The organism is Nocardioides sp. (genome assembly GCF_041393715.1).
GTDB lineage: Bacteria > Actinomycetota > Actinomycetes > Propionibacteriales > Nocardioidaceae > Nocardioides.
The window spans coordinates 166,756-390,917 of sequence record NZ_JAWKJQ010000001.1; the positions used below are offsets into that span (position 1 = coordinate 166,756).

Genomic DNA, 224,162 nt, shown 5'->3' on the forward strand with positions numbered 1-224,162 from the left:
CCGGCGTCCGCCGGCCCGGACGGGTCGCCAGCACGAACACCAGCCACGCGGCGAGTGCGATCGCGGCGACCCCGAGCCCGAGCTGGGGGATCAGGGGCATGCCGATGCCGATGAAGCCGCCGATCACCCACGCGAGCTGCAACGTGGTGTCGGACCGGGCGAACGCGCTGGTGCGCACCCGCTCGGGCACGTCCTGCTGGATCAGCGAGTCCAGCGACAGCTTGGCCAGCGACTGGGCCAGTCCCGCGGTCAGGCCGAGCAGGGTGGCGGTCACGACGCCGTAGAACAACGCCGCCAGCGCCGACATCACGGCGCCGGCCAGCACCGCCAGCAGCACCGTGAGCCGCGGGTTGACCCGTCTGAGCAGTGACGCCGTGGCGATCCCGAGCGTGTTGCCGAGCCCGGCGGCGCCGATCACGAGAGCCAGCAGCACCTCGGGCCGCCAGTCGCCGATCGGCACCTCACGCAGCAGGAACGCCATGAACATGGTGAGGAACCCCGAGAGGAACCGGGGCCCGAGGTTGGCCCGCAGCGCGAACGCCACCGAACCGGGGATGCGGATCCGCAGCCGGCCGCTGCGGGTCGCGCCGTCGTCGCCGGTGAGGGTCATCATGCCCTCGCCGACACTGGAGTCGACCTGGGCCGGCAGCAGGATCGCGAGGACGGTCGCGATCACGAAGAGCACGAAGGCATAGCGCAGCGACCACTCCGCCCCGGCCAGGCTCGCCAGCGCGGCGATCGGCGCGGAGATGGCCGCCCCCACGACGCCGGCCAACAGCACCCGGGCGTTGGCCTTGACCAGGGTGAGCGAGTCGGGCAGCAGCCGGGGTACGGCGGCCGCCCGGGTCACGGTGTAGGCCTTGGAGGCGACCAGCGTCCCCAGGGCCGCTGGGAACATCCACGCGGACTCCGAGGCGACCGAGCTGGCCAGGCTCCAGGCCAGGAAGGCGCGCAGCGCCAGCGTCGCCCCGATCGCCCATCGGCGGCCATGGCTGAACCGGTCGAGGAACGGACCGATCAGCGGCGCGACGATCGCGAAGGGCAGCATGGTCAGCCCGAGGAACAGCGCGACCTGGGTGCGCGCCTCCCCCGTGGGCACCTGGAAGAACAGGGTGCCGGCCAGCGACACGGCCACCGCCGCGTCACCCGCGGTGTTGAAGGCGTGCAGCTCGATCAGGCGCGACAACCCGGAGTCGCCGGCTCCCTCGGCGTGGGCGGCGCGGCGCGCCTGCCGGAACGTGTAGGTCGAGAAGCGCGACGTGGCTCGGGCCATGCCGCGGGCGCCGCGGGCGGTGGCTCGCGCACCGGCGCCCAGCGCCTGGGAGGTCTGGCTGCGCCCCGAGGAGGTGCGGCCCAGGCCGACGTGGACATCGTCGCCCCCGGGGTCCGGTGCGCCCGCGGAGGGATCTCCGGGGCCGGTCGACGTCATGAGCTCCATCCTGCCTGGTGGGCCCCTCGGTCTGACACAACCCGGGCCGATGCGTCATCATGACCTGCGTGCCCCCGACTCTGACCGCCAAGCTCGACGCCGTCGCGGCCGGCGCCGTCGACGACGCCCGTGCCGCGCTGGCCGCCGAGGTCCCCGCGGCCGATGTGGGCGAGCACCTCGTGGCGCAGTCCGAGGGCGACCGGGTGGTGACCCATCTGTTCGCCTGCGAGCGACCGGGCTACCACGGCTGGCGCTGGTCGGTGACCGTCGTGCGGGCCGCCCGGGCCAAGCACGTGACCGTCGACGAGGTCGTGCTCATTCCCGGTGAGGCAGCGATCGTCGCCCCGGCCTGGGTTCCCTACAAGGAGCGGGTCCAGCCCGGCGACCTGTCGCCCGGCGACCTGCTGCCCGTCGAGGAGGACGACCCGCGGCTGGTGCCGACGTACTCCTTCGGTGACGACCCGCTCAGCGCCGACGACAAGGCGCAGATCCGGTCGGTGGCTGCGGAGCTGGGCCTGGGCCGGGTCCGGACGCTGTCGCTCGAGGGGCGCGACCAGGCCGCCGAGCGGTGGTACGACGGCGACGCCGGCCCCGGGTCGGCGCTGGCGCAGGCCGCCCCCAGCGGTGCACCGGCTGCGGCTTCCTGATGAGGCTGGCCGGACCGCTCTCGGAGATGTTCGGCGTCTGTGCCAACGGCAACGCCAACGACGACGGCAGGGTCGTCTCGCTGGACCACGGGTGCGGCGCCCACTCCGAGGTGACGCTGACCCGGCGGCAGCGGCCGCGGGCGCTGCCCGACCACGTGCTCGACACGGTCGACGACCTCGAGCAGTTCTGAGGCTCAGGCGCGGCGGCGGCCGCCGGCCGACTGCCGCGGTCCGCGAGCGCGCTGCTGACGCCGGCGCCGGGTGTACTCCCAGCCGAGCAGGCCCAGCCCGAGCCCGGCCAGACACGTCCACACCCACCAGCCGCGGCCGGAGTCCTGGAGCTGGCCGTAGAACGGCAGCAGCCCGAGGAAACCGACCACCCACAGCGCGCACCCGACGGCGACCGTCCGGACGCCGTCGACGTCGAGCGGCTCGACATCCGCGACGAGGTAGGTGCGTTTGCCGATCTCGTGCCGGGTCGGCTGCTCGTCGTGGCGGTCCACGCGCTCACCGTACGACACCGGTGTCCACTGCGAGAACCCGTGCTGTCACCCGCTCCCCGGCTCTGCCAGACTGCCGGCCGTGAGCAACCAGAAGCGCCCCTCGAAGAACCGCCCCGTCCAAGGCGTCAGCGGCAGTCCGACCGGCAGGCCCAAGGCCACCGGCCCCGGTGGGCTCGACGGGTTCTTCAAGATCAGCGAGCGCGGCTCGACGTTCGAGCGCGAGATCCGCGGCGGCGTCGTCACGTTCTTCACGATGGCCTACATCGTGGCGCTCAACCCCGTCATCCTCGGCTACGTCCAGGACGCCGACGGCAAGTTCCTCGGCGGCGGCGACGCGCCCAACATCGCCGCCATCGCCGCCGGCACGGCGCTGGTGGCCGGCGTGATGACGATCCTGATGGGAGTCGTCGCCAACTTCCCGCTCGCGCTCGCCACCGGGCTCGGCCTCAACGCCTTCGTGGCCTTCGGGATCGCCTCCCAGATGACCTGGGCCGACGCGATGGGTCTGGTGGTCCTGGAAGGCGTGATCATCCTGGTGCTGGTGCTGACCGGCTTCCGGAAGGCCGTCTTCCAGGCGGTTCCCTCGCAGCTCAAGGTCGCCATCTCGGTGGGCATCGGCCTGTTCATCGCCCTGATCGGCTTCGTCGACGCCGGCTTCGTGCGGCGCACCGGCGCCCCGCCGGTGCCGGTGCAGCTGGGCGTCGGGACCGGCGAGCTGGCCGGGTGGCCCGTGCTGGTGTTCGCCGTCGGGCTGATGCTGGTGATCGCGCTCTGGGTACGCCGGGTGCGCGGCGCGATCCTGATCTCGATCGTGCTCACCACGATCCTCGCGATCATCGTCGAGGCGATCGTCTCGGCCGGCCCGATGGTCGACGGCGACAGCTCAACCCCGTCGGCTGGAACCTCAACGTGCCGAAGTGGCCGGACAAGCTGGCGGGCATGCCCGACTTCGGCACCCTGGGCGAGTTCAGCCTCTTCGGGTCCTTCTCCAGCGTCGGTGTGGTCGCGGCCCTGCTCTGGTCTTCACGCTGATGCTGGCCGACTTCTTCGACACGATGGGCACGATGACCGCCATCGGCGCCGAGGCGGGTCTGCTCGACCGGACGGCATGCCGCCCAACACCCAGCGGCATCCTGGTCGTCGACTCGATCGCGGCGCGGCCGGCGGCGCCGCGGGCGTGTCCTCCAACACGTCGTACATCGAGTCGGCCTCGGGGTCGGCGAGGGCGCTCGCACCGGGACTCGCCTCGGTCGTGACGGGCGTGCTCTTCCTGCTGACGATGTTCCTCGCGCCGCTGGTGGAGATCATCCCGAGCGAGGCCGCGGTGCCGGCCCTGGTGCTGGTCGGGTTCCTGATGATGCAGCAGGTCAAGGGGATCGACTGGGACGACGTCGAGATCGCGATCCCGGCCTTCCTGACCATCGTGCTGATGCCGTTCACCTACTCCATCACCGTCGGCATCGGCGCCGGCTTCCTGGCCTACGTGCTGATCAAGCTCGTGCGCGGCAAGTCCGCGCAGATCCACGGCCTGATGTGGCTGGTCGCGGCGCTCTTCCTCGTCTACTTCGCGATCCACCCGATCACCGCCTGGATCACCTGATCCGTCGAGGTCGCGGGCGGGAAGGAGTTCCCTGAGGGCCGGACAAGGAGCGCGGCGCGGGCTACCATGGACCCTTGGTCGCGAGCGATCCGGGCGCAGCCGGCGACGGGTTGTCGGGATCGGGAATACTTAGGCTAAGTAATCAGTTAGGATTACGTCATGCCCACCACCGAGAGCGCCTCCCGCACCGTCGCGGGCCTTGCCTCGGAGCTCGGCCTGTCCGTGCTGCGCCTGCGCCGCCGGCTGTCGTTGGAGCAGCACCCCGGCAACCCGCTCAGCCTCAGCCAGATGACCGTGCTCGGCACGCTCTACCGTCACGGTGAGATGACCCTCGGCGACCTGGCCGCTCACGAGCGGGTGCAGCCGCCGTCGATGACCCGGACGGTCGGCGTGCTCGGGGCGGGCGGCTACGTCCGTCGCCACCAGAGCAGCACCGACGGCCGGGTCCAGCTGATCACGATCACCGAGCGCGGCATCTCGACCCTGCTGGCCGACCGCAAACGTCGGGACGCCTGGCTCACCCAGGCGTTGATCCACCTGACCGCGGACGAACGATCCATCCTCCGGGCCGCGGCGCCGATCCTCGACCGGCTGGCCAACGACGACTGACCCGGCCGCCCGGCCAACCCCGCGACGCACCACCATCCACCCGGCGCCAGGCGCCGGCAGTTCCATCGAGCCCAGGACCACGTGAGCCCCACCTTCCGTTCTCTCGCCAACGCCAACTACCGCCGCTACGCCGTCGGCGGCGTCGTCTCCAACACCGGCACCTGGATGCAGCGGGTCGCGCAGGACTGGCTGGTCCTGCAGCTGACCGGCAACTCGGGTACCGCCATCGGCATCACCACCGGCCTGCAGTTCCTGCCGTTCCTGCTGCTCGCCCCCGTGGCGGGGCTGGTCGCCGACCGGATGCCCAAGCGTCGGCTGCTGCAGCTGACCAACGTCGGGATGGCGGTCCCGGCGGCGCTGCTCGGGCTGCTGACCGTGACCGGGCTGGTGGAGATCTGGCATGTCTACGTGCTGGCCTTCGTGCTGGGCACGGCCGCGGCGTTCGACGCGCCGGCGCGCCAGTCGTTCGTCTCCGAGATCGTCGGCCCCGACGACGTGTCCAACGCGGTCGGGCTCAACTCCGCCTCGTTCAACGCGGCGCGGATCGTCGGCCCCGCCCTGGCCGGCCTGTTGATCGCGGCCTTCGGCGGCGGGGCGGTCGGCACCGGCTGGGTGATCCTGCTCAACGCCGTGTCCTACGCCGGCCCGATCGCCGCGCTGCGCCGGATGGACCCGGCCCTCCTGGACAGTCCGGAGCCCTCGCCGCGCATGCCGGGGGCGATCCGGGAGGGCTTCGCCTACGTCCGGGGCCGGCCCGACCTGCTGCTGATCCTCGGCATCGTCGGCTTCACCGGCACCTTCGGCCTCAACTTCCAGATGACCTCGGCCCTGATGGCCACCGAGGTCTTCGACCGCGGCCCGACCGCCTACGGCCTGCTCGGCACGTTCATGGCAGTCGGCTCGCTGGCCGGCGCCCTGGTCGCCGCCCGTCGCGAGCGGGTGCGGCACCGGCTGGTGGTCGGGGCCGCGCTGGTCTTCGGGGCGATCGAGATCGGCGCCGGCCTCGCCCCGTCGTACGCCGTCTACGGGGCGGTGGTCCCGCTGCTCGGGCTGACGGCGCTCACCATGATCACCAGCGCCAACGCCTTCATGCAGCTGCACACGGCGCCGGGGATGCGGGGCCGGGTGATGGCGCTCTACATGATGATCTTCATGGGCGGCACGCCGCTCGGGTCGCCCCTGATCGGCTGGGTGGGGGAGACCTTCGGTGCTCGCTGGACGCTGATCGGGGGCGGGGCCCTGACGATGGCCGGCGTGGCCGCCTCGGCCGCCGTGTTCCTGGCCCACCAGCGGACCCCCCGCCGCGTTTTGACCCCCGCCTTGGCCGAGGAGTAATCTCGACCCTTGTGTCTGGCACGTCCAGGCCGTTGCGCGCGCCCGCGTGTGGGACCTCTGGGCCCTCGGCCCACCCGACGCAGGTTTCGCATGGTCAAGGCACAGCACCACCGATCCACCACCCGAGTCCGGCACCGCGCCGGGCCGTGAGAGCCGACAGAGAGGGAACCACCCGGTGCCCACCATCCAGCAGCTGGTCCGCAAGGGCCGCCAGGACAAGGTGTCGAAGAACAAGACGCCTGCCCTGAAGGGTTCGCCCCAGCGACGCGGCGTCTGCACGCGCGTCTACACCACGACTCCCAAGAAGCCGAACTCCGCCCTGCGCAAGGTCGCCCGCGTGCGTCTCTCCAGCGGCGTCGAGGTCACGGCGTACATCCCCGGCGTCGGCCACAACCTGCAGGAGCACTCGATCGTGCTCGTGCGTGGCGGTCGGGTCAAGGACCTCCCCGGGGTCCGCTACAAGATCATCCGCGGCAGCCTGGACACCCAGGGTGTGAAGGGTCGCAAGCAGGCCCGCAGCCGCTACGGCGCGAAGAAGGAGAAGGGCTGATGCCGCGCAAGGGTCCCGCCCCCAAGCGTCCGCTCGACGTCGACCCGGTCTACGGCTCGCAGGTCGTCACCCAGCTGGTGAGCAAGGTGCTCCGCGACGGCAAGAAGCAGGTCGCCCAGCGCATCGTCTACACCGCGCTGGAGGGCTGCCGCGAGAAGACCGGCACCGACCCGGTCGTCACGCTCAAGCGTGCGCTCGACAACGTCAAGCCGGCCATCGAGGTCAAGTCCCGCCGCGTCGGCGGTGCGACCTACCAGGTGCCGATCGAGGTGAAGCCCAACCGGAGCACGACCCTCGCTCTGCGCTGGCTGGTCGGCTACGCCCGTGACCGTCGCGAGAAGACCATGTCCGAGCGTCTGATGAACGAGATCCTCGACGCCTCCAACGGCCTCGGTGCCGCGGTGAAGAAGCGCGAGGACACCCACAAGATGGCCGAGTCCAACAAGGCCTTCGCCCACTACCGCTGGTGAGCGCCCGCGTCGCGGGGGCCCACCGGCCCCCCGGCGCGAGCCCGCAGCCAGGGGCTGACTCTCGACCTAAGGAACTGACTTTCAGTGGCCGTTGACATCACCACGGACCTCACCAAGGTCCGCAACATCGGCATCATGGCGCACATCGACGCCGGCAAGACCACCACCACCGAGCGCATCCTCTTCTACACCGGCATCACCTACAAGATCGGTGAGGTCCACGAGGGCGCGGCCACGATGGACTGGATGGAGCAGGAGCAGGAGCGCGGCATCACCATCACGTCCGCCGCGACGACCTGCTGGTGGAAGAGCCACCAGATCAACATCATCGACACCCCGGGTCACGTCGACTTCACCGCCGAGGTGGAGCGCTCGCTGCGCGTCCTCGACGGCGCGGTCGCCGTCTTCGACGGCGTGGCCGGCGTCGAGCCGCAGACGATGACCGTGTGGCGGCAGGCCAACAAGTACTCCGTCCCGCGGATGTGCTTCGTCAACAAGCTCGACCGCACCGGTGCCGACTTCTTCCGCTGCGTCGACATGATGGTCGAGCGGCTCAACTCCACGCCGCTGGTGCTCCAGCTGCCGATCGGCGCGGAGGCCGACTTCCTCGGTGTCGTCGACCTGGTCGGGATGCGCGCGCTCACCTGGCGCGGCGAGACCAAGATGGGCGAGGACTACGAGGTCGAGGAGATCCCGGAGTCGATGCAGGCCCAGGCGGCCGACTACCGCGAGAAGCTGCTCGAGACGCTCGCCGAGGCCGACGACACCATCATGGAGAAGTACCTCGAGGGCGAGGACATCAGCGTCGAGGAGCTGGAGGCCGGCATCCGCCGCGCCACCCTCGCCGACCTGGTCAACCCGGTGCTCTGCGGCACGGCGTTCAAGAACAAGGGCGTGCAGCCCCTGCTCGACGCGGTCGTGAAGTTCCTGCCCAGCCCGCTCGACATCGACGCCATCGTCGGCCACAAGGTCAACGACGAGGAGGAGAAGATCGAGCGGATGCCGTCCGACGAGCAGCCGTTCTCCGGCCTGGCCTACAAGATCGCCTCGGACCCGCACCTCGGCAAGCTGATCTACGTGCGCGTCTACTCCGGCAAGCTCGAGGCGGGCTCGACGGTGCTCAACTCGGTCACCGGCCGCAAGGAGCGGATCGGCAAGGTCTACCAGATGCACGCCAACAAGCGTGAGGAGATCGCGTCGGTGGGCGCCGGCCAGATCGTGGCCGTGATGGGTCTGAAGGACACCAAGACCGGCCACACGCTCAGCGACATCCAGAACCCCGTGGTGCTGGAGTCGATGAGCTTCCCGGCCCCGGTGATCGAGGTGGCCATCGAGCCCAAGACCAAGGGCGACCAGGAGAAGCTCAGCACCGCGATCCAGCGGCTCTCCGACGAGGACCCGACCTTCACGGTCAAGTCCGACGAGGAGACCGGCCAGACCATCATCGCCGGCATGGGCGAGCTCCACCTGGAGATCCTCGTCGACCGGATGAAGCGCGAGTTCCGCGTGGAGGCGACGGTCGGCAAGCCGCAGGTGGCCTACCGGGAGACCCTCCGCAAGGAGGTGCTCAACCACAGCTACACCCACAAGAAGCAGACGGGTGGCTCGGGCCAGTTCGCGAAGGTCATCATCACGATCGGCCCCAACCTCGACCCGGAGACCGGCTCCGGTGCCGGCTACGAGTTCGTCAACAACGTGACCGGTGGCCGGGTGCCGCGGGAGTACATCCCGTCGGTCGACCAGGGCGCCCAGGAGGCCATGGAGTTCGGCGTGCTCGCCGGCTACCCGATGGTCGATGTGAAGGTCACCCTCGAGGACGGCGCCTACCACGACGTCGACTCCTCCGAGCTGGCCTTCAAGATCGCGGGATCGGCCGCGTTCAAGGAGGCGGCCCGGATGGCCAAGCCGGTGCTGCTGGAGCCGATGTTCGCGGTCGAGGTGACCACGCCGGAGCCGTTCCTCGGCACCGTGATCGGCGACATCAACAGCCGGCGCGGCCAGATCCAGGCACAGGAGGAGCGTCACGGTGACATGGTCATCAACGCGCTGGTGCCGCTGTCAGAGATGTTCGGGTACGTTGGCGACCTGAGGTCCAAGACCTCCGGTCAGGCGTCGTACTCGATGGAGTTCGACTCGTACGCCGAGGTTCCGCAGAGCATCGCCGACGAGATCATCAAGAAGGTCCGCGGCGAGTAGTCGCCACGGGCCCTCGGCCCAGCAACACCATCCACACGAGTCAGTCAGAAAACAACCAGGAGGAGCCCCCAGTGGCTAAGGCGAAGTTCGAGCGGACCAAGCCGCACGTCAACATCGGCACCATCGGTCACATCGACCACGGCAAGACGACGCTGACCGCAGCGATCACCAAGGTGCTGCACGACAAGTACCCGGACCTGAACCCGTTCACGCCGTTCGACGAGATCGACAAGGCTCCCGAGGAGCGGCAGCGCGGTATCACCATCTCCATCGCGCACGTCGAGTACCAGACCGAGGCGCGCCACTACGCGCACGTCGACTGCCCCGGGCACGCCGACTACATCAAGAACATGATCACCGGCGCGGCCCAGATGGACGGCGCGATCCTCGTGGTCGCCGCCACCGACGGCCCGATGCCGCAGACCAAGGAGCACGTGCTCCTGGCTCGCCAGGTCGGCGTGCCCTCGATCGTGGTCGCGCTCAACAAGTGCGACATGGTCGACGACGAGGAGCTCATCGAGCTCGTCGAGATGGAGGTGCGTGAGCTCCTCTCCGAGTACGAGTTCCCCGGCGACGACATCCCCGTGGTTCGCGTGGCGGCCTTCCCGGCCCTCAACGGCGACGCCAAGTGGGGCGAGTCGGTGCTCGAGCTCATGCAGGCCGTCGACGACTACATCCCGACCCCCGAGCGCGAGATCGACAAGCCGTTCCTGATGCCGGTCGAGGACGTCTTCACCATCACCGGGCGCGGCACGGTCATCACCGGCCGCATCGAGCGCGGCATCGTGAAGGTCGGCGAGGAGGTCGAGATCGTCGGCATCCGCGAGACCTCGCAGAAGACCACCGTCACCGGTGTCGAGATGTTCCGCAAGCTGCTCGACGAGGGCCAGGCCGGTGAGAACGTCGGTCTGCTGCTCCGTGGCACCAAGCGCGAGGACGTCGAGCGCGGCATGGTCGTCATCAAGCCGGGCACCACGACCCCGCACACCAACTTCGAGGCGTCGGTCTACGTCCTCTCGAAGGACGAGGGTGGCCGGCACACGCCGTTCTTCAACAACTACCGTCCGCAGTTCTACTTCCGGACCACGGACGTGACCGGTGTGGTGACGCTGCCCGAGGGCACCGAGATGGTGATGCCCGGTGACAACACCGAGATGGCCGTCGAGCTGATCCAGCCCATCGCGATGGACGAGGGTCTGCGCTTCGCGATCCGCGAGGGTGGCCGCACCGTCGGCGCCGGCCGGGTCACCAAGATCACGAAGTGATCCACCACCCCACGGGTCTGCCCGCGGGGTGAGCACGCTCAGCCACGACGGCCCCGGACCTCTGGTCCGGGGCCGTCGTGCTGTCTGGTTTACTCTCGGCCCATGAGCTACAGCGCGCCTCCGCCGCCGTCGTACCAGCCCGTGCCCAACCACCCCCAGGCCACGACGGTGCTCGTGCTCGGGATCGTCGGTCTGGTGGTCTGCGGTGTCGCGGCACCCTTCGCCTGGGTCATGGGCAACCGGGTGGTCGCCGAGATCGACGCCTCGCCGGGCGCCTACGGCGGCCGCGACCAGGCCAACATCGGCCGGATCCTCGGCATCGTGGGCTCGGTGCTGATCATCCTCGGCATCCTCGCCCTGATCCTCTTCGTCGTGCTGGTCGCCGTTGCCGGGACCACCACGTCGACCGGCTGAGCCGGGTCGCTCTGCCGTCCCGTCCGGCTCGCCCGCACCACCGGCTCACCGAGGACGGTCGCCCGGTCCGCGAGGTGCTGTCCTACTCGCGACGGGGGAGCCGGCTGACCCCCGCCCAGGCCGCCGCCTGGGCGGAGCACCACGACGCGTGGGTGATCCCCGACGAGGCGGTCGAGGAGCCCGGGTTCTCCTGGGCCGAGCGCTTCGGCCGGACCGCTCCGCTGGTGGTCGAGATCGGCTCGGGCGTCGGGGAGGCCACCGTCGCGCTGGCCGCCCGCCACCCTGATGTCGACGTGGTCGCCTTCGAGGTCTGGCGGCCGGGCGTCGCCGCCACCCTGCAGCGACTCGCGGAGGCGGATGTCGGCAACGTGCGGCTGTGCTCGGTCGACGCGGTCTGGTCGCTCGAGCACCTGGTCGGCGAGGGCATGCTGCACGAGCTGTGGACGTTCTTCCCCGACCCCTGGCGCAAGTCGCGGCATCACAAGCGGCGCCTGGTCTCGCCCCGGTTCGCCGCGCTGGCCGCGGACCGGCTGACGCCGGGCGCATGGTGGCGGCTGGCCACCGACTGGGGGGACTACGCCACCCAGATGCAGGACGTGCTGGGCGCCGAGCCGCGGCTGGCCGGCGGCGTCGTGCCGCGCTGGGACGAGCGGCCGGTCACCAGGTTCGAGCGGAAGGGGCTCGCGGCCGGCCGGGAGATCGTCGACCTGGCGTACCAGCGCGTGGAGCCCTAGAGGGGCAGTCCCAGCGGCAGCCCCGACTGCTCCAGGCGGGCCTCGACCCGCGCCCGCTCCAGGTCGAGCTCCGGACCGGGCTCCAGGACGCCCAGCAGGTGGTCGATCCCGAGGGCGGTGCAGGCCTCGGCCAGCACGTCGTCGTAGGCCCGACGATGGGCTTCGTACTTCGCGAACGACTGGCCCCGCGGGCAGGTGCGGTACCACACCGAGAGCCGGCGAGCGTCGGCGGCGATCCGCTCGACGGGCCGTCCGTGGGCCGGCCGGCGCCGCTCGGCGAGCCGGGCCCGGACGCGAGCGACCAACCTGGCTGACCGCCGCCACGGCAGGAACGGCGCGAGGAGCCAGGCACCCGCGAGGAGCAGCCCGCTCATCCTCCGACGGTAGCCCCGGCCTCCGGGTCGATCAAGGGTCAGTCGCCGAGCAGCGCCTGCACGGCGTCGCCGAACACCTGGGTGTGCAGGTCGACGTCGGCCTCGGTGTGGTGGGGGGAGAAGAGAGCCATGTTGTGGAACGGCGTCAGCAGGATGCCCCGGTTGAGGGCCCACAGGTGCATGAAGGCGTCGAGATCCTCGTCGACCGCGGCCGCGGCGTCCGCGCCGTTGCGCGGTGGCGGGCAGAACCAGTACTCCGCCCGGCAGCCGAGCCGCTGGACGTGCCAGGGCAGGTCGTGCCGTGCGATGACGTCGGCCACGCCGGCGGTGAACCGCTCGGCCAGCGGGATCGCGACGGCGTAGTCCTCCTCGCGCAGCGTCGTGGACAGCGTGGCGCGCACCGCCGCCAGCGCGAGCGCGTTGCCGGTGAGGGTCCCGCCGACGCCGGCCACGTCGATCTCGGTGCCGAGCATGTGCACGTTGAGTCTCTCGGCGACCTCGGCACTGGCGCCGTACGCCGCGGCCGGCACCCCGCCGCCGATCGGCTTGCCCATCACCACGAAGTCGGGCTCCAGCGCCCAGGCCGCGGTGCAGCCTCCCGGACCCGCGCACAGGGTGTGGGTCTCGTCGATCACCCAGAGCACCCCGTGTCGTCGGGTGATCTCACGGACCTGGGCGAGGTAGCCCTCATCGGGCAGCACGATGCCGATGTTGGTCAGCGCCGGCTCCATCAGCAGGGCCGCCACGTCGCCCTGGGCGAGGCGGCGGTCCAGGGCGTCCGGGTCGTTGAACGGCACCACCGCGGTCGTCACCGCGACATCGACCGGCGGGCCCATCGCGCCAGGGCGCGAGACCACGGTGCCGTCGTCGCCGAGGATCGCCAGGGTCTCGTCGACGGTGCCGTGGTAGCACCAGTCCATCACGGCGATCCGTGGACGGCCGGTGAGCTTCCGGGCGAACCGGAGCACGAACCGGTTGGCGTCGGTGGCCGTCATCGCCATCTGCCACTGCGGCAGGCCGAAGCGGCGGGCCAGCTCGGTGCCGACCCACGCGGCGTCGGTCGACGGCAGCATGGTGGTGATCCCGGTGCTCGCTCGGGCGGTCACCGCCTCGGTCACCGCGGGCAGCGCGTGGCCGGTCATCGCTCCGGTGTCGCCCAGGCACAGGTCGACGTACTCCCGGCCTTCGACATCGGTGAACCTGGCACCCGCGGCGGTCTCGAAGAAGAGCGGGAAGGAGCCCGGCCAGCGGGTCATCCACGGCATCGGGACGCCGCCCAGCAGCGACCTGCTCGCCTCCGCGGACAGCTCGGCGGAGCGTGGATGGGTGTCGGCGAAGCGGCGCTCCTCGCCGGCGAGGAGGTCGGCGAGCCGGGAACGATCGATCATGGCGGCAATGTAGTGGCTGCGCGACGGTATCGACAGGGATGGTCGCCAGCGGCAACCGGATCGGTGGTCGGACGTCTCAGCGGCGGGTCGCGAGTCGGTGCCGCAGCACGGCCTCGCGCTGGAGCCGGCGGGCATCCCGGTCCCGGCGGGTGCCCACCACGGCGGCGAGGAACGCGTCCGGTGGCGTCCCCGCCGGCGGAGGGGGCGCGACGTAGCCCTGCACCTGGGCCGCGAGGGCACTCGCCTGCCGCCAGCGCGCCTCCGGGTCCACGGCGTGGGCGCGGGCCAGGAACTGGCGCACCGCCAGGGCCAGCCCCGTCGGCAGCGCCGCCACGTCGGCGGTCTGCGCCCAGCCCCGCAGCGGGAACGGGACGTCGACGGGTCGGGTCAGCTGGAGCGAGACCCGGTCGCGGACGACGTAGGTGCCGGCGACGAAGTCGCCCAGCCGCTTGCCGCGGGTGTTGAGCATCGACGACAGCACCGCGATCGAGCCGCTCAGACCGTAGATCTCGACCACGCCCAGCAGCGCCCGGACGAAGGCGTGCTGGAAGGAGATCGGTCCACCGTCGTCGCGCACCACGCGCAGCCCCATCGCCAGCTTGCCGAGCGAGCGGCCGCGGGTCAGCGTCTCGAGGGTGGTCGGGAAGCCGACCAGGGCGGCGACCAGGCCGCCGATCAGCCCGATCCGGAGCACCGCCTCGTCGACCGGCAGGGTGATGGTCAGTGCCACCCACAGGACCACGATCAGCAGCACCATGGTGACCACGACGTCGATCACGCCGGACACCACCCGGTGCCCGAAGTTGGCCGCGGGCAGGTCGAGGGCGACGGCCTCGCCGGTCACGAGGTCGTCGTCGGTGAGCGAGGCATAGCCGGACAGTCCCGGGGGACCGCCCGAAGGCCCCGAAACGCTGGCAGCCATCGCCGGCCAGCATAGGCTTCTCGGCGTGGATCTGGACGCGTATGTGCAGGCGCACCACCCCGAGTGGCGGCGCCTCGAGGAGCTGACGCGCCGCCGCTCCCTGACGGGCGCGGAGGCCGACGAGCTCGTCGACCGCTACCAGACCGTCGCCACCCAGCTCTCGGTCGTGCGCACCCAGGCGCCCGACGGCCAGGTCATCGCCTATCTGTCGGCGCTGCTCGCCCGCGCCCGCAACCGCGCCGTGGGCACCCGGACGACGGCCTGGGCCGGGGTGCGGCACTTCCTGCTCGCCCGATTCCCGGCCGCGCTCTACCGGCTGCGGTGGTGGTGGCTCGGCACGATGGCGGCCAACGTGGTCGTCGCCGGCGCGCTCATCGTCTGGCTGCTCCAGCATCCGGCCGTCGAGCAGTCGCTGCTGACGCCCGAGCAGGTCGACCAGCTCGTCAACCACGACATCGAGGGCTACTACAGCGAGTTCGCCGCCTCGCACTTCGCGCTGTCGGTGTGGGTCAACAACGCGTGGGTCTCCGCGCTCTGCCTGGCCTTCGGGATCTTCGGGCTGCCCGTGGTCTACCTGCTGTGGAACAACATCCTCAACCTGGCCATCCTCGGCTCGATCATGACCCGGCACGGGCACGGCGGGCACTTCTGGGGGCTGATCCTGCCCCATGGGCTGCTGGAGCTCACGGCGGTCTTCGTGGCCGCCGGCGTCGGGCTGCGGCTGTTCTGGTCCTGGGTCGCCCCGGGCGACCAGACCCGGGTCCGGTCGGTGGCGCAGGAGGGCCGGACCGCGGGCACCGTGGCCCTGGGGCTGGTGCTCGTGCTCTTCGTCAGCGGCATGATCGAGGGCTTCGTGACGCCCTCGCCGTTGCCCACCTGGGCGCGGGTCGGCATCGGCATCCTGGCCGAGGCGACGTTCCTCGCCTACGTGTTCGTCCTCGGGCGGTCGGCGTACCTCCGGGGGGAGACCGGCGACCTGGACGCCTCCCTGCTGGAGGACCGGGTGGCCACCGCCGCCTGAGCCGGGGTCGGGCCGCGAGGCCGCGGCTCAGAGTCGCCCGGCGGCCTTGAGCGCGAGGTAGTGGTCGGCGAGGGCCGGCGGCAGCCGTTCGGCGTCGGCGTCGACGACCGACACCCCGAGCGCGGCCAGCAGCTCGGTGGTGTGCCGGCGCCGGGCCAGCGCCCGCTCCGCGGCCGCGGCGGCATAGGCGTCGGCCACGCTGCCCCGCTCGGCCGCGATCTCCTCCAGGGCGGGGTCGCGGACCGAGGCCAGCACCACCTGGTGGTGGCGGGTCAGCGACGGCAGCACCGGCAGCAGGCTCTCCTCGACGGCCGCGGGCTCCAGGGGAGTGAGCAGCACCAGCAGCGCCCGCTGCCGCCCGAGCCCGGCGATGGCACTGCCGAGCGCGCTCCAGTCGGCCTCGGCGATGACCGGCTCCAGGTCGGCCATCTGGTCCTGCAGGCGGGCCGCGATGTCGCGGCCGCCCGCCGAGCGCAGCCGCGACCGCACGGTCCGGTCGCCCGCGAGGAAGTCGACCCGGTCGCCGGCACGCGCCGCCAGCGCGGCGAGCAGCAGGGCCGCGTCCATCGCCGAGTCGAGCCGAGGTACGTCGGCCACCCGGCCGGCCGACACGCGAGAGGTGTCGAGCACGATGACCACCCGGCGGTCGCGTTCGGGCTGCCAGGTGCGGACCACCACCGAGCGGCTGCGCGCCGACGCCCGCCAGTCGATCGACCGGACATCGTCGCCGCGGACGTACTCGCGCAGCGAGTCGAACTCCGTGCCCTGGCCGCGCACCCGGACCGCGGCCCGGCCGTCGAGCTCGCGGAGTCGCGCCAGCCGGGAGGGCAGATGCTTGCGCGACTCGAACGCCGGCAGCGCGCGCACCCGTCCCGGCACCTCGCGGGTCGTCTGCCTCGCGGCCAGGCCGAGGGGGCCGCGGCTGCGCAGCGTCACGCCGGCCGCTCGCAGGTCACCGCGCCGCCGGGGGACGAGCGAGGTGGAGAGCAGCGTGCGGTCGCCCGCACTGAGCCGCAGCCGGTGCCGGTTGCCGGTCGCCCCGGCCGTGGGCTGCCAGGCATCGCGCAGCACGCCGGTCACCGTGCGGCGGCCGGTGTTCTCGACCAGGAGGTCGGAGTGAGTCGGCTCGCCGAGCCGGACCGGGGCCGTCGACCGACGGGTGACCGAGAGCGCCGCCGGCCGTGGCGCCAGCGCCCAGTCGGCCACCACCAGCGTCACCACCACCGCCACCCACATCCACACCGTGCCCAGGCTCGGCCGGAGCACCAGCGGCACCATGCCGAGCAGCAGGAGCAGCGGCACCCGACCGCTGACCGCCATCACCCGCCTCCCGTCACCGGGGGACCGGCACGGCGGCCAGCGCCGACTGCAGCACCTGGCCGACCTCGACGCCCTCGAGCTCGGCCTCCGGCCGCAGCCCGAGCCGGTGCGCCAGGGTGGCCTGGGCCAGCGCCTTCACGTCGTCGGGCGTCACGAAGTCGCGGCCCACCAACCAGGCCCAGGCCTGGCTGGCGCGCAGCAGCGCGGTGGCGCCGCGGGGGCTGACGCCCAGGCTGAGCGACGGCGACTCCCGGGTCGCGCGCGCCAGGTCGACGACGTACGCCGTCACCTCGGGCGACACCTGCACCTGCCGCGCCCCGTGCTGTCCGGCGGCGATGTCGGCCGGCCCGGCGACCGCGGTGACGCCGGCGGCCGCCAGGTCACGCGGGTCGAACCCGGCGGCGTGCCGACGCAGGATCTCCAGCTCCTGGTCGCGCGGCGGCACCGGCAGCGTGAGCTTGAGCAGGAACCGGTCGAGCTGCGCCTCGGGGAGCGGATAGGTGCCTTCGTACTCGACGGGGTTCTGGGTGGCCGCCACCAGGAACGGTCGCGGCAGGTCACGGGTCACCCCGTCGACCGACACCCGCCCCTCCTCCATCGCCTCCAGCAGCGCCGACTGCGTCTTGGGTGGGGTCCGGTTGACCTCGTCGGCGAGGAGCAGGTTGGTGAACAGGGGGCCCTCGCGGAAGGACAGCTCCCCGCGGTGGGAGTCGATCACCATCGAGCCGGTGATGTCTCCCGGCATCAGGTCGGGCGTGAACTGCACCCGGGTGGACTCCACCGACAGGGAGGCGGCGAGGGTGCGCACCAGCAGCGTCTTGGCCACCCCGGGCACGCCCTCGAGCAGCACGTGGCCGCCGCACAGCAGCGCCACCAGCAGCCCCGACACGGCCGCGTCCTGGCCGACCACCACCTTGGCCACCTCGGCGCGCACGGCCCCGAGGCGCTCGCGGGCCGGGTCGGGCGGCGCCGCGGCCGGCTGAGGTGTGGGCGCGGGCGACGGAGGGGCCGTCGGCTGGGCTGTTGGCTGGGCTGGCGTCGGGGCTGGCGTCGGGGGCGCGGCGGCAGCGGTGCCGTCGGCAGGTCCGGGGGTGGGGTCGCTCATGGGCGGCGTACCTCTCTCTCGAGCTCGGCGAGCCGGGTGGCCAGCTCGACCAGGTCGCGGTCGGTCGGTGGGGGAGGGGAGCTGGGGTCGAGCAGCGCCTGCAGCTCGGCCGTGGGCCGGCCGGTCCGCGAGCTCAGGACCTGCGCGAGGGTGGTGGGCTCGAGGCGGCCGGGAAGCGCCAGCTGCTCGGTCAGCCGGACCCGGCTGGCCTCGCGCAGCACCCCGGCGGCGTGGGCCCGGTCGCGGGCCCGCCGATAGAGGCGGCCGTGGCTCAGCGTCGACTCGATGGCCGTGACGGTGACCGGCAGCGGCTCGCTGGCCAACGGTCCGAGCCGGCGGCCGCGCCACAGCATCAGGCCGACGACGGTCACCCCGAGCAGCCACAGCCCGGGGCTCACCCAGTCGGGGATCAGCTCGCCGACCCCGACGCCCTCGCCCGCCGGGACGTCGGCGGCGTCGGGGACGTACCACACGAGCTCGCGGTGGCCGCCGAGCAGGCGCAACGCGAGGGCGGCGTTGTCGGCGTCGGTGATGGTGCCGTTGGCCAGCACCCAGGGGGCGCCGAGAACGGTCACCCGTCGAGGCGCCTTGGCGAGCAGGTAGCCGCCCTGGGTGGGGAAGCACCCCAAGGTGGTCGGGTACGACGTGCCCTGCAGGCCGCTGATGGTCAGGTCGGTGACGTCGGGGTCGGCGCAGTCGGCCGCGACCGCACCTCCCACGAAGTCCGGCGCCCCCTCGGGTACGCCGGCCACCTCGGCGACCGCCCGCGGCGGGTCGACGAGCACGAGGTAGCCGGTGGCGCTGTGCCTCCACAGCCGCTCGGTGGTGTCGCCGCCCAGGTTGCCGGCCGAGGTGACCAGCACCGTGGTGCCGGCGCCGATCTCCGTCTCGTCGAAGGCCGCCGCCGAGCGGACCACGGTGACGTCGACGCCCTGCTGCTCGAGCACCCTGCGCACCGCCTGGGCGCCGGTGCGGGCGGGGTTGTCGGGGTCCAGAGGCGTGGAGGTGGCCACCCGCCCGCCGAGCAGGGCCACCGCGGCGGCAGCGAGCAGCAGCACGACGCCGATCAGGATCGGGGTGCGCAGCCGGCGGGCGGCCGGCGTGGACACGACGGCGCTCATCGGCCCGCCACCAGCTCGTCGTCGAGCGCGAGGACCGCGGCCGCCTGTTCCTGCGTCGCGCGCCGGTCGCCGTACAGGACGAGGTCGAAGAGGTACGCCGCCCGGGCGACCTCGTCGTGGCGCCGGGGGAACTGCTGCTCCAGCACGGCGGCCACCTCGTGGGCGGTGGCGGCCGGCAGGTCATCGAGCCGGCCGCGCTCCACCTGACCGGCGGCGACCGCGCGGAAGCCGTCGACCACGGCGTCGTCCCACCGCTGGTCGGCGAAGGCCGCCCGCGCCCGCCGGCGCAGCTCGGCGGCGGTGACGGCCGGGTCGTCGAGCACCGGGCGCTCGGCGCGCGCCGCACGGCGGTTGGTACGGGCGCGAGCGACCAGCAGCCCGAGCGCCACCGCGAGCAGCGCGAAGACGAGCAGCGACAGCAAGGTGACCAGAGGCCCGACCGAGGCGGCCCCCTCGGCGGCACGCGCGAGGGCGTCCTGGATCCATGCCCAGGCACGCGCGAGCGGGCTCTCGCGCTGGTACTCCGGGTTGACCAGCTCACGACGCAGCCACAGCCGTGCCTGGTCCGGCGACGGCGTCAGGGGTGGTTCCGAGAGCGGCAGGATCACCGAGCGAGGACTCCGGCCTGGGCGAGCAGCTCCATGTCGTAGGCCTCCTTGCGGATCCGCTGGTCGACGTACTGCAGGCAGGTGACGGCCGAGGTGAACGGGGCCGTGAACGCGGAGGACAGCACCGAGGCGAGCGCCTGCACGGCCACCGACACCAGCACCGCGGTCTGCGGGTCGGGGACGGCCGCCGAGATGGCCCCACCGATCAGCCCCAGGGGGAACCCCAGCACGTTGCTGGCGATGCCCGTGACCAGGACGGTGAGCAGGGCGATGCCGAAGGTGCGCCAGAACTGCCGGCGGGTCAGCTGCCACCCGCGCCCGATCGCGCCGAACACGCCGACCCTCTCCAGCATCAGCGGCGGGACGGCGAGGTAGGAGACCCGGATCCACAGGAAGAACCAGACCGGCACGGACACCAGCAGACCGATCAGGACGACGGCCACGACGGTGCCGACGTCGCCGCCACCGAGGAGCGCGGCGGTCACCATCAGCAGATAGATCCCGATCACCAACGACCACATCAGGGCGAGAGTCAGCGACAGTCCGACCAGCCGCCACCGGCGGCCGTGCGTCGCGGCCCAGGCCTCGCCGAGGCCGACCCGCCGACCCACCGCGGCCGCGGCGGTGACGTGGGTGACCATGCCGGTGACGAAGATCAGCCCGAACGCCGAGAGCAGACTGCCCACGCTCAGCAGCATCAGCGGCGTGAGCGCCGCGAAGATCTCGGCGTTCGTGGTCACGTTGTCGGGGTTCGCCGTGTCGATCGTGGCCGGGTCCAGGAGTGTGAAGTCGGTGAACAGCGCCAGCGCGGCGGTGGCGAGCACCGGGAGCAGCATGCTCACCGCGGCCACCAGCACCGCGGAGCCCACGGTGGCGGAGGGGTTGACCCGGATGATCTTGAACGCCGCGCCGTAGATGTCGCCGAGGCCGAGCGGGCGCAGCGGCACCGCGCCCGGCTTGTGCGCGGCCCCCCAGCCGGGGGCCGGCGGCATCGGTCCCGCCGGGCCCGGTGCCTGTCCCCAGCCCGGTGGTGGCGGGCCGACCGGCGGACCGACCGGCGGTTGGCCCCAGCCGGGCGCCGTGGGCGCGGCGCCCCACCCCGGTGGCGGGGGAGCGGCCGACCCGGGCGGCGGTGACCCGGGGGGCGGTGAGCCGGGGGGTGGCGGGGCCCAGCCCGGCGGTGGGTACGCCGGCGGCGCGGGGGGCCCGGCGTACGGGTCCTCGGTCCCCGACATACGCCCCCCTGTCGCCCGGTCGGCTCCGGCTGCCGCGCGGGCAGCGGGTGGCCCCCTCGGGGCGCACCCGCCCATCCTGTCAGGTAGCCGCACCGGATTTTGCGCAACTGCGGTTCTCTGCCAAGATAGTCAGGTTGCTCCGGCGGGTTGCCGGGGTGCGACCCACCTTGACTACTGAATCGTGTCTCCCTCCGGGCCTGCCCGGCTGAGTGGATTCGGTGGTGGCGTGTGGCCGCACCGCACCTGGAGACCCGATCACCCCGACAGCCCCGTCGGGTGCCACCCACAGCGACATGCGATTCCCCGCGCTGGTTCGTGGTGCGTCGAAATGACGCGACACGCCCGACCGCGGGGGTCGGCGAGGAGCGGGTGGTGGAGCGGGGCGGGAGATCCTCACCCGGGGATCCCTCGAGACAGCAGCGCACGCGGTACCCACCCCGGGTACGACCCGAACGGACGAGAGAGACAGATGGCGGGACAGAAGATCCGCATCAGGCTCAAGGCCTATGACCACGAGGTGATCGACACCTCGGCGCGCAAGATCGTGGACACCGTCACCCGCACGGGTGCCAAGGTCGCCGGCCCGGTGCCGCTGCCGACCGAGAAGAACGTCTACTGCGTCATCCGCTCGCCGCACAAGTACAAGGACTCCCGCGAGCACTTCGAGATGCGCACGCACAAGCGTCTCATCGACATCATCGACCCCACGCCGAAGACCGTCGACTCGCTGATGCGCCTCGACCTGCCTGCCGGCGTCGACATCGAGATCAAGCTCTGAGGCAGACATGACCAGGGAACGCAACGTGAAGGGGCTGCTGGGCACCAAGCTCGGCATGACCCAGCTCTGGGACGACAACAACCGCGTCGTCCCCGTGACCGTGATCGCGGCCGGCACCAACGTGGTGACCCAGGTCCGCCACCCCGAGACCGACGGCTACGACGCCATCCAGGTCGGGTACGGCGAGATCGAGGCCCGCAAGGTCAACAAGCCGACCACCGGCCACTACGCCAAGGCGGGCGTGACGCCGCGCCGCCACCTCGTCGAGATCCGCACCGCCGACGCGGCGACCTACACCGTCGGCCAGGAGCTCTCCCCGGAGATGTTCGCCGCGGGTGAGCAGATCGACGTCACCGGCACCAGCAAGGGCAAGGGCTTCGCCGGCACCATGAAGCGTCACGGCTTCTCCGGCGTCGGCGCCTCCCACGGTGCCCACCGCAACCACCGCAAGCCGGGCTCCATCGGCGCCTGCGCCACGCCGGGTCGTGTCTTCAAGGGCACCCGGATGGCCGGCCGGATGGGCAACGACACGGTCACCGTGCAGAACCTCGTCGTCCACGCCGTGGACGCCGACAAGGGCCTGATCCTGGTCAAGGGCGCCATCCCCGGCCCCCAGGGCGGACTCGTGGTGCTGCGCTCGGCCGCCAAGAAGTCTGGGGAGGACCAGTGAGCACCAAGACCCTCAAGGTCGACCTGCCCGCCGACATCTTCGACGTCGCGGTCAACGTCCCCCTGATCCACCAGGTGGTCGTGGCCCAGCAGGCCGCCGCCCGCCAGGGCTCCCACGCCACCAAGACCCGCGGCATGGTCCGCGGCGGTGGCCGCAAGCCCTACAAGCAGAAGGGCACCGGACGGGCCCGCCAGGGCTCGACCCGGGCGCCGCAGTTCGCCGGCGGTGGCACCGTTCACGGTCCGCAGCCGCGCAGCTACGACCAGCGCACCCCCAAGAAGATGAAGGCCGCCGCCCTGCGTGGCGCCCTCTCCGACCGGGCCCGGAACGGCCGGGTCCACGTGGTGGAGTCCCTGGTCGCCGGTGACAAGCCCTCGACCAAGGCCGCCCTCGCCGCCCTGTCCGGCGTCGCCGACCGGGCCCGCTTCCTCGTGGTGCTCGAGCGCACCGACGCGCTGACCTGGCTCTCGCTGCGCAACGCGGCCGAGGTGCACATCGTCGCCGTCGACCAGCTCAACACCTACGACGTGCTGGCCAGCGACGACGTGGTCTTCACCAAGGGCGCCTACGACGCCTTCGTGGGCTCCGTCGCCCGCGGCAAGGCGGCCCCGGCCGCCGAGAAGCCCGCCGAGGCGAAGGCCGAGAAGCCCGCCAAGGCGGACAAGCCGGCCAAGGCCGAGAAGGCCGCCAAGGCCGAGGAGCCCGAGGCGACCGCCCCCGCGGCGTTCGCCGACGTCGCCCCCGAGGCCGACGCTGCCGACGAGGCCCCGGCGCTCCCGAAGGGCGCCAAGGCCCCGCTCAAGAGCGGCAAGGCGCCCAAGGGCTACGACGTCAAGGGCAACGCCGACTCCGGCCTCTACCACGAGCCCGACGGCCAGTGGTACGACGCCACCGAGGCGGAGTTCTACTTCAAGTCCGCCGAGGACGCCGAGGCGGCGGGCTTCAAGCGCGCCGGTGGCGGCTCTGCCGCCGCGAAGGACGAGGAGGCTGACAAGTGAGCACCCTGCACAAGGACCCGCGCGACATCCTGATCGCGCCGGTGGTCTCCGAGAAGAGCTACGGCCTCCTCGACGCCAACAAGTACACCTTCCTGGTGCGTCCCGACGCCAACAAGACCGAGATCAAGATCGCGGTCGAGAGCGTGTTCAACGTCAAGGTGACCTCGGTCAACACGCTCAACCGCCCGGGCAAGACCCGCCGCACCCGCAACGGCGTGGGCAAGCGCAAGGACACCAAGCGCGCCATCGTCAGCCTCGCCGAGGGCCACCGCATCGACATCTTCGGAGGCCCGGTCTCCTGACCGGATCCGGAGAGAGGACGAGAGAACCATGGCAATCCGCAAGTACAAGCCGACCACCCCGGGCCGTCGCGGCTCGTCGGTCGCCGACTTCGTCGAGGTCACCCGGACCACGCCGGAGAAGTCGCTGACGCGTCCGCTGCCCAAGAAGGGCGGTCGCAACAACCAGGGCCGGATCACCACCCGGCACCAGGGCGGCGGCCACAAGCGCGCCTACCGCATCATCGACTTCCGTCGCTACGACAAGGACGGCGTCCCGGCCAAGGTCGCGCACATCGAGTACGACCCCAACCGCACCGCCCGGATCGCGCTGCTGCACTACGCCGACGGCGAGAAGCGCTACATCATCGCGCCCAAGGACCTGTCCCAGGGCACCGCGGTGGAGTCCGGCCCGAACGCCGACATCAAGCCCGGCAACAACCTGCCGCTGCGCAACATCCCCGTCGGCACCACGGTGCACTGCGTGGAGCTGCGGCCCGGTGGTGGCGCCAAGATCGCCCGCTCCGCCGGCAACAGCGCGCAGCTGGTCGCCAAGGAGGGCTCCCGCGCCACGCTGCGGATGCCGTCGGGCGAGATGCGCTTCGTCGACGTCCGCTGCCGTGCGTCGGTGGGCGAGGTCGGCAACGCCGAGCAGTCCAACATCAACTGGGGCAAGGCCGGCCGGATGCGCTGGAAGGGCAAGCGCCCGACCGTCCGCGGTGTCGTCATGAACCCGGTCGACCACCCGCACGGCGGTGGTGAGGGCAAGACCTCGGGTGGTCGCCACCCGGTGTCCCCGTGGGGCAAGCCGGAGGGTCGCACGCGCAAGCGCAAGGCCTCCGACGCCCAGATCATCCGCCGCCGCAAGACCGGCAAGAAGCGCTGAGGACAGAGGAAAGAGCTGACATGCCTCGCAGCCTGAAGAAGGGCCCGTTCGTCGACGACCACCTGATGAAGAAGGTGGACGCCGAGAACGACAAGGGCTCGCACAACGTCATCAAGACCTGGTCGCGGCGCTCGATGATCGTGCCGGCCATGATCGGCCACACGATCGCCGTGCACGACGGCCGCAAGCACGTCCCGGTGTTCGTGACCGACTCGATGGTCGGCCACAAGCTCGGGGAGTTCGCGCCGACCCGCACCTACCGCGGGCACGTGAAGGAAGACCGGAAGGGCCGCCGCCGCTGACGCGGGGCGCCTGAGTCACAGGAACTGGAGAGAACGAGCAATGAGCGTTACCGAGCGCCGGCGCGTCAGCGCCCGCCGCGAGTCGCTGCTCGGCGACCAGCCGGGAGCCTTCGCGAGCGCACGCTTCGTGCGGATCACGCCGATGAAGGCGCGCCGGGTCGTCGACCTGGTCCGCGGCCTTCCGGTCGACGAGGCCCTGTCGCTGCTGGCGTTCGCGCCGCAGGCGGCCGCCGAGACCGTCTACAAGGTGCTGGAGAGCGCCATCGCCAACGCCGAGGGCACCGAGGACCTCGACCGCAAGGACCTGGTGGTCTCGGTCGCGATGGTCGACGAGGGCCCGACGATGAAGCGGTGGCGGCCGCGTGCCCAGGGCCGCGCGACCCGCATCAACAAGCGCACCAGCCACATCACGCTGGCCGTCCAGCCGGCCGACGTCGTGACTGCGAGCAAGAACCAGAAGAAGGGACGGGACGCCTGATGGGCCAGAAGATCAACCCGAACGGCTTCCGCCTCGGCATCTCCACCGACCACAAGAGCCGCTGGTACGCCGACAAGCTCTACAAGAGCTACGTCGGTGAGGACGTCGCCATCCGCAAGCTCCTCAGCAAGGGGATGGAGCGGGCCGGCATCGCCAAGGTCGAGATCGAGCGGACCCGGGACCGGGTGCGGGTGGACATCCACACCGCTCGGCCGGGCATCGTCATCGGCCGTCGCGGCGCCGAGGCCGACCGGCTGCGGGGCGAGCTCGAGAAGCTCACCGGCAAGCAGGTCCAGCTCAACATCCTCGAGGTGAAGAACCCCGAGATCGACGCCCAGCTGGTCGCCCAGGGTGTGGCCGAGCAGCTGTCCGGTCGTGTCCAGTTCCGGCGCGCGATGCGCAAGGCGATGCAGTCGTCGATGCGCTCGGGCGCCAAGGGCATCCGGATCCAGTGCTCGGGCCGCCTCAACGGCGCCGAGATGTCGCGCACGGAGTTCTACCGCGAGGGCCGGGTGCCCCTGCACACGCTGCGCGCCGACATCGACTACGGCTTCTACGAGGCCCGCACGACCTTCGGCCGCATCGGCGTGAAGGTCTGGATCTACAAGGGCGAGGTCGCGGGCACCCGCGCCGAGCGTCAGGCGCAGGCCGCGGCCCGCGCCGGGGCTCCCGGTCGCGGCGGCCGTTCCGGCCGTGGCGGCGACCGCCCCAGCCGCGGCTCGCGCGGTCCCCGCCAGGAGACCACCGAGGCCCCGGCCGAGGCTCCCGCCACCGACGCTGCGGCCGCGGCTCCCGCCGAGGCGCCCGCCGCCACCGGACAGGAGGGCTGAGCGTCATGTTGATGCCGCGACGCATCAAGCACCGCAAGCAGCACCACCCGAAGCGCACCGGCGCCGCCAAGGGCGGCACCCGGCTCGCCTTCGGCGACTACGGCATCCAGGCCGTGGAGGGGCACTACGTCACCAACCGGCAGATCGAGTCCGCTCGTATCGCCATGACCCGGCACATCAAGCGTGGCGGCAAGGTGTGGATCAACATCTACCCCGACCGCCCGCTGACCAAGAAGCCCGCCGAGACCCGGATGGGCTCCGGCAAGGGCTCGCCCGAGTGGTGGATCGCCAACGTCAAGCCCGGTCGCGTCATGTTCGAGCTCTCCGGTGTCCCCGAGGACGTCGCCCGTGAGGCGATGCGCCGGGCGATGCACAAGCTCCCCATGAAGTGCCGGTTCGTCTCCCGCGAGGCAGGTGAGTTCTGATGGCAGGCAAGATGAGCGCGCACGAGCTCGACGAGCTCAACAGCGTCGACCTCGAGGCCCGCCTGCGCGAGGCCAAGGAGGAGCTGTTCAACCTGCGCTTCCAGGCGGCCACCGGCCAGCTGGAGAGCCACGGCCGGCTCCGCACCGTCAAGAAGGACATCGCCCGGATCTACACCGTGGTCCGCGAGCGCGAGCTCGGGATCCGCGTCGCTCCGGGCGCCAACGAGGAAGGCGCTGACGCATGAGCGAGCAGCAGGAGACCGTCGAGCGCAACGCTCGCAAGCTCCGTGAGGGTGTCGTGGTCAGCGACAAGATGGACAAGACCGTGGTCGTGTCCGTCGAGGACCGCGTCAAGCACGCCCTCTACGGCAAGGTGATGCGGCGTACCTCCCGGCTGAAGGCCCACGACGAGCAGAACGACGCCCACGTGGGCGACCGGGTGCTGGTGATGGAGACCCGGCCGCTGTCCGCCACCAAGCGGTGGCGCGTGGTCGAGATCCTCGAGCGCGCGAAGTAATCACCCGTTCGGCCAGGCTCGCCGCCCCTGAGGCGCCGAGAACCGGCACGACAACCAGGAGAAACCGATGATTCAGCAGGAGTCGCGACTCAAGGTCGCCGACAACACCGGTGCCAAGGAGATCTTGTGCATCCGTGTTCTCGGCGGTTCCGGCCGTCGCTACGCCGGGATCGGCGACACCATCGTCGCCACCGTCAAGGACGCGATCCCCGGCGGCAACGTCAAGAAGGGCGACGTCGTCAAGGCGGTCGTCGTGCGCACCGCCAAGGAGCGGCGCCGGCCCGACGGCTCGTACATCCGCTTCGACGAGAACGCCGCAGTGATCCTCAAGAGCGACGGCGAGCCGCGCGGCACGCGCATCTTCGGCCCCGTGGGCCGCGAGCTGCGCGACAAGAAGTTCATGAAGATCATCTCGCTCGCGCCGGAGGTGCTCTGAGCCATGGCCAAGGGAATGAAGATCAAGAAGGGCGACACCGTCAAGGTGATCGCCGGCAAGGACAAGGGCGCCGAGGGCAAGGTCATCCAGGTGCTCCGCGAGGAGCAGCGGGTGATCGTCGAGGGCGTCAACCGCATCAAGAAGCACACCAAGGTGGTCGACCAGGGTGGGCGCGCCGGCAACACCGGCGGCATCATCACGACCGAGGCCCCGATCCACGTGTCCAACGTGATGCTGGTCGAGGGCAAGGGCGTGACCCGGGTCGGCTTCCGTCGCGACGAGGTGCTGAAGACCCGCCCCGACGGGTCGCAGTACGCCGGGTTCCGCAGCGTGCGCGTGTCGCGGAAGACCGGGAAGGACATCTGAGATGAGCGAGACCGCCACCGAGACCCGGCCGACGCCGCGCCTCAAGACGCGCTACCGCGAGGAGATCGCGCCGGCGCTGCGCGAGGAGTTCGGCATCGGCAACGTGATGCAGACCCCCGGCCTGGTGAAGATCGTGGTCAACATGGGTGTGGGCGAGGCCGCCCGCGACTCCAAGCTGATCGAGGGCGCGATCCGCGACCTCACCGCGATCACCGGCCAGAAGCCGGCCGTCACCAAGGCCCGCAAGTCCATCGCGCAGTTCAAGCTGCGCGAGGGGATGCCGATCGGCGCGCACGTCACGCTGCGCGGTGACCGGATGTGGGAGTTCCTCGACCGGCTGCTGAGCCTGGCGCTGCCCCGCATCCGCGACTTCCGTGGCCTCTCGCCGCGGCAGTTCGACGGCAACGGCAACTACACCTTCGGGCTCACCGAGCAGGTGATGTTCCACGAGATCGACCAGGACCGGGTCGACCGCCAGCGAGGCATGGACATCACCGTCGTGACCACGGCCACCGACGACGACCAGGGCCGCGCGCTGCTCAAGCAGCTCGGCTTCCCGTTCAAGGAGAACTGACATGGCGAAGACTGCTCTGAAGGTGAAGGCCGCTCGCAAGCCGAAGTTCGCGGTGCGCGGCTACACCCGCTGCCAGCGCTGCGGCCGCCCCAAGGCCGTCTACCGCAAGTTCGGCCTGTGCCGGATCTGCCTGCGCGAGATGGCGCACCGCGGCGAGCTGCCCGGTGTCACCAAGTCCTCGTGGTGACACCCGTCACCGTGTCCTCCTGGTGAGCCGCACCCACCACACCCATCGCTGAAGGTCCGCCGGCCGGATGAGCCGCCGGAAACCGCAGCAGAAAGAGAAACACAGCAACCATGACGATGACCGACCCGATCGCGGACATGCTCACGCGTCTGCGCAACGCCAACCAGGCGTACCACGACTCGGTGTCGATGCCCTACAGCAAGCTGAAGGTGGGCGTCGCCGAGATCCTCAAGCAGGAGGGTTACATCACCTCCTTCGACGTGGCGGACAACGTGGCCGCCGACGGCTCCCCGGCCGTGGGCAAGACGCTGACCATCACCCTCAAGTACGGCCGCAACCGCGAGCGTTCGATCGCTGGCGTGCGCCGCATCAGCAAGCCGGGCCTGCGGGTCTACGCCAAGCACACGGGCCTGCCCCGGGTGCTCGGTGGACTGGGCGTCGCGATCATCTCGACGAGCCAGGGCCTGCTCACCGACCGTCAGGCGAACCAGAAGGGCGTGGGCGGAGAAGTCCTCGCCTACGTCTGGTGACCGAGAGCTGCGAAGGAGACTGAACAATGTCGCGCATTGGCAGGCTGCCCATCGCGGTCCCCTCGGGGGTGGACATCGCGATCGACGACAGCGTGGTGACGGTCAAGGGCCCCAAGGGCACGCTGACCCACGCCGTGGCCGCTCCGATCACCGTCGAGAAGGGTGACAGCGGTGCCCTGGAGGTCAAGCGGCCCGACGACGAGCGCAAGAGCCGCTCGCTGCACGGGCTGACCCGGACCCTCATCAACAACATGGTCGTCGGGGTCACCGACGGCTACGAGAAGAAGCTCGAGATCGTCGGCGTCGGCTACCGCGTGCTGTCGAAGGGCCCCACCCAGCTGGAGTTCCAGCTCGGCTACTCCCACTCGATCACCTTCGACGCGCCCGAGGGCATCACCTTCACGGTGGAGAGCCCCACCAAGCTGGGCGTGCAGGGGATCGACAAGCAGCTGGTCGGCGAGGTCGCCGCCAACATCCGCAAGCTCCGCAAGCCCGAGCCCTACAAGGGCAAGGGCGTGCGCTACGCCGGCGAGCACATCCGCCGCAAGGTCGGAAAGGCTGGTAAGTAACCCATGGCCGTGTCCCTCAAGCACCGCAAGCACACCGCGGGCCGCGTGCAGTCGCGGCTGCGCCGTCAGCTGCGCGGTCGCAAGCACATCTCCGGCACCGCCGACCGTCCGCGGCTGGTCGTCACCCGGTCCGCCAAGCACATCTCGGTGCAGGTCGTCGACGACACCGTCGGCCGGACCCTCGCCTCGGCGTCCTCGATGGAGGCCGACGTGCGCGGCGTCGCCGGTGACAAGACCGCGAAGGCCAAGAAGGTCGGCGAGCTCGTCGCCACCCGGGCCAAGGCGGCCGGCATCGACGGCGTGGTCTTCGACCGTGCCGGCAACAAGTACCACGGCCGCATCGCGGCCCTCGCCGACGCCGCCCGTGAGGGCGGACTGTCCTTCTGAGCGCGACACAGCAGAGAGAAGAGGAAGACTCATGAGCGGAGCCCAGCGCGGACAGCGCTCGGGTGGCGAGCGATCGGATCGTCGCGGCCGCGACGACCGTCGCCAGGCCGAGAAGAGCGCCTACATCGAGCGCGTCGTCGCGATCAACCGTGTCGCCAAGGTGGTCAAGGGTGGTCGGCGCTTCAGCTTCACCGCCCTGGTCGTCGTCGGTGACGGCGAGGGCATGGTCGGCGTCGGCTACGGCAAGGCCAAGGAGGTGCCGGCCGCGATCGCCAAGGGCGTCGAGGAGGCCAAGAAGCACTTCTTCCGGGTCCCCCGGATCCAGGGCACGATCCCGCACCCCGTCCAGGGTGAGAAGGCCGCCGGCGTGGTGCTGCTGCGGCCGGCCGCTCCCGGTACCGGCGTCATCGCCGGTGGCCCGGTGCGTGCGGTCCTGGAGTGCGCCGGCATCCACGACGTGCTGAGCAAGTCGCTCGGCTCGTCCAACCAGATCAACATCGTCCACGCGACCGTCGAGGCGCTGCGGATGCTGGAGGAGCCCGAGGCCGTCGCCGCTCGTCGGGGGCTGCCGGTGGAGGACGTGGCTCCGGCCGCCCTCCTGAAGGCCCAGGCCGAGGCGAAGGCGGCGGCCGTCGCCGCGGCCGCCACCGGAGGTGCGTCCTGATGACGCAGCTCAAGGTCCAGCAGAAGAAGTCCTCGATCGGCTGCAAGGCCAACCAGCGCGAGACCCTGCGCTCGCTCGGCCTGAAGCGGATCGGCGACGTGGTCGTCAAGGAGGACCGGCCCGAGATCCGGGGCATGGTCCAGACCGTCCGTCACCTCGTGACGGTCGAGGAGGTCGAGTGAGATGACGCTCAAGCTTCATCACCTGCGCCCGGCGCCCGGAGCCAAGACCGCCAAGACCCGCGTGGGTCGCGGTGAGGCCTCCAAGGGCAAGACCGCCGGCCGCGGCACCAAGGGCACCAAGGCCCGCAACCAGGTCCCTGCCGCCTTCGAGGGTGGCCAGATGCCGATCCACATGCGGCTCCCGAAGCTGAAGGGCTTCAAGAACCCCTTCAAGGTGGAGTTCCAGGTCGTCAACCTGGACCGCATCGGCGAGCTGTTCCCCGAGGGTGGCGAGGTCACCGTCGAGCAGCTCGTGGAGCGCGGCGCGGTGCGCAAGAACCAGCCGGTCAAGGTGCTCGGCCAGGGTGACCTGTCGGTCGCCGTCCAGGTCAGCGCCGACGCCTTCTCCGCGTCCGCCAAGGACAAGATCGAGGCCGCCGGCGGCACCGTCACGGTGCGCTGAGAGCGGCGGGGCGCGTGCCACCGGGAGCCATGGTTCCCGGAAGGCCCGCGCCCTTCGCCGCACCGGCGGGCGACGACGGGGTGCCTGTTAGGCTTCCCGGCGTTCCCGCCGCCGGCTCGGGACCGGCCCAGGGACGGGTCGGCACCGGTGCCGCCGTAGGCCAGAGCCGCGAGCAACAGCCAAGAAAGAGGATGTCGTGCTGAGGGCGTTCGCCAACGCGTTCCGGACACCGGACCTGCGACGCAAGCTGCTGTTCGTGCTGTTCATCATCACGATCTTCCGGCTGGGCTCGCAGATCCCCGCTCCCGGGGTCAACGTCCGCAACGTGCAGTCGTGCCTCAGCGGCGTCGGTGACAACAGCCTCTACAGCCTGATCAACCTGTTCTCCGGTGGCGCGCTGCTCCAGCTGACGATCTTCGCGCTGGGGATCATGCCCTACATCACGGCCTCGATCATCCTGCAGCTGCTGGTCGTGGTGATCCCCCGGCTGGAGGCCCTCAAGAAGGAGGGCCAGGCCGGACAGACCAAGATCACCCAGTACACCCGCTACCTCACCCTGGGTCTCGCGGTTCTGCAGGCCAGCGGCATCGTCGCGCTGGCCCGCACCCAGGGTCGGCTGATCCAGGGCTGCAACCTCGACCTGCTCTACGACCAGGGCACCGTGTCGTTCCTGGTGCTGGTCGTCACGATGACCGCCGGCACCGCCGTGATCATGTGGCTCGGCGAGCTGATCACCGAGCGCGGCGTCGGCAACGGCATGTCGCTGCTGATCTTCACCCAGGTCATCTCCGGCTTCCCGTCGTCGATGTGGGCGGTCCGGGTCAGCCGCGGCTGGTGGGTCTTCGGCGTCGTGATCGCGGTCGGCCTCGCGGTCGTGGCCGCCGTCATCTTCATGGAGCAGGGCCAGCGCCGGATCCCGGTCCAGTACGCCCGCCGGATGGTCGGTCGCAAGATGTTCGGCGGCAGCTCGACGTACATCCCGCTGAAGGTCAACCAGGCCGGTGTCATCCCGGTCATCTTCGCCTCGTCCCTGATGTACCTCCCCGCGCTGGCCGCCCAGTTCAACTCCGGCAGCGACGCGGCCTGGGTGGTCTGGGTCAACGACTATCTCGTGCGCGGCAACCACCCGCTCTACATGATCGGCTTCTTCGCGCTGATCGTGTTCTTCACCTACTTCTACGTCTCGATCACCTTCAACCCAGAGGAAGTCGCAGACAACATGAAGAAGTACGGCGGCTTCATCCCCGGGATCCGGGCGGGCAAGCCGACCGAGGACTACCTGGCCTATGTGCTGTCCCGCATCACGCTGCCCGGCTCGCTCTACCTCGGCACCATCGCCCTGATCCCGCTGATCGCGTTCGCGCTGATCAACGCCAACCAGAACTTCCCGTTTGGTGGCACCTCCATCCTGATCATGGTCGGCGTCGCGCTCGACACGGTGAAGCAGATCGAGAGCCAGCTGCAGCAGCGCAACTACGAAGGGTTCCTCCGTTAATGCGCCTCCTGATCATGGGTCCGCCCGGTGCCGGCAAGGGCACCCAGGCGAAGTTCATCGCCGACCACTTCTCGATCCCGGCCATCTCGACCGGCGACATCTTCCGCGCCAACGTCTCGCAGGGCACGCCCCTGGGCGTCGAGGCCCAGCGCTACATGGACGCGGGCGAGTACGTCCCTGACGAGGTCACCAACCGGATGGTGCGCGACCGGATCGACGAGCCCGACGCCGAGCCGGGGTTCCTGCTCGACGGCTACCCCCGCACGCTCGCCCAGGTCGAGGAGCTCGACGGCATGATCCGCTACACCGGACATCGCCTCGACGCCGTGGTCGTGCTCACCGTCGACCAGGAGGCCATCGTGCAGCGGCTGCTGCAGCGCGCGGAGACCGAGGGGCGGGCCGACGACACCGAAGACGTCATCCGGCGCCGCCAGGAGGTCTACGCCGACCAGACCGCTCCGCTGATCGACGTCTACCGCGAGCGCGGCCTGCTGATCGAGGTCGACGGGCTGGGCGAGGTCTTCGAGGTGACCCAGCGCATCTTCACCGCGCTGGACGTCGTCCCCGAGAGCTGACGCGGGCGCCGTGGGGCTGCGTGACCGCGGGGTCGAGATCAAGACCCCCGGCCAGCTGGACGCCATGCGTCGAGCCGGCCTGGTGGTCGGCCAGACCCTCGAGCGGGTCCGCGCGGCCATCGCTCCGGGCGTCTCGACCGCCGAGCTCGACGCCATCGCCGAGGACTCGATCCGGGGGGCCGGAGCGACGCCCTCCTTCCTGGGCTACCACGGCTTCCCGGCGTCGATCTGCGCGTCGGTCAACGACGAGGTCGTCCACGGCATCCCGGGCGACCGGGTGATCGGCGCGGGGGATGTGGTCTCGATCGACTGCGGCGCCATCGTCGACGGGTGGCATGGCGACGCCGCGTTCACCGTGGCCGTCGGCGAGGTGCCGGCGGAGCTGGCCCGGTTGCTCGAGGTCACCGAGGAGTCGCTGTGGCGGGGGATCGCGGCCGCGCGGCTCGGCGGCCGGGTCACCGACATCTCGCACGCCGTGGAGACCTACGTCCGCGGCCAGGGCGACTACGGCATCGTCGAGGACTACACCGGGCACGGCATCGGCACCGCCATGCACCAGCCGCCCAACGTCCCCAACTACGGCCGCCCGGGGCGCGGCCCCAAGCTGGTGACCGGGCTGGCGCTGGCGGTGGAGCCGATGGTCACCCTCGGCACCCACCTGACCAGCGTCCTCGACGACGACTGGACGGTGGTCACCGACGACGGGAGCTGGGCCGCGCACTTCGAGCACAGCTTCGCGCTGACCCCCGACGGAGCGTGGGTGCTCACCGCACTGGACGGCGGGGAGGCCCGACTCCGGGAGCTGGGCGTCCCGTTCGGCGGGCGCTGAGCGTGCACGTCACCACCACCGTCTGGGTCGTCACGATGGTCGCCACCGTGGCGGCGCTCGCCATCGACGTGCTCGTCATCGGCCGCCGACCGCACGAGCCGAGCACCGGCGAGGTGTCTCGGCACCTCGTGGGCTACCTGCTGGCCGCGGTGGCGTTCGGCGTGGGCATCTACGTCGTCAGCGGCCCGCGCTACTCCGGCGAGTTCTTCGCCGGCTGGCTGACGGAGTACTCCCTCTCCATCGACAACCTGTTCATCTTCATCATCATCATGAGCAAGTTCGCGGTGCCCCGCGAGCTGCAGCAGACCGCGCTGCTGGTCGGGATCATCCTGGCGCTGGTCTTCCGTGGTGCCTTCATCGCCGTCGGTGCGGCCGCCATCAACCAGTTCAGCTGGGTGTTCTACCTGTTCGGGCTCTTCCTGGTGTGGACCGCGGTGTCGTTGGCCCGCGAGGGCGCGGAGGAGGACCAGCAGTACGACGAGCCACGGCTGGTCGGCTACGTGCGCCGGCACTTCCCCGTGACCGAGGAGTGGCACGGCACCAAGCTCCTGCATCGGGTCGGCGGGCAGCGGATGATGACGCCGATGTTCCTGGTCATCCTGGCGCTCGGGATGACCGACCTGCTGTTCGCCCTCGACTCGATCCCCGCCATCTACGGGCTGACCCGCGAGCCCTACCTCGTCTTCACCGCCAACGTGTTCGCCCTGATGGGCCTCCGACAGCTGTACTTCCTGATCGGTGGCCTGCTGCAGCGGCTGGTCTATCTGGCCTACGGCCTGGCCTTCCTGCTCTTCTTCATCGGCGTCAAGCTGATCCTGCACGCGCTGCACCACAACGAGCTTCCGTTCGTCAACGGCGGGGAGCACGTCGAGTGGGCCCCGGAGATCCCGATCTGGGCCTCGCTGGTGACCATCGTCGGCACCCTGGCCGCGACCGCCGTCGCCAGCCTGGTCCACGAGCGACGGGTGCAGCGAGGTCAGCGCTCCGACGGCTGAGCCGGCGCGGTCAGCAGCGGGTGGCCACCCGGCGGACCACGCGAGCGTCGGCCGCGGTGATCGGGAGGTCGTAGGCGACGGCGACCCGAAGGTAGGCGCCGAGGTAGCCGCATCGGCCGCGCGGCGGCAGCCACTGGCTCGGCGTGGCCGCACCCTTGGCCTGGTTGGCGTCGGCCGAGACGGCCAGCAGCTCCCGGCGTACATCGTTGGCGAAGCGCAGCCGACGACGCTGCGGCCATGCCCAGGCACCGGCCGCCCAGGCCGCGGCCAGGGGATAGACGTGGTCGACCTGGATGGCGAAGCCGTCCTGTCGCCAGGTGAGGCGGCGCCCGGTGTAGGGGTCGCGGGAGCGTGCCGTCGAAGACCCGGCACCGAGAGCCCCACCGCATCTCGAGGTCGCTGAGCTGTCGCAGCAGCACGTCTTGTCGGGTGTCGCAGCCGTTGTGCCCGAACGGACCGGGGTGGTCGTCGGTCCACAGCGGGCCGAACACGCAGGCGTGGCCGGCCTCGCAGCTGCGGTCATACCCCGATCGGTACGTCGGCTCCGGCACCACCCGCACCCGCGCCAGCAGCCGCTCCAGCGTGGTCGACGACGGAGGGGAGCTCGCGGCGGAGGCCGGCGTCGAGGGCCGAGTCCCGGCACTGCCGGTCGGGTCGGCGGGCTCTCGCGCGGGAGCGGCGCTGCACCCGCTCAGCATCGAGCCGGCGACCAGGCCCAGCGCCATCAGGCCCAGCGGGACCCTGAGTCCGGCCGGTCGCAGCGTGCTCAGTCGGCGCACACGTCGGACCAGGGCGAGGGCGAGCCCGCGCGGATCAGTCGCGCCTGCACACACACCGGCTTGCTGGTGCGCAGGGTGACCGAGGAGTCCGCCGTGCGCTGCACCTCGCCACTGTCGGCGCGCTGCCACTGCCAGGTGTCACCCGGCTGCCCGCCGTCGCCGGCGGTCCAGGTGACCGTGACGACCTTGCCGCGTCGGGTGGCCTTCAGCACCGGCTCGGTGAGCAGGCCGGGGTCGAGGCTCGCGGGCGTGCTCGGGGGCCGGGAGGTCGGCCCGTCGTCGGGGTTGTCGCCGGCGTCGCCGCGGCCGAGGCTGAACATCAGCAGACCTCCGACGACGGCCAGGGCCACCGTGCCGAGCACCGCCCAGACCGTGCCGCTGACCCGGGGGGCGCGGTCCTCGGTGTCGGGCGCCTCCGCGACTCCGGTGGTCGACCGGGGCGCCGACCCGGAGACGAGCGTGGGCGGCTTGAGCCGGGTGGCGTCGGAGTCGGAGTCCAGGTGGAAGTCGCGAACCGGCGTGCCCGGCAGGTCGGCCTCGACCGCGATCGCCGTCCGCGCGTAGCCGGCGGTCGCCTCGATGCGCTGCAGGCTGCGCGCCAGCTCGAGAGCGGACTGCGGGCGGTGGGAGGGTTCCTTCGCCAGGCACTGCTGGAGCAGCCGGTCGAGCCCGGGCGGGGCGTCCGGCCGCCGGGTGGCCGGCGGGTCGGCGTGCAGGATCCGGGCGCTCAGCGCCCGCGTGGAGTTGTCGCCTCCGGGGATCGAGAAGGGGGAGCGTCCCACCAGCAGGTGCCAGATGGTCGCGCCGAGGGAGTAGACGTCGGAGGCGACCGAACCGTTGGATCGCCCGTCGAGCATCTCGGGTGGCGACCAGGGGTAGGAGATCCGGACGTCGGTGTCACCCTCGACCTCGTGCATGCCGCCGGCGATGCCGAAGTCGGTGAGCGCCGGCTCGGAGTAGCTGGTGACGAGCACGTTGCTGGGCTTGATGTCGCGGTGCAGGATGCCGGACCGGTGGGCGGTCTCGATCGCGCTGGCGAGCTTGATGCCGGTGGAGATCGCCTCCGCCACCGGCATCGGGTTGGCGCGCACCCGCACCCCGAGGTCCGGCGGCGGGCAGAACCTCATCACGAGGTAGGGACGGTGGTCCTCGGTCTCACCGGCGGTCATCACGGTGACGATGTAGGGATGGTCGGCCAGTCGGGCCATCGCGTTGGCCTCGCTGGTGAACAGCGACTTCTCCCGCTCGTTGAGGGGTACGTCGGGGCGCACCACCTTGATCGCGACCCGCTGGTGGGGCCACTCCTGCTCGTAGAGGAAGACGTCGGCGAAGCCGCCACTTCCCAGGTGGTCGATATAGCGGTACCCCGGGATCCGGGGAGCGCTCACGAGGAGACCTCGTAGGTGATCTCGTAGGTGTCGGCGAGGTCGAGCGCGTGGCCGGGCTCCAGCACGTAGCGCTCGTTGGCGCGGATCCGCTGCGGCAGCCGGCCCGGGATGCGCAGCGTGGTGCCGCCCCGGGAACCGAGGTCGCGGGCCAGCACCAGCCACCCGTCGAGCTCGATCTGCAGGTGCATCCGGCTGACGTAGGTGGAGTCCTGCGGCAGGTGCACCAGGTGCGGCCAGTCGCTGCTGCCCGGGACCGGCGTCGGCTTGCGGCCGAACACGACACCGCGGTCGAGCGGCACCAGCTCGCCCGACGGCAGCCGCAGACCGCCGAGGTTGGGCCGTGGGATGCTGCGCGGCTCCTGCGGCTCCACCGCGGCGTTGCAGACCCGGCAGGTCGGCGTGTAGGCGGGCGTGACGTGGCCGTGCGGGCACTGCACCGCCAGCACCGTCTCCTGGGAGGACTGCCGCAGGTGGTCGCTGAGCTCGGAGGTGGTCACCGGCTCCGCGGTGTCGGCGGCGAACGACGGGTCGCCGAGCACGTCGGAGACCCGGCGGGGCACGGTGATCTCGACCTCCTCGTCGCGGGAGGAGGCGTCGGCCGGCCGGAACATCGGCCTGGTCGGCGGCGGCGAGGAGCTGCTGCTCTCGAGGATGTCGGCGGGGATGCCGTCGATCAGCGTCCCGGCGCCCCCGAAGGAGGCGGTGCGCACCTCGACCGTCGCGGCCGGCACCACGCCGGCCAGCAGCGGGAGCGCCTTGCCCTCGCCGGCGAGCCCCACGCTCAGGCGCTGGCCGCCGGCGTCGGCGTCGACACGTCCGTTGCCCCAGGTGAGGGTGGTGGTCGCGTCGTCGAGGTCGACGAGCACCAGCGACACCTCGTGCAGGGGGTAGGCGACCTCGAGGGCCGCGACCAGCTTGTCGCGGACCGGTCCGGCGGTGCCGAGGAGGTCCCACCACTCCTCGACGCGATCTCTCGGTGGGTCGTCGTCCAGCAGCAGCCAGCGGCGGCTGCGGGTGAGTAGGAGGCCCGTCCCAGCGACGTAGCTGGTGTCCACGACCACTTCCTCTCGACTGGCGTGCGCGTCCGGCGCGGAGGTTCGCCGACCGGTCCAGACCACCGGCGACGTGGCCCATTGTTCACCGAGTCTGCGCTGTTCGTCATGATTTGCCGAACTTCTCGGCCGCCTGGTTTACCCTCGCACGGGAGATCCATGGTGCCTTCGGGGAGTAGATGAGCGGTCGCGGCAAGGCGTGGCGCCGGCGCACCGCCGGTGTGGTCGCCAACCTCACCCTGCTGGCGACGGCCAGCGGGGCGGTCGTCTATGCCGTCCAGGCGCACGGCTTCGACTCCCACGAGGCGGAGCTCAACGACGGCGGCATCTGGGTCACCAACACCCGCAGCGGCTACTACGGCAGGATCAACAAGCCGATCGGTCAGCAGGACGCCTCGACCTTCGCGGCCCTCGGTGACGAGCTGGACCTGGTCCAGGAGGACTCCGTCGTGGTCGGCGTCGAGGGCACCGGGCACCGCCTGCGGCCGCTCGACCCGGCCACCGCCACCGCCGCCGACGACGCCGCGGCGAGGCTGCCGCGCTATGCCAGCGTCCAGCTGGCCGGAGGGTCGCTGGCGGTGCTGGACACCACCACCGGCGCGGTGCGCGCCCAGCGTGTCGACCCCGACCTCAACGCCCCCCAGCTCACGGCCGTCGACACCAACGCCAGCCCCCTCGCCACGGTGAAGACGCCCGCGTCGCTGGCGGTCACCCAGTCGGGAACCGTCCTGGTGGCCTCCGCCGACGACACCGTGACCCGGCTCGCTCCCGCCGGTGGGGAGTTCGTCGACCCGACGACGACGACGCTCGACGAGCAGCTGGGGGAGGACCTCGCGCTGACCGCCGTCGGCGAGGTCCCCGTCGTGCTCGACGGGGAGTCGGGCACGCTGGTCGCCCAGGGCCAGGCGCGCGCCGTCGTCGGTGAGGACGCGGTGCTGCAGGCGCCCGGACCGGACGCCGGCGCCGTGCTGGTGGCGACGCCGACCGCGCTGCTCTCGGTGGACCTCACGACGGGCAGCCTGACGACGGTCTACGACGGCGCCAGCGGGCGGCCGACGCCCCCGGTCCGCCTCGGCGCGTGCAGCTATGCCGCCTGGTCCGGCGGTCGCGGCCTGGTGGTGACCCAGTGCGGCAGCGACCCGGCCAACGCGGCGTTCCTCCAGGGCGAGGCCAACGACCTGGTGTTCCGGGTCAACCGCGGCCAGATCGTGCTCAACGACCGCTTCTCCGGCCGGGTGTGGAACATCGACAGCGACGAGCCGCGCACCCTCGACGACTGGCCGGCGTTCAACCAGCAGGACAACAACGACAGCGACGACAAGGACACCGAGAAGAGCAACGACGGAGACCGCCGGCCTCCGAAGGCGGTGGCCGACACCTTCGGTGCACGGCCCGGCCGGACGACCACGCTCTACCCCCTCGACAACGACTCCGCTCCCGCGGGGCGGGTGCTCGCGATCCGCTCGGTGGAGCCGATCACCCGCAACGGGGCGAAGCTGTCGATCGGCCCCGACGGGCAGACCGTGCAGCTCAAGCTCCGCCCGGGGACGACCGCTCCCACGAGTTTCGAGTACTTCATCGACGACGGACGGGAGATCTCGGCGCACGCCAGGGTGACCGTCACGACGCGCCGCGACGACGCCAACCGTCAGCCGACGCTGCGCGACGGGTTCAAGCCGCGCACCTGGGCGGTGCCCGCGGGCGGCTCCCTGGAGCTGCCCGTGCTGCCCGACTGGCGCGACCGGGCCGACGGGGACGCCCTGGCCCTCGCCTCCGCGCAGGTCACCAGCAAGGCCGACGGCGCGGCGGCGCGCACCACCGCGTCCGGGCGGGTGCGGTTCATCGCTCCGCCGCAGCCGGGCAAGGTGACGGTGAAGTACGCCGTGACCGACGGCCGCTCGGAGCCGGTGCCCACCGATCTCACGTTCAACGTCCAGGACCCGGAGCGGGACCGCGCGGTCGCGGCCGACGCCGAGCCCGACATCACCTCGGTGGAGACCGGGCGCTGGGTCACGGTCCGCCCCCTGGCCAACGACCTGCCTGGGTCCGACCCGCTCGACCCGGGTGCCCAGCTGCAGCTCGCCGGCAAGGTCGGGGCGACCGGCGGTGCCCAGGTGCGCACCGACCTCAGCGACGGCACGGTCTCCTTCCGCGCCTCGGTCGCCAAGTCCTACACGCTCGACTACGACGCCGGCTTCGGCACCGCTCCGCTGGCCCACGGCAAGATCCGGATCGACGTGCGGCCGCGCGAGCGTCGGCAGCCGGTGGCCATGCCCGACTCGCTCACCCTCTATGGCACCGCGCCGGGGATCGCCGACGTGCTGGCCAACGACCACGACCCGGCCGGCGGCCTGCTGATGGTGCAGCGCGCCTGGGCGCTCGACGAGGAACAGGTCGACGTCGCGATCATCGACGGTCGGTGGGTCCGGGTGAGCGCCCGCCAGGGACAGCTGCGCGGTCCCCAGATCGTCCGCTACGCCGTCAGCAACGGCTCCGCGACCGTGGTCGGCGAGGTCACCGTCAACCAGCGACCGGCACCCGACGACGACGCCCCGGTCACCGTTGCCGACGAGGTGACCGTGCGTGCCGGCGCCAGCGTGAGCATCCCCGTCCTGGACAACGACTATGCCCCGTCCGGAGACCCGCTGAGCCTGGTCACGGACATCGTGGGCGAGAAGGCCGGCCAGCTCACGGTGGTCGGGCCCGACGGGAGCACCCGGATGACCGGCACGGCCACCGTGGCCGGGCGACTGGTCCGCTATGTCGCCCCCGAGAAGATCACCGACCCGACGGTCTTCACCCTGGACTACGTCGCGGCCAACACCGCCGGGGCCACCAGCCAGGGGCAGGTCTCGATCTCCGTGGTCCCGCTGTCCGATGACAACAGCCCACCGGAGCCGCCGGTGCTCGAGGCGCGCACCGTCGCGGGCGGCACCGTGGTGGTGAAGCTCCCGGGCGCGGGCGTCGATCCCGACGGTGACGCCGTCAGCCTCGTCGGCCTCGGTTCGGCGCCGGGCCTCGGCCGGGTCACCAAGCTGGGTGCCAACACGATCGAGTACCAAGCCTTCCCCGACAGCTCCGGCACCGACGAGTTCGAGTACACCGTCACCGACACGTTCGGTCTGCAGGCCACCGGCACCGCCCGGGTGGCGGTGGCGCCGGCCGGGCCTCCGCAGCCGCCGCTCGCGGTCCCCGACACGATCACCGTCGAGCCCGGCCGCGTCGCGACGGTGACGCCCACGGCCAACGACTTCATCGCCCCCGGTGACCGGCCCGCGATCGAGCTGGTCGACCCACCGGAAGGCGTGCACCTGGAGTCTCCCAACGGACCGGTGACCATCCAGGCGCCGGCCGAGGCCGACGGTCGCACGATCGAGGTGGTCTATCTGCTCGACAACGGCCTGACCACCAGCCAGTCGACGATCACGTTGCGCACCGCCGAGCCGTTCAACAACCCGCCGGTGGTCTTCGACGCCTACGGCGCCAGCAACGACTCGCCGGCCGTCAAGGTCGACGTGCTGCGGACGGCGTACGATCCCGACGGTCCGACCGAGGAGCTGCGGATCACCGACGTCTTCACGCCGCCGGGAGCCGTCGCGTCGGTCGACGGAGGCAAGATCACCGTGACCCGGGGCGACGTGCCGATGGTGGTGCCGTTCCGGGTCGTCGACGCCGACGGCGGTGCCGCCATCGCGCAGCTCTATGTGCCCCCACGGGCCGGCAACCTGCCCTTCGTCAAGGCCGACGCCGTGATCAGGCTGGCGCCCGGCCAATCGGGGCGGGTGCGGCTCGACGACTACATCGTCAGTCCCGGCGACCTGCCGCTGCGCCTGGTCGCCGGCACCGAGGTCGCGGGCTCGCCCAAGGCTGGCGTCAACGTGGTCCCGACCGGGGTGTCCGCGCTCAGCATCACCGCTGCCAAGACCTACCAGGGCCCGGGTGCGGTGACGCTCCAGGTGATGGCCGGCACCGACCAGAACGACCAGGACGCGCCGCGGGCCTGGGTCAGCATCCCGGTGCAGGTCGGCCAGAACAAGCCCATCCTCACCTGCCCGACCGACACCATCGAGGTGCCCCAGGGCAGCGCGGTGCAGCTCGACATCGCCGCGCTGTGCAACGTCTGGACGCCCGACCCCGACGCGCTCGCCGACCTGGCCTACACCTCGCGCTGGCGCAAGGGCGTCGATGGTCTCGAGATCGTCGACCCGACGTCGATGCCGGTCGAGCTGCGTGCGAGCGGCGACGCCAAGGCGGGGAGCGAGGCCGTTCTGCAGGTGCGTGCCGGGAAGAGCGACCCCGGCGAGCTGCGGGTCCGCGTCGTGAAGGCGACCGGTCCGGTGCTCGCGCCCATCCGGGTCACGGACCTCCGCGCCGGTGAGTCCCGCACCGTCGACCTGGCCCCCTACCTGAGCTCGAAGCTCCCCAGGCCGCAGCCCACGGTCGTGAAGGTGACCCGGCTCAACGGCACCGAGGTGCGGGTGGACCCGAGCGGTTCGTCGGTGCGGATCTCGGCGGGCGCCAAGGCTCATGGCGAGGCGCGGTTCAGGGTCGTGATGAGCGACGTCGCCGGAGGTGCCCGCGATCGGCAGGCCGCCAACATCCTCAGCCTCGAGCTGCTCGGCGTGCCCGACCGGCCGGCCGCACCGGTGCCGGGGCTGAGCCCTCAGGCCAACGCGGTGCACCTGACCTGGGCGGCGCCGGACGCCAACGGCTCGCCGATCGACCTCTACGAGCTCCGGGCCAGCAACGGCCACTCGGTCAAGTGCGCGTCGACGGGCTGCGACATCACCGGCCTGGCCAACGGCCAGAGCTACACCTTCACGGTGCGGGCGCGCAACGCGATCGGCTGGTCCGACTGGAGCCCCGCCTCCGCGCCGGCGCAGCCCGACGAGGTGCCGGGGCGGGTCAGCAACATCCACCAGGTCAAGACCGGCGACCGCGTGATCAGCATCGCATGGGACCCGCCGGCCAAGACGGCCTCCCAGGTCGACCTACGAGGTCAGACTGGCCCGGCGGCACGACGAAGACCGGCCCCAGCGCAGCGATCGTGATCACCGGGCTCTCCAACAGCAGAAGTACAAGGTCAAGATCCGAGCGCACAACGCGCAGGGCTGGGGAGATGTCGCGGTCACCGGCCCCCAGAGTCCAGGGCTCGATCGGGCGGCCCAAGAACCTCGGACATCCCGACGACCCACTGGCTCGACCACCGAGTGTCACGGTCACCTGGAAGCCGGTGGACTCCACGGCGGGCCCGCGGTCAACTACATCGTGACCTACAACGGGCCCCTATGCCCCGTGCGTCGGCATCGCGAGTCGACCACGTGCATCATCGGTGGGCTGCACTACGACGGCGTCTACCACGAATTCACGTCCAGGCGACCACCGGCGACAAGTCGGCGGGCCCGGGCAGCACCACCGCCCGCGTGGCGTGCCGTCGCAAACCCGCTGGCGTGGGGCGCTTGGTCCTGCAGGCGACCGGGGTCAGCGGCGAGGTCGAGGCCAGGTTCACGTGCCCGACGCCCGGGGCAGCGAATCCACTGTCCGCGCCCTGACCGGTGGGGGGCACCGCCCTCGACGTGGCTCGGTCACGGTCCGACCACCAGGAGAAGCTTCTCGGTCGGCGACAACGCGGGCCGCACACTGTGGAGACTGAAGGTCTGCAACGAGGAGGACCGCTGCACCTAAGCAGCCATCAGCCGGTGCAGACCTATGGTCCCGCAGAAGAGCCTTCATCGAGATCACCGCCGTCGGTGACGCCACGAGACCGGCGATGCCGAGGGCATCAACCTCGGCTGGACCGTGACGGTGGATCCCAACGGCGCCCCGGTCGACGTCGACATCACCTTCGGCGGAGCGGCGACCGTCGCAGCGTCCCGCGTGCCCGGCCCCGACTGGGGGACGATCAACATCCCCGTCGAGCCATTGGACTACGACGTGACCGAGAAGATCACGGTCGTGGTCCACGACCCCGACCAGAGCCGTGACCCGGTGAGCAACCAGGATGCAGGACGACACCTCGGCCCCATGCCCTGATCGAGGTGGACACCTATGGTCCGTGCAACGACGAGGCGGCGTCCGCCCTGCCACCCGGCGGCGACGGACAGGACGACTGCAACAACGACAGCTGTGCGGCTTTATCCAGCTCCGGGCGACGTACTTCGGCTCGCCCGTGTCGTGCACGATCAACCGCCCCGGCATGCCGCCGGTCGGGACCGACGGCCCTTCTCCCAGGGCTCGTGGGAGAAGACCGGGTACTTCTACGGCGAGTCGGGCAAGAAGGTCACCGGTCGACTGTCAGGGCACCGACTCGGGCAAGTCCGCCGGCAAGACCTTCACCTGGCCGTAGCCTGGTGCCACTCATCACGAAAGCGACCCCATGACGATCTCCCCCGAACAGGCAGCCTGGTTCCAGAAGACCTTCGACAAGCTGACCGACAACATGGAGCTGGCCGTGCTCGGCAAGCGCCACGTGGTGCGGCTGACGCTGACCTGCCTGCTGTCGGAGGGCCATGTGCTCCTCGAGGACTTCCCCGGCACCGGCAAGACGATGCTGGCCCGGTCGCTGGCCAACACCGTGCAGGGCAGCCACGCGCGCATCCAGTTCACCCCCGACCTGCTGCCCTCCGACGTCACCGGCGTCACGGTCTACGACCAGCACAAGAGTGAGTTCGAGTTCCACCCGGGCCCGATCTTCCACTCCATCGTGCTCGCCGACGAGATCAACCGGGCCTCGCCCAAGACCCAGTCGGCGCTGCTGGAGGTGATGGAGGAGGGCCGGGTCACCGTCGACGGCGAGCCGCACGCCGTCGGTCGCCCGTTCATGGTGATCGCCACCCAGAACCCCATCGAGCAGGCCGGCACCTACCGGCTGCCCGAGGCCCAGCTCGACCGCTTCCTGATGAAGACCTCGCTCGGCTACCCCGACCGGGCGGCGACCGTCGAGCTGCTGACCGAGGCCAAGGTCCGCGACCGGGCGGCCCTGGTGAAGCCGGTGATCACCGCCGAGACCATCGCCCAGATGAGCCGGCTCGCCGACGACGTCTACGTCGACCCGGCGATCGTCGCCTACGTCGCCGAGCTCGCCGAGGAGTCGCGGCGGCTGCCCCACGTCAAGCTCGGCATCTCCGCGCGCGGCTGCCTGGCCTTCATCCGGGTCGCCAAGTCGTGGGCCGCTGCCGACGGCCGTGACCACGTGGTGCCCGACGACATCAAGGACCTCGCCGAGCCGGTGCTCGCGCACCGGATCCTGCTCGACGCCGAGGCGCAGTTCACCGGCGTCTCCGTCGAGGGCATCGTGTCCCGGCTGCTCGACTCCGTCGCGCCGCCGACCGACCGGGTGGCCTGAGCCCACGATGCGCCGCAAGCTGTGGCGCCGGCTCCGCTCCGGCGTACGCATGGTCCGCCCGCTGGGCTGGACCCTGTTCGCGCTGGGTGCCGGGGGGCTGGCCGGCGCGGGTGTGGCCGGGTGGGCGGAGCTGGCCGTGCTGGCCACCGCCTGTCTGGTGCTGCTGGCGCTCACGTTCCCGTTCCTGTTCGGCCGCACCAAGGTCGAGGTCGAGCTGCGACTGGAGCCGCTGCGCGTGATCGCGGGTGACACGGTGGCCGGTGACATCCGGGTGACCAACGTCGCGACCGGCCGGCTGCTGCCCACCATCCTGCTGCTGCCGGTCGGCCAGGCCGTCCACCGCTACGGCGTCCCGCTGCTGGCGCCGGACGCCGCACACGAGGAGACGTTCACGATCCGCACCGAGCGGCGCGGCGTGATCCGGGTCGGACCGGCCAAGACGCGGCGCGGCGACCCGCTGGGCGTGTTCTCCCGTGACCTGGCCTGGACCAAGGCCCAGGAGGTGCTGGTCCGACCCCCGATGCTGCCGCTCAGCTCGCTGGGCGCCGGCCTGCTCCGTGACCTCGAGGGTGTGCCGATCGACGCGGTCTCGCAGAGCGACCTGGCCTTCCACACGCTGCGCGAGTACGTCCCCGGCGACGAGCTGCGGCACGTCCACTGGCGCTCCTCGGCCAAGGCGATGGGGGTGGCCGGGCAGACCGAGCTGCTGGTGCGTGAGTACCTCGACACCCGGCGCAGCCACGCGACCGTGGTCGTCGACGACCGCGCGGCGGCCTGGGCCGACCCCGAGGACTTCGAGACGGCGATGTCGATGGCCGCCTCGCTCGCGGTCCGGGCGATCCTCGACGACTTCGAGACGTCGTTCATGTGCGGCGACCAGGCGGCCTCCGGGATCGACGGTCACCTCGCGCTCGACGCCATCTGCCGGGCTCGGCTCGGCTCCGTCGGCCTGGTCGCCTCGGCACGCCGGGCGCAGGCGATCGCTCCGGACACCAGCCTGCTGTTCCTGGTCACGGGCGCCGAGTCGGCCTTCGAGGACGTAGCCCGCGCGGCGGCGGCGTTCGGGCCGGAGGTACGCCGGATCGCGCTGTTCGTCGACACCTCGGCGCCGAGCCGGGCCGCCGAGGTCGACGGCATGCCGGTGCTCCACATGTCGCGCAAGCCCGACCTCCCGGCCCTGCTGCGCTGGAGCGTGCGATGAGCTCCACCGCGACCCAGGCTCCCGAGTCACCGCCGGCGGAGCGGGGCCTCCGCGACCAGCATGCCTCCGTCGACACCGCGTTCGTGCTGGTGCTGGGGACGGCCGCCCTCGCGGGCCTGGCGGCGACCTTCACGGGGTGGCAGTTCCTCGTCGTCGGCGTCACGGGACTGCTGATCGGTGCCCTGCTGGGTTGGGTCGCCCGCCGGCTCGACTGGCCGATCGTCGCGCCGGTGCTGCTGGCCGCGGTGGTGTTCTACCTGCTCGGTGGGGCCCTCACCCTGCGATCGGAGGGGCTCCTCCTGCCCACGCCGGCGACCTGGTCGACGCTGACCGACCAGGCGCTGTTCGGCTGGAAGGACCTGCTGACCACGCTGCCCCCCGTCGACGGGGACGGCGTGCTGCTGGTGCTGCCCTGGCTGCTGGGCCTGCTGCTCGGCGTGCTCGGCGTGATGCTCGCCGGCGTGCGGTCCGGTCCGACCTGGCTGTGGGTCCTTCTCCCGCTGCTGCCGGCCGTCGCCACGCTCGGCCTGGTCATCCTGCTCGGCTCCCACGCCCCGCAGTCGCTGTGGGTCCAGGGCGCCCTGTTCACCGCGGCCGCCCTCGGCTGGCTCGCGGTGCGCAACGTCGCCGCTGCCGGAGCCGCCCAGGGGCACGCCGGGCGCGGGTCACGGCTGCTCGTCGGGGCGACGCTGGTCGGGCTGGCGGCGCTGCTCGCGATGCCGCTGGCCAGCGTGGCCTCGGCCGGCCGCGACGACGAGCGGGTGGTGCTCCGCGACCATGTGGTGCCGCCGTTCGACGTCGGCAAGTACCCCTCGCCGCTCGCGTCGTTCCGGCGCTACGTCGACATGATGAGTCACCCGGACCCCGAGAACCTCTACGAGCACGACCTGTTCCGGATCGAGGGCGTCCCGGCCGGGACCCGGGTCCGCTTCGCCACCCTGGACAGCTATGACGGAGTGGTGTGGGGCGCCTCCAACAACGCGATCCCCGGCGCCAACGACGACACCTACCAGCGGGTCTCCTCGACCATCGACAACCCGGTCACCGGACGCTCCGTCGAAGCGACCGTCACCGTCGCCGACGGCTACTCCGGTGTCTGGCTGCCGGTCGTCGGCGCCCTCCAGTCGCTGCACTTCGACGCGGGGGACACCCAGGCCAAGGCCGACACCTTCCGCTACAACCTGGCGACCTCGACGGCCGTGGTGCCCTCCGGGATCCGGCCGGGCGACCGCTACTCCTTCGACGCGGTGCTGCCCGACGACGCGCTCACGCCCGAGACCCTCGCCTCGAGCGCCGTGGGGCCGGCCTACGACGCGGCGGCCTTCCTCGACACCCAGGCCCGGGAGTGGACGGAGGGCGAGGCCACTCCGATGGCCTCGGTCTATGCCCTGGCCCACCACCTGCGCGACGAGGGCAAGTACACCGACGGCGTGACCCAGGCGGAGAAGGTCTACCCCGCCGGCCACTACCTCGGCCGGCTGCTCGACGGCTTCGTCAACGCCCGGATCATGGCCGGCAACGACGAGCAGTACGCCGCGACGATGGCGCTGCTCGCCAACCGGGTCGGCGTGCCGGCCCGGGTCGTGATGGGCGCCGTGGTCCCCGCCGACGGGATGGTGCGCGGCAGCGACGTCTCGGCCTGGGTCGAGGTCCGAGCCGCCGACGGGTCCTGGCGCACCCTGCCGACCGAGGAGTTCATGGGCGACGAGCACCCTGCCAAGCTGCCGCCGGAGTCCGACCGCAACCGCACGGGGGCCAACGTGCCGCCGGCGGCGCCGATCCCGCCGCCGTCGGTGATCCAGGACCAGACCGACACCCAGCTGCAGGCCCGCAAGGGGGAGGACTCCTCCGACCGCCCCGAGATGGGGTCCTTGCTCCCCGCCTGGCTCGTGACGGTGCTCGTCTACGGCGGCGTGCCGCTGCTGGTGGTGCTGTCCGTGCTCGCGGCCATCATGCTGATCAAGGGGTGGCGGCGGGCCCGCCGGCGCTCCGCGGGCGCGGCGTCGACCCGGGTGGTGGGTGCCTGGCGGGAGCTGGTCGACCATGCCCGCGACCTCGGGCAGCCGGTCCCGGTGGCCGCGGCGGTGACGCGGCGCGAGCAGGGCGCCACGGTGCTCTCCCCGGCGGCGCCGGCGCTGGCTCGCCGTGCCGACGCCCACGTCTTCGGGCCGGCCGTTCCGGAGGTCGACGAGGCGGCGGCGTACTGGGACTCGGTGACGGCGGAGCGGCGCGCCATGTCGGCCGGCGTGAGCCGGTGGCGGCGCTGGTGGGCGAGGGTGAGCCTCGCGTCGTTCCGTGGCGGCGACTCCACGATGGGCTCCGGCCGTCCCGATTAGGGAATTGTTGGGCCACCCCCCTAGACTGGCGTGTCGGCCCAACGTGGGTTGCGTGTCGCGGTTCCTCGCGGCTGCCCGGATTCACCTCGTGCCCGTCCCGTCAGGGAGGGTTCGTCGTGCGCCCGGGGATGAGGACCACGCCACCACTCGACGAGGTCCACTCTCCGGCTTGCCGGGGAGAGGTTCCCGGGCCCGACCGGTAGGCAACCAGCAACAGATTGTGGAGGACATGCCGAAGAAAGAAGGCGTGATCGAGATCGAGGGCACCGTCGTCGAGGCGCTCCCGAACGCCATGTTCCGGGTCGAGCTCAGCAACGGACACAAGGTTCTCGCCCACATCAGCGGCAAGATGCGCCAGCACTACATCCGGATCCTCCCCGAGGACCGCGTGGTGGTGGAGCTCTCGCCCTACGACCTCACCCGAGGTCGGATCGTCTACCGCTACAAGTGAGTCCGGCCGCCATCAGAAAGGGCCCTCCCCGTGAAGGTCAACCCCAGCGTCAAGCCGATCTGTGACAAGTGCAAGGTGATCCGTCGCCACGGCCGCGTCATGGTGATCTGCGAGAACCCGCGCCACAAGCAGCGGCAAGGCTGAGCCTGCCGATCGGCGCACACAACTGAACAACCCACACATCGTGGTCGCTTAGCCGGGACACCCCGGTGAACCACCTCCGGAGCGGACGGCCGGAGCCCACCCGAGGCGGGAGGGACGCGACACGACCGACACCCCCGCATCACCGCAAAGGAAACAGCCACATGGCACGCCTCGTTGGTGTGGACCTCCCGCGTGACAAGCGCATCGAGGTCGCACTCACCTACATCTACGGCATCGGCCGTACCCGCGCCCAGCAGGTTCTCGCCGCCACCGGCGTCAGCCCGGACCTCCGCGTCCACCAGCTGGGTGACGAGGAGCTGGTCAAGCTCCGTGACGAGATCGAAGCCAACTTCAAGACCGAGGGTGACCTCCGTCGCGAGGTCCAGGCCGACATCCGCCGCAAGATCGAGATCGGCAGCTACCAGGGCCGCCGGCACCGCCAGGGCCTCCCGGTCCGCGGTCAGCGCACCAAGACCAACGCCCGCACCCGCAAGGGGCCCAAGCGCACGGTCGCCGGCAAGAAGAAGGCCAAGTGACCGGTGGCGTGACGTCGCACGCGCGCGTGCCGGCCGACCGCCGCTGAGATCGATCCCGACCCCCAGCTTTCGACCAGAACCTCAGGAGAGAACACCGTATGCCTCCCAAGAGCCGTCAGGCCGCCGGCGCCAAGAAGGTGCGCCGCAAGGAGAAGAAGAACGTCGTCCAGGGCGAGGCCCACATCAAGAGCACGTTCAACAACACCATCGTCACGATCACCGACCCGACCGGTGCGGTGATCTCGTGGGCCTCGGCCGGCACCGTCGGCTTCAAGGGTTCCCGCAAGTCCACCCCGTTCGCCGCGCAGATGGCCGCCGAGGCTGCCGGCCGCCGCGCGATGGACCACGGCATGAAGAAGATCGACGTCTTCGTCAAGGGTCCGGGCTCGGGCCGCGAGACGGCGATCCGCTCCCTGGGTGCCATCGGCCTCGAGGTCGGCACCATCCAGGACGTCACGCCCACGCCCCACAACGGCTGCCGGCCCCCGAAGCGGCGCCGGGTCTGACCCGGACGCGCTTCGGACGAGGCAACGGCGACCACACCCAGGACTTGAAGGAGAACCACTGACATGGCCCGCTACACCGGCCCCATGACGAAGAAGTCGCGCCGTCTCGGCGTCGACCTGGTCGGCGGCGACGCAGCCTACGAGCGTCGTCCCTACCCGCCCGGCCAGCACGGCCGCGGCCGCATCAAGGAGAGCGAGTACCTCCTCCAGCTGCGCGAGAAGCAGAAGGCGCGGTTCACCTACGGCGTGCTCGAGAAGCAGTTCCACCGCTACTACGCCGAGGCGTCGCGCCGCCAGGGCAAGACCGGTGACAACCTGCTGCAGCTGCTCGAGTGCCGCCTCGACAACGTCGTCTACCGCGCCGGCTTCGCGCGGACCCGGCGGCACGCCCGCCAGCTGGTGACCCACGGTCACTTCCTGGTCAACGGCAAGAAGGTCGACATCCCGTCGTTCCAGGTGACGCAGTACGACATCATCGACGTCCGCGAGAAGTCGCTGGAGATGACGCCGTTCATCGTCGCCCGCGAGACCCACGGCGAGCGCATCGTGCCGGCCTGGCTCCAGGTGCTGCCCAACCGGATGCGGGTCCTGGTCCACCAGGTGCCGACCCGGGAGCAGATCGACATCCCCGTCCAGGAGCAGCTCATCGTCGAGTACTACTCGAAGAAGTGACCCCCGGGGCCGTCCGGCCCCACCCTCTTTTCCGCTCGCGTAGTTCGGGTCCGTCAAATAGTGGTCGGCCCGGAAAGGACAGAAACAGTGCTTATCGCTCAGCGTCCGACCCTGTCGGAGGAGTCCGTCGACGAGTTCCGCTCCCGGTTCGTGATCGAGCCGCTGGAGCCCGGCTTCGGCTACACGCTCGGCAACTCGCTGCGTCGTACCCTCCTCTCCTCGATCCCGGGGGCGTCGGTGACCAGCATCAAGATCGACAACGTGCTCCACGAGTTCTCGACGATCGAGGGCGTCAAGGAGGACGTCACCGAGATCATCCTCAACCTGAAGGGCCTGGTCGTCTCCTCCGAGCACGACGAGCCCGTGACCATGTACCTCCGCAAGTCGGGTGCCGGTGACGTGACCGCCGCCGACATCGCGCCCCCGGCAGGGGTCGAGGTGCACAACCCCGACCTCAAGATCGCCACGATCTCCGACAAGGGCAAGCTCGAGATGGAGCTCGTGGTCGAGCGGGGCCGCGGCTACGTCTCGGCGGCGCAGAACAAGGGCGCCGACAACGAGATCGGCCGGATGCCGGTCGACTCGATCTACAGCCCCGTGCTCAAGGTGACCTACAAGGTCGAGGCCACCCGTGTCGAGCAGCGCACCGACTTCGACAAGCTGGTCATCGACATCGAGACCAAGCCGTCGATCCGGCCGCGTGACGCGATCGCGTCGGCGGGCAAGACGCTGGTCGAGCTGTTCGGTCTGGCTCGCGAGCTCAACGTCGAGGCCGAGGGCATCGACATCGGCCCGTCGCCGGTCGACGAGCAGCTGGCCGCCGACCTGGCGCTGCCGGTCGAGGACCTGCAGCTCACCGTCCGGTCCTACAACTGCCTCAAGCGTGAGGGCATCCACACCGTGGGTGAGCTCATCTCCCGCTCGGAGCAGGACCTGCTCGACATCCGCAACTTCGGTGCCAAGTCGATCGACGAGGTCAAGGCGAAGCTCGTCGAGATGGGCCTCTCGCTCAAGGACAGCGGCCCCGGCTTCGACCCCAACGCCGTGCTCGCCGCCTACAGCGACGATGACGACGACGCCTTCGTCGAGGACGAGCAGTACTGAGCGCGGAGCTGGCACGCACCTCGCGGCGTTGTCGTCGGTCGACGGCCAGACCCGGGCCGCCTTCCCTCCTCCGCCTTGCGATGCACGCACCATCCCCACGCTCAGATCCACCGTGACCAAGCAGAACATCTACCCGGGTACCTGACACGGCCCGGGAGAAACGAGAAGAAGCGATGCCTACCCCCAAGAAGGGCCCCCGCCTCGGCGGCAGCCCGGCCCACCAGCGGCTGATCCTGCGCAACCTCGCGACGGCGCTGTTCGAGCACGGCTCGATCACCACCACCGAGACCCGCGCCCGGATGCTGCGGCCCTACGCCGAGAAGCTGATCACCAAGGCCAAGAAGGGCGGCCTGCACAACCGTCGCCAGATCGAGGCGGTGCTCTACTCCAAGGACCTCGGCGTGCCGCGCCGCGACAACACCGTCGCCCACCGGCTCTCCACCGAGATCGCGGAGATGTTCGCCGACCGTCCGGGTGGCTACACGCGGATCACCAAGATCGGGCCCCGCAAGGGCGACAACGCGCCGATGGCCGTGATCGAGCTGGTGACCGAGCCCTACGCTCCCAAGCCCGCGCGCGCCAAGACGAAGGTCGAGGCCCCGAAGGCTGCCCCCGTCGTGGAGGAGCCCGTCGTGGAGGAGCCGGCGGAGGAGGCCGTGGCGGACGCCGACGAGGCGGCCGAGGTCGAGGTGGCCCCCGAGGCCGAGGCCGTGGAGGCCGACGGTGACGAGGCCGAGCCGGTGGCCGAGGACGACGCCACGGACGCCGACGAGGACGACTCCAAGGACGCCTGAGTCACTCACGGTGACGGCCCCGCCCCGACCACGGTCGGCGCGGGGCCGTCGCGCGTGCAGCCCGGACCGCGGTCCGAGGCCCGGTCGAGGATCTCCGAGCCATGCGCCAGACTGCTCCCATGCAACCCGTGGCGCTGGTGGTGGGCGAGGCCCTGGTCGATGTCGTGCACCGAAGCGACGACAGCGTCACCGAGTTCCCCGGCGGCAGTGCCGCGAACGCGGCCGTCGCCCTCAGCCGGCTGGGCCGAGCCACCTGGTTCCACACCTGTTTCGTGGACGACCACTACGGACGGATGCTGCGCGGCCACCTCGAGTCCGCGGGCGTCGAGCTGGCCAGCGACCCGGCGGCGATCGACCATTCCTCCTCCGCGGTGGCCACCATCGGTCCGGACGGCGGGGCGTCGTACGTGTTCGACATCAGCTGGCACCTCAACCCGCTCGACCTGCCGGACGACGTCGACCCGGTGATGCTGCACACCAGCTCGCTCGCGGCGGTGCTCTCGCCCGGCGCCGAGGAGGTGCTCGGCGTGGTCACCGGGCTGCGCGACCGCGCGCTGGTCAGCTATGACGTCAACGCCCGTCCGGCGGTGACCGGCACCGGACCCGACGTGGTCACCAAGGTCGAGCGGCTCGCCGCGGTCGCCGACGTCCTCAAGGCCTCCGACGAGGACCTGGAGGCGCTCTACCCGGAGCGCTCCGTCGCCGAGTCCTCCCGCGCACTGCTGGCGCTGGGGCCGTCGGTGGTGGTGGTGACCCGGGGCGGTGACGGTGCCGACTGGTTCACCCGCGACGAGGAGGGGACGGTGGCTGCGGTCGCCGTCGCGGTGGCCGACACCATCGGCGCCGGCGACACCTTCGGTGCGGCTCTGCTCGACGCGCTGTGGGAGCGCGGGCTCGCCGGCGCCGCCCATCGCGACGAGCTGGCCGCACTGCCGGGCGACGCCTGGCGCGAGCTCATCGGGTACGCCGTCCGCGCGGCCGCCGTCACCGTGTCGCGCCCCGGCGCCGACCCGCCGCACCGACACGAGCTGGACTGACGGTGCGGGTCCGGGTCGACCTGGCCTACGACGGGGCCGGGTTCCACGGCTGGGCGCGGCAGCCCGGCCTCCGCACCGTCCAGGGCGAGCTGGAGACCGCCCTCGCCACGGTGCTGCGGGTGCCCGAGGTGTCGGTCACCTGCGCGGGTCGCACCGACACCGGCGTGCACGCCCGCGGGCAGGTCTGCCACCTCGACGTGGCCGACGACGCGCTGACGGGGGCCGCCGGCCGGTCCACCGGGGCCCCGGCGCGGGCGGTGGCCACCCGGCTCAACGGACTGCTTCCCGCCGACGTGCGCGTGCGCGCGCTGCGCGGCGTTCCCGACGACTTCGACGCGCGCGTCTCGGCGCTGTGGCGGCGCTACGCCTACCGGGTCGCCGACGACCCGGGCACCGTGGACCCCCTCACCCGGGGCCATGTGCTGAGCTGGCGACACCCCCTCGACCTGGAGGCGATGAACCTCGCGGGAGGCGCGCTGCTGGGCGAGCACGACTTCGCGGCGTTCTGCAAGCGCCGCGAGGGGGCGACGACGGTGCGGACCCTGCTCGACCTGCAGTGGGCTCGCGACGCGTCGGGCGTCGCCGTCGCCACCGTGCGCGCCGACGCCTTCTGCCACCACATGGTGCGCTCGCTGATGGGCGCGCTGCTCGCGGCGGGGGAGGGACGCCGGCCACCGGACTGGCCCGCCGGCGTGCTGCGGGCCGGGGTGCGCGACTCCGCGGTCCCGGTGCTGCCCGCACACGCGCTCACCCTCGAGGAGGTCGGCTATCCCGCCGACGACGAGCTCGGCGCTCGAGCCGAGGCGTCCCGGCGGATGCGGTCCGTGGAGGCGCCGTGAGCGACGAGCACTACTTCTCCGCCGACCCGAGCACGCCGTTCGAGCGCACCCGGGTGACCTGCACGGTCTGGGGCCACGAGCTGTCCCTCGACAGCGGCTCGGGGGTGTTCTCGCACGGGCGGCTGGACCCCGGCACGGCGGTGCTGTTCCGCGAGACCGAGCCTCCGTCGGGTGGCCGGCTGCTCGACCTGGGCTGCGGCTGGGGGGTGATCGGTCTGGCCCTGGCGGTGGCCCGGCCCTCGGCCGAGGTCACGGGTGTCGACGTCAACGAGCGGGCGCTCCGGCTGGCCCGCGAGAACGCCGACCGGCTCGGCGTGGCCGCCCGCTTCACCGCGTCGCCGCCGCAGCAGGTCGCCGCCGAGGCGGCGTTCGACGAGATCTGGTCGAACCCGCCGATCCGGATCGGCAAGCAGGCGCTCCATGCGCTGCTGCTGACCTGGCTGCCGCGGCTGGCGCCGGGTGGGCGCGCGGTGCTGGTGGTCGGCAAGAACCTCGGCGCCGACTCGCTGCAGCGCTGGCTCGGCGAGCAGGGGTGGCCGACGGTCCGGCTCGCCTCGGCCAAGGGCTTCCGGGTGCTCGAGGTCCGCCGGGCCGGCAAGGGAGGCTGAGGTCCGGCCCCGCGCTGGACGTCAGGTCTGGGTGAGCCGGAGCACCGGAATGTGGCGCCCGATCGCGTCGGTGCGAGCGCGGTAGTCGGCGTACCCGGCGTAGACACGCTCAGCCAGCCCGAACAGCCGCTCGTAGTCGTCGGGATCGGTGACCTCGGCCGCGGTGAAGGTGAGGTCGTTGAGCCGGCAGTCGGGGTGAGCCACGAGGTTGTGGTACCACGCCGGGTGGCGGTCGCGGCCGAAGCTCGACGCCACCACGATGACGTCGCTGTCGTCGTGGAAGTACACCACCGGCACCTCCCGCAGCCGCCCCGACCGAGCACCGGTCGTCGTCAGGGTGGCCGTGGGGAGCGGGCCCACCAGACGCAGCCGGCCGCCACTGGCACGCAGCAACATGGCGTCGACGGGCGAGGCCAGGTGGATGCCGTACCACCGTCCGAACGGGGTGCGGGCCAGGCGCTCCCACTGTCGTTGCAGGGTGCTCTTGCGCGCGAGCGGGTCGACATGGGTTAGCCGCATGAGTGGTCACGCTAGCGCGGGTCGGCGGGGCCCGCGAGACTCACCGGGGCCCGGTGCCTCGAGTGCCCCCACCACGGCAGGATGGCCCCATGACCTACGACGCCGCGCCGGACCGCTACGACACCATGGACTACCGCTTCACCGGGCGCAGTGGGCTGCAGCTGCCCGCGCTGTCCCTGGGACTGTGGCAGAACTTCGGCACCGACCGCCCCGAGGAGACCCAGCGCGCGATCCTCCGGCGGGCCTTCGACCGGGGGGTGACCCACATCGACCTGGCCAACAACTACGGTCCCCCCTACGGCCGGGCCGAGGAGAACTTCGGGCGCTACCTGCGTGACGACTTCGCGCCCTACCGCGACGAGCTGGTCATCTCGACCAAGGCCGGCTATGACATGTGGCCAGGGCCCTACGGGCAGGGTGGCGGCTCGCGGAAGTACGTCCTGGCCTCGCTCGACCAGTCGCTGCGCCGGATGGGGCTCGACTACGTCGACATCTTCTACAGCCACCGCTTCGACCCCGAGACGCCGCTCGAGGAGACGATGATGGCGCTCGACCAGGCGGTGCGCTCCGGTCGGGCGCTGTATGTCGGCATCTCGTCGTACTCCGCCGAACGGACCCGGGAGGCCGCCTCGATCGCCCGCGACCTGGGCACCCCGCTGCTCATCCACCAGCCGTCGTACTCCATGTTCAACCGCTGGATCGAGAACGGCCTGCTCGACGAGCTGGAGACCCAGGGCATGGGCTGCATCGTGTTCACCGCGCTCGCCCAGGGCCTGCTCACCGACCGCTACCTGAGCGGCATCCCCGCCGACTCGCGTGCGGCTCGCGAGGACTCGTCGCTGACCGGGTTGGACGACGACGTCCTGGCCCGGGTACGCCGGCTCCACGAGGTCGCGGCCGCGCGCGGGCAGAAGCTCGCCCAGCTGGCGCTGCAGTGGGCGCTGCGCGACCCGCGAGTGACCTCCGCGGTGATCGGGGCCTCGTCGGTCGAGCAGCTCGACACCAACCTGGACGCGCTGTCCTTCGCGCCGCTCACCGACGAGGAGCTGGCCCTCATCGACCGCGACGCCGTCGAGTCGGGCGTCAACCTGTGGGCCAGGTCGGCCGAGGCCTACGACGACGAGGACTGAACCAGCCGCAGGGCCATCAGCGGGCACGACCGCACCGCGTGCTCGGCGTGCTCGCCCAGCCCTCGCGGCACCACCGGGTCGCGCTCGCCGGTGCGTGACACGGGGAACCCCCAGTCGTCCACGGTGAACAGCTCGGGCAGCAGCTCGGCGCACGAGCCGTGCCCGTCGCAGCGGGTCCAGTCCACATGTAGCCGGGTCATCGCGGGCCTCCGCTGAGCTCGGTGGGGCACCAGCCGGCGAGGTGGGCCGCCACGTGGGCGTCGAACACGCGCATCGTGGAGCCGACCAGCCGGGCGGTGCCGTCGGGGTGGGCGCAGGCGCCGCGGCCGACGACCAGGCCACGCAGCCGATCGATCTCCGCGGGGAGCCGGGCGTCGCGGGCTCCGTGGGCGAGCCGTTGCAGGGAGTCGGCCATCCGCGGGAGCCCGTTGAGACAGGGACCGCACTGCGCGGCCGACTCGCCGGCGAGGTAGGACGCCATGTCGGCGGCCGCCCGCAGCGGGCAGGCGTCTCCGCTCAGGACGTGGACGATGCCCGCGCCGACGGACGCGCCGTGGGGTGCCAGGTCGGCCCTGGTCAGCCGGGTGCCGAAGTCGGAGGCGAGCACCCAGGCCCCGTGGTAGCCGCCGACCAGCACCGCCTGCACCCCCGGGTGCGGGCGGGCAGCGGCGATCAGGTCGGCGATGGTGGTGCCGCGGGCGGCCTCGACCACACCCTCGTGGTCGACGGCGCCGGTGATCGTGAACAGCGAGGTCCCCGGGTCGTCGGCCAGCCCCACCGAGCGGAACCAGCCGGCACCGAAGCGCGCGGCCAGGGCCAGGTGGGCCAGGGTCTCGACGTTGGACACGAGGGTCGGCCGCCCGTCGAGCCCGCGGGTCGTGACGCGGGTGAGGGGGTCGCGGGGGACCGGCGGCCGCCCCTCGAGCTGGTTGAGCAGGGCGGTCTCCTGCCCGGCGACGAAGCCGCCGGAGAGGTGCTGGACGTCGACGCCGCGTGAGCGGGCCGCCGCCTGTGCCGGTCGAGGGTCGATCTCGGGGCCGACCGCCAGCAGGGTGCGCTTGGCCCGCAGTGCTCGGGAGACGAGCTCGAGTCCGTCGAGGACCAGGCCCGGGGCCTGCGTCAGCAGCACGGCGTCCTTGTGGCTGAGCGGCTCCCCCTCCATGCCGTTGCCGACGACCGCGGGAGCCCTGCCGGCCTCCGCGACCGAGCGCAGCTTGATGGCCGAGGGGAAGCCGGCGCCACCGCGGCCGGTCAGGCCGGTCTCCTCGGCGAGCCGGACCAGCTGGTCCAGGGAGAGCGTGGGCAGCGGACCGAACGGGCCGGGCGAGAGCAGTCGCTGGGTGGTGACGGGCGGGTCGAGGACGGTCATCACGGCCTCCCGACCAGCGAGCGGGGGGTGCGCCGCCAGCCGCGGCCGGCGTACGACGGGGTGAGCCGCCAGATCGCGGCGGACGCGACCGCGGCCACGGAGACCGCAGCGGTGCCGATCATCCAGGGCGAGGAGGCGTCGGTGCCGTTGCCGAGGGCGTGCACCAGGGCGATCGGCCACAGCGCGTAGGTCGCCCAGTGGACCGCCTTGAAGACGCGGGGTCCGACCCGGTGGCGCAGCAGGCTGACGACGGTGATGACGCCGAGCAGGTCGAAGGCGAGCGTGCCGAGCCCGAGCCAGACCGGCTTGTAGCTGCCCAGGAACGGGATCACGGCGTCGACCACCTTGAGCTGGGCGTAGGGGTCGAAGAACAGGGTCACCACGTGGGCGACCACCAGCGCGGTGCCGGTGAGGGCCGTGGTGCGGTGGAGGTCGGCGGCACCGAAGCGGCCGAGTCCGGGCAGCGGTCGCCCCGAGCGGGTGACGATCCCGAGGACCAGGGAGATCGTGAACATCACCAGGGCGACGATGCCGGTGCCGCGGCCCAGGGCCCAGAGTGCCTCGTTCATGCCGCCACCTCGTGGGGCCAGCCGCCGAGGAGGCGGACCCGTCGGTCCTGGTCGACCAGCCGGGCCGGCAGCCCCTGGGCGGCCAGCCAGGCGGCGCCCTCGACGCCCTTGGCCAGGGTGGCGGTGGCGGCGGCGTTGGCCTCCGCGCAGGTCGCCCCCACCACGCTCACGGTGCGCCACGGCGTGCGGGCCGGCCGCGAGGTGGTGGGGTCGACCACGTGGTGCGCGGTCCGGTCGCCGCGACGCCAGGTCCGGCGCACGGCGCTGGAGGTCGCCAGCGCCGAACCTGCGTCGAGCGCCACATGGGCGGCCGGGTCGTCGTGGGTGTCCTGGACGACGATCTGCCAGAGCCCGGTGGGCGCCGGTCCCGCGGTGGCGATGTCGCCACCCAGGCTGACCAGGACACCGGTGCCGAGCCGGCTTGCCACCGCGGCGGCGCAGCGGTCGGCGGCGACGGCCTTGGCGGTGGCGCCGAGGTCGAGCTCGGCGCCCTCGGGGAGCGTGAGCGTGGCGCCGTCGAAGGCGAGGGTGCGCCAGCCAGGAGTGCGACGGACCCGCGCCACCGGCCGGTCGCCGGTGAGGTCGAGGAGCGTGATGTCGCGGTCGTAGCCCAGGTCGGCGATGGTGCCGCCCACCGTGGGGTCGACCGCGCCGCCGGTACGCCGAGCCGCGGTCAGTGCCTCGGTCAGCAGGTCGGCGAGCATGGGCGACACGGCCGTCGGGCGGCCGCCCCGGAGCCGGCGTACCTCGGAGTCGGGGCGGAACCGGCTCGCCGCCAGCTCCACCTCGTCGAGGATCTCGTCGACGATGTCCTTGGCGGCCGGGAGTGTCTCGGCGCGGGTGACGACCAGGCGCGCCGTGGTGGACCACAGCTCCCAGTCGGCGCTCGCCCAGCAGGGCTCGGTGGCGGACATGTCAGGAGCCCGAGCTGGTGGCGTGGCTGGCGGTGGACGTGCTGCCGGTGGAGACGCCTGTGGACTGGCTGCTGGACGACTGGCTGGTCGACTCGCTGCTGGCGGCGGTGGTGTCGGTGTTCGGCCAGGCCAGCGCCACGGTGGCGCCGGCGGAGGTGACCAGCGCGCCGGCGACGATGGCGCCGGCGACGGCCTTGGTGCGGCGGGCCTGGGTCGAGCGGCGACGGGGGCTCTGTTCGGGTGGCTGGGGAGCCGGGATCGGGGTCATGGTGAGTGCCTTCTTTCGGTGCCGAGGTCGGGGGTGGGTCTGCTCAGGAGCCGGAGCTGTGGGTGGAGGGGCCGCTGTTCTGGCCGCTGCTCTGGCCGGGCGGAGGGGCGAGGTTGCCCTGCTGAGGCGGGTTGGCGGCGCCGAACCCGCCGTCGTCGTCGGACTCGCGCCCGCCGTCGTCACCGCCCTGCTGCGGCTGCTGGAAGGACTGGCTCTGGCCGGTCGTCCCGCCGTTGAGCGCGTCCTGCTGGTCGCCCAGGTGGAGGGTGGGGATGACGAGCACGGTGGCGGTGCCCAGGGCGGCGACGACGCCGGTGCCGATCACGGCGACGGTGGCGACCCGGGTGGTCCTCAGCTGGTTCTGTCTCATGTCCCTTACGCTCCGCCCGCTGCCTGTGTGCTACCTGTGAGGGCCTGTGCGTCGCCCTGTCGGTTCGCTGAGGGATCACTGAGACCCCGGCGCGGGCTCGGCGCCGGGCGGGTCCTACAGTCGAGGGGTGAGCGAGGTCCGGCCCCCGGAGGGGCAGTTCGAGCCGCCGCCCTCGAAGCGGCAGCTGTTGCTGGTGGCCGTCGCCGTCGTCGCCGTCACGCTGCTGCTCGCCGCGCTGGCGATCAGTGTGGTCATCTTCTGAGGTTGCGCCGCAACAGATCCGGCGCTCGCGCGTTCTAGGGTCGTGAGCGTGACGGCGGAGCCGGACTTCGAGTCCTGGGTGACGGCGCGGGGACCGGCCCTGCTCCGCCTCGCCTTCGTCGTCTCCGGTGACGCCGCCGAGGCGGAGGATCTCGTGCAGGAGGCGCTCTCGCGGGCCTATCCCCGCTGGAGGCGCATCTCCGCGATGGAGCACCCGGAGGCCTACGTCCGGCGGATCATCCTCAACACCCACACCTCGTGGTGGCGGCGCCGGCGACGCGAGCGCCCGGTGCCGCAGCTGCCGGAGCGTGGCGTGGAGGCGTCGGTGGGCGACGAGCTGGGGCTGTGGCGGGCCAGCCTCGAGCTGCCTCGTGACCAGCGGGTGGCGCTGGTGCTGCGCTACTACGAGGGCCTGGAGTACGCCGAGATCGCCGCGCTGACCGGTGTCCGGGAGGGGAGCGTGCGTTCCCGGGTGTCGCGCGGCCTGGCTGCGCTGCGCGCGGCGCTCGCCGAGTCCGAGATGGAGGTGCACGATGGCTGACCTGGAGACGCTGCTGCGGGAGTCCTTCTCGGCGGCCGGCGAGGGGGCCCCGGAGGTGGCCGGCCTGGCGGCGGCCGCCCAGCGGCGCTCGCGGCGCCGGCGTACGGTCCGGGCGGTGGTGGGGTCGGGGGCGGCCGTCGCGGCGGTCAGCGTGGGGCTCGTCTGGGTGAACAGCAGTCCGCCGGCGGCGGACCGGGAGGTGCCGACGACGTTCGACTCACCGCTGGGCTCGGTGCCTTCCGGTTGGCGGGTGGAGACGTGGCGCGACCTGACGATGCGGGTGCCTGCCGACTGGGGCTATGGCGACGTGACGCAGTGGTGCGTCGGCAGCCCTCGGGACGGGAGCGACATTCGCCCGGTCGTGCAGCGACCCGAGGGCGCCAGCACCGATGTCGGCTGCGTCCCCCAGGTCGGCTACGGCCTCGTGTTCGGCACCGACGACGTTCCCGCCGGTCCCTTCCCGGAGGGCGCCTGGACCGGCAGCGTGACGGAAGGCCACGGGTCGGCGTTCGTGATCGCCCCGACCGAGGAGCTCGGCCGGGAGATCCTCGGCTCCGCCCGCGCGGTCAGCGAGGACCGCAACGGCTGCTGGACCACTGCGGAGCTGCGCGACGGCAACCGAGCCGGGCCTGCGGACGTCGTCCGCGGCGGCGCCGTGTGTCGCTATGACGCCGACGGCTGGCTGGTGCAGAGCGAGCACCTGTCGGCCGGGCAGGCCGCGCGGGCGCTGGACGCGGTGCGGGCGGCACCTCTCGCGAGCGCGGACTACGACTGTCCGCAGGCACCCGTCCGCTGGTCGACGGTGGTGCTGCGCTTGGGAGACGATGCGCTGCGTGAGGCCCGCGTCGTCTGGGAGTCCGACTGTCCCGGCAACAACGGCGTCTTCCTGTCGGGGGTTCGCCGCCAGCTGACTGCCGACGTCCTCTACTGGGCGCTCTCACCCGGCTGGTCCGGTGGGCTGCCCGGCGACGTCCCGCTGCCCGACCACCTGCGCCGGCGCTGAGCTCCCGCGCCGATCAACCACTCGGACAGACAATCGGCCCCGTATGTCGGCGACGCGCGCGTGGAGGTGAGCAGCGGGAGCTCGATTGTCTGTCCGAGTGGTTGCTGTGGATGAGGACGCCCGCCCCGGCCGAGTGAGCGCGACGATGAAGAGATGGAAGCGGCGTCGGCCCTGGAGCGGCTGGGGGGCGTCGCGACCGCCGGGGAGGTCGCCGCGCTCAGCTCGCGACAGCGGGTGCGCAGTGCGGTGGCGCGGGGCGAGATCGTCCGGCTCCACCGTGGCCGCCTTGCCCTCGCGAGCGCCGCAACCGCCCGCAAGGACGCCGCGGCCGTCAGCGGCGTCGTCTCCCATCTGAGCGCGGCGCTCCACTGGGGGTGGAAGGTGGCGTGGGTGCCGGAGCTCGTGTGGGTCACGGTTCCGCGCACGCGGCATCCGCGCGCGTTCAGGTCCGGACGGGTGCGACTGGTGTTCGCCGACCTGGCGCCGGACCAGGTGACCGACGGCGTCACCAGCCCCCTGCGGACGGTGCTCGACTGCGCCGAGGAGCTCCGCACCGCGGCCGCTCACGAGCGAGGCCCCGGCTCGGCGCAGTCGCGGGAGGTCGCCGGCCATGCCACCCACCTGGCCGCCAACCCGTTCGAGTCGGTGCTGCGGGCGATCGTGCTGGAGTTCCCCCACCTCCGGGCCGAGCCGCAGGGCGCGGTCGTGACCAGACATCGCACCTACCACCCCGATCTGCTCGTCCGCCGACTACAGCTGGCCCTCGAGGCCGACTCGTGGGAGTTCCACACCGGCAAGGACGCCCATGCCCGCGACTGCGTGCGCTACACCGAGCTGACCCTGGCCGGCTGGCGGGTGCTGCGGTTCACCTGGGAGCAGGTGATGCAGCATCCGGCGTACGTCCGCGAGGTGCTGGCCGTGGTCGGCGCCGACCGGGCCGCCTAATCCGGATGCGCCGACCGGGCGGCGTACCGGAGAATGGCGCCCCGTGGGTCACGTGGACGTCGCCGGTGTGCGCTTCGAGCTCCCCGACGGGCGGGTGCTGCTCGATGACGTGTCCTTCCGGGTCGGGGAGGGCGCCAAGGTGGCGCTGGTCGGGGCCAACGGCGCCGGCAAGACCACGCTGCTGCGGATCGTCACCGGCGATCTCGCCCCGCATGCCGGCGCGGTGACCCGGTCGGGCGGGCTCGGCGTGATGCGGCAGTTCGTCGGGCACGGAGTGGTCGAGGGGAGCGCCGAGCCGACGGTGGCCGACCTGCTGCTCTCGGTGGCGCCGGCGCGGGTCCGGCGCGCCCACGCCGAGGTGGACGCCTGCGAGCTGGCGCTGATGGACGCCGACGACGAGGCCACCCAGATGCGCTACGCCGGCGCGCTGGCGGAGTACGCCGACGCGGGAGGCTACGACCTCGAGGTGACCTGGGACGTCTGCACCACGGCATCGATGGGGCTGCCGTTCGACCGGGCCAAGCACCGCAGCCTGCGCACCCTCTCCGGAGGGGAGCAGAAGCGGCTGGTGCTGGAGTACCTCCTGCGCGGCCCCGACGAGGTGCTGCTGCTCGACGAGCCCGACAACTACCTCGACGTGCCGGGCAAGATCTGGCTCGAGGAGCGGATCCGCGAGTCCGACAAGACCATCATGTTCATCTCCCACGATCGCGAGCTGCTCGCCAACACCGCCACCCGGATCGTCACCGTCGAGCTCGGCAGCGCCGGCAACCGGGTCTGGACGCACCCGGGTGGGTTCGCGTCCTACCACCAGGCGCGCCGCGACCGGTTCGCGCGCTTCGAGGAGCTGCGCCGCCGCTGGGACGAGGAGCACGCCAAGCTCAAGGCCCTGGTGCTGATGTACAAGCAGAAGGCTGCCTACAACGACGCCATGGCCAGCCGCTACCAGGCGGCGCAGACCCGGCTGCGGAAGTTCGAGGAGGCCGGCCCGCCGACCGAGCAGCCCCGGGAGCAGCAGGTGCGGATGCGGCTCCAGGGCGGCCGCACCGGCAAGCGCGCCGTGGTCTGCGAGAACCTCGAGCTGACCCGGCTGATGCGGGCCTTCGACCTGGAGGTGTGGTACGGCGAGCGGGTCGCGGTCCTCGGCTCCAACGGCTCCGGCAAGTCGCACTTCCTCCGGCTGCTCGCCGGCGGCGGCAGCGACCCCGACGTGGAGCACCGGCCGGTGGGCGAGGTGCCGATCGCCCCGGTCGACCACACCGGCCGGGCCAAGCTGGGGGCCCGGGTGCGACCCGGATGGTTCGTGCAGACCCACGAGCATCCCGAGCTCGAAGGCCGGACCCTGCTGGAGATCCTGCACCGCGGCGACGACCACCGCGACGGGATGGGGCGCGAGCAGGCCAGCCGGGTGCTCGACCGCTATGAGCTGAGCGTCGCCGCCGAGCAGCGCTTCGAGTCGCTGTCGGGCGGCCAGCAGGCGCGCTTCCAGATCCTGCTGCTCGAGCTCTCGGGGGCGACCCTGCTGCTGCTCGACGAGCCGACCGACAACCTCGACGTGGAGTCGGCCGAGGCGCTCGAGGACGGCCTCGAGGCCTTCGAGGGGACCGTGCTCGCGGTCACCCACGACCGGTGGTTCGCCCGCGGTTTCGACCGGTTCCTGGTGTTCGGCGCGGACGGTGAGGTCTACGAGAGCGACGGGCCCGTGTGGACCGAGGGGCGGGTCCAGCGCGCCCGCTGACAGTTGCGCCTCGCGCGCCCAGCGGTGTGCAATGGATGCTCTCTCGGGGATCGACCGGCTCGTGGACGGGTCGGCGGGCAACCGGAGGACCCCACCATGAAGCTCGCGATGATCGCGTTGGCCGTCGCCGGCACGGTCATCGCCACGGGCGTGTGGGGTGGGGACGACGCGGTGTTGGCCGGGCACCCGAGCGCCGAGCATCTGGGCGGCTCGTCCGCCGACGACGTCATCGTGGCGGAGGCCGGCGACGACCGGATCGTTGCCGGTGAGGGCGACGACGTGGTGCTCGCGGGCGCCGGCGACGATGCGGTCAGAGGCGGCGCCGGCGCCGACGAGCTGCGCGGTGGGCCCGGCGACGACCGCCTCGACGGAGGTGACGACGACGCCCGCGACCGGGTGGTCGGCGGGCCGGGCGACGACCGGCTGTTCGTGCGCGGCCCCGACGTGGCCGTCGCGGGCAGTGGCGACGACCGGATCATCGCCGTGCGGAGCGCCGTCGGGACGTCGTACCGCTGCGGGCCGGGGGTCGACGTGCTGGTGCTGGTGAAGCCGGCCGGAGAGGTGCACCCGCACGGCTGCGAGCACGTGCGGTTCGTCGGCTCCGGCTAGCCGACGATGGTCGCCGGCCAGGGGCAGCAGGCACCGAGCCGCCCCCGGCCGGACGTCTTGTCAGCCGGTCGTCGCGTCCGACGCCAGCGTCACCGTGGCGGTCTCGGTCTGCCCGTCGCGCGACCAGGTGATCTCCACCTTGTCGCCGGGTCGGTAGGACCGGACGGTCGCGACCAGCGAGTCGGGACCGGTGATCAGGGTGTCGTCGACCTTGGTGATCACGTCGCCCACCTGGATGCCGGCCTTCTGCGCCGGCGAGCCGTCGTTGACCTGGCTCACCTGGGCACCGTCGATCAGGCTCTGGTTGCTCCCGGAGAGCGCGCCGACGCCGATGCCGATCCGGGCGTGGGTCGGGGTCTCGCCGTTGATCATCTGGTCGACGATCGGCATCACCTCGTCGATCGGGATCGAGAAGCCCAGGCCGATGGAGCCGGACTCGCCGGTCGTGCTGTCGGAGGCGGTGCGGATCGAGGAGTTGATGCCGACGACGGCGCCGCTCATGTCGACCAGCGGGCCACCGCTGTTGCCGGGGTTGATCGCCGCGTCGGTCTGGATCGCGGGATAGGTCGTGGAGTTGCCCTGGGAGTCGGAGCCGACGTTGACCGGCCGGTTGAGGGCGCTGACGATGCCGCTGGTCACGGTGGACTCGAGCCCGAACGGCGACCCGATCGCGACGACCTCCTGGCCGACGTCGAGGTTGCTCGACTTGCCGATCGTGGCGGGCGTCAGGCCGGAGACGCCCTCGGCCTGGATCACCGCGGTGTCGGTGAGCGGGTCGGTGCCGAGGACCTTGGCGTCGGCGTGCGACCCGTCGTCGAAGGAGACCCGGATGCTGCCACCGTTGCCGGCCAGCTCGACCACGTGGTTGTTGGTGAGGATCTGGCCGTCGGCGCTGAGGATGATGCCCGAGCCGGAGCCGGCGCCCTGGGAGCCGGAGACGTCGATCTTGACCACCGAGGGGAGCACGGCGGCGGCCACCGCCTCCACCGACCCCTGGGCCGGCGCGTTGTCGCCCTGGTCGACCACGGGGGTGGTGGTGCGGGCTGTGGACGCGGACGAGGAAGGGTCGTCATGAGTCGCGGTCCACAGCGCCGCACCACCCACCCCGGCGCCGCCGCCGACCAGCAGGGAGGCCGCCACTACCGTCGCAGCGAAGGCCCCTCGCCGTGGCCGCTCCGTGGGCGGCGTTGCCGGGCCGGCGACGTACGGCGGCTGGCCGTACATGCCGTGGACCGGCGGGGGAAGCGGGGTCGTCGGCTCGGGTGAGCCGGCGGGGTCTGTCATCGTGCCCCGAGGGGCAGGGGTGCCTGGTTCGTGCTCCATGCCTCCGAGCGTGGTGGGTCAGGCTGTGAACTGTCTGAGACGGTGCTGGGGGCGGGTGAAGAAGTGCGGGCGGCCGATCTCAGAGCTTGCGCACCGGGTCGCCGGGTCGCACGCTGCCGGGCTGCACGACGCGGGCGTTGAAGCCGCGAAGCCGCAGCTCCTTGCCCTCCTCGGAGTTGACGAACGCCACGGCGTCGTCGCCGAACCGGGCTCGGAACTTGGCGCAGCCGTTGTGCGGCTTCTTGGTCACCTCGATGACGGCGCCGCCGGCGTCGGGGTCGCCGATCGCCAGCCGAGTCCCGGTGGGCAGGTTGGTGTGGGAGATGTCGAGGTCGACGAACAGCTGGTCGCCGGCGAGCGCCTGCTCCTCGGGGCGCTCGGCCAGCAGCGCCACCATCCGTGCGCTCATCACGTTGAGCTGGGCCTCCAGATGGCGACCCTCGGCGATGGCGTGGGAGGTGGCCCGCGAGAGCCAGTTGTCGCCGACCAGCCCGTCGGCCGGGTCCAGACGGCCCTCGGCCAGGATCTCGCGCTGGTCGACGGCGGGCCGTCGTACGACGAGGGCCAGCGTGCCTTCGGCGGCGGGCGCGGCGCGCAGGTGGTCGAGGGCGGCGGTCAGCTCGGTGGCGGTCGCGGTCATGGGTCGAGTCTGGCACCCCTGTCCAGCGGGTTTCCCCGTCCGCGACGCCTCACCCCACCGTCTGCGACGCCTCGGCTAGGTGAGGAGGGTGTCGCCGAGCCAGCCGTCCTCGGCGAAGCCGGGCAGGATCGCGAACTCGGCGCTGCCGATCGCGGTGGTCCACTCGTTGAGGGCGTCGCCGCGGTCGAGGCGGCGCTGGATCGGGACGAACTGGTCGCCGAGGTCGGCCTGGAAGGAGCAGAAGACCAGCCCGGAGTCGCGGCCGCCGGTCTCGGGGTCGTAGGTCGTGTAGTTGAGGCCGCGGCGCAGGATCCGGCGGCCGCCGTTCTGCTGCGGGTGGGAGAGACGCATGTGGGCGTCGGACGCGATCACCGGGCGGCCGTCCTCGGTCGCGTCGAAGTCGGGGAGGTCTCGCTCGGCGGCGCCGGTGAGTGGCGCGCCGACATCGAGGTCGCGGCCCACCGAGGCCTCCTGCTCGGCGCGGGTGAGGGTGTCCCAGGTGTCGAGGTCCATGCTGATCCGGCGCACCACCATCGTGGTGCCGCCCGCGAACCAGTCGGGGGTCTTGGTCCAGACCGTGGCGTCGAAGAGCGGGTCGTCGGGGAGCAGGTTGCCGGTGCCGTCGACCTGACCGAAGAGGTTGCGCCCGGTGGTGGGGGCCTGATGGGAGTCGAGCCCGCGCCAGGAGCCGTCCTGCTCCCAGCGGAGCGTCGCGAACGGCTCGGCATCCAGCAGCAGCCGGCGCAGCGTGTGGGTGACGGTGGTGTCGTCGGCCGCGCCCACCATGACCATCAGGTCGCCGCCGGACCAGCGCTGCTGGAGCCGGTCGTGGTCGAAGGCGGGGATGCGCACCAGGGCAGGTGGGCGGGCGTCGGCCAGACCGACCTTGTCGAACAGGGCATAGCCCCACCCGACGACCACGGACAGGTCGACGTTGCCCTGGGCCAGGTCACGGGCGGTGTCGCCGGGCGCGGGTCGGCCCTGCGTCGCCGCGGCGATGCTGCCGCTCCACAGTCGCATCAGGCGGCCCAGCGCGGCGGCGTCGAGATCGTCGTGCACGTCGAGGGCCACGATGCGGTTGGCCCGCGGGGTCGGCGCCGTGACGCCGGGCTGGTGGGTGCCGAAGGGGCTGATGGTGCCGGGCACGGTGGGCTGCGGACCGGCCGAGGCCGGTGTCTCGAGCTGGGTGGCGGCGATCGCCCCCGTGGCCAGGCCCAGGCCGCCGGCGCCGGCGTACCCGAGCAGGCCGCGGCGCGTCGTCCGGGTCTGGTCGGGCATCGGGTCTCCTCGGTCGCGGGCACTCCTACGGTACGTCGTACCCCCGGCCGCCGCGGGCGGACCCCGCAACCCGAGCCTTGCCACCCCGGTCGGCCCGTGCCAGATTCGGGAGCACCCCGCAGCCCGAGGAGTGCCATGTCCGAGCCTGCCCCCACGCCCCAGTTCGTCGACGAACGGCTCGCCTGGTGGGCCGAGACCACGCCCGACGCCGCTGCGATGGCCTATCTCGACCGGAGCTGGACCTGGTCGGAGTGGAACCAACGGGTACGCCGGGCCGCCGGCGCCCTGCGCGACCTCGGCGTCGGCCGCGGTGACGTCGTGGCCTTCCTCGACAAGAACCACCCGGCCTGCGTGGAGGTCTCGCTGGCGGCCGGCTCGCTCGGAGCCGCCAACGCGATCATCAACTGGCGGCTGGCCGGCGCCGAGGTCGACTACGCGGTCAACGACGCCGGGGCGCGGGTGCTGTTCGTCGGTAGCGAGCTGATGCCGACCGTGGAGGCGCTCCGCGACCGACTCCCGAAGGTCGAGCACGTCGTCGAGGTCACCCCCGACGGAGCCGACGGCGACGCCTACGAGGCGCTGCTCGCGGCCGCCACGCCGCTGTCCCGCCCCGACGAGGTGGAGCCCGACGACGTCTGCCTGGTGATGTACTCCTCCGGCACCACCGGCCACCCCAAGGGGGTGATGCTGACGCACACCAACATGGTCGAGCACACGATCAACGCCCACGACGGCTGGGACTTCGAGCCCGGAGACAGGTCGATGGTGTCGATGCCGCTGTTCCACGTCGGCGGGTCGTCGTACGTCCTGTTCGGCATCCACGACGGGATCCCGAGCGTGATGACCCGGGAGCCCGACGCTGCCTCGCTGGCCGGGGCGATCATGGCCGGCGCCAACGTCACCTTCCTGGTGCCCGCCGTGCTCGCGCAGGTGCTGCAGAGCGGCCCCGAGGCGATCGCGCTGTTCGGCCGGCTCAAGACCTACACCTACGGCGCGGCACCGATGCCGCTGCCGCTGCTGCGTGCGGCGATGGCGGCCTGGCCGGAGACGGACTTCATCCAGGTCTACGGGCTGACCGAGGTGGCCGGCGTCGCCACCCACCTGATGCCCGAGGCGCACCGCGACGCCGACCATCCGGAGCGCCTGGTCTCCGCGGGGCAGCCGCTGCCGGGGGTGGAGGTGCGGATCGTCGACCCCGCCTCGCTGCAGGACCTGCCGGTCGGGGAGCACGGCGAGATCTGGCTGCGGACCCGGCAGCTGATGAAGGGCTTCCTCGGCAAGCCCGAGGAGACCGCGAAGGTGATCACCGACGACGGCTGGTTCCGCACCGGCGACATGGGCCGGGTCGACGACGGGGGGTTCGTCTTCGTCCAGGACCGCCTCAAGGACATGATCATCAGTGGCGGCGAGAACATCTACTCACCGGAGGTCGAGCGGGTGCTGGCCGAGCACCCGTCGGTGATGGAGGTCGCCATCATCGGGGTGCCCGACGACCGCTGGGGCGAGACCGTCAAGGCGGTCGTCTCGCTCAAGCCCGACACGGAGGCCACCGAGGCCGAGCTGATCGACTGGTGCAAGCAGTCGCTCGCGGCCTTCAAGTGCCCGACCTCGGTGGACATCATCGAGGCACTGCCGCGCAACCCGACGGGCAAGATCCTCAAGCGGGAGCTGCGCCGGCCCTACTGGGAGGGCCGGGACTCCGCGGTGGTCTGAGGCTCAGGCCCAGCGCTCGGAGGCGGGCGTGAAGTCGAGCGTGCGGTCGCCGGTGTAGATCTGCTTGGGCCGGGCGATCTTCTGCTCCTTGTCCTGCACGAGCTCCTCCCACTGCGCCAGCCAGCCGGGGGTCCGGCCGATGGCGAACAGCACGGTGAACATCTCGGGCGGGAACTGGAAGGCCTCGTAGATCAGGCCGGAGTAAAAGTCGACGTTGGGGTAGAGCTTGCGGGAGACGAAGTAGTCGTCCTCGAGGGCGATCTTCTCCAGCTCCTGGGCGATCTTGAGCAGCGGGTTGACCCCGGTGACCTCGAAGACGTCGTCGCAGGCCTTCTTGATGATCTTGGCGCGCGGGTCGTAGTTCTTGTAGACCCGGTGGCCGAAGCCCATCAGCCGCTCGTTGCCGTTCTTGACGCCCTCGATGAACGCCGGGATGTTCTCCATGGAGCCGATCCGGCGGAGCATCCGCAGCACCGCCTCGTTGGCGCCGCCGTGCAGCGGCCCGAAGAGCGCGGCGACCCCGGCCGCGACGGCGGAGTAGGGGTCGACCTGGCTGGAGCCGACCGAGCGGACGGCGTTGGTGGAGCAGTTCTGCTCGTGGTCGGCGTGCAGGATGAACAGCACGTCGAGCGCCTTGACCAGCCGCTCGTCGGCCTCGAACTTCTGCTCGCTCATCTTGAAGAGCATCGAGAGGAAGTTGGCGGTGTAGCCCAGGTCGTTGTCGGGGTAGACGTAGGGCTTGCCCTGCGCGTGCCGGAAGGCCCAGGCGCCGAGGGTCGGCATCTTCGCGATCATCCGGATGATCTGGATCTCACGGGAGTGGGCGTCGGAGATGTTGCGGGCGTCGGGGTAGAACGTCGAGAGCGCGCCGACGGAGGCCATCAGCATGCCCATCGGGTGGGCGTCGTAGCGGAAGCCCTGCATGAAGCCCTTGACGTTCTCGTGGACGAACGTGTGGTAGGTGATGTGGTGCACCCACTCGTCGTACTGCTCCTTGGTGGGAGCTCGCCCCAGATGAGCAGGTAGGCGACCTCGAGGAAGGTGGACTTCTCCGCAAGCTGCTCGATCGGGTAGCCGCGGTACTCGAGGATGCCCTTCTCGCCGTCGATGAAGGTCACCGAGGAGCGGCACGACGCCGTGTTGACGAAGCCGGGGTCATAGACGCTCAGCCCGGGTTCGTCGGCGTCGGCGCGGATGGCTCCGAGGTCGCCGGCCTTGATGGCGCCGTCGACGATCGGGAGGTCGTACTCCTGGCCGGTCCGGTTGTCGCGAACGGTCAGGGAGGAGGTTCCGGCAGCCGGTACGTCGGTCACGTCGGCTCCTTCGTGGGTCGAGGTCATCGACCTCTAACCTAGACCCGGTCCAGAAGGCGTGCGAACCCGGTGCTCGCTGGGTGGTCGTCCACGTGCGACCAGCGGTGCTGCCGTTTTGACCCTCCCAGCGCCACGCCGGTAGTCTGAGCGGTCGCGACTCCTGCCGCGCCCACGCCTCGCACGAGGGTGGGTGCAGACCCGGATGAAGAGAAGCCGGGCAGTGTTCGTCAGAGGTCGCGGCTCCATCACCCCGGTCGGTGCAACCGCCTGGCCGGGTCCGACGAACAAGTGAGGCTCCATCGTGCGCACGTACAGCCCGAAGCCTGGCGATGTCACCCGTGAGTGGCTGGTCATCGACGCCACCGACGTCCGCCTCGGCCGGCTCGCGGTCCAGGTCGCGAACCTGCTCCGCGGCAAGCACAAGGCGATCTTCGCCCCCCACGTCGACACCGGTGACTTCGTCATCGTCGTCAACGCCGACAAGGTCTCCCTGTCGGGCAACAAGAAGGTCACCAAGATGGCCTACCGTCACTCCGGCTACCCGGGTGGCCTCTCCGCCACGCCGTTCGGCGAGCTGCTGGAGAAGGACCCGCGCAAGGCCATCGAGAAGGCCGTCTGGGGCATGCTCCCCAAGAACAAGCTCGGCCGCCAGATGCTGAAGAAGCTCAAGGTCTACGCCGGCCCCGACCACCCGCACGCGGCCCAGCAGGCCACCCCGTTCGAGATCTCCCGGGTCTCCCAGTAAGGACTTCGATCAGTGACCGAGATGACCAACGACATGAACGACGCCGCTGAGGAGACCTTCGAGGTCAACGAGGAGGGCGTGGCCTACACCTCCGAGAGCTCGGCCTCCGACGGCCCGGCCAAGCCCGCGACCATCGCCCCCGCCGCGGCCACCGGCCGTCGCAAGGAGGCTGTCGCCCGGGTCCGGATCGTGCCCGGCTCCGGCAGCTGGCGGATCAACGGCCGCACGCTCGACTCCTACTTCCCCAACAAGCTGCACCAGCAGGTCGTCAACGAGCCGTTCGCGGCGCTCGGCCTCGAGGGACGCTTCGACGTCATCGCCCGCATCCACGGCGGCGGCATCACCGGCCAGGCCGGCGCGCTGCGCCTCGGTGTGGCTCGGGCCCTCAACGACGTGGACGCCGAGGCGAACCGGCCGACGCTGAAGAAGGCCGGGCTGCTCACCCGCGACGCCCGCGTGATCGAGCGCAAGAAGGCCGGCCTGAAGAAGGCCCGGAAGGCGCCCCAGTACAGCAAGCGCTGATCGCTGCCGAGCACGGCGAGCATGGCGCGACTGTTCGGCACGGACGGGGTCCGGGGCCTGGCCAACGGTGATCTCACCGCGGAGCTGGCCCTGGACCTTTCCGCTGCGGCCGCCCAGGTGCTGGGCGATCGGGGCGACTTCGCCGGCCACCGGCCGAGGGCGGTCGTCGGTCGCGACACCCGGGTCTCCGGACAGTTCCTGGAGGCCGCGGTGGTGGCCGGGCTGGCGTCTGCCGGAGTCGACGTACTCCTGCTCGGGGTGCTGCCGACCCCCGGTGTCGCCTATCTCACCGATACGCTCGGGGCCGACCTGGGCGTCGTGCTGTCGGCGTCGCACAACCCGATGCCCGACAACGGCATCAAGTTCCTGGCGCGAGGCGGCCACAAGCTCGACGACGCCGTGGAGATCGCGATCGAGCGGCGGATGCGCGAGGAGTGGCAGCGCCCGGTCGGCGCCGGCGTCGGGCGGGTGGAGGCGCATGAGAGCGCCGTCGAGGAGTACGCCGCCCATCTGGTGCGCACCATCGACCATCCGCTGGCCGGCCTGCGGGTGGTCGTCGACTGTGCCGAGGGCGCCGCGTGGGACGCGGGGCCCCGGGCGCTGGCCGATGCGGGTGCCGACGTCACCGCGATCCACGCGATGCCCGACGGGCTCAACATCAACGACGGCTGCGGCTCCACCCATCTGGAGTCGCTCCAGGCCGCGGTGATCAAGGACGGCGCGGACGTGGGCTTCGCCCTCGACGGCGACGCCGACCGCTGCCTGGCCGTCGACCACGAGGGCAACGTCGTCGACGGCGACCAGATCCTCGCCGTGCTCGCGCTGTCCTTGAAGGAGCAGGGCCGGCTGGTCAAGGACACCGTCGTCGCCACCGTGATGAGCAACCTCGGCTTCGTGCAGGCGATGCGCGAGCACGGGGTCGCCGTCCGCCGGACGAAGGTCGGCGACCGCTACGTGCTCGAGGCGATGAAGGTGTCCGGCTACTCGCTGGGCGGCGAGCAGTCCGGGCACGTGATCATGTCCGACCACGCCACCACCGGCGACGGCATCCTCACCGCGATCCAGGTGCTCGAGCGGATGGCCACCACCGGGCGGTCGCTGCAGGAGCTGGCGTCGGTGATGACCCGCCTGCCGCAGGTGCTCGTCAACGTCGCCGACGTCGACAAGTCTCGTGCCGACGAGGACGCCGTCCTGGCCGCCGCCGTCGCGGAGGAGGAGGCCGCGCTCGGCGACCGCGGCCGGATCCTGCTGCGCCCCTCCGGCACCGAGTCGCTGGTGCGGGTGATGGTCGAGGCGCCCACCGACGACGAGGCGCGCTCCGTCGCCGACCGGCTGGCCGGCGTGGTGCGGGCGCAGCTGGCGCTGTGAGCCGGCGCTAGATCCCGAGCCGGATCACGTCGGGGAAGCGCAGCTGGCTCCAGAACTCGCCGGCCGCGGCTCCGTCCGCCACGTGGCCGCAGGCGGTCAGCCAGGCGGTCATCGCCATGCCGTGGGTGGCGACGACGAGGGCTGCCCGCTCCGGTCGGTGGCGGTCGATCGCCGACTGCATCCGGGTCGCGGCCTCGCCGGGAGTCTCCCAGCCGTCGTGCCGTCCATCCAGGCGGCCCTCGACCCACGCGCGCCTGCGAGCGGCCACCTCGTCGTCGAAGGGCTCACCAGGGCGGAGCACCTCAGCGAAGCCGTCGTCGGTGACAATCCGGTCGGCAGGTCGGTCGATGCCGAGGGCGAGCGTCTCCACGGCCTTGATCTCCGGGCTCGACACGGCCGTGGGCGTCCGGGGCAGGTCGGCACGCAGCGCGCGGGCCGCGATGCGCCCCTCCCGCGAGAGTCGCCACGAGTCCGGGGATCGGTGGGGATCCACCTCGGGCATGGCATGGCGCACCAGGAAGAGCTCCATGGCTGCCGACTCTCTCACCCTGGAACCGAACCCGTAGCGTCCTCGGGCGTGCCGATGACCCCGCGGCGGCTGGGTGCGGCGGGGTGTCGGGGCGGGGTGGCTACTGGTCGGGTGGGTCGGGGTCGCTGTTGTCGTCGCTGTCGATGAGGTGGAGGCAGCCGCCGGCCGAGGGTGGGCGGGGGTGACGTCGCGGGTGCCGGTGTGGTCGACGAGGAGCCGGTAGCCGTGCGGGGTCGACCAGAGATAGGTCCCGGGTTCGATGACGGCGTAGCGCCACGGGGTGTGGGTCTTCAACCGGTGATGGCTCCGGCAGAGTGGGGCGATGTTGCAGAGCAGGTCGGCCCCGGTCGGGGTCGGAGCTCGTCGAACGGGACCACGTGGTCGTGGTCGCACCGTCGGGCTGGTCTGGTGCACCACGGGAACACACAGTGCCCGTCGCGGTGGTCGACCAGGGTCTTGAGGCGGTCGGGGACCTCGTACTGATCCACCCGCACATGCCCCGCCAGGTCCAGGACCGGCTTGACGGTCACCGTCGCGTCGGGGTGGCCACACCACGCCCGGATGGCGTCGGCGTCGATCGGGGTGCGGGTGTTCTCACACCGCCCCACCCCGCCCTTCGCCGGTGAGTGCCTGCTCGGAGAGGTGGAGGAACAACGTCACCGGCCGCCGCGGGCCAGCGGTCGCCCCCGGGGTCACTGTCGTAGGAGAGGGCGAGCTGGGTCCGGGACATCTCCCCCAACGCGGTCGCCCGGCGGGCATCCAACGACTCGGTCGACCCGGCGATCTTCAGCTGCTCGGCACCGGCAGCGAGCGCCTGGTCGAGGTGCAGGGCGTCGGCCAGGTCCAGCTCACCGAGACGGCGACGGTGCCGGTGAAGGACACCTGATCGGTGTGCACGTCCACCCGCCGGGTGTCCGCACCTCGGGGTGGGGTTCTCGGGGTCCTCCCGCTCCACCCCGTCACAGCGGATCTTCGCTTCCAGGATCAGCTGGTCGAGCTGACGGTCGAGACCCGCCCCGCCACGATCGCGACCTGACGATCCACGAACCCCGCCGCAGCCGGAGAGCGGAAGGGTGGCATCGGCGACCAAGGTCGCCCGCCACGCCGGCACCGCACCCGCCTGCACCTGCGCCCACAGCTCCGGCAGCCGGTAGCACAGCTCCAACGCCCGCCCGACCAACCGACGCCCGGCATCGGTGGTCAGCCCCAGCGCGGTGGCGAACTCCGCCACCGCGAACTCCGCGATGTCCGGGGCACCCACACCGGCCAAGAGCACGACGTTGCCGGACTCCCACCAGTACGCCGCATCCCCGTGTCCGTCGGCTCGTGCAGCGCCGCCCACTCCACCGCCGCCACCAGCTTCGCCGCCGCAGCCGCCTGCTCCGCACGCATCGCCGCCCGAGCCGTCGCCAACACCCGATCCGGAGACCCCGGCACCGGGACCTCCGCGAACGCGCTGGCTGACTGACTCATACCCCAAGCCAACCAGGCACCACCGACAATCACGCCTGCTCAGACCCTGTCTGTCCCACCTCGTGAGACAACAATCGAAGAAATTCTCGGACCGGTTCCTGGGTCGGAAACCACCACCGCAATGGGCCGGAGCGCGAAGCAGACCCGGCAGCCGCCGTACCACAGCAACAACCAGCGGACCCCCGCTCGTCACTGCCAGGCACCGCAACCACAGCGGACCCTGCGCCCGCCAGACGCGTGGTTTCGAGACGCTCGCTCCGCGAGCTCCTCGACCATCGGAGGCTTCGTGAACCCCGCGGTTCGCGCCAGCACGACGTAGAGTCGCCGAGAGCCCGGGGAGGGCTGCACCGAGCACGGGGGAGAAGCAGGGAGCATGAGCACGACCCGCACCGTCACCAGACTCGCAGCGATCGCGGCGACGGCTGCGGTCGCGCTGCCGAGTGCGGCGTACGCCGTGCCGTCGCCGGGCGCGGACGGCGCGGGCGACCCGTACTTCCCGACGTACGGCAACGGCGGGTACGACGTCGGCCACTACGACATCCACGTCGACTACGGCGTGGCCACTCACAAGCTCAAGGGCGTCACCACGGTCAAGGCGACGGCGACCCAGGACCTCTCCAGCTTCAACCTCGACCTGGCGCTCAAGGCCAGCAAGGTCACCGTCGACGGTGTCGACGCCGGCTTCAGCCAGAGCGGACAGGAGCTGGTCGTCACCCCGGTCGACCCGATCCTCACCGACGACACGTTCGCCGTCACCGTGACGTACGCCGGCAACCCGGCGGCCCACTCCGACGCCAACCTGGGCGGCTGGTTCCTCACCAGCGACGGGGCCATCGCCGCGGGCGAGCCCGAGGTGGCGGCGGTGTGGTACCCGTCGAACGACCACCCGAGCGACAAGGCGAGCTTCGACGTCTATGTCACCACCAAGGCCACCAAGAAGGTGATCGGCAACGGCGTGCTGCGCGGGGTGAAGAAGCTCGGCGCCAAGAAGCGCTGGCACTGGAAGACCGCCGAGCAGATGACGACCTACCTGGCGACCGTCGTGATCGGCGACTACCGCATCACCCGGGGCCGGACCAAGAAGGGCGTGCCCTGGCTCAACGCCGTCACCACCAAGATCTCGAAGGGCCAGCGCCAGGCCGCCGTCCTCAGCCTCGAGAAGACCCCCGCCATCGTCGACTTCTACAGCAGCAAGTTCGGCGCCTACCCGTTCTCGATCACCGGCGGCATCATCGGCAACGCGTCGTTCGGCTTCTCCCTGGAGAACCAGACCCGCCCGATCTACTCCAAGGTGTTCTTCGGATCCGGCGCCGCCGGAGCCAACACCGAGGTGGTCGCCCACGAGCTCGCACACATGTGGTGGGGAGACTCGGTGAGCGTCAGCCAGTGGAAGGACATCTGGCTCAACGAGGGCTTCGCGACCTGGTCGAGCTGGCTGTGGGCCCAGCGGCAGAAGGGCGTGACGCTCAACGGCATCTTCCGCAGCTACTACCGCTACTACCGCGGCAACGCGGCGTTCTGGACCATCCGCGTCGACGACCCCGGCCCCGACGACGTCTTCGACTGGGCGGTCTACGACCGGGGCGCGATGGCCGTGCAGGCCCTGCGCAACAGGATCGGCGCGACTGCCCACACCAAGCTGCTGCGCAAGTGGGCCCGGGTGAAGAAGTACGGCAACGGCTCGGTCGCTGAGTTCGAGGCGATGGCCGAGCAGGTCTCCGGCAAGGACCTCACCGACTTCTTCGACGCCTGGCTGCACCAGACCACCCGGCCGCTGCCGAGCAAGGCGCTCGGCTTCCCCGCGTCGATGCTCGGGCGGCCCACCACGCCGGCCAAGCCGCTGCCCGTCGCCCCGGATCAGAGCTTGCGCAGGCGGATGTAGCGCACCGAGTGGTCGGTGTCCTTGCGCAGCACCAGCGTGGCGCGGGAGCGGGTCGGCGCGATGTTCTGGGCGAGGTTGGGGCCGTTGATCTCGTCCCAGATCCGGCTGGCCTCGGCGACCGCCTCCGCCTCCGTCAGGGAGGCGTACTTCGCGAAGTACGACGCCGGGTCGCGGAACGCCGTCTCGCGCAGCCTCAGGAACCGCTCGACGTACCACCGGCGGATGTCGGACATCGCGGCGTCGACGTAGACCGAGAAGTCGAAGAAGTCGCTCACCGCGAGGCTGCTGCGGCCGTCGGCCCCGCCGCGCGTCGGCTGGAGCACGTTGAGTCCCTCGACGATGACGATGTCGGGACGCTGGATGACCACGGGGTTGTCCGGCAGCACGTCATAGACGAGATGCGAGTAGCGCGGCGCCAGCACCTCGTCCTTGCCGGACTTGATGTCCATCACGAAGCGGAGCAGCCCGCGCCGGTCGTAGGACTCGGGGAAGCCCTTGCGGTGCATGATCCCGCGGCGTTCGAGCTCGGCGTTGGGCAGCAGGAAGCCGTCGGTGGTCACCAGCGCGACGTGGGGGTGCTCCGGCCAGTGGGCGAGCATCTGCTGCAGCACGCGCGCGGTCGTGGACTTGCCCACCGCGACCGAGCCGGCGAGGCCGATCACGAACGGCGTGCGCGGCGGCTGTGGCCGGTGCAGGAACGCCTCCTGCTCGCGGTGCAGGGCGCCGGCGGAGCCGACGTACATGCTGAGCAGGCGGGAGAGCGGGAGGTAGACCTGCTCGACCTCGTCGAGGTCCAGTGCGTCGCCGAGACCGCGCAGGCGGCTGATCTCCTCGGGGCTGAGCGGGCTCTCGGTGGCCTGGCTGAGCGCCGCCCACGCGGCCCGCTCCAGCTCGACGTACGGCGAGGGCTCGCGGCCGTTCTCCGCGCCGGGGCCTGCCATGCGGAGCATTGTTGCAGGGCCGCGTCGGGCGTCCGGGCGGCACCCTGACGCCGACTAGACTCGCCGCCATGTGCGGAATCGTCGGGTACGTCGGGCCCCAGCAGGCCCAGGGCGTCGTGATCGAGGGGCTGCGCCGGCTGGAGTACCGCGGCTACGACTCCGCCGGGATCGCCCTGGTGCATGACGGATCGGTGGTCACCGACAAGCGCGCCGGCAAGCTCGCCAACCTCGAGAAGGCGCTCGCCGAGCACCCGCTGCCGCCGTCGTCGACCGGCATCGGCCACACCCGCTGGGCCACCCATGGCGCGCCCACCGACCGCAACGCCCACCCTCACCTCGGCCAGGACGGACGGGTGGCGCTGATCCACAACGGCATCATCGAGAACTTCGCCGAGCTGCGGTCCGAGCTGGAGGCGGCCGGTCACGTGATGCGCTCCGACACCGACACCGAGGTGGCCGCCCACCTGCTCGAGCAGGAGGTGGCCGCCGGCGCCGACCTGACCACCGCCATGCAGCGCGTGTGCCGGCGGCTCACCGGTGCCTTCACCCTGGTGGCCGTCGACGCCGCTGACCCCGACCGGGTGGTCGCCGCTCGCCGCAACTCACCGCTGGTGGTCGGCCTCGGCGACGGTGAGAACTTCCTGGGCTCCGACGTCGCCGCGTTCATCGAGCACACCCGCGACGCGCTCGAGCTCGGCCAGGACCAGGTGGTCACGCTCACCCGCGACGGCGTCACCGTGACGACGTTCGACGGTGAGGTGGCCGAGGGCAGGCCCTACCACGTCGACTGGAACCTGTCGGCCGCCGAGAAGGGCGGCTTCGACTGGTTCATGCGCAAGGAGATCTTCGAGCAGCCGCACGCGGTGGCCGACGCGCTGCTCGGCCGGCGCGACACCGGCGGCAAGCTGCAGCTCGACGAGGTGCGGATGTCGGTCGACGAGCTGCGCTCGATCGACAAGATCATCATCGTGGGCTGCGGCACCGCGTTCTACGCCGGCCTGGTGGCGAAGTACGCCATCGAGCACTGGACCCGCATCCCGTGCGAGGTCGAGCTCTCCCACGAGTTCCGCTATCGCGACCCGATCCTCACCCGGACCACCCTGGTGGTCGCGATCAGCCAGTCGGGCGAGACGGCGGACACCCTGATGGCGATCCGGCACGCGCGCGAGCAGCACTCCAAGGTGCTCGCGATCTGCAACACCAACGGCTCGACCATCCCGCGTGAGTCCGACGCCGTGATCTACACCCACGCCGGGCCCGAGATCGGGGTCGCCTCGACCAAGGGCTTCACCACCCAGCTGATCGCCTGCTACCTGCTCGGCCTCTACCTCGCCCAGGTGCGCGGCAGCATGTTCGGCGACGAGATCGCCTCCATCACCGCCGAGCTCGAAGCCATGCCGGCCGCCGTACAGCGGGTGCTCGACGGGGCCGATGAGATCTATGCGCTCGCCGAGCGGATGCGCGCGTCGCGCTCGGTGCTGTTCCTGGGCCGGCACGCCGGCTATCCCGTCGCGCTGGAGGGGGCGCTCAAGCTCAAGGAGCTCGCCTACCTCCACGCCGAGGGCTTCGCCGCCGGCGAGCTCAAGCACGGCCCGATCGCGCTGATCGAGCCCGGGCTGCCGGTCTTCTGCGTGGTGCCTCCGCAGGGTCGCGACTTCCTGCACGACAAGATGGTCAGCGCCATCCAGGAGATCCGTGCCCGCGGTGCCCGCACCATCGTGCTCGCGGAGGAGGACGACGAGTCGGTCGTGGCCTACGCCGACGAGATGCTGCGGCTGCCGCGCGTGTCGACGCTGCTCCAGCCGCTGCTGGCGGTGCTCCCGCTGCAGCTGTTCGCGTGCGAGCTGGCCACCCTGCTCGGGCACGACGTCGACCAGCCGCGCAACCTCGCCAAGTCCGTCACCGTCGAGTAGCCCAGGACACCCGTGGCCATCGTGGGCGTCGGCATCGACGTCGTGGACGTCAGCCGGTTCGAGGAGTCGCTCCGCCGCACTCCCGGGCTCCGAGAGCGGCTGTTCACGCCGGCCGAGGCGGCCAAGCCGATCAACTCGCTGGCCGCCCGCTTCGCCGCCAAGGAGGCGCTGGCCAAGGCTCTGGGCGCACCGGCCGGGCTGGCCTGGCACGACGCCGAGATCGTCTCCGAGGACTCCGGCGACCCCGGGTTCGTGATGTCGGGCACCGTCGCCGAGCGGGCCGCCGCGCTCGGGGCCGCCCACGTGCACGTCTCGCTCTCCCACGACGCCGGCATCGCCTCCGCGGTGGTCATCCTCGAGCGCTGAGACGTCTGGGGGATAGTCCGCTACGCAAAGCACCAGTGGTGGGCCCTGAGGTGGTGCTCTACGTAGCGGACTATCGGGCAGGACTAGGGTCGCAGCATGCGCAGCGCCCACACCGTGGCCCAGGTCCGGGCGGCTGAGGAGGCCCGGATGTCCCGGCTGCCCGAGGGCGCGCTGATGGCACAGGCGGCGGCGGGGCTGGCCGCCGCGGTCGCGGACCTGCTGGGGTCGGCGTACGGCCGGCGGGTGCTGCTGCTGGTCGGTGCGGGCAACAACGGCGGCGACGCGCTCCATGCCGGCGCGCTGCTGTCGCGGCGCGGTGCCGCGGTGGAGGCGGTGCTGCTGGCCCCCGACAAGGCCCACGCGGGTGGGTTGGCCGCGCTGCGGGGAGCCGGTGGCCGGGTGGTGTCCGTGGCGGAGGCAGCGTCACCCGACGTCGTCGTCGACGGGATCGTCGGCATCGGGGCCACCGGACCGCTGCGGCCCGACGCGGCCGCTGCCGTGGCCGCGTTCGCCGAGGTGCCGATGGTCGCCGTCGACGTGCCGAGCGGGGTCGGCGTGGACTCCGGCGAGATCGACGGTGCGCACGTGGTCGCCGACCTCACCGTCACCTTCGGCACCCACAAGGTGGCCCAGCTGGTGGACCCCGGCGCCCGGGCCTGCGGCGTGGTGGAGCTGGTCGACCTCGGGCTCGACCTCCCTCCCGCCGACGTCGAGGCGCTGCGGGCCGGCGACGTGGCGGCGCTGCTGCCGGTGCCCGACCCCGACGCCCAGAAGTACTCCCGCGGGGTGGTCGGGCTGCGCACCGGCTCGACCCGCTACCCGGGCGCCGCGGTGCTGTCCGTCCACGGAGCGAGCTGCGGGTTCGCGGGGATGGTGCGCTACGACGGCGGCGCGCTGGACGAGGTACGCCGGGCGCATCCGGAGGTCGTCGGGCCGGGCCAGGTGCAGGCCTGGGTCACCGGCTGCGGTGGCGGCGAGGATGCCGCGTCGGCGCTGGAGGCCTGCCTCGGCGACGACGTGCCCGTCGTGGTCGACGCCGACGCGCTGCTGCCGTGCGTGGAGCTCGCGCCGACGACATCGTCGCTGGTGTTGACGCCGCACGCCGGTGAGCTGGCCCGGATGGTCGGCGTCGACCGGGCGCAGATCGAGGCGGCGCCCCTGCGGCACGCCCGCGAGGCGGCCGCGCGGTTCGGCCAGGTGGTGCTTCTCAAGGGTCGCCGCACCCTGGTGGCGGAGCCGTCCGGCCGGGTCCGCGCCAACACGACGGGCGTGCCGTGGCTCGCGACGGCCGGGGCCGGTGACGTGCTCGCCGGACTGGTCGGGGCGCTGCTCGCCGCCGGGCTGGACCCGTTCGACGCGGCCTCGGTGGGCGCCTGGCTGCACGGGTCCGCAGCGCGGCTCGCCGGCGCCGGCGGCCCGGTGGTGGCCGGTGACGTGGCGGCCGCGCTGCCCGTGGTCGTCGGCGACCTGCTGGGCTGAGCGCCGGTCCAGGATCGGGCCCCGGCTCGGGGGTTGCCGGGTCGGCGGCCGGCCCGGATGGGAGAATCGAGGCATGGAACCCCGGGGCACGGCCGCGGAGATCGTGGTCGACCTCGCCGCCATCCGCCACAACGTGCGCGTGCTCCGCGCCCACCTCGCCCCGGTCGAGCTGATGGTGGTCGTCAAGGCCGACGGCTATGGCCACGGGGCGGTCGAGGTGGCCCGCGCGGCCCGCGACGCCGGGGCCCCCTGGCTCGGTGCGGCGACGATCGCCGAGGGGCTCGCGCTGCGCGCGGCCGGCGACACCGGGCCGATCCTGACCTGGCTCGACCTCCCGGGGAGCGAGCGCTACGCCGAGGCACTGGCGGCCGACCTCGAGGTGACGGCGTACTCCCGGCGCGAGCTGGCGCTGGTCGAGCAGGCCGCGGCCGCGACCGGCAGGACCGCCCGGGTGCAGCTCAAGGTCGACACCGGGCTGTCCCGGGGCGGCTGCGCCCCCGAGGACTGGCCCGGCCTGGTGGCGGCGGCGCTGGCCGCCGAGCGGGGCGGGTCGGTCACCGTGACCGGTGTCTGGTCGCACCTGGCGGCCTCCGACGAGCCCGGGCACCCGGCCAACGAGCTCCAGGGTCGACGCTTCGCCGAGGCCGTCGAGGTCGCCACCGATGCCGGTCTGCGGCCCCGGCACCGGCACCTGGCCAACTCGGCGGGCGCCCTGCTGCTTCCGCGCTCGCGCTTCGACCTGGTGCGGGTCGGGCTGGCGGCCTACGGCCTCGACCCGGCGCCGGGGCACACGCCCGAGCTGGGCCTGCTGCCCGCCATGACCGTCCAAGCGCCGCTGGTGATGGCCAAGCACCTCCGCGCGGGCGAGGGCGTTTCCTACGGCCACACCTGGGTCGCCGACCGTGACACCACCGTCGGCCTGGTGCCCGTCGGGTACGCCGACGGCGTGCCGCGGCATGCCAGCTCCCGGGCCGAGGTGTGGGTCGCGGGCCGACGGCGGCCGATCCGCGGCCGGGTCTGCATGGACCAGTTCGTCGTCGACCTCGACGGCGACCTGCCCGAGCCCGGTGAGCCGGTGGTGCTGTTCGGTGCGGGCACACGAGGGGAGCCGACCGCGCAGGACTGGGCAGAGGCATGCGGCACGATCAGCTACGAGATCGTGAGCAGGATCGGCGGCCGGCTGGGCCGCCGCCACGTCGGCGAGGAGGGCTGAGTGGGCGTCGCGGGCAAGGTGCTGGGCGTCGCCCTGGGCGCGGCCGCGGGCGCCGCCGGGGTGGCGGTCGCCGGTGGTGCGGTCCGCGCCGCCCAGCAGCGCCGGATGCTGGTCGCTCGCGACATCGACGACACCACCCCGTTCGGCTCGCTGCACTCCGACCCGATCACCGTCGTCGCCGACGACGGTGTCCCGCTCTATGCCGAGGTCGACGACGTCGCGGCCCCGGCGGGCTCGACCCGGCGCCGCGGTCGATCCGGCGCCCGACCGGTGACCGTGGTGTTCTGCCACGGCTATGCCCTCAACCTCGACTGCTGGCACTACCAGCGCGCGGCCTTCCGCGGTCTGGTCCGCACCGTGCTCTACGACCAGCGCTCGCACGGGCGCTCCGGTCGTTCACCCAGCGGGGACGCCACCCTCGACCAGCTCGGCCGCGACCTGAAGCGGGTGCTCGACGACCTGACCCACGACGACCCCGTGGTGCTGGTGGGGCACTCGATGGGCGGGATGACGATCATGCAGCTCGCCGAGCAGCACCCCGAGCTGTTCGGCACCAAGGTGGTCGGTGTCTCGCTGGTGTCGACCACGGCCGGCGGACTCGACCCGGGACGGATCCTGTTCCCGATGATGCCGGCCGGCGTCGGGAGCGGGGTCGTCGGCCGGGTCGTCGGCGCGCTGTCCCGCGGGCACCGGGCGGTCGACGCCCTGCGCACCCGCAGCCACGACATCGCGCTCAGCATCACCGACGCCTACGCGTTCGGCCCCGAGGCGCCCGGCGAGCTGGTGGAGTTCCTCTACGACATGCTCAACCAGACGCCGTTCGACGTGGTGGCCGACTTCTACCCCGCCTTCGCCTCGCTCGACCTGTGGGCGGCCTGCCCGGTGGTCGCCTCGGTGCCGACCGCGATCATCTGCGGCACCGGCGACCGGATCACCTCCATCGGCCACTCCCGCAAGCTGCACGCCCGCATCCACGGCTCCGACCTGCTCGAGTGCGACGGCGCCGGCCACATGGTCATCCTGGAGCGTCCCGACGAGGTCAACGCCGAGCTCGGCCAGCTGGTCGCGCACGCGGTGGACACGGCGGCGGCCGGATGACGGCGGTGATCCGCCGGGTCGGCCCCGAGGCCGCGGCACCGGTGCTCACCGTGGTGAGGGAGGCGTTCGGGTCACGTCCGGCCCTCGACCCGCCCGCCGACGCGCTGCAGGAGACCGAGGAGTCGATCGCGGCCGCGCTGGCCGCGGGTGGCGGGTTGCTGGCCGAGATCGAGGGCACGCCGGCCGGCGCGGTGCTGCTGGACCCCCGTGACGACGTGACCTACCTGCGCCGCTTCGGCGTGGTCCCGGGCGCCCGGCGGCACGGGGTGGCGCGGACGCTCGTCGGTGCCGCCCTCGATGCCGTCCGGACCGACGAGGTCGCGGTGCTGGCCCGTCAGGAGCTGCCCACCACCGTGGGCTTCTGGCATGACCGCGGGTTCGAGGAGATCGCCCGCGACGCGCCGTACGTCGAGCTGCGCCGGCGGCTGGTCACCCGGAGCACCGTGGTGGACGGCGAGGCGATGCGAGCGCTGGGCGAGCGGCTGGCCGGCGGCCTGCGGCGCGGCGACCTCGTGGTGCTGGTCGGCGGTCTCGGCGCGGGCAAGACCACGCTCACCCAGGGTCTGGGCGCCGGCCTGGGTGTCCGGGGCGAGGTGACCTCGCCGACGTTCGTGATCGCGCGCGTGCACCCCTCCCTCGGCGAGGGCCCGGCCCTGGTGCACGTCGACGCCTATCGGCTGGGTGGGCTCGCCGAGCTCGACGACCTCGACCTCGACGCCTCCCTCGACGACGCCGTCACGGTCGTGGAGTGGGGTGCCGGTCTGGCCGAGGCGCTGTCGGACTCGTGGCTGGAGGTGCGCATCGACCGGGCCACCGGCGAGGGTGACCCGCTGGAGTCCCCGGAGGTCGCCGACCCGCGGCGGGTCGCCGTTCGCGGCTTCGGGCCGCGCTGGGTGGGCTGAGGCTCAGCGCTTCTTCCCGGCGCGGAACAGCTCGACCGCCTTGGCGATGCGTCGCGACCGGGTCTCGGGCTGCTTGGCGCCGTTGACCAGGTCGACGTGGTAGCGCTGGAGGCTGTTGGCGAGACCGTCGAAGAAGGTCCGGGTGCCCGACGCCGCCAGGGCCTCGGCGAGGTCGTCGGGGACGTCGACCGGGCGCGGCTCGGTGGCCAGCGTGAGGGTGACGTGGACGTCGTCGCCTCCGCGCAGGCCGCTCTCCGCGCGGACGGCCGCGCTCACGCCGATCAGGTGGCGGCCGCCCATCACGGCGACGGTGGAACGGTAGGCATGGCCGTCGAGGTCGACGAGGACGGCCGGCCGACTGCCCGCGCCGAGTGCGTCGATCGCCTCGGGAGGGACGACGATCCCCGCCTTGTTGCCTTGGGCCTCGATGGTGGTGTCGAACTCGACGGAGCGGGGTGCCGGGGTGGTCACTCGACGATCTTCCAGTAGGAGTCCTTGCGCTGGATGCGCCCGTCGGGGCCGAGGTCGAAGAGGTCGCAGCCGCGGACCTCGACCCGCTCGCCGGCCGGGCTGGTCCCGGTGAGCAACCACGTGGAGACGGCGTGGTCGCCGTACAGCCAGTGCTGGTCGTCGCCGTAGTGCACGTCGGGCAGCCCGGCGAACCGCTGCGCGAGCCCCGCGCGCACGTCGTCCCTGCCCTCGAACCGGGTGCCCCACGGCTCGGTTCCCCGGGGCATCTCCAGGACGCAGTCGTCGGTGAAGAAGGTCATCACCCGGTCGAGGTCGTGGTCGTTGAACGCCGCCACCAGGTCGCGCAGCATCTGCGTCGTCGCCATGGTCGGATCCTGCCACCGCGCGGCGATCCTGGGCACCCTGTGTGCCGTGTTCGGCGATGGACCGCCCGGGTGACGAGCGGGCGTGTCTAGCTGCCCAGCTCGCGACGGGCCCGGGTCAGCCAGGTGAGGGCGCGGATGCTCTCCCAGGAGCCGGAGGAGAGCTTGCGGGAGGCCTCGAGCGCCTGGTCGTAGAGCTGGCCGGCCTCCGGCCGGCCACGCGCCTCGATCGCCAGCATGGCGTAGGCCTGGACGCTCTCCCAGGAGCCGACGCGGAGCCCGGCCGCCGCCTCGAGTGCCCGGTCCAACGGATCCCGGTCATCGCTCCTGCCGAACACGGCGCCCCCTCGTCTCGTCGCTGTCCTCGGCCGAGCATGGCACCCGTGTGGTGGCGGGTCTACTGGTGCGTACGACGCAGCTGGCAGGTCGTACGCACCAGTAGCCATCCCCGACGCGGTCCGCGACTACGCTCTGACCGTGCTGCTCGCCTTCGACACCGCGACCCCGCGGGTGACCGTCGCGGTGGCCGACGGCGCCACGGTGCTGGCCGAGCGGCGCTCGGAGCAGACGATGCGACACGGCGAGCAGCTCGCACCGCTGATCGAGGCGGTGCTGGGCGACGCCGGTGTCGACCGGACCGCGCTCGCCGGCATCGCGGTGGGCGTGGGCCCCGGGCCGTTCACCGGGCTGCGGGTCGGGCTGGTGACCGCCCGGACGCTGGGTCTCGTGCTCGGCATCCCCGTCCATGGTGTCTGCACGCTCGATGTGCTCGCCGCGGAGGCTGCCGAGGCCGGGGCCGGCGGGGAGTTCGTGGTCGCGACCGATGCCCGCCGCAAGGAGGTGTACCACGCGTCGTACGACGCCCAGGGCCGGCGGCTCGACGGACCGCACGTGGCCCGCCCCGCCGAGCTGACCACCGACGGACCGGTCGTGGGTCAGGGCGCGGAGCTCTACCCCGAGGCGTTCCCGCACTCGCGACCGCCCGTGCTCCCGAGCGCCGGGTGGCTGGCGCGGCTGGTGGCCGGCGCACTCGCCGCGGGTGAGCCGCTCCTCCCGCCGGAGCCGCTCTATCTCCGCCGTCCCGACGCCGCCGAGCCGCACCGTCCGAAGCCGGTCTCGTGATCCGCGCCGCCACCGCCGACGACCTCGCCCAGCTCATTGCGCTCGAGCAGGAGCTGTTCGGCGGCGACGCCTGGCAGCGCGGCCAGCTCGAGTCGGAGCTGACCGGTCCCGGGCGGCAGTTCTGGGTCAACGACGACGAGGCCGACTCCGACTCCGAGGGCGCCGGCCTGGTGGCCTACGCCGTTTCCGTCGTGGTCGCCGACACCGCCGACCTGCTGCGGATCGGCGTCCGGCCGGACCGGCACCGAGCCGGCGCGGGCACCGCGATGCTGGCCGCCGCGATGCGCGAGGCCAAGCACGCCCGGGCCAGCCGGATGCTGCTGGAGGTGGCCGACGACAACGAGGCCGCACTGGCGCTCTATGCCGCCGCCGGCTTCACGGAGATCGACCGGCGGGTGCGCTACTACCGCTCCGGCGCCGACGCCCTGGTGCTCGCCCGAGACCTCTAGCCAGGAGGCGTCCTGGGGCCTGGCCGCGGGTGGCGGTGACCGCGTCAGGCGGTCACCGCCCGGGCGTCCCCCGGGCGGTGCCGCGGCCTGTCAGCCGTCCTGGGCGTCGGTGGTCAGGACGTCCGGGGTGGGCTCGACGTCCGGGTGGCGGGTCAGCGTGTTGAGGCTGACGTGCGGCCACTGCATGCGCCCGGGCAGCCCGTCCTCGCGCCGGAAGAAGTCGAGCATCACGACCTGCAGGTACTGTACGCAGCGACCCGTCCTTCATCTCGGATCCAGAACGTCGTCATCGAGAGGCGTTGCTGGCGCACCACGAACGGGAGTTCGAGATGCCGCCGGGGTGGTCGACGAACCCAGATCGCGTCCGCTTCACCTGGCTGGCCAGGCCGTGGTTCGCGAAGCGCAGCAGCAGGTGGGCGCCGTTGGTCGAAGCCGGGAACCCGGCATCGGTCTCGACGCCCTTGAACGGTGGTCGTGGAAGTACTAGGGCTGGGTAGTCGTCGTCCTCGATGGTGCCGTCTCGCCGATCTGCCGAACATCCGCGGGATCGGTGCCAGGCCCTGCGCCGTCGGCTCTGCCGAGCGCCAGCACGGAGTCACCGTGGGGTGGTGGCCAGCCTGGCGATGTCGAACCCTCGGGGATGCGGTTGAGCATGTTGAGGAACAGGCCCGGCTCGTGGTGGATGGCGGCACCTCGCCGTGGACGTTGCTCTCGGGCGGTCGACCACGGCGATCTGGGGATGCTCTGCTCAGTCGAGCGCCACCAGGAACTGGTCGGTGTGATGGTCGGGTGACCCCGCGGTTCGGCACGCCCTTGTCGACGAGGCTGAAGATCAGCGTCTCGTCGTACTGGTTGCGCCGAACCGTCCTCGCCCGCGAACGGAGCGCGACGTTGCCGTCCCCTTCCTTCCAGGTGCCGGGGAGCGTCGAGCGGGCCGAGCTCGGGGTCCTGGTACTCGCCTTCTCGATGGTGCGCTGGCGGCCCTTCCGCCTGGTGGTCTCGAGCAGCGAGGCCCGTCCCTCGTCGGCGCCGTCGCTGGCGTCGAGGAACTGAGGGCTGGCTGTTGCCCGGCGCTGGCCTCCTGGCTGGCGGCCGGTCGTCTGCCTGGTTGCTGGCCGTGGGCATTGTTCCTTCCGAGAGAACGCCGGCGGACCGGCGTCGTCTCCCAGGAGAGCAGGACCGTGGTCCCGGATACAGAACGCCCGTTGACGCGGATCGTCCGCTGGACGGTCCCCGCGACCATGGGGTGGGTAGATGACACAACGGACGTCACTGATCCGGCAGCCATCGCGTGCGTGCTGCTGACCGGCTCGTTGATCGCTGTCGGCGGCCCGCCGCCGCCGCAGCGGGCTCCAAGAGCGACCCGAAGGGTGACGTGCTCATCCTCGACCCGCTGGGGAAGAAGCAGGCCAACAAGATCGATCTGCGCAAGCTCACCTACCAGGTGGTGAAGGGGAAGCAGGCCACCTTCGTGCTCACCGCCAAGGACGTCGTCAAGAGCAGCACCTATCGCCAGCACTACAACGTCCAGCTCGCACCGACCAAGACGCTGAAGTCGAACACCGTCTTCCTGCTCATCGGGTGGGATGCCAGGGCGGCTGCTACGGGACCGTCTACCGACCAAGGACGTCAGCAAGAAGGTCACCTGCAAGGTGATGACCGGCCAGAACAAGGTGAAGCTGTCGGTGCCGACCAAGCTCGCGCCCAAGAACAAGAAGGGCGTGACCTACGTCAAGGTCCAGTCCGCGGTGTCGCACTACACCTCCGGCGGCAGCGCCTACGACTGGTTCACCACGTTCAGCGTCAAGCCCTGAGCCTCACCTGCGAGCCGGCGCGGTCGCCTCGACCACGGTCGTCCGCTCGTCGGGGTCGTGGGCGGTGCTGACCTGGTAGCCGCGCTCCTCCAGCGCCGTCGCGGCCGCGGTCGCCTGCCGCTCGGCCACCTCCATCAGCAGGACGCCGCGGGGGCGCAGCCAAGGCCGGGCGTCCTCGGCCAGCCGGCGGAGGACGTCGAGCCCGTCGTCGCCGCCGTCGTGGGCGGTGGCGGGCTCGTGGGCGCGGGTGTCGCGCGGCATCAGCGGGAGGTCGCCGGTGGGCACATGCGGGACGTTGGCCACCAGCACGTCGATCCGCCCGCGCAGCTCCGAGGGCAGGCCGGCGCACAGGTCTCCGGCCACCACCTCGAAGCCGTACGCCGACCCGTTGACCGCCGCGCAGGCGACCGCCGTCGGGTCGACGTCGGTGGCGACCACCCGCGCCTCCGGGAGCGACGACGCCACCACGGCGGCGAAGGCGCCGGTGCCGCAGCACAAGTCGGCCACCACGGCCCCCGGGCCGCGGAGTCGCGCCCGCTCCACCGCCAACCGGGCCAGCAGCTCACTGCGCGGGCGGGGGAGGAACACCCCGTCCGCCACGGCCAGGCGGACGCCGCCGAAGTCGGCGTACCCCAGCAGGACCTCGAGGGGGACCCCCTCGGCGCGCCGGGCGACCATGGTCGCCAGGTCGGCCCCGGGTCCCGAGGCCTCCCACAGCAGGGCCGCCTCCTCGGCGGCGGCCACGCAGCCGATCGCCGCCAGGGCCGCGGCCAGCGCGGCGGGGGAGTCGAGCGGAGCGGGCACCGGGCCAGTCTGCCGCGTCGGCCCCCACCCGACCTGGCACGATGACCACCGTGGACGACGGCCCCCTGGTGCTCGGCATCGAGACCTCCTGCGACGAGACCGGAGTCGGGATCGTGCGGGGGCGGACGCTGCTGGCCGACGCGGTGGCGAGCAGCGTCGACGAGCACGCGCGCTTCGGAGGGGTGGTGCCCGAGGTCGCCAGCCGGGCCCACCTCGAGGCGATGGTCCCGACCCTGGAGCGCGCGGCCGAGACCGCCGGCGTCCGTCTCGACGACGTCGACGCCGTGGCGGTGACCAGCGGCCCCGGCCTGGCCGGCGCCCTGCTCGTCGGGGTGGCCGCGGCCAAGGCGCTGGCGCTGGGTCTCGGCAAGCCGCTCTACGGCGTCAACCACCTCGCCGGCCACGTCGCCGTCGACCAGCTCGAGCACGGACCCTTGCCGGAGCCGTGCCTGGCCCTGCTGGTCTCCGGCGGCCACTCCAGCCTGCTCGAGGTCGAGGACGTCACCGTCGGCGTCGAGCCGCTGGGGGCGACCATCGACGACGCCGCGGGGGAGGCCTTCGACAAGGTGGCCCGCTTGCTCGGGCTGCCGTTCCCCGGCGGGCCGCACGTCGACCGGGTGGCGCGCGACGGGGACGCGGCGTACGTCGAGTTCCCGCGCGGGCTGACCTCGCGCCGCGACCTGGAGCGGCATCGTTTCGACTTCTCCTTCTCCGGCCTCAAGACCGCCGTCGCCCGGTGGGTCGAGGCGCGCGAGCGGGCCGGTGAGCCGGTGCCGGTGGCCGACGTGGCCGCGTCGTTCCAGGAGGCCGTCTGCGACGTGCTGGTGCGCAAGGCGCTCGACGCGGCGACCGACCGGGGGATCGACCACCTGCTGATCGGCGGGGGCGTGGCGGCCAACAGCCGGCTCCGGGCGATGGCCGAGGAGCGGGCGGCCCGGCTCGGGATCCGCGTCCGGGTCCCGCGGCCGGGCCTGTGCACCGACAACGGCGCGATGATCGCCGCGCTCGGCTCGGAGCTGGTGGCGAGGGGGCGTGAGCCGTCGGCACTCGACCTGCCGGCCGACTCCTCCCAGCCGATCACCACGGTGGTGGCCTGAGGGTCAGCGCCCCATCAGCGAGAGCGTGCTCAGGGTCGGGTCGTTGATCCGCTGGGACACCCCGGTCAGCTCCATGCTCCCGTCGAGCCCGAACCGGACGATCTCGACGTCTCGACCCTGGGCGAGCACCTGGAGCAGGTGGGTGTCGTCCTCCCACACCACCGGGCCGAGCGCGGACGCACCCTCGGCCGCGCGACGCTGCCACACGACCTGAGGCTGGCCGGTCTCCGCGTCCAGGACCTGCAGCTCGGTCGGGCCGAGGCCGTCGGAGAACTGCCCGACCACCCAGTGCCCGTCGGGGGAGAAGCCGGTCAGTGCCGTGTCGGCCGTCCAGGCCGGCTCGGACCTGGTCGCCGACGAAGAGGCCGTCGACGGGGAACAGGTCGTCCTGCAGGTCGACCTGGCCGAGGTAGCGGTCCCCGTGCACCGCGCGCACGTTCGGTGGTGCCCAGCTGCTCGCCGGCGTCCACCTCGATGCGGTAGGCCGCTCGCGGCCGGCGTCGTTGACCCAGACCGCGCAGCCCGTGTCGCACGGCGCGGACCGGTCACGCCCACCACGACAGCCCGATCGACGGGCGGACAGCCTTGGTCCGGCCTCACCTCCGGGTGAGCAGCACCGGAGTCCCGTCCGGGCGGACGTAGGCGGCCACCGCTGCCTGTCGGCGGAGAGCACCGGCATGCCGGTGGCCCGGTCGGTGCCGACCACGGCGCCGTCCGGGGTCACGACGGCGAGGGAGAAGTTCCCCTGCTCGTCGCTTGCTGGTGACGATCAGGTTGTCGTCGAGTGCCATGGCGGTCAGGAACGAGGAGCGGAGGAACATCGGAGCGTCGACCTCGGTCCCGTCGGTCAGGTGGCTGTCCCGTCCGCGACCCACCCCCACCGCGCGGAGCGGCGCCGGTCGACAGCCCGGTCAGCGTGAAGTCCAGCACACCGGGCACCGGCCGCTGGGCTCGACGGCGGCGGTCGGCGACGGCCCGCCGGTGGCGACCTGCGGGCGTCGGAGCGCTTGAGCAGTCCGCCGGACAGCACGGCGGCCGGCAGCGCGATGGCGGCCACGGCGGCGGCCACGCCTGGCGACGACCGCGACCCGGCGGCGACGCTGGATCCGACCGGCCCGGCCGGCGATGTCGCCGACCGTGAAGGGCGCCTCGGTCATCCCGTCCACCTGGCCGCGCAGCGCACGGGCGAGAACCTCGTCCTCGGGCGGCGTCGTGCTGTTCATCGGCTCTCCTCCTCGGAGTCGTCGTGGCGGGGTCCAAGGACTGGGGCACGGGCGCGCAGCGCGCCAGCGCCCGGCTGGCCTGCGACTTCACCGTGCCGACCGAGCAGCCGAGGGCGTCGGCGATCTCGGCCTCGCTGAGCTGCTCGTAGTAGCGGAGCACGATCACGGCCCGCTGCCGCTTCGGGAGGGTCTGCACGAACGCCCAGAGCCGGGCGCCCTCGCCGTCGTCGTACTCGTCGGAGACGCCGTGCCGGCCCTCGGGGATCTCGTCGGTGACGACCTCGCGCCTCTTGAAAGGCCGGCGCCACAGCGAGTTGTTCTCGTTGACCATGATCCGGCGCAGGTAGCCGTCGACCGAGTCGCGTTGCTGGACCCGGTCCCAGGCGAGGTAGAGCTTGGCGAGCGAGGTCTGCAGCAGGTCCTCGGCGCTGGCCTTGTCACCGGTCCAGGTACGCCGTCCGCAGCAGCGCCGGCTGGCGGGCGGTGAGATAGTCGGTGAAGTCGTCGTCTCTGCTCCGAGACGCCATCAGGGTGACCCCCGTGTCGGCCGTCGTGTGCATCGGTCCCTCCCATCCTGACGTCCTCAAGACGGGATCGGTGGGTGGTGGGTTGCAATTTCCTCCGCGTGTGCCAGTCTTCGGGCAGCCGATCGTCGAGGCCGACGACGCCAGAGTGGAGGAGAGCCGATGCAGCAGGTCCAGGCCGTCATCGCGCGCAGCAAGGGCGCGCCGGTCACCGTCGAGACGATCAACGTGCCCGACCCCGGGCCGGGCGAGGCGGTGGTCCAGATCCAGGCCTGCGGCGTCTGCCACACCGACCTGCACTACCGCGAGGGCGGGATCAACGACGACTTCCCGTTCCTGCTCGGCCACGAGGCCTCCGGCATCGTCGAGTCGGTCGGCGAGGGCGTCACCAACGTGGCCCCCGGCGACTTCGTGATCCTCAACTGGCGCGCGGTCTGCGGCAACTGCCGGGCCTGCCTGCGCGGTGAGCCGTGGTACTGCTTCGCGACCTTCAACGCGACCCAGAAGATGACCCTCGAGGACGGCACCGAGCTCTCGCCCGCGCTGGGCATCGGGGCGTTCGCGGAGAAGACGCTGGTCGCCGCGGGGCAGTGCACCAAGGTCGACGCCGCCGCGCGGCCGGCCGCCGTCGGCCTGCTCGGCTGCGGCGTGATGGCGGGCCTCGGTGCGGCGATCAACACCGGCAACGTCGGCCGCGGCAAGTCGGTCGCCGTGATCGGTTGCGGGGGCGTCGGCATGGCCGCCATCGCCGGCTCCGCGCTGGCCGGGGCGAGCCGGGTCATCGCCGTCGACATCGACGACCGCAAGCTCGAGTGGGCGCGCGGCATGGGCGCCACCGACACGATCAACAGCAAGGGCACCGACCCGGTCGAGGGCATCCAGGCGCTCACCGACGGCAACGGCGCCGACGTGGTGATCGACGCGGTCGGCCGGCCGGAGACCTGGCAGCAGGGCTTCTACGCCCGTGACCTGGCCGGCACGCTGGTCCTGGTCGGCGTACCCACACCCGACATGAAGATCCCCGACATCCCGCTGATCGACGTGTTCGGTCGCGGCGGCGCCCTCAAGTCCAGCTGGTACGGCGACTGCCTGCCCTCGCGGGACTTCCCGATGCTGGTCGACCTCTACCAGCAGGGCCGGCTCGACCTCGACGCGTTCGTGTCGGAGGAGATCGGCCTCGGCGACGTGGAGGCGGCGTTCGAGAAGATGCACCACGGCGACGTGCTGCGCTCGGTGGTCATCCTCTAGCCGGCCTCAGCGGGGGATCTGGGCCGCGATCCCCGCGATGAACATGTCCACGCCGAACCCGAACCGGTCGTCGCCGTCGCCGCTGACCAGCTCGTCGACGTGGCCGGTGATGGCGGGGTAGCGGCTGGGCGGCAGCGCGCGCATCGCGTCGGCGAAGCCGGCGTAGAACTCCATCCCGACCTCCTCCGGGGGTCGCCCGGAGCCGTCGTCGAACATCTGGCCCTGGAGGTAGCCCTCGAAGGCGTCGGCGGCGACGTAGAGCGCGCCCACGTCCATCGCCCACGCGGCGACCTGGGCGGGGACGCCGCCGGCCAGCAGGCCCGCGAGCAGCGCCTCGGCGATGTCCACGAAGTGCTCGCCGGTGGGCACGGTGCCGAACGACAGCCGGGCGACGTCACGATGGCGGGCGAAGACGTCGCGAGTGGTGTGCATGTGACGGCGCAGCAGGTCCTGCCAGTCGTCGCCCCGGGGGACCGGGATCTCCTCGAGGACCCGGGTGAGCACCGCCGACAGCAGCGCCTCCTTGTGCGGGAAGTAGGCGTAGAGGCTCGCCGGGCCGGTGTCGAACTCCGCGGCGACCCGCCGCATCGTCACCGCCTCGACGCCCTCGGTGTCGACCAGCCGCAGCGCCACCTCGACGATCGCCTCGACCCCGAGTGTGGGGCGGCGCCGGCGGGTGGCAACGACCGCTCGGCGCTCGCTGGGGGAGGTGCGGGCCATGAGGCCAGTCTAGGGCGCGGCCGCCGACGGCTTGACACGAACACCGTTCGCGCGTAGAACAGTGTTCGTCAACGAACACTGTTCGCAGCGAAGGGCCCATGATGACCGCCACCTCCGTTCCTGCTGTCGGCTACGCCCTGCGCTGGCCCGCCCTCTTCGTCGTCCTCACCGCCGAGGTGATGGACCTCCTCGACGCCCTGGTGACCTCGGTCGCCGGCCCCACGATCGTCCGCGACCTGGGTGGCGGCGAGACGCTCATCCAGTGGCTCGCCGCGGCCTACACCCTCGCGATGGCGTCCGGGCTGCTGATCGGCGGACGGCTGGGCGACATCTACGGCCGCCGCCGCGTCTTCCTGGTCGGGATGGCCGGCTTCACGCTGATGTCGCTGGCCTGCGCGCTCGCCCAGGACCCCGGCATGCTGGTCGCCTTCCGGGTGCTGCAGGGCGGGATCGGCGCGGTGATGCTGCCGCAGGGGCTCGGCCTGATCAAGGAGATGTTCCCGCCCGACGAGATGGGTGCCGCGTTCGGCGCGTTCGGCCCGGTGATGGGACTCTCCGCGGTCGGCGGGCCGATCCTGGCCGGCTTCCTCGTCGACGCCGACCTCTTCGGCTGGTCGTGGCGGACGATCTTCGCCATCAACCTTCCGCTGGGGGTCGCCGCGCTGGTCGCGGGACGGATGCTGTTGCCGGCGTCGAGGCCGGACCGCAGCCTGCACCTCGAGCTCACCTCGGCGGTCATCGCGTCGGCGTCGATGTTCCTGGTGGTCTATCCCCTGATCCAGGGGCGGGAGCTGGGGTGGCCCGCGTGGGTCTTCGCGATGATGGCGGCGGGTCTCGCCGGGCTCGGCCTGCTGGCCTACGTCGAGCAGGCCCGCGACCGCGCCGGCAAGGTCACCCTGATCACGCCGTCGCTGTTCACCAACCGCGCCTTCACCACCGGCATGGTCGCCGGCATGGCGCTGTTCGCGGCGCTCATCGGTCTCTCGATCGTGCTGACCCTGCTGGTCCAGGTCGGCATGGGCTACTCCCCACTCCACGCCGGACTCACCAGCGTCGGCCAGGCGGCCGGCATGGTGGTCGGCTTCATCGCGTCGCAGCCGCTGATGGCCAAGCGGGGCGGACGACGGGTGATGCACCTCGGTGAGGCGGTCGCGATCGCGGGCTTCGTCGGGTTCCTGGTCACCGTCGGGGCGGCCGGCGACGGGCTCTCCGGCTGGGACCTGCAGCCCTCGCTGCTGGTCTCCGGGGTCGGCCTCGGGTTGACCATGGCCCCGTTCTTCGACCTGGTGCTCGCCGGCGTCGACGAGCGGGAGTCCGGCTCCGCCTCCGGTGTCCTCAGCTCGGTGCAGCAGCTCGGCGGCGCGGTCGGCATCGCGGCGCTCGGGACCACGTTCTTCCATGTGGTGGCCACCTCGACGTCGGCGAGCTCCGTGGAGGCGTTCCGCAACGGGGCGGCCGCGGCGAGCTGGCTGGCGGTGGGGCTGATGGCGGTGGCCTTCGTGCTGACCTTCCGGCTGCCCGCCCGGGCGCGCGAGTAGGCCGCCGGTCACTGAGGCCGGTCACTGAGCTGAGCCGCCCCGCGCGGCCGGCGTACGCACTGGCACGATGTCCGACATGAGCGCACGCATCGACCATGCCGTGACGTCGGGGACCTTCAGCCTCGACGGCGAGACCTTCGACGTCGACAACAACGTGTGGGTGGTCGGCGACGACACCGAGTGCGTGGTGATCGACGCGCCGCACGACGCCGCCGCCATCCTCGCCGCGGTGGGCGACCGCACGCTCAAGGCGATCGTGTGCACCCACGCCCACGACGACCACGTGAGGGTGGCGCCGGCGCTGCGGGAGGCCGCCGGGGCGCCGATCCTGCTGCACCCCGACGACCAGCCGGTGTGGGAGCTCACCCACCCGGACCTGCTCTGGGACGTCGACCTGGCCGACGGGCAGCGGATCGAGGTCGGCGGCACGACGCTCGAGGTGCTGCACACGCCCGGCCACGCGCCGGGGGCGGTCTGCCTCTACGCCGCCGACCTCGGCTGTGTCTTCACGGGTGACACGCTCTTCCAGGGAGGCCCCGGGGCGACGGGTCGCTCGTTCAGCGACCGGCCGACGATCGAGGAGTCGATCCGGACCCGTCTCTTCGCACTGCCCGACGAGACGGTCGTGCACACCGGCCACGGCGCCGACACCACGATCGGCGCCGAGCGCGCGCTGCTCGACGGCTGAGCGGCCGGACCCGGTCCGGGGTGCATCGGGGCTCCTGGTGGGGGTCGGTGTCGCGTCGGAGGATGCCGCAGTCGCGGGGTGGCGTGGACCGCCCGAGCGTGCTCTTGACACCCGGCGACGGGGCTGGCGGCCCGCGTCCGGGGCAGGGCAGGCAACCCTGCGTGACGAGGCGCATGCCGTTTCTGTGCGCGGGATCATACGGGTCCGAATGATTGAACTCTAAAGTTTCTCTTACGGGGTGCGGGATGGTCCCGAACCCCCACTGGAGGAGGCATTCGACCGCCATGCGTGCAACTCTCGACAAGCTCATCTCATGGACCGGGCTCGTGCTCGCGCTCGTTCTGCTCGTCGCCGGAGGCCTGCTCACCTGGGCCAGCGTCTTCGTCGGCGACCAGGTCAGCCAGCAGCTGTCCGACCAGCACATCACCATGCCGGCGGAGGACCAGCTCACCACCGCCGACCAGAAGGACGCCCTCGCGCAGTACGCCGGCGAGGACATGACCACGGGCGCCCAGGCGAAGGCCTACGCCGACCACTACATCCTCGCCCACCTGGACGAGGTGGCCGACGGCAAGACCTACTCCGAGGTCAGCGGCGCCTACATCGCCGCCGGCTGCAGCGACCCGGCCAAGGCGTCGGACGAGGACTGCCAGACCCTCGGCGGCCAGCGGCAGACCCTGTTCATGGGCAGCACGCTGCGTGGTCTGCTGCTCAACGCCTATGCCTTCGGCACCATCGGGATGATCGCGATGTACGCCGCCATCGCGGCGTTCGTCGGTGCCGTCGTCATGCTGCTGCTCGGCCTCATGGGCCTGCGGCACGCCAAGCAGGCGACCACGGACGCCTGACGACACCGGTCCCCCATCCGCGGGCCCGGCGGCTGACCGCCGTCGGGCCCGCGGCACGCCTGCGCCGCAGTCAGCGGGTCTCCAGCAACCACGGCGACTCGAGGGAGTCCGCCTTGACCGGGGCCACGGCGTACTCCAGGGAGCCGTCGACTCCGACCCGCACGACCGCCCAGCGCCGTCCCTGGAAGGTGCGGACCAGCAGGTGCGCGTCGTCCTCCCAGACCTGGTCGAAGTACGTCGCCGAGCGGGCGGTGCCGGACCACGACCGCACCACCGAGCCGTCCTCCATGGAGAGGATCGCCAGGGTCTTGGGGCCGAAGCCGTCGAGATAGGCCGGCAGGCCGACGAGGTGGGCCGCGTCGGGTGCGATGACGTCGAGCGTGTGGTCGCAGGTCCTCCAGAGGGTCTTGCGCCAGCCCTGGAGCATCCGGCTGCAGCTGCCGGCAGGGTCCTCGCTGACGGAGTACATCCCGCCCAGCAGCGGACCCTCCGAGGTGGTGGCCGCCAGCATCTTCGGCAGCTGGTCGACGATGCCGTGCGAGGTGACCGCGTAGACCTTGCCGCCGCTGTTGACGTAGACCGTGCAGCCGGCGTCGCTGGAGCGACCCTCCTTGCAGTCCTCGCTGGTGACGCCGACGGTGCGATAGGTGCCGGCGCCCTGCGGCACCTTCGGCATGGTGAGGATCTCGTCGGTCTCGGCGTGGGCGGTGTAGACGGTGCCGTCGACGCCGGTCCAGGCGACCACGTTGCCACCGTGCGAGACGGCGAGCCCGCCCTCGACGGCGTACGGCGTGCCGTGGCTGCCGTCGGCCTTCAGCACGAAGACCATCTCCTCGCCGGTGTCGGGGTCGACCACGTCGGCCACCCAGCCGTCGCCGAGCGCGGCGAACTGCGTCAGGCTGCCCGCCGGGAGCGGCGTCGTGCTGCCGTCGGTGCCGTGGATGGTGCCGCCGGTGGCGAGGGTGCCGGTGTAGGTCAGGGTCGCGTGGGCCACGCCGGGCGTCGCGCCCTGCGCCAGACCGGCCACGTCGAGCGCGCCGCGGTCGGGGTCGGCCGGGCTCGCCGAGGGGGATTCGGTGGGCGTGTCGGTGGGCGTGGAGGACGAGGCGGCGGACGGGCTTCCCGACGTCTCCGGAGCCGTGGCGCCCCGAGTGCCGCAGCCGGCCAGGGCCGACGTGGCGAGGCAGATCGCGGCGGCGGCCAGCGTCCCTCGGCCGATGCGTGTGGTGTTCATGGTGGTCCCCCTGGAGTGGTGTGACGTGCGTTGGGAGAGAGACGCGGTCGGGGCCCGGAGCGTTGCGCGTGCGGGGGTCTCGATTCGGTCTCGGTCTCAGAAGGGCTTCACCAGCAGGGCGGTGCCGTGGCCGTCGATGCGGGTCAGCACCAGGGTGGCCTCGTCGTCGCCGGCGAGGTGCAGCCGCTTCCGGAGCGCGGCCGGGTCGACGTCGACGCCACGCTTCTTGATGGTCAGCGTGCCGATGCCGCGCTGCTTCAGCGCGAGCCGGAGCTGCTTCTCGCGGTAGGGCAGTGTCTCGACCACCCGATAGCCCCGGGCGAACGGTGTCCGGAACGACGCGTCGGAGGTGACGTAGGCGATGTGCTCGTCGAGCAGCCCGCCCTGGACGCCGGCCGCGACCGCGGTGACCAGGCCCGCCCGGATCACCGCGCCGTCGGGTTCGTAGAGGAACCCGCCGAGCCGCGGACCGGGCGCGGCTCGCCGTCGAAGGGGTCGTCCTCCTCGGTCAGGGTGGCCAGCCCGGAGCGGGCCAGCACGGTCGCCCGGCGCCGCGCCGTCGCGAGGTACGGCGACCACAGCACGGCCTCCTTCACCTCGCCCTGCTCGCTGACCCACTCCGCCTCGACGCCGTCGGCCACCAGGTCATGGGGGATGCCGGGCGCGGCCTTGACCAGCGCCCGCCCGCGCAGCAGCTCCTCCACCCAGGCCCACGGCGGCGACCAGTCGGCGACGTCGAAGGTGCGGCCTCGCCCGGTCCGCCGCGCCGGGTCGGCGAAGGCGACGCCGAAGCCGCTCACGTCGACGGTGGTGGCGTCGGCCACGGCGACCGCGCCGGGCAGCCCGAGGGCGGCCAGGTTGGCCTCGGCGATGGCGGCTCGCACCGGGTCGAGCTCCACGCCGGCGGCGGTGAGCCCGGCGCGCGCGAACGCCATCAGGTCGGCGCCGATCCCGCAGCCGAGGTCGACGACCGACCCCGGCTCGGCGGCCGCCACCCGCGCCGCCCGGTGGTCGGCCACTCGGCGTCGGGTGGCCTGCTCCAGCGCGTCGGGGGTGAAGTAGAGCCGGAGCGCCTCCTCGCCGAGCTTCGGCACGGCCTTCACGCGGAGCTCGACCTGGGTCAGTGCCGCGGCGGCGCGATCGGCGTCGGGCTCCTGCCTGCGCACCTGCGCGGCCGAGCGGACCGGGTCGCCGTCGGCGTCGGCGTAGGCCTGGGCCGCGGTCAGCAGCAGTTGCTGACCGTCGGCGGTCAGCAGCCATCGGAAGGTGTCCAGCTCCACCCGTGCATCCTTGCGCACGCCATGATGGGTCTCGTGGCGCACACCCTGGTGCTGGTCCGGCACGCCAAGTCCGACTGGTCGGGCGACCATCCCGACCATGCGCGACCGGTCGGTCCGCGGGGCGCCGGCAGGCGCCCGAGTCGGGTCGCTGGCTGGCCGAGCACCTGCCCGCCATCGACCTCGCCGTGGTGTCGCCGGCGCAGCGGGCCCGCACCACCTGGGAGCTGGTGGGCGCCGAGCTGCCGCTCGCGCCGCCGGTCCGGGTCGAGGACGACCTGTACGCCTTCGGCGCCGGGCCCCTGCTGGCCGTCGTACGCCGGCTGCCGGGGGAGGCCACGACCGTCGCGCTGGTCGGCCACAACCCGGCCCTGGAGGAGCTGGTCGAGGAGCTCACGGGGGAGTGGGTCGCGATGCCCACCTCCGCCCTCGCCGTCCTCGAGCTCCCGGGGGCCTGGGTCGACGCCGGGGAGGCACCGCGCGCCTGCTCGCCGCCGGCCGCCCACCCCGATAGTCCGCCACGTTCGGCACCACTTCGGGGCCTCCGACTGGTGCTCTGCGTAGCGGACTATCGGACCCGCCACCACCCGCCTGGCACTCCCTGGGGGTGAGTGCTAACGTCTGACTTGGCACTCTCACCCTGAGGGTGCCAGCGCTTGCGAGTCGGTGCGACCCCCGCGACGGCGTACCTCCCCGCAAGCCCAGACGTTGCACGACCAGCTGGGTGGACGCCTGCGTGGCGCCCACCACGACTAGTGGAGAAAGTGGAGGTCGACATCGTGTCGGTCAACATCAAGCCCCTCGAGGACCGGATCGTCGTCGAGCCCCTGGACGCCGAGCAGACCACCGCCTCGGGTCTGGTCATCCCCGACACCGCCAAGGAGAAGCCCCAGGAGGGCGAGGTCGTGGCGATCGGGCCGGGCCGCATCGACGACAACGGCAACCGCGTGCCGCTCGACGTGGCCGTCGGCGACAAGGTCATCTACAGCAAGTACGGCGGCACCGAGGTGAAGTACGCCGGCTCGGAGTACCTCATCCTCTCCGCCCGCGACGTCCTGGCCGTCGTTCCTGACTGACCTGGCATCCCCGGCTGGCGGCGTCGGGCTCGCTCGACGACCGCTGCGCCTTTGAGGTCGCCTTCGCTCGCCCGTCTTGCCAGCCGGGCGCCAGATCACCCCTGAGTCACGAGAAAGGCCATTGTCATGCCCAAGATCCTGGAGTTCGACGAGCAGGCGCGCCGGTCGCTGGAGCGGGGCGTCGACGCGCTCGCCAACGCGGTCAAGGTGACGCTCGGCCCCAAGGGCCGCTACGTCGTGCTGGACAAGAAGTGGGGCGCCCCCACGATCACCAACGACGGCGTCACGGTGGCGCGCGACGTGGAGCTCGACGACCCGTTCGAGAACCTCGGGGCGCAGCTCACCAAGGAGGTCGCCACCAAGACCAACGACATTGCGGGTGACGGCACCACCACCGCGACGGTGCTCGCCCAGGCGATGGTCCACGAGGGGCTGCGGGCGGTCGCCGCCGGCGCCAACCCGATGGGCCTCAAGCGCGGCATGGACGCCGCGGCCGAGGCGGTCAGCGACTCGCTGCGCGAGTCGGCCCGTGAGGTCGAGACCCGCGAGGACATGGCGTCGGTCGCCACCATCTCCAGCCGCGACGAGCACATCGGCGCGCTGTTGGCCGAGGCCTTCGACAAGGTCGGCAAGGACGGCGTGATCACCGTCGAGGAGTCCAACACCATGGGCACCGAGCTGGAGTTCACCGAGGGCATGCAGTTCGACAAGGGCTACATCTCGGCCTACTTCGTCACCGACCCGGAGAGCATGGAGGCCGCCCTCGACGACCCCTACGTGCTGCTCCACCAGGGCAAGATCTCCTCGGTCGCCGAGCTGCTGCCGCTGCTGGAGAAGGTCATCGCGACCGGCAAGTCGCTGTTCATCCTCGCCGAGGACGTCGACGGCGAGGCGCTGTCGACGCTGGTGGTCAACAAGATCCGCGGCACCTTCACCGCGGTCGCGGTCAAGAGCCCGGCCTTCGGTGACCGCCGCAAGGCGATGATGCAGGACATCGCGACCCTGACCGGCGGGCAGGTCGTCGCCCCCGAGGTCGGGCTCAAGCTCGACCAGGTGGGCCTCGAGGTGCTCGGCTCCGCGCGTCGTGTCGTGGTCACCAAGGACGCCACGACCATCGTCGACGGCGGTGGCGACAAGGCCGAGGTCGAGGGCCGGGTCAACCAGATCAAGGCCGAGATCGAGACCACCGACTCCGACTGGGACCGCGAGAAGCTGCAGGAGCGGCTGGCCAAGCTGGCCGGTGGCGTCTGCGTGATCAAGGTCGGCGCGGCCACCGAGGTCGAGCTCAAGGAGAAGAAGCACCGCATCGAGGACGCCGTCTCGGCGACCCGGGCCGCGATCGAGGAGGGCATCGTCGCCGGTGGCGGCTCGGCCCTCATCCACGCGGGCGCGGTCCTCGACGGCGACCTCGGGCTCACCGGCGACGAGGCGATGGGCGTGCGGATCGTGCGCAAGTCCGTCGACGAGCCGCTGCGCTGGATCGCCGAGAACGGCGGCGAGAACGGCTACGTCATCGTCACCAAGGTGCGCGAGGCCGGCCCCGGCACGGGCTACAACGCGGCCACCGAGGAGTACGGCGACCTGGTCGCCCAGGGTGTCCTCGACCCGGTCAAGGTGACCCGCTCCGCGCTGGTCAACGCCACCTCGATCGCGGGCATGCTGCTCACCACCGAGACGCTGGTGGTCGAGGCTCCCGAGGACGAGGAGGAGGCTGCGGCCGCCGCCGGTCACGGCCACGGTCACGGCCACTGAGCCGCCCCCGAGCCCGACCCGGCAGAAGTTCGGGTTGACCCGGCAGAACCTCGCGTTGACCCGGCAGAAGTTCACGAACTTCTGCCGGGTCAACCGCATTTCGGGCGACCCACCGTTGAAATGACTCTTTCGAAAGAGTAGTTTCGAGATATGGTCGACGAGGTGGGCGCTCCGGAGGCGGTGACGGAGGACGACGGGTTCGGCGAGCCGACCCGGATCTCCGAGGCAGCGGCGTTGCGGGCGCTGGCCCATCCGCTGCGCCAGCGGCTCTTCGAGCAGCTGGTGCTGTTCGGTCCGCTCACCGCCACCCAGCTCGCCGAGCGGGTCGACGACTCCCCGTCGAACTGCTCCTGGCACCTGCGCAAGCTGGCCGAGCACGGCTTCGTCGAGGAGGACCCCGCCGGTGGGCCCGGTCGGCGTCGACCCTGGCGGGCCGCGGTGCGCGCGCTGCGCTGGGGAGACCGCGACGAGGACGGGACCCCGGGCACCGAGGCCGAGAGTCGCGCCGCCGGCGAGCACCTGGCCCGGATGGTCCTCGAGCGTGAGGTGGGCAGGCTCCACGAGGCCTGGACCCGCCTCGCGGGAGAGGGCGAGGTGTGGCGCGACGCCGCCACGATGACCCAGTCGCTGCTCTGGCTGACCGCCGAGGAGCTGCGGGAGGTCAACGATCAGGTCCGCGAGGTGCTGCTGCGGCACCGTGACCGGCACGACCACCCGGAGCGGCGTCCCGCCGGGGCGCGGCTCTGCGCGATGGTGGCCTGGGGGGTGCCGACGTACGACCTGGGGGAGCCGGCACCGGGTGCCGACGTGCCGCCCGGGGTGGGCTGATGCGCGCGGCGATGGCGCGACCCGGCTTCCGCCGGCTGTTCTGGGCCACGGCGACGTCGATGTTCGGCGACTCGGTGATGCTGCTGGTGTTCAGCATCTGGGTGAAGGAGCTGACCGGCTCCAACGGTGCGGCCGGGCTGACCTTCTTCTGGATGGTGCTGCCGAGCCTGGCCGCCCCGGTGCTGGGCGGTCCGATCGACCGGGTCCGCCGCCGTCCGCTGCTGGTGTGGGGCAACGTCGCCTCCGCGGTGGTCGTGCTGCCGCTGCTGCTGGTGCGCGACGCGAGCGACGTCTGGATCATCTGGGTGGTCGCGTTCTTCTACGGCATCTCCTTCATCGTGCTGCCGGCCGGTCTCAACGGGCTGCTCAAGGAGCTGTTGCCGGAGGACCTGCTGGTCGAGGCCAACGGCGGGCTGCAGACCGTCCGCGAGGGCTTCCGGCTGGTCGGCCCGCTCCTCGGGGCCGGGCTGTACGCCGCCGCCGGAGGCTGGGCGGTGGCGATCGTCGACGCCGCGACGTTCCTCGTCGCGGCCCTGCTCATCGCGCGGATCGTCGTAGCCGAGCAGCCGCCCGAGCCCGAGCCCAGCCACTGGCGCGCCGACCTGACGGCGGGCATGCGCCATCTGGTCCGCGACCCCGTCCTTCAGCCGGTGTTGGTCGGACTGGCCGCCATGATGCTGGTCATCGGCTTCGCCGAGGCGTCGATCTTCGCGATCCTCGACGGGTTCGGGCTGGCCGCGACCTACGCCGGCATCCTGGTGACGGTGCAGGGCGTCGGCGCGGTCGTCGGCGGCCTCACCGCCAGCCGGGTGATCCGTCGCATCGGTGAGCCCCGGGCCGTCCTGGTCAGCCTCCTGCTGATCGTCGGTTCGCTGGGCCTGGTCGCTGCCACCTCGGTGCTCGCCCTGCTGTTCGCGAGCCTGGTGCTGCTGGGCTACTCGCTGCCGCTGCTGCTGGTGGCGCTGACGACGCTGGTCCAGGTGCGCACCCCGCAGCGGATCATGGGTCGGGTCTCGACCACCCTCGAGGTGCTCCTCGGCACGCCGCAGGCCATCTCGCTGGCCGCCGGCGCCGCGCTGGTCTCGGTGCTCGACTACCACCTGATCTTCGCGGTGATGGCCGCCGTGACCGGCCTCGGTGCGACCTACCTCGCCGTCCGGATGCCCGAGCGCGAACCGGCGCCGGTGCCGGACGGCGTACCTCCCGACCCGGCCTGAGGCCTCGCCTGCGGCCGTCGATGGACACCCGGCCGGAAGCCGGCCGTCAGGAGAGTTTTCCTCGGCGAAACACGGGGGACCACGCGGCGAAACCGGGTCGGCGCACGCTTCGAACCACAGTCTCCGTCGACGAGAGGGGGCCGCCGATGCTCTGGCGCGTCCGCACCACCCTGCCCGACCGCCCCGGCTCACTGGCCCGGCTGGCCGAGCAGTGCGGCCGGGCGGACGTGAACATCCTGGGCCTGCAGATCTTCCCCGGCGTGGAGGCCGTCACCGACGAGGTCGTGCTGCGCACGCCGAGCGACTGGGGCGAGGAGGAGATCGAGCGGCTCATCCAGCGCGCCGGCGGCGGGCGGGTCACCGCGACCCCCTGCTCGGAGGCCGCGCTGGTCGACCAGCCGACCCGCTACGTGCAGGCGGCGCGCACCATCCTGGCTCAGCCGGCGTCCTTCCCCGAGGTCGTGGCCACCCTCTTCGACGCGGAGGCCGACCCCGCCCCCGGTGACCGCGGGCCGACGCAGGACGTGATGGAGATGTCGGTCGGCGAGGTGCAGGTGCAGGTACGCCGCGCGGCGCCGTTCACGCCCACCGAGCATGCCCGCGGCGCGGCGATGGCCGACCTCGTCACCGACGTGCTGGCCCGGTCCCGCCAGGAGGCGGTCGGTGCCCCCGCGGGGGCCGTCCCTGCCAGCAGCTCCTCCGCACCGACCTACGTCGTCGGCGACGGCGAGGTGTCCGCCTCCGTCAACGGGCTCTTCGTGGGCAGTGCCCGGCTGCGCCCGGAGGCGACCGAGCCCGGAGTGCGCGAGCTGGTGCTCGAGGTCGACCCGGCCTGGCAGCGTCGCGGCATCGGCACCCGGCTGCTGGTGGAGGCGTCCCGGCTCGCCGCCATCGAGGGGGCCGCGGAGATCGTGATGAACACCCGTGCGGACAACCAGGCGGTGCTGCCGCTGGTGCTCGCGGCCGGCCTTCGCGGCCGGATCCGGATGTCGGCCGAGCGGCTCATCGTCCGCGCGCCGGTGCGCGACTTCGCGTCGGCGCGCTGACGCGTCAGCTCGACGGGTCCGGCGGGAGCAGGGAGCCGGGGACGGTGAGGGGTGGGCACAACTGCGTCCCTCCCTCGGACCTCGGGCAGTCGGACCCGATGTCGAGGACCTGGTCCGGGCCGTCGTCGGGGTGCCAGGTCAGCTGGTACGGCGGGTTGACGCCCAGGCGACGCAGCGGCTCCTGCGGCTCGTAGGTGAGGCGGCCGCCGCCCTGCCACCAGGTCCGGGTGTTGTCGAGCTCCTCGAGGTGGACCCAGCTGCCGTCGTAGGTCCAGGTCTGGAAGCGCGTGCCCGTCGTGCGGACCTCGCTGGCCGCGGAGATCTCGAAGCGCACGACGAGCGTGCCTGCGATCTTGTCGACGTCGTCGACCCGCCAGGCCTCGGTGTAGCCCGGCGGCATGGGGTACTCCCGGGCCACGTCGCCGGTGGCGGGGTCGAGCTCGACGACCCGCTGTCGCACCACGCAGCCGCCGCAGGTCTCGTCGTCGCCGTTGTCCTGGGTCAGCATCAGCAGGGCGGCGCCGTCGCTGCTGGGCAGGAAGTCGACCACGGGCTGGTCGCGGAGGACCTCGACCGCCTCGCCGTCCTCGAGGCGCAGCGCGCCGTGGTCGGTGCGGAAGTCGTCCTCGCTGTTGATGTCCCACAGCGCCCAGGTCACCCCGTCGAGCGTGTACGCCGGGTGGTAGAGCTGGAACGTGGCCCACCCCTCCTCGAGCTGGTCGGTCTCGACGGCGCTGTCGGGGACGTCCAACGTCCGTGGGTGGGACAGGTCGAGGTCGTAGACCGTGATCCGGTTGCGGGTATCGCTCCGGAACGTCACCGCCTCGGGCGTGACCCCCCAGTCGCCCCTGCCCCGGCGCGCCCGGATCACCTCACCGGTGCTGGGGTCGAGGACCCGAAGGCCGTGGCTCACGCCCCCGACGTCCGCGCCGTCGCGTTGGCCGCGTTGCGTGGTCGCTCCTCGGGTGAGCAGGTTGCCGTCGGGCAGCCAGGTGACGTCGGCGACCCGGCCGATCGGGGTCGAGTGGCCGCCGACGACCGCGGTGGAGGCCGGGCGTCGCTCGCCGAGCTGCTCCCACACGTAGGCGGGGCCTTCGGGCAGGGTCACGGTGGCCGGCTCGAGTAGCGAGGTGGTGACCTGCTCGCTGTCGACGGGCGAGCTGCAGGCCGCGGTCGCGGCGAGGAGCAGGAGGGCGGTCAGGGTCACCGCCCTGGCGCCGGCAGGTCGACTCATCGGTGCCCCCGTCCGTCGATGCCGAGCATGCTACGTCGTGGACCCGCCGGTAGGATCCGCGCATGGGTGACTGGGGCGAGAGCGAGCAGGGTGTGCCGGAGAAGTTCGCGGCGATGGGGCTGACCTACGACGACGTGCTGCTGCTCCCCGGCGACACCGACCTGGCGCCCCAGGACATCGACACCACCACCCGGCTGACCCGCGAGATCTCGCTCAAGGTGCCCCTGGTCTCGGCGGCGATGGACACCGTGACGGAGTCGCGGATGGCGATCGCGATGGCCCGCCAGGGTGGTCTCGGCGTGCTCCACCGCAACCTGTCGATCGACGACCAGGCCTACCAGGTCGACCTGGTGAAGCGGACCCAGACCGGCATCATCTCCAACCCGGTGACCATCGGTCCCGACGCGACCCTCGAGCAGCTCGACCGGATCGCCGGGGAGTACCGCATCTCCGGGCTGCCCGTCGTCGACACCGACGACCGGCTGCTCGGCATCATCACCAACCGCGACCTCCGCTTCACCCCGGTCGCGGAATGGGCGAGCACCAAGGTCGACGAGGTGATGACCCCGATGCCGCTGTTCACCGCGCCCGAGGGCATCGCCCGCGAGGACGCGATCACGATGCTGCGGCAGAACAAGCGCGAGCGGCTCCCGATCATCGACGAGGCAGGGCGCCTCACCGGCCTGATCACGGTCAAGGACTTCGTCAAGGGCGAGCAGTTCCCCCACGCCTCCTATGACGCGGACGGCCGGCTGATGGTGGGGGCGGCGATCGGCTACTTCGGCGACGCCTGGGAACGGGCCACCCGGCTGATCGAGGCCGGCGTCGACGTGCTGGTCGCCGACACGGCGCACGGCCACGTGCGGATGCTGCTCGACATGGTGCGGCGGCTCAAGACCGACCCGGCGACCCGCCACGTCCAGGTGATCGGCGGCAACGTCGCGACCCGGGCCGGGGCGCAGGCGTTCATCGACGCCGGCTCCGACGCGGTCAAGGTCGGGGTGGGGCCGGGCTCCATCTGCACCACCCGCGTGGTGACGGGCGTGGGCGTCCCGCAGGTCACCGCGGTCTACGAGGCGTCGCTCGCCGCCGGCCCGGCCGGCTGCCCCGTGATCGCCGACGGCGGGATGAAGCACTCCGGCGAGATCGCCAAGGCGATCGTCGCCGGCGCCGACTCCGTGATGGTCGGCTCGCTGCTCGCCGGCTGCGAGGAGTCGCCCGGTGACCTCGTCTTCGTCAACGGCAAGCAGTACAAGTCCTACCGCGGTATGGGCTCGCTCGGCGCCATGTCGAGCCGCGGCAAGAAGTCCTACTCCAAGGACCGCTACTTCCAGGCCGAGGTGTCCAGCGACGACGAGATCGTCCCCGAGGGCATCGAGGGGCAGGTGGCCTACCGCGGTCCGCTGGCGGCGGTCGCCCACCAGCTGATCGGCGGGCTCAACCAGTCGATGTTCTACGTCGGCGCGCGCACCGTCCCGGAGCTGAAGGAGAAGGGCCGGTTCGTGCGGATCACCTCCGCCTCGCTGTCGGAGAGCCACCCGCACGGCGTCGAGATGACCGTCGAGGCGCCCAACTACACCGGCCGCTGAGCCCCACCGGCACCGTCGGCGGTCGCCTACGATCAGCGGCGCAGCAGATCCAGGAGTGCCCGGGCGTAGGCCGACTCGGCGTCGATGTCGACGTATCGTCGCGTGTCGCCGCCGATGCTGACCGTGACCGCGTAGCCGGCCGGCTCCCCGGCCAGCCGCTCCAGCGCGAGGAACGCCTCGCCGAGCTCGTCGCGGAGCTGGTCCTCGCGCGGGAGCCACAGCGCCTCGCCGGCCTCGAGGCTGTCGAGAGCCCACTCCGTGGTGCCGTTGAAGGCGAGGACCTCGCCCGCCGGGAGCTGCAGCCGCTCGATGACCATGTTGCTGACCACGAAGACCTGGTCGTCCATCTCGCGGTCGGGGATGGCGAACCGGTCGCCGTTCTGCGGCTGCCAGGTCAGGCCGGCGTCGCGCAGTGCGTGGGCCAGGTCGAGGGCGAGCATGGCTCCAGTGTGCCCGCTGCCCGCACTCGATAGCCTTCCCCTGTGACGGACATCGAGATCGGCCGGGCCAAGCGGGCCCGCCGCGCCTACGCGTTCGACGACATCGCCATCGTGCCCAGCCGTCGCACCCGCGACCCCGAGGAGGTCAGCGTCGCCTGGCAGATCGACGCCTACCGCTTCGAGCTGCCCGTCCTGGCCGCGCCGATGGACTCCGTGATGTCGCCGCGCACCGCCATCGACTTCGGCCGGCACGGCGGGCTCGGGGTGCTCAACCTCGAGGGCCTCTGGACCCGCTACGACGACCCCGAGCCGTTGCTCGAGGAGGTCGCGCGGCTCGAGGGCACCGACGCCACCGCGCGGCTGCAGGAGATCTACAGCGCGCCGATCAGCGCCGAGCTGATCACCGAGCGGCTGCGCCAGATCCGCGAGTCCGGTGTCACCGTCGCGGGCTCGCTGTCTCCGCAGCGGACCAAGGAGTTCGCCAAGACCGTGGTCGACGCCGGCGTCGACATGTTCGTCATCCGCGGGACGACGGTCTCGGCCGAGCACGTCTCCTCACAGGCCGAGCCGCTGAACCTCAAGGAGTTCATCTACGAGCTCGACGTGCCGGTCATCGTCGGCGGCTGTGCCACCCACCAGGCCGCCCTCCACCTGATGCGGACCGGCGCGGCCGGCGTCCTCGTCGGGTTCGGCGGCGGCGCGGCCCACACGACGCGCACCGTGCTCGGCATCGCCGTGCCGATGGCCTCGGCGGTCGCCGACGTGGCCGCCGCGCGCCGCGACTACCTCGACGAGTCGGGCGGCCGCTACGTCCACGTCATCGCCGACGGGTCGATCGGCCGCTCCGGCGACATCGCCAAGGCGATCGCCTGCGGTGCCGACGCGGTGATGGTCGGGTCGCCGTTCGCGCGCGCCTCCGACGCGCCCGGGCGGGGCTTCCACTGGGGCGGCGAGGCGCACCACCGGGACCTGCCCCGGGGGGAGCGGGTCGCGTTCGAGCCGGTCGGCACCATGGAGGAGATCCTGTTCGGCCCCTCGCGGGTGGCCGACGGCACCATGAACCTGATCGGTGCCCTCCGGCGCGCGATGGCGATGACCGGCTACACCGACCTCAAGGAGTTCCAGCGGATCGAGGTCGTGGCGGAGTAGCCGCCAGCCCCCGCACCCAGCCCAGCAGCAGCGCCACGGTGTCGGGCATGAAGGCGTCGGGCTCGCGCGCCACCCAGGCGACCAGGTCTGCCGGTGCGACCCAGTCGCCCCAGACGACCTCCTCCGGCTGCCAGGTCACCGGCCCGTCCCACCGCGCCCAGAAGCAGAACGCGTGGTACGACGTGTGGTCGTCGCGGTAGTCCCCGCCGGGCAGGGGTTGCAGCGGCACGCCGGTGATGCCGAGCTCCTCGGCGAGCTCGCGCTCCGCGGCGAGCGCGGGTTCCTCGCCGGCCGCGATCACGCCGCCGGCCGCGAAGTCGTAGCGGCCCGGATAGACGTCCTTCGTGGGGGTCCGTCGGTGCACGTAGACGCGTCCGTGCCCGTCCACCACCACGACGCCGGTGGCCGCATGATGGAGGTTCTCGGCGCGCATCCGCGAGCGCGGCGCCGACCCGACCGGCCGCCCGGAGTCGTCGTACAGCGCGACCAGCTCGTCCACGCGTCCATCATGCCCGCTCGGTCGGGCCGTCGGGCCCCGGGCACAATGGCGTCATGACGCAGAGCAGCGCGTTGAGCCCCGCCGCCCGTGCCGAGGCGCTCACCGTCCTCCGGGCCACGAGCCAGCCGGCGGCCGAGCTCGACGTGCTGGTGGTGGGTGCGGGGGTGGTGGGTGCCGGCGTCGCCCTCGACGCGGTCACCCGCGGGCTCTCGACCGGGTTGGTCGAGCAGCGGGACCTGGCCTCGGGCACCTCCTCGCGGAGCTCCAAGCTGGTGCACGGGGGGCTGCGCTACCTCGAGATGTTCGACTTCGGGCTGGTCCGCGAGGCACTGGAGGAGCGCGGGCTCCACCTGACCCGGCTGGCGCCCCACCTGGTGCGGCCGGTCCCGTTCCTCTACCCGCTGCACCACACCTGGGAGCGGCCCTACGTCGGCGCCGGGCTGGCGCTCTACGACGGCATGGCGATGGCCGGCAAGTACGACATGGGCGTCCCCAAGCACCGCCACCTCTTCCGCAAGCAGGTCGCCCGGATCGCACCCGACCTGAAGACCGACGAGATGGTCGGCGCGATCCGCTACTACGACTGCCAGGTCGACGACGCCCGCTGGGTGATGACGATCGCCCGGACCGCCCAGTCGCACGGCGCGGTGGTCGCGACGCGCACCAAGGTCACAGGCTTCCTCCGCGAGGGGGAGAGGGTGGTCGGCGTTCGCGCCCGCGACCTCGAGACCGACACCGACCTGGAGATCCGGGCCCGGGTGGTCGTCAACGCCGCCGGGGTCTGGACCGACGAGATCCAGGAGCTCGTCGGCGGTCGTGGCTCGCTCGACGTGCAGGCCTCCAAGGGCATCCACCTGGTCGTGCCGCGCGACCGCATCCGCTCCGAGGCCGGCTTCATCACCAAGACCTCGACGTCCGTCCTGTTCGTGATCCCGTGGGGGCGGCACTGGATCATCGGCACCACCGACACGGCGTGGGACCTCGACAAGGCCCACCCGGCCGCCAGCAAGGCCGACATCGACTATCTGCTCACCCACGTCAACACGATCCTCAAGGACCCGCTCGACCACGACGACGTCGAGGGGGTCTACGCCGGCCTGCGACCGCTGCTGAAGGGCGAGGACGAGGCGACCTCCAAGATCTCGCGCGAGCACACCGTGGTGACTCCGGTGCCCGGCCTGGTGATGATCGCCGGCGGCAAGCTCACGACGTACCGCGTGATGGCCAAGGACGCCGTCGACGCCGCGGTGCCCACCCTGCGGCACCTCACCGCCACCACCACCCGGGAGTCGATCACCGACCGGGTGCCGCTGGTGGGCTCGCAGGGATTCGAGACCCGGACCAACCAGCGGGTGATGCTGTCGCGCAAGAGCGGCGTCCCCGTCGGTGTGATCGACCATCTGCTGGGCCGGTTCGGCGGCATGGTCGACGAGGTGCTCGACCTGATCCGCGACCGGCCGGAGCTGGCGACGCCGCTGCCGGGTGCCGAGGACTACCTCTCGGCGGAGATCGTCTATGCCGTCACCCACGAGGGCGCGCGCCATCTCGACGACGTGCTCGCCCGGCGTACCCGTGTCTCCATCGAGACCTTCGACCGCGGCGTCGCAGCCGCGCGGCCGACCGCCGAGCTGATGGCCGGACCCCTCGGGTGGGACCAGGCGCGCATCGACGAGGAGGTCGACCACTACCTCCGCCGGGTCGAGGCCGAGCGGCAGAGCCAGCTGAAGATGACCGACCAGGAGGCCGACGAGGCCCGGGTCTCCGCTCCGGAGATCGTCGAGACGGCCTGAGTCGCCACCCAAGGGGCACGAACCGCATGGTGCGGCCGGCGATGGGTGCGGAATTGGACCACACCGCAGCACCAGCCGGCCCACCCCTGGCCTAGTCTCGGCAGTATGACGTCGCAGCACCCTGCCGACCCGGCGGTCGGCCCCCGCGATCCCGAACACGACCCGACGGCGTCCTACGCCCTCGACCGGTCCTATGTCGCTGCCCTCACCGACCGGATCGCCGCCACCTCGGGGCGGACCGAGGAGGTGCGGTCGCCGCTCAACGACCAACCGCTGGCCCACCTCCCGCAGTCCACCGGCCAGGACGTCGCCGACGCGTTCGCCCGGGCTCGCAGGGCACAACGGGCCTGGATGCGGGTCGACCTCGACGATCGGGCCGAGGTGCTGCTTCGGCTCCACGACCTGGTGCTCGACCGGCTCGACGAGATCCTCGACCTGATCGGCTGGGAGTCCGGCAAGTCCCGCAAGCACGCGTTCGACGAGCCGCTGCACGTCGCGCTCACCGCGCGCTACTACGCCCGCACCGCGCATCGCCACCTGCGGCCCTCCCGCCGGCCCGGCGTGATGCCGGTGCTCACCCGGGTCGAGGTCAACCGGGTCCCCAAGGGCGTCGTCGGCGTCATCTCGCCGTGGAACTATCCCTTCACGATGGCGCTGTCCGACGGTCTGCCGGCGCTGCTCGCGGGCAACGCGGTGGTCACCAAACCCGATCATCAGACGATGCTCAGCGCCCTGCTCGGGGCCGAGCTGCTCGAGGAGGCCGGTCTGCCCGCGGACCTGTGGCAGGTGGTCGCCGGCCCCGGGCAGGAGATCGGTCCGGAGGTGATCCGGCATGCCGACTACATCGCGTTCACCGGCTCCACGGCCACCGGCCGCTCCATCGCGAAGGCCTGCGCCGACCGGCTGATCGGCTGCTCGCTGGAGCTCGGTGGCAAGAACCCGATCCTGGTGCTGCGCGACGCCGACGTCGAGCGGGCCGCCGAAGGGGCCGTCCGCGCCTGCTTCTCCAACGCCGGCCAGCTGTGCGTCTCCACCGAGCGGATGTACGTCGCCGACCAGGTCTACGACCGCTTCGTCGAGCGGTTCGTCGCCCGGACCGAGGCGATGTCGCTGGGCGCCTCGCTCGACTGGGGCGTCGACATGGGCCCGCTGATCTCGCAGCGACAGCTCGACGCGGTCCAGGCGCACGTCGACGACGCCGTGGCGCAGGGCGCCCGCGTGCTGACCGGCGGCCGGCACCGACCCGACCTCGGGCCGTTCTTCTTCGAGCCCACCATCCTCGAGGGTGTCACGCCCTCCATGGTCTGCTTCGGCCAGGAGACCTTCGGGCCCGTGGTCTCGGTCTACCGGTTCCACGACGAGGCGGAGGCCGTCGCCCGCGCCAACGACGGCGACTACGGCCTGAACGCAGCGATCTACAGCCAGGACGGCTCCCGGGCCCGGGCGCTGGCGGCGCAGATCCGCTGCGGCAGCGTCAACATCAACGAGGCGTTCGGAGCCACGTTCGGCAGCATGGATGCGCCGATGGGCGGCATGCGCGACTCCGGCCTCGGACGCCGTCAGGGCGCCGAGGGGCTGCTCCGCTACACCGAACCGCAGACGGTCGCCACCCAGCGCCTGCTGCGGCTCTCGCCGATGCTCGGCATGTCCGACGAGGCCTACGCCAAGGTGATGACGGCCTACATGCGGGTCTCCCACAAGCTCGGTCGCGCGGGGTGAGCGGGGCCGGGGAGGAGCGCGAACGATGACCGACTACGACGTCCTGGTCGTCGGCTCCGGCTTCGGCGGCTCGGTGGCCGCGCTGCGGCTCACGGAGAAGGGCTACCGGGTCGGGGTCCTGGAGGCCGGCGCCCGCTTCGCCGACGACGAGTTCGCGGCGACCTCGTTCGACACCCGGAGGTTCCTCTTCCGGCCCGAGGTCGGGTGCCTCGGCATCCAGCGCATCGACCTGCTGCGTGACTGCCTCATCCTCTCCGGCGCGGGTGTCGGCGGCGGCAGCCTGGTCTATGCCAACACCCTCTACGAGCCGCGGCCCGCGTTCTACGACGACCCGCAGTGGCGCGACATCGCCGACTGGCGAGCCGAGCTGGCGCCGTACTTCGACCAGGCGAAGCGGATGCTCGGCGTGGTCGAGAACCCCGTGCACACCCCCTCCGACGAGGTGATGCAGCAGGTCGCCGACGAGATGGGTGTGGCCGACACGTTCCACCCCACACCGGTCGGCGTGTTCTTCGGCGGTCCCGGGCAGCAGCCCACCGACACCGTCGCCGACCCCTACTTCGGCGGGCTCGGCCCCGACCGCAACCCCTGCCGCAACTGCGGCGAGTGCATGACCGGCTGCCGTCACAACGCCAAGAACACCCTGGTCAAGAACTACCTGCACCTGGCCGAGGCGGCCGGAGCGGAGATCCTTCCGCTGAGCACGGTCACGCGTGTGGTGCCCCGCACCACCGGCGGGTACGCCGTCCACGTCCGGCCGACCACCTCGCTGGCCGGTCGGCGCCGGGCCCACACCCGGGTGCTGAGCGCCGACCAGGTCGTGTTCGCGGCCTCCGCGCTGGGCACCCAGCGGCTGCTGCACGCGATGCGGGACGAGGGGTCGCTGCCACACCTCTCCGCCCGGCTGGGCCAGCTGTCGCGCACCAACTCCGAGTCGATCCTCGGCGCCGTCGGGGCCGTCGACACCGGAGCCGACTACAGCCAGGGGGTCGCCATCACCTCGTCGTTCCACCCCGACGAGGACACCCACATCGAGCCGGTGCGCTACGGCAAGGGCAGCAACCTGATGTCGCTCCTGCAGACCGTGCTCACCGACGGCGACGGTCCGGAGCCGCGCTGGCGCACCTGGGCCAAGGAGATGTGGCGGCAACGCCGCGGCCTGCGCGACTTCTGGGACTTCAAGCACTGGTCGGAGCGCTCGGTGATCGCCCTGGTGATGCAGAGCCGCGACAACTCGATCACCACCTACACCACGCGGTCCCGGGCCACCGGCCGGCGGGTGCTCACGTCGCGCCAGGGGCACGGCGAGCCCAACCCGACGTGGATCCCCGTCGCCAACCGCGCCGTGCGGATCATGGCCCGGATCATCGGCGGCCGCCCCGGCGGCACCATCGGCGAGCCGTTCAACCGTCCCCTGACCGCCCACTTCATCGGGGGCGCCGTGATCGGCGCCGACGCCGACTCCGGTGTGGTCGACGGCTGGCAGCGGGTCTTCGGCCACGAGGGCCTGCACGTGGTCGACGGCACCGCGCTCTCGGCCAACCTCGGGGTGAACCCGTCGCTGACGATCACCGCCCAGGCCGAGCGCGCCATGGCGTTCTGGCCCAACAAGGGGGAGCCCGACCCGCGCCCCGCCCTGGGCGAGGCGTATGCCCCGGTGCCGGCCGTCGCGCCGCGCGCTCCCGTGGTTCCCGAGGACGCGCCGGGCGCGCTGCGGCTGCCCATCGTCGGCGTCTCCTGACCATGGCTGCCCAGGGGACCCCACGGCGCCCCTGGGGCCGGTAGCCTTCGTCCGCCCCCTCCGGAAGGAGCCCGGATGACCGACCAGACCGACCGGCTCACGGTGCTGTTCATGCCCGAGTCCGCCTACGGCCCGACCAACCAGTGCATCGGGCTGGGCAAGGTGCTGCTCGACCGCGGGCACCGGGTGGTGTTCGCGGCCGAACGGTCCTGGGAGGGCAGGCTGGCCCCGCTGGGCTTCGTGGAGGCCCTGGTCGACCTGGCCGAGCCCGACCCCGACGCGTCGGAGGAGGCGGCCGGGCAGTTCTGGATCGACTTCATCAACGAGACGGCACCGGAGTTCCGCAAGCCCACCATCGAGCAGCTGGCGTCGTTCATCCAGCCGACCTACCAGGCGCTGATCGACGGAGCGAGGTACTGCGAGCCGCAGCTGCGCGCGATCATCGAGGAGCACCGGCCCGACGTGCTGGTCGAGGACAACGTGGTGGCCTTCCCGGCGCTGCTCACCTCGGGCGCGCCGTACGTCCGGATCGTGTCGTGCAACCCGCTCGAGGTCCGCGGCGACGACATCGCGCCCGTCTTCTCGGGCTACGCCGAGGACGACCACGGACCGTGGGCGGCGTTCCTGGAGGAGTTCGACCGCACCCACGGCGAGACCTGGGCGTCGTTCAACGCCTGGGTGCAGGAGCAGGGGACGCCGGCGCTGCCGCGCCGCGACTTCATCCACACCTCGGCCGCCGCCAACCTCTACGTCTATCCCGAGGCGCTCGACTACGTCGCCGCGCGCCCGCTCGACGACACCTGGCACCGGATGTCCTCCAGCGTCCGGGAGACCGACGAGGACTATCGGCTGCCCGACGACGTCCGCGACCGGCCCGCCGACTCCGCGCTGATCTACCTCTCCCTCGGCTCGCTCGGCGGCGCCGACATCGGCCTGCTGCAGCGGCTGGTCGACCTGCTCGGGACGACCCGGCACCGGGTGATCGTCAGCATGGGGCCGCGCTCGGACGAGATCCGGCTCGCCGACAACATGACCGGTGACGCCATCGTGCCGCAGACGAAGATCATCCCGCAGGTCGACCTGGTGATCACCCACGGCGGCAACAACACCACCACCGAGTCGATGCACTTCGGCAAGCCGATGATCGTGCTGCCGCTGTTCTGGGACCAGTACGACAACGCCCAGCGCGTCCACGAGCGGGGCTTCGGGCGCCGGCTCGCGACCTACGACTTCGCCGACGAGGAGCTGCTGGCGGCGGTCGAGGAGCTGCTCGGTGACAGCGCGCTGCGCCAGCGTTGCGCGGAGGTCGGCGCGCAGATCCGTTCCGAGGAGGGGCTGCGGGTCGGCGCCGACGTCATCGAGCGGGTCGGCCTCGAGCACCGCGCCGGGCGCTGACGCGCCGGTGGTCGCGTCGTTCCCGCTACGCGTCCGGGAGGTCTCGGGGGAGTGGCGGCAGCCATCGCCCACACCCGGTGACAGCACGCGCTTCGTCGCGCTGCTGGCCGGTGGCGACGGGGTGCCCGACGGGTTCCGGCTGACCCGCGGCGACCCGGCGGACGCCGACCCCGTGGAGCGCCGGATCGAGGTCGACCAGACGAACTCCTCGTGGGTGGTCGGCGAGGCGGTCGTGGTCAAGTGGATCACCGAGCCGCTGGTCGGGCCGCAGCCCGCCGCCGAGCGGCTGCGCCGGCTCGCCGAGGCCGGGTTCGCGGCCACCCCGCGCCTCCGGGGGCTCGCCGAGTGGTCCACCCCGGACGGTCACTGGGTGCCGGTCGTGGTGGCCTCCGACCTGGTGCCCGAGGCCACCGACGGCTGGACGTGGTGTCTCGAGGAGGCGCGGGTCGCGCTGGGTCTGCGCTCGGGGGCGTCCCAGCCCTTCGCCACGGCGTTGGGCGAGCTGACCGGGGTGATGCACCAGGCGCTCGCCGACGGGCCGACCGGGCCGATCGCCGACCACGGCGACTTCCACGTCGGGCAGGTGCTGCGGACACCGGCGGGCCGACTCTTCGTCATCGACTTCGACGGCAACCCGACGCTGACACCGCAGCAGCGAGCGGCCCACCGCCCGGCGGCGTACGACGTCGCGGGCATGCTGGTCTCGCTGGAGAACGTCGGCCACGTGGTCCGGCGCTACGATCCGCAGCTGGCCGAGGCCGACGTGGTGGCCTGGACCGATCGCGTCCAGGGCGAGTTCCTGGACGGCTACCGCAGCGTGGCCGACGCGCTGCTCGACCTCGACCTGCTGGAGCCGCTGATGCTCGACCAGATCCACCGCGAGCTGGCCTATGCCGACTCCCACCTGCCGCGCTGGCGCTACGTGCCCGAGGCCGCGCTGCGGCGCCGGGGGCTGTCGTGAGTCCCGAGCTGTTCCTGGCCGACCTGGAGGCGAAGCCCGAGACGCTGCGGTCGTTGGACGTGGGCGACGCGTGGGGCTTCGTGCGGTCACCTGCCGAGGTGCTGCTGCTCGGCATGGGCTCCTCGCACTACGCCAACCTGGTGGCTGCCGCCCGGCTGCGCGCCGGGGGCGTGCCGGCGGTGGCCGAGCTCGCCAGCAGCGACCTGCTGCCCCGGGTCTCGGCCGAGACGTTGGTCGTCGCGGTCTCCGCGTCCGCCGGCTCGGTGGAGACCCTGGACGCCGTCGACCGGATCGGCGCGCCGTTCGTGGCGTTGGCCAACCGGCCCGGCCCGCTGACCGAGCGCGCCTCGCGCACCGTGTGGATGGAGGCCGGCGAGGAGCGCGGCGGGGTGGCCTGCCGCTCGTTCCAGCACACGCTGGCGCTGCTGCTGGCCCTCGAGTCCCGGCTGACCGCTGGGCCGCCGCCGCCCGTGGGGCTGGCGGCCGACGCGACCGCCGACCTGCTGTCGCGAGCCGCCCACTGGCGGCCGCGGCTGGCCGAGCTGCTGCTCGGGCCGTCCGGCACCCACGTGGTCGCACCCGCGCGGCGGCTGTCCTCGGCGCTGCAGTCGGCGCTGATGCTGCGGGAGGGCCCGCGGCTCCCCGCCGTCGGGTGCGAGACCGGTGACTGGAGCCACGTCGACGTCTATCTCACCAAGACCACCGACTACCGGATGCTGCTGCTCGCCGGCTCCCGCTGGGAGCCGCAGCTGCTCGACTGGACGGGCCGGCGCGGGTCGACGGTCGTGGCCGTCGGCGCCGACGTGGCCGGCGCCACCGAGACCTTGCGCTTCCGCCACGACGAGGTCGACGACGTGCGGCTGCTGACCGAGACGCTGGTCGGCGAGCTGGTCGCCGCCCACGCGTGGATCGAGGGGACCGCTGCCGTCAGCCGGCGGCGGCCCGGAACGTCTCACTGAGCCGCAGGCAGGCGTCCCGCAGCTCGACGGGGGAGACGACCTGGAACGGCACGCCGAGGAAGGCGAGGCGGGCGGCGTAGTGGCCCGGGTCGTTGGTGGAGCCGACCACGCGGGTGCGGTCGCCGCCGAGCGGCTCGAGCCGGCCGTGGGTGCGCGGCAGGAACCGGGCGACGTAGGCGGGCGGGGCGTCGACGACCAGCTCCACGTCGTGCGCCCACCCCTCCGACAGGTGCTCGTCGACCACCGCGACGGGGTCGAGGCCGGCCGGTGGCTCGAAGGGCTCGTCCAGCTCGCGCACGCTCCCGACCCGGTCGATGCGGAGCACCCGGCGCGCGCTGACCGTGTGCGACCAGCCGAGGACGTACCACCGCTGTCGGCGCAGCACGACGGCCCACGGGTCGATCTCCATGGGCCGCTCCGGCCGCGCCTCGGGCGCGTAGCCGATGCGGACCCGCCGCCCGGCGGCCGCGGCCTGCACGAGTGCGGCCACCGTCTCGGGGTCCACCCGCGGGCCGGTCGGCTGGTAGGCCGTCGACACCTCCCGCACCGCCCGGGCCGCGGTCGCCAGCGACGCGGGCAGCACCCGGACGATCTTGTGCAGGGCCGTGGCCACCGGCTCGTCGGCGTCGGGGTCGGCGGCCGTGTCGCCCCGCCCCTCGAGCACCGCCATCACCAGGCCCAGCGCCTCCGGACCGGTGAACATCAGCGGTGGCAGCCGGAGTCCGCGGCCGGCGCGGTAGCCGCCGTAACGGCCCCGGGTCGACTCGATCGGGATGCCGGCCCGGCGCAGGGTCTCGACGTGCCGGCGGACCGCTCGCTCGGACACGCCCAGCCGCTCGGCCAGGTCGGCGGCCGCGATCCCGGGCCGAGCCTGCACCAGCTCCAGCAGGGCCAGCGACCTCGCGGTCGGAGAGGCATCGTCCATCAGCGTCATCGTCGCGCCCTCTGCGGTCGGGAACCGTCCGGAAAGGAGCCTAGGCTCTCGGCCATGCACGAGGAAGACACGACCGACAGCGTGACCGGGCTCCCCGTCGAGCCACCGATGGGTGGCTCCGAGGTCGACTCGCTGCTCGGCGAGCTCGAGCGGCTCCGGCGCACCTTCGCGTGGAAGACCGGTGACCTGGACGCCGCCGGACTGCGCGCCACCACGGCCGCCTCGTCGATGACGCTCGGTGGCCTGGTCAAGCATCTCGCCCTGGTCGAGGTCGACTGGTTCGCCGCCAGGCTGCGCGGGGAGAAGCACGGCGAGCCGTGGGCCACCGCCGACTGGGATGCCGACCCCGACTGGGAGTGGCACTCGGCGGCTGAGGACTCACCCGACGAGCTCTACGCCCTGTGGTGGGCCTCCACCGACCGCGCTCGGCGCTGCCTGGCCGAGGCGCTCGCCGGCGGCGGCCTTGACGGGCCGGCGGCGTTCACATGGCCCGACGGCCGGCGACCGTCCACCCGGCGAGTCGTCGTCGACATGGTCGAGGAGTACGCCCGACACCTGGGCCACGCCGACATCCTCCGCGAGGCGGTCGACGGCCGGGTCGGCGAGGACGCGCCGCGGTGACCTCGATCAGCGCTCGGCGCGACGGCGTACGGCGCGCAGCATCTCGCGCCGGATCAGCCCGCTGAAGGGCCGGATGACCCGCCAGTAGCGTGCGAAGGCCCGGCGGGCATGTCCGTCGGTCGGCTCGCAGAGGGTGGTGGTCTCGAGTCGGGTGCGCCCCCCGGGGAGCTCGTGGAGGCGGAAGTCCATGCCGAACTTCAGCCAGCCGCGACCGGAGAACGCAGCGATCTCGTCCAGGGTCGCCATGTCCGGGCCCCGATCGGGGACCGGCTGCCACGGGCGTGCCACCCGGACGCCGGCTGCGTAGTGCGGTGGGTCGGATCGCACCGTCTCGACGGGCCCGCCGGGCCCCAGGAGGGGCACGGGGCGACCGCGTCGCAGGCCCAGCCCGCGGGCGAGCATCAGGGGGCGGGTGAGCCGCAGCTCGGCCCAGGTGGTGGCGTGGAGGGCGTCCCAGACCCGATCGGGTGGCGCCTCGACGACCGTGCAGTGGTGCTCGACGAACTCCGCCGCGGGCAGTGCGGCGGCCAGCGTGGTGATCGGTGTGCCCATGGACCGCTCCCTTCAAAGTGAATCGGAATTCTAGAACAGTTCCTCTAGAATGACACCCGTGGCTCGACCTGCCAAGTTCACCGACGACCAGGTGCTCGACGCGGCCCTGGCGGGCGTCGCCCGCTCCGGCCACGCGGTGACGGTCACCGAGGTGGCGGGGGAGCTCGGCGGGCCGGTCGGCTCGATCTACCACCGCTTCAGCTCCCGGGACGTGCTGTTGGCCAGTCTCTGGCTGCGCAGCGTGCAGCGCTTCCAGGCCGGCCTCTTCGAGCTGGCCGCGTCGGGCCCGGCCGGCACCGCGTTGGTCGAGTGCGCACTGCACGTCCCGCGCTACTGCCGGGCCCATCCGGACGAGGCCAGAGCGCTGACGCTGTTCCGGCAGACCCGCTTGCTCGACGACTGCCCCGCCGAGCTCGAGGACCAGGTCGCCCACGTCAACGACGATCTCCTGGCCCTGACCCGGCGGCTGACACGGGAGCGCTACGGCCGCGCCGACCGGCGGCACACGGAGCTCGTGGGGCTCGCCACCCGGGTCGCTCCCTACGGCCTGGTCCGTCCCCATCTCGGCCGCGCCGTCCCGAAGGTCGTCGACGAGGCGGTGGAGGCGTCGGCCACCGCGATCTTGGCGTGTGGCGACGGGTGAGGCGCCACGTGCTCGACACCCGCGGCCGGATAGACTCGCGGCTTCACCGACGCCTGCGAGAAGAGAGGCCGCGCGAGTGCAAGAGGTGGCACACGATCTGGTCCTGGTGGTCGACTTCGGGGCGCAGTACGCCCAGCTGATCGCGCGGCGCGTGCGCGAGGCGCGGGTCTACTCCGAGATCGTGCCGCACACGATGCCGATCGCAGAGATGCTGGCCCGCGAGCCACGCGCGATCATCCTCTCCGGGGGCCCGTCCTCGGTCTACGAGCCGGGAGCGCCGGCCGTCGACGCCGCCGTCTTCGAGGCCGGGGTGCCGGTGTTCGGCATGTGCTACGGCTTCCAGCTGATGGCGCAGGGGATGGGGGGCCGGGTCGAGCACACCGGTGCCCGGGAGTACGGCCGGACCCAGGTCCGGGTCTCGGCGCCGGGAGTGCTGCTGGCCGACCTGCCCGCCGAGCACAAGGTCTGGATGTCCCACGGCGACTCGGTGGCCCAGGCGCCCGACGGCTTCACCGTGCTGGCAGCGACCGACGTGACCCCCGTGGCCGCGTTCGAGGACCTCGACCGGCGGATCGCGGGCGTGCAGTGGCACCCCGAGGTGCTGCACACCGAGCACGGGCAGCAGGTGCTCGAGCACTTCCTCCACGACATCGCCGGATGCCGGCAGACCTGGACGATGGTCAACATCGTCGAGGAGCAGGTCGAGAAGATCCAAGCCCAGGTCGGCGACGGTCGTGCCCTCTGCGCGCTGTCCGGCGGTGTCGACTCGGCGGTCGCCGCGGCCATCGTGCAACGGGCCATCGGCGACCGGCTCACGTGTGTCTACGTCGACCACGGCATGATGCGCTCCGGCGAGACCGAGCAGGTACGCCGTGACTTCGAGGCGGTCTTCGACACCCTCGACGTGGTCGACGCCTCGGAGACGTTCCTCGGAGCGTTGGAGGGCATCGTGGACCCCGAGGAGAAGCGCAAGATCATCGGTCGGGAGTTCATCCGGACCTTCGAGGCCGCCGAGGCGCGGGTCTTCGGCGACGCGGCCGCCGGCACCACCGCCTACCTCGTGCAGGGCACCCTCTATCCCGACGTCGTCGAGTCCGGCGGCGGTGCCGGCACCTCCAACATCAAGTCGCACCACAACGTCGGCGGCCTCCCGGACGACCTCCAGTTCGCGCTGGTCGAGCCGCTGCGCACGCTGTTCAAGGACGAGGTGCGCCAGGTGGGCGAGCAGCTCGGGCTGCCCTCGACGATGGTGTGGCGGCAGCCGTTCCCCGGCCCCGGGCTGGGCATCCGGATCATCGGGGAGGTGACCCGCGAGCGTCTCGACATCCTGCGCGCTGCCGACCTGATCGCCCGCGAGGAGATGACCCGCGCCGGCCTCGACCGGCAGATCTGGCAGATGCCGGTCGTGCTGCTCGCCGATGTCCGTTCGGTCGGGGTCCAGGGTGACGGACGCACCTACGGTCACCCCGTCGTGCTCCGCCCGGTGACCTCCGAGGATGCGATGACCGCCGACTGGGCCCGGGTCCCCTACGACGTGCTGGAGCGGATCTCGACCCGGATCACCAACGAGGTCCCGGAGGTCAACCGGGTGACCCTCGACGTCACCTCGAAGCCGCCGGGCACCATCGAGTGGGAGTGACCGGCGTCCGGCTCTCACGTGGGGGTCGTGAGCGCCAGCGTGAGCAGGGCCCGATGGCGAGGGTCGTCGAGGTCGAACCCGGCGATGTCCGCGGCCCGTCCGACCCGGTGGCGCAGGGTGTGCCGGTGCACGCCCACGGCCTGGGCGGCCGGGTCCCAGACCGCGTGATGCCGGAGGTAGGCCGCCAGGCTGGGCACGAGATCCGCGCCGTGCGCCGCGTCGTACTCACGCAGGGCGGTGAGCCAGGGATCGACCACGGAGAGCACGGTCGGGTCGGCGGCGACCAGGGCGGCGGGATCGGTCGCGAGCGGGACCACCGAGCCCGGCGGCGCCGCGGCGAGGGCGCGCCGCACGAGCGGCACCATGGTCGGCAGGGCGGCCAGCGACACCGGCGGCGACAGCACCGCGCTGGCGACCTCGGGCAGCGAGGCGGCCAGCGCCCTGGCGCCGGCAGGTGACGTCAGCAGCAGCCACGCGGAGTGACCGCCCGGCTCCGGGGCGGCGAGGAGCGCCTGCGTCCGCACGGCGGCGCTGACCACCCGGCGAGCGACGGCGTCGTCGTCGACCCTGAGCCCGGTGAGCACGAGCAGGTCGTCCGGGTCGAGGCCGGCGGCCCGCGCCAGGTCGGCCGGGTCGCTCGTCCTGCCGCTGAGCAGCTGGTCGAGGATGCGCTCCCGCAGCGTGTCGTCCGGCCGCCCCGACTGCTCCACCTCGAGCGTGAGGACGCCGACCGCATGGCTCACCACCAGCCGTTCGGTGGGATCCAGCGGGGTCGCTCGGGCCACCGCCAGCCAGGCGGTCACCTCGCGGGGCGCTGGTCCGAGGGGCTGCACCTCCAGGGTCCGCGCGGCGTCGCTCACGACCACCGGCCCCGGTGCGCCCTCTGCGGCGACCGCCTCGAGGACCTCGGCCACGGGAACGGCCGGGGCACCGGCCCGGGCGAGGACCAGCCCGTCGCGGGTGAGGGCGAGCGTCGCGACCCCCACGGCGCGCGCCAGCTCGGCACAGACGCCCGCCGCGCCGCGTCGTACGGCCGCCCGGGTCAGCCGCTGCTGGGCCCGCACGGAGGCGCGCAGCCGCTCGGCCCGGAGCTCCGCCACCCGGTCGGCGACGGCGCGGACCACCGCCAGGAACGGCGTCTCCAGCGGGACCTCGAGCAGCGGAAGTCCCCGGTCGCGGCACGCGGCGGCCACCGCGAAGGGCATCGCCGCGAACCGCAGACCGGTCCCGACCCCGAGGGCGCCGACCCCCGCCTCGTGGAGCCGGGCGACGTAGGCCTCCTGACCCTGTTTGGTGCGCGGCAGCCGCAGTCCGGTGGTCAGCACCAGGCCCGGCCCGGCGCGGTGCGGAGCGGGGAGCCAGGGAGCCGGGTCGTCGAGCTCGATGGCGTGCGCCCACCCGACGGCCAGGCCGGGGTCCGGCAGATGGTGTGGCACCAGGGCCAGGTCGGCTCGCTCCACCAGCCACCGCAGCGGGACCAGCTCGGCGTCGGGGCTGGCCATAGTGGCAGAGGAGAGGCGCTTCATGCGCCGAAGTGTAGTGTTCCCGCGCTCCTCCGCGGGCCTATCCTGACCGGCGGAGGAGGCCGACCATGTCCCTGGACACCAGCTATGCAGCCCGCACCGGTGCGCGGCGGGAGGAGCTGCCGACCACCACGGCCGACGAGCTGCAGCGCCAGGTCGCCGCCGCGGCCGCCGCCGCCGACGACGTGGCCGCTCGGCACCCGGACGAGCGCCGAGGGTGGCTGCGGGCGCTCGCCGACGCCCTCGACGCGGCTGCGGACCTGCTGGTGCGGGTCGCGGACGCCGAGACCGGGCTCGGCGAGGAACGGCTCGCCGGTGAGCTGGCGCGATGCGCCCAGCAGCTGCGGTTCTACGGCGACGTCGCCGCCGAGGGCTCCTGGCTGGAGCTGACCGTGGACCACCGGACCGAGACGACGCCGGACCTGCGCCGGATGCAGGTGCCGCTCGGCCCGGTGGCGGTGCTCGGGGCCAGCAACTTCCCGTTCGCGTTCGGGACGCTCGGCCACGACACGGCCTCGGCGCTGGCCGCCGGATGCCCCGTCCTCGGCAAGATCCACCCGGCACACCCGGAGACCGGACGCCGGCTGGCCGAGGTCGCCGCGACGGCCCTGGCCGCGGCCGGCGCCCCCGAGGGGACCCTGGCCGCCGTCTCGGGCTTCGAGGCGGGGGTTGCCCTGGTCGAGGCTGCGCCGGTGGCCGCGGTGGCGTTCACCGGCTCGCAGGCCGGCGGGATGGCGCTGTGGCGCGCCGCCCAGCGTCGCCCGGTGCCGATCCCCGTCTATGCCGAGATGGGCACCGTCAACCCCGTCGTCGTCACCGGTCGGGGGACCGACCGCCTGGACGAGGTCGCGGCCGGCTTCGTGGCGTCGTACACCCTGGGCATGGGCCAGTTCTGCACCAAGCCGGGTCTGCTGCTCGTCCCGGCGGGCCACGGCGCGGCGGATCGGGTGGTGGCCGCCCTCGAGGCGGCGTCGCCCTCCGGGTGGCTGCTGACCGAGTCGATCGCCGAGGCCTACGACCGGGGGCGGGCCCGGCTCGCCGACGCCGGTGCCCGGCAGGTCGGCCGGGCGGCCGCGCCGGCGGGCGGCTGGGGCGCCGAGCCGACCGTGTTCGCGGCCGCCGCGAGCGACGTGCGCGCGGGTTCGCCGCTCCTCGAGGAGTGCTTCGGGCCGACGGCCCTGGTCGTGGAGTACGACGGCCGAGCCGAGCTCGAGGGCCTGCTCGCCGGCCTGCCGGGCGCGCTGGCGGCGAGCGTGCAGAGTGGCGGTCCCGACGACCCCGAGGTGCCCGCGCTGGTGCGCGACCTCGGTCGCCGGGTCGGCCGGGTGATGGTGGACGACTGGCCGACCGGCGTCGCACTCACCTGGTCACAGCAGCACGGCGGCCCGTGGCCGGCGACGACCCAGCCCACCGCGACCTCGGTGGGCGCCGCCGCCCTCGGTCGGTTCACCCGTCCGGTGACCTGGCAGAGCGTGCCGGGCCCCGCCCTGCCCCCGCCGCTGCGCGAGGACAGCCCGTGGCGGCTGCCGCGTCGGGTCGACGGGAGGTTGGCGTGAACGAGGCACCCCTGGCGGGGGTGAAGGTCGCCGACTTCAGCCGGGTGCTGGCCGGCCCGCTGGCCACCATGACGCTCGCCGACCTGGGCGCCGAGGTGGTCAAGGTCGAGCGGCCCGGCACCGGGGACGACACCCGGCAGTGGGGTCCACCCTGGGACGCCCACGGGTCGTCGTACTTCGCCTGCGTCAACCGGTCCAAGCGCAGCGTCGCCCTCGACCTGCGCGACGCGGGCGACCTGGCGGTGGCCCGGCGGCTGGCGGCCGAGGCCGACGTGGTCGTCGAGAACTTCCTCACCGGCACCATGGACCGGCTCGGGCTCGGCTTCGACGCGCTCGCCGCGGACAACCCGCGGTTGGTCTACTGCTCGATCACCGGGTTCGGCAGCGGCGAGGGGGCCACGCTGCCCGGGTACGACTTCGTCGTGCAGGCCGTCGGTGGGCTGATGAGCATCACCGGGCAGGCCGGGGGCGAGCCCACCAAGGTGGGCGTGGCGCTCGTCGACGTCCTCACCGGCAAGGACGCCGTCATCGGCATCCTCGCCGCGCTGCGCGAGCGGGAGCGAAGCGGCCTGGGGCAGCGGATCGAGGTGTCGCTGCTCACCAGCCTGCTGGGTTCCCTCGTCAACCAGGCCTCCGCCACGCTGACGACCGGCGTCGCGCCCGGACGGATGGGCAACCAGCACCCCTCCATCGCGCCGTACGAGACGCTGCGCTGTCGTGACGGCCTGGTCGCCGTGGCGTGTGGGAACGACGACCAGTTCCGGCGGTTGTGTGGGGTGCTGGGGGTGGGCGCCGTGGCTGTCGTTTCGGCACAAACGTCATCAAACGGCGACCCGGGCATGTCGTTTCTGCACAATCGCGACCGGGTCGAGCACCGGGCGGCGCTGGTCGAGGTGCTGGAGCGCGCGCTGGCGACCGACGACGCGGAGACCTGGGTACGCCGGCTCACCGAGGCGGGCGTCGCGGCCGGTCAGGTCAACGACGTCGCCCACGCCCTCGAGTACGCCGACCGGCTCGGGCTCGACCCCACCGTCGAGGTGGGCGACGGGCATCCTCGGCAGGTCCGTCACCCGATCCGCTGGGGCCGCAGCCCGCTACCCCCACCCACCCCACCCCCGACGCTCGGCCAGCACACGACCGAGATCCGATCCCACCTCCAGGAGCACCGATGAGCACCGCCGACCAGCTTCCCCCGTTCGACCCGGCCGACCCCGCGGGCATCGACGACCTGCTCAGTCAGGAGGAGAGGGACGTCCGCGCCTCCGTCCGCCAGCTGGTCGATCAGGTCGCGCAGCCGCACGTGGCGGGGTGGTTCGAGGAGGGCCGGATCGACGACCCGCGCGGCCTGATGCGCAGCTTCGGTGAGATGGGGCTGCTCGGGATGCACCTCGAGGGCTACGGCTGCGCCGGCATGTCCGCGGTGGACTACGGCCTGGCCTGCCTCGAGCTCGAGGCCTGCGACTCCGGGGTCCGCTCGATGGTGTCGGTGCAGGGATCGTTGGCGATGTACGCGATCTGGCGGTTCGGGTCCGAGGAGCAGAAGCAGGAGTGGCTGCCCCGGATGGCGGCCGGCGAGGCCATCGGCTGCTTCGGCCTCACCGAGCCCGACCACGGCTCCGACCCCGGCGGCATGCGCACCCGCGCGGTCCGCGACGGCGACGACTGGCTGCTCGACGGCCGCAAGATGTGGATCACCAACGGCTCGATCGCCGACGTGGCCGTGGTCTGGGCGCAGACCGAGGACGGCATCCGCGGCTTCGTCGTGCCGACGGACACCCCGGGCTTCTCGGCGCCGGAGATCAAGCACAAGATGTCGCTGCGCGCCTCGGTGACCAGCGAGCTGGTGCTGGACGGCTGCCGCCTGCCCGCCGATGCGGTGCTGCCCGAGGTGCGCGGGCTCAAGGGCCCGCTGTCCTGCCTGAACGAGGCGCGCTACGGCATCGTCTGGGGCGCCCTCGGCGCCGCGCGCTCGTCCCTCCACGCCGCTCTCGAGTACGCCGGCGCGCGCGAGCAGTTCGGCAGGCCGATCGCCGGCTTCCAGCTGACCCAGGCCAAGCTCGCCGACATGACCCTGGAGCTGGTGAAGGGGCAACTGCTCGCGCTGCACCTCGGCCGCCGCAAGGACGCGGGCACGCTGCGGCCCGAGCAGGTCAGCATCGGCAAGCTCAACAACGTCCGCGAGGCCCTGGAGATCTGCCGCACCGCCCGCACCATCCTCGGCGCCAACGGCATCTCCCTGGAGTACCCCGTCATCCGGCACGCCAACAACCTCGAGTCCGTGCTGACCTACGAGGGCACCGTCGAGATGCACACGCTGGTGCTCGGCCAGGCGCTCACCGGCCACGCCGCCTTCCGCTGACCTCAGGCTCGGGTCCTCAGGCTCGGGTCGTCAGGGTCAGGTCCGGGGGATCGCGTCGTCGTAGGGCGCGTCGGAGCGGTCCGCTGCCGGGTGCAGGGCCATGTAGACCACGCCGACCCCGACCACGATGACGACCGAGAGCAGCACGATCCAGTTGTCGTACCACGGGACGTCGGGGGTGCGTGGCCAGGCCAGGTTGACCATGGCGATGACCCCGTAGGCCAACGCGGCGACGTTGACCGGAAGGCCCCAGCTGCCGAGGGTGTACTTCCCGCTGGGGACCCAGCCCTTGAGTCGTGCCCGCAGCGCGGCCAGCACGACCATCTGGAAGGCGATGTAGATGCCCACGGCGGCGAAGCTGATGATCTTCACGACCGCGTTGGCCGAGAAGTAGGAGCCCAGCACGATCACGGCCGGGATCGCCGCGGCCACGAGGAGCGCGAACGGCGGCACGTGGCGGGTCTGGGAGAACCGCCGCAGCAGCGAGGAGCCCATGATCATGTCGTCGCGGCCGTAGGAGTAGGCCAGCCTGCTGGCGGCCGCCTGCAGGCTCATCGCGCAGGACACGAACGAGATCAGCACGACGGCGAGCACGACCCGGGATCCGGTGGGTCCGAAGGCGTCGGAGAGCAGCGTGCTGACCGGGTCGACGTCGTCACCGGCGATGACCGCGGGGATGTCGGAGACCGCCAGGATGAGCGCGAGGCAGACGAAGGTCGCCGCTGCGCCGCCGACGTAGATCGTGCGACGCATCGCCTTGGGGATCAGCCGGCCCGGGTCGGGCACCTCCTCGGCCACGTCGCCGCAGGCCTCGAAGCCGTAGTACTGGTAGACGCCGATCAGCGCCGCCGCCGCGAAGGCGGGGAAGTAGCTGCCGCCGCCCCCGGTCCCGAAGGTGTCGAAGAGGACGCCGAAGCTCTGCTCGCGGTGTGCGATGAGCAGCCAGCCGCCCACGGCGAGGGCGCCGACGATCTCCGCGGTGAATCCGAAGATCGCGGCCCAGGCGAGCACCTTGGTGCCCAGGAAGTTGATGATGGTCGCGATCGCGATGGTCGCCAGCGCGCCCCAGATCACGTTCATCGTCGTCGCCTCGATGCCGAGGAACGGCGCGATGTAGAAGCCGGCGCCGTAGGTCACCGACGCGATCGTGGTCAACAGCGCGACCAGGTAGACCCAGCCGGTCATCCAGGCGTATCGGCGCCCCCACAGCCGCCGCGCCCACGGATAGACGCCACCGGCTACGGGGTACTGCGCCACGACCTCGCTGAAGACCAGCGCGACCAGCAGCTGTCCGACACCGACGATCACGAGGCTCCAGATCATCGGCGGCCCGCCGGTGGCGAGCGCGAACGCGAAGAGGGTGTAGATGCCCACGACGGGCGACAGGTAGGTGAACCCGAGCGAGAAGTTCGCCCAGGGACTCATGTCCCGGCGGAACTCGGACTCGTAGCCCAGCGCGTGCAGGTGCGCGGCGTCGTCGTGGTCGTGGTACTCGTAGTACCCATCGGCATCGTGGGGGGACGGGGCGGAGGTGTCCATTCGGTACTCCCGAAGGTGAGGCGACGGATGTCGGCGCGCCGGCCACGCGACCGAGACGGACCAGGCGTGGCGAAAAACTACAATTCTATGGGATAAAGCGTCAAGGGTCGGCTCGAGTCGACTCGCGCATGAGCGGGGGAGAGGGGAGACGATGACGGCGTGAGCGCGCTGACACAGCTGATCGGCCCCCTGCCGCCCCAGAGCCGGGCCGCCGACGTCGTCGACCGCGTCACCGAGGCCATCCATCTCGGGCTGCTCGGCGACGGCGAGCAGCTGCCCGTCGAGGTCGAGCTGGCGCGGCTGTTCCGGGTGGCCCCGATGACCGCGCGCGAGGCGCTGGCCGAGCTGCGCGACCAGGGACTGGTCGAGACCCGCCGAGGACGCACCGGCGGCTCGTTCGTGCGCCGGCCGGCCGGGCCGCCCGTCGACTTCCTGCGTCAGCGGCTGGCCGCGATGACGCTGACGGAGCTCCGCGATCTCGTCGACGAGCATCGCGCCGTCGCCGGCCAGGCGGCGCGACTGGCCGCGGAGCGCGCGGCCCAGGTCAACATGCGCAGGCTGTTCGCCCTCACCGACCAGCTGCGCACCTCCAGCTCGCTGGGCGACCGGATCCGGGCCGACTGCCGGTTCCACATCGAGGTCAGCATCGCGTCGCACTCGGAACGGCTGACCCGGCGGGAGGTCTCGCTGCAGGCGGAGGTCTCCGGGCTGCTGTGGCTGCCGCTCGGGCCGCCGGTCGATGTCGAGACCGTGGTCGCCCAGCACCACGCGATCGCCACGGCCGTGGTGTCGGAGGACCCCGAGAAGGCCCGGCGGCTGGCCGAGGAGCACGTCGACGCCGAGCTCACCCGCATGCTGGCCCTGCGGCTGCAGGTGGACGAGGACGGAGGGCCGGCCGATGGCTGAGGCGCGACGGGGCGACGACCGGAGCCTGGCCGCCGTCGCCGCCGACGTGGGGGCCGTGGTCGATCCGCTGTTCGCGGCCCTCGAGGAGCTCGCCACCCGCGTGGTCGCCTGCCGGACCGGTGCCCGGCACGGGCACTGCACCGAGCGCGACCTGGTCGGGCTCGAGGACGCGATCATGACCGGGCTCGACGAGCATCCTGCCATGGCCGGCCTCGGCTACGTCGCCGCGCCCGGCTCCGTCGGCGAGCAGCAGCGCTACCTGCTGTGGTGGTACCGCGCGGGGCAGGAGCGGGCCCGGCTCAAGCTCAACTTCGACCCGGCCAGCGTCGACGTCTACGACTACCTCGACATGGAGTGGTACCGCGCTGCCGAGCGGGGCGGGCCCCGCAACGCCTTCGGTCCCTACGTCGACTACTCGGGGGCCGGCCAGTACGTCATCACCGCCAGTGTTCCGGTGGTCGACGGCGCGTCGTTCCTGGGCGTCGCCGGCGCCGACCTGGCGATGGCTCTCCTGGAGCCGCTGCTCACCCGGACCCTGCTCTCGGGTGGGGCCGAGATGGTGCTCGTCAACGACGAGCCGCGGGTGATCGCGGCCAACACGCCTCGGTGGGTCCCCGCCGCCAAGCTGCGCGCGCCGCAACCGGGTCGCGACGGCTTCACCGAGGTGGTCGCGGTCCCGGGCGGCCCCGGGTGGGTGCTGGCGTCCACCGGCGTGAGCACCCCTTGACAAAAAAACTCTAAGTTTGGAGTATTACGCCCCTGACGAGGTCTTCGTGAAGGGGTGACGGGCATGACGTCGACGATCGGTGCCGATCCGACCGGACTCCCGGCGCTGCCGGTGACCGACCCCGGCTTCGCGATCACCTCCGACCTCGTGCACCGGGCCCGGGAGCAGAGCTGGTGCGCGACGACGCCGTACGGGCTGGCGGTCCTGCGCTACGAGGAGATGAGCCGCCTGCTCAAGCACCCCAAGCTGCGCCAGGGGAGCGTGGCCTGGCCGGCCCACCACGGGGTCAGTGAGGGGCCGTTCGCACGCTGGTGGGCGAGCTGGATCCTGAACAAGGAGGGGGAGGAGCACCACCGCCTGCGGCGGCTGATGAACCCCGCCTTCTCGCCGAAGCTCATCGGCGGGCTGGTGCCGCGCTTCCAGGCCCTCGCCCACGAGCTGGTCGACTCCTTCCGGCATCCCGACTCGTGCGAGTTCGTGTCGGAGTTCGCCGAGCCCTACGCGGCCCGGGTGATCGCGATCATGCTCGGCCTCCCCGAGAGCGAGTGGCCGATCATCGCCAAGGAGGCCAGCACCGTCGGCCTGGCGCTGAGCGTGACGATCCGCGACGACCTGCCGCGGATCGAAGGCGCGCTGGCCCGGCTCTACGACTACGCCGACGAGCTGATCGAGGACCGCCGCCGCCGGCCGGCAGACGACTTCGTCACCGCCCTGGTCAACGCCTCCCGGGCCGAGGACGGCCGCCTCAGCCACGACGAGCTCCGGGACGGCCTGGTGCTCCTGGTCTTCGGCGGCTTCGACACCACCCGCAACCAGCTGGGCCTCGCGATGCAGACCTTCCTCGACCACCCCGACCAGTGGGCCCTGCTCGCCGAGCGGCCCGAGCTCGGCCGGGCGGCGGTCGAGGAGGTCATGCGGGTGAACCCGACGGTCCGCTGGGTCACCCGTGAGGTCCTCGAGGACTTCGACTTCGGCGGCGTACGTCTCCGCGCTGGCACCACCGTGCACCTCTACAGCGAGTCCGCCGGCACCGACCCCCGGGTCTTCGAGCCGGGGTTCGACCTGACCGCCGAGCGTCAGCCGCACTTCGGGTTCGGGGGCGGCGCCCATCACTGCCTGGGCCACTTCGTGGCGCGGGCCGACATGAGCGAGGCACTGCCGCTGCTGGCCCGCCGCCTTCGCGACCCCCGGCCGCTCCCCGGCGCCAGCTGGCTGCCCGACTCGGGCAACACCGGTCCGATCCGGCTGCCGATCGGCTTCACGCCAGGTCCCGCATGACCACCCGGTCGGCCGTGCCGACCGGCCGCCCAGCAGACCCCACGCCAAGGAGACCCCGATGAAGGTGACCGTCGACCTCACCCGGTGCCAGGACCACGGCCAGTGCGCCATCGCCGCGCCCGACGTGTTCCGGATCAACGACGAGGGTCGCTTGGAGTACGACGGCGAGCCGGCCGACGACCGACGCGACGACGTCGAGGAGGCGGCCGACGTCTGTCCGGTCCAGGCGATCCTCGTCGAGGACTGACGAGCGCCGATGACCGACAGCCGGATCGCCGTGGTCGGCGGCTCGCTCGGGGGCCTGCGTGCCGCCGAGCAGCTGCGCCGTGCCGGCCACGCGGGTCCGATCACGGTCTACGGTGCTGAGCCCCACCCGGCCTACACCCGCCCGCCGTTGTCCAAGGAGCTGCTCGCCGACCCCGACGTCCTCGATGCCGAGGCGCTGGCGGGGAGGGTCGAGCTGCGTCGCCGGTCGACGGTCGGCGACGTGGACTTCCGCTGGGGGAGCCGGGTCGTCGAGGCCGATCCCGCCGCCGGGCGGCTGACCTGGCGGAGCGCGGACGCCGGCTCGGCCACGCGGGCGGCCGGCTTCGACGGGCTCGTCGCGGCCACCGGACTGCGGCCGCGTCGCCTCCCGCTGCCCGGTCCACAGCGCGGGCGGGTGGCGCTGCGCACCGTCGACGACTGCGCCGAGCTGCGCGCCCTGCTCGCCGGTGGGCCGGCCCGGGTGGTGGTCATCGGCGCCGGCTTCGTCGGCGTGGAGACCGCGACCACCCTGCGGGGGCTCGGGCATCACACCACCGTGGTGGAGCCGGCGGGGCCGCCGATGAGCCGCGTGATCGGTGACGGTCCCGGCCGCGCGATCCAGGCGTGGCACGAGGGCGCCGGCGTCGAGTTCGTCATCGGCCGCGGCGTCGAGGGCGTCGCCGGGACCGAGCGGGTGACGGGGGTCGTGCTCGACGACGGCACGCTGCTCCACGCCGACGTGGTCGTCGAGGCGGTCGGCTCGCTGCCCAACGTCGAGTGGCTGGCCGGGGCGGGGCTGGACCTCACCGACGGCGTGCTGTGTCGCAACGACCTGTCCGTGCCTGGGGCCGACGCGATGGTGGCCGTGGGTGACGTGGCGCGGTTCCCCAACCCGCTCTTCGACGACGTGCCCCGTCGGGTCGAGCACTGGTCGATGCCGGCGGACACCGCCCGGCGGGCGGCGGCCACGCTGGTCGCCCGGCTGTCCGACGCGGCCCCCGACCCGACGCCGTTCGCCCCCGTGCCGTCGTTCTGGAGCGACCAGGGGCAGCTCCGCCTGCAGAGCTCCGGGATGCCGGCCCTCGGCGTCCCCCGGGTCGACGAGGGCGACCCGAGCGACCCGCTGGGCGGCGTGCTGGTGAGCTATCACCGCGACGGCCGCCAGGTCGGCACCCTCGCCGTCAACCTGTCCGCGGCCCGCCAGCGGGAGCTGCGCGACGCCGCCGTGCACCTGCCCAGCACCGCCTGACCGACCCTTCCCGGCGACCCCACCGCCCGACCGAATCGAGGAACCGCATGGCCACCTCCGCCCTGGACCACCACCGGGAGGACAACCTCCGCGGCGACCAGCTCCAGCACGTGCTCTCCACGATCAAGGAGCAGGGCGTGGAGCTCGACTACTCCCAGTCGGTGACCAACACCGGCCGAGTGCTCGGCAAGGTGATGCCGGCCCGGCACCTCGAGCGGGTGGCGGGGAAGGGGATCCAACAGCACCGGACGGCTGCGGCGAACTTGCAGTCGACCCGCGAGGGCGTGCTGATGGGCGGCGGCGTCAACGCCGCGGAGTACACCGCGCTCCCCGATCTGGACACCTTCGCCGTGCTCCCGTGGGACACCCGGATGGCGCGGGTCTTCTGTCGCCTCTACGAGCCCGACCACCTGGCGGAGGGTGCCGGGACGCCGTACGCCTGCGACTCGCGCGGCGTGCTCCGGCGGGTGCACGCGGACTTCACCGAGCGCACGGGTCTGGAGCTGCGGTCCGGCACCGAGCCGGAGATGACCTGGCGGGGGCCGGGGCTGGAGGCGTCGTTCCGCCCCGAGTCCAGCCCCGCCTACCACATCGAGCACCTCGAGCGAGGACGTCCGATCGTGCAGAAGGTCATCGCCTACGCACAGGCGATGGGCCTCGACATGATCGAGGGCGACTACGAGGACGCCGGCCAGTTCGAGCTCAACTGGATGTTCGACCACGCGGACCTGACCGCCGACCGGCTGGTGACCTATCGCCAGGTCTGCAAGCAGGTCGCTCGGGAGCTGGGGGTCGAGGCCTCGTTCATGCCCAAGCCGGCCACCGGGATGATGGGCAACGGCTGCCACCACAACTTCAGCCTCTGGCGTGACGGGGTGAACGTGCTGGCCGACCCCGGTCGCGCCGACCTGCACCTCAGCGAGGAGGGCCGGTGGGCGCTGGGCGGCGTGCTCACCCACGCCGCCGCGTCGATGCTGGTCTTCGGGTCGACGGTGAACTCCTACAAGCGCTACTGGGATGCCGGCCAGTTCGCGCCCTCGAAGATCAACTGGGGACTCGACAACAAGACCTGCACGGTGCGCCTGTCGGCCAACGGCCGGCTGGAGCTGAAGCTCCCGGACGCGGCCGTCAACCCCTACCTCTCCCATGCGCTGCTCATCGCCGCCTGCGCCGAGGGTCTGGCGCAGCGGACCGACCCGGGAGAGCCGTGGCAGGGCTCGTCGTACGACGGGGAGCAGGACGCCCGCTTCGCTGCCCTGCCGCTCACGCTGGGCGCGGCCATCGAGGCCTTCGAGGCCGACCCGCTGATGCGCGAGACGCTCGGTCCGGACCTGGCCGACCTGCTGGTGGAGTACAAGCGGGACGAGTGGGCTCGGTTCTGCGGCGCCGTGACCGACTGGGAGCAGGCCACCTACTGGGAGGACACCCCGTGACCCCGGCCCCGCTGCGGCTGGCCTGCCTGGACTCCGAGGCGCCCCCGCTGTTCTCGCTGTGGACCCCCGAGGAGGGTCGGCGCGGCTACGAGCCGGCGGTCGCCCAGCTCCTCGCCGACGAGCTCGGCCGGCCGCTCGAGTGGGTCCGGGTGCCCTGGGTCGACATGGTGCCGGCGGCGCTCCGGGGCGAGGCCGACGCCGTGCTCTGCGGACAGGGCATCACGCCCGCGCGGCAGCAGGTGATGGCCTTCACCCGGCCCTACGCCGTCTTCCACGAGGGTGCTGATCCGTCGTGGGGACCCGATCCGCGAGGCCGCGGACCTGGCCGGCCGCCGGGTCGCCGCGATCGAGGCGAGCACCAACATGGCGCTGGCGGAGACCTTCGCCGGAGCGAGGCCGGTGCCCTTCGGAGCCGGCTCCGACGACGTCTACGCCGACATGCTGGCCGCGCTGCTGGCGGGGGAGGTCGACGCCGTGGTCGACGACGACGTGGTCTTCGTGCCGCTCGGGGAGCAGCACCCCGACTTCGAGCTGGCGTTCGTCGTGCGCACCGGCAACCGCTGGGGGATCTCGGTACCCCCCGGTCAGGGCGACACGCTCGCCGACCTCGATGCCGCCCTCGGCCGGATCATCGCCGATGGTCGCCTGCGCGGCGCCTGGGAGACCTGGCTGGATGGCCTGGAGTACCCCTTCGCCTAGGGTGGGCGCATGCGGCGTCTCCTCGTCGCCGCCTGCCTGGCGGCGCTGTCCCTGGGGGGCTCGCTCGGCGGGCTCGCGGCGTGCTCGGCGCCCCCGGACCCGACGCTGGTGGCGTTCCTGCTCGGCAGCAACAGCTCGCCGCGATGGACCGATGCCGACGAGCCGGCGTTCCGCGACGAGGTCGCGCGGATCTGTCCGGGCTGCGAGTACGTCACCCGCAACGCCGCCGGCGACCCGGAGCTGCAGCGCCGCCAGCTCGACGAGGTGCTGGAGCAGGGCGCTGACGTCGTGGTGCTCAACGCCGTCACGGCCGAGACCGGCGAGGACCTGGTGGTCAGGGCGGGCGCGGTGCCCGTGGTCGCCTACGACCGGTTCGTCGCGGGCGCGGACTACTACGTCTCCTACGACGCCTCGGTGACGGGGAGCCTCGTCGCGCGCGCCGTCGTACGTCGGGTGGGCAGCGACGGCTCGATCCTCCTCCTCAACGGTGCGCAGACCGACGCCAACGGGGTGGCCATGAAGGCCGCCATCCACCAGGTGCTCGACACGGCCGGCGTCCGGGTCGTGGCGGAGAAGGACCCCGACTCCTGGTCGGCGGAGGAGGCCCAGACCTGGGTCACGGCCCAGCTCGCGCGTCATCCGGCGCGCACGCTGGACGCGATCGTAGTGGGCAACGACACCCAGGCCGCTGGCGCCGCCCAGGCCCTGCTCGCGGCGAAGGTGCCGGTCGCCTCCTGGCCGATGATCACCGGGCAGGACGCCGACCTCGAGGCGCTGCGGCGAATCGTCGCCGGGCGCCAGACGCTCACCGTCTACAAGTCCTTCCCCCAGGAGGCGGTGCAGGCCGCCGACATCGCGGTGACGCTGGTGACCGGCGGGCGTCCCACCGGGTCCGAACCCGTGGAGGGGGTGCCCGGCTGGGTCTTCCGGCCGCAGGTGGTGACCCTCGACAACCTCGCCGACACCGTGGTCCGCGACGGCGTGGTCGACCTCGAGGAGCTCTGCGCCGGGGCGTTGCTGTCCCGGTGTGAGCAGGTCGGCCTGCGCTGATCGAGGCTGGCGGACGGGTGCGGCCGGCGCTCAGCCCGTCACGATCCGCTGGGCGTCGTCGAGGATCAGGTCGAAGAAGGCGTCGGGCTCATACGTGTCCCGGCCGAACTGCTCGAACAGCTCGGCCGTGATCGCCCCGATCACCAGGATCCACGCGGTGACCCCGCGGCGGAGCTGCCCCGGTCCGACGGCGAACGTGGCGAGCTGCTCGTCCTGGGCCATCCGGCCCAGCGCGCGGATCTCGGCCTCGGTGGGCTCCGGAACGTCGCCGTCGCTCAAGGTGCCGAGCAGCAGCAGCGGCACGCGGGTCCCGGCTGCCTGGGTCCGCTCCGGCGGGGCGTGGTAGCCGGGCACCGGTGAGCCGTAGATCAGGGCGAACTCGTGCGGATGCCGGATCGCCCAGTGACGGGTGGCGCTCGCGATGGCCCGAAAGCGGTCCAGGGGTGCGGCCTCCGCGGGCAACGCCTCGAGATCGGCGTCGACCGCGTCGCCCAGGCTGTCGAAGGCGGCGATGATCAGCCGGGTGAGCAGCTCATCGCGACTCTCGACGTAGCGGTAGATCGCCGAGGAGGCCATCCCCAGCTCGCGGGCGATCGCGCGCAGCGACAGCGCGGCCGCGCCGTAGGACGCCAGATGACGGCCGGCCACCGCCATGATCTCGGCCTCGAGGGCGGCGCGGTTGCGGGCGCGGATGCCGGGAGCGTCGGGCATGGGGCCATCCTGCCACAGAACGCGAGCATGCGTCCGAAATGAGAACAGTGCTCTTGCATTTGTCCTCGAGAACGTGTTCACTGGACCTAAACGAGAGCAGTGCTCACAGAAGGAGCAGCGAGATGGCCGGGTTCGTGGTGGTCGGAGCGGGTGGGATCGGGCGCGGTGCGGCCGCGGCCCTGGCCGCGCAGGGGCACGAGGTGACGATGGTGACGCGCAGCGGCACCGACCCGGGACTCGCCGGCGTCCGGGCGGTGGCGGCCGACGCCGCCGACGCCCAGGCACTGGTCCGCGCGGCCGACGGGGCGCAGGCGATCGTCAACGCGATGAACCCCTCCCGCTACTACACCTGGGAGCGCGACTGGCCGCCGGTCGCGGCGGCGCTGCTGGCCGCGGCGGAGACGACCGGGGCCGGTCTCGTGACGGCGTCGAACCTCTATCTCTATGGCCGGGTGGACGCGCCGATGACCGAGCGGACCCCCGTGGCGCCGAACGGCACCAAGGGACGCGTCCGGGCCCGCATGTGGGCCGACGCGCTGGCCGCCCACGAGGAGGGGCGGGTCCGGGCCACCGAGCTGAGGGCGTCCGACTACTTCGGGCCGGGGTCCAGCGCCGGCACCAGCCTGCTCAACCAGTACGTCGTCGCTCGGGCCGCCGCCGGCAGCACGGTGCGGCTGGTCACCGGCGTCGCCGACGCGCCGCACTCGTGGACCTACCTGCCCGACATCGGCCGGTTCGCCGCGGCCCTGGCCACCGACGACCGTTCCTGGGGACGTGCCTGGCACGTGCCGACCGAGCCGCCGCGGACGATGCGTGAGGTCGCCCGCGACGCCGCCGCGCTGGCCGGCCACCCGGAGCCGCGGGTCGTGCCGCTCCCGCGGCTGGTCAAGCTGGTCGCCCGGGTCGCGCCGGTGGTGCGGGAGCTCGACGAGACCGCCCACCAGTTCGAGCGGCCGTTCGTGTTGGACTCCTCCGCCGCGCAGAGCACCTTCGGCTTCCGGGCCACTCCGTGGGACGAGGCGCTGCGGGCCACCGTCGCTGCGGTGGCCGGCTGACGGGGCCGGCGCCGGGGCGTTGTCTACTGGTGCGTACGGCGCGCGAGGTGCGTCGTACGCACCAGTAGTCGTGCAGCGGCGCGCCACCCGAGCCTGCGCAGTCGGGTGTCCGGGTGGGTCGTGTGGGTGGCCCTGCGGGGAGTACGACGGCTGGGGCACACGACCGCCGTGCCCGGGTGGGTCGTGTGGGTGGCCTGCGGGGAGTACGACGGCTGGGGCACACGACCCCGTGCCCGGGTGGGTCGTGTGGGTGGCCTGGCGGGGAGTACACGACCGCGTGCCCGGGTGGGTCGTGTGGGTGGCCCTGCGGGGAGTACGACGGCTGGGACACACGACCCCCGTCCCAGCCGATCGCGGGGCGGCCGCCTGCCGCGCCGGCTGTCGCCCGGCCGACGCAGCCGGGCCTCAGGAGACGTTTGCCGCCTGTGGCGCGTCGAGCGACTCCTGGGTGGGCGGGTCCCGGTCGAGCCGGCTCGGCCACCAGATGCGGTTGCCCAGGTCGAGGTTGAGGGCGGTGACCAGCACCGACCGCACGACCAGGGTGTCGAGCAGCACGCCGAGTGCCACCGCGATCCCGATCTCGGCGAAGGCGACGAGCGGCATCGTGGTCAGGACCAGGAAGGTGGCGGCCAGCACGATGCCCGCGGAGGTGATCACACCGCCGGTCGCGGCGAGGGCCACCAGCGAGCCCTGGCGGGTGCCGCGCACCTGGGTCTCCTCGCGGACCCGGGTCATCAGGAAGATGTTGTAGTCGATGCCCAGGGCGACCAGGAAGACGAACACGAACAGCGGCAACGACGCGTCCGCGCCGGCGAACCCGAACACGTAGTGGAACAGCAGCGCCGACAGCCCCAGGGCGGCGCCGAAGCTGAGCACCACGGTCGCGATCAGGAGGATCGGGGACACCAGGGCCCGCAGCAGCAGCACCAGGATCAGCATCACGGCCAGCAGCACGATCGGGATCACGACCCTGTTGTCGCGGGCCGACGCCTGCTCGATGTCGTCGAAGATGGCCGTCGTGCCGGACACCAGGGCATCGGCCCCGGGCACCGCATGGACGGCCTCGCGGGCCCGGTCGACCGTCGCGAAGGCGGTCTGCGAGGTCGCGTCGCCCTCGATGGGGGCGTTGACGTAGGCCACGCCGTCCTTGACGACCGGCTGGCTCACCTCGCCGAGGCCGTCGACGGTGCCGAGCGCCGTCGCCACCGCGTCGGCCTGGTCGGCGTTGGCGACCACCATCACCGGGTTGGACTGGTCGGCCAGACCGTGGTCGGTGAGCATCTGCTGGCCGATCACCGAGTCGAAGTCCTTGGTGTAGGACTCCTCGGTGGTCAGGCCGTTGGCGTCGAGCTTGACCACGCCGAGGCAGGCGATGGCCAACAGCACGGAGGTGACGATCCAGACCCGTCGCGGGGAGTGGCTGATCGCGGTGCCGACCCGGGCCCAGACACCGGTCGAGGTCGGCTCGTGGGAGCCGAACGAGGGGCGCTTGGGCCAGAAGATCCAGCGTCCGAAGATCACCAGCAGGGCGGGCAGCAGGGTGATCATCACGAGCAGCGCGACGGCCACGCCGATGGCCGCGACCGGGCCGAGGCCGGCGGTGGAGTTCATCTCCGCGAAGAGCAGGCACAGCATGCCGAGCACCACCGTCGAGGCGCTGGCGACGATCGCCGGGGCGGCGCGGTGGAGCGCGAAGGCCATCGCCTCGTGCCGGTCCTCGTGGCGGCGCAGCTCCTCGCGATAGCGCGCGACCAGCAGCAGCGCATAGTCGGTGCCGGCGCCGAACACCAGCACGGTGAGGATGCCCTGGCTCTGACCGTTGACGGTCAGGCCGGCGTCCTTGGCGAGGAAGTAGATCACCGCCTGCGACACCGTCAGCGCGGTCACCGCGGAGATGATGGGGAGCAGCCAGAGCAGCGGGCTTCGGTAGGTCAGCAGCAGGATCAGGATGACGACGCCACCCGTGGTGAACAGCAGCGTCGAGTCGAGGCTCTCGAAGACCGTGGCCTGGTCGGCGGCCTGGCCACCCTGACCGGTGACGTAGACCGTCAGGCCGTCGCCCGAGGGGGCGATCTTCTTGATCTCGTCGACCTTGTCGGGCATGAAGTTCCAGCCGTTCTTGCCCAGGTCGAAGGTGACGACCGTCTGCATCGCCTGACCGTCGGGGGACGGGAACGGCCCCAGCACCTCGCCGGTGACGCCGTCGAGCTGCGCCAGCTGCTGAGCGTCCTCGGCCGCCGCGGCCATGTCGGCCTCGGTCAGCCCGGAGGTGCGCTCGTAGGCCACCACGGTGGGGATGGCGTTGGGGTCCTGGAAGGCGGCCAGCTTGTCGAGCGCCTTGGTCGACTCGGCGCTCGACGGCAGCCACGACGAGGTCTCGTTGTTCTGGACGTCGGAGAGCTTGGAGGCGAAGGCCCCAGCGGTCACCAGCGCTGCGATCCAGAAGACGAGGACGAGCCACTTGGTGACGGGACCGGTCAGTCGGCCGGCGATCTGTCGATGCATGGCCCTTAGTGGACCAGAAGTCGCCGACATCCCGCATCCGGGTTGTCCCCGACCCGACCCCGGGTCGGGACCGCCCGCCGCGCAGCCGTCGTACGCCGGAGCGCGGCCCGCTCAGAGCCCGAGCGACCGCCCGATGATCTCCTTCTGGATCTCCGTCGTGCCGCCGTAGATAGTCTGCACGCGGGAGTCCAGGTAGGCCCGGGCGATGGGGTACTCCGTCATGTAGCCGTAGCCGCCGTGCAGCTGGACCCCGCGGTCGACCAGCCTGACCTGCAGCTCGGTCGTCCACCACTTCGCCATCGACGCGGTGGCCGCGTCGAGCTCGCCGCGGACGTGCTTGGCCAGGCAGTCGTCGACGAAGACCCTGGCCACCCGGGCCTCCGTCGCCATCTCGGCCAGCAGGAACCGGTTGTGCTGGAAGCGGCCGATCGGCCGCCCGAAGGCCTGCCGGTCGCGGGCGTAGGCCACCGACTCGTCGAGCACCCACTCGCAGGCCGCCGCGGCCGAGACCGCCATCGACAGCCGCTCCTGGGACAGGTTCGTCATCAGCTGCGCGAAGCCGGTGCCCTCGCGGCCGAGCAGGTTGGCCTTCGGCACCACCACGTCGGTGAAGGACAGCTCCGCGGTGTCCTGGGCGTGCTGGCCGATCTTGTCGAGGTTGCGGCCGCGCTCGAAGCCCTCCATGCCACGCTCGACGACCAGCAGCGAGATGCCCGCGTGGCCGGCGTCGGGGTCGGTGCGGGCCACCACAATCACCAGGTCGGCGAGGATGCCGTTGGAGATGAAGGTCTTCTGGCCGTTGAGGAGGTAGTGGTCGCCGCGGTCGAGGGCGGTGGTGCGGATGCCCTGGAGGTCGGACCCGGCGCCGGGCTCGGTCATCGCGATCGCCGCGACCAGCTCGCCGGAGCACAGGCCGGGGAACCATCGCTCGGCCTGCTCGTCGGACGCCGACTGCGCGAAGTAGGGGGCGATCATGTCGTTGAACAGCGGGAACGAGCAGCCGTGGATGCCGCGCGGCACCATCTCCTCGGTGATCACCGCGTTGAAGCGGAAGTCGTCGACCCCGCCGCCGCCGTGCCGCTCGGGGAGCTGAAGGCCGAGCAGCCCCTGCCCGCCGGCCTTCGCCCAGACCTCGCGGTCGACGACGCCGGCCTCCTCCCACCGTCGGTGGTGGGGCACGACCTCGCGATCGAGGAACGCGGCGACGGTGGCCCGGAAGGACTCGTGCTCGGGCTCGAAGACCGTGCGGGGCGGGCGCGGCACCACGGTCACGTCATCATCTCCTTGACCTGGGTCACCAAGGCAGCGGGGTCCTCGCCGACCGGCGAGACCGACAGGTGGGTCACCCCCGCTTCGCGGAAGGCGGCCACCCGCTCCGCGACGTACGACGGCGGGCCGACCAGGTTGGCCGCCTCCAGCCAGTCCTGCGGCACCGCGGCGGCCGCGTCGCGATGCTTGCCGTCGAGGTAGAGGTCCTGGATCTCCGCGGCCTCCTTCTCGTAGCCGAAGGCCTTGGCCACGTCGTTGTAGAAGTTCTTGCCGCGGGCGCCCATGCCGCCGACGTAGAGCGCGAACAGCGGACGCACCAGGTCGAGCAGCTGGGCGGTCTCCGGTCCCTCCCCGATGGCCAGCATCCCGCCCGCGCCGATCTGCAGCGGGCCGAGGTCGGGGGAGCGTCGGGTGGCGCCGTCGGCGAGAGCGGCTCCCCACACCTGGCCGGCCCGCTCGGGGTGGAACAGGTGCGGCAGCCAGCCGTCGGCGATCTCGGCGGTCTGCGCCACGCTCTTGGGCGTGAGGGTGGCCAGGAAGATCGGCACCCGGTCGCGCTCGGGCCGGGTGAGGATCTTCAGCGGCTTGCCGAGCCCGGTGACACCGCCCTGCTCCCGGGTGAGCGGCAGGGGATAGAGCCCGTCGTTGGTGAGCGTCTCGCGGCGCAGCCCGCGCCGGATCAGGTCGACGATCTCGCGGGTCCGGGCCAGCGGCTTGTCGTAGGGCACGCCGTGGAAGCCCTCGATGACCTGCGGACCGGAGGCGCCGAGACCGAGGATCGCCCTGCCCTGGGAGACGTTGTCGAGGCCGGCGGCCGTCTGCAGCAGCGCGGCCGGGGTGCGGGAGTAGATGTTGAGGATGCCCGAGCCGATCTCGACCCGCTCGGTGCGCGCCGCGAGGTAGCCCATCAGCGTCGGGGCGTCGAAGCCGTAGGCCTCGGCCACCCAGACTCCGTCGAGCCCGGCCCTCTCCAGGGCCACGACCTGGTCGGCGGCCTCGCGGGGGTTGCCGGCGTACATCAACGGGTGAAAGAGCTTCACGCGGTGACGCTAGCACCGGGCCCCGCCGTCCTCCGGCCGGGCGACCGGGTCAGCCGGGCGGGCCGGCCGGGCGGGTCAGTTCGGGTCGACGGACGGCCCGAAGTTCTGGGCACACGAGGCGCCGGCGCAGTCGCGGAGGGCCTCCATCCGGTTGCGCATGTCGAGCAGCACGGGTCGGTAGCGCGGGTCCTTGGCCACGTTGTCGATCTCGAACGGGTCGCGGAGCCGGTCGTAGAGCTGCTCGAAGTTGTCGGTGACGTCGACGCCGTAGGTGTAGCGGTCGGTGCGCGCGCCGCGGATCCGCCAGCCCTCCAGCGACGGCGACGCCTTGCCGGTCTGGATGAGCTGGGTGTCGCGCCAGGTCATCGGCTGTCCGCGCAGCAGCGGCGCGAACGAGACCCCGTCGACCAGGCGCTCGGGGGTCGCCCCGGCCAGCTCGGAGATGGTGGGTGCGAGGTCGGCCAGGGTCACCGGCATCTGGGACGTGGTGCCCGTGGTGGCGGTCGGGACGCGCACCTCGAACGGCACCGCCATCGACTCGCGGTAGATGTAGTTCTTGTGCGACAGCCGGTGCTCGCCGAGCAGGTAGCCGTTGTCGGAGACGAAGAAGATGTAGGTGTTGTCGAGCTCGCCGAGCCGGTCGAGCTGGTCGACGAGCTTGGCGACGTTCTCGTCGGCCGCCTGCAACGCCTCGATCCGCGAGGTGAACCGCTTCTGCATCTCGGCGGGCGAGACCTTCGCGACGTGGGTGTTGCTGGGCTGGTCGGAGACGTCGTCCTCGTTGAACGATGGCTTGTCGAGCGCCGGAAGCCGGACGTCGGCCAGGGTGCCGCGGAAGCGCGGCGCCGGCACGGAGTACTCCGTCTCGCCGGTGCGCTTCTTGGCCCGGTGGGGGGCGTAGTTGGAGATCCAGACGAAGAACGGCTGCTCGGCCTTCGCGAACTCGTCGATGTAGGACCGGACGTACTCGTTGGTGATGTCGTCGACGTAGCCGTGCCGTTCGACGAGGTCGCCGTCGTTGTAGTAGCGCGTGTTCATGAAGTCGGTGCCGCGGACGTAGGGGTTCCAGTGGTCCCAGCCCTCGGGGGCGCCGTAGGTCTCGTTGTAGCCGTTCATGTACTTGCCGGCCATGCCCGTGTGGTAGCCCGCGTCCTGCAGCCACCGCCCGATCGTGTTGTCGCGGTCGATCAGCGCGTGGTAGCCGCCGTTGGCGCCGGTGTTGTGGTGGACGCCGTTGTTCTGGCCGTACTGACCGGTGACCATCTCGGCTCGGGCCGGGCAGCACAGCGAGTGCGGCGACAGGCCGTCGGGGAAGTCGACCCCGTGTCCGCCGATCAGCTCGCGGGTGATCGGCATCCACTGCATGTCGTAGGTCGTCTGGTCGTCGGTGCTGATCAGGATGATGTTGGGCCGCTCGTCGGGCGGCGACTCCTGCGCCTCGGTGCGGGTCTGGGGGGAGGCGAGCGCCATCAGGCAGGCGGCGGCCAGCAGGCCGGCGCCCACGCGGGCGATCGTGCCCAGACGCATGCGGCGAACTCCCGATCTCGACCGTGGGCGGACAGACGAACCCGGCCCTGACGGTGCTCCACGATGAGCGCCGGGCCGGATGCTTCACGATAGCCGACCCCCGGTCGAATTCCTGCTTTCTCGCGGGACTGCCGGGACTCTCCTCAGCCGGGCTGATGGCCGTTCCAGGAGTCCCACAGCGCGGCGTAGGCGCCGCCGGCGGCGACCAGCTCGTCGTGGGAGCCGAGCTCGGTGATCCGGCCGTCCTCGACCACCGCCACCCGGTCGGCGTCGTGGGCGGAGAAGAGCCGGTGGGCGATCGCCACGACGGTGCGTCCCTCCAGGACCGCCGCCAGCGAGCGCTCCAGGTGACGGGCCGCTCTCGGGTCGATCAGGGAGGTGGCCTCGTCGAGCACCAGGGTGTGCGGGTCGGCGAGCACCAGCCGGGCCAGGGCGATCTGCTGCGCCTGGGCGGCGGTGACGGCGCGGCCGCCCGAGCCCACCACGGTGTCGAGACCGTCGGGCAGCGCGTCCACCCAGTCGAGGGCGTCCACCGCGTCGAGCGCCCGCCGGATGCGGTCGTCGTCGGCGCCTGGCGGCGCGGCGAGCGCGAGGTTCTCCCGCACCGTGCCGACGAACACGTGGTGCTCCTGGGTGACCAGCGCGACGTGGCCGCGCAGGTCGTCGAGCGGCAGCTCCACCAGGGGTACGCCGCCCACGGTGACCGACCCGCCGCCGGGCGGGTGGATGCCCGCCAGCAGCCGGCCCAGGGTGGACTTGCCGGCACCGGAGGGGCCGACCATCGCCACCCGCTCGCCGACGCCGACGTCCAGGGACACCCCGTGCAGCACCTCGCGTCCCTCGACGTAGGCGAAGCGCACGTCCTCGGCGCGCAGGTGCTCGTCGGCCGGCTCGGCACCCGAGACCGTGCGGTCGTCGGGCACCTGGGCGACGCCCAGCAGCCGGGCCAGCGACGCCGCACCCAGCTGCAGCTCGTCGAGGATCGAGACCAGCCGGTCGACCGGGTCGATCAGCATCTGCACGTAGAGCGTGGCCGCGGTGACGTCGCCCAGCGAGACCTGCCCGCGGGTGTAGAGCCAGCCGCCGAGGAGCAGGGTCAGCACGGTGGGGATGAGGTAGGCCATCTCCATGCTCGGGAAGAACACGATGCGCAGGTAGAGGGTGTAGCGCTCGGCGGCGTAGGACTCGCGGATGTCGTCGTCGAGCCGGCGTACCTGCTCCTCGGCGAGGCCGAGCGCCTCGACGGTGCGGGCACCCTCGACGGTCTCGTTGAGGGTCGCGGTGATCGCGGAGTACGACGCCGTCTCGCGGAGGTAGCCCGCCTTGGCGCGGGCGAGGTACCACCGCAGCCCGGTGACCAGGGGCGGCACCCCGAGCAGGCAGGGGATGACCACCCACCAGCCGACGCTGACGGCCGCGACGAAGGTCAGCACCGCCGTGACCACGGCGATGGTCCACTCCGGGAGGGCGTAGCGGACCGACCAGCCGAGCTGGTCGACGTCGCGGTTGGCGCGGGTCTGCAGGTCGCCGGCGCCCGCGGACTCGACGGTGCCGATCGGCAGCGCGAGCACGTGCTCGACGAAGTCCTCGCGCAGCTCCGCCAGCACCTGCTCGCCCAGGGCCTGGGAGAGGAACCGGGCGTAGCGGGTGAGCACCGTCTGGGCCGCGAGGAAGGCCGCGAGGAGCAGCACCACCCGGTCGACGTGGGCGACGGTGGTGCCCTGCTCGACGGCCTGGACCAGGTCGCCCAGCAGCCGCGGAGCGGCCAGCGCGGCGACCGCCGCCAGGGCGTGCAGGGCCAGCGCCGACCACAGCAGTCGCGGGTGCCGGCGGGCCACCTGGCGGACATAGCGACGCAGCGCCTGGGCGTCGGCGACGGGCAGCGCGGCGCTCATCGGATCGCTCCCGCCGCCAGGTCGAGACCCTCGTCGTCGGGCTGCTCGCGGATCACCACCGCGCGGTAGTCGGGGTGCGTGGCGAGCAGCTCCTCGTGGGTCCCGGTGGCCACGACCCGGCCCTGTCGGACGAACGCGACGGTGTCGACGCGGTCGAGCACCAGCGGGCTGGTGGTGACCACGACGGTGGTGCGGCCGGCTCGCGCCGCGGCCAGCCGCGCCGCGATCCGGGCCTCGGTGTGCGCGTCGACCGCTGAGGTCGGCTCGACCAGCACCAGCACCTCGGGGTCGAGCGCCAGCGCCCGGGCCAGCACCAGCCGCTGGCGCTGTCCGCCGGAGAACGACCGGCCCCGCTCGGTGACCGGGGTGGCCAGCCCGTCGGGGAGGCCGGCCAGGATGTCGTCGGCGTCGGCCGCCGCCAGGGCTGCGTCGAGGTCGGCACCGGGCCGCACGACGAGACGCTGGCCGAGCGGGCCGGAGAAGAGCGCGGCCGCCGTGTCGGAGACGAGGATCGCGCGGCGCACCTCGCGGCGTGGCAGCTCGGTGAGCGGGACGCCACCCCAGGTCACGTCGGGGTCGGGATCGGGCGCGATCATGCCCAGCCGGTCGGCCAGCGCCGCGGTCTCGTCGGGGGAGTCGCTGACCAGGGCGGTGACGAGGCCGGGCGCCACCCGCAGGCCGGTACGCCGGTCGGCCAGCTCGCTGCCCGCAGGTGGGGTGGGCCGGGGCGTGGCCGGGGCGGCGTACTCCGAGGTGAGCGCGAGCACGCGGCAGACCCGCCGGGCGGCGACGCGTCCCCGGATCAGCTTGTTGGCGTACTCGGTGGCCGTGCGCAGCGGGATCATCAGGAACGCGGAGTAGCCGTAGAACGCGACCAGCTCGCCCGGCGTGATCTGGCCCTGCACGGCCGTGCGGGCGCCGAGCCAGACGACCACGACGACGAAGACACCGGGGAGCAGCACCTCGAGCGCGTCGAGCACCGACTGCAGGCGAGCGACGTGGACGCCGGCGCGGCGGACGTGCTGGGACTCGCGGCGGTACTTCGCGGCGAAGACGTCCTCACCGCCGATGCCGCGCAGCACCCGCAGCCCGCCGACGATGTCGCCGGCGGTGTTGGCCAGCTCGCCGGTCAGGTGCCGCTGGTCGGCGTTGCGCCGCTGCAGGGGTGCGAGCAGCGGCCCGAGCGCCAGCATCAGCAGCGGCATGCCGACCAGCACCACCAGTCCGAGCGTCACCGAGGTGGCGAGCAGGATCGCGGAGACGAGCAGGAACGACACGACGGCGCCCGAGAACCGCGCGGACACGTCCATCACCTGGCCGAGGTGGGACAGGTCGGAGGTGCCGATCGCGACCACCTCGCCGGTCGAGACCCGGCGCGGCAGCGTGGCGCCGAGGTCGCAGGACTGCCGGCCGACCAGCTGAACCGTGCGGTAGGCCGCGGTCAGCCAGTTGGTGACGGCGTAGCGGTGCCGGAGGATGCCGCTGACCGCCTGCACCAGCCCCACCGCGAGCATCAGCCCGGCCCAGGTGAGCAGCGCCGAGGTGTCCTTGGCGGCGACGCCGCGGTCGATGGCGCGGCCCAGCAGGGCGGGCAGCACCGCCTGGCTGCTCATCCAGATGATGCCGAAGACCATCCCCATGACCAGGGTCCGCCACTGGCCGCGAGCGAGCCACCACAGGAAGCGACCCGGGGAGCGGTGGTCGGCGACTCCTGGATGGTCGAGGGGGAGCCGGCGCACTCGTCCGAGGCTACGACCCGGCCCGCCGGCCGCGCGACCGGGTTTCCCCGGTCCTACAGTGGCCGGGTGGACCTACGCAGCGCGGCCCTGGTGGCCCGGATCCGGGAGTCGGTGATCGGCGACGACCAGGTGATGGACGGGCCCTACGGCCCGCGCCGGGTGACCTACGCCGACTACACCGCCTCGGGACGCTCGCTCGGCTTCCTCGAGGACTTCATCCGCGACCAGGTGCTGCCGTCGTACGCCAACACGCACACCGAGGCCAGCGGCACCGGCCTGCAGACCACCCGCCTGCGCGAGGACGCCCGTCGGGTGATCCACGACGCGGTCGGCGGCGACGACGACACGGTGGTGATCTTCTGCGGGTCGGGCAGCACCGCGGCGATCGACAAGCTGGTGGGCATCCTCGGGCTGCGGCTGCCCAGCGCGATGGAGGACCGCTACCACCTCAGCGACGCCATCCCCGTCGACCAGCGTCCGGTGGTGTTCGTCGGGCCGTTCGAGCACCACTCCAACGAGCTGCCGTGGCGCGAGTCGGTCGCCGACGTGGTGACCATCCCCGAGGACGCCGACGGCCACATCGACCAGGCGGTGCTGCGCGCCGAGCTCGAGAGGCACGCCGACCGTCCGCTGCTGATCGGCTCCTTCTCGGCCGCCAGCAACGTGACCGGCATCGTGTCCGACACCTACGGCATCGCCGCCCTGCTCCACGAGTACGGCGCCCTGTCGCTGTGGGACTTCGCCGCCGCGGCGCCCTACGTCCAGATCGAGATGTCGCCCGCCGGCCGGCCACCGGAGACCCGCAAGGACGCGGTGTTCCTCTCGCCGCACAAGTTCATCGGCGGCCCGGGCACGCCCGGCGTCCTGGTGGTGCGCCGCGAGCTGCTCACCAACCGGGTGCCGGTGGTCGCGGGCGGCGGCACCGTCGCCTACGTCAACCCCACCGACCACCGCTACCTCGACGACCCGGCGCACCGCGAGGAGGGCGGCACCCCCGCCATCGTCGAGTCGATCCGCGCCGGCCTGGTCTTCCAGCTCAAGGAGGCCGTCGGGGTCGAGACGATCCAGGCCCGCGAGGAGGACATGCTGCGCCGGGCGCTGGCCGCCTGGGCCGAGGAGCCGGCGCTGCAGGTGCTCGGCAACCTTGAGGCACGGCGGCTCTCGATCGTGTCCTTCGTGGTGCGCGGGCCGTCGGGTCGGCGCCTCCACCACAACTACGTCGTCGCGCTGCTCAACGACCTGTTCGGCATCCAGACCCGCGGCGGCTGCTCCTGCGCCGGCCCCTACGGCCACCGCCTGCTCGGCATCGACATCGAGCAGTCGCACGAGTACGAGTCGGAGATCGCGGTCGGTTGCGAGGGGATCAAGCCCGGTTGGGTGCGGGTCAACTTCAACTACTTCATCGACGAGGAGGTGTTCACCTATCTCGTCGAGGCGGTGCGGCTGGTCGCCCGCGACGGCTGGCGGCTGCTCGGCGACTACCGCTTCGACCCCGCCACCGGTCTGTGGCACCACCGCGGCGGCACCGTCGAGCCGCCGCTGCGGCTGGCCGACGTCTCCTACGACGACACCGGGGCGATGACCTACCCCCGGCACGGCAGCACCGCCCCCGTCGCGGCCCTGGCCGGCTATCTCGACCTGGGTCGCCAGATCCTGGCCGCCGCCAGCCCGCCCGACCTGGCCGCCGCCCACGTCTCCGACGACTTCGACCAGCTGCTGTGGTTCGAGCTGCCCGAGGGCTCCTACACCCCCTGATTCCGGCTCCGCGAGACGGCGCTCCTGCCCGCTCGAGATGGCACTCCTGCCGCGCGGGCGGCGTATCTCCCCGGCCGGCCGCGGGTCCTCTCACCCACAGGGGCGACACTCGGCCGCCCAAAGGGGGAACTCATGAGCTCGCGCACCATCTGCCACTTCGTGCCGCCGTACGTGCAGTCGGAGGTGGTCAAGAACGCCGACGGCGCCGCCGCGGACAGCAGTCAGAAGAAGCTCGCCGACGAGGCCCGCAAGCGTCGCGCCGACACGATCGCGGCCGTCGACGCCGGCGGTGTCCAGGGCATCGCCCCGGCCCCGACCGGCACCTCGCGGCGCGAGGTCTACGACTCCGGCCACACCACCAACCAGCGGGTCACGCTGGTCCGCGCGGAGGGCGAGCCGGAGACCGACGACGCCGACGTGAGCAACGCCTACGACAACGCCGGCCACGTGCGGTCGTTCTACCAGCAGGTCCTCAACCGGGAGTCGATCGACAACAGGTTCCTCGACCTGGTGCTCAACGTGCACTTCGGCACCGGCTACAACAACGCCTTCTGGGACGGCGACGAGATGACCTTCGGCGACGGAGACGGCGTGATCTTCTCGGGCTTCGCCCGCTCGCTCGACGTGGTCGCCCACGAGCTCGCGCACGGCGTCACGCAGTTCACCTCCGGGCTGATCTACAAGAACCAGTCGGGCGCGCTCAACGAGCACTTCAGCGACGTGTTCGGCACCGCCGTCACCCAATGGGTCAACGGGGAGCACCCCGCCGACGCCGACTGGCTGATCGGCGACGAGATCATGGGCCCCGACCTCTACGGCGAGGCGCTGCGCTCCATGCGGCACCCCGGCACGGCCTACGACAACCCGATCCTGGGCACCGACCCGCAGCCCGCCCACTACGCCGACCGCTACACCGGCAGCGCCGACAACGGCGGGGTGCACATCAACTCGGGCATCCCCAACCGGGCGTTCTACCTCGCCGCCAGCGAGATCGGCGACACGGTGACGACCGCGCGGATCTGGTACCACGCGCTGCACTTCCTCGCGGCCGACAGCACCTTCGCCCAGGCCGCCGACCAGGTGGCCACCTCGGCGCGGGTCCTGGTCAAGGCCGGCTCGGCGCCGAAGGGCTCCGCGCAGATCGTCCGCGGCGCCTGGCGCGCCGTGGGTGTCGGCTGACGCGTCACCCCGATCGGTCAGGCCCGGCGGGTCAGCGGCCGAGGCCCTCGACGACCTCGGCCGCGGGCAGGGCGGTGAGTGACGAGCCGGGCAGCAGCAGCTTGGACCGGCGTACGCCGGAGCCGATCACCGCGACCGGGACGTCGCGCAGCCGGGCGTCCACGAGCAGCCGCCAGCCGGCGGGCAGGCCGACCGGGGTGATCCCGCCGTACTCCATGCCGGACTCCTCGACCGCCCGCTCCATCGACAGGAACGAGCACTTCCGCACGTCGAGCAGCTTGCGCACGGTCGTGTTGACGTCGGCGCGGGTGTCGGCGGCGACCACGCAGGCGGCGACCCGCTCCTCCCCGTCGCGGCGGCCCATCACGACCACGCAGTTGGCGCTGGCCTCCAGCGGCAGGTCGGCGGCCTCGCAGAGCGCGGCGGTGTCGGCCAGGCCGGGGTCGATCTCGACCACGCCCACCTCGGCGGCGCCCGGCCAGGCGCGCAGCGCAGCGGCGACCGGGTCCGCCAGCAGGTCCGGCCGGTCCAGGGCGGGCACGGTCGTCAGCGTGCCGAGCGAGGGGGTCATGCCCCCATCGTGGGGGATCGTCCCCGGACACGACAAAGGGGCCGCGTTCCCCCGAATCGCGGCCCCTTCGCTGGCGTCCCGAGTCACTCCTCGGGAACCACCGCCCACATCGCGACGTAGGCGACGATCAGCGACCCGAAGCCGAACACGGCTCCGAGCACGGTGAGCACCCGGACGAGCGTCACGTCGACGCCGAGGTAGTCGGCGACGCCGGAGCAGACGCCGGCCACCATCTTGTCGTCGCGGCGGCGCACCAGGCGCTTGGCCGTGGGCGGCTGGGAGTAGTCGGGCATGGGGTTCTGGGTGGGCTGGTTCATCACTCCTCCTCCTGGATGAGGTCGAGATCGGTGGGTTCGTGGGCGTCGCGAGCCGCGGCGTACGTCCGCTGCTCGGCGAGCGAACGGCGGCGGCCGGAGACGACCGCGGCGAGCAGTCCGGCAGCGCCGGCGAACACCCACGGCAGCGGGAGCAGCCAGCGGACGTCCCCGGCGGCGACGTTGCCGGTCTGGATCACCGCCCAGATGCCGACCAGGCCGGCGAAGGCCAGGCCCATCACGAGGTGGCCGACGTGGAGGGGGTGGAAGCCGCTGGGGCGGTCGTCGAGGTCATGGGTGTTCATCGGGTCTCCTGGGGAGCGGTGGGGAGTGGGTCCATGTGCACGTCCACCTCGCCGAAGCCGAGCTGGATGTCGAGGTAGACGGTGGCCACCTCGTTCGGCACGTCGTGGTGCTGGCTGAAGTCGAGCCCGAGCCCGTCGCGGGTGGCGCCGAACACCTGGGCGCTGCCTGCGCCGATGCTCGTCGTGGTCTGCACGTCGACGTTGCGGGGCACGATCACCTCGATCCGGCCGGCACCCTGCTCGAGGGCGATCCGCTGGCCGTCGAGCGCGGCCGGGTCGGTGACGTCGCTGAAGTCGTAGACCAGCTCGCCGGCCGCCTGGGAGTACGTCGTGTCCACGGCGCCGGCCGTCAGCGGACGGACGGTCGTCTGGTCGGTCTCGATGCGCTCGCCGATGGTCGCTCCGGCCAGTGCCGTCGCCGACACCAGGCCGAGGAAGATGATCCCGCCGGCGCGGCCGTAGAACGCGCCGACCAGCAGCATCACCGCGGCGATGGCGGTGGCCAGGGCGGGGTAGGCCGACGGCGCGACATCGGTGCCGGCGACGTCGATCATGCCGAGCACACCGATGCCGAGCACCATCAGCGCCAGGGTGATCCACACCAGCAGCGGGCCGCGGCGACGCGGGTCGCGCACGGGCGGGGGCGGCGGCGGGTTCCAGCCTGCCGTGGGTGGGAACGGCGGGGCCGGCGGCAGCTGGCCGGTCCCGGCGTCGGACGGAAGGCGACCGGTGGTGCTGGAGGGCGGGCCGGCGACGGGTGTGGTGGTCATGGGAGCTCCTTGGGGGCCGGCGTAGGCCGGCGGCGGTGGGGCCGCGGCCGGGGTGCCGGGCGGTGGGTAGGGCTGGCCGGCGTAGGGGCCGGCGTACGGCTGGGGAGGCGCGGCGGGACGGCGCTCCCGCGAGGAGGCGATCAGGAGCACCACGAGGGCGATCAGGGCCAGCGGCCAGGAGACCCATCGGGCGTCCGACCACGTGCCCAGCAGCGCCAGCCCGGCGACCACGCCCACGCCGATCAGCGCCACCCCGAGGCTGCGCTCGTCGAGCCGGATCACGGCCGAGCCGGCGCCGTCCTCGGGAAGCAGCAGCCACAGCGCGCCGTACAACAGCACCCCGGACCCCCCGAACAGCGCCAGCACCACCAACGCCACCCGCACGATCAGCGGGTCGACGTCGAAGTGCCGGGCCAGGCCGCCGGCGACGCCGGCGATCTTGCGGTCGGCGAGGATCGTGCGGCGCAGCCGGGACACGTCGCGCATCTGCTGCGTCGTGACGCGGGGGCCGTAGCCCTGGTCGGGACCGCTTCCGGTCTCGGGCGGGGTGGCCGTGCTGGTGCCGCCGGTGGGCTCCTCGGGAGGTGCTGTGGTCATGACTCCACTCTGCTCCGCGCACGGCTCGCGGACCATCGGGGACCACCCTGGTTCGCACCGGACCGGGCGGGGGGTCGCTCAGGGTCCGGTCGGGGTCACGCCTCATGGTCGGAGGGCGGGCGCTGTGTGACGATTGACGATGAAATGACCACGACCTTGCCTCCCCAGGCCCCGACGCGACGCGAGCCCCGGCGCGCCTACCGCGACAGCCAACGGCTGATCGTGGGCGGCGTCGCGTCCGGGTTGGCGCGTCATCTGGGCGTGCCGGTGCTGTGGGTACGGGCCGGCTTCGTGGCGGCGACCGTGCTGGGCGGCCTCGGGATCGCGTTCTACGCCGGCCTGTGGATGGTGCTGCCGAGCGACGCCGCCTTCGTGGAGGAGGCGCCGGGGCTCGAGAGCGCCAGCCGCACCGGGAAACGCCCCGGCCGGGTCCGTCGGCTGACCGACGTGGGTCCGGCCGTGGCCCTGGGGGCCCTCGGCGTCGGGCTGCTGTTCCTCGTCGAGGCGGTGCTCGGCACCGGCGCGGTGTTCTGGCCGATGGTCCTCGGGCTGGTCGGCATCGGGCTGCTGTGGCGGCAGGCCGACGAGGTGCAGCGCGAGCGCTGGCTCGACACCGGCGGTCGGATCGACCCGTTCCGGGCGGTGTTCGGCAGCGGCGGGTGGGCGTCGTACGCCCGGGTGGCGGCCGGCCTCGGCCTGGTGGTCTTCGCCGTCGTGATCTTCTCCCTGCACGCCGGCGACCTGGGGGTCGCTCGCGACATCACCGTCGCCGCGCTGCTCGGCATCGTCGGGCTGGCGATCGTGGTCGGGCCGTGGGTCTTCCGGCTGGCCTCCGACCTGACCGCCGAGCGCGCCGAGCGGGTCCGGTCGCAGGAGCGTGCCGACGTCGCCGCACACCTGCACGACTCGGTGCTGCAGACGCTGGCGCTGATCCAGAAGAACGCCACCGACGGGCCGATGGTGGCGCGGCTGGCCCGCGCCCAGGAGCGCGACCTGCGGGCGTGGCTCTACTCCGGTGAGTCCACCGACGAGCGCAGCCTGGCCTCCGCGCTCCGCGGGGTCGGCGCCGAGGTGGAGGACGCCCATGGCGTGACGGTCGACGTCGTCAGCGTCGGCGACTGTCCGATGAGCGAGACCGTCCGCCCGCTCGTCAACGCCACCCGCGAGGCCGTGACCAACGCCGCCAAGCACGCCGGCACCGGCCGGGTCGACGTCTACGCCGAGGTGATCGGTCCGCACGTCGAGGTGTTCGTCCGCGACCGTGGCGCCGGCTTCGACCCCGACCACATCCCCGACGACCGGCTCGGCGTGCGGCACAGCATCGTCGACCGGATGGAGCGCCACGGCGGCACGGCGCGCATCCGCTCCGCCCCCGGCGAGGGCACCGAGGTCCGGCTCAGCATGCAGCTGGCCGACGCGGCCGGGCCCGCCGACACCGACGTACCACCCCCAGGAGGGAACCAGCCATGAGTGAGCAGAGCCGGGTCCGTGTCGTCATCGTCGACGACCACGCGATGTTCCGACGGGGGGTGCGCGCCGAGCTCGGCGACGCGGTCGACGTGGTCGCCGAGGCGGGTGACGTCGGCGAGACGGTGGCCGCGATCGCCGCCGAGCACCCCGACGTGGTGCTGCTCGACGTCCACCTGCCCGGCGGTGGCGGGGTCGAGGTGATGCGGCAGGCCCCCTCGCCGGAGGCGCGCTATCTCGCCCTCTCGGTCAGCGACGCCGCCGAGGACGTCATCGGCACCATCCGTGGCGGTGCCCGGGGCTACGTCACCAAGACCATCACCGGGCCCGAGCTGGTCGCCGCGATCCAGCGGGTCTCCGACGGCGATGCGGTGTTCTCGCCGCGCCTGGCCGGCTTCGTGCTCGACGCGTTCGCGGGCTCGATCGAGGTGTCCGCCGTCGACGAGGACCTGGACCGGCTGACCGAGCGCGAGCGCGAGGTGATGCGGCTGATCGCGCGCGGCTACGCCTACAAGGAGGTGGCCAAGGAGCTGTTCATCTCCATCAAGACCGTCGAGACCCACATGTCGTCGGTGCTGCGCAAGCTGCAGCTCTCCTCGCGCCACGAGCTCACCCGCTGGGCCTCCGACCGCCGGCTGCTCTGAGGGTCGTCCCGTCGCGGGCTGAGTCGCGGGCCGCCGCGTCGGCCGCGCAGCGTCATCCGGAACGAGCGTCGGGGCGGCCGGGGTGGATGACGTCCCATGGCGACCCGCGGTGGGCCGCGTGGGGAGATGTCTACTGGTGCGTACGACGCACCGGCTGCTCCGTACGCACCAGTAGCCCCCGACCGCGCCGGACCCGGCGGCGCGCCGCGCGGTACTCCGGTCGCACCCGGCGCGGACCGCCCGGCTAGCCTGACCGCCATGGATCTCCTCGAACACGCGCTGGTCTTCCTCCACTTCATCGGCTGGGCCGCGCTGCTCGGCGGGATGGTCGTCCAGATGCGCGAGCCGGCCAAGACGGTCAACGCGGCGATGCGCGACGGCATCGGCCTCGCCTTCCTGGCCGGCCTGTTCCTCGTGGGGGTGCTCGAGAGCGGCGACGAGGACGTCAACCACGCCAAGATCGCGGTGAAGTTCACCATCGGGCTGGTGGTGCTGATCCTGGTGATGGCCAACATGCGCAAGGAGAAGATCCCCGACGGCCTCTTCTGGGGCCTGATGGCGCTCACCCTCGGCAACATGGCGGTGGCGATCTTCTGGACCGGCTCCTGAGCCGCTGCTGACCCGGCCGGGCCCACGGCGTACGCCGGCCGCTGAAGGACCCGCGCGGCATGTCGCCGCCGCCCCGTAGGCTGGGGCCGACATGAGCGACGCTTTTCCGATCCCCGGGCTCGACGTCGCCGACCCCACGCCGGCACGCACCACGCCGAGCGCCGATGAGCTGCTCGAGGGGCTCAACGAGCCGCAGCGCGCGGCCGTCGTCCATGCCGGCGCCCCGCTGCTGGTGGTGGCCGGCGCCGGGTCCGGCAAGACCCGGGTGCTGACCCGGCGGATCGCCTGGCTGATCGCCGAGCGGCACGCGCATCCCGGCTCGATCCTGGCGATCACCTTCACCAACAAGGCCGCCAACGAGATGAAGGAGCGGGTCGAGGACCTGGTGGGCCGGCGGGCCCGGATGATGTGGGTCTCGACGTTCCACTCCGCCTGCGTCCGCATCCTGCGCAAGGAGATCGACAAGCTCGGGCTCAAGTCCAGCTTCTCGATCTACGACGCGGCCGACTCCAAGCGGCTGATGACGCTGGTGCTGCGCGACCTCGACGTCGACCCGCGCCGCTACCAGCCCGCCGCGATCCTGCACTGGGTCTCCGACCAGAAGAACGAGCTGCGCGACCCCGACGACGCCGCCAAGGACGCTCGCAACCACTTCGAGGAGACCTGCGCGGCGGCCTACGCCCTCTACCAGCGTCGCCTGCGCGAGGCCAACGCGCTCGACTTCGACGACCTGATCATGGCGACGGTGCACCTGTTCCAGCTCTACCCCGAGGTGCGCGAGACCTACCGGCGCCGGTTCCGCCATGTCCTGGTCGACGAGTACCAGGACACCAACCATGCGCAGTACGCCCTGATCCACCAGCTGTGCGCCGACTCCTTCGAGGAGACCGTCCTCGACGCGGCCGAGCCGGAGGAGCCGGTCGACCGGGTGGGGCCGAGCGAGCTGATGGTGGTGGGCGACGCCGACCAGTCGATCTATGCCTTCCGCGGCGCCAACATCCGCAACATCCTCGACTTCGAGCAGGACTTCCCCGACGCGACGTCGATCCTGCTCGAGCAGAACTACCGCTCCACCCAGACCATCCTCAACGCCGCCAACGCCGTCATCGAGCGCAACAGCGGCCGCAAGCCCAAGCGCCTGTGGTCCGACGCCGGCGCCGGCGACCCGATCGTGGGCTACGTCGCCGACGACGAGCACGACGAGGCCCGGTTCGTCGCCGAGGAGATCGACCGGCTCACCGACGCCGGCCAGGCCAAGCCCGCCGACGTCGCCGTGTTCTACCGCACCAACGCGCAGTCCCGGGTCTTCGAGGAGGTGTTCATCCGCGTCGGCCTTCCCTACAAGGTCGTCGGCGGGGTGCGCTTCTACGAGCGCCGTGAGGTGCGCGACGTGCTCGCCTACCTCCGCACCCTCGCCAACCCCGACGACGAGATCTCACTGCGCCGCATCCTCAACACCCCGCGGCGCGGGATCGGCGACCGGGCCGAGGCCGCCGTGGCGGCGTACGCCGACCGCGAGGGGCTGACCTTCTGGGAGGCGCTGCGCCGGGCCGAGGAGGCGCCGGGGCTGGCGACCCGCTCGCTGCGTCAGATCCTCGGCTTCGTCGAGATGGTCGAGGAGCTCCAGTCGATGGTCGAGGCCGACGAGCGGCCCGACGTGATCGTCGAGACCGTGCTGGAGCGCTCGGGCTACCTCGCCGAGCTGGAGGCCTCCGACGACCCCCAGGACGCCACCCGGGTCGAGAACCTCGCCGAGCTGGTCGCCGTGGCCCGGGAGTTCTCCGACGACCCGGTCGCCGGGCCGTCCGCCGACCCGGCCGACGTCGACGCGGGCCTGGTGGCTCCCGGCCTCGGCGACTTCCTCGAGCGGGTCGCCCTGGTCGCCGACACCGACCAGATCCCCGACGCTCCCGACGGCGACGACGGCGGCGTGGTCACGCTCATGACGTTGCACACGGCGAAGGGGCTGGAGTTCCCGGTGGTGTTCCTGACCGGCCTCGAGGACGGCGTCTTCCCCCACTCCCGCTCGCTGGGCGACCAGCCCGAGCTCGAGGAGGAGCGCCGGCTCGCCTACGTCGGGGTCACCCGCGCCCAGCAGCGGCTGCACGTCTCCCGCGCGCTTCTCCGCTCGGCCTGGGGCGCGCCGATGCACAACCCCGCCTCCCGCTTCCTCTCCGAGCTGCCGGCCGAGCTGGTCGACTGGCGCCGCGAGGAGTCGGCGCAGACCCGCTGGGGCCGTCCCGACGTCGCCTCGTCCTCCCGCGCCGCCACCGGCCTCGGCTCGCCCACGGCCGCCGGTCGCCGCAACTTCTCCTCGGCGGCGGTCCGGCTCGACGCACAGACCAAGGCCAAGCCCAGCCGTGACATCCCCTCCCTGGAGCCCGGCGACCGGGTGCTGCACCCGTCGATGGGGATGGGCACCGTCGTCACCCTCGAGGGCACCGGCGAGAAGACCGTCGCGTCGATCGACTTCGGCTCCGAGGGCGTCCGCCGGCTGCTGCTGCGCTACGCGCCGGTCGAGAAGCTCTGACTCAGGGCGTCACGCCGTGCGCGACGAGCGCGGCGTAGGGGTCGACCGGGTCGCCGGCGCCGGGGTGCACCTCGAGGTGCAGGTGCGGGCCGGTGGTGTTGCCGGTGGAGCCGATGTAGCCGATGACCTCGCCCTGGCCGACGGTCTCGCCGACCGACACGGCGTAGGAGGTCTGGTGGCAGTACCAGATCTCGGTGCCGTCATCGAGGGTGACCACGGTCTTGTTGCCGTAGGCGCCGTCATAGCCGACCTCGGTCACGACGCCCCGGGCGATCGACATGATCGGCGTGCCGCTGGGCGCGGCGAAGTCGAGGCCGGTGTGGACGCTCGACCACAGATAGCTGGACTGCCCGAAGCCGGCGGTGAGGCGATAGCTGGCGACCGGCAGCACCCACAGGTTGGCCTTGATCTTCGCCGACTGGGCCTCGGCCGCCTTGCCCAGGGCGGCCAGGGCCTGGTTGCGGACCTTCGCGGCGTCCTCCGCCTTGGCGACCAGCTTGGCGTCGGTGCCCTCGGCGGAGGCGTCGCGGCCGCCGCCACGGCTGACGACCTGGGTGCGTCCGGCGACCAGGTTGGCGTCGGCCGCCTTGCTGGTGCCGGTCATCGCGCCGGGCTGGTGCAGGGAGCCGGAGGCCGAGGTCGCGACGACCGCGTCGACCGTCGGACCGTGGGTGGTCGAGACCACCGCGCCGCCGACCGAGGCGGCCAGCACGGCGATGCCGGCCAGCACCGGCGGCGACGGGAGCAGCGGGAACAGCGAGCCGCGCGACCCGGCATGGCCGGCGGCGCGACGTTTGCCGGCCTGCTGAGTGGGTACGACGTCGGTGGTGGCCGCCTGAGAGACCGGCTGAGAAGGGGTGGGGGAGCCAGAGGACCGGCGGCGAGGGCCGCGACGATCCGCACGATGGCTACCCATAGGTGTTGGTCCTAGCTCGGGGGGACGGGACAACGACCCCAGACTGTAACGGAAAGGTCACAGGTCCTGAAACTCGCCTGTCCACTCAGTGTGCAAAACCTGTGCCGCCGCCGCTGGCGAATGCCGGAACTGCCCTCGTTCGGCACCGCGTCCACGCTGACAACGCTGTCCTGAGGGGCGGCGGGCGTGTTCTCGCTCACAATCTGCCGGGATGTGCGCTGAGCGGTCGCCTCGGGCATGGCCGACCCGGTGAAGCCGCGGCTAGGGTGCGTGGAGATGTTGCGGCAGGCGCGTGACCGATCCGGCTACCACCCGCCGCTCCGACCTTCCCGCCACTCGACGCAAGGACATGGCTCGTGGACCTGATGGAGTACCAGGCGAAGGAGCTCTTCGCCAAGCACGGCGTACCGGTGACCGTGGGCACGGTGATCACCGAGCCCGCGGAGGCCGCGGCGGCCGCCGAGACCGAGGGTGCCGGGAGCGGTGGCCGGGTGGTCGTCAAGGCCCAGGTGAAGACCGGCGGTCGCGGCAAGGCGGGCGGCGTCAAGCTGGCGCAGGACCCGCAGGACGCGGTGGCCAAGGCGACCGAGATCCTCGGCATGGACATCAAGGGCCACACCGTGCACCGGGCGCTGGTGGCGCCCGCGGCCGACATCGCTGAGGAGTACTACTTCTCCTTCCTGGTCGACCGCGCCAACCGCGACTACCTCTGCATCGCCTCCACCGAGGGCGGCGTCGAGATCGAGGTGACCGCGGTGGAGAACCCCGACGCGGTCGCCAAGGTGTCGATCGACCCGCAGGTCGGCGTGGACGACGCGAAGGCCGCTGAGATCGTCGCCGCGACCGGCTTCGCCGCGGAGGTGGCCGACCAGGCGAAGCAGGTGATCCAGCGGCTGTGGGACGTCTTCATCAAGGAGGACGCCACCCTGGTCGAGGTCAACCCGCTCGTCCGTCTCGGCGACGGGTCGCTCGAGGCGCTCGACGGCAAGGTCACCCTCGACGCCAACGCCGACTTCCGGCACGAGGACCACGCCGGGTTCGAGATCCGCGAGGAGGAGGACCCGCTGGAGCTGATGGCGAAGGAGAAGGACCTCAACTACGTCAAGCTCGACGGTGAGGTCGGCATCATCGGCAACGGGGCCGGCCTGGTGATGTCCACCCTCGACGTGGTGGCCTACGCCGGTGAGAGGCACGGCGGCGTGAAGCCCGCCAACTTCCTCGACATCGGCGGCGGTGCGAGCGCCGAGGTGATGGCCAACGGGCTGCACATCATCCTGGGCGACGCGCAGGTCAAGTCCGTCTTCGTCAACGTCTTCGGCGGCATCACCGCCTGCGACGCGGTCGCCAACGGCATCGTGCACGCGCTGGAGCTGCTCGGCTCCGAGGCCGACAAGCCGCTGGTGGTGCGCCTCGACGGCAACAACGTCGACGAGGGCCACCGGATCCTGGCCGAGGCCGCCCACCCGCTGGTCACCATCGTCGACACCATGGACGGCGCCGCCGACAAGGCCGCCGAGCTGGCCCACGCCGCGAGCAACTGAGAGCCGAGGACAAGACAGACATGGCCATCTTCCTGACCGAGAACAGCAAGGTCGTCGTCCAGGGCATGACGGGCTCGGAGGGCATGAAGCACACCACCCGGATGCTCGCCTCCGGGACGACCATCGTCGGCGGCGTCAACCCGCGCAAGGCGGGCGAGACCGTCAGCGTCGAGGGACACGACCTCCCGGTGTTCGGCACCGTCGCCGACGCGATGGCGACCACCGGCGCCGACGTGTCGGTGGTGTTCGTGCCGCCCGCCTTTACCAAGGCTGCCGTGGTCGAGGCCGTCGACGCGGGCATGCCGCTGGTGGTGGTGATCACCGAGGGCGTGCCGGTCCACGACACCGCCGAGTTCCGCTCGTACGCCGCCTCGAAGGGCACCCGGGTCATCGGTCCCAACTGCCCCGGCCTGATCAGCCCCGGCCGGTCCAACGCCGGCATCATCCCGGCCACCATCGCGGGCGCCGGCCCGATCGGGCTGGTGTCCAAGTCGGGCACGCTGACCTACCAGATGATGTACGAGCTGTCCGAGTTCGGCTTCTCCTCGGCCGTCGGCATCGGCGGCGACCCGATCATCGGGACCACCCACATCGACTGCCTCGAGGCGTTCGAGAACGACCCCGAGACCGTGGCGATCGTGATGATCGGCGAGATCGGCGGCGACGCCGAGGAGCGGGCCGCGGCCTACATCAAGGACCACGTCACCAAGCCGGTCGTCGGCTACGTCGCCGGCTTCACCGCGCCCGAGGGCAAGACCATGGGTCACGCCGGCGCCATCGTGTCCGGCTCCTCGGGCACCGCCCAGGCCAAGAAGGAGGCCCTCGAGGCCGTGGGTGTCAAGGTCGGCAAGACGCCCTCGGAGACCGCCCAGCTGATGAAGGACGTGCTCGCCTCCCTCTGAGCCGGTCACCGTCCACCGTTCGAGCCCCGGAGCCCCGCTCCGGGGCTCGGTCGTCGGTGGGGCGACCGGACCCGTCGGTGGCTCAGCCTCCGCTGGCGGTCTTGCCGGGCTTCGGCAGCGCGGGCAGCCGCTGCTGGGCGCGCTCGACGAGGGCCAGGAAGTCGCCGGCCGACATCGTCACACCCTGGGTGGGGGTGAAGCCGACCTGGGCGATCGCCGAGCCGGAACGCACGATGCCCATCTGGTAGGTCACGGTCCGCTGGTCGGAGACCTCGGCGGCGACCCGCCACACCGCCAGCTCCCCGTCGGATGTCCGCCGGTCGGCGACCTTGGTGACCTTGGTGCCGAGGTTGCGGTCCTCGCACGACGACATCCGCTTGCGCAGCGCCTCGACGAAGGCGGCCCCGGCCTTGGGTGACGTCGTGCCGACGGTCTCGGTGAGGCCGAAGGTGTCCGGGAGCTTCTCCTCCGGGAACAGGAAGGTGCGGGTCCACGCGTCACCGAACGGCCTGCCGTTGAAGTCGGTGCCGTCGCACTGGGTCGCGGCGGTGTTGACCAACGCCTTCTTGGGGTCGGTGCCGACCCAGGAGCTGTCCACGCCGGTCACCGGCGGCAGGTCGACGCCGCTGAGCATGCCCGGCACCAGGCCGACGGGGTACGGCGGCCGCACCCGCAGCGTCGGCGGGCTCGCGCAGGTGCCGGCTCCCGGGGAGCCGCACAGGCCGTTGACCGCCGCGGCCAGCAGCGACGCGCGGGCCGACACCGCCTGCGGGGAGAGCCGGCCGTTGCCGGGCCCGTCGCTGAGCACCGTGGTGGTGACCTGGCCCGTGCGTGCCACCCCCACCACCATGGTGCTCGCGGGTCGCGCCCAGCCGCGCAGCACCAGGAGGGTGGCCTGGTCGCCCACGCCGTCGACGGCCCGGGTCGACACCAGCTGGACCCGGTCGGCCGGGCAGCCGGCGTACCAGCCGACGCTGGTCTGGAAGGTCCGCTTCGCGACCTGGGCCGTCCGGGACAGCTCGGTCAGCTGGAACGCCTCGTAGGGCGATCGCTTGCGAGCGGGGGAGTAGCTGCGCACCAGCGCCCCCGTGGCCTGCGGGTCGGCGAACCGGCTCTGCTGACACGGCAGCACCAGCCCGTCGCCGTCGAGGTTCTTGGTGGTCCCGGCCACCCGCCAGTGCACCGCGGGGGCCAGCCGCTTCAGCTGGTCGGCGGCCAACAGGTCGTCGGCGTCGAGCTCCGGCGGGGGAGGCGGTGCCTCGCTGCGGAGCACCGGCGTCGGCACCAGCGCCTCCTTCTCATGGGCCAGCGTCGGGTGGGCGTGGCCGTCGTACCCGACCGCCGCCCCGCTGCCGATCACCAGCGCGACGACCGCAGCGACACCCGCCAGCGTGTAGCCGCGCCGGCGGGCGGTGCCCTGGCGGCGCACGATGGTGACCCGGGGCCAGGTGACGTCGCCGAGCCGCTGCCTGAGCCGGTCCAGGTAGAGCCGCACCATGCCGGGCTCGGCGCCCCGGTGCAGGGTGAAGGTCGCGGTCGCCGTCTGCAGCTCCCGCTCGGCCGCCTCGCGGGTCAGCCCCGCCTCGCGGGCGAGCTCCTCGAGGGAGTTGCGGGTGAGCGTCGACAGCACCAGGACCCGGCGCTGCACGAAGCTCAGCTTCCCTAGTGCCTCGAGGGTGGCGGCGATGTCGGGATCGTCGCTGCGGTCGCGGTGGAAGACCCGTGCTCCGGAGCGTCGGTGGGCGTGCGCCCAGGCGACCGGGCGGGCCCACCGCTCGGGGTCACCGGTGCGGGCCACCTTGCGCCAGTGGTGCCACGCCGCGACGAAGGCGTCGCGCACCGCCGCCTGCGAGGCGGGCAGGTCGCCGGTGAGCGCGTAGCACTGGTGGAGGAGCCGATCACGAGCGTCGGCATAGAAGCCGTCGAAGTCAGCGCTGTCCACCATGGCCCATCCACGGTACGCGAGCGGTCCCCGGGCACGCACATCGCAGCGGGTGCCCCCGACCCGGGACGTCCGGGTCCGGCGTGGGAGCCCGCCCGGGCGCCGCGCGGCGGCGATGATGGGCGGGTTATGACCTCGTTGCTGAGCGCGCCCCGCACCCGCCCCGTCGACGCGCGGCACCGTCGTCCGCTGTGGGTCGCGGCGCCGGTCGCCGGCGTGCTGGCCGGGCTGGTCGCGCTGCTGCCGCTGGTGGTGGTCTCGCTCGCCGGGTGGTACCTCGCCGACGGCGGCGGTCACGGCGCCCCCCGTGACGCGCTCCGCGTCGGCGCGCTGGCCTGGCTCGCGGCGCACGGGAGCGGGTTCCACGTCCAGGGGGCCGCGGTGACGGTGCTGCCGCTCGGGCTGACGCTGTGGTCGGGCTGGGTGGTCTGGCGCACCGGGCATCGCCTCGGCGACGCGGTGTCCGGTCACGGGCCCGACGCCGACCGGATCGCCGACGGGGAGCGCGACTGGACGGTGCCGCTGGCGACCCTCCTCTTCGCGGGTGGGTACGCCGTGCTGGGGGCGTTGCTGACCCTGGCCGGCGACGCGCGGACCGCGCCGGACGGCAGCCGGGCGGTCCTCGTCGCACTGACGCTGGCGGTGCTCGTGGGCGGGCCCGCGATCGCCACCGGCTCCGGCCGCCTGCCGGTGTGGGTCGCGACCCTGCCCGAGGCGGTCCCGGCGACCGCCGCCGCAGCGGTCGCCGTGCTGCGCTGGCACCTCCTCGCGGCGGCGACGCTGCTCCTGGTCGCCCTGGCGCTCGACTGGCCCTCGGCCGCCAACGTGATGTCCCAGCTCGGCACCTCGCCGTCGGGCACGCTGTCGATGACCGTGGCCTCGCTGGTGCTGCTGCCCAACGCCGTCGTCTTCTCCGGGTCCTATCTCCTGGGCGCGGGGTTCACGGTCGGCACCGGCACGCTGGTCACCCCGATGGCGGTGGTGCTCGGCCCGCTGCCGCTGTTCCCGCTGCTGGCGGCGCTGCCCGACGGGGGAGAGCCGGCCGCGTGGACGGCGTACCTCCTCGGCGTGCCGGCCGTGGTCGCCGCGGTCGGCGTGATCCGGGCCCAGCGCCGCCACCCCACCACCCGCTGGGACCAGGGAGCCCTGCGGGGCTGCGTGGGCGGGGCACTGGCCGCACTGGCGTTCGGGCTGCTGGCCCGGCTCGCCGGTGGGGCGGTGGGTCCCGGGCGGATGCAGCACGTCGCGCCGTTCGCGTCCTCCGCGCTCGTCTATGCCATCGCGGCGTTCGGCATCGGTGGTCTGGTGGGCGGGCTGCTGGCCACGGCCTGGCAGCGTCGGCGGGCGCGGGCGTCCAGCCCGGAGTGACCCCGTCGGGGCCGCCGTCCCCGCTCGCTACACTGCGGCGGTGCCCATCCCCGCCGTCCCCGCCGGACCCGCCCGGCTGGTCGCGATGGTCTCCGGATCCGGCACCAACCTCCAGGCCCTGCTCGACGCCTGTGCCGACCCGGCGTACGGCGCCCAGGTGGTGGCCGTCGGGGCCGACCGGGACGGCATCGAGGGGCTGGCCCGAGCCGAGCGCGCGGGCATCCCCACGTTCGTGCGGGAGGTGAGCTCCTTCGAGACCCGGGAGGGGTGGGACCGGGCGGTGCGCGACATCGTGATGCGCTTCGACCCCGACCTGGTGGTGCTCGCGGGCTTCATGAAGCTGCTCGGCGACGACTTCCTCGGGGAGTTCGGTGGCCGGGTGGTCAACACCCACCCCGCGCTGCTGCCGTCGTTCCCGGGGATGCACGGACCCGCCGACGCGCTCGACCACGGTGTGAAGGTCACCGGCGCCACGCTGTTCCTGGTGGACGCCGGCGTCGACACCGGACCGATCGTGGCGCAGACCGCCGTCGCGGTCGAGCCCGGCGACACCGTGGAGTCGCTGCACGAGCGGATCAAGGTCGCCGAGCGCACCATGCTCGCCGACGCCGTGGGCCGGATGGTCCGCGAGGGGTTCACCGTCGAGGACAGGAAGGTCAGGTTCGGTCGATGAACGACGCCGCGCAGGGGCGGGTGCCGATCAGGCGGGCGCTGGTCTCCGTCTACGACAAGTCAGGGCTCGACGCGCTGGTCCGCGGGCTGCACGAGGCCGGCGTCGCCCTGGTCTCCACCGGTGGCTCCGCCGCCCTGATCGAGGGGCTCGGCCTGCCGGTGACCCGGGTGGAGGAGCTCACCGGCTTCCCGAGTGCCTCGACGGTCGGGTGAAGACGCTGCACCCGCGGGTGCACGCGGGCATCCTGGCCGACCGGCGGCTGGACTCCCACGTCGAGCAGCTGGCCGACCTCGGGGTGGAGCCGTTCGACCTGGTGGTGTCCAACCTCTACCCCTTCACCCAGACGGTGAGGTCCGGCGCCAGCCCCGACGAGTGCGTCGAGCAGATCGACATCGGCGGACCGTCGATGGTGCGTGCGGCCGCGAAGAACCATCCCTCGGTGGCGATCGTGACCTCGCCGGCACGCTACGACGACGTGCTGGCCGCGGTGGCGGCCGGCGGCTTCACCCTGGCGCAGCGACAGGCGCTGGCCGCCGAGGCCTTCGTCCACACGGCGACGTACGACGTGCACGTCGCGTCCTGGATGGGCAACGTGCTCACCGACACCTCGGACGGCTCGGGCTTCCCTGCCTGGGTCGGCGCCACCTGGGGACAAGGCCGCCGTGCTGCGCTACGGCGAGAACCCGCACCAGCCGGCCGCGCTCTACACCGACGGCTTCGTCCCCGCCCCGGGGCTGGCACAGGCCAGCCAGCTCCACGGCAAGGAGATGTCCTACAACAACTACGTCGACGCCGATGCCGCCCGCCGGTCGGCGTTCGACTTCGACGAGCCGGCCGTGGCGGTCATCAAGCACGCCAACCCGTGCGGGATCGCGGTGGGCTCCGACGTGGCCGACGCCTACGTCAAGGCCAACGCGTGCGACCCGGTGTCGGCGTTCGGCGGCGTGATCGCGGCCAACCGGCCCGTGTCGGTGGCGATGGCCGAGGCGCTCCGGGACACCTTCACCGAGGCGATCGTGGCACCCGGCTACGACGACGGTGCCGTCGAGGTGCTCCAGGCACTGCCGCGCGGCGGCAAGAACATCCGCATCCTCGTCTGTGAGCCGCTGCAGCGGGGTGGTGTCGAGACCCGGCCGATCTCCGGTGGCCTGCTGATGCAGGTCCGCGACGGCCTCCAGGCCGAGGGCGACGACCCGGTCGCCTGGACGCTGGCCTGCGGCGAGCCGGCCACCGCGGAGACGCTCGCCGACCTGGCCTTCGCGTGGCGGGCCTGCCGCTCGGTGAAGTCCAACGCGATCCTGTTGGCCTCCGGGGGTGCCTCGGTGGGGGTCGGGATGGGGCAGGTCAACCGGGTGGACTCCTGTCGGCTGGCCGTGGAGCGCGCCGGGGACCGGGCCGCCGGGTCGGTGGCCGCCTCCGACGCCTTCTTCCCCTTCGCCGACGGACTGCAGATCCTCATCGACGCCGGCGTCCGCGCCGTCGTCCAGCCGGGCGGGTCGGTGCGCGACGAGGAGGTCGTCGAGGCCGCTCGCGCCGCCGGCCTGACGATGTACCTCACCGGCGCCCGCCACTTCTTCCACTGAGCCCCCCGGCGTCCCCGTCGGTCGCCATGGTCGCGCCGCACCGGGTGACGTCATACGAAAGGGTGGCGTCGAGGCGACCGGAGTGGATGACCCGCGCCGCCGCGCCCCACGGGGCGTGTCTACGGTGCGTACGAGCGTCTTGCTCCGTACGCACCAGTAGACGACGACCGCGCCGCCTCCGGGACGAGCACCGGCCCCAGCTCTCGCGGCGGCCGTGGTCCGAGCGTCATCCAGACCGATCGCTCGGACGACCGGGGCGTATGACGTCACCGCCCGAGGACTCCCTAGGATTCAGGTGTGACTGCGCAGAGGCTGGACGGGACCGCGACGGCGGCGGCGATCAAGGACGAGCTCAAGACTCGGGTCGCGGCCCTGCGGGAGCGCGGCGTGGTGCCGGGGCTCGGCACCGTGCTGGTCGGTGACGACCCGGGCTCGCGGTGGTACGTCAACGGCAAGCACAAGGACTGCGCCGAGGTCGGCATCGAGTCGATCCGCGTCGACCTGCCCGAGGTGGCCACCCAGGCCGAGATCGAGGACGCCGTCCGCGGCCTCAACGACGACCCCTCCTGCACCGGCTACATCGTCCAGCTCCCGCTGCCCCGGGGCCGCGACGAGAACCGTGTGCTCGGCCTGATCGACCCGGCCAAGGACGCCGACGGGCTGCACCCCACCAACCTCGGTTGGCTGGTGCTGGGCCACGAGGCCCCGCTCCCGTGTACGCCGGCCGGCATCGTGGAGCTGCTCCGCCGCCACGACGTCCCGATCGCCGGCGCCGATGTCGTCGTGGTGGGCCGCGGGGTGACCGTGGGCCGACCGCTGGGGCTGCTGCTGACCCGGCGCTCCGAGAACGCCACCGTCACGCTGTGCCACACCGGGACCGTCGACCTGGCCGCCCACGTGCGGCAGGCCGACATCGTGGTGGCGGCCGCCGGCGTGCCGGGCATCATCAGTGCCGACATGGTCAAGCCCGGTGCCGCCGTGCTCGACGTCGGCGTCTCCCGGGTCGACGGCAAGATCGCGGGCGACGTGGCCGACGACGTCTGGGACGTGGCGGCGTGGGTCTCGCCGAACCCCGGTGGCGTGGGGCCGATGACCCGGGCGATGCTGCTGGCCAACATCGTGTCCATCGCCGAGCACGCCCTCGACCACGGGGCCGGGCCCGGTCGGTGACCGCTCCCGACCACCCCGGGCAGGGGGAGCCGCCCAGCGAGCTCCCCGACCCCGACGATGTTCCCGCCGTCTCGGCGGAGCGGCTGGTCGACGGGCACGACGCCCACGTCGGGGAGCCCGAGGCGCGGCGCTACCCCTCCACGGTCGGTGGGATGGTCTACCTCCTGGTCCTGGCCATGGCGATCGCCGGAGTCGCGGTCGCCGCCAGCGGATCGTGGCGAGGGGGCGTGCGGCTGATCGGAGCGGCGCTGCTCGTCGCCGCCACGGCGCGTGCCTTGCTGCCGACCCTCGAGGCCGGCATGCTCGCGGTGCGGCACCGTGCTGTCGACGTGAGCGTGCTCACCGCCCTCGGGGCGGCGTTGCTGGTGCTGGCGTCCTCGATCCCCAACCAGCCCGGCTGATCGGCGCCGGTGGCTCGCGTCAGATCAGGCCGAGGGCGGTGACCGCCTCGCGCTCGTCGACGAGCTCGGCGGTCGTCTTGTCGATCCGGGCGCGGGAGAACTCGTTGATCTCCAGGCCCTGGACGATCTCCCAGTCGCCGTCCCGGGTGACGATGGGGAACGACGACATGATGCCCTCCGGGACGCCGTAGGACCCGTCGGAGACCACCGCCATCGACACCCAGTCGCCCTCGGCGCTGCCGCGCAGCCAGTCGCGCGCGGCGTCGATCGTCGCGGAGGCCGCGGAGGCCGCCGAGGACGACCCACGGGCCGCGATGATGGCCGCCCCGCGCTGGGCGACCGTCGGGATGAAGTCGTTCTCGACCCACGCCTGGTCGTCGACCACCTCGGCCGCGTTGCGCCCGGCGATCTCGGCGTGGAAGACGTCGGGGTACTGCGTGGCCGAGTGGTTGCCCCAGATGGTCATCTTGGTGACGTCGGTGACGGGTACGCCGGCCTTCGCGGCCAGCTGCGAGATGGCCCGGTTGTGGTCGAGCCGGGTCAGCGCCGAGAAGCGCTCGCGCGGGATGTCGGGGGCGTTGGTCATCGCGATCAGCGCGTTGGTGTTGGCGGGGTTGCCGGTCACGCCGACCCGCACGTCGTCGGCCGCCACCTCGCCCAGCGCCTTGCCCTGGGCGGTGAAGATCGCGCCGTTGGCCTCCAGCAGGTCGCTGCGCTCCATGCCGGGACCGCGCGGGCGAGCGCCCACGAGCAGCGCCATGTTGACCCCGTCGAAGATCTTCGTGGGGTCCGAGCCGATCTCGACCGCGGCGAGCGAGGAGAACGCGCAGTCGTCCAGCTCCATCACCACGCCCTCGAGGGCCTTCAGGGCGGGCTCGATCTCCAGCAGCCGCAGCTCGATCGGGCGGTCGGCGCCGAGCAGGCCTCCGCTCGCGAGCCGGAACAGCAGGCTGTAGCCGATCTGACCGGCGGCTCCGGTGACGGCCACCTTGATGGGACTGGTGCTCACGACAGGACTCCTCGGATGCGCGGGGGTACGGCCCGACGCTAGCAGCGCCGCGACGCACGGCGGGCGACAGGTGAGGGGTCTCACGTCGACGGTGCGGCATGCTGGACGCCATGGTCCGCCCGCACCCGCGCCCGTGCGTACGCCGGCCGGTCGGGGCGGGCCGGGCGGCGCTGGGGGCGGCCGTCGCCGCCCTGCTGCTGGCGGCCTGTGGAGGCTCCCCCGGCACGATCGGGCCCACGGGGGTCGACGAGCTGACGATTCCCACCACCGCCCCCGACCCGGCCGACTTCCGAGACGTGGTCGACAACCCGTGGTTCCCGCTCCCCGGTGGCGCGACGTGGAGCTATCGCGTCGAGCACGACGTCGCTGCGGCCGGACAGGTGGTCGAGGTGGAGGCCCGGGTGACGCCCCGCCATCCCGTGGTCGACGGCGTCACCACGACGGAGTACCTCGAGCTCGGTCGCAGCGCGCGGGCGGCTCGTCTCCGCTCGCGCAGCTGGTACGCCCAGGACCACGCCGGCAACGTGTGGCTCTTCGGTCGCCGGGTGGACTACCCCGGTGGTGGTCGCGACCCGGTGGTCTGGCGGTCCGGCGACCCCGGGGTCGGCGCCGGGCTGGCGATGCCGGCCAGCCCCCGGGTCGGCGACGGGTTCTGGGCGGTCAAGGTGCCCGGAGCCGAGCAGACCAGGCTCCAGGTGAACGGGGTGGACGGCTCGCTCGAGACGGTGCTCGGGCCGGTCGCGAACGTCGTCGAGCTGCAGGTCCGCGGCGGGGACACCACGCTGTCCTATGCCCCCGAGGTCGGGCTGGTCCTCGTCGACTCCGGCGCCACCAGGATGACGCTCGCCTCGGCGGAGCTGCCGGGCTCGTTGTAGCCGTCAGGAGCCGTCGCTGGGGCGGACCTCGGTGCGCCCGTCGTCGTCCCCCTCGTCCGGGACCTCCCAGTCGCGCGGCAGCTGCTGGGACCAGTAGGGCTCGTTGGGCGGCGGCGGGAAGCCCGGCTCACCCGGCGCGGGCTCGGGCGTGGCCGGAGCCACGTCTCCCAACGCGCCCGGCGGCGGCCGCCACGGGGTGGCGTCCGCGGGTGTCGCCGGCTGACCCCACTCGCGGGGCGGGCCGGGGTCGGGCCAGCTCTCCGGCCACTCGGGGGTCGCCACGGCGGCGGGCGCGGCCGGGTCCCACGTCGTGGGGTCCTCGGCGGCCTCCGGCGACCGGCGTACGTCGGCGCCCCGGGTCTGCTGGTCGTCCCGCCCGAAGAGGAGGGGGTGGAGGACCCCGGCGGCCAGGCCACCCAGCAGCGGAGCGAGGAAGAACAGCCACAGCTGACCGACCGCGTGCGCTCCCGCGAAGGCGTTGGCGCCCAGCGACCGGGCCGGGTTCACCGACGTCCCGGTCGCGGCGAACGAGGCCAGGTGGATGCCCGTCAGTGCGAGGCCGATGGCCACCGGCGCGAGCGCGGGGTGGGGTTGGCGTCGGTCGGTGACCGTGAGCACGACCGACACGAGCACCGCGGTCATCACCATCTCGAGCAGCAGCGCCGCCCACCAGGCGTAGCCGTTGGGGGAGTCGGCACCGAAGCCGTTCTGCCCGAAGTTGCGCTCCGAGCTGAAGCCCGGGAACCCCTGCAGCAGCACCCACAGCACCAGGCCGCCCGCCAGGCCGCCGGCCAGCTGGGCGCCCCCGTAGGCCGCGGCGTCGCGCCACGACAGCCGGCCGCTCGCCGCTGCCCCCAGCGAGATCGCCGGGTTGACGTGCCCGCCCGACACCCGGCCCAGCGCGGCGACCAGGACGAGCATGGTCAGCCCGAAGGCCAGCGCGGTGGCCACCAGGTCGCCGCCGCTCGTCACGGCGGCGCCGACCCCGAGCAGCACCAGCACCAGGGTGCCCAGGGCCTCGGCGGCGAGCCGCCGCGCCAGCGGTGGAGTCTCGGGCATGCTGCGGTCTCCTTCGCCCGGGTCATGGACGGGGCCCCGCGCGCGAGCACTCTAACCCGGCGGGACGGTTCTCCCGGCGTGGTTTCGTCGAACCCACCCCGCTGTTGCTGCCGGCGCGGGCCCCCGTTAGCGTCACGAGGCGTGACGACCGCATCGGATGGCCCGCAGATCATCTACACGCACACCGACGAGGCGCCGCTGCTCGCGACGTACTCCTTCCTGCCGATCGTGCAGGCCTACGCCGGCCAGGCGGGCGTCGAGGTGGTGACCCGCGACATCTCGCTGGCCGGCCGCATCCTCGCCCAGTTCCCCGACCGGCTGAGGCCGGAGCAGCAGGTCGGCGACGCGCTCGCGGAGCTCGGGGAGCTGGCCACCCGGCCGGAGGCCAACATCATCAAGCTGCCCAACATCTCCGCCTCCATCCCGCAGCTCAAGGCCGCGGTCGCCGAGCTGCAGCAGCAGGGCTACGACCTTCCCGACTACCCCGACAACCCCGCCACCGACGCGGAGCGCGAGGTCCGGGCGCGCTACGACAAGGTCAAGGGCTCCGCGGTCAACCCGGTGCTCCGGGAGGGCAACTCCGACCGGCGTGCGCCGGCCTCGGTCAAGAACTACGCCCGCACCCACCCGCACCGGATGGGCGCCTGGTCGGGCGACTCGCGCACCACGGTCGCCACCATGGGCCACGACGACTTCTTCTCCAACGAGAAGTCGGTGGTGGTCGAGGCCGACGACACGCTGCGTATCGAGCACGTCGCCGACGACGGCACGGTGACCGTCCTCAAGGAGTCGGTGCCGGTGCTCGCCGGCGAGGTGGTCGACGGCACCTTCATGAACGTCGCCGCGCTGGACACGTTCCTGGCCGAGCAGATCGCCCGCGCCAAGGCCGACGGCGTGCTGTTCTCCGTGCACCTCAAGGCGACGATGATGAAGGTCTCCGACCCGATCATCTTCGGCCACGTGGTGCGTGCCTTCTTCGCTCCCGTCTTCGCCGAGTACGGCGACGTGCTGGCCGCCGCGGGGCTGTCGGCCAACGACGGCCTCGGCGCGCTGCTGGCCGGCGTCGAGTCACTGCCGGAGGGCGACGCCATCAAGGCGGCCTTCGCGGCCGGGATCGCCGAGGGCCCCGAGCTCGCGATGGTCGACTCCGACCGCGGGATCACCAACCTGCACGTCCCGTCCGATGTGATCATCGACGCGTCGATGCCCGCGATGATCCGCACCTCCGGCCACATGTGGGGCCCCGACGGCGAGGAGCACGACACGCTCGCGGTGATCCCCGACTCCTGCTACGCCGGCGTCTACCAGACCGTGATCGACGACTGTCGCGCCCACGGTGCCTTCGACCCGGCCACGATGGGCTCGGTGCCCAACGTGGGGCTGATGGCCAAGGCGGCCGAGGAGTACGGCTCCCACGACAAGACCTTCGAGGTCCCCGCCGCGGGCGTGGTCCGGGTGGTCACCTCGCAGGGTGAGTCGCTGATCGAGCACCAGGTCGGTCCCGGAGACGTGTGGCGCGCCTGCCAGACCAAGGACGAGCCGATCCGCGACTGGGTGAAGCTGGCGGTCACCCGGGCCCGGGCCACCGGTGCGCCGGCGGTGTTCTGGCTCGACGAGCAGCGCGCCCACGACGCCAACCTGATCGCCAAGGTGCGCGCCTACCTCCCCGAGCACGACACCGACGGGCTCACCCTCGAGATCATGGCGCCGGCCGACGCGACGGCGTACTCCCTGGAGCGGATCCGCCGCGGCGAGGACACCATCTCGGTCACCGGCAACGTGCTGCGCGACTACAACACCGACCTGTTCCCGATCCTGGAGCTCGGGACCTCGGCCAAGATGCTCTCGATCGTGCCGCTGATGAACGGCGGCGGGCTGTTCGAGACCGGCGCCGGCGGATCGGCACCCAAGCACGTGCAGCAGCTGGTCAAGGAGGACTACCTCCGCTGGGACAGCCTCGGTGAGTTCTTCGCCCTGGCGGCGAGCTTCGAGCACTACGCCGGCGCGACCGGCAACGCGCAGGCCCAGGTGCTCGCCGACACCCTCGACCGGGCCACCGGCACGCTGCTCGACGAGAACAAGTCGCCGGCGCGCCGTCTCGGCCAGATCGACAACCGCGGCTCGCACTTCTGGCTGGCGCTCTACTGGGCCGAGGAGCTCGCCGCGCAGTCCGAGGACGCCGGGCTCGCGGCGACCTTCGGGCCGCTGGCCGCGCAGCTGCGTGAGCACGCGGAGAGCATCGACGCCGAGCTGATCGCGGTCCAGGGCTCGCCGGTCGACATCGGCGGCTACTACCGTCCCGACGACGCCCTGGCCTCGGGCGTGATGCGCCCGTCGGCCACCTTCAACGCGGCGCTGGCTTCGCTGGGTCACTGACCGCCGCCTGCGTCTCGCCCTCGGGCTGACACAATGCCGCCCATGCCCACCCCCACCTCCGACTCCTCGACGCTGCCCGAGGGCGCCCCGGAGACGCAGACCGCCGTCGCCGAGGCGGCCACCGGCGCGGCGCGCCCCCGCGTGCTCAGTGGCATCCAGCCCACCGCCGACTCGTTCCACTTCGGCAACTACCTCGGCGCGCTGCGCCAGTGGGTGGACCTGCAGGAGGACTACCAGCCCTTCTTCTTCATCGCCGACCTGCACGCGATCACCGTCGAGCAGGACCCCAAGGTGCTCCGCGACCGCACCCTGCGAGCCGCCGCCCAGCTGATCGCGATGGGCATCGACCCGCAGCGTTCGGCGATCTTCGTGCAGAGCCAGGTGCCCGCCCACGCCCAGCTCGGCTGGGTGCTGCAGTGCCTGACCGGCTTCGGCGAGGCCCGCCGGATGACCCAGTTCAAGGACAAGTCCGCCAAGGGCGGTGAGGGGGCCGCCAGCGTCGGGCTGTTCACCTACCCGATCCTGCAGGCGGCCGACATCCTGCTCTACCGCCCGCACTTCGTGCCGGTGGGGGAGGACCAGCGCCAGCACCTGGAGCTGACCCGCGACCTCGCCCAGCGCTTCAACCACCGCTACAAGAAGACCTTCCGGCTGCCCGAGCCCTACATCCTCAAGGCCACGGCCAAGATCACCGACCTGCAGGAGCCCGAGGCGAAGATGTCCAAGTCGGCCTCCTCGCCCAGCGGCATCGTCGAGATGCTCGACGACCCTCGTGTCAGCGCCAAGAAGATCCGCTCGGCCGTCACCGACTCCGACACCGAGATCCGCTTCGACCCCGAGGCCAAGCCAGGCGTCTCCAACCTGCTGACGATCTACTCCGCGCTGTCCGGTCGCACGGTGGCCGCCCTCGAGGAGAGCTATGCCGGCCGGGGCTACGGCGACCTCAAGAAGGACCTGGCCGAGCAGGTGGTGGAGTTCGTGACCCCGTTCCGTGACCGCACGCTCGAGCTGCTCGACGACCGGGCCGAGCTGGCCCGGATCCTCGACGACGGGGCCCGCCGGGCCGGCGAGGTGGCCGAGGCCACGCTGCGCGACGTCTACGACCGGGTGGGCTTCGCCACCCGCCCGGCCCGCTGAGCGCAGCGCCGCAGGCTAGGGTCGAGACGTGCCGACGATCGGGGTAGCCGTCGCGATCCCGGAGCCCTGGGCCCGGGATCTGCAGCACTACCGCTTGTCCGTGGGTGACGTGACCGCCACCCAGATCCCGACCCACATCACGCTGATCCCGCCCGTCGAGGTCGGCGTCGAGGACCTCGAGGCGATCGAGGACCATCTGCGCGACGCCGCCGGCTGCGTCGGCCCCTTCGAGGTGCACCTGCGCGGCACCGGCAGCTTCCGCCCGGTCTCCCCGGTCGTCTTCGTGACCCTCGCCGAGGGCATCTCCGCCTGCGAACAGCTGGCCGACGCCGTACGCCAGGGCCCGCTGGCGATCGAGCTGGCCTTCCCCTACCACCCGCACGTCACCATCGCCCACCATCTCCCCGACGACGTGCTCGACCTGGCCTTCGACGACCTGGCGGGCTTCGAGTGCGTCTTCGAGGCCACCGCGTTCCACCTCTATCTCCACGACGACAACGAGGGCTGGCGGCCGACCCGCGAGTTCCGGTTGGTGGGCACGGGCTGATGGCGGGTCCCGCCTCCCTCGTGGACCGCGCGAAGTCGCTGGCCGCCACGGCCCGCGAACGCATCCCCGGGCTCGCGCACGCGATGCGGATGCAGCAGCGGATCACGGCCGTCAACGGCTCCATCCAGGCCGGCGGGGTGACCTACTTCGCGTTCCTCTCGTTCTTCCCCATCCTGGCGCTCGCGTTCTTCGCGGTCGGCTACATCGCGCGGGTCTGGCCGGACGCCCAGGACAACCTCGTGACCGTCCTCGACGATGCGCTGCCGGGCCTGATCGGCAGCGGGTCCGGCCAGATCTCGCTGCAGACGATCCAGGACAACGCGACGACCGTCGGGCTGATCGGTCTGGCCGGTGTGACGTACGCCGGCCTCGGCTGGCTGTCGGCGCTGCGCACGGCCCTGATGACGGTGTTCGACCGACCCCAGGACGACCGCCCCAACTTCGTGCTGGGCAAGGCGCGCGACCTGCTCACCCTCGTGCTGCTCGGCCTCGCGCTGCTGGTGAGCGTCTCGCTGTCCAGCCTGGTCGCCGGGTTCTCCGAGAACCTGCTCGTGTGGCTGCACTGGCCCGGCAGCTCGACCCGGGTGCTGACCCTGGTCAGCGTGCTCCTGGGGGTCGCGGTCTCGACGGGCCTGTTCCTCGCCCTGTTCCTGCTGCTCGCCAACCCGCGGCTGCCGAAGCGCGCGCTGGCCGCCGGCGCGCTGCTCGCGGCCCTCGGCTTCGAGGCCCTCAAGTGGGGCTCGACCTATCTGCTGCAGCTGACCCGCAACCAGGAGGCCTTCCAGGCCTTCGGCATCGCCCTGATCCTGCTGGTGTGGATCAACTACTTCTCCCGGATCGTGCTCTACGGCGCCGCCTGGGCGCAGACCACGGAGCCCTCCGTCGACCCGGCCGACGCCTCCTCCCGGCGAACCGCAGGAGAGCCCCGACTCCCGGCCCTGCGGGAGCGCGTCGAGCGGTCCCGTGCGGAGCCGGTCACGGTCGCCGACGGCGCGGCCGAGGACGGGCCTGCCCGGCGTCCCTCGCGGGGGCGCGGGCGGGGACCTTCCTGGGTGGCGCCGGCCTCGGCGCCCTCGCGGCGCTGGTCATCGGTCGGCGCTTCCGCGGCCGCTGAGGCCCGCTGGCGTCAGTGACCGTGCCGGATCGAGGCGCGCAGGTCGTGGTTGAGCGTCGAGATCACGTCGAGCGGGATCTCCTTGGGGCAGGCGGCGGTGCACTGGCCGATGTTGGTGCACCCGCCGAAGCCCTCGTGGTCGTGCTGGGCGACCATCGTCGCGACCCGGGACCAGCGCTCGGCCTGGCCCTGGGGCAGCTCCCCGAGGTGGGTGATCTTGGCGCCGAGGAAGAGCGAGGCCGACCCGTTGGGGCAGGCGGCGACGCAGGCGCCGCAGCCGATGCAGGTGGCGGCGTCGAAGGCCCGGTCGGCGTTGTCCTTGGGCACCGGCATCGCGTGGGCGTCGGGAGCCGCGCCGGTGTTGACCGAGATGTAGCCGCCGGCCTGGATGATCCGGTCGAAGGCCCGCCGGTCGACGCACAGGTCCTTGAGCACGGGGAACGCGCTGGCGCGCCACGGCTCGATGGTGATCGTCTCGCCGTCGGAGAACGACCGCATGTGCAGCTGGCAGGTCGTGGTGACCTCGGGGCCGTGCGCGTCGCCGTTGATCATCAGCCCGCACATGCCGCAGATGCCCTCGCGGCAGTCGGAGTCGAAGGCGATCGGCTCCTCGCCCTCGGCGTTGAGCTGCTCGTTGAGCACGTCGAGCATCTCGAGGAAGGACATGTCGGGGGAGACGTCGGACACCTGGTAGGTGTGCATCGCGCCCTGGCTGTCGGCGTCCGCCTGTCGCCAGATCTTGAGGGTGAGGTTCATCGTCTGGCTCACTTGTAGCTCCGCTGCTTCATCTCGACGAACTCGTAGGTGAGCTCCTCCTTGTGCAGGACCGGTCGTTCACCCTCGCCGGACCACTCCCACGCAGAGACGTAGGCGTAGTGGTCGTCGTGGCGCAGCGCCTCGCCGTCCTCGGTCTGCGACTCGGCGCGGAAGTGGCCGCCGCAGGACTCCCGGCGGTTGAGGGCGTCGATGCACATGAGCTCGCCGAGCTCGAAGAAGTCGGCGACCCGGCCGGCGCGCTCCAGCGACTGGTTGAGGCTCTCGGCGGTGCCCAGCACCCGCACGTTGCGCCAGAAGTCCTCGCGCAGCGTCTGGATCAGCTCGATCGCCTTGCGCAGCCCCTCGGCGGTGCGCTCCATGCCGCAGTACTCCCACATGATGTTGCCGAGCTCGCGGTGGTAGGAGTCGACGCTGCGGGTGCCGTTGATCGACAGGAACGTCTCGACCCGGTCCTGCACCGACTGCTGGGCCTCCAGCACGGCGGGGTGGTCCTCCGGCACCCGGTCGAACGGCCCGTCGGCGAGGTAGTCGCGGATGGTGTTCGGGAGCACGAAGTAGCCGTCGGCCAGGCCCTGCATCAGCGCCGACGCCCCGAGCCGGTTGGCGCCGTGGTCGGAGAAGTTGGCCTCGCCGGTCACGAACAGTCCGGGGATCGTCGACTGGAGGTCGTAGTCGACCCACAGGCCGCCCATGACGTAGTGGACGGCCGGGTAGATCCGCATCGGCGCCGTGTAGGGGTCCTCGCCCGTGATCCGGGCGTACATGTCGAAGAGGTTGCCGTACTTCTCCTCGATCGCGGGCCGGCCGAGTCGCTCGATGGCGTCGGCGAAGTCCAGGTAGACCCCGCGTCGTACGCCGTCGACCTCGGGACCGACGCCGCGGCCCTCGTCGCACATGTTCTTGGCCTGCCGCGAGGCGATGTCGCGCGGCACCAGGTTGCCGAAGGAGGGATAGATCCGCTCCAGGTAGTAGTCGCGGTCCTCCTCCGGGATCTCTCGCGGGTCCAACGTGGCGTCGGCCTTGTTCTTGGGCACCCAGATCCGGCCGTCGTTGCGCAGCGACTCCGACATCAGGGTCAGCTTGGACTGGTGCTCCCCGGAGACCGGGATGCAGGTCGGGTGGATCTGCGTGTAGCACGGGTTGGCCATGTAGGCGCCCTTGCGGTGGGCCCGCCAGGTCGCCGTCACGTTGGAGCCCATGGCGTTGGTGGAGAGGAAGAAGACGTTGCCGTAGCCGCCGCTGGCCAGCACCACGACATCGGCGAAGTAGGTCTCGATCTCTCCGGTCACCAGGTCGCGGACGATGATCCCGCGGGCCCGGCCGTCGACGACGATCAGCTCGAGCATCTCGTGGCGGCTGTAGGTGCGCACGGTGCCGGCGGCCACCTGGCGCTCCAGTGCCTGGTAGGCACCGATCAGCAGCTGCTGGCCGGTCTGGCCGCGGGCGTAGAACGTGCGGGACACCTGCACGCCGCCGAACGAGCGGTTGTCCAGCAGGCCGCCGTACTCGCGGGCGAAGGGGACGCCCTGGGCGACACACTGGTCGATGATGTTCACGCTGACCTGGGCCAGCCGATAGACGTTGGACTCGCGCGAGCGGTAGTCGCCGCCCTTGATCGTGTCGTAGAAGAGCCGGTAGATCGAGTCGCCGTCGCCCTTGTAGTTCTTGGCCGCGTTGATGCCGCCCTGCGCGGCGATCGAGTGGGCGCGGCGCGGGGAGTCCTGGTAGCAGAACGACTTCACGACGTAGCCCGCCTCGCCCAGGGTCGCCGCGGCCGAGGCGCCGGCCAGACCGGTGCCGACGACGATCACCGACAGCCGCCGGCGGTTGGCCGGGTTGGCGATCCGGGCCTCGAACTGCCGGGTGTTCCACTGGTCCTCGAGCGGTCCGCCGGGCGCCTTGCCGTCGCTGACCGGCTCGCCGAGGGTGTAGTAGCCCGCGGCGTCGTCGGACGCCTGTGTCCCCTCTGCGACCTGCGACGGCTCGTGCACCGTGGTGGTGTCGGGCATGTCGGTCATGAAGGAGTCCTCACTTCGAGATGGCGCCGAACATGACGGCGAGGGGAACCAGGGAGAAGCCGATCGTGATGATGAGCGCCACGGTCAGGCCGACGGCCTTCGCCAGGTTGCGCGCCCGGGCGGTGCTGGTCCAGCCGAGCGTCTGCATGGCGCTCCAGAAGCCGTGGTGCAGGTGGGCGCCGAGCATCGCCATCGCGGCCAGGTAGATCAGCGTCAGCCACCAGGTGCTGAAGCTGTCGACCACCAGGTTGTAGGGGTCGTTGGTCGGGCCGCCGGTCACGTTGACCTTGCCGATGGTGAAGTTGAGCAGGTGCCAGACGATGAAGAGCAGCAGCGTCACGCCGCCCCAGCGCATCAGCAGGCTGGCGTAGGTCGCGCCGGTGCGCTTCTTCATGACGTACTTCGTCCGCCGCGCCTTGCCGGCCCGGTGCCAGAGCATGAACGCCGACGTCACGTGCACCGCGAGCGAGGCGATCAGGACGATCCGGATGATCCAGAGGGCGCCGGTGTGCGGCAGCATCGGCTCGCCGAGCGTGCGGAGGTGCTCGGCGTACTCGTTGAAGGCGTCGTGGCCGGCGAACGCGTGCAGGTTGCCGTACATGTGCAGCAGCACGAAGGCGATGAAGACCAGGCCGCTGGACGCCATCGCGATCTTCAGGAAGATCGTGGTCCGCGCGGCTCGCGCCCCGGTGACCAGGGCCGGCTGGTTGCTCGGGTGGGTGGCGGTGGGCGTTGACACAACCGGCAGGCTAGCGCGTCCGCGGGCCCACGTTGAGAGCGGGCGAGCGTGACATATCGCATGTCCGCGGTCGGCAACCTCGGATCGGCCGGCCGCCGGCCAGGATCGGCGTGCCCCCCTTCACATTGGTCGCTCCGGCGGTCAGACTCGGGGCCACCCGACCGACCTCCGACCCGGAGCGCGGTCGCCCAGGAGGTGTGCGGTGGCGTCAGGAGTGACCGGTCCGACTCGTGCGAGCATCCCTGACCGGACGCTTCGCAGCGACCGCTGGTGGCTGGAGCCGCTGCTCACCTTCGTGGTGTTCAGCGGCTTCGTCGTCTTCGCCACCTATCGGGCGTTCCTGGGGCGTGACTTCTACGTCGAGCCCTACATGTCGCCGTTCTTCTCGCCGTGCATCACCGCGGACTGCACGGACAAGTCGGCGCTGCCGATCGTGTTCGAGTGGTGGAAGCTCTCGCCGGCCCTGGTGATCCTGATCTTCCCGCTGGGCTTCCGGATGACCTGCTACTACTACCGCAAGGCCTACTACCGGGCGTTCTGGCTGTCCCCGCCCGCCTGTGCGGTCGCCGAGCCGCACTCGGCGTACTCGGGGGAGACCCGGCTGCCGCTGATCCTCAACAACATGCACCGCTACTTCTGGTACGGCGCCATGGTGGTGGCCGCCTTCCTCACGTTCGAGACGATCCTCGCCTTCGGTCCGATGGAGGGCGAGGACCCGGGCATCCACATGGGGCTGGGCACCGTGCTGTTCGTCGTCAACTCGGTGCTGATCTGGCTCTACACGCTCTCGTGCCACTCGTGTCGGCACATCGTCGGCGGTCGGCTGCGCACCTTCAGCAAGCACCCGGTCCGCTATCGGATGTGGACCTGGGTCTCGCGGCTCAACGCCAAGCACAGCACCTACGCGTGGTACTCCCTCTTCTCCGTCGCCGCCGTCGACTTCTACGTCTACCTGCTGGCCACCGACCGCATCTCCGACCTGAGGTTCTTCTGATGAGCGAGGCTTCGATGAGTGACGGCCACGACGGTCGGCACCCGATGACCGGCAACCGGATGACTCCCGACGAGGCGGAGGGGCGCGGCCTCGAGCGGCACCGCTACGACGTGGTCGTGATCGGCGCCGGTGGGGCGGGGCTGCGGGCCGCGATCGCCGCCCATGACGCGGGCGCGCGGACCGCCATCGTGTGCAAGTCGCTGCTCGGCAAGGCGCACACCGTGATGGCCGAGGGCGGCATCGCCGCGGCGATGGGCAACCGCTGGCCCGAGGACAACTGGGAGGTGCACTTCCGCGACACCATGCGTGGCGGCAAGATGCTCAACAACTGGCGGATGGCCCAGCTGCACGCCCAGGAGGCGCCCGAGCGGGTGCTCGAGCTCGAGGACTGGGGCGCGCTCTTCGACCGCACCGACGACGGGCTGATCTCCCAGCGCGACTTCGGCGGCCACAAGTACGCCCGGCTCGCCCACGTCGGCGACCGCACCGGCCTGGAGATGATCCGCACCCTCCAGCAGCGGGCGGTGGCGCTCGACATCGACGTCTTCATGGAGTGCACCGTCACCGACCTGCTCAAGGATGGAGAGACGGTCTCGGGAGCGTTCGGCTACTGGCGCGAGACCGGTCGGTTCGTGGTGTTCGAGGCGCCGAGCGTGGTGCTGGCCACCGGCGGCATCGGCAAGTCGTTCAAGGTGACCTCCAACTCGTGGGAGTACACCGGCGACGGTCACGCGCTCGCCCTGCGGGCGGGTGCGTCGCTGATCAACATGGAGTTCGTGCAGTTCCACCCGACCGGCATGGTCTGGCCGCCGTCGGTGAAGGGGCTGTTGGTCACCGAGTCGGTCCGCGGCGACGGCGGGATCCTGAAGAACTCCGAGGGCAAGCGCTTCATGTTCGACTACATCCCGGAGTTCTTCCGTGCCGAGACCGCCGACACGGTCGAGGAGGCCGACCGGTGGTACGACGACAAGGCGAACAACCGCCGGCCACCGGAGCTGCTGCCCCGTGACGAGGTGGCCCGGGCGATCAACTCCGAGATCAAGGCCGGCCGCGGCTCACCCCACGGCGGCATCTACCTCGACATCGCGTCGCGTCGCTCGCCCGAGTTCATCCGCAAGCGGCTGCCGTCGATGTACCACCAGTTCAAGGAGCTGGCCGACGTCGACATCACCGCCGAGCCGATGGAGATCGGCCCGACCTGCCACTACGTCATGGGCGGCATCGAGGTCGACGCCGACACCGAGCTGTCCGCGGTGCCCGGCCTCTACGCCGTGGGCGAGTGCTCCGGCGGCATGCACGGGTCCAACCGGCTCGGCGGCAACTCGCTGTCGGACCTGCTGGTCTTCGGCCGGCGGGCGGGCGAGGCCGCGGCGGCGTACGCCGACGGGCTGGGGGACTCCCGGCCCGCGGTGGACGACGCGGCGGTGGCCGCGGCCGAGGCCGGGGCGCTGCGGCCCTTCGGCGAGGAGGGCGGTGAGAACCCCTACACCATCCAGCACGACCTGCAGCAGTCGATGAACGACCTGGTGGGGATCATCCGCACGGCCTCGGAGCTCGAGGAGGCGCTCGAGCACATCGAGGGGTTCAAGCAGCGCGCCCAGCACCTCTCCGTGGAGGGGCACCGGCAGTACAACCCGGGCTGGCACCTCGCCCTCGACCTGCGCAACATGCTGCTGGTCTCCGAGTGCATCGCCAAGGCGGCGCTGGCGCGGCAGGAGTCGCGCGGGGGGCACACCCGCGACGACTTCCCCGCGACCGAGTCCGACTGGGGCACCAAGAACCTCGCGCTCCGTCTCGACGCCGCCGGCACCGGCGTCGACCTGTCCGAGCAACCACTGCCCGTCATGCCCGACGAGCTGAAGACCTTCTTCGAGAGCCAGTGAGGGGACGGACATGGGCTACGACCTGAAGATGCGCGTGTGGCGCGGCGACACCGAGGGGGGCGACCTCGGCGACTACACCGTGCCGGTCGAGGAGGGCGAGGTCGTCCTCGACGCGATCCATCGGCTGCAGGCCACCCAGGCCGGCGACCTGGCGGTGCGGTGGAACTGCAAGGCCGGCAAGTGCGGCTCGTGCTCCGCCGAGGTCAACGGCAGGCCGCGGCTGATGTGCATGACCCGGCTGTCCGACTATGACCCCGGCGAGACGCTCACGGTCACCCCGATGCGCGGGTTCCCGGTGATCCGCGACCTGGTGACCGACGTGTCGTTCAACTACGAGAAGGCCCGCCAGCTGCCGTCGTTCGCGCCGGCGCCGCGCGACGCCGACGGCAAGCGACGGATGATGCAGGTCGATGTCGAGCGCGGCCAGGAGTTCCGCAAGTGCATCGAGTGCTACCTGTGCCAGAACACCTGCCACGTGGTGCGCGACCACGAGGAGAACAAGCCCGACTTCGCCGGTCCGCGGTTCTTCCTGCGCTACGCCGAGCTCGACATGCACCCGCTGGACACCCATGACCGGCGGGAGCTGGCTCAGGGGGCCGCGGGCCTGGGCCTGTGCAACATCACCAAGTGCTGCACCGAGGTCTGCCCCGAGAACATCAAGATCACCGACAACGCGATCATCCCGATGAAGGAGCGGGTCGTGGACCGCAAGTACGACCCGCTGGTGTGGCTCGGCGAGAAGATCGGGATCCGCAACAAGGACAACGACGGACGGTCGCCCGTCTGACGGGACCGGGTCAGAGGACCGTCGTCGCCGGCATCTCGAGGGCGGGCGGGTCCTGGCGGACCGCCCTGGTGGCGCGTCGTACGACGACGATGGCGAGCAGTGCGGCCAGCAGGTCGAGCGCGGAGCTCGCGATGTCCAGGCCGGACGAGGTGATCGACGCGTCGATGTAGTCCAGGCCGACCAGGTCGTCGGAGGGCGCCAGCGCCAGCGAGAGCCGGTCGACGAACCCGGACACGAGGAAGGCGCCCCACCAGACACCGACGACGACCGGCACCGTCGGCACCCCGGCGCCGCGGAACAGGTCGCGGACCATCTGGAGGGGACGCCAGAGGTTGACGATCGGGAGGAACCAGCCCCCGATGGCCCACCCCGAGGCGTGCTGCAGGCGGCTCGGGTCCATCCGGTCGCTGCGGTGGCCTCGGAACAGCCAGGTGATGAACAGCGCGGCGGTGGCGATGAAGAGCAGCGCCCAGAGCAGATAGAGGACGACGGCGGCGGTGTCGAGGAAGGAGCCGAACTCCTCGTCGACGGTGGAGGGGTCGTCGCGCCACTGCCGGAACGTCGACACGTAGGTGGCGTTGAGGGCGCCCAGCCCGAGGTCGACCACCATGATCAGGGCCAGGGTGATCTGGGTGGCGGCGGCGAGCATCGGCCACCGGTCGCCGAGCGGAGGCCGGGCCGGCACCGGAGGGATCCCCCCCGGCGCGCCGCCCGGCTGCGTCAGCGCGGCTCGCGTCGTCGTCTGGGGGGTCCACTGGTGGCCGTCCCACCAGCGGAGCGTGTCGGGGTCGTCCGCCTCCGGGTACCAGCCCGGTGTCGCCTGTGCCATGGGCAGGAGTATCCGTCACCGGCAGCACGGGCCGGCCCCGAACCGCCGACCGCGTGGATCGACGCACTCATGGACGGATAGGTCACACCCGGTGGCCCTCCCGCGGGGCCGCTCCTATCCTGCCGCCATGGGACTCCCCGCGGCTGACGGATCGCTGGCGCTCACCTCGGAGGCCGATCGGTACGACCGGGCGGCCGGGGAGAAGGCCGCGGCAGCGGTGCTCCGCAAGACCGGCCGGCTGGGGACCGACGACCCGGACGACGCGGTCTGGGAACGCCTGACGCGGCACACGCTCGACGGGGTCGGCGTGCCGCCGCTCGGCACGCCGGCCGATCTGGAGGGTCTGTCGACGGCGGGCCGTCCCACCCGACAGGGGCCCTGGGACGTCCGGGTCGCGGGCCGAGGCGGCGCGGCGCTGCTCGACGAGCTGGAGAACGGCGCGACCTCGGTGTGGTTGCGCCTCGACGGGCCGGTGACGCCGGAGGTGCTGGCGGCGGCCCTCGACGGCGTCCTCGTGGACCTGGCTCCCGTCGTGCTGGACGCGCCCGACGACCCGGTGGGCGCGGCGCGCTCGCTCACCGAGTGGCTGCAGACCATCGGAACGACGCCCGCGCCCGGCTCGGGGGTGGGGGCGGACCCGGTCGGGAGCGCCCTGCGCACCGGCCAGGCTGCCGTCGACGTCGACACGGTGGTCGCCGACGTGGCTGCCGCCGCCGGATCGGCCGGGGTGCTCGCCCTGGTGGTCGACGGCACCGTCGTGCACGATCTCGGAGCCTCCGACGCCCAGGAGCTCGGCTACTCGCTGGCGACCGGGGCGGCGTACCTCCGGGCGCTGGGGCGGGCCGGCGTGGACGTCGAGCGCGCGGTCGGCCTGGTCGAGTTCCGCTACGCCGTCACCGACGAGCAGCTCGTCTCGATCGCCAAGCTGCGGGCCGCCCGCCGCTGCTGGGCCCGGCTGGTCGAGCTGTGCGGGGTGGCCGAGGCGCAGCAGCGCCAGCACGCCGTCACGAGCCGGCCGATGATGAGCCGCTACGACCCCTACGTCAACCTGCTGCGCACCACCGTCGCCGCGTTCGCTGCCGGAGTCGGAGGCGCCGACGCCGTCACCGTGCGTCCGTTCGACAGCCCGCTCGGCGAGCCCGACGCGTTCGGGCGCCGGATGGCTCGCAACATCTCCTCGCTGCTCGTCGCCGAGTCGCACGTCGCCGCGGTCGCCGACCCGGCCGGGGGCGCCTATGCCGTCGAGCGGCTCACCGACGAGCTGGCCGCGGCGGCGTGGGCGGAGCTGCAGCGGCTCGAGGCGTCCGGTGGGGTGCTCGGCGCGTGGGCCGACGGCTCGCTGCAGGCTCGGGTCGACGAGGTCGTGGCCGCGCGCGACCGCGACGTCGCCACCCGTCGTCGGCCGCTGACCGGCGTCAGCGAGTTCCCGAACCTGGCCGAGACGCTGCCGGAGCGGGCCGGCGGGCCCGACCCGGTGCGCCGCTACGGCGCTGCCTACGAGGCGATGCGCGACGCGCCCGCCTCGTCCCCGGTGTTCCTCGCGACGATGGGCTCGGTCGCGGCGCACTCGCCGCGGGCCCTGTTCGCCACCAACCTCTTCGCGGCGGGCGGGGTCGGGGTCGAGGTCGCCGGCGCCACCGGCGGGGCCGACGACGTCGTCGCGGCGTACGCCGGCCAGCCGGTGGTCTGCCTCGCCGGACCCGACGCGGCCTACGCCGAGTGGGGCCCTCCTCTGGTCGCGGCCCTGCGGGGGGCCGGCGCCACCCGGGTGATCCTGGCCGGGAAGCCGGGGGAGGGGAGCGTCCCGGCCGAGCTGGTCGACGACTCGTGCGCCGTCGGGGTGGACGCCGTGGCGTTCCTGACCCGCACCCGCGAGGCCCTGGAGGTGGCCCGATGAGCATCCCCGAGAGCTTCGCCGACCTGCCGCTGGGTGAGGAGGGCGGTTCGCCCGCGGAGGCCGCGATTGTGCGGAAAGCGCAGTCCGTTGTCGCGGATTCCTCGCGTTTGGGCACAAACGGCAGCCCCTGGACCAGCCCCGAAGGCATCGACATCCTGCCGGTCTACGGCCCCGAGCACCTCGAGGGCCTGGACGCGCTCGACACCTGGCCGGGCCTGAGCCCCTACCTCCGTGGGCCCTACCCGACGATGTACACCACCCAGCCGTGGACGATCCGTCAGTACGCCGGCTTCTCGACGGCCGAGGAGTCCAACGCGTTCTACCGGCGCAACCTGGCGGCCGGCCAGAAGGGGCTCAGCGTCGCGTTCGACCTGGCCACCCACCGCGGCTATGACTCCGACCACCCGCGGGTCCGTGGCGACGTCGGCATGGCCGGCGTGGCGATCGACTCGATCTACGACGCACGCACGCTGTTCGAGGGGATCCCCCTGGACCGGATGAGCGTGAGCATGACGATGAACGGCGCGGTGCTGCCGATCATGGCGCTCTACATCGTGGCCGCCGAGGAGCAGGGGGTGAAGCCCGACCAGCTGGCCGGGACGATCCAGAACGACATCCTCAAGGAGTTCATGGTCCGCAACACCTACATCTACCCGCCGGCGCCGAGCATGCGGATCACCTCCGACATCTTCGCCTACACCGCCGCCCGGATGCCGCGCTTCAACTCCATCTCGATCTCCGGCTACCACATCCAGGAGGCCGGGGCGACGGCCGACCTCGAGCTCGCCTACACGCTGGCCGACGGGGTCGAGTACCTCCGGGCGGGGCTGGCCGCCGGGCTCGACATCGACGCGTTCGCCCCCCGGCTGAGCTTCTTCTGGGCGATCGGCATGAACTTCTTCATGGAGGTCGCCAAGATGCGCGCCGCCCGCGCGCTCTGGGCGCGGCTGGTGCGCCAGTTCGACCCGAAGAACCCCAAGTCGCTCAGCCTGCGCACCCACAGCCAGACCAGCGGCTGGTCGCTCACCGCCCAGGACGTCTTCAACAACGTCGCCCGGACCTGCATCGAGGCGATGGCCGCGACGCAGGGACACACCCAGTCGCTGCACACCAACGCTCTCGACGAGGCGATCGCGCTGCCGACGGACTTCTCGGCCCGGATCGCCCGCAACACCCAGCTGCTGCTGCAGCAGGAGAGCGGCACTTCCCAGACCATCGACCCGTGGGCGGGCAGCTACTACGTCGAGCGCCTCACCCACGACCTCGCTGAACGTGCCTGGGCGCACCTCACCGAGGCCGAGGAGGCCGGCGGCATGGCCAAGGCGATCGAGCAGGGCCTGCCCAAGATGCGGATCGAGGAGGCGGCGGCGCGCACCCAGGCCCGGATCGACTCGGGGCATCAGCAGGTGATCGGCGTCAACACCTATCGCGTCGACAACGAGGAGCCGCTGGAGGTGCTCAAGGTCGACAACGACGAGGTCTACCGCCAGCAGATCGCCAAGCTGGAGCGGCTGCGCGCCGAGCGCGACGCCGACGACGTACGGCGCTGCCTGGACGCGCTGACCGCGGCGGCCGGCCGCGACCCGTCCCGGGACGGCACCCTCGACGACAACCTCCTCGCCCTCGCCGTCGACGCGGCCCGCGCGAAGGCGACGGTGGGGGAGATCTCCGCCGCGCTGGAGCAGGTCTACGGGCGGCACCAGGCCGTGATCCGTACCATCTCCGGGGTGTACCGATCCACCGTCTCCGAGGGTCCCGACGGCGCCGACGCCGACGTCGCGGAGGTGTTGAGGGAGACCGAGGCGTTCGCCGCCGAGGAGGGTCGCCGGCCCCGCATCCTGGTGGCCAAGATGGGCCAGGACGGCCACGACCGGGGCCAGAAGGTCGTGGTCACTGCCTTCGCCGACCTGGGCTTCGACGTCGACGTCGGCCCGCTGTTCTCGACGCCCGAGGAGGTCGCTCAGCAGGCGGTCGACAACGACGTCCACATCGTGGGGGTCAGCTCGCTGGCGGCGGGTCACCTGACGCTGCTGCCCGCGCTGAAGCAGGCGCTGGCCGACCTGGGCCGGCCCGACATCATGGTGGTCATCGGTGGGGTGATCCCGCCCGACGACGTCGCCACCCTCAAGGAGATGGGCGCGGCGGCGGTGTTCCCCCCCGGCACCGTGATCGCCCGGTCGGCGCTCGACCTGCTCGCCGAGCTGCGGGCCCGGCGGGCCTGACCGGATGGGCGCCCCTGACCTCGAGGAGCTCGTCGAGGGCGTGACGGCCGGGCGGCGAGCCGCCGTCGCTCGGGCGATCACGCTCGTCGAGTCGACCCGTGACGACCACCGCCGGCAGGCCCGCGAGCTGCTGCGCCGGCTGCCCGCCCCCGAAGTGCCGGCGGTCCGGGTGGGCATCTCGGGGGTCCCCGGCGTCGGCAAGTCGACGTTCATCGAGGCGCTGGGCACGCTGCTGACCGCCCAGGGGCACCGCGTCGGTGTCCTCGCGGTCGACCCCTCCTCCACGCGCACCGGCGGCTCGGTGCTGGGGGACAAGACCCGGATGGGGCGGCTGGCCGCCGACGAGCATGCCTACGTCCGCCCCTCGCCGACGGCCGGCACCCTGGGCGGCGTGGCCCGCGCCACGCAGCAGGCGATGCTGGTGCTGGAGGCGGCGGGCTACGACGTGGTGCTGGTCGAGACGGTCGGCGTCGGCCAGTCCGAGGTCACCGTGGCCGGCATGGTCGACACGTTCTGCTTCCTCACCCTGGCCCGGACCGGTGACCAGCTGCAGGGCATCAAGAAGGGCATCCTCGAGCTCGCCGACGTGATCGCGGTCAACAAGGCCGACGGCGACCGGGAGGCGGAGGCGAGCTCGGCCGCCCGCGAGCTCTCCGGCGCGTTGCGCCTGGTCCACCATCTCGACGCTCGTGACGGGGCACCCTGGGTGCCGTCGGTGCTCACCTGCTCCGCCCTCGAGGAACGCGGCGTCGAGGAGGTGTGGGCCCAGGTGCTGGCCCACCGCGAGCACCTCGGCCGCGACGGGCTGCGGAGCAAGCGGGCCGTCCAGCAGCTGGAGTTCACCTGGGCGCTGGTCCGCGACGAGCTCGCCCGGCGGCTGACCGCCTCACCCGGCGTCGCCCGCGTCCGCGGGGAGGTCCGCGACGCGGTGCTGGCCGGCGCCATGCCCGCGACCGAGGCCGCCGACCTGCTCCTGGCGGCCTACGACGAGACGCCCCGCGCGGCGCCCGGCGACGCCGCCGGAGCGCCCGGTCCGGAGGCTCCCGCATCGTGAGCTCGCGGGCTGAACTAGGGTTTGGCTGATGCCACCTCACGCCTCCACCCCCGCCGCGGAGCTGATCGAGGCCGTCGTCGAGAAGCACGCCGACGACCTCATCGAGCTGCGGCGCGACCTGCACGCCCACCCCGAGCTGTCGTGGGCGGAGCACCGCACGACCGAGATCGCCGCGGCCCGGGTCGAGGCGGCGGGCTGGCGGGTGACCCGGCTGAAGGACAGCGGGCTGGTCGCCGACCTCGGTGACCCCTCCGACGAGCCCGGCCCGGTGGTCGCACTGCGCGCCGACCTCGACGCGCTCCCGGTGCCCGACACGACCGGCGACCCCTGGGCGAGCGAGGTCCCGGGTGTCGCGCACGCGTGCGGTCACGACGTCCACACCACCGCGCTGGTCGGTGCGGGGATCGCCCTGGCCGAGGCTCGCGCGGTGGGGCTCGCGACCGGCCGCTACCGGCTGCTGTTCCAGCCGGCCGAGGAGATCATGCCCGGCGGGGCCCTGGAGATGATGCACGCCGGGGCGCTCGAGGGCGTGACCCGGGTCTTCGGGCTGCACTGCGACCCCAGCATCGACGTCGGGACCGTGGGCCTGCGTGAGGGGCCCCTCACCGGCGCCGCCGACTCCATCGACATCTCGCTCGGCGGCAAGGGCGGGCACACCTCGCGTCCGCACCTCACCGAGGACCTCACCTTCGCGCTGGCCAAGCTGGTCACCGAGCTCCCCGCGATCCTGTCCCGCCGGCTCGACCCGCGGGCCGGCGTGAGCGTCGCGTGGGGCATCGTCTCCGCGGGCGGTGCACCCAACGTGATCCCCGCGCAGGGGCGCGTCGCGGGCACGATCCGGATGCTCGACGCGGTGGCCTGGGCCGACGCGGAGCAGCTGGTCCGCGAGCAGGTCGCGCACATCATCGCCCCCTACGGCGTCACGGCCGAGATCGTCTACCACCGGGGTGTCCCGCCGGTGGTCAACGAGCACTACTCCACGCTGCTCCTCGGCAAGGCAGTCGAGGAGGTCGTCGGCGAGACCGGCCACGTCGCGACCTCGCAGAGCCTCGGTGGCGAGGACTTCGGCTGGTTCCTCGAGCGAGTGCCCGGCGCGATGGCGCGGCTCGGCACCCGCACGCCCGGCGGGCCGACGTACGACCTGCACCAGGGGAACCTGAGGATCGACGAGCGGGCGATCGCCATCGGCGCCCGGGTGCTCGCGGGCGCGGCCGTGGTCGCCACGGGCAGCTGAGCCGGAGCGCTCTCGTCGAGACGGCCGTCACTCGTCCGGTCACCCTCCGATAACACTTCGGGGTAGCCCCTGGCGCGTACGCCCCCGGGCACGGCTAGGGTGGGCCCCCAACGCGCGACAATCTGAGGCGCGCTGGGAACTCAGGAGGAAATCTTGCGTCGACTGACCAAGATCGCTGCCGTGGTCTGCCTGGCGACGCTGTCGCTGGCCGCGTGCGGCAACAGTGACAGCGGTAGCGAGGCGTCCGGGTCCACCAAGACGGACGAGGACATCTGCAAGACCGCCACGGGCGACGGCCCCAAGATCGGTGTGGCCTACGACGTCGGCGGCCGCGGTGACCAGTCGTTCAACGACTCGGCCTACGCCGGCCTCAAGAAGGTCGTCGAGGAGACGAGCGGCACCTGCGTCGAGGCCGAGGCCGGCACCGACGAGAACGACACGACGCGCGCGGACCGGCTCCGGACCCTCGCCGACCAGGGCTTCAACCCGGTCATCGCGGTGGGCTTCATCTACAGCCCCGCCGCGGCCGAGGTGGCCAAGGACTACCCCGACACCAACTTCGCGGTCATCGACGGCTACACCGCCTGCATCCAGGACGCGTCCTGCGCGCCGAAGAAGCCGCTGGCCAACCTGTCCGACCTGACGTTCGCCGAGAACGAGGGCTCGTTCCTGGTCGGCGTGGCCGCCGGCCTCAAGACCGAGTCCAACACGGTCGGCTTCGTCGGCGGCACCCACGGGTTCCTGATCAAGAAGTTCGAGGCCGGCTACACCGCCGGTGTCGAGGCGGTCAACCCCGACGCCAAGGTGCTGGTCACCTACCTCACCGAGGACGAGAGCGACGGCAAGACCGGCTTCGAGAACCCGTCGGGCGGCAAGACCGCGGCCGAGGGCGAGCTCGACAAGGGCGCCGACATCATCTACCACGCCGCGGGCAAGTCGGGTCTGGGTGTCTTCCAGGCCGTGACCGCGGCCGGTGACGGCAAGTGGGCGATCGGCGTCGACTCCGACCAGTACCTCACGGCCAGCGCCGACGAGCAGCCGCACATCCTCACCTCGATGCTCAAGCGCATCGACACCGCGGTCTACGACTACGTCAAGGCCTCCGCGGCCGGCAACCCGCCGGTGCCGGGCATCGTCTACGACCTCAAGGCCGACGGCGTGGGCTACTCCACGTCCGGTGGCTTCGTCGACGACATCTCCGGCGAGATCGACGGCTACGCCGACAAGATCAAGTCCGGCGAGCTGGAGGTTCCGCTCCAGCCGGCGAGCTGATCGGCGGGCAGGAGATCCCGTAGCAGCACATCCCGACGACGGGGCCCGGGCAGCGCCGCGAGGCACTCCCCGGGTCCCGTCGCGTTCGGTTACGGTGAGCACGGCTCGGGCCGTCGGCTGACAGGAGGCAGTGGGTGTCCAGCACAGCGACCGCAGCGCACGAGGTGGCCGTGGCCGTGTCCGGCATCGGGAAGAGCTTCCCGGGTGTCGTGGCCAACCGCGACATCACCTTCGAGATCGAGCGCGGGACCATCCACGCGCTGGTCGGGGAGAACGGCGCCGGCAAGTCGACGCTGATGAAGATCCTCTACGGCGTGCAGCGGCCCGACGAGGGGACCATCGAGATCAACGGCGAGACGGTGTCCCTGCACTCGCCGTCCGACGCCATCGCGCGCGGGGTCGGCATGGTCTTCCAGCACTTCCAGCTCGCCGACAACTTCACCGTGCTCGAGAACGTCGTGCTCGGCGCCGAGAAGCTGCACGGGATCGGCGACGCGGCCCGCAGCGAGGTGCTGCGGATCTCCGAGGAGTACGGCTTCGGGCTCGACCCCGACGAGCTCGTGGAGGAGCTGGGCGTCGGTGAGCGGCAGCGCGTGGAGATCCTCAAGGTGCTCTATCGCGGCGCCAAGATCATCATCCTGGACGAGCCGACCGCGGTGCTGGTGCCCCAGGAGGTCGACGCGCTCTTCGCCAACCTCCGGGGGCTCAAGGCCGAGGGTCACACCCTGATCTTCATCTCGCACAAGCTCGACGAGGTGCGCGCCATCGCCGACGACATCACGGTGATCCGGAGGGGCACCACCGTCGCGTCGGTGAAGCCCGCGGACGTGTCCTCCCGCGACCTGGCCGAGCTGATGGTCGGCTCGGAGCTGCCGTCGCCGAGCACCGAGGAGAGCACGGTCACCGACCGGGTCAAGCTGACCCTCGACGGCATCACCGTGCGCGACCGCTCCGGACGTGCCGTGCTGTCCGACATCGGCTTCCAGATCCACGCCGGCGAGATCCTCGGCATCGCCGGTGTCGAGGGCAACGGCCAGACCGAGCTGGTCGACACGGTCGTCGGTCTGCTGCGGCCCGCCGAGGGCTCGATCCGGCTGGGCGAGGAGGACATCACCGGCTGGTCCACCAAGAAGCGCCGCGCGGCCGGCATCGGCGTGATCCCCGAGGACCGGCACCGGCACGGGCTGCTGCTCGACGCCCCCCTGTGGGAGAACCGCATCCTGGGTCACCAGACCCGGCCACCCAGCGTGAAGGGCCCGTGGATCGACCGGTCCGGCGCCCGCCAGGACACCGACCGCATCGTGTCGACGTACGACGTCCGCACGCCGTCCATCGACACCACCGCCCGGGCGCTGTCCGGCGGCAACCAGCAGAAGTTCATCGTCGGTCGCGAGATGAGCGGTGAGCCGGTGCTGCTGATCGGCGCCCATCCCACCCGAGGCGTCGACGTCGGGGCCCAGGCCGCGATCTGGGACCACATGCGAGCCGCCCGCCGGGAGGGGCTGGCCGTGCTGCTGATCTCCGCCGACCTCGACGAGCTGATCGGCCTGTCCGACACCATCCGGGTGCTGCTGCGCGGCAAGATCGTCGGCTCCTTCGACCCACAGACGGTGACCCCCCAGGAGCTCGGCTCCGCGATGACCGGTGCCGGAGGTGCCGCATGAAGCGCCTCGACCGCCTGGTGACGATGCTCGCGGCGCCGGTGCTGGCGCTGCTGATGGCCGGCCTGATCTCGTCGGTGCTGCTGTGGGTGACGGGCTACAGCGTCGGTGACTTCTGGTCGATCCTGCTCACCTGGCCGCAGCCCCGCCAGCTGACCAACATCCTCAACTACGGCGCGATCCTCTACCTCTCCGGTGTCGCGGCGGCGATCGGGTTCAAGATGAACCTGTTCAACATCGGTGTGGAGAGCCAGTACCGCATGGGGGTCTTCGCGGCGGCCGCCTTCGCCGGCACCGGCTGGTTGTCCGGCTGGCTGAACACCGTGGTCGCCATCGTCATCGCCATGCTGGCCGGCGCCGGCTGGGCGGCGATCGCCGCGCTGCTGCGGGTGTTCCGGGGCGTCTCCGAGGTCATCTCGACGATCATGCTCAACGCGATCGCCGGACTCCTGGTCGGCTACTTCCTGCGCCAGATCGGCGTCCAGAGCGGCAACTCGACCGCCACCAAGACGATCCCCGAGAGCAGCTGGGTCGGCGGCATCACGATCTTCTCCGACGCAGGCAACCAGCTGCTCGGGCTGTCCCTGCTGGCGGTCGTCGTGGGCGTGGCCTACTGGCTGGTCCTCGGCAAGACCCGCTTCGGGTTCAACCTGCGCGCCACCGGCATGTCCGAGACGGCCGCGGTCGCGTCGGGTGTCGACGTGAAGAAGATGATCATCGTGGCGATGCTGCTGTCCGGTGCGGTGGCCGGGCTGATCGGCATGCCGACCCTGTTCGGCGACGCCCACAACTACGGCAGCTCCTTCCAGACCGGCATCGGCTTCGCGGGCATCGCGGTGGCCCTGCTCGGCCGCAACAACCCGATCGGCATCCTGTTCGGCGCGCTGATCTTCTCCTACCTCCACGAGCAGGCCAACAACCTCAACATCCTGGCCGGCATCTCGCCCGAGATCGTCCAGGTGACCCAGGGCGTGACCGTGATCGCGGTGGTGGTCGCCTACGAGCTGGTCCGCAGGATCAAGGTCGCCCGCGAACAGGCGGCGGTGGCCGTCTCGTTGCAAGCGGATGCCGACGTCGACGAGGAGGTGGCGGCATGAGCGAGACCGCCCCCACGATGGCCCAGCGTCCCGCCCCGACCGGTGGCGACCAGACCCCGCCCCGGGTCCGCATCGCCTGGATCGGCGTCGGGGTGTTCGTGCTGCTGGCCGGCGTACGCGAGCTCACCGGCAGCAACGACATGCTCTCGACGGGCTCGCTCCGGGCGGCGCTGATCGCGGCCATCCCGATCGCACTGGCCGGCCTCGGCGGCCTGTGGTCCGAGCGCGCGGGTGTGGTCAACATCGGCCTCGAGGGCATGATGATCATGGGCACGCTCGGAGCCGGCTACTTCGGCTACCACGGAGGCGTGCTGGCCGGCATCGGCGGCGCGGTGCTGTTCGGAGCGCTGTTCGGCCTGCTCCACGCCATCGTCACCGTCTACGTCGGCGTCGACCACATCGTCTCCGGGGTCGCGATCAACATCATCGCGGCGGGCCTGGCGGCGTTCCTGGCGAAGGTGTTCTTCTCCGGCCTGCCGGGTGGGGGCCCGACCCAGTCGCCGGGGCTGCCGCACCCGGGGACGCTGCCCCTCGACTTCATCGCCGACCCGGCCAAGACGCTGGAGGACAAGGAGTGGTTCCTGGTCTCCGACGTGGCCGGGGTCGTCGGCGCGGTGACGGAGCGGATCTCCTGGCTCACGGTCTTCGCCCTGCTCCTGGTGGCGTTCACGTCGTGGTTCCTCTGGCACACGGCGTTCGGGCTGCGGCTGCGGTCGGTCGGTGAGTCGCCGTCGGCGGCGGAGTCCCTCGGCGTCAACGTCTACCTGTTCAAGGTCGTCGCGGTGACCGTCTCGGGCGGGCTCGCGGGGCTCGGCGGCGCCTACCTCGCGATGGTCGCCTCGTCGGGCTACCAGAACGGGCAGACCCTGGGGCTCGGCTACATCGGCCTGGCCGCGATGATCTTCGGCAACTGGCGCCCCTCGGGGCTGCTGGTGGCGGCGCTGCTGTTCGGCTACACCCAGTCGATCAACCTGCGCGGCGGCAGCGACTCGCTGCACTCGCTGCTGCTGGCGATCGCGATCATCCTGGTCGGCCTGGCCGCCTGGAACCTTCGCTCCAAGGCGCTGAAGCAGGCCGCGCTGTTCGCCGCCGGCGGCGGCCTGTTCCTGCTCTGGTGGGCCACGACCGAGTCGGTCTCGTCGAAGTTCACCGGCATGGCGCCCTACGTCACCACGCTGCTGGTGCTGGCCTTCGCCTCGCAGCGGCTGCGGATGCCGGCGGCCGACGGTCAGGTCTACCGGAAGGGATCGGCCGGCTGATGGTGTCGGAGCCGTGGTCCGAGGCCGACTGGGAGGAGCTGCGGTCGCGGGCCGTGGAGGCGATGCGGCACGCCTACGCGCCCTACTCCTCCTTCCCGGTCGGCGCCGCCGCCCGGGTCGACGACGGCCGGGTGGTGACCGGCTGCAACGTGGAGAACGCCGCCTACGGCGTGGGTCTGTGCGCCGAGTGCGGCATGGTGTCCCAGCTCCACGTGACGGGCGGTGGCCGGCTCACCCACGCCGTCTGCGTCGACGGCGACGGGGCGGTGCTGATGCCCTGTGGCCGCTGCCGGCAGCTGCTGTGGGAGAACGGCGGTCCCGGCCTGCTGCTGATGACGGTCTCGGGGTCCGCACGATGGACGAGGTGCTGCCGGATGCCTTCGGCCCCGACAACCTCGCTTGACCTCACCGACCCTGGGTTCGTCGCCGACCCCTACCCGTGGTTCGCCGCCGAACGGGCCCGGCACCCGGTGGCCTGGCACGACGGCCTGGGGCAGTGGCTGGCCTTCGACCACGCCTCGGTGAGCTCGGTGCAGCGCGACCGGCGCTTCGGACGGGTCTGGCAGGACCGCGAGCCGGCGTCGTACCTCGAGCCCTTCAACCTGCTGCACCGTCACCAGATGATGGAGAACGAGCCGCCCGAGCACACGAGGCTGCGCCGACCGGTGGCGCGGGCCTTCGCGCGCGGGCACGTCGACCGGCTCCGGCCCCGGGTGCGTGAGCTGGCGGACGAGCTGCTCGGCGAGGTCGACCCGGCCGGCTTCGACGTGGTCGCCGACTACGCCGAGCCGCTGCCGGTCCTGGTGATCGCCGAGCTCCTCGGCGTCGACCGTTCGATGGTCGGCTCCCTGCGCACCTGGTCACAGGCGATCGTGCGGATGTACGAGCCCGCCCCCGACGACGAGGTCGTGGGCGCGGCGGTGTCGGCGGCGGGTGAGTTCGCCGACCTGGTCCGCGAGCTGCTGGGCGAGCGCCGTGTGCACCCCCGGGACGACCTGCTGAGCGACCTGGCGGCCACCGAGCTGACCGAGGCCGAACAGGTGGCCTCGGCGGTGCTGCTGCTCAACGCCGGCCACGAGGCCTCGGTCAACGTCTTCGGCAACGGCCTGGTCGCCCTTCTCGAGCGAGGGCTGCGTCCCGGCCCCCGCGTCGAGCCGTGTGTGGAGGAGATGCTCCGCTTCGACGCGGCGCTGCAGCTGTTCGAGCGCACGGCGCTGGAGACGGTGGAGCTCGGCGGCGTGGTCGTCGAGCAGGGTCAGAGGCTCGCCGTGCTGCTCGGGTCGGCCAACCGCGACCCTGCCGTGTTCGAGGCGCCCGACGAGCTGCGCGTCGAGCGTGACCCCAACCCCCACCTCTCCTTCGGGGTGGGCGTGCACTTCTGTCTCGGCGCGCCGCTGGCACGGATGGAGCTGGCCGAGTCGGTCACCGCGCTGTTCGACCGGTTCCCCGGCCTGGGGCTGGTCGAGCCGCCCGCGCCGAGCCACACGTTCGTGCTGCGCGGCAGGCGTGGCGTGCGGGTGTCGGCGGGCTAGGCTTCCGGGTCGTCCTGAGAGGAGATGAGGCATGCAGCACGACGCCGTCGAGGTGATCATCGCCAAGCGCGACGGAGGTGAGCTCAGCGACAGCCAGATCGACTGGGTGATCGACGCCTACACCCGCGGTGAGGTCGCCGACGAGCAGATGTCGGCGCTGGCGATGGCGATCCTGCTCAACGGGATGGGCCGTCGCGAGATCGCCCGCTGGACCGACGCGATGATCCGCTCCGGCGAGCGGATGGACTTCTCCGGGCTGTCCCGGCCGACCGCCGACAAGCACTCGACCGGGGGAGTGGGCGACAAGATCACGCTGCCGTTGGCCCCGCTGGTCGCCGCGTGCGGCGCGGCCGTCCCGCAGCTGTCGGGGCGCGGCCTGGGGCACACCGGCGGCACGCTCGACAAGCTCGAGTCGATCCCGGGGTGGCGGGCCTCGGTCAGCAACGAGGAGATGCTCGACCAGCTGGAGTCGGTGGGGGCGGTCGTCTGCGCCGCCGGCGCCGGGCTCGCACCCGCCGACAAGAAGCTCTATGCGCTGCGCGACGTGACCGGCACCGTCGAGGCGATCCCGCTGATCGCCTCCTCGATCATGTCCAAGAAGATCGCCGAGGGCACCGGCGCGCTCGTGCTCGACGTCAAGGTCGGCAGCGGCGCCTTCATGAAGGACGCCGATCGGGCCCGCGAGCTGGCCCGGACGATGGTCGACCTCGGCACCGGCGCCGGCGTGCACACGGTGGCGCTGCTCACCGACATGGCCACGCCACTCGGGCGCACCGCCGGCAACGCGCTGGAGGTCGCCGAGTCGGTGGAGGTGCTGGCGGGCGGCGGTCCCGCCGACGTGGTGGAGCTGACGCTGGCGCTGGCCCGCGAGATGCTCGCGGGCGCCGGGCTCGACGGCGTCGATCCTGCCGACCGGCTCGCCGACGGTTCGGCGATGGACGCCTGGAAGGCGATGATCCGGGCCCAGGGCGGCGACCCCGACGCCCCGCTCCCCACCGCGCGGGAGACCCACGTGGTCGCCGCACCGGCCTCGGGCGTGCTCACCCGGCTCGACGCGATGGCCGTCGGGTTGGCGGCCTGGCGGCTCGGTGCCGGCCGGGCCCGCAAGGAGGACCCGGTTCAGGCGGGTGCCGGGGTCGAGTGGCACGCCCGTCCGGGCGACGAGGTGGTCGCGGGGGAGCCGCTGCTGACCCTGCACACCGACGAGGCGGATCGGTTCGAGCGGGCGCTGGCCTCGCTCGACGGGGGCTTCGACATCGCGGCCGACGGGTCGTCGTACCAGCCGGAGCCGCTGGTGATCGACCGGATCTCCTGACGCTGCGGCCCGGGCTCAGTCGAGCAGCAGCACCACGGTCTCGGCGACGCAGGCGGGCTTCGGCTCGTCCTCGATCTCGACCGTCCAGCCGAGGGTGAGCTGGAGGCCGGTGGGCAGCTCGGTGACGTCGGCGACGCTCGCGTGGGCGCGCACCCGCTTGCCGACCCGCACCGGGGCGGGGAAGCGGACCTTGTTGACGCCGTAGTTGAGCTTGGCCCCCGGCGTCGCGAGATCGAAGATCTGGGCGCCCAGCATCGGCAGCAGCGACAGCGTGAGGTAGCCGTGGGCGATGGTCCCGCCGAACGGCGTCGCGGCCGCGCGCTCGGTGTCGACGTGGATCCACTGGTGGTCGTCGGTGGCGTCGGCGAAGGCGTCCACCCGCTGCTGCTCGATGAGCAGCCAGTCGGAGCTGCCGACCTGGGTGCCGACGGCGGCGGTGAGCTCCTCGGCGGTCGAGAACGTCTGCATCGCGGCTCCTGGTTGTCGATGGGTGCGCGGACCGGGATGGGTGCCAGGATGACCCCATGCCCGACGTCTCACCCGCCGCCGAACCTACCGCCTCGCCCCGGCCCTCCCGCGAGGAGGTACGCCGGGCGCCCAAGGTGCTGCTGCACGACCACCTCGACGGTGGGCTGCGGCCGGCCACGATCGTGGAGCTGGCCCGTGAGTGCCGCCACGAGCTGCCGACCACCGACCCGGCGGACCTGGAGAGGTGGTTCGTCGAGGCGGCCGACAGCGGCTCCCTGGAGCGCTACCTCGAGACCTTCGACCACACCGTCGCCGTGATGCAGACCGCCCCGGCCCTGGCCCGAGTCGCCCGTGAGTGCGTCGAGGACCTCGCCGCCGACGGCGTGGTCTACGCGGAGGTCCGCTACGCCCCCGAGCAGCATGTGCAGGGTGGGCTGACCATGGACGAGGTCGTGGCGGCCGTCGCCGAGGGTCTCGCGGCGGGGGAGGCCGCCGCCGGAGGCAGGATCGTGGTCCGCCAGCTGCTCACGGCGATGCGCCACCAGGCGCGGTCGAGGGAGGTCGCCGAGCTGGCGGTCGCCTGGCGTGACCGCGGCGTTGTCGGCTTCGACATCGCCGGCGCCGAGGCCGGGTTCCCGCCCACCCGCCACCTCGATGCGTTCGAGTACCTCCAGCGCGAGAACGCCCACTTCACCATCCACGCCGGCGAGGCGTTCGGTCTGCCGTCGATCTGGGAGGCGATCCAGTGGTGCGGCACCGACCGGCTCGGCCACGGCGTCCGGATCGTCGACGACGTCACCGTCGGCGACGACGGAGAGGTGACGCTCGGCCGGCTGGCGGCGTACGTGCGGGACGCGCGGATCCCCCTCGAGATGTGCCCGGCCTCCAACGTGCAGACCGGCGCGGCCGCCTCGGTCGCCGAGCACCCGATCGGGCTGCTGGCCTCGCTGCGCTTCCGGGTGACCGTCAACACCGACAACCGGCTGATGTCGGGCACGTCCATGACCGCGGAGATGGCCGCGCTGGTGGAGGCGTTCGGCTACACCCTGGCCGACCTGCGCTGGTTCACGATCAACGCGATGAAGTCGGCCTTCCTGCCCTTCGACGAGCGGCTGGCGATCATCGACGAGGTGATCAAGCCCGGCTACGCCGCCATGGGTGTCGACTGACGGGTGCGGAGGCGTTTCCGCGGCCGGGCGCGGGGGCCCGTCGGTGCCTGAGGACCTCCCGGGTGGTTGATGAGCTGGCCCCGGTGGTTGAGGAACTCGCCCTAGCGAGCGTCTCGTAACCACGCGCTGGCGGGCGCAGGGTCCGCTGTGGTTGCGGTGGTTGGCAGTGACGAGCGGGAGGTCGTCGTTGGTTGCCGTGTACGGCGGCCGCCGGGTCTGCTTCGCGGGGCGCCTCCTCAACCACCGGATCGCCTCCGGTGGTGGAGGCTCGAGGAGGGTCCCGTCCACGCGTCTGAGCGTGAGCGTGGTCTGAACGGCTGCCGGGTCTGCTTCATCGGGTGCGAACCAACCCTCCGAAAGCCGGAGAGCGTCTTAACCACGCGCCAGAACCAACCCAAGAAAGCCGTCCGATTGTTGTCTCACGAGGTGGGACAAACAGGGTCTGAGCAGGCCTGATTGTCGGTGGCCCTGATTGGCTTATCGGTATGAGCCAGTCAGCCAGCGCGTTCGCGGAGGTCCCGGTGCCGGGGTCTCCGGATCGGGTGCTGGCGACGGCTCGGGCGGCGATGCGTGCGGAGCAGGCGGCTGCGGCGGCGAAGCTGGTGGCGGCGGTGGAGTGGGCGGCGTTGCACGAGCCGACGGACACGGGGGATGCGGCGTACTGGTGGGAGGCCGGCAACGTCGTGCCGCTGGCGGGTGAGGGTGCTCCGGACATCGCGGAGTTCGCGGTGGCGGAGTTCGCCACCGCGCTGGGGCTGTCCACCGACGGCGGGCGTCGGTTGGTCGGGCGGGCGTTGGAGCTGTGCTACCGGCTGCCGGAGCTGTGGGGCCGTGCAGGCGGGCACGGTGCCGGCGTGGCGGGCGACTTGGTCGCCGACGCCACGGTGTCCGCTGTCTCCGGCTGGGGCGGGGTGTGGATCGTCAGGTCGCGATCGTGGCGGGGCGGGTCTCGACCCGTCAGCTCGACGCCCTCATCCTCGAAGCGAAGATCCGCTGTGACGGGGTGGAGCGGGAGGACCCGAGAACCCCCACCCCGAGGTGCCGGACACGCCCACGGCGGGTGCACACCGATCAGGTGTCCTTCACCGGCACCGTCGCCGTCACCGGTGAGCTGGACCTGGCCGACGCCCTGCACCTCGACCAGGCGCGCTGGCCGGTGCCCGAGCAGCTGAGGCTCGCCGGGTCGACCGAGTCGCTGGATGCCCGGCGGGCGACCGCGCTCGGCGAGATGTCCCGGACCCAGCTCGCCCTCTCCTACGACAGTGATCCCGAGGGTCCGACCGCGGCCCGCGGCGGCCGGTGACGTTGTTCCTGCACCTCTCCGAGCAGGCGCTTCACCGGCGAGGGGGTGGCCGGGGCGGCGGTGAGAACACCCGCACCCCGATCGACGCAGACGCCATCCGGGCGTGGTGTGGCCACCCCGACGCGACGGTGACCGTCAAGCCGGTCCTCGACCTGGCCGGGCATGTGCGGGTGGATCAGTACGAGGTCCCCGACCGGCTCAAGACCCTGGTGGACCACCGCGACGGCCACTGTGTGTTCCCGTGGTGCACCAGACCAGCCCGACGGTGCGACCACGACCACGTGGTCCCGTTCGACGAGGCCGACCCCGACCGGGGCCGACCTGCGGCTGCAACATCGCCCCACTCTGCCGGAGCCATCATCGGTTGAAGACCCACACCCCGTGGCGCTACACCGTGATCGAACCCGGGACCTACCTCTGGTCGACCCCGCACGGCTACCGGCTCCTCGTCGACCACACCGGCACCCGCGACGCCACCCCCGACGGCCACGCTCCGAGCACCCCATGCCTTCACCGGATCGGCGACGACGCCGACCCACCCGACGACTAGCCACCCCGCCCCGACACCCCGCCGACTCGGGCACCGGCGGGGACACCGGCACGCCCAGAGGTTGAAGCATTGCTTCCCCGCTTGCCGAGAAGACGGTGCGCCGGTCGCACCATCTGCGCTGTGAGTCGGCTGGTCCGAAACGGCTTGCTCCAGACCTCGAGAGGCCTGGCCGCGGCGAATGACTCAGACATGAACAACGGTGGCGTGGACCTCCATCGGCCAGACCAACCCGCCTTCGTCGGCGATCATCTTGTCGATCAGCGGAGTCGCGCGTTCGCGGGCAGCAGTGAGCAGTCCCTGCTCCTGCAGCTCCTCCAAGAGTCGTCGGTAGCCATGCGACCAGGACCATTCGAACCAATGATCGGCATCGGACAGCCGAACCAAGTGCACTCGGGTCTCGGTAGTCGGGTCCGACCACCCCTGCTCCGTGAGGTAGGTGTGCATCGCCGCGGGAGACTCGAATGGTCCGTCGTCGAGTGGCTGGTCTGACTCCGGCAGGTCTGCTTCGAGGGCGTTGAACACCGCCTCCTGGGGTGCGTCAAGGGCACCGGGCCAGGTGAAGCCGAGCCTGCCGGGCCGGGTCAGCGCCGTTCGGTAGCGGGAGAGCGCCGCGTCCAGCGATGGCAGGAAGAACAACACCAAGCCCGCCTGGACGACATTGAACGGGCCGGGGGGTGGGTGCTCGGCATCGCCGACCTCGACCCTCAGCCAGGGCATCGCATTGCTCGCCCGTCGAACGGACTCGACCATGGACACCGCGAGGTCCGTGGCGAGGACACTTCCCGATGCCCCCACCGCGTGTGCGGCAGGGATGGCGCTCGCACCCCGACCGCAGCCGACGTCGAGCACCCGCTCGCCGGGCTGTGGCGCAGTCCGACTGACGAGGAAGCGGCCAGCGGGTGCGAAGTACTCGGTGCCGACCTGGTCGTATGTTCCGGAAGCGCGATCGAAGGCAGCGGCAACACGTGCCTTGATCTCCTCCGAGGATGCCTCGCCCATCCGGGCATCGTGTCACTGGGATCGGCCCGCTGGGAACCGCGGCGTCACCAACTGCGCGCCGGTGCCGCCAGGAGAGGCGGCCGGTCACGCGACAGCCGATCAGGTCGGCGCAGATCCCGAAGTGCGTCGGCGACGGAGGCGCGGATCAGTGGGTGCGCAAGGCGGCAGTGACGTCGAGGTCGTCGACGCCGAGCTCTTCGTGAAGCTCCCTGGCCAGCGCGCTCCACTCCGACTCGCCCGCTTCGACGACACCGCCAGGAAGGTCCCAGGCACCGGGGTGAACCTGCTTGTCGAACCTGCGGTGTCCGAGGAGAACCCGCCGGTCGACGACCAGCGCTCCCACCACCACGTCACCACGGGGCGATCCAAGCACCGACGGCCGACAGCCCCCTGGCTCATGCCGCGAGCGCAACGCAGGACGGAAGGCACGCTGGCGCGCACCAGACGTCACTCCGGCAGCACCACGAACCAGGCGCGGTTCCAGCGACCGAACGGCAGCGACCCTTGGGCCAGCTGCGACGGCGTGAGGGTCACGACCTGGCCGGGCCACGGGTCGAAGACGGCGAGGCCGCCGTCGTCCTCGGCGCCCACGACGAGGACGACGTGGCGCGGTGACCACAGGTTGCCGACGTACGCCGCCGCGGGGTGGCCGGCGAGCACGGCGGAGCGGATCGCAGAGACGGGGAGGCCGCCGAGGGCGGGGCGCCAGCGGTAGCGCACGCTGCCGGCGGACAGCTGGTTGGCGACCGCCCACGGTGGGGTGCCGAGCTTGCTGGGCCACGGCATCTGCAGGCCGCCGGTCGCGGCGACCGGCCCGATGATCCGGCGGTGCATGGCGAGCGTCTCGCTGCGGAACCGGTCGAGCGCGGTGCCGACGGTGGCGAACCCGGGCACGGTCGCGCTGCCCTCGAGCAGCAGCGCGGCGTACCCCTCGTCGCGGACGACCCGGGCGACCACCGAGGACGCCGCGCCGCACGAGAAGTCGTCGGGCTGGGGCAGGCGCTGCGCCAGCAGCCGGGCCGCCTCCGGACCGCCGATCCTCATCGGAGCAGCTCCTGCAGCCGCTCGAAGGCCTCGTCGGCCGAGACCACCTCACACCCTGCCCGTCGCGTCCGCTCCACCACGTCCTCCTGGTCGCGCATCAGCGCCAGTCCCCGGCGGACCAGCACCACGGGAGGCTTGCGGCGTTCCTTCAGGTCCCGGACGAGCCGCCTCCCGAAGGTGAGGAGCCGGTGCTGGGTCACGGAGTACGCCGCGGCCAGCAGCTCTCGTCGGCGGAGCTCGGCGACCACCTCATGAGCGAAGATCCCCTCCGCCACGAAGTACGCCGACCCGTCCAGGTCCAGCTCCCGGCTGCCGGTGCGGCCGTTGCGGGCCAGCTCGTAGACCGGCACCTCCGCCCGACCGTGGCGGCACAGCTCGCCGATGGTCGCGAGCGCCTCGTCGGGCAGCCAGGCGGCCGGGTCGTCCCAGTCGACCAGCCCGGCGTTGGCTCCCCCGGAGATGAGCGGGAGGGCGGGATCGGACCCGTCGCGGTAGAAGTCGTCCAGGCGCAGCACGGGGAGTCCCAGCCGGGCCGCGAGGTGCGACTTGCCGGCCCCGGACGGGCCGGCGAGGACGATGGCGCGGGCGGGCACCGGCACATTCTGCCCGACCGCGAGGGTCCGGGCACCTGCGCTAGGGTCCACCTGCGGGGGCCAGGGGTGGACGACTCGGGAGGGGAGACGACCCGTGCCAGGCGGGACGCATGCCGCAGGGAGCAGCTCGTCCCTGCGTGGGTTGGCGCTGGTCGCCGTCGTCGGCGTGATGGCCGCGGCGGTGTCGGCGGGCCTGTGGTGGACCCGCCAGGACGAGCCACCGGCGGCCTCCTCGAGCTGCACCGACCAGTCGCTCTCCGTGGCGGTGCCCGCGGCGCTGGCCGAGGTGGCCACCACGGCCGCCGCGGCGCTCTCCGACGACTGCCGCACGCTCACCGTCGACACCCGCGAGGCCTCCGAGGTCGCCGACGCCGCCGCGTCCGGTGACCCGTTGCCGGACCTGTGGCTCACCGACGCGCCCTGGACGCTGACCGGTCTGGCCGAGCAGGGCGTGCAGACCGAGGTGGTGGCAGCGGCGGTCGCGAGCTCTCCAGTGCTGCTGGTCGGCGGCCCGGCGGCCGCCTCGGCGCCGACCTGGGGCGACGAGCTCGCCGCGGGGGTGGTGGCGCTCCCCGACCCCGCCTCCGACCCGGTCGGGACGCTCGCGCTCTCCGCGCCGCAGGCCGAGGAGGAGCAGGTCGGGCGCAGCGACGACGAGACCAAGCAGCTGCTGGTCCCGCTGGCCCAGGGCTATGCCGAGCTGCGCGCCGACGACGTCACCGCCGACACCTCGCTCGACACCCTGACGGCCAGCTCCACCCGGGTGGTGGCCACGTCCGAGCAGTCCTACCTGGAGTCCCGGCGTGGCAACGACCTGCTCCAGATGGTGACCCCGGGCACCGGCGCCCCCCTCCTGCAGTACTCCCTGGTGACGCCGGCCGACGCCGATCAGGCCGTGGCCCAGGCCGCGGCGGACCTGGCCGCGTGGTTCGCCTCCGGTCCCGGGGACCAGGGGCTGGCCGACGCGCGGCTGCGGCGCGGTGACGGCTCCATGGTCGTGTCGCGCGGCGCTCGGCGGGTCGACCTGCTGCCGGCGCCGTCCGCCGAGCAGGTGCTCACCGACCTGCGCACCTGGCAGGTGCTCAGCGTCCCGTCCAGCGTGCTGGGCGTCTTCGACGTCTCGGGTTCGATGGACGAGCTCGAGGGCGCCCAGACCCGGGCCCAGCTGGCCGCCGGGGTCGTGTCCGCCGGGCTGGACGCCTTCCCCGACAGCGCCAGGGTCGGGCTGTGGGCGTTCTCGATCGACCTCGGTGGACCGGGACAGGACTGGCGCGTGATGCAGCCCGTACGCCGGCTCGACGAGACCGTCGAGGGGGTCAGCCAGCGCGACCTCCTCAAGTCGTCGGCGGCGACGCTCCCCGACATCACGACCGGCGGGACGGGGCTCTACGACACGACGCTCGCGGCCTACCGGCAGGCCTTGAAGGACTACGACGCCAACTACGCCAACTCGGTGATCCTGCTGACCGACGGCGCCAACGACGACCCCGGGTCGATCTCGCTGTCCCGGCTGCTGGACCGGCTGGAGGAGCTGCGCGACCCGCAGCGGCCGGTCCGGATCATCGGGCTCGCCATCAGCGAGGACGCCGACTTCGCGGCGCTGCGCAAGATCGCCCGGGCGACCGGCGGCAAGGCCTACCGCGCCGCCGACCCGGCCACCATCGGCGCCGTGTTCAACGAGGCGATCTCGAGCCGCTGAGACTCAGACGCCCTTGGGGTGCCACACCGTCTTGGTCTCCAGGAACGCGGTCATCCGGCCCAGGCCGGGGTCGTCGGTCCAGTCGGGCTCCGCGTCGGGTGCGCGGAGCACCCGCTTGAGGTTCTCCGCGGCCGCGGCCTCCATCGCGGTCGCGGCCTCGTGGTCGCCCGCCGCGCCGGTGAGGTCGATCGCGTTGACGTCCATGTGGGAGGCCAGCCACGGCCCGGGGCCGGCGTACCCGCCGGTGAGGATGTTGACGACGCCGCCCGGCACGTCGGAGGTGGCCAACACCTCGGCCAGCGTGACCGCGGGCAGCGGTCGCGACTCCGAGGTCACCAGGACGGCGGTGTTGCCGGTCGTGATCACCGGGGCCAGCACGGACACCAGCCCCAGCAGCGAGGACCGCTCGGGTGCGAGCACCGCGACCACGCCGGTCGGCTCGGGGCTCGACAGGTTGAAGTAGGGACCCGCGACCGGGTTGGCACCGCCGACCACCTGGGCGATCTTGTCGGTCCAGCCGGCGTACCAGACGAGTCGGTCGATGGCCCGGTCGAGCGTGGTCTCGGCGCGGGCCGCGGTCAGTCCCTCGGCCTTGCGCACCGCATCGACGAACTGGGGACGTCGGTCCTCCATCACCTCGGCGACGCGGTAGAGGATCTGGCCGCGGTTGTAGGCCGTCCGCCCGGCCCAGCCACCGAACGCCTTGCGCGCCGCCACCACCGCGTCACGGGCGTCCTTGCGCGAGGCCCGGGCGGCGTTGGCCAGGAATCGACCGCGGCTGTCGGTCACCTCGTAGGAGTAGCCCGACTCCGAGCGCGGGAAGGCGCCGCCGATGTAGAGCTTGTAGGTCTTGCGGACGTCGATCCGCTCGCTCGCCTTGGCGGAGCCGGTGGTCGTGCTGGGCGTCATCGCAGGTAACCCTCCAGCCCGTGCCGGCCGCCCTCGCGACCGTAGCCGGACTCCTTGTAGCCACCGAACGGGCTGGTGGCGTCGAACTTGTTGAACGTGTTGGCCCAGACCACGCCGGCCCGCAGCTGGTCGGCCATCCAGAGGATCCGGCTGCCCTTCTCGGTCCAGATGCCGGCCGACAGGCCGTAGGGCGTGTTGTTGGCCTTCTCGACGGCCTCGGCCGGTGTCCGGAAGGTCAGCACGGCGAGCACCGGCCCGAAGATCTCCTCGCGCGCGATCCGGTGTGCCTGGGACACCCCCGTGAAGATCGTCGGGGGGAACCAGAAGCCGGTGGTCGGCAGGTCGCAGGCGACCTCCCACCGCTCGGCGCCCTCGGCGTCGCCGACCTCCGACAGCTCGCGGATCCGCTTCAGCTGGTCTCCGGAGTTGATCGCGCCGACGTCGGTGTTCTTGTCCAGCGGATCGCCCACCCGGAGCGTGGACATCCGCCGCTTCAGCCGCTCGAGCAGCTCCTCGGCGATGCTCTCCTGCACCAGCAGTCGGGAGCCCGCGCAGCAGACGTGGCCCTGGTTGAAGAAGATGCCGTCGACGATCCCCTCGACCGCCTGGTCGACCGGCGCGTCGTCGAAGACGATGTTGGCGGCCTTGCCGCCGAGCTCCAGGGTGACCTTCTTGTGGCTGCCCGCCACCGCCTTGGCGATCGCCCGGCCGACCCCGGTGGAGCCGGTGAAGGCGACCTTGTCGACGTCGGGGTGCGCGACCACGGCCGCACCGGTGGCGCCCGCTCCGGTGACGATGTTGACGACGCCGGGGGGCAGGTCGGCCTGCTGGCAGATCTCCGCGAACAGCAGCGCGGTCAGCGGCGTCGTCTCGGCGGGCTTGAGGACCACCGTGTTGCCGCAGGCCAGCGCCGGCGCGATCTTCCAGGCGAGCATCAGGAGCGGGAAGTTCCAGGGGATGACCTGGCCGGCCACCCCGACCGGCGTGGTGCCGTAGCCGGCGTACTCCAGCTTGTCGGCCCAGCCGGCGTAGTAGAAGAAGTGCGCGGCAGCGGTCGGCACGTCGACGTCACGGGACTCGCGGATCGGCTTGCCGTTGTCGAGCGACTCCAGCACCGCGAGCTCGCGCGCCCGCTCCTGGATGATCCGGGCGATCCGGAACAGGTACTTCGCCCGCTCCTTGCCCGGCATCCGACCCCAGACCCGGGTGTGCGCGCGGCGGGCGGCCTTGACCGCGGCGTCGACATCGGCCTCGTCGGCCTCCGACACCTCCGCGAGCACCTCCTCGGTGGCCGGGCTGATCGTCTTGAAGGAGCGGCCGTGGCCGTCGACGAACTCGCCGTCGACGAACAGGCCGTACGACGGCCTGAGGTCGACGATCGCGCGCGACTCGGGGGCGGGTGCGTACGTGAAGGGTGTCGATGAGGTGGCCATGGTTCAGTCCAGGGTGAAGTAGTCGGGGCCGGAGTAGCGGCCGGTGAGCATCTTGGTGCGCTGCATCAGCAGCTCGTTGAGCAGTGAGGAGGCGCCGAACCGGAACCAGTCGGGGGAGAGCCAGTCCTCGCCGGTGATCTCGTTGACCATCACGAGGTACTTGATCGCGTCCTTCGACGTGCGGATGCCACCGGCGGGCTTGACGCCCACCTGGCGACCGGTGCTGTCGCGGAAGTCGCGGACCGCCTCCAGCATCACCAGGGTGACCGGGAGGGTGGCGGCCGGCTGGATCTTGCCGGTGGAGGTCTTGATGAAGTCGGCGCCGGCCATCATCGCCAGCCACGAGGCGCGGCGTACGTTGTCGTAGGTCTGCAGCTCACCGGTCTCGAAGATGACCTTGAGGTGGGCCGCCGACCCGTCCGGCCGGGCACAGGCCTCGCGGACCGCGACGATCTCGTCGAAGACCTGGCGGTAGCGGCCGGTGAGGAACGCCCCACGGTCGATCACCATGTCGATCTCGTCGGCCCCGGCATCCACGGCGTCGCGGGTGTCGGCCAGCTTGATGTCGAGGGCCGCCCGGCCGCTGGGGAAGGCGGTCGCGACGGCGGCCACGTGCACCCCGCTGTCGCCCAGGGTCTGCTTGGCGGTCGCCACCATGTCGGGATAGACGCAGACGGCCGCGACCTGCGGGCAGGTCGGGTCGCCGGGGTCGGGACGCATCGCCTTGGTCGCGAGGGCGCGCACCTTGCCGGGGGTGTCCTGGCCCTCCAGCGTGGTCAGGTCGACCATCCGGATCGCGAGGTCCAGGGCGTGCTGCTTGGCGTCGGTCTTGATCGACCGGGTGCCGAGTCCCGCGGCTCGGGCCTCCGCGCCGACCTGGTCGACGCCGGGCAGGCCGTGGAGGAACCGGCGCAGGGTCGCGTCGGAGGCGGTGAGGTCGGAGAAGTCGGGCAGGCTCGCGCTGTCGGCGCCCGCAGCGACGGTGGTGCTGGGCGTGGCTGTCACCCGACCCAGCATAGGGTTGCCCGACAGGGTGCGGGCAATCCAAGGCCGGACCGCCGAGGAGGTGCGATGGACGAGCAGCCGGAGTGGTTCCACTCCACCAGCGGCCGCTACGTCGGCACCGCGGGGCTGGTGGCGGCGCTGGCGGTGAGCGTGCTGGTGCTCTTCGACGTCCGCGGCTCGCACACCGTGACCTACGTCGCCGGCGCGCTGCTGACCGCGCTGGCCTGTTGGGCGGTCCTGCTGCGGCCCCGGGTCGGCCTGACCGCCGACACGCTGGTGCTGCGCCTGGTGCTGCGCACCGCCTTCGTGCCCCTGGCGGCGATCGAGTCGATCGGCGTCAGCCAGGTGCTGGCGGTGCGGGCCGGCGGTCGGCGCTTCGTGTCGGCCGCGATCGGCAAGCCACTGCGCCGCGCCGTCATGGAGGCCCATGGGGCCACCCCTCGCCCGAAGGACGACGCGCAGGGCCGGTCGATGCCCTACGTCGACTTCGTCGAGGACCGGATCCGCGACCGGCGCGCCGAGGTGATGCGGGCCCGGCTGGCCGCTGCTGAGCGCGCGGGCGAGGACGCCGCGCCTGACGACCCGGGCCCGGTGCGGGTCGAGCCGGCCGGCCCGGAGATCGCGGGGTTCGTGGTCCTCGGCCTGGTGTTCCTGGGGTCGTTCCTGCTCTGACCCGCCCTCGTCACAGGGCGAGTGCGCTGCGCAGGTCGCCGGTGATGGCGTCGAGCCGACCGGCGGCCGAGATCCGGGCGGCGTCGACGCCCTCGGCGTCGTCCTCGGGAACCACCACCACCTCCAGGTAGCACTTGAGCTTGGGCTCGGTGCCGCTGGGTCGCACCACCACGCGGGCACCCTCGGCGAGCCGGAAGCGCAACCCGTCGGTCGGCGGCAGGTCCGCCGACCCCGTCGCCAGGTCGTCGACCCCCTCGACGGTCAGACCCCCCAGCGTGGCGGGCGGCTCGGTGCGCAGCCGCTGCATCGCGTGCGCGATCAGCGACAGGTCACTCACCCGCACCGACAGCTGGTCGGTCGCGTGGAGGCCGTGACGCCGGGCCAGGTCGTCGAGCAGGTCGACGAGCGCGCGGCCGGCGGCCTTGGTCTGCGCGGCCAGCTCACAGAGCAGGAGCAGTGCGGAGACGCCGTCCTTGTCGCGGACGTGCTCGGGGTCGCAGCAGTAGCCGAGCGCCTCCTCGTAGCCGTAGGCCAGCCCGTCGACCCGGCCGATCCACTTGAAGCCGGTGAGCGTCTCGGCGTACGCCTGGCCGGCGGCGGCGGCCATCTTGCCCAACAGGGAGGAGGACACGATCGTCGTGGCGTAGACGCCCTGTGCCCCGCGCTCCAGCAGGTGGTGGGCCAGCAGCGCGCCCACCTCGTCGCCACGCAGCATCCGCCATCCGTGCGGGCCCGGGACCGCCGCGGCGCACCGGTCGGCGTCGGGGTCGTTGGCGACCACGAGGTCGGCGCCCACCCGGTCGGCGAGCTCCATCGCGAGGTCCATCGCGCCCGGCTCCTCGGGGTTGGGGAAGGCGACCGTGGGGAACGCGGGGTCCGGCTCGGCCTGTGCCGGAACCACGTGCGGGGCCCGGAACCCCGCGGTCTCCAGCACCTGCAGCACCGCGTCGTTGCCCACACCGTGCAGTGGCGTGTAGACCAGCTCCAGGTCGCGCGGCCCGTCGGCCGCCAGTTCGGCGACCGTGTCGAGGTAGCGGTCGACCACCTCCTCGCCGAGCACGGTGCCCGGGGCGCCGCGGGGGACGGCGGCCACGGCGCCGACCGCCTCGATCCGCGCCGCGATCTCCGTGTCGGCCGGCGGCACGATCTGGCTGCCGTCGCCGAGATAGACCTTGTAGCCGTTGTCCTGCGGAGGGTTGTGGCTCGCGGTCACCATCACTCCGGCGACGCATCCGAGCTCGCGGATCGCGAAGGCCAGCAGCGGGGTCGGCAGCGGGCGCGGCAGCAGCAGTGCCGCGAAGCCGGCCCCGGTCATCACCTCGGCGGTGTCGCGGGCGAAGACGTCGGAGTTGCGGCGGGCGTCGTAGCCGATCACGACCCGGCTGCCGGCCGGCGACCCCTGGTCGCGGAGGTACGCCGCGAGCCCCGCCGCCGCGCGCAGCACGACGACCCGGTTCATCCGGTTCGGCCCGGCGCCCAGCGCTCCGCGCAGCCCGGCGGTCCCGAACTCCAGCGGGCCCGCGAACCGGTCGGCCAGGTCGTCGGCGTCGCCACCCGCCTCCACCGCGCCGATGACCGCCTCCAGCTCCGCCCGGGTCTCGGGATCGGGGTCGTCGGCCAGCCAGGAGCGGGCGCGGTCGAGCAGCGAGGAGACGTCGACGTCGGTCATAGCCGCACGCTAACGCCTCCCCGCGGGTCGGTCAGCGGTCGATGTGCGACATGTCTGCGTAGCGCTCGCCCTGGACGGCGCTGCGCGGGACCGCCTCCTGCAGCGCCGCCACGTCGTCGTCGGTCAGCTCGAGCGCCAGCGCACCGACGTTCTCCTCCAGGTAGCGCACCCGCTTGGTGCCGGGGATCGGCACGACGTCGTCGCCCTGGGCGAGCACCCAGGCCAGCGCGAGCTGCCCCGGGGTGCAGGCGTGCTCGTCGGCCAGGGCGCGCACCCGGTCGACGAGGGCCAGGTTGGCGGTCAGGGCCGCACCCTGGAAGCGCGGGAAGTAGGCCGTCGCGCGGGCGTCGGGCCCCGCGAGCCTGCCGGGCTCGGTCAGGGTGCCGGTCAGCATCCCGCGGCCCAGCGGGGAGTAGGGGACCAGGCCGATGCCGAGCTCGCGCAGGAGGGGCAGGATCTCGTCCTCGAGGTCGCGGGTGAACAGGGAGTACTCGGTCTGGAGCGCCGTGATCGGGTGGACCGCGTGGGCCCGCCGGATGGTCTCGGCGGAGGCCTCGGAGAGCCCCAGGTGACGGACCTTGCCGGCCTCGACCAGCTCCTTCATCGCGCCGACCGTCTCCTCGATCGGGACGCTCCGGTCGACCCGGTGCTGGTAGTAGAGCTCGACGTGGTCGACACCGAGCCGCTGCAGGCTGTCGTCGCAGGCCTTGCGGACGTAGTCGGGGCGGCCGTTGATGCCGACCCGGGTGCCGTCGGGCAGCCGCTCGTTGCCGAACTTCGTGGCCAGCTGGACCTCGTCGCGCCGATCGGCGATGGCGCGGCCGACCAGCCGCTCGTTGGTGAACGGGCCGTACATGTCCGCGGTGTCGAGGAAGGTGACCCCGAGGTCGAGCGCGCGGTGGATGGTCCCGATGCCGGCGGCCTCGTCGGGGGTCCCGTAGAACTCCGACATGCCCATGCAGCCCAGGCCGAGAGCCGAGACGGTCAGGGGCGACGCGGTGCCGAGGGTGCGGGTCTGGTGGTCAGGGTTGGTGGTCATGGATCGAGCCAACTCCTGCGAGTGCGCTCGAAGTCAAGCGGAGACCGACGTGCGCTCCACCGCGTCGAGGTAGATGCCGATCTTGCGGTCGATCGCGCCCAGGTGCTCCTGCACCTCGGCCAGCTGTTCCAGGACCCGGCGGCGGTGCTCGCGCAGCAGGTCCAGGCGCTCCTGCTCGTTCCCCGCGCCGGACCGGACCAGCGCGGCGTAGCGCCGCATCTCGCGGATCGGCATGCCGGTGGCGCGCAGGCGGCTGAGCAGCTCCAGCCAGTGGAGGTCGAGGTCGGTGTAGCGCCGGTGGCCCGAGGAGGAGCGGTCCACGGCGTGAAGCATCAGCCCGTCACGTTCGTAGTAGCGCAGCGTGTGTGCGGTCAGACCGGTCAGGTCGGCGGCCTCGGCGATGGTGTACGACGTCATGTCCACGCAGTCTGACACTTCGAGTGCGCTCGAAGGCCAGTGCGGCACCCGGCAGACTGGCCCGATGGCACGTCGATTCCGCTTCGAGGGCAGCTGGCTGGTCGACGCCCCGCCCGAGCGGGTGGCCGCCGTGCTGGTCGACCTGGCCGGCTACCCCTCGTGGTGGCCGGAGGTGGTCGCGGTCGCCAGCCTCGGCCCCGACGACGCGCGGGCCCTGTGCCGGTCGCGGCTGCCCTACACCCTCGACCTGGTGCTGCACGCCGAGTCACGAGAGGCCCCCGAGCTGCGGGTCAGCGTCGGTGGCGACCTGCGAGGCACGGTCGCCTGGCTGGTCGAGCCCGGCAGCCAGGGCGACACCCGGCTCCGGCTGGACCAGGAGGTCGAGGTGGCCGGGCGGCTGTTCGGCGCCGTCGCCTCGGTGGCCGGCCCGCTGCTCCGCTGGAACCACGAGGCCATGATGCGCAGCGGTCTGGCCGGACTGCGCCGACGGCTGCGGACCGCCGCCGGGTCGCGCGGCATCTAGTCGAGGGCCGGCCGGCGCATCGAGGGCGCGAGGAAGGGTCCACCCACGTGCGCCGTCTCGGCGGCGTCGTCCGGACCGGGGGTGACCCCGGCGGCGTGGTCCTCCGCGTCGTCGAGGGGGTCGTAGCCGAGGCCGCGTCCGGGCTCGAGGTCCCACCAGCCGCGGGCGTTGGCGGAGACGCCGTAGAGCACCGCGAAGCCCGGGGCCGGGGCGGTGAGTGCGGCCTCGACCATCCGCACCGCGTCGTCGGGGGAGAGCCAGGTCGCGAGCTCGCGCACCGACTCCGGCTGGCTCCGGAAGGATCCGATCCGGCAGGCGACCGTGTCGAACCCGTAGCGGTCGGCGTAGAGCCGCAGCAGCGCCTCCGCCGCCACCTTCGCCACGCCGTAGAAGGTGTCGGGTCGTGGCAGCGTCGCGGCGTCGACGGTGTCGACGCGGGGTACGCCGCCCACGGCGTGGTTGGACGAGGCGTAGACGAGCCGGCGTACTCCCTGGTCGACCATCGCGTCGAGCAGCGCGGCGGTGCTGACGACGTGGGAGGTCAGCGCCTCGGGCAGCGAGGACTCGTCGGGGTTGCCCGCCAGGTGGACGACGGCATCGAGCGGCTGGGCTGTGAACACCGCCGCCACCGCGTCGGCGTCGGCGCAGTCGACCGCGTGCCAGCCGCCCTCGAAGCCCTCGGGCTCGGGCAGCAGGTCGAGCCCGACCACCTCGTGGCCACGATCGGCCAGGCCGACGGTGACGGTCCGGCCGAGCGAGCCCGCGGCCCCGGTGACCAGCACCCGCATTCGTCAGATCCTCGGGACGATCCGGCCGAGGAGGTCGCCCATCCGGGTGGCCGCCGCGCGGCCCGCCTCGAGCACCTCCTCGTGGTGGAGCGGCTCGCCCGAGATGCCCGCCGCCAGATTGGTCACCAGCGAGATGCCGAGCACCTCCAGGCCCGCCTCACGCGCCGCGATCGCCTCCAGGGTGGTGCTCATGCCGACCAGGTCGCCGCCGATCGCGCGGACCATCCGGATCTCGGCGGGGGTCTCGTAGTGGGGGCCGGGGAACTGCACGTAGACCCCCTCGTCGAGGCCCGGCTCCACCTCTCGGCACAGCGCGCGGAGGCGAGGGGAGTAGAGGTCGGTCAGGTCGACGAAGTGGGCCCCTTCGATGGGAGAGGTGGCCGTCAGGTTGATGTGGTCGCTGATCAGCACCGGCGTGCCGGGCTCCCAGGTCTCCCTGAGCCCCCCACAGCCGTTGGTCAGCACGATCGCGCGGCAGCCGGCCGCTGCCGCGGTGCGCACGCCGTGGACCACCGCGGCGACGCCGTGGCCCTCGTAGAAGTGGGTGCGGGACAGGAACACCAACAGCTGCCGGTCACCCGACCGGATGCTGCGGATCGTGCCGGAGTGGCCGGCGACCGCGGCCGGGTTGAAGCCGGGCAGGTCGGTGGTGGCGATCTCGGCGGTCGGCTGGCCCAGGGCATCGACGGCCGGCAGCCAGCCGGAGCCGAGCACCATCGCGATGTCGTGGCGCTCCACGCCGGTCAGCTCGCGCAGCCGCTCGGCCGCCTCGGTCGCCAGCGCCGCGGGAGAGGGTTCGCTCATGGCCGCGACTCTAGTGCCGCGACCCGCCGTCGGGCGTGTCGGTGGGCAGCGCCACGATGGGCGCATGATCGACCACTTCGGCATCAACTGCGCTGACATGGAGGCCGCGGCAGCCTTCTACGACAAGGTCCTCGGGGTGCTCGGCCACCGGCGGATCATGGACTTCGGCGTCGCCATCGGCTACGGCACCGAGGGTCCCGACTTCTGGATCTCCACGTTCGAGGGGATCGGCCCCAACCGTGAGGTCCACGTGGCGTTCCGGGCCGCCGACGAGGACGCCGTGCGGGCGTTCCACGCAGCGGCGATGGAGCTCGGCGCCGAGTCGCTGCACGAGCCGCGCCTGTGGCCGGAGTACCACGCGGGCTACTTCGGGGCGTTCGTCCGCGACCCCGACGGCAACAACGTCGAGGCCGTCTTCCACGGTGCCGCACCCGCGTAGGCCGCCCTTGGGGCCTTTCCACCGGGCAACTTTGTGCTAACATACACTTTGTCCTGACATGGAAGGCTTGCTCTCGTGACCACTTCGCCGCTCCGCACGATGACCGAGACCACGCCGACGGCGTTGTGGAACGACTCCTCCACGCTGCACGAGCTGGAGACCGCCATCGGCTGGGGCGCCGTGGGCGCCACCTGCAACCCGGTCATCGCCCTGGCGGCGATCCGCGCCGACCTGCCTCGGTGGCAGGCCCGGATCGCCGAGATCGCGGCGGAGCGACCGACCGCGACCGAGTCGCAGGTCGGCTGGCAGGTGGTCGAGGAGGTGTCCGTGGAGGCCGCGCGGCTCCTCGAGCCGGCCTTCGACGCTCACGGCGGCCGCAACGGCCGGCTGTCGATGCAGACCGACCCCCGGTTCCACCGCGATCCGGCCGCGCTGGTCGCCCAGGCCGAGCACTTCGCCTCGCTCGCGCCCAACATCATCGTCAAGATCCCGGCCACCAAGGTCGGGCTCGAGGCGATCGAGGAGGCGACCTACCGCGGGGTGAGCATCAACGTCACGGTGTCGTTCACCGTGCCGCAGACGGTGGCGTCGGGCGAGGCGATCGAGCGCGGCCTGAAGCGTCGCGAGGCCGAGGGGCTCGACGTCTCGACGATGGGCCCGGTGGTGACCCTGATGGTGGGGCGGCTCGACGACTGGTTGAAGGACGTCGTCAAGCGCGACGACCTGCCGGTCGACCCCGACCACCTGGAGTGGGCGGGCGTCGCCGCCTTCAAGGAGACCTACCGGATCTTCCGGGAGCGCGGCCTGCGAGCTCGGCCGCTCGCCGCGGCCTACCGCAACCAGCTGCAGTGGACCGAGGTGGTCGGCGGCGACATCGTCATCTCCCCGCCGTTCGGCTGGCAGGAGCAGTTCGAGGCCAGCGGTCACGACCCCGAGCCGCGGATCGACCTGCCGGTGGCTCCCGACATCCTCGCGTCGCTGAGCACGATCCCCGACTTCGTCCGCGCCTACGCCGTCGACGGCATGACGCCCGCGGAGTTCGACACCTTCGGCGCGACGCTCAAGACGCTGCGGCAGTTCCTCGAGGCCGACGCCGAGCTCGACGCGATCGTGCGCGACGTGCTGGTCCCCGCTCCCTGACCCGAGCTGCGTCGGGGCCACACTGGTGGTGTGGCATCCGTCGAGCTGTGGTGGCTGCCGCTCGGAGCGGGCGGCCAATGCGTCCGCGTCAACGGGCTGGTGTTCGAGGCCGGCTCGGCGCTGCTCGGCCGGCGTACCCGCTGCGACCTCTACCACGCAGGTCTGACCGTCTCCGCGCCCGCGGGTGACTACGTCATCGAGGTGGCGCCGGTGTGGTCCGGCCCGGCAGGGTCTCGCGGCAGCGTGGGCGAGGGTCCCGTCGGGCTGCGTGGCCTCGGCCGGTCCCGGTGGTTCCGCTACGAGGTGCGATGCTGGCGGGACGGGGTGATCCCGGACCTGGAGTACGCCGTGGCGAGCCCGGTGCCGCTGACCCGCGAGCCGGACGTCGCGAATCGGGTGCTCGGCCAGGTCGCGCGGGTACCGCGACCCACCTGGGGCCGTGACGAGCTCGGTCTCGGCGAGATGTGGAACTCCAACTCGGTGGTGTCGTGGACGTTGGCGACCGCCGGCGTCGACCTCGGCGACGTCTCTCCGCCCGCCGGCGGGCGGGCGCCCGGCTGGGATGCCGGGATCGGCCTGGCGCTGAGATCCTCGCGTGCCTGAGGAGGCGGCTCCGGTGAGCGCCGAGCTACAGCCCCACCGACCGGCACGGCCGTCGGCGTAGGGCGGCGACGTAGTCGGCGGGGGCGTCGGCGGCCTCGGCGGCGTCGGCCAGCATGCCGAGGTACGACGCGGAGGGGAGTCCGCCCTCATAGGCGTCGAGGACGTAGGCCCAGACCACGAGCTCTCCGTCGAGCGTCTTCGCGCGCACCCGGGTCTTCATGAACAGACCCTGGTCCGCCTGCTCGAACGCGTCGAGCGCGACCTCGTCCTCGGGCGTGACGTCGTAGATCGCGACGAACACCTGCTCGAGCGGGTCCTCGACGATGGTGCCGATGGCACCGTCCCAGCCGTACTCCTCGCCACCGAAGGTCAGCCGCCAGCCGGTCAGCCACCCGGTGGCGTGCAGCGGGGAGTGCGGGCAGCGCTCACCCATGCGCGCGGGATCCAGGTTGCTCCCGTAGGCGGCGTACAGGGTCACGGCGTCAGGGTAGTCAAGGC

At 72.3% G+C, this 224,162-nt stretch carries 224 protein-coding genes and 5 pseudogenes (1 of these 229 running past the window's edge); 150 read left to right on the forward strand and 79 right to left on the reverse strand.

Annotation, left to right across the window (positions count from 1 at the left end; translation table 11 throughout):
* On the reverse strand, positions 1-1,429 hold the 5' portion of the coding sequence (locus R2740_RS00845) for an MFS transporter (protein ID WP_371300791.1). The gene continues 14 nt to the left of window position 1, outside the view; only the first 1,429 of its 1,443 coding nucleotides appear in the window; it begins with the start codon at positions 1,427-1,429; its stop codon lies beyond the left edge, outside the window.
* 59 nt (positions 1,430-1,488) lie between these two features.
* On the opposite strand from R2740_RS00845, the pseudogene R2740_RS00850 reads away from it, so the two are divergent.
* Positions 1,489-2,267, forward strand: a pseudogene (locus tag R2740_RS00850) (DUF3027 domain-containing protein).
* Between the two features lie 3 nt (positions 2,268-2,270).
* Here R2740_RS00850 and R2740_RS00855 read toward each other — a convergent pair.
* Positions 2,271-2,579 carry a DUF2530 domain-containing protein gene (locus R2740_RS00855; RefSeq protein ID WP_371300793.1) on the reverse strand — a complete coding sequence of 103 codons (309 nt, stop codon included), beginning with the start codon at positions 2,577-2,579 and terminating at the stop codon, positions 2,271-2,273.
* Positions 2,580-2,658: 79 nt separating this feature from the next.
* On the opposite strand from R2740_RS00855, the gene R2740_RS00860 reads away from it, so the two are divergent.
* The 9 genes from R2740_RS00860 (at position 2,659) to R2740_RS00900 (ending at position 11,752) form a co-directional block, all read left to right on the forward strand.
* Positions 2,659-4,179, forward strand: a complete 1,521-nt coding sequence (locus R2740_RS00860; protein ID WP_371300795.1) for an NCS2 family permease — start codon at positions 2,659-2,661, stop codon at positions 4,177-4,179.
* Between the two features lie 159 nt (positions 4,180-4,338).
* Positions 4,339-4,788, forward strand: coding sequence for a MarR family winged helix-turn-helix transcriptional regulator (locus tag R2740_RS00865; RefSeq protein WP_371300797.1), 450 nt, complete (start codon positions 4,339-4,341; stop codon positions 4,786-4,788).
* Positions 4,789-4,869: 81 nt separating this feature from the next.
* Positions 4,870-6,123 (forward strand): MFS transporter, encoded by a 1,254-nt coding sequence (locus R2740_RS00870; RefSeq protein ID WP_371300798.1) that lies wholly within the window; start codon positions 4,870-4,872, stop codon positions 6,121-6,123.
* A 175-nt stretch (positions 6,124-6,298) separates the two neighbouring features.
* Positions 6,299-6,673 carry a 30S ribosomal protein S12 gene (gene rpsL / locus R2740_RS00875; RefSeq protein WP_371300799.1) on the forward strand — a complete coding sequence of 125 codons (375 nt, stop codon included), beginning with the start codon at positions 6,299-6,301 and terminating at the stop codon, positions 6,671-6,673.
* Complete coding sequence (gene rpsG / locus R2740_RS00880) at positions 6,673-7,143, forward strand: 30S ribosomal protein S7 (RefSeq protein WP_371300800.1); 471 nt, start codon at positions 6,673-6,675, stop codon at positions 7,141-7,143. The genes rpsL and rpsG overlap by 1 nt, the downstream gene beginning before the upstream one ends.
* Positions 7,144-7,227: 84 nt before the next feature.
* The gene (gene fusA, locus R2740_RS00885; RefSeq protein ID WP_371300801.1) at positions 7,228-9,339 is read left to right on the forward strand and encodes an elongation factor G; all 2,112 of its coding nucleotides are present in this window, start codon (positions 7,228-7,230) and stop codon (positions 9,337-9,339) included.
* Positions 9,340-9,410: 71 nt separating this feature from the next.
* A complete protein-coding gene (gene tuf, locus R2740_RS00890; protein ID WP_371300803.1) occupies positions 9,411-10,604 on the forward strand; it encodes an elongation factor Tu in 1,194 nt (397 codons plus the stop codon).
* 102 nt (positions 10,605-10,706) lie between these two features.
* Complete coding sequence (locus R2740_RS00895) at positions 10,707-11,018, forward strand: DUF4190 domain-containing protein (protein WP_371300804.1); 312 nt, start codon at positions 10,707-10,709, stop codon at positions 11,016-11,018.
* Positions 11,019-11,092: 74 nt separating this feature from the next.
* The gene (locus R2740_RS00900; RefSeq protein WP_371300805.1) at positions 11,093-11,752 is read left to right on the forward strand and encodes a tRNA (guanosine(46)-N(7))-methyltransferase TrmB; all 660 of its coding nucleotides are present in this window, start codon (positions 11,093-11,095) and stop codon (positions 11,750-11,752) included.
* On the opposite strand, the gene R2740_RS00905 is transcribed toward R2740_RS00900, so the two are convergent.
* From R2740_RS00905 to R2740_RS00915, 3 genes are all read right to left on the reverse strand, one after another.
* Positions 11,749-12,126, reverse strand: coding sequence for a hypothetical protein (locus tag R2740_RS00905; protein ID WP_371300806.1), 378 nt, complete (start codon positions 12,124-12,126; stop codon positions 11,749-11,751). The genes R2740_RS00900 and R2740_RS00905 overlap by 4 nt on opposite strands.
* Before the next feature lie 38 nt (positions 12,127-12,164).
* Positions 12,165-13,514, reverse strand: coding sequence for a transaminase (locus R2740_RS00910; RefSeq protein WP_371300807.1), 1,350 nt, complete (start codon positions 13,512-13,514; stop codon positions 12,165-12,167).
* A 76-nt stretch (positions 13,515-13,590) separates the two neighbouring features.
* Positions 13,591-14,436: an RDD family protein gene (locus tag R2740_RS00915; protein ID WP_371300808.1), complete on the reverse strand. Its 846-nt coding sequence runs from the start codon at positions 14,434-14,436 to the stop codon at positions 13,591-13,593.
* Between the two features lie 25 nt (positions 14,437-14,461).
* On the opposite strand from R2740_RS00915, the gene R2740_RS00920 reads away from it, so the two are divergent.
* Complete coding sequence (locus tag R2740_RS00920; protein ID WP_371300809.1) at positions 14,462-15,457, forward strand: stage II sporulation protein M; 996 nt, start codon at positions 14,462-14,464, stop codon at positions 15,455-15,457.
* 27 nt (positions 15,458-15,484) lie between these two features.
* Here the strand turns inward: R2740_RS00920 and R2740_RS00925 are convergent, their stop codons facing one another.
* The 5 genes from R2740_RS00925 to R2740_RS00945 form a co-directional block, all read right to left on the reverse strand.
* A complete protein-coding gene (locus R2740_RS00925) occupies positions 15,485-16,777 on the reverse strand; it encodes a DUF58 domain-containing protein (RefSeq protein WP_371300810.1) in 1,293 nt (430 codons plus the stop codon).
* A 13-nt stretch (positions 16,778-16,790) separates the two neighbouring features.
* Positions 16,791-17,711: an AAA family ATPase gene (locus R2740_RS00930; RefSeq protein WP_371300811.1), complete on the reverse strand. Its 921-nt coding sequence runs from the start codon at positions 17,709-17,711 to the stop codon at positions 16,791-16,793.
* Between the two features lie 167 nt (positions 17,712-17,878).
* Positions 17,879-19,003 carry a DUF4350 domain-containing protein gene (locus tag R2740_RS00935; protein WP_371300812.1) on the reverse strand — a complete coding sequence of 375 codons (1,125 nt, stop codon included), beginning with the start codon at positions 19,001-19,003 and terminating at the stop codon, positions 17,879-17,881.
* Positions 19,000-19,611: a DUF4129 domain-containing protein gene (locus tag R2740_RS00940; RefSeq protein WP_371300813.1), complete on the reverse strand. Its 612-nt coding sequence runs from the start codon at positions 19,609-19,611 to the stop codon at positions 19,000-19,002. Before R2740_RS00940 ends, R2740_RS00935 begins: the two co-directional genes overlap by 4 nt.
* Positions 19,608-20,603 (reverse strand): hypothetical protein, encoded by a 996-nt coding sequence (locus R2740_RS00945; protein ID WP_371300814.1) that lies wholly within the window; start codon positions 20,601-20,603, stop codon positions 19,608-19,610. Before R2740_RS00945 ends, R2740_RS00940 begins: the two co-directional genes overlap by 4 nt.
* Positions 20,604-21,315: 712 nt before the next feature.
* Between R2740_RS00945 and rpsJ the strand changes: the two genes are divergently transcribed.
* The 25 genes from rpsJ (at position 21,316) to R2740_RS01070 (ending at position 35,239) form a co-directional block, all read left to right on the forward strand.
* The gene (gene rpsJ / locus R2740_RS00950; RefSeq protein ID WP_008360994.1) at positions 21,316-21,624 is read left to right on the forward strand and encodes a 30S ribosomal protein S10; all 309 of its coding nucleotides are present in this window, start codon (positions 21,316-21,318) and stop codon (positions 21,622-21,624) included.
* A 7-nt stretch (positions 21,625-21,631) separates the two neighbouring features.
* Complete coding sequence (rplC, locus tag R2740_RS00955) at positions 21,632-22,294, forward strand: 50S ribosomal protein L3 (RefSeq protein ID WP_371300815.1); 663 nt, start codon at positions 21,632-21,634, stop codon at positions 22,292-22,294.
* Positions 22,291-23,292 carry a 50S ribosomal protein L4 gene (gene rplD / locus R2740_RS00960; protein WP_371300816.1) on the forward strand — a complete coding sequence of 334 codons (1,002 nt, stop codon included), beginning with the start codon at positions 22,291-22,293 and terminating at the stop codon, positions 23,290-23,292. The genes rplC and rplD overlap by 4 nt, the downstream gene beginning before the upstream one ends.
* Positions 23,289-23,594 (forward strand): 50S ribosomal protein L23, encoded by a 306-nt coding sequence (gene rplW, locus R2740_RS00965; RefSeq protein WP_371300817.1) that lies wholly within the window; start codon positions 23,289-23,291, stop codon positions 23,592-23,594. Before rplD ends, rplW begins: the two co-directional genes overlap by 4 nt.
* Before the next feature lie 28 nt (positions 23,595-23,622).
* The gene (gene rplB / locus R2740_RS00970; RefSeq protein ID WP_371300818.1) at positions 23,623-24,456 is read left to right on the forward strand and encodes a 50S ribosomal protein L2; all 834 of its coding nucleotides are present in this window, start codon (positions 23,623-23,625) and stop codon (positions 24,454-24,456) included.
* A gap of 20 nt (positions 24,457-24,476) precedes the next feature.
* Positions 24,477-24,758 carry a 30S ribosomal protein S19 gene (gene rpsS / locus R2740_RS00975; RefSeq protein ID WP_110182960.1) on the forward strand — a complete coding sequence of 94 codons (282 nt, stop codon included), beginning with the start codon at positions 24,477-24,479 and terminating at the stop codon, positions 24,756-24,758.
* A gap of 40 nt (positions 24,759-24,798) precedes the next feature.
* Entirely contained in the window at positions 24,799-25,236 is a 438-nt protein-coding gene (gene rplV / locus R2740_RS00980) for a 50S ribosomal protein L22 (RefSeq protein ID WP_371300819.1), read from the forward strand.
* The gene (gene rpsC / locus R2740_RS00985; protein WP_371300820.1) at positions 25,236-26,066 is read left to right on the forward strand and encodes a 30S ribosomal protein S3; all 831 of its coding nucleotides are present in this window, start codon (positions 25,236-25,238) and stop codon (positions 26,064-26,066) included. The genes rplV and rpsC overlap by 1 nt, the downstream gene beginning before the upstream one ends.
* 5 nt (positions 26,067-26,071) lie before the next feature.
* Positions 26,072-26,491 (forward strand): 50S ribosomal protein L16, encoded by a 420-nt coding sequence (gene rplP, locus R2740_RS00990; protein WP_371300821.1) that lies wholly within the window; start codon positions 26,072-26,074, stop codon positions 26,489-26,491.
* Complete coding sequence (rpmC, locus tag R2740_RS00995) at positions 26,491-26,736, forward strand: 50S ribosomal protein L29 (protein ID WP_371300822.1); 246 nt, start codon at positions 26,491-26,493, stop codon at positions 26,734-26,736. The genes rplP and rpmC overlap by 1 nt, the downstream gene beginning before the upstream one ends.
* The gene (gene rpsQ, locus R2740_RS01000; protein WP_371300823.1) at positions 26,733-27,008 is read left to right on the forward strand and encodes a 30S ribosomal protein S17; all 276 of its coding nucleotides are present in this window, start codon (positions 26,733-26,735) and stop codon (positions 27,006-27,008) included. The genes rpmC and rpsQ overlap by 4 nt, the downstream gene beginning before the upstream one ends.
* Before the next feature lie 67 nt (positions 27,009-27,075).
* Positions 27,076-27,444: a 50S ribosomal protein L14 gene (rplN, locus tag R2740_RS01005; protein ID WP_371300824.1), complete on the forward strand. Its 369-nt coding sequence runs from the start codon at positions 27,076-27,078 to the stop codon at positions 27,442-27,444.
* A 15-nt stretch (positions 27,445-27,459) separates the two neighbouring features.
* On the forward strand, positions 27,460-27,810 hold the full coding sequence (gene rplX, locus R2740_RS01010; RefSeq protein ID WP_371301165.1) for a 50S ribosomal protein L24: 351 nt from the start codon (positions 27,460-27,462) through the stop codon (positions 27,808-27,810).
* Between the two features lies 1 nt (position 27,811).
* Positions 27,812-28,384 carry a 50S ribosomal protein L5 gene (rplE, locus tag R2740_RS01015; RefSeq protein ID WP_371300825.1) on the forward strand — a complete coding sequence of 191 codons (573 nt, stop codon included), beginning with the start codon at positions 27,812-27,814 and terminating at the stop codon, positions 28,382-28,384.
* 1 nt (position 28,385) lies between these two features.
* On the forward strand, positions 28,386-28,571 hold the full coding sequence (locus R2740_RS01020) for a type Z 30S ribosomal protein S14 (RefSeq protein WP_011757321.1): 186 nt from the start codon (positions 28,386-28,388) through the stop codon (positions 28,569-28,571).
* A 110-nt stretch (positions 28,572-28,681) separates the two neighbouring features.
* Positions 28,682-29,101 (forward strand): 30S ribosomal protein S8, encoded by a 420-nt coding sequence (gene rpsH, locus R2740_RS01025; RefSeq protein WP_371300826.1) that lies wholly within the window; start codon positions 28,682-28,684, stop codon positions 29,099-29,101.
* Positions 29,102-29,127: 26 nt separating this feature from the next.
* Positions 29,128-29,670 carry a 50S ribosomal protein L6 gene (gene rplF, locus R2740_RS01030; protein WP_371300827.1) on the forward strand — a complete coding sequence of 181 codons (543 nt, stop codon included), beginning with the start codon at positions 29,128-29,130 and terminating at the stop codon, positions 29,668-29,670.
* 3 nt (positions 29,671-29,673) lie between these two features.
* Entirely contained in the window at positions 29,674-30,057 is a 384-nt protein-coding gene (gene rplR, locus R2740_RS01035; protein WP_371300828.1) for a 50S ribosomal protein L18, read from the forward strand.
* A 31-nt stretch (positions 30,058-30,088) separates the two neighbouring features.
* Positions 30,089-30,721: a 30S ribosomal protein S5 gene (gene rpsE / locus R2740_RS01040; RefSeq protein ID WP_371300829.1), complete on the forward strand. Its 633-nt coding sequence runs from the start codon at positions 30,089-30,091 to the stop codon at positions 30,719-30,721.
* Positions 30,721-30,903, forward strand: a complete 183-nt coding sequence (gene rpmD / locus R2740_RS01045) for a 50S ribosomal protein L30 (protein ID WP_371300830.1) — start codon at positions 30,721-30,723, stop codon at positions 30,901-30,903. The genes rpsE and rpmD overlap by 1 nt, the downstream gene beginning before the upstream one ends.
* A 1-nt stretch (position 30,904) precedes the next feature.
* Positions 30,905-31,345, forward strand: coding sequence for a 50S ribosomal protein L15 (rplO, locus tag R2740_RS01050; protein ID WP_371300831.1), 441 nt, complete (start codon positions 30,905-30,907; stop codon positions 31,343-31,345).
* A gap of 196 nt (positions 31,346-31,541) precedes the next feature.
* A complete protein-coding gene (gene secY / locus R2740_RS01055) occupies positions 31,542-32,840 on the forward strand; it encodes a preprotein translocase subunit SecY (protein ID WP_371300832.1) in 1,299 nt (432 codons plus the stop codon).
* A complete protein-coding gene (locus R2740_RS01060; protein ID WP_371300833.1) occupies positions 32,840-33,415 on the forward strand; it encodes an adenylate kinase in 576 nt (191 codons plus the stop codon). Before secY ends, R2740_RS01060 begins: the two co-directional genes overlap by 1 nt.
* Positions 33,416-33,425: 10 nt before the next feature.
* Positions 33,426-34,244, forward strand: a complete 819-nt coding sequence (map, locus tag R2740_RS01065; protein WP_371300834.1) for a type I methionyl aminopeptidase — start codon at positions 33,426-33,428, stop codon at positions 34,242-34,244.
* Positions 34,245-34,246: 2 nt separating this feature from the next.
* A complete protein-coding gene (locus R2740_RS01070) occupies positions 34,247-35,239 on the forward strand; it encodes a TerC family protein (protein WP_371300835.1) in 993 nt (330 codons plus the stop codon).
* Between the two features lie 10 nt (positions 35,240-35,249).
* Here R2740_RS01070 and R2740_RS01075 read toward each other — a convergent pair whose 3' ends face one another.
* From R2740_RS01075 to R2740_RS01085, 3 genes are all read right to left on the reverse strand, one after another.
* Positions 35,250-35,762: a DUF1524 domain-containing protein gene (locus R2740_RS01075; RefSeq protein ID WP_371300836.1), complete on the reverse strand. Its 513-nt coding sequence runs from the start codon at positions 35,760-35,762 to the stop codon at positions 35,250-35,252.
* A gap of 243 nt (positions 35,763-36,005) precedes the next feature.
* Positions 36,006-37,406, reverse strand: a complete 1,401-nt coding sequence (locus tag R2740_RS01080) for a serine/threonine-protein kinase (RefSeq protein ID WP_371300837.1) — start codon at positions 37,404-37,406, stop codon at positions 36,006-36,008.
* On the reverse strand, positions 37,403-38,461 hold the full coding sequence (locus tag R2740_RS01085; protein ID WP_371300838.1) for an FHA domain-containing protein: 1,059 nt from the start codon (positions 38,459-38,461) through the stop codon (positions 37,403-37,405). Before R2740_RS01085 ends, R2740_RS01080 begins: the two co-directional genes overlap by 4 nt.
* A 176-nt stretch (positions 38,462-38,637) precedes the next feature.
* Between R2740_RS01085 and R2740_RS01090 the strand changes: the two genes are divergently transcribed.
* The 15 genes from R2740_RS01090 (at position 38,638) to R2740_RS01160 (ending at position 56,031) form a co-directional block, all read left to right on the forward strand.
* Entirely contained in the window at positions 38,638-43,509 is a 4,872-nt protein-coding gene (locus R2740_RS01090) for an Ig-like domain-containing protein (RefSeq protein WP_371300839.1), read from the forward strand.
* Between the two features lie 748 nt (positions 43,510-44,257).
* Complete coding sequence (locus R2740_RS01095; RefSeq protein WP_371300840.1) at positions 44,258-44,491, forward strand: hypothetical protein; 234 nt, start codon at positions 44,258-44,260, stop codon at positions 44,489-44,491.
* 343 nt (positions 44,492-44,834) lie between these two features.
* Entirely contained in the window at positions 44,835-45,803 is a 969-nt protein-coding gene (locus R2740_RS01100) for an AAA family ATPase (protein ID WP_371300841.1), read from the forward strand.
* 7 nt (positions 45,804-45,810) lie between these two features.
* Positions 45,811-47,004 carry a DUF58 domain-containing protein gene (locus R2740_RS01105; RefSeq protein WP_371300842.1) on the forward strand — a complete coding sequence of 398 codons (1,194 nt, stop codon included), beginning with the start codon at positions 45,811-45,813 and terminating at the stop codon, positions 47,002-47,004.
* Entirely contained in the window at positions 47,001-49,340 is a 2,340-nt protein-coding gene (locus R2740_RS01110; protein ID WP_371300843.1) for a transglutaminase-like domain-containing protein, read from the forward strand. The genes R2740_RS01105 and R2740_RS01110 overlap by 4 nt, the downstream gene beginning before the upstream one ends.
* A 229-nt stretch (positions 49,341-49,569) precedes the next feature.
* The gene (gene infA, locus R2740_RS01115; protein ID WP_011757309.1) at positions 49,570-49,791 is read left to right on the forward strand and encodes a translation initiation factor IF-1; all 222 of its coding nucleotides are present in this window, start codon (positions 49,570-49,572) and stop codon (positions 49,789-49,791) included.
* 30 nt (positions 49,792-49,821) lie between these two features.
* Positions 49,822-49,935 (forward strand): 50S ribosomal protein L36, encoded by a 114-nt coding sequence (gene rpmJ / locus R2740_RS01120; RefSeq protein WP_004008316.1) that lies wholly within the window; start codon positions 49,822-49,824, stop codon positions 49,933-49,935.
* A 161-nt stretch (positions 49,936-50,096) separates the two neighbouring features.
* Positions 50,097-50,471 (forward strand): 30S ribosomal protein S13, encoded by a 375-nt coding sequence (rpsM, locus tag R2740_RS01125; RefSeq protein ID WP_371300844.1) that lies wholly within the window; start codon positions 50,097-50,099, stop codon positions 50,469-50,471.
* A 98-nt stretch (positions 50,472-50,569) separates the two neighbouring features.
* On the forward strand, positions 50,570-50,977 hold the full coding sequence (gene rpsK / locus R2740_RS01130) for a 30S ribosomal protein S11 (protein ID WP_371300846.1): 408 nt from the start codon (positions 50,570-50,572) through the stop codon (positions 50,975-50,977).
* A gap of 63 nt (positions 50,978-51,040) precedes the next feature.
* A complete protein-coding gene (rpsD, locus tag R2740_RS01135; RefSeq protein ID WP_371300847.1) occupies positions 51,041-51,649 on the forward strand; it encodes a 30S ribosomal protein S4 in 609 nt (202 codons plus the stop codon).
* Positions 51,650-51,736: 87 nt separating this feature from the next.
* On the forward strand, positions 51,737-52,753 hold the full coding sequence (locus tag R2740_RS01140; RefSeq protein WP_371300848.1) for a DNA-directed RNA polymerase subunit alpha: 1,017 nt from the start codon (positions 51,737-51,739) through the stop codon (positions 52,751-52,753).
* 173 nt (positions 52,754-52,926) lie between these two features.
* Positions 52,927-53,547 carry a 50S ribosomal protein L17 gene (gene rplQ / locus R2740_RS01145; protein ID WP_371300849.1) on the forward strand — a complete coding sequence of 207 codons (621 nt, stop codon included), beginning with the start codon at positions 52,927-52,929 and terminating at the stop codon, positions 53,545-53,547.
* A gap of 119 nt (positions 53,548-53,666) precedes the next feature.
* Complete coding sequence (locus R2740_RS01150) at positions 53,667-54,584, forward strand: PfkB family carbohydrate kinase (protein WP_371300850.1); 918 nt, start codon at positions 53,667-53,669, stop codon at positions 54,582-54,584.
* Positions 54,585-54,586: 2 nt separating this feature from the next.
* Positions 54,587-55,423, forward strand: coding sequence for a tRNA pseudouridine(38-40) synthase TruA (truA, locus tag R2740_RS01155; protein ID WP_371300851.1), 837 nt, complete (start codon positions 54,587-54,589; stop codon positions 55,421-55,423).
* The gene (locus R2740_RS01160) at positions 55,420-56,031 is read left to right on the forward strand and encodes a class I SAM-dependent methyltransferase (protein ID WP_371300852.1); all 612 of its coding nucleotides are present in this window, start codon (positions 55,420-55,422) and stop codon (positions 56,029-56,031) included. The genes truA and R2740_RS01160 overlap by 4 nt, the downstream gene beginning before the upstream one ends.
* A 21-nt stretch (positions 56,032-56,052) precedes the next feature.
* Here the strand turns inward: R2740_RS01160 and R2740_RS01165 are convergent, their stop codons facing one another.
* Positions 56,053-56,550 (reverse strand): nitroreductase/quinone reductase family protein, encoded by a 498-nt coding sequence (locus R2740_RS01165; RefSeq protein WP_371300853.1) that lies wholly within the window; start codon positions 56,548-56,550, stop codon positions 56,053-56,055.
* Between the two features lie 89 nt (positions 56,551-56,639).
* Between R2740_RS01165 and mgrA the strand changes: the two genes are divergently transcribed.
* Positions 56,640-57,680 (forward strand): L-glyceraldehyde 3-phosphate reductase, encoded by a 1,041-nt coding sequence (gene mgrA / locus R2740_RS01170; protein ID WP_371300854.1) that lies wholly within the window; start codon positions 56,640-56,642, stop codon positions 57,678-57,680.
* On the opposite strand, the gene R2740_RS01175 is transcribed toward mgrA, so the two are convergent.
* The 6 genes from R2740_RS01175 to R2740_RS01200 are packed head-to-tail and all read right to left on the reverse strand — an operon-like array spanning position 57,662 to position 61,170.
* Positions 57,662-57,880, reverse strand: a complete 219-nt coding sequence (locus tag R2740_RS01175; protein WP_371300855.1) for a ferredoxin — start codon at positions 57,878-57,880, stop codon at positions 57,662-57,664. The genes mgrA and R2740_RS01175 overlap by 19 nt on opposite strands.
* On the reverse strand, positions 57,877-59,049 hold the full coding sequence (locus R2740_RS01180) for an NADH-ubiquinone oxidoreductase-F iron-sulfur binding region domain-containing protein (RefSeq protein WP_371300856.1): 1,173 nt from the start codon (positions 59,047-59,049) through the stop codon (positions 57,877-57,879). The genes R2740_RS01175 and R2740_RS01180 overlap by 4 nt, the downstream gene beginning before the upstream one ends.
* Positions 59,049-59,618: a ferric reductase-like transmembrane domain-containing protein gene (locus tag R2740_RS01185; protein ID WP_371300857.1), complete on the reverse strand. Its 570-nt coding sequence runs from the start codon at positions 59,616-59,618 to the stop codon at positions 59,049-59,051. The genes R2740_RS01180 and R2740_RS01185 overlap by 1 nt, the downstream gene beginning before the upstream one ends.
* Entirely contained in the window at positions 59,615-60,532 is a 918-nt protein-coding gene (locus R2740_RS01190) for an FAD:protein FMN transferase (RefSeq protein WP_371300858.1), read from the reverse strand. The genes R2740_RS01185 and R2740_RS01190 overlap by 4 nt, the downstream gene beginning before the upstream one ends.
* 1 nt (position 60,533) lies before the next feature.
* Positions 60,534-60,800, reverse strand: a complete 267-nt coding sequence (locus R2740_RS01195; RefSeq protein WP_371300859.1) for a hypothetical protein — start codon at positions 60,798-60,800, stop codon at positions 60,534-60,536.
* Positions 60,801-60,843: 43 nt separating this feature from the next.
* Positions 60,844-61,170 (reverse strand): hypothetical protein, encoded by a 327-nt coding sequence (locus R2740_RS01200; RefSeq protein WP_371300860.1) that lies wholly within the window; start codon positions 61,168-61,170, stop codon positions 60,844-60,846.
* A 127-nt stretch (positions 61,171-61,297) separates the two neighbouring features.
* Here R2740_RS01200 and R2740_RS01205 point away from each other — a divergent pair, with 127 nt between their 5' ends.
* The 6 genes from R2740_RS01205 (at position 61,298) to R2740_RS01230 (ending at position 66,267) form a co-directional block, all read left to right on the forward strand.
* Positions 61,298-61,432 carry a hypothetical protein gene (locus R2740_RS01205; protein ID WP_371300861.1) on the forward strand — a complete coding sequence of 45 codons (135 nt, stop codon included), beginning with the start codon at positions 61,298-61,300 and terminating at the stop codon, positions 61,430-61,432.
* Positions 61,433-61,480: 48 nt separating this feature from the next.
* Positions 61,481-61,972 (forward strand): SigE family RNA polymerase sigma factor, encoded by a 492-nt coding sequence (locus tag R2740_RS01210; protein WP_371300862.1) that lies wholly within the window; start codon positions 61,481-61,483, stop codon positions 61,970-61,972.
* Positions 61,965-62,975: a hypothetical protein gene (locus R2740_RS01215; RefSeq protein ID WP_371300863.1), complete on the forward strand. Its 1,011-nt coding sequence runs from the start codon at positions 61,965-61,967 to the stop codon at positions 62,973-62,975. Before R2740_RS01210 ends, R2740_RS01215 begins: the two co-directional genes overlap by 8 nt.
* A 153-nt stretch (positions 62,976-63,128) precedes the next feature.
* Positions 63,129-63,920, forward strand: coding sequence for a DUF559 domain-containing protein (locus R2740_RS01220; RefSeq protein WP_371300864.1), 792 nt, complete (start codon positions 63,129-63,131; stop codon positions 63,918-63,920).
* A 43-nt stretch (positions 63,921-63,963) separates the two neighbouring features.
* Complete coding sequence (locus R2740_RS01225) at positions 63,964-65,658, forward strand: ABC-F family ATP-binding cassette domain-containing protein (protein ID WP_371300865.1); 1,695 nt, start codon at positions 63,964-63,966, stop codon at positions 65,656-65,658.
* A gap of 96 nt (positions 65,659-65,754) precedes the next feature.
* Positions 65,755-66,267, forward strand: a complete 513-nt coding sequence (locus R2740_RS01230; RefSeq protein WP_371300866.1) for a calcium-binding protein — start codon at positions 65,755-65,757, stop codon at positions 66,265-66,267.
* 60 nt (positions 66,268-66,327) lie between these two features.
* Here the strand turns inward: R2740_RS01230 and R2740_RS01235 are convergent, their stop codons facing one another.
* From R2740_RS01235 to R2740_RS01245, 3 genes are all read right to left on the reverse strand, one after another.
* Positions 66,328-67,551: a S1C family serine protease gene (locus R2740_RS01235; RefSeq protein ID WP_371300867.1), complete on the reverse strand. Its 1,224-nt coding sequence runs from the start codon at positions 67,549-67,551 to the stop codon at positions 66,328-66,330.
* 118 nt (positions 67,552-67,669) lie between these two features.
* Positions 67,670-68,230 (reverse strand): MOSC domain-containing protein, encoded by a 561-nt coding sequence (locus tag R2740_RS01240; protein ID WP_371300868.1) that lies wholly within the window; start codon positions 68,228-68,230, stop codon positions 67,670-67,672.
* A gap of 75 nt (positions 68,231-68,305) precedes the next feature.
* Positions 68,306-69,508 (reverse strand): Dyp-type peroxidase, encoded by a 1,203-nt coding sequence (locus tag R2740_RS01245; protein WP_371300869.1) that lies wholly within the window; start codon positions 69,506-69,508, stop codon positions 68,306-68,308.
* A gap of 135 nt (positions 69,509-69,643) precedes the next feature.
* Here R2740_RS01245 and R2740_RS01250 point away from each other — a divergent pair, with 135 nt between their 5' ends.
* Positions 69,644-71,221 carry a long-chain-fatty-acid--CoA ligase gene (locus tag R2740_RS01250; protein ID WP_371300870.1) on the forward strand — a complete coding sequence of 526 codons (1,578 nt, stop codon included), beginning with the start codon at positions 69,644-69,646 and terminating at the stop codon, positions 71,219-71,221.
* 3 nt (positions 71,222-71,224) lie between these two features.
* Here the strand turns inward: R2740_RS01250 and R2740_RS01255 are convergent.
* Positions 71,225-72,561: pseudogene (locus R2740_RS01255) on the reverse strand (citrate synthase).
* Between the two features lie 274 nt (positions 72,562-72,835).
* On the opposite strand from R2740_RS01255, the gene rplM reads away from it, so the two are divergent.
* Genes rplM through glmM form a run of 3 tightly spaced genes read left to right on the forward strand, consistent with a single transcriptional unit; the run spans position 72,836 to position 75,169 of the window.
* Complete coding sequence (rplM, locus tag R2740_RS01260; RefSeq protein ID WP_371300871.1) at positions 72,836-73,279, forward strand: 50S ribosomal protein L13; 444 nt, start codon at positions 72,836-72,838, stop codon at positions 73,277-73,279.
* A gap of 21 nt (positions 73,280-73,300) precedes the next feature.
* Positions 73,301-73,801: a 30S ribosomal protein S9 gene (gene rpsI, locus R2740_RS01265; protein ID WP_371301166.1), complete on the forward strand. Its 501-nt coding sequence runs from the start codon at positions 73,301-73,303 to the stop codon at positions 73,799-73,801.
* Between the two features lie 21 nt (positions 73,802-73,822).
* Positions 73,823-75,169, forward strand: coding sequence for a phosphoglucosamine mutase (glmM, locus tag R2740_RS01270; protein ID WP_371300872.1), 1,347 nt, complete (start codon positions 73,823-73,825; stop codon positions 75,167-75,169).
* 7 nt (positions 75,170-75,176) lie between these two features.
* Here glmM and R2740_RS01275 read toward each other — a convergent pair whose 3' ends face one another.
* Entirely contained in the window at positions 75,177-75,698 is a 522-nt protein-coding gene (locus tag R2740_RS01275; RefSeq protein ID WP_371300873.1) for a histidine phosphatase family protein, read from the reverse strand.
* A gap of 290 nt (positions 75,699-75,988) precedes the next feature.
* Complete coding sequence (locus R2740_RS01280) at positions 75,989-76,306, reverse strand: hypothetical protein (RefSeq protein ID WP_371300874.1); 318 nt, start codon at positions 76,304-76,306, stop codon at positions 75,989-75,991.
* Positions 76,307-77,544: 1,238 nt separating this feature from the next.
* Between R2740_RS01280 and R2740_RS01285 the strand changes: the two genes are divergently transcribed.
* Complete coding sequence (locus tag R2740_RS01285) at positions 77,545-79,053, forward strand: M1 family metallopeptidase (protein ID WP_371300875.1); 1,509 nt, start codon at positions 77,545-77,547, stop codon at positions 79,051-79,053.
* Here R2740_RS01285 and coaA read toward each other — a convergent pair.
* Positions 79,029-79,994, reverse strand: coding sequence for a type I pantothenate kinase (gene coaA, locus R2740_RS01290; RefSeq protein ID WP_371300876.1), 966 nt, complete (start codon positions 79,992-79,994; stop codon positions 79,029-79,031). The genes R2740_RS01285 and coaA overlap by 25 nt on opposite strands.
* 68 nt (positions 79,995-80,062) lie before the next feature.
* On the opposite strand from coaA, the gene glmS reads away from it, so the two are divergent.
* From glmS to tsaE, 6 genes are all read left to right on the forward strand, one after another.
* Positions 80,063-81,907, forward strand: a complete 1,845-nt coding sequence (gene glmS, locus R2740_RS01295) for a glutamine--fructose-6-phosphate transaminase (isomerizing) (protein ID WP_371300877.1) — start codon at positions 80,063-80,065, stop codon at positions 81,905-81,907.
* A 12-nt stretch (positions 81,908-81,919) separates the two neighbouring features.
* Positions 81,920-82,273: a holo-ACP synthase gene (locus R2740_RS01300; RefSeq protein ID WP_371300878.1), complete on the forward strand. Its 354-nt coding sequence runs from the start codon at positions 81,920-81,922 to the stop codon at positions 82,271-82,273.
* A 96-nt stretch (positions 82,274-82,369) separates the two neighbouring features.
* A complete protein-coding gene (locus tag R2740_RS01305) occupies positions 82,370-83,752 on the forward strand; it encodes a bifunctional ADP-dependent NAD(P)H-hydrate dehydratase/NAD(P)H-hydrate epimerase (RefSeq protein WP_371300879.1) in 1,383 nt (460 codons plus the stop codon).
* A gap of 73 nt (positions 83,753-83,825) precedes the next feature.
* Entirely contained in the window at positions 83,826-84,965 is a 1,140-nt protein-coding gene (gene alr / locus R2740_RS01310; protein WP_371300880.1) for an alanine racemase, read from the forward strand.
* A complete protein-coding gene (locus R2740_RS01315) occupies positions 84,966-86,063 on the forward strand; it encodes an alpha/beta fold hydrolase (RefSeq protein ID WP_371300881.1) in 1,098 nt (365 codons plus the stop codon). It begins immediately after the preceding gene.
* Complete coding sequence (tsaE, locus tag R2740_RS01320; protein WP_371300882.1) at positions 86,060-86,965, forward strand: tRNA (adenosine(37)-N6)-threonylcarbamoyltransferase complex ATPase subunit type 1 TsaE; 906 nt, start codon at positions 86,060-86,062, stop codon at positions 86,963-86,965. Before R2740_RS01315 ends, tsaE begins: the two co-directional genes overlap by 4 nt.
* 3 nt (positions 86,966-86,968) lie before the next feature.
* On the opposite strand, the gene R2740_RS01325 is transcribed toward tsaE, so the two are convergent.
* From R2740_RS01325 to R2740_RS01335, 3 genes are all read right to left on the reverse strand, one after another.
* Complete coding sequence (locus R2740_RS01325) at positions 86,969-87,436, reverse strand: DUF1905 domain-containing protein (protein WP_371300883.1); 468 nt, start codon at positions 87,434-87,436, stop codon at positions 86,969-86,971.
* Entirely contained in the window at positions 87,433-87,801 is a 369-nt protein-coding gene (locus tag R2740_RS01330) for a nuclear transport factor 2 family protein (RefSeq protein ID WP_371300884.1), read from the reverse strand. Before R2740_RS01330 ends, R2740_RS01325 begins: the two co-directional genes overlap by 4 nt.
* A gap of 86 nt (positions 87,802-87,887) precedes the next feature.
* A complete protein-coding gene (locus R2740_RS01335; protein ID WP_371300885.1) occupies positions 87,888-88,136 on the reverse strand; it encodes a hypothetical protein in 249 nt (82 codons plus the stop codon).
* A 139-nt stretch (positions 88,137-88,275) separates the two neighbouring features.
* Here R2740_RS01335 and tsaB point away from each other — a divergent pair, with 139 nt between their 5' ends.
* Positions 88,276-88,920, forward strand: a complete 645-nt coding sequence (gene tsaB, locus R2740_RS01340; protein WP_371300886.1) for a tRNA (adenosine(37)-N6)-threonylcarbamoyltransferase complex dimerization subunit type 1 TsaB — start codon at positions 88,276-88,278, stop codon at positions 88,918-88,920.
* Complete coding sequence (locus R2740_RS01345) at positions 88,917-89,369, forward strand: GNAT family N-acetyltransferase (RefSeq protein WP_371300887.1); 453 nt, start codon at positions 88,917-88,919, stop codon at positions 89,367-89,369. Before tsaB ends, R2740_RS01345 begins: the two co-directional genes overlap by 4 nt.
* Before the next feature lie 90 nt (positions 89,370-89,459).
* Here R2740_RS01345 and R2740_RS01350 read toward each other — a convergent pair whose 3' ends face one another.
* Entirely contained in the window at positions 89,460-89,597 is a 138-nt protein-coding gene (locus tag R2740_RS01350) for a hypothetical protein (protein WP_371300888.1), read from the reverse strand.
* Between the two features lie 561 nt (positions 89,598-90,158).
* Between R2740_RS01350 and R2740_RS01355 the strand changes: the two genes are divergently transcribed.
* The gene (locus R2740_RS01355) at positions 90,159-90,422 is read left to right on the forward strand and encodes a hypothetical protein (RefSeq protein ID WP_371300889.1); all 264 of its coding nucleotides are present in this window, start codon (positions 90,159-90,161) and stop codon (positions 90,420-90,422) included.
* A 533-nt stretch (positions 90,423-90,955) separates the two neighbouring features.
* Positions 90,956-91,183, forward strand: a complete 228-nt coding sequence (locus R2740_RS01360) for a hypothetical protein (protein ID WP_371300890.1) — start codon at positions 90,956-90,958, stop codon at positions 91,181-91,183.
* 3 nt (positions 91,184-91,186) lie between these two features.
* On the opposite strand, the gene R2740_RS01365 is transcribed toward R2740_RS01360, so the two are convergent.
* Positions 91,187-91,987, reverse strand: a complete 801-nt coding sequence (locus tag R2740_RS01365; protein ID WP_371300891.1) for a putative protein N(5)-glutamine methyltransferase — start codon at positions 91,985-91,987, stop codon at positions 91,187-91,189.
* A 41-nt stretch (positions 91,988-92,028) separates the two neighbouring features.
* Between R2740_RS01365 and tsaD the strand changes: the two genes are divergently transcribed.
* On the forward strand, positions 92,029-93,084 hold the full coding sequence (tsaD, locus tag R2740_RS01370; protein ID WP_371300892.1) for a tRNA (adenosine(37)-N6)-threonylcarbamoyltransferase complex transferase subunit TsaD: 1,056 nt from the start codon (positions 92,029-92,031) through the stop codon (positions 93,082-93,084).
* 3 nt (positions 93,085-93,087) lie between these two features.
* Here tsaD and R2740_RS01375 read toward each other — a convergent pair whose 3' ends face one another.
* The 3 genes from R2740_RS01375 to R2740_RS01385 all read right to left on the reverse strand — a co-directional run bounded on the left by R2740_RS01375 (position 93,088) and on the right by R2740_RS01385 (position 94,867).
* Positions 93,088-93,369: a hypothetical protein gene (locus R2740_RS01375; RefSeq protein ID WP_371300893.1), complete on the reverse strand. Its 282-nt coding sequence runs from the start codon at positions 93,367-93,369 to the stop codon at positions 93,088-93,090.
* 435 nt (positions 93,370-93,804) lie between these two features.
* Positions 93,805-94,797 (reverse strand): SigE family RNA polymerase sigma factor, encoded by a 993-nt coding sequence (locus R2740_RS01380; protein ID WP_371301167.1) that lies wholly within the window; start codon positions 94,795-94,797, stop codon positions 93,805-93,807.
* Positions 94,745-94,867, reverse strand: a complete 123-nt coding sequence (locus R2740_RS01385; protein WP_371300894.1) for a hypothetical protein — start codon at positions 94,865-94,867, stop codon at positions 94,745-94,747. The genes R2740_RS01380 and R2740_RS01385 overlap by 53 nt, the downstream gene beginning before the upstream one ends.
* Before the next feature lie 126 nt (positions 94,868-94,993).
* Here R2740_RS01385 and R2740_RS01390 point away from each other — a divergent pair, with 126 nt between their 5' ends.
* Positions 94,994-96,079, forward strand: coding sequence for an S-(hydroxymethyl)mycothiol dehydrogenase (locus tag R2740_RS01390; RefSeq protein ID WP_371300895.1), 1,086 nt, complete (start codon positions 94,994-94,996; stop codon positions 96,077-96,079).
* 6 nt (positions 96,080-96,085) lie between these two features.
* Here the strand turns inward: R2740_RS01390 and R2740_RS01395 are convergent, their stop codons facing one another.
* The gene (locus R2740_RS01395) at positions 96,086-96,799 is read right to left on the reverse strand and encodes a TetR/AcrR family transcriptional regulator (protein ID WP_371300896.1); all 714 of its coding nucleotides are present in this window, start codon (positions 96,797-96,799) and stop codon (positions 96,086-96,088) included.
* A gap of 101 nt (positions 96,800-96,900) precedes the next feature.
* On the opposite strand from R2740_RS01395, the gene R2740_RS01400 reads away from it, so the two are divergent.
* From R2740_RS01400 to R2740_RS01410, 3 genes are all read left to right on the forward strand, one after another.
* The gene (locus R2740_RS01400; RefSeq protein WP_371300897.1) at positions 96,901-98,337 is read left to right on the forward strand and encodes an MFS transporter; all 1,437 of its coding nucleotides are present in this window, start codon (positions 96,901-96,903) and stop codon (positions 98,335-98,337) included.
* Between the two features lie 76 nt (positions 98,338-98,413).
* On the forward strand, positions 98,414-99,025 hold the full coding sequence (locus tag R2740_RS01405; RefSeq protein ID WP_371300898.1) for an MBL fold metallo-hydrolase: 612 nt from the start codon (positions 98,414-98,416) through the stop codon (positions 99,023-99,025).
* 284 nt (positions 99,026-99,309) lie between these two features.
* Positions 99,310-99,873: a hypothetical protein gene (locus R2740_RS01410; RefSeq protein ID WP_371300899.1), complete on the forward strand. Its 564-nt coding sequence runs from the start codon at positions 99,310-99,312 to the stop codon at positions 99,871-99,873.
* A 70-nt stretch (positions 99,874-99,943) separates the two neighbouring features.
* Here R2740_RS01410 and R2740_RS01415 read toward each other — a convergent pair whose 3' ends face one another.
* From R2740_RS01415 to R2740_RS01425, 3 genes are all read right to left on the reverse strand, one after another.
* A complete protein-coding gene (locus tag R2740_RS01415; protein ID WP_371300900.1) occupies positions 99,944-101,107 on the reverse strand; it encodes a hypothetical protein in 1,164 nt (387 codons plus the stop codon).
* Between the two features lie 96 nt (positions 101,108-101,203).
* A complete protein-coding gene (locus R2740_RS01420) occupies positions 101,204-101,536 on the reverse strand; it encodes a hypothetical protein (RefSeq protein WP_371300901.1) in 333 nt (110 codons plus the stop codon).
* Positions 101,533-102,387: a hypothetical protein gene (locus R2740_RS01425; protein ID WP_371300902.1), complete on the reverse strand. Its 855-nt coding sequence runs from the start codon at positions 102,385-102,387 to the stop codon at positions 101,533-101,535. Before R2740_RS01425 ends, R2740_RS01420 begins: the two co-directional genes overlap by 4 nt.
* 185 nt (positions 102,388-102,572) lie before the next feature.
* Between R2740_RS01425 and R2740_RS01430 the strand changes: the two genes are divergently transcribed.
* From R2740_RS01430 to R2740_RS01455, 6 genes are all read left to right on the forward strand, one after another.
* Positions 102,573-102,995: a histidine phosphatase family protein gene (locus R2740_RS01430; protein WP_371300903.1), complete on the forward strand. Its 423-nt coding sequence runs from the start codon at positions 102,573-102,575 to the stop codon at positions 102,993-102,995.
* A 168-nt stretch (positions 102,996-103,163) separates the two neighbouring features.
* Complete coding sequence (groES, locus tag R2740_RS01435) at positions 103,164-103,460, forward strand: co-chaperone GroES (RefSeq protein ID WP_371301168.1); 297 nt, start codon at positions 103,164-103,166, stop codon at positions 103,458-103,460.
* A 126-nt stretch (positions 103,461-103,586) separates the two neighbouring features.
* Positions 103,587-105,212, forward strand: a complete 1,626-nt coding sequence (gene groL / locus R2740_RS01440; RefSeq protein WP_371300904.1) for a chaperonin GroEL — start codon at positions 103,587-103,589, stop codon at positions 105,210-105,212.
* Positions 105,213-105,362: 150 nt separating this feature from the next.
* Complete coding sequence (locus tag R2740_RS01445; RefSeq protein ID WP_371300905.1) at positions 105,363-106,040, forward strand: winged helix-turn-helix domain-containing protein; 678 nt, start codon at positions 105,363-105,365, stop codon at positions 106,038-106,040.
* 11 nt (positions 106,041-106,051) lie between these two features.
* Positions 106,052-107,257 carry an MFS transporter gene (locus R2740_RS01450; RefSeq protein ID WP_371300906.1) on the forward strand — a complete coding sequence of 402 codons (1,206 nt, stop codon included), beginning with the start codon at positions 106,052-106,054 and terminating at the stop codon, positions 107,255-107,257.
* Positions 107,258-107,403: 146 nt separating this feature from the next.
* On the forward strand, positions 107,404-108,303 hold the full coding sequence (locus R2740_RS01455; protein ID WP_371300907.1) for a GNAT family N-acetyltransferase: 900 nt from the start codon (positions 107,404-107,406) through the stop codon (positions 108,301-108,303).
* A gap of 4 nt (positions 108,304-108,307) precedes the next feature.
* On the opposite strand, the gene R2740_RS01460 is transcribed toward R2740_RS01455, so the two are convergent.
* On the reverse strand, positions 108,308-109,537 hold the full coding sequence (locus tag R2740_RS01460) for a hypothetical protein (RefSeq protein WP_371300908.1): 1,230 nt from the start codon (positions 109,535-109,537) through the stop codon (positions 108,308-108,310).
* 62 nt (positions 109,538-109,599) lie between these two features.
* Here R2740_RS01460 and guaB point away from each other — a divergent pair, with 62 nt between their 5' ends.
* A complete protein-coding gene (gene guaB / locus R2740_RS01465) occupies positions 109,600-111,126 on the forward strand; it encodes an IMP dehydrogenase (RefSeq protein WP_371300909.1) in 1,527 nt (508 codons plus the stop codon).
* 32 nt (positions 111,127-111,158) lie between these two features.
* Here guaB and R2740_RS01470 read toward each other — a convergent pair whose 3' ends face one another.
* Positions 111,159-111,566 carry a pilus assembly protein CpaE gene (locus R2740_RS01470; protein WP_371300910.1) on the reverse strand — a complete coding sequence of 136 codons (408 nt, stop codon included), beginning with the start codon at positions 111,564-111,566 and terminating at the stop codon, positions 111,159-111,161.
* Between the two features lie 42 nt (positions 111,567-111,608).
* On the opposite strand from R2740_RS01470, the gene R2740_RS01475 reads away from it, so the two are divergent.
* On the forward strand, positions 111,609-112,715 hold the full coding sequence (locus tag R2740_RS01475) for a GuaB3 family IMP dehydrogenase-related protein (RefSeq protein ID WP_371300911.1): 1,107 nt from the start codon (positions 111,609-111,611) through the stop codon (positions 112,713-112,715).
* Here R2740_RS01475 and R2740_RS01480 read toward each other — a convergent pair.
* On the reverse strand, positions 112,678-113,214 hold the full coding sequence (locus R2740_RS01480) for an NUDIX hydrolase (protein ID WP_371300912.1): 537 nt from the start codon (positions 113,212-113,214) through the stop codon (positions 112,678-112,680). The two genes, R2740_RS01475 and R2740_RS01480, sit on opposite strands and share 38 nt — an antisense overlap.
* A gap of 53 nt (positions 113,215-113,267) precedes the next feature.
* On the opposite strand from R2740_RS01480, the gene R2740_RS01485 reads away from it, so the two are divergent.
* The 6 genes from R2740_RS01485 (at position 113,268) to R2740_RS01510 (ending at position 121,779) form a co-directional block, all read left to right on the forward strand.
* Positions 113,268-115,004, forward strand: coding sequence for a glycerol-3-phosphate dehydrogenase/oxidase (locus R2740_RS01485; protein WP_371300913.1), 1,737 nt, complete (start codon positions 113,268-113,270; stop codon positions 115,002-115,004).
* 105 nt (positions 115,005-115,109) lie between these two features.
* Positions 115,110-116,723: a succinic semialdehyde dehydrogenase gene (locus R2740_RS01490; protein ID WP_371300914.1), complete on the forward strand. Its 1,614-nt coding sequence runs from the start codon at positions 115,110-115,112 to the stop codon at positions 116,721-116,723.
* Between the two features lie 25 nt (positions 116,724-116,748).
* Positions 116,749-118,464: a GMC family oxidoreductase N-terminal domain-containing protein gene (locus R2740_RS01495; RefSeq protein ID WP_371300915.1), complete on the forward strand. Its 1,716-nt coding sequence runs from the start codon at positions 116,749-116,751 to the stop codon at positions 118,462-118,464.
* 75 nt (positions 118,465-118,539) lie between these two features.
* The gene (locus R2740_RS01500; RefSeq protein ID WP_371300916.1) at positions 118,540-119,859 is read left to right on the forward strand and encodes a nucleotide disphospho-sugar-binding domain-containing protein; all 1,320 of its coding nucleotides are present in this window, start codon (positions 118,540-118,542) and stop codon (positions 119,857-119,859) included.
* Positions 119,860-119,866: 7 nt separating this feature from the next.
* Positions 119,867-120,820, forward strand: coding sequence for a hypothetical protein (locus R2740_RS01505; protein ID WP_371300917.1), 954 nt, complete (start codon positions 119,867-119,869; stop codon positions 120,818-120,820).
* Entirely contained in the window at positions 120,817-121,779 is a 963-nt protein-coding gene (locus R2740_RS01510) for an SIS domain-containing protein (protein ID WP_371300918.1), read from the forward strand. Before R2740_RS01505 ends, R2740_RS01510 begins: the two co-directional genes overlap by 4 nt.
* On the opposite strand, the gene R2740_RS01515 is transcribed toward R2740_RS01510, so the two are convergent.
* Positions 121,748-122,704, reverse strand: a complete 957-nt coding sequence (locus tag R2740_RS01515; protein ID WP_371300919.1) for a helix-turn-helix transcriptional regulator — start codon at positions 122,702-122,704, stop codon at positions 121,748-121,750. The two genes, R2740_RS01510 and R2740_RS01515, sit on opposite strands and share 32 nt — an antisense overlap.
* 63 nt (positions 122,705-122,767) lie before the next feature.
* Here R2740_RS01515 and R2740_RS01520 point away from each other — a divergent pair, with 63 nt between their 5' ends.
* Entirely contained in the window at positions 122,768-123,334 is a 567-nt protein-coding gene (locus R2740_RS01520; protein ID WP_371300920.1) for a DUF664 domain-containing protein, read from the forward strand.
* Positions 123,335-123,340: 6 nt separating this feature from the next.
* Here the strand turns inward: R2740_RS01520 and R2740_RS01525 are convergent, their stop codons facing one another.
* Positions 123,341-123,886 (reverse strand): hypothetical protein, encoded by a 546-nt coding sequence (locus R2740_RS01525; RefSeq protein ID WP_371300921.1) that lies wholly within the window; start codon positions 123,884-123,886, stop codon positions 123,341-123,343.
* A 58-nt stretch (positions 123,887-123,944) separates the two neighbouring features.
* On the opposite strand from R2740_RS01525, the gene R2740_RS01530 reads away from it, so the two are divergent.
* Together R2740_RS01530 and guaA are read left to right on the forward strand one after the other, a co-directional pair.
* Positions 123,945-124,529: a TetR/AcrR family transcriptional regulator gene (locus R2740_RS01530; protein WP_371300922.1), complete on the forward strand. Its 585-nt coding sequence runs from the start codon at positions 123,945-123,947 to the stop codon at positions 124,527-124,529.
* 76 nt (positions 124,530-124,605) lie between these two features.
* On the forward strand, positions 124,606-126,168 hold the full coding sequence (gene guaA / locus R2740_RS01535; protein ID WP_371300923.1) for a glutamine-hydrolyzing GMP synthase: 1,563 nt from the start codon (positions 124,606-124,608) through the stop codon (positions 126,166-126,168).
* 14 nt (positions 126,169-126,182) lie between these two features.
* Here the strand turns inward: guaA and R2740_RS01540 are convergent, their stop codons facing one another.
* The gene (locus tag R2740_RS01540; protein ID WP_371300924.1) at positions 126,183-127,694 is read right to left on the reverse strand and encodes a PucR family transcriptional regulator ligand-binding domain-containing protein; all 1,512 of its coding nucleotides are present in this window, start codon (positions 127,692-127,694) and stop codon (positions 126,183-126,185) included.
* 65 nt (positions 127,695-127,759) lie between these two features.
* On the opposite strand from R2740_RS01540, the gene R2740_RS01545 reads away from it, so the two are divergent.
* From R2740_RS01545 to R2740_RS01555, 3 genes are read left to right on the forward strand one after another with little or no spacing between them, the layout of a single operon-like run.
* Positions 127,760-129,247, forward strand: a complete 1,488-nt coding sequence (locus R2740_RS01545) for an aldehyde dehydrogenase family protein (RefSeq protein ID WP_371300925.1) — start codon at positions 127,760-127,762, stop codon at positions 129,245-129,247.
* Positions 129,244-130,419, forward strand: a complete 1,176-nt coding sequence (locus R2740_RS01550; RefSeq protein WP_371300926.1) for a CaiB/BaiF CoA transferase family protein — start codon at positions 129,244-129,246, stop codon at positions 130,417-130,419. Before R2740_RS01545 ends, R2740_RS01550 begins: the two co-directional genes overlap by 4 nt.
* Entirely contained in the window at positions 130,416-131,606 is a 1,191-nt protein-coding gene (locus tag R2740_RS01555; protein WP_371300927.1) for an acyl-CoA dehydrogenase family protein, read from the forward strand. The genes R2740_RS01550 and R2740_RS01555 overlap by 4 nt, the downstream gene beginning before the upstream one ends.
* A gap of 36 nt (positions 131,607-131,642) precedes the next feature.
* Here the strand turns inward: R2740_RS01555 and R2740_RS01560 are convergent, their stop codons facing one another.
* Positions 131,643-133,145 (reverse strand): APC family permease, encoded by a 1,503-nt coding sequence (locus tag R2740_RS01560; protein WP_371300928.1) that lies wholly within the window; start codon positions 133,143-133,145, stop codon positions 131,643-131,645.
* A gap of 159 nt (positions 133,146-133,304) precedes the next feature.
* Here R2740_RS01560 and R2740_RS01565 point away from each other — a divergent pair, with 159 nt between their 5' ends.
* From R2740_RS01565 to R2740_RS01605, 9 genes and pseudogenes are all read left to right on the forward strand, one after another.
* Complete coding sequence (locus tag R2740_RS01565; protein ID WP_371300929.1) at positions 133,305-134,051, forward strand: FadR/GntR family transcriptional regulator; 747 nt, start codon at positions 133,305-133,307, stop codon at positions 134,049-134,051.
* Positions 134,044-134,778: a hypothetical protein gene (locus R2740_RS01570; RefSeq protein ID WP_371300930.1), complete on the forward strand. Its 735-nt coding sequence runs from the start codon at positions 134,044-134,046 to the stop codon at positions 134,776-134,778. The genes R2740_RS01565 and R2740_RS01570 overlap by 8 nt, the downstream gene beginning before the upstream one ends.
* A gap of 63 nt (positions 134,779-134,841) precedes the next feature.
* Entirely contained in the window at positions 134,842-136,056 is a 1,215-nt protein-coding gene (locus tag R2740_RS01575; protein WP_371300931.1) for a cytochrome P450, read from the forward strand.
* Positions 136,057-136,114: 58 nt separating this feature from the next.
* A complete protein-coding gene (locus R2740_RS01580) occupies positions 136,115-136,303 on the forward strand; it encodes a ferredoxin (RefSeq protein ID WP_371300932.1) in 189 nt (62 codons plus the stop codon).
* 9 nt (positions 136,304-136,312) lie between these two features.
* Positions 136,313-137,551: an NAD(P)/FAD-dependent oxidoreductase gene (locus R2740_RS01585; RefSeq protein ID WP_371300933.1), complete on the forward strand. Its 1,239-nt coding sequence runs from the start codon at positions 136,313-136,315 to the stop codon at positions 137,549-137,551.
* A gap of 47 nt (positions 137,552-137,598) precedes the next feature.
* Positions 137,599-138,984 (forward strand): glutamine synthetase family protein, encoded by a 1,386-nt coding sequence (locus R2740_RS01590; RefSeq protein ID WP_371300934.1) that lies wholly within the window; start codon positions 137,599-137,601, stop codon positions 138,982-138,984.
* Positions 138,981-139,241 (forward strand): annotated as a pseudogene (locus R2740_RS01595) (transporter substrate-binding domain-containing protein); the annotation flags it as partial. The gene R2740_RS01590 and the pseudogene R2740_RS01595, both read left to right, overlap by 4 nt.
* Positions 139,242-139,263: 22 nt before the next feature.
* On the forward strand, positions 139,264-139,683 hold the full coding sequence (locus R2740_RS01600) for a substrate-binding periplasmic protein (protein ID WP_371300935.1): 420 nt from the start codon (positions 139,264-139,266) through the stop codon (positions 139,681-139,683).
* A 9-nt stretch (positions 139,684-139,692) separates the two neighbouring features.
* Positions 139,693-140,733: a substrate-binding domain-containing protein gene (locus R2740_RS01605; RefSeq protein ID WP_371300936.1), complete on the forward strand. Its 1,041-nt coding sequence runs from the start codon at positions 139,693-139,695 to the stop codon at positions 140,731-140,733.
* 30 nt (positions 140,734-140,763) lie between these two features.
* On the opposite strand, the gene R2740_RS01610 is transcribed toward R2740_RS01605, so the two are convergent.
* Positions 140,764-141,444 carry a TetR/AcrR family transcriptional regulator gene (locus R2740_RS01610; protein WP_371300937.1) on the reverse strand — a complete coding sequence of 227 codons (681 nt, stop codon included), beginning with the start codon at positions 141,442-141,444 and terminating at the stop codon, positions 140,764-140,766.
* Positions 141,445-141,566: 122 nt separating this feature from the next.
* On the opposite strand from R2740_RS01610, the gene R2740_RS01615 reads away from it, so the two are divergent.
* Complete coding sequence (locus R2740_RS01615; RefSeq protein WP_371300938.1) at positions 141,567-142,499, forward strand: NAD-dependent epimerase/dehydratase family protein; 933 nt, start codon at positions 141,567-141,569, stop codon at positions 142,497-142,499.
* 405 nt (positions 142,500-142,904) lie between these two features.
* On the opposite strand, the gene R2740_RS01620 is transcribed toward R2740_RS01615, so the two are convergent.
* The 6 genes from R2740_RS01620 to R2740_RS01645 all read right to left on the reverse strand — a co-directional run bounded on the left by R2740_RS01620 (position 142,905) and on the right by R2740_RS01645 (position 152,474).
* A complete protein-coding gene (locus R2740_RS01620) occupies positions 142,905-145,004 on the reverse strand; it encodes an MMPL family transporter (protein WP_371300939.1) in 2,100 nt (699 codons plus the stop codon).
* Positions 145,005-145,115: 111 nt separating this feature from the next.
* The gene (locus R2740_RS01625; protein WP_371301169.1) at positions 145,116-146,267 is read right to left on the reverse strand and encodes an acyl-CoA dehydrogenase family protein; all 1,152 of its coding nucleotides are present in this window, start codon (positions 146,265-146,267) and stop codon (positions 145,116-145,118) included.
* Between the two features lie 5 nt (positions 146,268-146,272).
* Positions 146,273-147,313 (reverse strand): LLM class F420-dependent oxidoreductase, encoded by a 1,041-nt coding sequence (locus tag R2740_RS01630; protein WP_371300940.1) that lies wholly within the window; start codon positions 147,311-147,313, stop codon positions 146,273-146,275.
* Between the two features lie 75 nt (positions 147,314-147,388).
* Positions 147,389-148,840, reverse strand: coding sequence for a sulfatase (locus R2740_RS01635; protein ID WP_371300941.1), 1,452 nt, complete (start codon positions 148,838-148,840; stop codon positions 147,389-147,391).
* A 143-nt stretch (positions 148,841-148,983) separates the two neighbouring features.
* Positions 148,984-150,735, reverse strand: a complete 1,752-nt coding sequence (locus R2740_RS01640; protein WP_371300942.1) for an ABC transporter ATP-binding protein — start codon at positions 150,733-150,735, stop codon at positions 148,984-148,986.
* Entirely contained in the window at positions 150,732-152,474 is a 1,743-nt protein-coding gene (locus R2740_RS01645; RefSeq protein WP_371300943.1) for an ABC transporter transmembrane domain-containing protein, read from the reverse strand. The genes R2740_RS01640 and R2740_RS01645 overlap by 4 nt, the downstream gene beginning before the upstream one ends.
* A 66-nt stretch (positions 152,475-152,540) precedes the next feature.
* On the opposite strand from R2740_RS01645, the gene R2740_RS01650 reads away from it, so the two are divergent.
* Both R2740_RS01650 and R2740_RS01655 read left to right on the forward strand, forming a co-directional pair.
* A complete protein-coding gene (locus R2740_RS01650; RefSeq protein ID WP_371300944.1) occupies positions 152,541-154,229 on the forward strand; it encodes an aminotransferase class V-fold PLP-dependent enzyme in 1,689 nt (562 codons plus the stop codon).
* A gap of 132 nt (positions 154,230-154,361) precedes the next feature.
* Positions 154,362-155,408: a M4 family metallopeptidase gene (locus R2740_RS01655; RefSeq protein ID WP_371300945.1), complete on the forward strand. Its 1,047-nt coding sequence runs from the start codon at positions 154,362-154,364 to the stop codon at positions 155,406-155,408.
* 31 nt (positions 155,409-155,439) lie between these two features.
* Here the strand turns inward: R2740_RS01655 and R2740_RS01660 are convergent, their stop codons facing one another.
* The 4 genes from R2740_RS01660 to R2740_RS01675 form a co-directional block, all read right to left on the reverse strand.
* Entirely contained in the window at positions 155,440-155,979 is a 540-nt protein-coding gene (locus R2740_RS01660; protein WP_371300946.1) for a YbaK/EbsC family protein, read from the reverse strand.
* A gap of 83 nt (positions 155,980-156,062) precedes the next feature.
* Positions 156,063-156,296, reverse strand: a complete 234-nt coding sequence (locus R2740_RS01665) for a PspC domain-containing protein (protein WP_371300947.1) — start codon at positions 156,294-156,296, stop codon at positions 156,063-156,065.
* Complete coding sequence (locus R2740_RS01670) at positions 156,296-156,598, reverse strand: hypothetical protein (protein WP_371300948.1); 303 nt, start codon at positions 156,596-156,598, stop codon at positions 156,296-156,298. The genes R2740_RS01665 and R2740_RS01670 overlap by 1 nt, the downstream gene beginning before the upstream one ends.
* Entirely contained in the window at positions 156,595-157,965 is a 1,371-nt protein-coding gene (locus tag R2740_RS01675; RefSeq protein ID WP_371300949.1) for a PspC domain-containing protein, read from the reverse strand. Before R2740_RS01675 ends, R2740_RS01670 begins: the two co-directional genes overlap by 4 nt.
* 144 nt (positions 157,966-158,109) lie before the next feature.
* Here R2740_RS01675 and R2740_RS01680 point away from each other — a divergent pair, with 144 nt between their 5' ends.
* The 4 genes from R2740_RS01680 to pcrA all read left to right on the forward strand — a co-directional run bounded on the left by R2740_RS01680 (position 158,110) and on the right by pcrA (position 163,215).
* Positions 158,110-159,435: a PspC domain-containing protein gene (locus R2740_RS01680; RefSeq protein ID WP_371300950.1), complete on the forward strand. Its 1,326-nt coding sequence runs from the start codon at positions 158,110-158,112 to the stop codon at positions 159,433-159,435.
* Positions 159,432-160,076, forward strand: a complete 645-nt coding sequence (locus tag R2740_RS01685) for a LuxR C-terminal-related transcriptional regulator (RefSeq protein ID WP_371300951.1) — start codon at positions 159,432-159,434, stop codon at positions 160,074-160,076. Before R2740_RS01680 ends, R2740_RS01685 begins: the two co-directional genes overlap by 4 nt.
* A 258-nt stretch (positions 160,077-160,334) precedes the next feature.
* Positions 160,335-160,685, forward strand: a complete 351-nt coding sequence (locus R2740_RS01690; RefSeq protein ID WP_371300952.1) for a hypothetical protein — start codon at positions 160,335-160,337, stop codon at positions 160,683-160,685.
* A 91-nt stretch (positions 160,686-160,776) separates the two neighbouring features.
* Positions 160,777-163,215 carry a DNA helicase PcrA gene (gene pcrA / locus R2740_RS01695; RefSeq protein WP_371300953.1) on the forward strand — a complete coding sequence of 813 codons (2,439 nt, stop codon included), beginning with the start codon at positions 160,777-160,779 and terminating at the stop codon, positions 163,213-163,215.
* Between the two features lies 1 nt (position 163,216).
* On the opposite strand, the gene R2740_RS01700 is transcribed toward pcrA, so the two are convergent.
* Entirely contained in the window at positions 163,217-164,131 is a 915-nt protein-coding gene (locus R2740_RS01700; RefSeq protein ID WP_371300954.1) for a M23 family metallopeptidase, read from the reverse strand.
* Between the two features lie 356 nt (positions 164,132-164,487).
* Here R2740_RS01700 and sucC point away from each other — a divergent pair, with 356 nt between their 5' ends.
* Positions 164,488-165,672 (forward strand): ADP-forming succinate--CoA ligase subunit beta, encoded by a 1,185-nt coding sequence (gene sucC, locus R2740_RS01705; protein WP_371300955.1) that lies wholly within the window; start codon positions 164,488-164,490, stop codon positions 165,670-165,672.
* 20 nt (positions 165,673-165,692) lie between these two features.
* Positions 165,693-166,574: a succinate--CoA ligase subunit alpha gene (gene sucD / locus R2740_RS01710; RefSeq protein ID WP_371300956.1), complete on the forward strand. Its 882-nt coding sequence runs from the start codon at positions 165,693-165,695 to the stop codon at positions 166,572-166,574.
* Between the two features lie 82 nt (positions 166,575-166,656).
* On the opposite strand, the gene R2740_RS01715 is transcribed toward sucD, so the two are convergent.
* Entirely contained in the window at positions 166,657-168,519 is a 1,863-nt protein-coding gene (locus R2740_RS01715; RefSeq protein ID WP_371300957.1) for an RNA polymerase sigma factor, read from the reverse strand.
* Positions 168,520-168,645: 126 nt separating this feature from the next.
* On the opposite strand from R2740_RS01715, the gene R2740_RS01720 reads away from it, so the two are divergent.
* The 5 genes and pseudogenes from R2740_RS01720 (at position 168,646) to R2740_RS01740 (ending at position 173,711) form a co-directional block, all read left to right on the forward strand.
* A complete protein-coding gene (locus tag R2740_RS01720) occupies positions 168,646-169,884 on the forward strand; it encodes a DUF6350 family protein (RefSeq protein ID WP_371300958.1) in 1,239 nt (412 codons plus the stop codon).
* 85 nt (positions 169,885-169,969) lie between these two features.
* The gene (gene purN, locus R2740_RS01725) at positions 169,970-170,557 is read left to right on the forward strand and encodes a phosphoribosylglycinamide formyltransferase (RefSeq protein ID WP_371301170.1); all 588 of its coding nucleotides are present in this window, start codon (positions 169,970-169,972) and stop codon (positions 170,555-170,557) included.
* Positions 170,554-172,140, forward strand: a pseudogene (gene purH / locus R2740_RS01730) (bifunctional phosphoribosylaminoimidazolecarboxamide formyltransferase/IMP cyclohydrolase). Before purN ends, purH begins: the two are co-directional and overlap by 4 nt.
* Positions 172,141-172,437: 297 nt before the next feature.
* Complete coding sequence (locus R2740_RS01735) at positions 172,438-173,310, forward strand: bifunctional methylenetetrahydrofolate dehydrogenase/methenyltetrahydrofolate cyclohydrolase (RefSeq protein WP_371300959.1); 873 nt, start codon at positions 172,438-172,440, stop codon at positions 173,308-173,310.
* Positions 173,307-173,711, forward strand: a complete 405-nt coding sequence (locus R2740_RS01740) for a DUF3017 domain-containing protein (RefSeq protein WP_371300960.1) — start codon at positions 173,307-173,309, stop codon at positions 173,709-173,711. Before R2740_RS01735 ends, R2740_RS01740 begins: the two co-directional genes overlap by 4 nt.
* Before the next feature lie 19 nt (positions 173,712-173,730).
* Here the strand turns inward: R2740_RS01740 and R2740_RS01745 are convergent, their stop codons facing one another.
* On the reverse strand, positions 173,731-174,720 hold the full coding sequence (locus R2740_RS01745; RefSeq protein ID WP_371300961.1) for a malate dehydrogenase: 990 nt from the start codon (positions 174,718-174,720) through the stop codon (positions 173,731-173,733).
* 98 nt (positions 174,721-174,818) lie between these two features.
* On the opposite strand from R2740_RS01745, the gene R2740_RS01750 reads away from it, so the two are divergent.
* Positions 174,819-175,595 (forward strand): hypothetical protein, encoded by a 777-nt coding sequence (locus R2740_RS01750; protein ID WP_371300962.1) that lies wholly within the window; start codon positions 174,819-174,821, stop codon positions 175,593-175,595.
* A gap of 3 nt (positions 175,596-175,598) precedes the next feature.
* Here R2740_RS01750 and R2740_RS01755 read toward each other — a convergent pair whose 3' ends face one another.
* Positions 175,599-176,654, reverse strand: coding sequence for an aquaporin (locus R2740_RS01755; protein WP_371300963.1), 1,056 nt, complete (start codon positions 176,652-176,654; stop codon positions 175,599-175,601).
* A 141-nt stretch (positions 176,655-176,795) separates the two neighbouring features.
* Between R2740_RS01755 and R2740_RS01760 the strand changes: the two genes are divergently transcribed.
* The 4 genes from R2740_RS01760 to R2740_RS01775 are packed head-to-tail and all read left to right on the forward strand — an operon-like array spanning position 176,796 to position 181,847.
* Positions 176,796-179,030 (forward strand): NADP-dependent isocitrate dehydrogenase, encoded by a 2,235-nt coding sequence (locus tag R2740_RS01760; RefSeq protein ID WP_371300964.1) that lies wholly within the window; start codon positions 176,796-176,798, stop codon positions 179,028-179,030.
* Between the two features lie 42 nt (positions 179,031-179,072).
* Positions 179,073-180,167: a tryptophan--tRNA ligase gene (trpS, locus tag R2740_RS01765; RefSeq protein ID WP_371300965.1), complete on the forward strand. Its 1,095-nt coding sequence runs from the start codon at positions 179,073-179,075 to the stop codon at positions 180,165-180,167.
* Positions 180,168-180,195: 28 nt separating this feature from the next.
* Positions 180,196-180,714, forward strand: a complete 519-nt coding sequence (locus tag R2740_RS01770; protein ID WP_371300966.1) for a 2'-5' RNA ligase family protein — start codon at positions 180,196-180,198, stop codon at positions 180,712-180,714.
* The gene (locus R2740_RS01775) at positions 180,714-181,847 is read left to right on the forward strand and encodes a YihY/virulence factor BrkB family protein (protein ID WP_371300967.1); all 1,134 of its coding nucleotides are present in this window, start codon (positions 180,714-180,716) and stop codon (positions 181,845-181,847) included. Before R2740_RS01770 ends, R2740_RS01775 begins: the two co-directional genes overlap by 1 nt.
* Here the strand turns inward: R2740_RS01775 and R2740_RS01780 are convergent.
* From R2740_RS01780 to R2740_RS01790, 3 genes are read right to left on the reverse strand one after another with little or no spacing between them, the layout of a single operon-like run.
* A complete protein-coding gene (locus R2740_RS01780) occupies positions 181,841-182,584 on the reverse strand; it encodes a succinate dehydrogenase/fumarate reductase iron-sulfur subunit (protein WP_371301171.1) in 744 nt (247 codons plus the stop codon). The two genes, R2740_RS01775 and R2740_RS01780, sit on opposite strands and share 7 nt — an antisense overlap.
* A gap of 8 nt (positions 182,585-182,592) precedes the next feature.
* Entirely contained in the window at positions 182,593-184,614 is a 2,022-nt protein-coding gene (locus tag R2740_RS01785; RefSeq protein WP_371301172.1) for a fumarate reductase/succinate dehydrogenase flavoprotein subunit, read from the reverse strand.
* A gap of 19 nt (positions 184,615-184,633) precedes the next feature.
* Entirely contained in the window at positions 184,634-185,362 is a 729-nt protein-coding gene (locus tag R2740_RS01790) for a succinate dehydrogenase cytochrome b subunit (protein WP_371300968.1), read from the reverse strand.
* Between the two features lie 202 nt (positions 185,363-185,564).
* Between R2740_RS01790 and R2740_RS01795 the strand changes: the two genes are divergently transcribed.
* The 3 genes from R2740_RS01795 to R2740_RS01805 are packed head-to-tail and all read left to right on the forward strand — an operon-like array spanning position 185,565 to position 189,026.
* Complete coding sequence (locus R2740_RS01795; RefSeq protein ID WP_371300969.1) at positions 185,565-186,356, forward strand: hypothetical protein; 792 nt, start codon at positions 185,565-185,567, stop codon at positions 186,354-186,356.
* Complete coding sequence (locus R2740_RS01800) at positions 186,356-188,239, forward strand: fumarate reductase/succinate dehydrogenase flavoprotein subunit (protein ID WP_371300970.1); 1,884 nt, start codon at positions 186,356-186,358, stop codon at positions 188,237-188,239. Before R2740_RS01795 ends, R2740_RS01800 begins: the two co-directional genes overlap by 1 nt.
* A 10-nt stretch (positions 188,240-188,249) precedes the next feature.
* Positions 188,250-189,026, forward strand: a complete 777-nt coding sequence (locus R2740_RS01805) for a succinate dehydrogenase/fumarate reductase iron-sulfur subunit (RefSeq protein WP_371300971.1) — start codon at positions 188,250-188,252, stop codon at positions 189,024-189,026.
* Between the two features lie 10 nt (positions 189,027-189,036).
* Here R2740_RS01805 and R2740_RS01810 read toward each other — a convergent pair whose 3' ends face one another.
* Entirely contained in the window at positions 189,037-189,855 is an 819-nt protein-coding gene (locus tag R2740_RS01810; protein WP_371300972.1) for a DUF4328 domain-containing protein, read from the reverse strand.
* Positions 189,856-189,982: 127 nt separating this feature from the next.
* Between R2740_RS01810 and R2740_RS01815 the strand changes: the two genes are divergently transcribed.
* From R2740_RS01815 to R2740_RS01865, 11 genes and pseudogenes are all read left to right on the forward strand, one after another.
* Entirely contained in the window at positions 189,983-191,752 is a 1,770-nt protein-coding gene (locus R2740_RS01815; protein ID WP_371300973.1) for a methylmalonyl-CoA mutase family protein, read from the forward strand.
* Positions 191,749-193,974, forward strand: a complete 2,226-nt coding sequence (gene scpA, locus R2740_RS01820; RefSeq protein WP_371300974.1) for a methylmalonyl-CoA mutase — start codon at positions 191,749-191,751, stop codon at positions 193,972-193,974. Before R2740_RS01815 ends, scpA begins: the two co-directional genes overlap by 4 nt.
* A 4-nt stretch (positions 193,975-193,978) precedes the next feature.
* On the forward strand, positions 193,979-195,028 hold the full coding sequence (gene meaB / locus R2740_RS01825; protein ID WP_371300975.1) for a methylmalonyl Co-A mutase-associated GTPase MeaB: 1,050 nt from the start codon (positions 193,979-193,981) through the stop codon (positions 195,026-195,028).
* 28 nt (positions 195,029-195,056) lie between these two features.
* The gene (locus R2740_RS01830) at positions 195,057-196,262 is read left to right on the forward strand and encodes an amidohydrolase (RefSeq protein ID WP_371300976.1); all 1,206 of its coding nucleotides are present in this window, start codon (positions 195,057-195,059) and stop codon (positions 196,260-196,262) included.
* 153 nt (positions 196,263-196,415) lie between these two features.
* The gene (locus R2740_RS01835) at positions 196,416-197,534 is read left to right on the forward strand and encodes a BMP family protein (RefSeq protein WP_371300977.1); all 1,119 of its coding nucleotides are present in this window, start codon (positions 196,416-196,418) and stop codon (positions 197,532-197,534) included.
* Between the two features lie 134 nt (positions 197,535-197,668).
* On the forward strand, positions 197,669-199,198 hold the full coding sequence (locus R2740_RS01840; RefSeq protein WP_371300978.1) for an ABC transporter ATP-binding protein: 1,530 nt from the start codon (positions 197,669-197,671) through the stop codon (positions 199,196-199,198).
* A complete protein-coding gene (locus R2740_RS01845) occupies positions 199,195-200,292 on the forward strand; it encodes an ABC transporter permease (RefSeq protein WP_371300979.1) in 1,098 nt (365 codons plus the stop codon). The genes R2740_RS01840 and R2740_RS01845 overlap by 4 nt, the downstream gene beginning before the upstream one ends.
* Positions 200,289-201,551: an ABC transporter permease gene (locus tag R2740_RS01850; protein WP_371300980.1), complete on the forward strand. Its 1,263-nt coding sequence runs from the start codon at positions 200,289-200,291 to the stop codon at positions 201,549-201,551. The genes R2740_RS01845 and R2740_RS01850 overlap by 4 nt, the downstream gene beginning before the upstream one ends.
* Positions 201,551-201,954 (forward strand): annotated as a pseudogene (locus R2740_RS01855) (cytidine deaminase). Before R2740_RS01850 ends, R2740_RS01855 begins: the two are co-directional and overlap by 1 nt.
* Complete coding sequence (locus tag R2740_RS01860) at positions 201,926-203,083, forward strand: cytochrome P450 (RefSeq protein ID WP_371300981.1); 1,158 nt, start codon at positions 201,926-201,928, stop codon at positions 203,081-203,083. The pseudogene R2740_RS01855 and the gene R2740_RS01860 overlap by 29 nt, the downstream one beginning before the upstream one ends.
* A gap of 31 nt (positions 203,084-203,114) precedes the next feature.
* Positions 203,115-204,398: a thymidine phosphorylase gene (locus R2740_RS01865; RefSeq protein ID WP_371300982.1), complete on the forward strand. Its 1,284-nt coding sequence runs from the start codon at positions 203,115-203,117 to the stop codon at positions 204,396-204,398.
* Between the two features lie 15 nt (positions 204,399-204,413).
* Here R2740_RS01865 and R2740_RS01870 read toward each other — a convergent pair whose 3' ends face one another.
* Positions 204,414-204,866, reverse strand: a complete 453-nt coding sequence (locus tag R2740_RS01870; RefSeq protein WP_371300983.1) for a MaoC family dehydratase — start codon at positions 204,864-204,866, stop codon at positions 204,414-204,416.
* A 56-nt stretch (positions 204,867-204,922) separates the two neighbouring features.
* Between R2740_RS01870 and R2740_RS01875 the strand changes: the two genes are divergently transcribed.
* The 4 genes from R2740_RS01875 (at position 204,923) to R2740_RS01890 (ending at position 207,888) form a co-directional block, all read left to right on the forward strand.
* The gene (locus R2740_RS01875; RefSeq protein WP_371300984.1) at positions 204,923-206,035 is read left to right on the forward strand and encodes an adenosine deaminase; all 1,113 of its coding nucleotides are present in this window, start codon (positions 204,923-204,925) and stop codon (positions 206,033-206,035) included.
* 1,060 nt (positions 206,036-207,095) lie between these two features.
* Positions 207,096-207,338 (forward strand): hypothetical protein, encoded by a 243-nt coding sequence (locus R2740_RS01880; RefSeq protein WP_371300985.1) that lies wholly within the window; start codon positions 207,096-207,098, stop codon positions 207,336-207,338.
* Positions 207,335-207,706: a hypothetical protein gene (locus tag R2740_RS01885; RefSeq protein WP_371300986.1), complete on the forward strand. Its 372-nt coding sequence runs from the start codon at positions 207,335-207,337 to the stop codon at positions 207,704-207,706. Before R2740_RS01880 ends, R2740_RS01885 begins: the two co-directional genes overlap by 4 nt.
* Entirely contained in the window at positions 207,703-207,888 is a 186-nt protein-coding gene (locus R2740_RS01890) for a hypothetical protein (protein WP_371300987.1), read from the forward strand. The genes R2740_RS01885 and R2740_RS01890 overlap by 4 nt, the downstream gene beginning before the upstream one ends.
* A gap of 183 nt (positions 207,889-208,071) precedes the next feature.
* On the opposite strand, the gene R2740_RS01895 is transcribed toward R2740_RS01890, so the two are convergent.
* The 4 genes from R2740_RS01895 to R2740_RS01910 all read right to left on the reverse strand — a co-directional run bounded on the left by R2740_RS01895 (position 208,072) and on the right by R2740_RS01910 (position 210,524).
* Complete coding sequence (locus R2740_RS01895) at positions 208,072-208,887, reverse strand: class I SAM-dependent methyltransferase (protein ID WP_371300988.1); 816 nt, start codon at positions 208,885-208,887, stop codon at positions 208,072-208,074.
* Positions 208,888-209,032: 145 nt separating this feature from the next.
* Entirely contained in the window at positions 209,033-209,236 is a 204-nt protein-coding gene (locus R2740_RS01900; protein WP_371300989.1) for an NUDIX domain-containing protein, read from the reverse strand.
* 98 nt (positions 209,237-209,334) lie between these two features.
* Positions 209,335-209,931 carry a hypothetical protein gene (locus tag R2740_RS01905; RefSeq protein WP_371300990.1) on the reverse strand — a complete coding sequence of 199 codons (597 nt, stop codon included), beginning with the start codon at positions 209,929-209,931 and terminating at the stop codon, positions 209,335-209,337.
* Positions 209,928-210,524 (reverse strand): ATP-binding protein, encoded by a 597-nt coding sequence (locus R2740_RS01910; protein WP_371300991.1) that lies wholly within the window; start codon positions 210,522-210,524, stop codon positions 209,928-209,930. Before R2740_RS01910 ends, R2740_RS01905 begins: the two co-directional genes overlap by 4 nt.
* A gap of 94 nt (positions 210,525-210,618) precedes the next feature.
* Between R2740_RS01910 and R2740_RS01915 the strand changes: the two genes are divergently transcribed.
* Positions 210,619-212,223, forward strand: coding sequence for a VWA domain-containing protein (locus tag R2740_RS01915; RefSeq protein WP_371300992.1), 1,605 nt, complete (start codon positions 210,619-210,621; stop codon positions 212,221-212,223).
* A 3-nt stretch (positions 212,224-212,226) separates the two neighbouring features.
* Here the strand turns inward: R2740_RS01915 and R2740_RS01920 are convergent, their stop codons facing one another.
* From R2740_RS01920 to deoC, 3 genes are read right to left on the reverse strand one after another with little or no spacing between them, the layout of a single operon-like run.
* The gene (locus R2740_RS01920; RefSeq protein WP_371300993.1) at positions 212,227-213,132 is read right to left on the reverse strand and encodes an aldehyde dehydrogenase family protein; all 906 of its coding nucleotides are present in this window, start codon (positions 213,130-213,132) and stop codon (positions 212,227-212,229) included.
* A complete protein-coding gene (locus R2740_RS01925) occupies positions 213,129-214,565 on the reverse strand; it encodes an aldehyde dehydrogenase family protein (RefSeq protein WP_371300994.1) in 1,437 nt (478 codons plus the stop codon). Before R2740_RS01925 ends, R2740_RS01920 begins: the two co-directional genes overlap by 4 nt.
* Before the next feature lie 3 nt (positions 214,566-214,568).
* Positions 214,569-215,519, reverse strand: coding sequence for a deoxyribose-phosphate aldolase (deoC, locus tag R2740_RS01930; RefSeq protein ID WP_371301173.1), 951 nt, complete (start codon positions 215,517-215,519; stop codon positions 214,569-214,571).
* A 117-nt stretch (positions 215,520-215,636) separates the two neighbouring features.
* Between deoC and R2740_RS01935 the strand changes: the two genes are divergently transcribed.
* Positions 215,637-216,242, forward strand: a complete 606-nt coding sequence (locus tag R2740_RS01935; RefSeq protein WP_371300995.1) for a hypothetical protein — start codon at positions 215,637-215,639, stop codon at positions 216,240-216,242.
* A 10-nt stretch (positions 216,243-216,252) separates the two neighbouring features.
* Here R2740_RS01935 and R2740_RS01940 read toward each other — a convergent pair whose 3' ends face one another.
* Genes R2740_RS01940 through R2740_RS01950 form a run of 3 tightly spaced genes read right to left on the reverse strand, consistent with a single transcriptional unit; the run spans position 216,253 to position 219,367 of the window.
* A complete protein-coding gene (locus tag R2740_RS01940) occupies positions 216,253-217,911 on the reverse strand; it encodes a phospho-sugar mutase (RefSeq protein ID WP_371300996.1) in 1,659 nt (552 codons plus the stop codon).
* 31 nt (positions 217,912-217,942) lie between these two features.
* Positions 217,943-218,950, reverse strand: coding sequence for an aldo/keto reductase (locus tag R2740_RS01945; RefSeq protein WP_371300997.1), 1,008 nt, complete (start codon positions 218,948-218,950; stop codon positions 217,943-217,945).
* Between the two features lie 33 nt (positions 218,951-218,983).
* Entirely contained in the window at positions 218,984-219,367 is a 384-nt protein-coding gene (locus R2740_RS01950) for a MerR family transcriptional regulator (RefSeq protein WP_371300998.1), read from the reverse strand.
* A gap of 64 nt (positions 219,368-219,431) precedes the next feature.
* Between R2740_RS01950 and R2740_RS01955 the strand changes: the two genes are divergently transcribed.
* A complete protein-coding gene (locus tag R2740_RS01955; protein WP_371300999.1) occupies positions 219,432-219,890 on the forward strand; it encodes an SRPBCC family protein in 459 nt (152 codons plus the stop codon).
* On the opposite strand, the gene R2740_RS01960 is transcribed toward R2740_RS01955, so the two are convergent.
* Together R2740_RS01960 and R2740_RS01965 are read right to left on the reverse strand one after the other, a co-directional pair.
* On the reverse strand, positions 219,887-220,678 hold the full coding sequence (locus R2740_RS01960) for an NAD-dependent epimerase/dehydratase family protein (RefSeq protein ID WP_371301000.1): 792 nt from the start codon (positions 220,676-220,678) through the stop codon (positions 219,887-219,889). The genes R2740_RS01955 and R2740_RS01960 overlap by 4 nt on opposite strands.
* 3 nt (positions 220,679-220,681) lie before the next feature.
* Positions 220,682-221,482: a purine-nucleoside phosphorylase gene (locus R2740_RS01965; RefSeq protein WP_371301001.1), complete on the reverse strand. Its 801-nt coding sequence runs from the start codon at positions 221,480-221,482 to the stop codon at positions 220,682-220,684.
* Between the two features lie 64 nt (positions 221,483-221,546).
* On the opposite strand from R2740_RS01965, the gene R2740_RS01970 reads away from it, so the two are divergent.
* From R2740_RS01970 to R2740_RS01980, 3 genes are all read left to right on the forward strand, one after another.
* Positions 221,547-221,921, forward strand: a complete 375-nt coding sequence (locus R2740_RS01970; protein WP_371301002.1) for a VOC family protein — start codon at positions 221,547-221,549, stop codon at positions 221,919-221,921.
* Positions 221,922-222,020: 99 nt separating this feature from the next.
* Entirely contained in the window at positions 222,021-223,061 is a 1,041-nt protein-coding gene (locus tag R2740_RS01975) for a transaldolase family protein (RefSeq protein ID WP_371301174.1), read from the forward strand.
* 30 nt (positions 223,062-223,091) lie between these two features.
* On the forward strand, positions 223,092-223,664 hold the full coding sequence (locus tag R2740_RS01980) for a hypothetical protein (RefSeq protein ID WP_371301003.1): 573 nt from the start codon (positions 223,092-223,094) through the stop codon (positions 223,662-223,664).
* Between the two features lie 25 nt (positions 223,665-223,689).
* Here R2740_RS01980 and R2740_RS01985 read toward each other — a convergent pair whose 3' ends face one another.
* Positions 223,690-224,142, reverse strand: a complete 453-nt coding sequence (locus R2740_RS01985; protein ID WP_371301004.1) for a gamma-glutamylcyclotransferase family protein — start codon at positions 224,140-224,142, stop codon at positions 223,690-223,692.
* Between the last annotated feature and the right edge of the window lie 20 nt (positions 224,143-224,162).

Coding starts and splice junctions, on each gene's coding strand:
- R2740_RS01185 (WP_371300857.1), bottom strand. CDS start 59,618: ATGAACGAGGCACTCTGGGCCCTGGGCCGCGGCACCGGCATCGTCGCC.
- rpsE (WP_371300829.1), top strand. CDS start 30,089: ATGAGCGGAGCCCAGCGCGGACAGCGCTCGGGTGGCGAGCGATCGGAT.
- R2740_RS00905 (WP_371300806.1), bottom strand. CDS start 12,126: ATGAGCGGGCTGCTCCTCGCGGGTGCCTGGCTCCTCGCGCCGTTCCTG.
- R2740_RS01620 (WP_371300939.1), bottom strand. CDS start 145,004: ATGCATCGACAGATCGCCGGCCGACTGACCGGTCCCGTCACCAAGTGG.
- R2740_RS00915 (WP_371300808.1), bottom strand. CDS start 14,436: ATGGCTGCCAGCGTTTCGGGGCCTTCGGGCGGTCCCCCGGGACTGTCC.
- R2740_RS01660 (WP_371300946.1), bottom strand. CDS start 155,979: ATGACCCCCTCGCTCGGCACGCTGACGACCGTGCCCGCCCTGGACCGG.
- rpsM (WP_371300844.1), top strand. CDS start 50,097: ATGGCACGCCTCGTTGGTGTGGACCTCCCGCGTGACAAGCGCATCGAG.
- meaB (WP_371300975.1), top strand. CDS start 193,979: ATGGGCGCCCCTGACCTCGAGGAGCTCGTCGAGGGCGTGACGGCCGGG.
- R2740_RS01415 (WP_371300900.1), bottom strand. CDS start 101,107: ATGAACACCACACGCATCGGCCGAGGGACGCTGGCCGCCGCCGCGATC.
- R2740_RS01245 (WP_371300869.1), bottom strand. CDS start 69,508: ATGCCCGACCAGACCCGGACGACGCGCCGCGGCCTGCTCGGGTACGCC.
- R2740_RS01975 (WP_371301174.1), top strand. CDS start 222,021: ATGACCGAGACCACGCCGACGGCGTTGTGGAACGACTCCTCCACGCTG.
- rpsD (WP_371300847.1), top strand. CDS start 51,041: ATGGCCCGCTACACCGGCCCCATGACGAAGAAGTCGCGCCGTCTCGGC.
- R2740_RS01685 (WP_371300951.1), top strand. CDS start 159,432: ATGAGTGAGCAGAGCCGGGTCCGTGTCGTCATCGTCGACGACCACGCG.
- groL (WP_371300904.1), top strand. CDS start 103,587: ATGCCCAAGATCCTGGAGTTCGACGAGCAGGCGCGCCGGTCGCTGGAG.
- R2740_RS01780 (WP_371301171.1), bottom strand. CDS start 182,584: ATGAACCTCACCCTCAAGATCTGGCGACAGGCGGACGCCGACAGCCAG.
- R2740_RS00865 (WP_371300797.1), top strand. CDS start 4,339: ATGCCCACCACCGAGAGCGCCTCCCGCACCGTCGCGGGCCTTGCCTCG.
- R2740_RS01075 (WP_371300836.1), bottom strand. CDS start 35,762: ATGACCGCAGCTGCGAGGCCGGCCACGCCTGCGTGTTCGGCCCGCTGT.
- R2740_RS01940 (WP_371300996.1), bottom strand. CDS start 217,911: ATGACCGACGTCGACGTCTCCTCGCTGCTCGACCGCGCCCGCTCCTGG.
- R2740_RS01810 (WP_371300972.1), bottom strand. CDS start 189,855: ATGGCACAGGCGACACCGGGCTGGTACCCGGAGGCGGACGACCCCGAC.
- R2740_RS01235 (WP_371300867.1), bottom strand. CDS start 67,551: ATGACAGACCCCGCCGGCTCACCCGAGCCGACGACCCCGCTTCCCCCG.
- rplF (WP_371300827.1), top strand. CDS start 29,128: ATGTCGCGCATTGGCAGGCTGCCCATCGCGGTCCCCTCGGGGGTGGAC.
- rpsC (WP_371300820.1), top strand. CDS start 25,236: ATGGGCCAGAAGATCAACCCGAACGGCTTCCGCCTCGGCATCTCCACC.
- R2740_RS00925 (WP_371300810.1), bottom strand. CDS start 16,777: ATGGCGGTCAGCGGTCGGGTGCCGCTGCTCCTGCTGCTCGGCATGGTG.
- R2740_RS01715 (WP_371300957.1), bottom strand. CDS start 168,519: ATGGTGGACAGCGCTGACTTCGACGGCTTCTATGCCGACGCTCGTGAT.
- R2740_RS01570 (WP_371300930.1), top strand. CDS start 134,044: ATGGCTGAGGCGCGACGGGGCGACGACCGGAGCCTGGCCGCCGTCGCC.
- R2740_RS01445 (WP_371300905.1), top strand. CDS start 105,363: ATGGTCGACGAGGTGGGCGCTCCGGAGGCGGTGACGGAGGACGACGGG.
- rplN (WP_371300824.1), top strand. CDS start 27,076: ATGATTCAGCAGGAGTCGCGACTCAAGGTCGCCGACAACACCGGTGCC.
- mgrA (WP_371300854.1), top strand. CDS start 56,640: ATGACCTACGACGCCGCGCCGGACCGCTACGACACCATGGACTACCGC.
- R2740_RS01330 (WP_371300884.1), bottom strand. CDS start 87,801: ATGGCGACGACGCAGATGCTGCGCGACCTGGTGGCGGCGTTCAACGAC.
- tsaE (WP_371300882.1), top strand. CDS start 86,060: ATGACGGCGGTGATCCGCCGGGTCGGCCCCGAGGCCGCGGCACCGGTG.
- R2740_RS01165 (WP_371300853.1), bottom strand. CDS start 56,550: ATGCGGCTAACCCATGTCGACCCGCTCGCGCGCAAGAGCACCCTGCAA.
- R2740_RS01875 (WP_371300984.1), top strand. CDS start 204,923: ATGCCCGACGTCTCACCCGCCGCCGAACCTACCGCCTCGCCCCGGCCC.
- R2740_RS01960 (WP_371301000.1), bottom strand. CDS start 220,678: ATGCGGGTGCTGGTCACCGGGGCCGCGGGCTCGCTCGGCCGGACCGTC.
- rpsG (WP_371300800.1), top strand. CDS start 6,673: ATGCCGCGCAAGGGTCCCGCCCCCAAGCGTCCGCTCGACGTCGACCCG.
- R2740_RS01635 (WP_371300941.1), bottom strand. CDS start 148,840: ATGCGTCTGGGCACGATCGCCCGCGTGGGCGCCGGCCTGCTGGCCGCC.
- glmM (WP_371300872.1), top strand. CDS start 73,823: ATGGCGCGACTGTTCGGCACGGACGGGGTCCGGGGCCTGGCCAACGGT.
- R2740_RS01905 (WP_371300990.1), bottom strand. CDS start 209,931: ATGAGGATCGGCGGTCCGGAGGCGGCCCGGCTGCTGGCGCAGCGCCTG.
- R2740_RS01925 (WP_371300994.1), bottom strand. CDS start 214,565: ATGGCCACCTCATCGACACCCTTCACGTACGCACCCGCCCCCGAGTCG.
- rplE (WP_371300825.1), top strand. CDS start 27,812: ATGAGCGAGACCGCCACCGAGACCCGGCCGACGCCGCGCCTCAAGACG.
- R2740_RS01605 (WP_371300936.1), top strand. CDS start 139,693: ATGCGGCGTCTCCTCGTCGCCGCCTGCCTGGCGGCGCTGTCCCTGGGG.
- R2740_RS01690 (WP_371300952.1), top strand. CDS start 160,335: ATGGATCTCCTCGAACACGCGCTGGTCTTCCTCCACTTCATCGGCTGG.
- R2740_RS01965 (WP_371301001.1), bottom strand. CDS start 221,482: ATGAGCGAACCCTCTCCCGCGGCGCTGGCGACCGAGGCGGCCGAGCGG.
- R2740_RS01350 (WP_371300888.1), bottom strand. CDS start 89,597: ATGCTCGACTTCTTCCGGCGCGAGGACGGGCTGCCCGGGCGCATGCAG.
- rpsS (WP_110182960.1), top strand. CDS start 24,477: ATGCCTCGCAGCCTGAAGAAGGGCCCGTTCGTCGACGACCACCTGATG.
- R2740_RS01580 (WP_371300932.1), top strand. CDS start 136,115: ATGAAGGTGACCGTCGACCTCACCCGGTGCCAGGACCACGGCCAGTGC.
- R2740_RS01590 (WP_371300934.1), top strand. CDS start 137,599: ATGGCCACCTCCGCCCTGGACCACCACCGGGAGGACAACCTCCGCGGC.
- R2740_RS01575 (WP_371300931.1), top strand. CDS start 134,842: ATGACGTCGACGATCGGTGCCGATCCGACCGGACTCCCGGCGCTGCCG.
- R2740_RS01020 (WP_011757321.1), top strand. CDS start 28,386: ATGGCGAAGACTGCTCTGAAGGTGAAGGCCGCTCGCAAGCCGAAGTTC.
- R2740_RS01395 (WP_371300896.1), bottom strand. CDS start 96,799: ATGGCCCGCACCTCCCCCAGCGAGCGCCGAGCGGTCGTTGCCACCCGC.
- tsaD (WP_371300892.1), top strand. CDS start 92,029: ATGACCACCGTGGACGACGGCCCCCTGGTGCTCGGCATCGAGACCTCC.
- R2740_RS01215 (WP_371300863.1), top strand. CDS start 61,965: ATGGCTGACCTGGAGACGCTGCTGCGGGAGTCCTTCTCGGCGGCCGGC.
- R2740_RS01675 (WP_371300949.1), bottom strand. CDS start 157,965: ATGACCACAGCACCTCCCGAGGAGCCCACCGGCGGCACCAGCACGGCC.
- R2740_RS01970 (WP_371301002.1), top strand. CDS start 221,547: ATGATCGACCACTTCGGCATCAACTGCGCTGACATGGAGGCCGCGGCA.
- R2740_RS01400 (WP_371300897.1), top strand. CDS start 96,901: ATGACCGCCACCTCCGTTCCTGCTGTCGGCTACGCCCTGCGCTGGCCC.
- R2740_RS00910 (WP_371300807.1), bottom strand. CDS start 13,514: ATGATCGATCGTTCCCGGCTCGCCGACCTCCTCGCCGGCGAGGAGCGC.
- R2740_RS01870 (WP_371300983.1), bottom strand. CDS start 204,866: ATGCAGACGTTCTCGACCGCCGAGGAGCTCACCGCCGCCGTCGGCACC.
- R2740_RS01935 (WP_371300995.1), top strand. CDS start 215,637: ATGGACGAGCAGCCGGAGTGGTTCCACTCCACCAGCGGCCGCTACGTC.
- R2740_RS01610 (WP_371300937.1), bottom strand. CDS start 141,444: ATGCCCGACGCTCCCGGCATCCGCGCCCGCAACCGCGCCGCCCTCGAG.
- R2740_RS01250 (WP_371300870.1), top strand. CDS start 69,644: ATGTCCGAGCCTGCCCCCACGCCCCAGTTCGTCGACGAACGGCTCGCC.
- R2740_RS01360 (WP_371300890.1), top strand. CDS start 90,956: ATGCCAGGGCGGCTGCTACGGGACCGTCTACCGACCAAGGACGTCAGC.
- R2740_RS00945 (WP_371300814.1), bottom strand. CDS start 20,603: ATGCCGCCGGCCCCCGGCTGGGGGGCCGCGCACAAGCCGGGCGCGGTG.
- rplC (WP_371300815.1), top strand. CDS start 21,632: ATGACCAGGGAACGCAACGTGAAGGGGCTGCTGGGCACCAAGCTCGGC.
- R2740_RS01410 (WP_371300899.1), top strand. CDS start 99,310: ATGCGTGCAACTCTCGACAAGCTCATCTCATGGACCGGGCTCGTGCTC.
- R2740_RS01485 (WP_371300913.1), top strand. CDS start 113,268: ATGACGCAGAGCAGCGCGTTGAGCCCCGCCGCCCGTGCCGAGGCGCTC.
- rplO (WP_371300831.1), top strand. CDS start 30,905: ATGACGCTCAAGCTTCATCACCTGCGCCCGGCGCCCGGAGCCAAGACC.
- trpS (WP_371300965.1), top strand. CDS start 179,073: ATGCCCACCCCCACCTCCGACTCCTCGACGCTGCCCGAGGGCGCCCCG.
- R2740_RS01190 (WP_371300858.1), bottom strand. CDS start 60,532: ATGTCCGCCACCGAGCCCTGCTGGGCGAGCGCCGACTGGGAGCTGTGG.
- R2740_RS01180 (WP_371300856.1), bottom strand. CDS start 59,049: ATGACCGTCCTCGACCCGCCCGTCACCACCCAGCGACTGCTCTCGCCC.
- R2740_RS01405 (WP_371300898.1), top strand. CDS start 98,414: ATGAGCGCACGCATCGACCATGCCGTGACGTCGGGGACCTTCAGCCTC.
- rpsQ (WP_371300823.1), top strand. CDS start 26,733: ATGAGCGAGCAGCAGGAGACCGTCGAGCGCAACGCTCGCAAGCTCCGT.
- R2740_RS01110 (WP_371300843.1), top strand. CDS start 47,001: ATGAGCTCCACCGCGACCCAGGCTCCCGAGTCACCGCCGGCGGAGCGG.
- R2740_RS01450 (WP_371300906.1), top strand. CDS start 106,052: ATGGCGCGACCCGGCTTCCGCCGGCTGTTCTGGGCCACGGCGACGTCG.
- rpsI (WP_371301166.1), top strand. CDS start 73,301: ATGACCAACGACATGAACGACGCCGCTGAGGAGACCTTCGAGGTCAAC.
- R2740_RS01865 (WP_371300982.1), top strand. CDS start 203,115: ATGCAGCACGACGCCGTCGAGGTGATCATCGCCAAGCGCGACGGAGGT.
- infA (WP_011757309.1), top strand. CDS start 49,570: ATGCCGAAGAAAGAAGGCGTGATCGAGATCGAGGGCACCGTCGTCGAG.
- R2740_RS01665 (WP_371300947.1), bottom strand. CDS start 156,296: ATGAACCAGCCCACCCAGAACCCCATGCCCGACTACTCCCAGCCGCCC.
- R2740_RS01815 (WP_371300973.1), top strand. CDS start 189,983: ATGGGACTCCCCGCGGCTGACGGATCGCTGGCGCTCACCTCGGAGGCC.
- rpmD (WP_371300830.1), top strand. CDS start 30,721: ATGACGCAGCTCAAGGTCCAGCAGAAGAAGTCCTCGATCGGCTGCAAG.
- R2740_RS00895 (WP_371300804.1), top strand. CDS start 10,707: ATGAGCTACAGCGCGCCTCCGCCGCCGTCGTACCAGCCCGTGCCCAAC.
- R2740_RS01305 (WP_371300879.1), top strand. CDS start 82,370: ATGCGCAGCGCCCACACCGTGGCCCAGGTCCGGGCGGCTGAGGAGGCC.
- R2740_RS01850 (WP_371300980.1), top strand. CDS start 200,289: ATGAGCGAGACCGCCCCCACGATGGCCCAGCGTCCCGCCCCGACCGGT.
- rpsJ (WP_008360994.1), top strand. CDS start 21,316: ATGGCGGGACAGAAGATCCGCATCAGGCTCAAGGCCTATGACCACGAG.
- R2740_RS01490 (WP_371300914.1), top strand. CDS start 115,110: ATGACGTCGCAGCACCCTGCCGACCCGGCGGTCGGCCCCCGCGATCCC.
- R2740_RS01175 (WP_371300855.1), bottom strand. CDS start 57,880: ATGACCCGGCTACATGTGGACTGGACCCGCTGCGACGGGCACGGCTCG.
- R2740_RS01195 (WP_371300859.1), bottom strand. CDS start 60,800: ATGACCCCGATCCCGGCTCCCCAGCCACCCGAACAGAGCCCCCGTCGC.
- R2740_RS01090 (WP_371300839.1), top strand. CDS start 38,638: ATGAGCGGTCGCGGCAAGGCGTGGCGCCGGCGCACCGCCGGTGTGGTC.
- scpA (WP_371300974.1), top strand. CDS start 191,749: ATGAGCATCCCCGAGAGCTTCGCCGACCTGCCGCTGGGTGAGGAGGGC.
- R2740_RS01460 (WP_371300908.1), bottom strand. CDS start 109,537: ATGAGTCGACCTGCCGGCGCCAGGGCGGTGACCCTGACCGCCCTCCTG.
- R2740_RS00935 (WP_371300812.1), bottom strand. CDS start 19,003: ATGAGCGCCGTCGTGTCCACGCCGGCCGCCCGCCGGCTGCGCACCCCG.
- R2740_RS01860 (WP_371300981.1), top strand. CDS start 201,926: ATGCCTTCGGCCCCGACAACCTCGCTTGACCTCACCGACCCTGGGTTC.
- R2740_RS01240 (WP_371300868.1), bottom strand. CDS start 68,230: ATGACCGCGACCGCCACCGAGCTGACCGCCGCCCTCGACCACCTGCGC.
- R2740_RS01775 (WP_371300967.1), top strand. CDS start 180,714: ATGGCGGGTCCCGCCTCCCTCGTGGACCGCGCGAAGTCGCTGGCCGCC.
- R2740_RS01540 (WP_371300924.1), bottom strand. CDS start 127,694: ATGAAGCGCCTCTCCTCTGCCACTATGGCCAGCCCCGACGCCGAGCTG.
- R2740_RS01945 (WP_371300997.1), bottom strand. CDS start 218,950: ATGACCACCAACCCTGACCACCAGACCCGCACCCTCGGCACCGCGTCG.
- rpsH (WP_371300826.1), top strand. CDS start 28,682: ATGACGATGACCGACCCGATCGCGGACATGCTCACGCGTCTGCGCAAC.
- R2740_RS01670 (WP_371300948.1), bottom strand. CDS start 156,598: ATGAACACCCATGACCTCGACGACCGCCCCAGCGGCTTCCACCCCCTC.
- pcrA (WP_371300953.1), top strand. CDS start 160,777: ATGAGCGACGCTTTTCCGATCCCCGGGCTCGACGTCGCCGACCCCACG.
- R2740_RS01585 (WP_371300933.1), top strand. CDS start 136,313: ATGACCGACAGCCGGATCGCCGTGGTCGGCGGCTCGCTCGGGGGCCTG.
- glmS (WP_371300877.1), top strand. CDS start 80,063: ATGTGCGGAATCGTCGGGTACGTCGGGCCCCAGCAGGCCCAGGGCGTC.
- R2740_RS01150 (WP_371300850.1), top strand. CDS start 53,667: ATGCAACCCGTGGCGCTGGTGGTGGGCGAGGCCCTGGTCGATGTCGTG.
- R2740_RS01470 (WP_371300910.1), bottom strand. CDS start 111,566: ATGCTCGCCCTCGACCTGGCCCACGCACTGCGCGACGCCGGCCTGACC.
- R2740_RS01545 (WP_371300925.1), top strand. CDS start 127,760: ATGTCCCTGGACACCAGCTATGCAGCCCGCACCGGTGCGCGGCGGGAG.
- R2740_RS01955 (WP_371300999.1), top strand. CDS start 219,432: ATGGCACGTCGATTCCGCTTCGAGGGCAGCTGGCTGGTCGACGCCCCG.
- sucD (WP_371300956.1), top strand. CDS start 165,693: ATGGCCATCTTCCTGACCGAGAACAGCAAGGTCGTCGTCCAGGGCATG.
- R2740_RS01285 (WP_371300875.1), top strand. CDS start 77,545: ATGAGCACGACCCGCACCGTCACCAGACTCGCAGCGATCGCGGCGACG.
- R2740_RS01060 (WP_371300833.1), top strand. CDS start 32,840: ATGCGCCTCCTGATCATGGGTCCGCCCGGTGCCGGCAAGGGCACCCAG.
- R2740_RS01750 (WP_371300962.1), top strand. CDS start 174,819: ATGCTGGACGCCATGGTCCGCCCGCACCCGCGCCCGTGCGTACGCCGG.
- purN (WP_371301170.1), top strand. CDS start 169,970: ATGGTCTCCGGATCCGGCACCAACCTCCAGGCCCTGCTCGACGCCTGT.
- R2740_RS01230 (WP_371300866.1), top strand. CDS start 65,755: ATGAAGCTCGCGATGATCGCGTTGGCCGTCGCCGGCACGGTCATCGCC.
- R2740_RS01220 (WP_371300864.1), top strand. CDS start 63,129: ATGGAAGCGGCGTCGGCCCTGGAGCGGCTGGGGGGCGTCGCGACCGCC.
- R2740_RS01200 (WP_371300860.1), bottom strand. CDS start 61,170: ATGAGACAGAACCAGCTGAGGACCACCCGGGTCGCCACCGTCGCCGTG.
- R2740_RS01520 (WP_371300920.1), top strand. CDS start 122,768: ATGCACGAGGAAGACACGACCGACAGCGTGACCGGGCTCCCCGTCGAG.
- rpmC (WP_371300822.1), top strand. CDS start 26,491: ATGGCAGGCAAGATGAGCGCGCACGAGCTCGACGAGCTCAACAGCGTC.
- R2740_RS01615 (WP_371300938.1), top strand. CDS start 141,567: ATGGCCGGGTTCGTGGTGGTCGGAGCGGGTGGGATCGGGCGCGGTGCG.
- R2740_RS01720 (WP_371300958.1), top strand. CDS start 168,646: ATGACCTCGTTGCTGAGCGCGCCCCGCACCCGCCCCGTCGACGCGCGG.
- rplV (WP_371300819.1), top strand. CDS start 24,799: ATGAGCGTTACCGAGCGCCGGCGCGTCAGCGCCCGCCGCGAGTCGCTG.
- R2740_RS01105 (WP_371300842.1), top strand. CDS start 45,811: ATGCGCCGCAAGCTGTGGCGCCGGCTCCGCTCCGGCGTACGCATGGTC.
- R2740_RS01500 (WP_371300916.1), top strand. CDS start 118,540: ATGACCGACCAGACCGACCGGCTCACGGTGCTGTTCATGCCCGAGTCC.
- R2740_RS01895 (WP_371300988.1), bottom strand. CDS start 208,887: ATGGGCGAGGCATCCTCGGAGGAGATCAAGGCACGTGTTGCCGCTGCC.
- rplB (WP_371300818.1), top strand. CDS start 23,623: ATGGCAATCCGCAAGTACAAGCCGACCACCCCGGGCCGTCGCGGCTCG.
- alr (WP_371300880.1), top strand. CDS start 83,826: ATGGAACCCCGGGGCACGGCCGCGGAGATCGTGGTCGACCTCGCCGCC.
- R2740_RS01495 (WP_371300915.1), top strand. CDS start 116,749: ATGACCGACTACGACGTCCTGGTCGTCGGCTCCGGCTTCGGCGGCTCG.
- R2740_RS01515 (WP_371300919.1), bottom strand. CDS start 122,704: ATGGACGATGCCTCTCCGACCGCGAGGTCGCTGGCCCTGCTGGAGCTG.
- R2740_RS01640 (WP_371300942.1), bottom strand. CDS start 150,735: ATGAGCGCCGCGCTGCCCGTCGCCGACGCCCAGGCGCTGCGTCGCTAT.
- rplR (WP_371300828.1), top strand. CDS start 29,674: ATGGCCGTGTCCCTCAAGCACCGCAAGCACACCGCGGGCCGCGTGCAG.
- R2740_RS01800 (WP_371300970.1), top strand. CDS start 186,356: ATGAGCGAGGCTTCGATGAGTGACGGCCACGACGGTCGGCACCCGATG.
- R2740_RS01920 (WP_371300993.1), bottom strand. CDS start 213,132: ATGACGCCCAGCACGACCACCGGCTCCGCCAAGGCGAGCGAGCGGATC.
- R2740_RS01680 (WP_371300950.1), top strand. CDS start 158,110: ATGACCACGACCTTGCCTCCCCAGGCCCCGACGCGACGCGAGCCCCGG.
- R2740_RS01555 (WP_371300927.1), top strand. CDS start 130,416: ATGAGCACCGCCGACCAGCTTCCCCCGTTCGACCCGGCCGACCCCGCG.
- R2740_RS01560 (WP_371300928.1), bottom strand. CDS start 133,145: ATGGACACCTCCGCCCCGTCCCCCCACGATGCCGATGGGTACTACGAG.
- rplP (WP_371300821.1), top strand. CDS start 26,072: ATGTTGATGCCGCGACGCATCAAGCACCGCAAGCAGCACCACCCGAAG.
- R2740_RS01275 (WP_371300873.1), bottom strand. CDS start 75,698: ATGGAGCTCTTCCTGGTGCGCCATGCCATGCCCGAGGTGGATCCCCAC.
- rplQ (WP_371300849.1), top strand. CDS start 52,927: ATGCCTACCCCCAAGAAGGGCCCCCGCCTCGGCGGCAGCCCGGCCCAC.
- R2740_RS01455 (WP_371300907.1), top strand. CDS start 107,404: ATGCTCTGGCGCGTCCGCACCACCCTGCCCGACCGCCCCGGCTCACTG.
- R2740_RS01950 (WP_371300998.1), bottom strand. CDS start 219,367: ATGACGTCGTACACCATCGCCGAGGCCGCCGACCTGACCGGTCTGACC.
- guaB (WP_371300909.1), top strand. CDS start 109,600: ATGGGTGACTGGGGCGAGAGCGAGCAGGGTGTGCCGGAGAAGTTCGCG.
- R2740_RS01700 (WP_371300954.1), bottom strand. CDS start 164,131: ATGGGTAGCCATCGTGCGGATCGTCGCGGCCCTCGCCGCCGGTCCTCT.
- R2740_RS01845 (WP_371300979.1), top strand. CDS start 199,195: ATGAAGCGCCTCGACCGCCTGGTGACGATGCTCGCGGCGCCGGTGCTG.
- coaA (WP_371300876.1), bottom strand. CDS start 79,994: ATGGCAGGCCCCGGCGCGGAGAACGGCCGCGAGCCCTCGCCGTACGTC.
- R2740_RS01830 (WP_371300976.1), top strand. CDS start 195,057: ATGCCACCTCACGCCTCCACCCCCGCCGCGGAGCTGATCGAGGCCGTC.
- R2740_RS01655 (WP_371300945.1), top strand. CDS start 154,362: ATGAGCTCGCGCACCATCTGCCACTTCGTGCCGCCGTACGTGCAGTCG.
- R2740_RS01525 (WP_371300921.1), bottom strand. CDS start 123,886: ATGGGCACACCGATCACCACGCTGGCCGCCGCACTGCCCGCGGCGGAG.
- R2740_RS01100 (WP_371300841.1), top strand. CDS start 44,835: ATGACGATCTCCCCCGAACAGGCAGCCTGGTTCCAGAAGACCTTCGAC.
- R2740_RS01805 (WP_371300971.1), top strand. CDS start 188,250: ATGGGCTACGACCTGAAGATGCGCGTGTGGCGCGGCGACACCGAGGGG.
- R2740_RS01755 (WP_371300963.1), bottom strand. CDS start 176,654: ATGCCCGAGACTCCACCGCTGGCGCGGCGGCTCGCCGCCGAGGCCCTG.
- R2740_RS01385 (WP_371300894.1), bottom strand. CDS start 94,867: ATGCACACGACGGCCGACACGGGGGTCACCCTGATGGCGTCTCGGAGC.
- rpsK (WP_371300846.1), top strand. CDS start 50,570: ATGCCTCCCAAGAGCCGTCAGGCCGCCGGCGCCAAGAAGGTGCGCCGC.
- R2740_RS01390 (WP_371300895.1), top strand. CDS start 94,994: ATGCAGCAGGTCCAGGCCGTCATCGCGCGCAGCAAGGGCGCGCCGGTC.
- rplX (WP_371301165.1), top strand. CDS start 27,460: ATGAAGATCAAGAAGGGCGACACCGTCAAGGTGATCGCCGGCAAGGAC.
- R2740_RS01785 (WP_371301172.1), bottom strand. CDS start 184,614: ATGCCCGACACCACCACGGTGCACGAGCCGTCGCAGGTCGCAGAGGGG.